Origin of the sequence: Mycolicibacterium sediminis (assembly GCF_010731735.1) — a bacterium.
Lineage (GTDB): Bacteria > Actinomycetota > Actinomycetes > Mycobacteriales > Mycobacteriaceae > Mycobacterium > Mycobacterium sediminis.
This window is the reverse complement of the sequence record NZ_AP022588.1, coordinates 166874-395992: the sequence shown is the minus strand read 5'-3', so window position 1 is coordinate 395992 and position 229119 is coordinate 166874. Positions and strand designations below refer to the sequence as shown.

At 69.2% G+C, this 229119-nt stretch carries 223 protein-coding genes and 2 tRNA genes (2 of these 225 only partly in view); 137 read left to right on the top strand and 88 right to left on the bottom strand.

Annotated elements, in window-relative coordinates; genetic code table 11:
- The 5 genes from G6N64_RS02015 to G6N64_RS01995 all read right to left on the bottom strand — a co-directional run.
- A protein-coding gene (locus G6N64_RS02015) for an acyclic terpene utilization AtuA family protein (RefSeq protein WP_163795391.1) crosses the window boundary here: on the bottom strand, positions 1-847 show its start. Its footprint begins 890 nt before the window's first position; only the first 847 of its 1737 coding nucleotides appear in the window; its start codon is at positions 845-847; its stop codon lies off the left edge, out of view.
- The gene (locus tag G6N64_RS02010; protein ID WP_163795390.1) at positions 844-1656 is read right to left on the bottom strand and encodes a TIGR03084 family metal-binding protein; all 813 of its coding nucleotides are present in this window, start codon (positions 1654-1656) and stop codon (positions 844-846) included. Before G6N64_RS02010 ends, G6N64_RS02015 begins: the two co-directional genes overlap by 4 nt.
- A 2-nt stretch (positions 1657-1658) precedes the next feature.
- Positions 1659-2426, bottom strand: a complete 768-nt coding sequence (locus G6N64_RS02005; protein ID WP_163795389.1) for an enoyl-CoA hydratase/isomerase family protein — start codon at positions 2424-2426, stop codon at positions 1659-1661.
- Positions 2427-2665: 239 nt separating this feature from the next.
- Entirely contained in the window at positions 2666-4174 is a 1509-nt protein-coding gene (locus G6N64_RS02000) for a carboxylesterase/lipase family protein (RefSeq protein ID WP_163795388.1), read from the bottom strand.
- A 217-nt stretch (positions 4175-4391) separates the two neighbouring features.
- Entirely contained in the window at positions 4392-5399 is a 1008-nt protein-coding gene (locus G6N64_RS01995; RefSeq protein ID WP_163795387.1) for a helix-turn-helix domain-containing protein, read from the bottom strand.
- A gap of 121 nt (positions 5400-5520) precedes the next feature.
- On the opposite strand from G6N64_RS01995, the gene G6N64_RS01990 reads away from it, so the two are divergent.
- The 11 genes from G6N64_RS01990 to G6N64_RS01940 all read left to right on the top strand — a co-directional run bounded on the left by G6N64_RS01990 (position 5521) and on the right by G6N64_RS01940 (position 16691).
- Entirely contained in the window at positions 5521-5841 is a 321-nt protein-coding gene (locus tag G6N64_RS01990; RefSeq protein ID WP_163795386.1) for a 2Fe-2S iron-sulfur cluster-binding protein, read from the top strand.
- Positions 5842-5861: 20 nt separating this feature from the next.
- Positions 5862-7253 (top strand): cytochrome P450, encoded by a 1392-nt coding sequence (locus G6N64_RS01985; protein ID WP_174266741.1) that lies wholly within the window; start codon positions 5862-5864, stop codon positions 7251-7253.
- Complete coding sequence (locus tag G6N64_RS01980; protein WP_163795385.1) at positions 7250-8452, top strand: NAD(P)/FAD-dependent oxidoreductase; 1203 nt, start codon at positions 7250-7252, stop codon at positions 8450-8452. Before G6N64_RS01985 ends, G6N64_RS01980 begins: the two co-directional genes overlap by 4 nt.
- A gap of 263 nt (positions 8453-8715) precedes the next feature.
- Positions 8716-9126 carry an SCP2 sterol-binding domain-containing protein gene (locus tag G6N64_RS01975; RefSeq protein ID WP_163795384.1) on the top strand — a complete coding sequence of 137 codons (411 nt, stop codon included), beginning with the start codon at positions 8716-8718 and terminating at the stop codon, positions 9124-9126.
- A gap of 36 nt (positions 9127-9162) precedes the next feature.
- Complete coding sequence (locus G6N64_RS01970; protein ID WP_197748315.1) at positions 9163-10791, top strand: fatty acid--CoA ligase; 1629 nt, start codon at positions 9163-9165, stop codon at positions 10789-10791.
- 42 nt (positions 10792-10833) lie between these two features.
- Positions 10834-11940 carry an NDMA-dependent alcohol dehydrogenase gene (locus G6N64_RS01965; RefSeq protein WP_163795382.1) on the top strand — a complete coding sequence of 369 codons (1107 nt, stop codon included), beginning with the start codon at positions 10834-10836 and terminating at the stop codon, positions 11938-11940.
- A gap of 389 nt (positions 11941-12329) precedes the next feature.
- Positions 12330-13415, top strand: coding sequence for a BtrH N-terminal domain-containing protein (locus G6N64_RS01960; protein WP_011895429.1), 1086 nt, complete (start codon positions 12330-12332; stop codon positions 13413-13415).
- 10 nt (positions 13416-13425) lie between these two features.
- Positions 13426-14088 (top strand): transglutaminase-like domain-containing protein, encoded by a 663-nt coding sequence (locus G6N64_RS01955; protein ID WP_011895428.1) that lies wholly within the window; start codon positions 13426-13428, stop codon positions 14086-14088.
- A 181-nt stretch (positions 14089-14269) separates the two neighbouring features.
- Positions 14270-14809 carry a PaaI family thioesterase gene (locus tag G6N64_RS01950; protein WP_163795381.1) on the top strand — a complete coding sequence of 180 codons (540 nt, stop codon included), beginning with the start codon at positions 14270-14272 and terminating at the stop codon, positions 14807-14809.
- A gap of 239 nt (positions 14810-15048) precedes the next feature.
- Entirely contained in the window at positions 15049-15645 is a 597-nt protein-coding gene (locus G6N64_RS01945; RefSeq protein ID WP_163801368.1) for a TetR/AcrR family transcriptional regulator, read from the top strand.
- Positions 15642-16691, top strand: a complete 1050-nt coding sequence (locus tag G6N64_RS01940; RefSeq protein WP_163795380.1) for an LLM class flavin-dependent oxidoreductase — start codon at positions 15642-15644, stop codon at positions 16689-16691. The genes G6N64_RS01945 and G6N64_RS01940 overlap by 4 nt, the downstream gene beginning before the upstream one ends.
- A gap of 75 nt (positions 16692-16766) precedes the next feature.
- Here G6N64_RS01940 and G6N64_RS01935 read toward each other — a convergent pair whose 3' ends face one another.
- From G6N64_RS01935 to G6N64_RS01925, 3 genes are all read right to left on the bottom strand, one after another.
- Positions 16767-17204 (bottom strand): DUF6188 family protein, encoded by a 438-nt coding sequence (locus G6N64_RS01935; RefSeq protein ID WP_163795379.1) that lies wholly within the window; start codon positions 17202-17204, stop codon positions 16767-16769.
- A gap of 77 nt (positions 17205-17281) precedes the next feature.
- Complete coding sequence (locus G6N64_RS01930) at positions 17282-17953, bottom strand: TetR family transcriptional regulator (RefSeq protein WP_163795378.1); 672 nt, start codon at positions 17951-17953, stop codon at positions 17282-17284.
- Positions 17950-18462 (bottom strand): PaaI family thioesterase, encoded by a 513-nt coding sequence (locus tag G6N64_RS01925; RefSeq protein WP_163801367.1) that lies wholly within the window; start codon positions 18460-18462, stop codon positions 17950-17952. The genes G6N64_RS01930 and G6N64_RS01925 overlap by 4 nt, the downstream gene beginning before the upstream one ends.
- Before the next feature lie 102 nt (positions 18463-18564).
- Between G6N64_RS01925 and G6N64_RS01920 the strand changes: the two genes are divergently transcribed.
- Positions 18565-19251, top strand: a complete 687-nt coding sequence (locus G6N64_RS01920) for a TetR/AcrR family transcriptional regulator (RefSeq protein WP_163795377.1) — start codon at positions 18565-18567, stop codon at positions 19249-19251.
- 540 nt (positions 19252-19791) lie between these two features.
- Entirely contained in the window at positions 19792-20685 is an 894-nt protein-coding gene (locus G6N64_RS01915) for a hypothetical protein (protein ID WP_163795376.1), read from the top strand.
- 32 nt (positions 20686-20717) lie between these two features.
- Here G6N64_RS01915 and G6N64_RS01910 read toward each other — a convergent pair whose 3' ends face one another.
- The 3 genes from G6N64_RS01910 to G6N64_RS01900 all read right to left on the bottom strand — a co-directional run bounded on the left by G6N64_RS01910 (position 20718) and on the right by G6N64_RS01900 (position 23152).
- The gene (locus tag G6N64_RS01910; protein WP_372481193.1) at positions 20718-21176 is read right to left on the bottom strand and encodes a transposase; all 459 of its coding nucleotides are present in this window, start codon (positions 21174-21176) and stop codon (positions 20718-20720) included.
- A 75-nt stretch (positions 21177-21251) separates the two neighbouring features.
- Positions 21252-22820 (bottom strand): AICE element replication initiation protein, encoded by a 1569-nt coding sequence (locus G6N64_RS01905; protein WP_237569052.1) that lies wholly within the window; start codon positions 22818-22820, stop codon positions 21252-21254.
- A 134-nt stretch (positions 22821-22954) separates the two neighbouring features.
- Positions 22955-23152, bottom strand: coding sequence for a helix-turn-helix transcriptional regulator (locus tag G6N64_RS01900; protein WP_078316144.1), 198 nt, complete (start codon positions 23150-23152; stop codon positions 22955-22957).
- 272 nt (positions 23153-23424) lie between these two features.
- Here G6N64_RS01900 and G6N64_RS01895 point away from each other — a divergent pair, with 272 nt between their 5' ends.
- On the top strand, positions 23425-24489 hold the full coding sequence (locus G6N64_RS01895) for a tyrosine-type recombinase/integrase (protein ID WP_237569053.1): 1065 nt from the start codon (positions 23425-23427) through the stop codon (positions 24487-24489).
- A 53-nt stretch (positions 24490-24542) separates the two neighbouring features.
- On the opposite strand, the gene G6N64_RS01890 is transcribed toward G6N64_RS01895, so the two are convergent.
- From G6N64_RS01890 to ponA2, 4 genes are all read right to left on the bottom strand, one after another.
- Positions 24543-24616, bottom strand: a tRNA-Pro gene (locus G6N64_RS01890).
- Between the two features lie 338 nt (positions 24617-24954).
- Positions 24955-26079 (bottom strand): L-cysteine desulfhydrase Cds1, encoded by a 1125-nt coding sequence (cds1, locus tag G6N64_RS01885; RefSeq protein ID WP_163795374.1) that lies wholly within the window; start codon positions 26077-26079, stop codon positions 24955-24957.
- Positions 26076-27035, bottom strand: coding sequence for a metallophosphoesterase (locus G6N64_RS01880; protein WP_163795373.1), 960 nt, complete (start codon positions 27033-27035; stop codon positions 26076-26078). Before G6N64_RS01880 ends, cds1 begins: the two co-directional genes overlap by 4 nt.
- A gap of 68 nt (positions 27036-27103) precedes the next feature.
- Positions 27104-29557, bottom strand: a complete 2454-nt coding sequence (gene ponA2 / locus G6N64_RS01875) for a transglycosylase/D,D-transpeptidase PonA2 (protein ID WP_163795372.1) — start codon at positions 29555-29557, stop codon at positions 27104-27106.
- A 306-nt stretch (positions 29558-29863) separates the two neighbouring features.
- Between ponA2 and G6N64_RS01870 the strand changes: the two genes are divergently transcribed.
- Complete coding sequence (locus G6N64_RS01870; RefSeq protein WP_163795371.1) at positions 29864-30220, top strand: WhiB family transcriptional regulator; 357 nt, start codon at positions 29864-29866, stop codon at positions 30218-30220.
- Between the two features lie 18 nt (positions 30221-30238).
- Here the strand turns inward: G6N64_RS01870 and bagB are convergent, their stop codons facing one another.
- Positions 30239-31375: an ATPase BagB gene (bagB, locus tag G6N64_RS01865; RefSeq protein ID WP_163795370.1), complete on the bottom strand. Its 1137-nt coding sequence runs from the start codon at positions 31373-31375 to the stop codon at positions 30239-30241.
- Positions 31376-31439: 64 nt separating this feature from the next.
- Entirely contained in the window at positions 31440-32480 is a 1041-nt protein-coding gene (bagA, locus tag G6N64_RS01860) for an ATPase BagA (protein WP_163795369.1), read from the bottom strand.
- A 47-nt stretch (positions 32481-32527) separates the two neighbouring features.
- Between bagA and sp36 the strand changes: the two genes are divergently transcribed.
- The 3 genes from sp36 to G6N64_RS01845 are packed head-to-tail and all read left to right on the top strand — an operon-like array spanning position 32528 to position 33948.
- Positions 32528-32689, top strand: a complete 162-nt coding sequence (gene sp36 / locus G6N64_RS01855) for a Sp36 family protein (protein WP_163795368.1) — start codon at positions 32528-32530, stop codon at positions 32687-32689.
- Positions 32686-33141, top strand: a complete 456-nt coding sequence (locus G6N64_RS01850) for a RidA family protein (RefSeq protein ID WP_163795367.1) — start codon at positions 32686-32688, stop codon at positions 33139-33141. Before sp36 ends, G6N64_RS01850 begins: the two co-directional genes overlap by 4 nt.
- Positions 33142-33144: 3 nt before the next feature.
- The gene (locus tag G6N64_RS01845) at positions 33145-33948 is read left to right on the top strand and encodes an MBL fold metallo-hydrolase (protein WP_163795366.1); all 804 of its coding nucleotides are present in this window, start codon (positions 33145-33147) and stop codon (positions 33946-33948) included.
- Positions 33949-34044: 96 nt separating this feature from the next.
- Here the strand turns inward: G6N64_RS01845 and G6N64_RS01840 are convergent, their stop codons facing one another.
- Together G6N64_RS01840 and G6N64_RS01835 are read right to left on the bottom strand one after the other, a co-directional pair.
- Positions 34045-34719 (bottom strand): Crp/Fnr family transcriptional regulator, encoded by a 675-nt coding sequence (locus G6N64_RS01840; protein ID WP_163795365.1) that lies wholly within the window; start codon positions 34717-34719, stop codon positions 34045-34047.
- Positions 34720-34827: 108 nt separating this feature from the next.
- Entirely contained in the window at positions 34828-35130 is a 303-nt protein-coding gene (locus G6N64_RS01835) for a hypothetical protein (RefSeq protein ID WP_246230891.1), read from the bottom strand.
- A 125-nt stretch (positions 35131-35255) separates the two neighbouring features.
- Between G6N64_RS01835 and nth the strand changes: the two genes are divergently transcribed.
- The 4 genes from nth to marP are packed head-to-tail and all read left to right on the top strand — an operon-like array spanning position 35256 to position 38671.
- Positions 35256-36026, top strand: a complete 771-nt coding sequence (gene nth, locus G6N64_RS01830; RefSeq protein WP_163801365.1) for an endonuclease III — start codon at positions 35256-35258, stop codon at positions 36024-36026.
- Positions 36027-36048: 22 nt separating this feature from the next.
- The gene (locus G6N64_RS01825; protein WP_163795364.1) at positions 36049-36696 is read left to right on the top strand and encodes a TlpA family protein disulfide reductase; all 648 of its coding nucleotides are present in this window, start codon (positions 36049-36051) and stop codon (positions 36694-36696) included.
- On the top strand, positions 36693-37487 hold the full coding sequence (locus tag G6N64_RS01820) for an NUDIX hydrolase (RefSeq protein WP_163795363.1): 795 nt from the start codon (positions 36693-36695) through the stop codon (positions 37485-37487). Before G6N64_RS01825 ends, G6N64_RS01820 begins: the two co-directional genes overlap by 4 nt.
- On the top strand, positions 37484-38671 hold the full coding sequence (gene marP / locus G6N64_RS01815) for an acid resistance serine protease MarP (RefSeq protein ID WP_163795362.1): 1188 nt from the start codon (positions 37484-37486) through the stop codon (positions 38669-38671). The genes G6N64_RS01820 and marP overlap by 4 nt, the downstream gene beginning before the upstream one ends.
- Position 38672: 1 nt before the next feature.
- Here marP and G6N64_RS01810 read toward each other — a convergent pair whose 3' ends face one another.
- Entirely contained in the window at positions 38673-39602 is a 930-nt protein-coding gene (locus G6N64_RS01810) for an alpha/beta fold hydrolase (protein WP_246231177.1), read from the bottom strand.
- A gap of 83 nt (positions 39603-39685) precedes the next feature.
- Positions 39686-40201 (bottom strand): phage holin family protein, encoded by a 516-nt coding sequence (locus G6N64_RS01805; protein ID WP_163795361.1) that lies wholly within the window; start codon positions 40199-40201, stop codon positions 39686-39688.
- Between the two features lie 135 nt (positions 40202-40336).
- Between G6N64_RS01805 and G6N64_RS01800 the strand changes: the two genes are divergently transcribed.
- Positions 40337-41083: a S1 family peptidase gene (locus tag G6N64_RS01800; RefSeq protein ID WP_163795360.1), complete on the top strand. Its 747-nt coding sequence runs from the start codon at positions 40337-40339 to the stop codon at positions 41081-41083.
- 96 nt (positions 41084-41179) lie between these two features.
- Here G6N64_RS01800 and acs read toward each other — a convergent pair whose 3' ends face one another.
- Positions 41180-43132 carry an acetate--CoA ligase gene (acs, locus tag G6N64_RS01795; protein WP_163795359.1) on the bottom strand — a complete coding sequence of 651 codons (1953 nt, stop codon included), beginning with the start codon at positions 43130-43132 and terminating at the stop codon, positions 41180-41182.
- Positions 43133-43301: 169 nt separating this feature from the next.
- On the opposite strand from acs, the gene G6N64_RS01790 reads away from it, so the two are divergent.
- Positions 43302-44063: a Fic family protein gene (locus G6N64_RS01790; RefSeq protein WP_163795358.1), complete on the top strand. Its 762-nt coding sequence runs from the start codon at positions 43302-43304 to the stop codon at positions 44061-44063.
- A 424-nt stretch (positions 44064-44487) separates the two neighbouring features.
- Here the strand turns inward: G6N64_RS01790 and G6N64_RS01785 are convergent, their stop codons facing one another.
- Complete coding sequence (locus tag G6N64_RS01785; protein WP_163795357.1) at positions 44488-45342, bottom strand: HAD-IB family hydrolase; 855 nt, start codon at positions 45340-45342, stop codon at positions 44488-44490.
- 422 nt (positions 45343-45764) lie between these two features.
- Between G6N64_RS01785 and ssd the strand changes: the two genes are divergently transcribed.
- The 8 genes from ssd to G6N64_RS01745 all read left to right on the top strand — a co-directional run bounded on the left by ssd (position 45765) and on the right by G6N64_RS01745 (position 51983).
- On the top strand, positions 45765-46838 hold the full coding sequence (gene ssd, locus G6N64_RS01780; RefSeq protein WP_163795356.1) for a septum site-determining protein Ssd: 1074 nt from the start codon (positions 45765-45767) through the stop codon (positions 46836-46838).
- The gene (locus tag G6N64_RS01775) at positions 46835-47995 is read left to right on the top strand and encodes a TadA family conjugal transfer-associated ATPase (RefSeq protein ID WP_163795355.1); all 1161 of its coding nucleotides are present in this window, start codon (positions 46835-46837) and stop codon (positions 47993-47995) included. Before ssd ends, G6N64_RS01775 begins: the two co-directional genes overlap by 4 nt.
- The gene (locus tag G6N64_RS01770; RefSeq protein ID WP_163795354.1) at positions 47992-48771 is read left to right on the top strand and encodes a type II secretion system F family protein; all 780 of its coding nucleotides are present in this window, start codon (positions 47992-47994) and stop codon (positions 48769-48771) included. The genes G6N64_RS01775 and G6N64_RS01770 overlap by 4 nt, the downstream gene beginning before the upstream one ends.
- Positions 48768-49328, top strand: a complete 561-nt coding sequence (locus G6N64_RS01765; protein WP_163795353.1) for a type II secretion system F family protein — start codon at positions 48768-48770, stop codon at positions 49326-49328. The genes G6N64_RS01770 and G6N64_RS01765 overlap by 4 nt, the downstream gene beginning before the upstream one ends.
- Positions 49329-49382: 54 nt before the next feature.
- Positions 49383-49586 carry a DUF4244 domain-containing protein gene (locus tag G6N64_RS01760; RefSeq protein WP_163795352.1) on the top strand — a complete coding sequence of 68 codons (204 nt, stop codon included), beginning with the start codon at positions 49383-49385 and terminating at the stop codon, positions 49584-49586.
- A gap of 74 nt (positions 49587-49660) precedes the next feature.
- On the top strand, positions 49661-49906 hold the full coding sequence (locus G6N64_RS01755) for a TadE family type IV pilus minor pilin (protein WP_246230889.1): 246 nt from the start codon (positions 49661-49663) through the stop codon (positions 49904-49906).
- A gap of 34 nt (positions 49907-49940) precedes the next feature.
- A complete protein-coding gene (locus G6N64_RS01750) occupies positions 49941-50240 on the top strand; it encodes an Rv3654c family TadE-like protein (RefSeq protein ID WP_163795351.1) in 300 nt (99 codons plus the stop codon).
- A gap of 111 nt (positions 50241-50351) precedes the next feature.
- Entirely contained in the window at positions 50352-51983 is a 1632-nt protein-coding gene (locus G6N64_RS01745) for an acetolactate synthase large subunit (RefSeq protein ID WP_264002355.1), read from the top strand.
- A gap of 37 nt (positions 51984-52020) precedes the next feature.
- On the opposite strand, the gene G6N64_RS01740 is transcribed toward G6N64_RS01745, so the two are convergent.
- Positions 52021-53094 (bottom strand): PAS domain-containing protein, encoded by a 1074-nt coding sequence (locus G6N64_RS01740; RefSeq protein WP_163795349.1) that lies wholly within the window; start codon positions 53092-53094, stop codon positions 52021-52023.
- A gap of 296 nt (positions 53095-53390) precedes the next feature.
- Positions 53391-55736 carry a DNA 3'-5' helicase SftH gene (locus G6N64_RS01735; protein WP_163795348.1) on the bottom strand — a complete coding sequence of 782 codons (2346 nt, stop codon included), beginning with the start codon at positions 55734-55736 and terminating at the stop codon, positions 53391-53393.
- Positions 55737-56056: 320 nt separating this feature from the next.
- Here G6N64_RS01735 and G6N64_RS01730 point away from each other — a divergent pair, with 320 nt between their 5' ends.
- The 3 genes from G6N64_RS01730 (at position 56057) to topA (ending at position 59975) form a co-directional block, all read left to right on the top strand.
- On the top strand, positions 56057-56260 hold the full coding sequence (locus tag G6N64_RS01730; protein ID WP_163795347.1) for a cold-shock protein: 204 nt from the start codon (positions 56057-56059) through the stop codon (positions 56258-56260).
- 158 nt (positions 56261-56418) lie between these two features.
- The gene (locus G6N64_RS01725; RefSeq protein WP_163795346.1) at positions 56419-57009 is read left to right on the top strand and encodes a hypothetical protein; all 591 of its coding nucleotides are present in this window, start codon (positions 56419-56421) and stop codon (positions 57007-57009) included.
- Between the two features lie 146 nt (positions 57010-57155).
- Positions 57156-59975, top strand: a complete 2820-nt coding sequence (gene topA / locus G6N64_RS01720) for a type I DNA topoisomerase (protein WP_163795345.1) — start codon at positions 57156-57158, stop codon at positions 59973-59975.
- On the opposite strand, the gene G6N64_RS01715 is transcribed toward topA, so the two are convergent.
- Positions 59972-61588, bottom strand: a complete 1617-nt coding sequence (locus tag G6N64_RS01715) for an adenylate/guanylate cyclase domain-containing protein (protein WP_163795344.1) — start codon at positions 61586-61588, stop codon at positions 59972-59974. The two genes, topA and G6N64_RS01715, sit on opposite strands and share 4 nt — an antisense overlap.
- Positions 61589-61671: 83 nt before the next feature.
- Here G6N64_RS01715 and G6N64_RS01710 point away from each other — a divergent pair, with 83 nt between their 5' ends.
- Together G6N64_RS01710 and G6N64_RS01705 are read left to right on the top strand one after the other, a co-directional pair.
- A complete protein-coding gene (locus G6N64_RS01710; RefSeq protein ID WP_163795343.1) occupies positions 61672-62901 on the top strand; it encodes a DNA polymerase III subunit delta' in 1230 nt (409 codons plus the stop codon).
- Positions 62902-62978: 77 nt separating this feature from the next.
- Positions 62979-63054 (top strand) — tRNA-Thr (locus G6N64_RS01705).
- A 62-nt stretch (positions 63055-63116) separates the two neighbouring features.
- Here the strand turns inward: G6N64_RS01705 and G6N64_RS01700 are convergent.
- The 4 genes from G6N64_RS01700 to G6N64_RS01685 form a co-directional block, all read right to left on the bottom strand.
- A complete protein-coding gene (locus G6N64_RS01700) occupies positions 63117-63500 on the bottom strand; it encodes a carboxymuconolactone decarboxylase family protein (RefSeq protein WP_163795342.1) in 384 nt (127 codons plus the stop codon).
- 41 nt (positions 63501-63541) lie between these two features.
- Positions 63542-64480 (bottom strand): hypothetical protein, encoded by a 939-nt coding sequence (locus G6N64_RS01695; protein WP_163795341.1) that lies wholly within the window; start codon positions 64478-64480, stop codon positions 63542-63544.
- Positions 64481-64592: 112 nt separating this feature from the next.
- The gene (locus G6N64_RS01690; RefSeq protein WP_163795340.1) at positions 64593-65489 is read right to left on the bottom strand and encodes a hypothetical protein; all 897 of its coding nucleotides are present in this window, start codon (positions 65487-65489) and stop codon (positions 64593-64595) included.
- A 122-nt stretch (positions 65490-65611) separates the two neighbouring features.
- Entirely contained in the window at positions 65612-67378 is a 1767-nt protein-coding gene (locus G6N64_RS01685; RefSeq protein ID WP_163795339.1) for a hypothetical protein, read from the bottom strand.
- Positions 67379-67414: 36 nt separating this feature from the next.
- Here G6N64_RS01685 and G6N64_RS01680 point away from each other — a divergent pair, with 36 nt between their 5' ends.
- Complete coding sequence (locus tag G6N64_RS01680) at positions 67415-68353, top strand: NAD-dependent epimerase/dehydratase family protein (protein WP_163795338.1); 939 nt, start codon at positions 67415-67417, stop codon at positions 68351-68353.
- A 90-nt stretch (positions 68354-68443) separates the two neighbouring features.
- On the opposite strand, the gene G6N64_RS01675 is transcribed toward G6N64_RS01680, so the two are convergent.
- Genes G6N64_RS01675 through G6N64_RS01655 form a run of 5 tightly spaced genes read right to left on the bottom strand, consistent with a single transcriptional unit; the run spans position 68444 to position 76009 of the window.
- The gene (locus G6N64_RS01675; protein ID WP_163795337.1) at positions 68444-68782 is read right to left on the bottom strand and encodes a DUF2304 domain-containing protein; all 339 of its coding nucleotides are present in this window, start codon (positions 68780-68782) and stop codon (positions 68444-68446) included.
- A complete protein-coding gene (locus G6N64_RS01670; protein ID WP_163795336.1) occupies positions 68779-69489 on the bottom strand; it encodes a polyprenyl-phospho-N-acetylgalactosaminyl synthase PpgS in 711 nt (236 codons plus the stop codon). Before G6N64_RS01670 ends, G6N64_RS01675 begins: the two co-directional genes overlap by 4 nt.
- A gap of 24 nt (positions 69490-69513) precedes the next feature.
- Positions 69514-70800: a polysaccharide biosynthesis protein gene (locus tag G6N64_RS01665; RefSeq protein ID WP_276018426.1), complete on the bottom strand. Its 1287-nt coding sequence runs from the start codon at positions 70798-70800 to the stop codon at positions 69514-69516.
- A complete protein-coding gene (locus tag G6N64_RS01660) occupies positions 70767-72077 on the bottom strand; it encodes a M1 family metallopeptidase (RefSeq protein ID WP_163801362.1) in 1311 nt (436 codons plus the stop codon). Before G6N64_RS01660 ends, G6N64_RS01665 begins: the two co-directional genes overlap by 34 nt.
- Entirely contained in the window at positions 72077-76009 is a 3933-nt protein-coding gene (locus G6N64_RS01655; RefSeq protein WP_163801361.1) for a Pls/PosA family non-ribosomal peptide synthetase, read from the bottom strand. Before G6N64_RS01655 ends, G6N64_RS01660 begins: the two co-directional genes overlap by 1 nt.
- 184 nt (positions 76010-76193) lie before the next feature.
- Between G6N64_RS01655 and G6N64_RS01650 the strand changes: the two genes are divergently transcribed.
- The 11 genes from G6N64_RS01650 (at position 76194) to G6N64_RS01600 (ending at position 88766) form a co-directional block, all read left to right on the top strand.
- On the top strand, positions 76194-76577 hold the full coding sequence (locus G6N64_RS01650) for a hypothetical protein (protein ID WP_246230888.1): 384 nt from the start codon (positions 76194-76196) through the stop codon (positions 76575-76577).
- Between the two features lie 79 nt (positions 76578-76656).
- Positions 76657-78255, top strand: coding sequence for an aldehyde dehydrogenase (NADP(+)) (locus G6N64_RS01645; RefSeq protein ID WP_163795333.1), 1599 nt, complete (start codon positions 76657-76659; stop codon positions 78253-78255).
- Positions 78256-78305: 50 nt separating this feature from the next.
- Positions 78306-79247 carry a 5-dehydro-4-deoxyglucarate dehydratase gene (locus G6N64_RS01640; protein ID WP_163795332.1) on the top strand — a complete coding sequence of 314 codons (942 nt, stop codon included), beginning with the start codon at positions 78306-78308 and terminating at the stop codon, positions 79245-79247.
- Positions 79244-80509 carry a glucarate dehydratase family protein gene (locus tag G6N64_RS01635; protein WP_163795331.1) on the top strand — a complete coding sequence of 422 codons (1266 nt, stop codon included), beginning with the start codon at positions 79244-79246 and terminating at the stop codon, positions 80507-80509. The genes G6N64_RS01640 and G6N64_RS01635 overlap by 4 nt, the downstream gene beginning before the upstream one ends.
- Positions 80510-80566: 57 nt before the next feature.
- Positions 80567-82471 carry a PbuX/PucJ/PucK family nucleobase permease gene (locus G6N64_RS01630; RefSeq protein ID WP_163795330.1) on the top strand — a complete coding sequence of 635 codons (1905 nt, stop codon included), beginning with the start codon at positions 80567-80569 and terminating at the stop codon, positions 82469-82471.
- Complete coding sequence (gene uraD / locus G6N64_RS01625) at positions 82472-82963, top strand: 2-oxo-4-hydroxy-4-carboxy-5-ureidoimidazoline decarboxylase (protein ID WP_163795329.1); 492 nt, start codon at positions 82472-82474, stop codon at positions 82961-82963.
- A gap of 67 nt (positions 82964-83030) precedes the next feature.
- Positions 83031-83354: a hydroxyisourate hydrolase gene (gene uraH / locus G6N64_RS01620; RefSeq protein WP_163795328.1), complete on the top strand. Its 324-nt coding sequence runs from the start codon at positions 83031-83033 to the stop codon at positions 83352-83354.
- 3 nt (positions 83355-83357) lie between these two features.
- The gene (gene pucL, locus G6N64_RS01615; RefSeq protein WP_163795327.1) at positions 83358-84257 is read left to right on the top strand and encodes a factor-independent urate hydroxylase; all 900 of its coding nucleotides are present in this window, start codon (positions 83358-83360) and stop codon (positions 84255-84257) included.
- A gap of 10 nt (positions 84258-84267) precedes the next feature.
- Entirely contained in the window at positions 84268-85092 is an 825-nt protein-coding gene (locus tag G6N64_RS01610; protein WP_163795326.1) for an FAD binding domain-containing protein, read from the top strand.
- Positions 85089-87827: a molybdopterin-dependent oxidoreductase gene (locus G6N64_RS01605; RefSeq protein WP_163795325.1), complete on the top strand. Its 2739-nt coding sequence runs from the start codon at positions 85089-85091 to the stop codon at positions 87825-87827. The genes G6N64_RS01610 and G6N64_RS01605 overlap by 4 nt, the downstream gene beginning before the upstream one ends.
- Before the next feature lie 9 nt (positions 87828-87836).
- On the top strand, positions 87837-88766 hold the full coding sequence (locus G6N64_RS01600) for a LysR family transcriptional regulator (RefSeq protein WP_163795324.1): 930 nt from the start codon (positions 87837-87839) through the stop codon (positions 88764-88766).
- 88 nt (positions 88767-88854) lie between these two features.
- On the opposite strand, the gene G6N64_RS01595 is transcribed toward G6N64_RS01600, so the two are convergent.
- A complete protein-coding gene (locus G6N64_RS01595) occupies positions 88855-89883 on the bottom strand; it encodes a 2-hydroxyacid dehydrogenase (protein ID WP_163795323.1) in 1029 nt (342 codons plus the stop codon).
- A 359-nt stretch (positions 89884-90242) separates the two neighbouring features.
- Here G6N64_RS01595 and G6N64_RS01590 point away from each other — a divergent pair, with 359 nt between their 5' ends.
- The 10 genes from G6N64_RS01590 to lhgO all read left to right on the top strand — a co-directional run bounded on the left by G6N64_RS01590 (position 90243) and on the right by lhgO (position 101066).
- Complete coding sequence (locus tag G6N64_RS01590) at positions 90243-91772, top strand: ABC transporter substrate-binding protein (protein WP_163801360.1); 1530 nt, start codon at positions 90243-90245, stop codon at positions 91770-91772.
- A 29-nt stretch (positions 91773-91801) separates the two neighbouring features.
- Positions 91802-92731, top strand: coding sequence for an ABC transporter permease (locus G6N64_RS01585; RefSeq protein WP_163795322.1), 930 nt, complete (start codon positions 91802-91804; stop codon positions 92729-92731).
- Positions 92732-92775: 44 nt separating this feature from the next.
- The gene (locus G6N64_RS01580; protein WP_163795321.1) at positions 92776-93759 is read left to right on the top strand and encodes an ABC transporter permease; all 984 of its coding nucleotides are present in this window, start codon (positions 92776-92778) and stop codon (positions 93757-93759) included.
- Positions 93760-94791, top strand: coding sequence for an ABC transporter ATP-binding protein (locus G6N64_RS01575; protein WP_163795320.1), 1032 nt, complete (start codon positions 93760-93762; stop codon positions 94789-94791).
- Positions 94784-95815: an ABC transporter ATP-binding protein gene (locus tag G6N64_RS01570; protein ID WP_163795319.1), complete on the top strand. Its 1032-nt coding sequence runs from the start codon at positions 94784-94786 to the stop codon at positions 95813-95815. The genes G6N64_RS01575 and G6N64_RS01570 overlap by 8 nt, the downstream gene beginning before the upstream one ends.
- 22 nt (positions 95816-95837) lie before the next feature.
- A complete protein-coding gene (locus tag G6N64_RS01565) occupies positions 95838-96560 on the top strand; it encodes a sulfite exporter TauE/SafE family protein (RefSeq protein WP_163795318.1) in 723 nt (240 codons plus the stop codon).
- Between the two features lie 34 nt (positions 96561-96594).
- Positions 96595-97428 carry an IclR family transcriptional regulator gene (locus G6N64_RS01560; RefSeq protein WP_163795317.1) on the top strand — a complete coding sequence of 278 codons (834 nt, stop codon included), beginning with the start codon at positions 96595-96597 and terminating at the stop codon, positions 97426-97428.
- An 88-nt stretch (positions 97429-97516) separates the two neighbouring features.
- Positions 97517-98869 carry an enolase C-terminal domain-like protein gene (locus G6N64_RS01555; protein ID WP_163795316.1) on the top strand — a complete coding sequence of 451 codons (1353 nt, stop codon included), beginning with the start codon at positions 97517-97519 and terminating at the stop codon, positions 98867-98869.
- Positions 98870-98871: 2 nt separating this feature from the next.
- On the top strand, positions 98872-99846 hold the full coding sequence (locus tag G6N64_RS01550; protein WP_163795315.1) for a 2-hydroxyacid dehydrogenase: 975 nt from the start codon (positions 98872-98874) through the stop codon (positions 99844-99846).
- 29 nt (positions 99847-99875) lie between these two features.
- Positions 99876-101066: an L-2-hydroxyglutarate dehydrogenase gene (gene lhgO / locus G6N64_RS01545; RefSeq protein ID WP_163795314.1), complete on the top strand. Its 1191-nt coding sequence runs from the start codon at positions 99876-99878 to the stop codon at positions 101064-101066.
- Between the two features lie 10 nt (positions 101067-101076).
- Here the strand turns inward: lhgO and G6N64_RS01540 are convergent, their stop codons facing one another.
- Positions 101077-101598: a 2-oxo-4-hydroxy-4-carboxy-5-ureidoimidazoline decarboxylase gene (locus tag G6N64_RS01540; RefSeq protein WP_246230886.1), complete on the bottom strand. Its 522-nt coding sequence runs from the start codon at positions 101596-101598 to the stop codon at positions 101077-101079.
- An 85-nt stretch (positions 101599-101683) separates the two neighbouring features.
- Positions 101684-102172 (bottom strand): inorganic diphosphatase, encoded by a 489-nt coding sequence (locus G6N64_RS01535; protein ID WP_163795313.1) that lies wholly within the window; start codon positions 102170-102172, stop codon positions 101684-101686.
- A gap of 158 nt (positions 102173-102330) precedes the next feature.
- Between G6N64_RS01535 and dacB the strand changes: the two genes are divergently transcribed.
- Genes dacB through G6N64_RS01510 form a run of 5 tightly spaced genes read left to right on the top strand, consistent with a single transcriptional unit; the run spans position 102331 to position 108616 of the window.
- Positions 102331-103707 (top strand): D-alanyl-D-alanine carboxypeptidase/D-alanyl-D-alanine endopeptidase, encoded by a 1377-nt coding sequence (gene dacB / locus G6N64_RS01530; protein WP_163795312.1) that lies wholly within the window; start codon positions 102331-102333, stop codon positions 103705-103707.
- Positions 103704-104750 carry an Rv3626c family coenzyme F420 biosynthesis-associated protein gene (locus tag G6N64_RS01525; protein ID WP_163795311.1) on the top strand — a complete coding sequence of 349 codons (1047 nt, stop codon included), beginning with the start codon at positions 103704-103706 and terminating at the stop codon, positions 104748-104750. The genes dacB and G6N64_RS01525 overlap by 4 nt, the downstream gene beginning before the upstream one ends.
- Complete coding sequence (gene tilS, locus G6N64_RS01520) at positions 104729-105691, top strand: tRNA lysidine(34) synthetase TilS (protein WP_163795310.1); 963 nt, start codon at positions 104729-104731, stop codon at positions 105689-105691. Before G6N64_RS01525 ends, tilS begins: the two co-directional genes overlap by 22 nt.
- 59 nt (positions 105692-105750) lie before the next feature.
- Positions 105751-106335, top strand: a complete 585-nt coding sequence (gene hpt / locus G6N64_RS01515) for a hypoxanthine phosphoribosyltransferase (protein ID WP_174266738.1) — start codon at positions 105751-105753, stop codon at positions 106333-106335.
- A 16-nt stretch (positions 106336-106351) separates the two neighbouring features.
- Positions 106352-108616 carry a molybdopterin-dependent oxidoreductase gene (locus tag G6N64_RS01510; RefSeq protein WP_246230885.1) on the top strand — a complete coding sequence of 755 codons (2265 nt, stop codon included), beginning with the start codon at positions 106352-106354 and terminating at the stop codon, positions 108614-108616.
- A gap of 90 nt (positions 108617-108706) precedes the next feature.
- Here G6N64_RS01510 and G6N64_RS01505 read toward each other — a convergent pair whose 3' ends face one another.
- Positions 108707-109453: an SIMPL domain-containing protein gene (locus tag G6N64_RS01505; protein ID WP_163795308.1), complete on the bottom strand. Its 747-nt coding sequence runs from the start codon at positions 109451-109453 to the stop codon at positions 108707-108709.
- Between the two features lie 187 nt (positions 109454-109640).
- Here G6N64_RS01505 and ftsH point away from each other — a divergent pair, with 187 nt between their 5' ends.
- From ftsH to G6N64_RS01455, 10 genes are all read left to right on the top strand, one after another.
- The gene (gene ftsH, locus G6N64_RS01500; RefSeq protein WP_246230884.1) at positions 109641-112043 is read left to right on the top strand and encodes an ATP-dependent zinc metalloprotease FtsH; all 2403 of its coding nucleotides are present in this window, start codon (positions 109641-109643) and stop codon (positions 112041-112043) included.
- Between the two features lie 18 nt (positions 112044-112061).
- A complete protein-coding gene (gene folE / locus G6N64_RS01495; RefSeq protein WP_163795307.1) occupies positions 112062-112673 on the top strand; it encodes a GTP cyclohydrolase I FolE in 612 nt (203 codons plus the stop codon).
- 50 nt (positions 112674-112723) lie between these two features.
- Positions 112724-113524, top strand: a complete 801-nt coding sequence (gene folP / locus G6N64_RS01490; protein WP_163801357.1) for a dihydropteroate synthase — start codon at positions 112724-112726, stop codon at positions 113522-113524.
- Entirely contained in the window at positions 113521-113898 is a 378-nt protein-coding gene (gene folB, locus G6N64_RS01485; RefSeq protein ID WP_163795306.1) for a dihydroneopterin aldolase, read from the top strand. Before folP ends, folB begins: the two co-directional genes overlap by 4 nt.
- Positions 113895-114410 carry a 2-amino-4-hydroxy-6-hydroxymethyldihydropteridine diphosphokinase gene (gene folK / locus G6N64_RS01480; RefSeq protein ID WP_163795305.1) on the top strand — a complete coding sequence of 172 codons (516 nt, stop codon included), beginning with the start codon at positions 113895-113897 and terminating at the stop codon, positions 114408-114410. Before folB ends, folK begins: the two co-directional genes overlap by 4 nt.
- Positions 114410-114886, top strand: a complete 477-nt coding sequence (locus G6N64_RS01475; protein ID WP_163795304.1) for a DUF3180 domain-containing protein — start codon at positions 114410-114412, stop codon at positions 114884-114886. Before folK ends, G6N64_RS01475 begins: the two co-directional genes overlap by 1 nt.
- A gap of 76 nt (positions 114887-114962) precedes the next feature.
- Positions 114963-116498: a DUF6779 domain-containing protein gene (locus G6N64_RS01470; RefSeq protein WP_163795303.1), complete on the top strand. Its 1536-nt coding sequence runs from the start codon at positions 114963-114965 to the stop codon at positions 116496-116498.
- 81 nt (positions 116499-116579) lie between these two features.
- On the top strand, positions 116580-117509 hold the full coding sequence (locus G6N64_RS01465) for a Rossmann-like and DUF2520 domain-containing protein (protein ID WP_163795302.1): 930 nt from the start codon (positions 116580-116582) through the stop codon (positions 117507-117509).
- Positions 117506-118450, top strand: a complete 945-nt coding sequence (panC, locus tag G6N64_RS01460; RefSeq protein ID WP_163795301.1) for a pantoate--beta-alanine ligase — start codon at positions 117506-117508, stop codon at positions 118448-118450. Before G6N64_RS01465 ends, panC begins: the two co-directional genes overlap by 4 nt.
- A gap of 129 nt (positions 118451-118579) precedes the next feature.
- Positions 118580-119383, top strand: coding sequence for a type III pantothenate kinase (locus G6N64_RS01455; protein ID WP_163795300.1), 804 nt, complete (start codon positions 118580-118582; stop codon positions 119381-119383).
- A 76-nt stretch (positions 119384-119459) separates the two neighbouring features.
- Here G6N64_RS01455 and G6N64_RS01450 read toward each other — a convergent pair whose 3' ends face one another.
- Positions 119460-120698, bottom strand: a complete 1239-nt coding sequence (locus G6N64_RS01450) for an alanine racemase (RefSeq protein ID WP_163795299.1) — start codon at positions 120696-120698, stop codon at positions 119460-119462.
- A 23-nt stretch (positions 120699-120721) separates the two neighbouring features.
- On the opposite strand from G6N64_RS01450, the gene lysS reads away from it, so the two are divergent.
- The 6 genes from lysS to G6N64_RS01420 all read left to right on the top strand — a co-directional run bounded on the left by lysS (position 120722) and on the right by G6N64_RS01420 (position 127392).
- Positions 120722-122230 carry a lysine--tRNA ligase gene (lysS, locus tag G6N64_RS01445; protein WP_163795298.1) on the top strand — a complete coding sequence of 503 codons (1509 nt, stop codon included), beginning with the start codon at positions 120722-120724 and terminating at the stop codon, positions 122228-122230.
- A gap of 107 nt (positions 122231-122337) precedes the next feature.
- Positions 122338-122679, top strand: a complete 342-nt coding sequence (gene lsr2, locus G6N64_RS01440; protein WP_163795297.1) for a histone-like nucleoid-structuring protein Lsr2 — start codon at positions 122338-122340, stop codon at positions 122677-122679.
- 258 nt (positions 122680-122937) lie between these two features.
- A complete protein-coding gene (clpC1, locus tag G6N64_RS01435; protein WP_163795296.1) occupies positions 122938-125475 on the top strand; it encodes an ATP-dependent protease ATP-binding subunit ClpC in 2538 nt (845 codons plus the stop codon).
- A 314-nt stretch (positions 125476-125789) separates the two neighbouring features.
- The gene (locus G6N64_RS01430) at positions 125790-126005 is read left to right on the top strand and encodes a CbtB domain-containing protein (protein ID WP_163795295.1); all 216 of its coding nucleotides are present in this window, start codon (positions 125790-125792) and stop codon (positions 126003-126005) included.
- Between the two features lie 25 nt (positions 126006-126030).
- Positions 126031-126834, top strand: a complete 804-nt coding sequence (locus G6N64_RS01425; protein ID WP_163795294.1) for a CbtA family protein — start codon at positions 126031-126033, stop codon at positions 126832-126834.
- Positions 126835-126840: 6 nt separating this feature from the next.
- Positions 126841-127392: a histidine phosphatase family protein gene (locus G6N64_RS01420; RefSeq protein WP_163795293.1), complete on the top strand. Its 552-nt coding sequence runs from the start codon at positions 126841-126843 to the stop codon at positions 127390-127392.
- Here G6N64_RS01420 and G6N64_RS01415 read toward each other — a convergent pair.
- A complete protein-coding gene (locus G6N64_RS01415; protein WP_163795292.1) occupies positions 127382-128686 on the bottom strand; it encodes a serine hydrolase in 1305 nt (434 codons plus the stop codon). The two genes, G6N64_RS01420 and G6N64_RS01415, sit on opposite strands and share 11 nt — an antisense overlap.
- A gap of 86 nt (positions 128687-128772) precedes the next feature.
- Positions 128773-129093 (bottom strand): mycobilin-forming heme oxygenase MhuD, encoded by a 321-nt coding sequence (gene mhuD / locus G6N64_RS01410; RefSeq protein WP_163795291.1) that lies wholly within the window; start codon positions 129091-129093, stop codon positions 128773-128775.
- Between the two features lie 42 nt (positions 129094-129135).
- Here mhuD and G6N64_RS01405 point away from each other — a divergent pair, with 42 nt between their 5' ends.
- Positions 129136-129906: an alpha/beta fold hydrolase gene (locus tag G6N64_RS01405; RefSeq protein ID WP_163801356.1), complete on the top strand. Its 771-nt coding sequence runs from the start codon at positions 129136-129138 to the stop codon at positions 129904-129906.
- Here G6N64_RS01405 and G6N64_RS01400 read toward each other — a convergent pair.
- Entirely contained in the window at positions 129880-130101 is a 222-nt protein-coding gene (locus tag G6N64_RS01400) for a hypothetical protein (protein WP_163795290.1), read from the bottom strand. The two genes, G6N64_RS01405 and G6N64_RS01400, sit on opposite strands and share 27 nt — an antisense overlap.
- Before the next feature lie 71 nt (positions 130102-130172).
- Here G6N64_RS01400 and G6N64_RS01395 point away from each other — a divergent pair, with 71 nt between their 5' ends.
- Positions 130173-131138: a helix-turn-helix domain-containing protein gene (locus G6N64_RS01395; protein WP_163795289.1), complete on the top strand. Its 966-nt coding sequence runs from the start codon at positions 130173-130175 to the stop codon at positions 131136-131138.
- 6 nt (positions 131139-131144) lie between these two features.
- Here the strand turns inward: G6N64_RS01395 and G6N64_RS01390 are convergent, their stop codons facing one another.
- Both G6N64_RS01390 and G6N64_RS01385 read right to left on the bottom strand, forming a co-directional pair.
- Entirely contained in the window at positions 131145-132497 is a 1353-nt protein-coding gene (locus G6N64_RS01390; RefSeq protein WP_163795288.1) for a bifunctional lipase/adenylate cyclase LipJ, read from the bottom strand.
- 41 nt (positions 132498-132538) lie between these two features.
- A complete protein-coding gene (locus tag G6N64_RS01385; protein ID WP_163795287.1) occupies positions 132539-133447 on the bottom strand; it encodes an iron-sulfur binding domain-containing protein in 909 nt (302 codons plus the stop codon).
- On the opposite strand from G6N64_RS01385, the gene G6N64_RS01380 reads away from it, so the two are divergent.
- Together G6N64_RS01380 and G6N64_RS01375 are read left to right on the top strand one after the other, a co-directional pair.
- The gene (locus G6N64_RS01380; RefSeq protein WP_163795286.1) at positions 133446-134066 is read left to right on the top strand and encodes a carbonic anhydrase; all 621 of its coding nucleotides are present in this window, start codon (positions 133446-133448) and stop codon (positions 134064-134066) included. The genes G6N64_RS01385 and G6N64_RS01380 overlap by 2 nt on opposite strands.
- Positions 134067-134125: 59 nt before the next feature.
- Positions 134126-134911: a hypothetical protein gene (locus G6N64_RS01375; protein WP_163795285.1), complete on the top strand. Its 786-nt coding sequence runs from the start codon at positions 134126-134128 to the stop codon at positions 134909-134911.
- A 98-nt stretch (positions 134912-135009) separates the two neighbouring features.
- On the opposite strand, the gene disA is transcribed toward G6N64_RS01375, so the two are convergent.
- The 3 genes from disA to G6N64_RS01360 are packed head-to-tail and all read right to left on the bottom strand — an operon-like array spanning position 135010 to position 138233.
- Positions 135010-136146, bottom strand: coding sequence for a DNA integrity scanning diadenylate cyclase DisA (gene disA, locus G6N64_RS01370; RefSeq protein ID WP_163795284.1), 1137 nt, complete (start codon positions 136144-136146; stop codon positions 135010-135012).
- A gap of 36 nt (positions 136147-136182) precedes the next feature.
- Complete coding sequence (gene radA, locus G6N64_RS01365; protein ID WP_163795283.1) at positions 136183-137583, bottom strand: DNA repair protein RadA; 1401 nt, start codon at positions 137581-137583, stop codon at positions 136183-136185.
- Between the two features lie 44 nt (positions 137584-137627).
- Positions 137628-138233 (bottom strand): copper chaperone PCu(A)C domain-containing protein, encoded by a 606-nt coding sequence (locus G6N64_RS01360; RefSeq protein ID WP_163795282.1) that lies wholly within the window; start codon positions 138231-138233, stop codon positions 137628-137630.
- Between the two features lie 360 nt (positions 138234-138593).
- On the opposite strand from G6N64_RS01360, the gene carD reads away from it, so the two are divergent.
- Genes carD through rlmB form a run of 4 tightly spaced genes read left to right on the top strand, consistent with a single transcriptional unit; the run spans position 138594 to position 142014 of the window.
- Positions 138594-139082, top strand: a complete 489-nt coding sequence (carD, locus tag G6N64_RS01355) for an RNA polymerase-binding transcription factor CarD (RefSeq protein ID WP_163795281.1) — start codon at positions 138594-138596, stop codon at positions 139080-139082.
- A 46-nt stretch (positions 139083-139128) separates the two neighbouring features.
- Positions 139129-139605 carry a 2-C-methyl-D-erythritol 2,4-cyclodiphosphate synthase gene (gene ispF / locus G6N64_RS01350; protein ID WP_163795280.1) on the top strand — a complete coding sequence of 159 codons (477 nt, stop codon included), beginning with the start codon at positions 139129-139131 and terminating at the stop codon, positions 139603-139605.
- Positions 139606-139634: 29 nt separating this feature from the next.
- Positions 139635-141044, top strand: coding sequence for a cysteine--tRNA ligase (gene cysS / locus G6N64_RS01345; RefSeq protein WP_163795279.1), 1410 nt, complete (start codon positions 139635-139637; stop codon positions 141042-141044).
- Between the two features lie 28 nt (positions 141045-141072).
- A complete protein-coding gene (gene rlmB / locus G6N64_RS01340; RefSeq protein WP_163795278.1) occupies positions 141073-142014 on the top strand; it encodes a 23S rRNA (guanosine(2251)-2'-O)-methyltransferase RlmB in 942 nt (313 codons plus the stop codon).
- A 108-nt stretch (positions 142015-142122) separates the two neighbouring features.
- On the opposite strand, the gene G6N64_RS01335 is transcribed toward rlmB, so the two are convergent.
- From G6N64_RS01335 to bluB, 4 genes are read right to left on the bottom strand one after another with little or no spacing between them, the layout of a single operon-like run.
- Entirely contained in the window at positions 142123-143361 is a 1239-nt protein-coding gene (locus G6N64_RS01335; RefSeq protein WP_163801355.1) for an SLC13 family permease, read from the bottom strand.
- Complete coding sequence (locus G6N64_RS01330) at positions 143358-144278, bottom strand: MBL fold metallo-hydrolase (RefSeq protein ID WP_163795277.1); 921 nt, start codon at positions 144276-144278, stop codon at positions 143358-143360. Before G6N64_RS01330 ends, G6N64_RS01335 begins: the two co-directional genes overlap by 4 nt.
- The gene (locus tag G6N64_RS01325) at positions 144278-145042 is read right to left on the bottom strand and encodes a LamB/YcsF family protein (RefSeq protein ID WP_163795276.1); all 765 of its coding nucleotides are present in this window, start codon (positions 145040-145042) and stop codon (positions 144278-144280) included. Before G6N64_RS01325 ends, G6N64_RS01330 begins: the two co-directional genes overlap by 1 nt.
- Before the next feature lie 5 nt (positions 145043-145047).
- A complete protein-coding gene (gene bluB, locus G6N64_RS01320) occupies positions 145048-145710 on the bottom strand; it encodes a 5,6-dimethylbenzimidazole synthase (RefSeq protein WP_163795275.1) in 663 nt (220 codons plus the stop codon).
- Between the two features lie 30 nt (positions 145711-145740).
- On the opposite strand from bluB, the gene G6N64_RS01315 reads away from it, so the two are divergent.
- Both G6N64_RS01315 and G6N64_RS01310 read left to right on the top strand, forming a co-directional pair.
- Complete coding sequence (locus G6N64_RS01315; protein ID WP_163795274.1) at positions 145741-146568, top strand: sulfurtransferase; 828 nt, start codon at positions 145741-145743, stop codon at positions 146566-146568.
- Between the two features lie 191 nt (positions 146569-146759).
- On the top strand, positions 146760-147980 hold the full coding sequence (locus G6N64_RS01310) for a sensor domain-containing phosphodiesterase (RefSeq protein WP_163795273.1): 1221 nt from the start codon (positions 146760-146762) through the stop codon (positions 147978-147980).
- Between the two features lie 4 nt (positions 147981-147984).
- Here the strand turns inward: G6N64_RS01310 and G6N64_RS01305 are convergent, their stop codons facing one another.
- Both G6N64_RS01305 and G6N64_RS01300 read right to left on the bottom strand, forming a co-directional pair.
- On the bottom strand, positions 147985-148362 hold the full coding sequence (locus tag G6N64_RS01305) for a histone-like nucleoid-structuring protein Lsr2 (protein WP_163795272.1): 378 nt from the start codon (positions 148360-148362) through the stop codon (positions 147985-147987).
- 47 nt (positions 148363-148409) lie between these two features.
- Positions 148410-149987, bottom strand: coding sequence for a Na+/H+ antiporter (locus G6N64_RS01300; RefSeq protein WP_163795271.1), 1578 nt, complete (start codon positions 149985-149987; stop codon positions 148410-148412).
- Between the two features lie 113 nt (positions 149988-150100).
- Between G6N64_RS01300 and G6N64_RS01295 the strand changes: the two genes are divergently transcribed.
- From G6N64_RS01295 to G6N64_RS01280, 4 genes are all read left to right on the top strand, one after another.
- Entirely contained in the window at positions 150101-151084 is a 984-nt protein-coding gene (locus G6N64_RS01295) for a metal ABC transporter solute-binding protein, Zn/Mn family (protein WP_174266736.1), read from the top strand.
- Positions 151071-151883: a metal ABC transporter ATP-binding protein gene (locus tag G6N64_RS01290; protein ID WP_163795269.1), complete on the top strand. Its 813-nt coding sequence runs from the start codon at positions 151071-151073 to the stop codon at positions 151881-151883. The genes G6N64_RS01295 and G6N64_RS01290 overlap by 14 nt, the downstream gene beginning before the upstream one ends.
- Positions 151884-152771, top strand: coding sequence for a metal ABC transporter permease (locus tag G6N64_RS01285; protein ID WP_163795268.1), 888 nt, complete (start codon positions 151884-151886; stop codon positions 152769-152771).
- A gap of 65 nt (positions 152772-152836) precedes the next feature.
- Positions 152837-153928, top strand: a complete 1092-nt coding sequence (locus tag G6N64_RS01280; protein ID WP_163795267.1) for an Rv3575c family transcriptional regulator — start codon at positions 152837-152839, stop codon at positions 153926-153928.
- Here G6N64_RS01280 and G6N64_RS01275 read toward each other — a convergent pair.
- The 3 genes from G6N64_RS01275 to kstR are packed head-to-tail and all read right to left on the bottom strand — an operon-like array spanning position 153925 to position 156380.
- Entirely contained in the window at positions 153925-154866 is a 942-nt protein-coding gene (locus tag G6N64_RS01275; protein WP_163795266.1) for an aminoglycoside phosphotransferase/kinase family protein, read from the bottom strand. The genes G6N64_RS01280 and G6N64_RS01275 overlap by 4 nt on opposite strands.
- Positions 154867-154876: 10 nt before the next feature.
- Positions 154877-155653: a trehalose-phosphatase gene (otsB, locus tag G6N64_RS01270; RefSeq protein ID WP_163795265.1), complete on the bottom strand. Its 777-nt coding sequence runs from the start codon at positions 155651-155653 to the stop codon at positions 154877-154879.
- Between the two features lie 28 nt (positions 155654-155681).
- Entirely contained in the window at positions 155682-156380 is a 699-nt protein-coding gene (kstR, locus tag G6N64_RS01265) for a cholesterol catabolism transcriptional regulator KstR (protein ID WP_163795264.1), read from the bottom strand.
- 198 nt (positions 156381-156578) lie between these two features.
- Between kstR and G6N64_RS01260 the strand changes: the two genes are divergently transcribed.
- Positions 156579-158693, top strand: a complete 2115-nt coding sequence (locus G6N64_RS01260) for an acyl-CoA dehydrogenase family protein (RefSeq protein ID WP_163795263.1) — start codon at positions 156579-156581, stop codon at positions 158691-158693.
- 140 nt (positions 158694-158833) lie between these two features.
- Here the strand turns inward: G6N64_RS01260 and G6N64_RS01255 are convergent, their stop codons facing one another.
- Positions 158834-159367: a hypothetical protein gene (locus G6N64_RS01255; RefSeq protein ID WP_163795262.1), complete on the bottom strand. Its 534-nt coding sequence runs from the start codon at positions 159365-159367 to the stop codon at positions 158834-158836.
- Between the two features lie 40 nt (positions 159368-159407).
- A complete protein-coding gene (locus G6N64_RS01250) occupies positions 159408-160469 on the bottom strand; it encodes a ferredoxin--NADP reductase (protein ID WP_163795261.1) in 1062 nt (353 codons plus the stop codon).
- A 191-nt stretch (positions 160470-160660) separates the two neighbouring features.
- Here G6N64_RS01250 and hsaA point away from each other — a divergent pair, with 191 nt between their 5' ends.
- Genes hsaA through hsaB form a run of 4 tightly spaced genes read left to right on the top strand, consistent with a single transcriptional unit; the run spans position 160661 to position 164240 of the window.
- Positions 160661-161845, top strand: coding sequence for a 3-hydroxy-9,10-secoandrosta-1,3,5(10)-triene-9,17-dione monooxygenase oxygenase subunit (hsaA, locus tag G6N64_RS01245; RefSeq protein ID WP_163795260.1), 1185 nt, complete (start codon positions 160661-160663; stop codon positions 161843-161845).
- 12 nt (positions 161846-161857) lie between these two features.
- Positions 161858-162760 (top strand): 4,5:9,10-diseco-3-hydroxy-5,9,17-trioxoandrosta-1(10),2-diene-4-oate hydrolase, encoded by a 903-nt coding sequence (gene hsaD, locus G6N64_RS01240; RefSeq protein ID WP_163795259.1) that lies wholly within the window; start codon positions 161858-161860, stop codon positions 162758-162760.
- Positions 162757-163671: an iron-dependent extradiol dioxygenase HsaC gene (gene hsaC, locus G6N64_RS01235; RefSeq protein ID WP_163795258.1), complete on the top strand. Its 915-nt coding sequence runs from the start codon at positions 162757-162759 to the stop codon at positions 163669-163671. Before hsaD ends, hsaC begins: the two co-directional genes overlap by 4 nt.
- Positions 163672-163676: 5 nt before the next feature.
- Positions 163677-164240: a 3-hydroxy-9,10-secoandrosta-1,3,5(10)-triene-9,17-dione monooxygenase reductase subunit gene (hsaB, locus tag G6N64_RS01230; protein WP_163795257.1), complete on the top strand. Its 564-nt coding sequence runs from the start codon at positions 163677-163679 to the stop codon at positions 164238-164240.
- Here hsaB and G6N64_RS01225 read toward each other — a convergent pair.
- From G6N64_RS01225 to G6N64_RS01215, 3 genes are read right to left on the bottom strand one after another with little or no spacing between them, the layout of a single operon-like run.
- Positions 164237-165022 (bottom strand): alpha/beta fold hydrolase, encoded by a 786-nt coding sequence (locus G6N64_RS01225; protein WP_163795256.1) that lies wholly within the window; start codon positions 165020-165022, stop codon positions 164237-164239. The genes hsaB and G6N64_RS01225 overlap by 4 nt on opposite strands.
- Before the next feature lie 9 nt (positions 165023-165031).
- Positions 165032-165838 carry an alpha/beta fold hydrolase gene (locus G6N64_RS01220; RefSeq protein WP_163795255.1) on the bottom strand — a complete coding sequence of 269 codons (807 nt, stop codon included), beginning with the start codon at positions 165836-165838 and terminating at the stop codon, positions 165032-165034.
- Between the two features lie 32 nt (positions 165839-165870).
- Positions 165871-166815, bottom strand: a complete 945-nt coding sequence (locus G6N64_RS01215) for a LysR family transcriptional regulator (RefSeq protein WP_163795254.1) — start codon at positions 166813-166815, stop codon at positions 165871-165873.
- 68 nt (positions 166816-166883) lie between these two features.
- Here G6N64_RS01215 and G6N64_RS01210 point away from each other — a divergent pair, with 68 nt between their 5' ends.
- From G6N64_RS01210 to G6N64_RS01200, 3 genes are all read left to right on the top strand, one after another.
- Positions 166884-168233, top strand: coding sequence for an MFS transporter (locus tag G6N64_RS01210; protein WP_163795253.1), 1350 nt, complete (start codon positions 166884-166886; stop codon positions 168231-168233).
- Positions 168233-168979, top strand: a complete 747-nt coding sequence (locus tag G6N64_RS01205) for a 3-hydroxybutyrate dehydrogenase (RefSeq protein WP_163795252.1) — start codon at positions 168233-168235, stop codon at positions 168977-168979. The genes G6N64_RS01210 and G6N64_RS01205 overlap by 1 nt, the downstream gene beginning before the upstream one ends.
- Positions 168980-169153: 174 nt before the next feature.
- Positions 169154-171574, top strand: coding sequence for a putative bifunctional diguanylate cyclase/phosphodiesterase (locus tag G6N64_RS01200; RefSeq protein WP_163795251.1), 2421 nt, complete (start codon positions 169154-169156; stop codon positions 171572-171574).
- Here G6N64_RS01200 and G6N64_RS01195 read toward each other — a convergent pair.
- The 5 genes from G6N64_RS01195 to fadD3 all read right to left on the bottom strand — a co-directional run bounded on the left by G6N64_RS01195 (position 171490) and on the right by fadD3 (position 177322).
- Positions 171490-172656, bottom strand: a complete 1167-nt coding sequence (locus G6N64_RS01195) for a pyridoxal phosphate-dependent aminotransferase (RefSeq protein WP_163795250.1) — start codon at positions 172654-172656, stop codon at positions 171490-171492. The two genes, G6N64_RS01200 and G6N64_RS01195, sit on opposite strands and share 85 nt — an antisense overlap.
- Positions 172657-172685: 29 nt before the next feature.
- Complete coding sequence (gene ipdE2 / locus G6N64_RS01190) at positions 172686-173627, bottom strand: acyl-CoA dehydrogenase IpdE2 (RefSeq protein ID WP_163795249.1); 942 nt, start codon at positions 173625-173627, stop codon at positions 172686-172688.
- A complete protein-coding gene (locus G6N64_RS01185; RefSeq protein WP_163795248.1) occupies positions 173624-174583 on the bottom strand; it encodes an acyl-CoA dehydrogenase family protein in 960 nt (319 codons plus the stop codon). Before G6N64_RS01185 ends, ipdE2 begins: the two co-directional genes overlap by 4 nt.
- A gap of 73 nt (positions 174584-174656) precedes the next feature.
- On the bottom strand, positions 174657-175790 hold the full coding sequence (locus G6N64_RS01180; protein WP_163795247.1) for an acyl-CoA dehydrogenase family protein: 1134 nt from the start codon (positions 175788-175790) through the stop codon (positions 174657-174659).
- Entirely contained in the window at positions 175790-177322 is a 1533-nt protein-coding gene (gene fadD3, locus G6N64_RS01175; protein WP_163801354.1) for a 3-((3aS,4S,7aS)-7a-methyl-1,5-dioxo-octahydro-1H-inden-4-yl)propanoate--CoA ligase FadD3, read from the bottom strand. Before fadD3 ends, G6N64_RS01180 begins: the two co-directional genes overlap by 1 nt.
- Before the next feature lie 86 nt (positions 177323-177408).
- Here fadD3 and ipdE1 point away from each other — a divergent pair, with 86 nt between their 5' ends.
- The 8 genes from ipdE1 (at position 177409) to fadA6 (ending at position 184762) form a co-directional block, all read left to right on the top strand.
- A complete protein-coding gene (ipdE1, locus tag G6N64_RS01170; RefSeq protein ID WP_163795246.1) occupies positions 177409-178584 on the top strand; it encodes an acyl-CoA dehydrogenase IpdE1 in 1176 nt (391 codons plus the stop codon).
- A gap of 31 nt (positions 178585-178615) precedes the next feature.
- A complete protein-coding gene (ipdF, locus tag G6N64_RS01165) occupies positions 178616-179404 on the top strand; it encodes a (5R,7aS)-5-hydroxy-7a-methyl-1-oxo-2,3,5,6,7,7a-hexahydro-1H-indene-carboxyl-CoA reductase (RefSeq protein WP_163795245.1) in 789 nt (262 codons plus the stop codon).
- 13 nt (positions 179405-179417) lie between these two features.
- Positions 179418-179681, top strand: coding sequence for a hypothetical protein (locus G6N64_RS01160; protein WP_163795244.1), 264 nt, complete (start codon positions 179418-179420; stop codon positions 179679-179681).
- 72 nt (positions 179682-179753) lie between these two features.
- The gene (locus G6N64_RS01155; protein ID WP_163795243.1) at positions 179754-180419 is read left to right on the top strand and encodes a response regulator transcription factor; all 666 of its coding nucleotides are present in this window, start codon (positions 179754-179756) and stop codon (positions 180417-180419) included.
- A 68-nt stretch (positions 180420-180487) separates the two neighbouring features.
- The gene (locus G6N64_RS01150; RefSeq protein WP_163801353.1) at positions 180488-181447 is read left to right on the top strand and encodes a HAMP domain-containing sensor histidine kinase; all 960 of its coding nucleotides are present in this window, start codon (positions 180488-180490) and stop codon (positions 181445-181447) included.
- Positions 181447-182973 (top strand): DUF4153 domain-containing protein, encoded by a 1527-nt coding sequence (locus tag G6N64_RS01145; RefSeq protein ID WP_163795242.1) that lies wholly within the window; start codon positions 181447-181449, stop codon positions 182971-182973. Before G6N64_RS01150 ends, G6N64_RS01145 begins: the two co-directional genes overlap by 1 nt.
- A gap of 42 nt (positions 182974-183015) precedes the next feature.
- Positions 183016-183621, top strand: coding sequence for a TetR family transcriptional regulator KstR2 (gene kstR2 / locus G6N64_RS01140; RefSeq protein WP_163795241.1), 606 nt, complete (start codon positions 183016-183018; stop codon positions 183619-183621).
- Entirely contained in the window at positions 183614-184762 is a 1149-nt protein-coding gene (gene fadA6, locus G6N64_RS01135) for a steroid 3-ketoacyl-CoA thiolase FadA6 (RefSeq protein ID WP_163795240.1), read from the top strand. Before kstR2 ends, fadA6 begins: the two co-directional genes overlap by 8 nt.
- A gap of 104 nt (positions 184763-184866) precedes the next feature.
- Here fadA6 and G6N64_RS01130 read toward each other — a convergent pair whose 3' ends face one another.
- The 7 genes from G6N64_RS01130 to echA20 all read right to left on the bottom strand — a co-directional run bounded on the left by G6N64_RS01130 (position 184867) and on the right by echA20 (position 190776).
- Complete coding sequence (locus G6N64_RS01130; RefSeq protein ID WP_163795239.1) at positions 184867-185736, bottom strand: putative endonuclease domain-containing protein; 870 nt, start codon at positions 185734-185736, stop codon at positions 184867-184869.
- A 124-nt stretch (positions 185737-185860) separates the two neighbouring features.
- Positions 185861-186601, bottom strand: a complete 741-nt coding sequence (locus G6N64_RS01125) for a hypothetical protein (RefSeq protein ID WP_163795238.1) — start codon at positions 186599-186601, stop codon at positions 185861-185863.
- Positions 186598-187245, bottom strand: coding sequence for a SatD family protein (locus G6N64_RS01120; protein WP_174266735.1), 648 nt, complete (start codon positions 187243-187245; stop codon positions 186598-186600). The genes G6N64_RS01125 and G6N64_RS01120 overlap by 4 nt, the downstream gene beginning before the upstream one ends.
- Positions 187246-187291: 46 nt before the next feature.
- Positions 187292-188365 (bottom strand): (3aS,4S,5R,7aS)-5-hydroxy-7a-methyl-1-oxo-octahydro-1H-indene-4-carboxyl-CoA dehydrogenase, encoded by a 1074-nt coding sequence (gene ipdC / locus G6N64_RS01115; protein ID WP_163795237.1) that lies wholly within the window; start codon positions 188363-188365, stop codon positions 187292-187294.
- On the bottom strand, positions 188362-189123 hold the full coding sequence (gene ipdB / locus G6N64_RS01110) for a cholesterol ring-cleaving hydrolase subunit IpdB (protein WP_163795236.1): 762 nt from the start codon (positions 189121-189123) through the stop codon (positions 188362-188364). Before ipdB ends, ipdC begins: the two co-directional genes overlap by 4 nt.
- The gene (ipdA, locus tag G6N64_RS01105) at positions 189120-190019 is read right to left on the bottom strand and encodes a cholesterol ring-cleaving hydrolase subunit IpdA (protein ID WP_163795235.1); all 900 of its coding nucleotides are present in this window, start codon (positions 190017-190019) and stop codon (positions 189120-189122) included. Before ipdA ends, ipdB begins: the two co-directional genes overlap by 4 nt.
- Position 190020: 1 nt before the next feature.
- Positions 190021-190776, bottom strand: coding sequence for a (7aS)-7a-methyl-1,5-dioxo-2,3,5,6,7,7a-hexahydro-1H-indene-carboxyl-CoA hydrolase (gene echA20 / locus G6N64_RS01100; protein WP_163795234.1), 756 nt, complete (start codon positions 190774-190776; stop codon positions 190021-190023).
- A gap of 56 nt (positions 190777-190832) precedes the next feature.
- Between echA20 and G6N64_RS01095 the strand changes: the two genes are divergently transcribed.
- Together G6N64_RS01095 and G6N64_RS01090 are read left to right on the top strand one after the other, a co-directional pair.
- Positions 190833-191606, top strand: a complete 774-nt coding sequence (locus G6N64_RS01095) for an SDR family oxidoreductase (protein WP_163795233.1) — start codon at positions 190833-190835, stop codon at positions 191604-191606.
- Positions 191607-191617: 11 nt separating this feature from the next.
- The gene (locus tag G6N64_RS01090; protein ID WP_163795232.1) at positions 191618-192523 is read left to right on the top strand and encodes an SDR family oxidoreductase; all 906 of its coding nucleotides are present in this window, start codon (positions 191618-191620) and stop codon (positions 192521-192523) included.
- On the opposite strand, the gene G6N64_RS01085 is transcribed toward G6N64_RS01090, so the two are convergent.
- The 5 genes from G6N64_RS01085 to G6N64_RS01065 form a co-directional block, all read right to left on the bottom strand.
- Positions 192524-193045 (bottom strand): hypothetical protein, encoded by a 522-nt coding sequence (locus tag G6N64_RS01085; RefSeq protein WP_163795231.1) that lies wholly within the window; start codon positions 193043-193045, stop codon positions 192524-192526.
- The gene (locus G6N64_RS30070) at positions 193045-194406 is read right to left on the bottom strand and encodes an EspA/EspE family type VII secretion system effector (protein WP_220100562.1); all 1362 of its coding nucleotides are present in this window, start codon (positions 194404-194406) and stop codon (positions 193045-193047) included. The genes G6N64_RS01085 and G6N64_RS30070 overlap by 1 nt, the downstream gene beginning before the upstream one ends.
- Positions 194407-194460: 54 nt before the next feature.
- On the bottom strand, positions 194461-195471 hold the full coding sequence (locus G6N64_RS01075) for a hypothetical protein (RefSeq protein WP_163795230.1): 1011 nt from the start codon (positions 195469-195471) through the stop codon (positions 194461-194463).
- 111 nt (positions 195472-195582) lie between these two features.
- A complete protein-coding gene (locus G6N64_RS01070) occupies positions 195583-196038 on the bottom strand; it encodes a nitroreductase family deazaflavin-dependent oxidoreductase (protein WP_163795229.1) in 456 nt (151 codons plus the stop codon).
- A gap of 34 nt (positions 196039-196072) precedes the next feature.
- Entirely contained in the window at positions 196073-196801 is a 729-nt protein-coding gene (locus G6N64_RS01065; protein ID WP_174266734.1) for a mycothiol-dependent nitroreductase Rv2466c family protein, read from the bottom strand.
- 66 nt (positions 196802-196867) lie between these two features.
- On the opposite strand from G6N64_RS01065, the gene G6N64_RS01060 reads away from it, so the two are divergent.
- Positions 196868-198055, top strand: a complete 1188-nt coding sequence (locus G6N64_RS01060) for a metallophosphoesterase (protein WP_163795227.1) — start codon at positions 196868-196870, stop codon at positions 198053-198055.
- Here the strand turns inward: G6N64_RS01060 and G6N64_RS01055 are convergent.
- Genes G6N64_RS01055 through G6N64_RS01045 form a run of 3 tightly spaced genes read right to left on the bottom strand, consistent with a single transcriptional unit; the run spans position 198052 to position 200098 of the window.
- The gene (locus G6N64_RS01055; RefSeq protein ID WP_163795226.1) at positions 198052-198531 is read right to left on the bottom strand and encodes a nitroreductase family deazaflavin-dependent oxidoreductase; all 480 of its coding nucleotides are present in this window, start codon (positions 198529-198531) and stop codon (positions 198052-198054) included. The genes G6N64_RS01060 and G6N64_RS01055 overlap by 4 nt on opposite strands.
- Before the next feature lie 20 nt (positions 198532-198551).
- Positions 198552-198920 (bottom strand): DUF8021 domain-containing protein, encoded by a 369-nt coding sequence (locus G6N64_RS01050; protein WP_163795225.1) that lies wholly within the window; start codon positions 198918-198920, stop codon positions 198552-198554.
- A 14-nt stretch (positions 198921-198934) separates the two neighbouring features.
- The gene (locus G6N64_RS01045; protein ID WP_163795224.1) at positions 198935-200098 is read right to left on the bottom strand and encodes a steroid 3-ketoacyl-CoA thiolase; all 1164 of its coding nucleotides are present in this window, start codon (positions 200096-200098) and stop codon (positions 198935-198937) included.
- Between the two features lie 120 nt (positions 200099-200218).
- Here G6N64_RS01045 and G6N64_RS01040 point away from each other — a divergent pair, with 120 nt between their 5' ends.
- The 9 genes from G6N64_RS01040 to G6N64_RS30010 all read left to right on the top strand — a co-directional run bounded on the left by G6N64_RS01040 (position 200219) and on the right by G6N64_RS30010 (position 209876).
- Positions 200219-201469, top strand: coding sequence for a cytochrome P450 (locus G6N64_RS01040; protein WP_163795223.1), 1251 nt, complete (start codon positions 200219-200221; stop codon positions 201467-201469).
- A gap of 47 nt (positions 201470-201516) precedes the next feature.
- Positions 201517-202518, top strand: coding sequence for an acyl-CoA dehydrogenase family protein (locus G6N64_RS01035; protein WP_163795222.1), 1002 nt, complete (start codon positions 201517-201519; stop codon positions 202516-202518).
- Positions 202518-203681, top strand: coding sequence for an acyl-CoA dehydrogenase FadE29 (fadE29, locus tag G6N64_RS01030; protein WP_163795221.1), 1164 nt, complete (start codon positions 202518-202520; stop codon positions 203679-203681). The genes G6N64_RS01035 and fadE29 overlap by 1 nt, the downstream gene beginning before the upstream one ends.
- Complete coding sequence (locus G6N64_RS01025; protein WP_163795220.1) at positions 203678-204646, top strand: bifunctional MaoC family dehydratase N-terminal/OB-fold nucleic acid binding domain-containing protein; 969 nt, start codon at positions 203678-203680, stop codon at positions 204644-204646. The genes fadE29 and G6N64_RS01025 overlap by 4 nt, the downstream gene beginning before the upstream one ends.
- Complete coding sequence (locus G6N64_RS01020; RefSeq protein WP_409370792.1) at positions 204643-205071, top strand: MaoC family dehydratase; 429 nt, start codon at positions 204643-204645, stop codon at positions 205069-205071. Before G6N64_RS01025 ends, G6N64_RS01020 begins: the two co-directional genes overlap by 4 nt.
- On the top strand, positions 205071-206240 hold the full coding sequence (locus tag G6N64_RS01015; RefSeq protein WP_163795219.1) for a 17-hydroxy-3-oxo-4-pregnene-20-carboxyl-CoA lyase: 1170 nt from the start codon (positions 205071-205073) through the stop codon (positions 206238-206240). Before G6N64_RS01020 ends, G6N64_RS01015 begins: the two co-directional genes overlap by 1 nt.
- A 545-nt stretch (positions 206241-206785) precedes the next feature.
- A complete protein-coding gene (locus G6N64_RS01010; protein ID WP_163795218.1) occupies positions 206786-207883 on the top strand; it encodes a hypothetical protein in 1098 nt (365 codons plus the stop codon).
- A 42-nt stretch (positions 207884-207925) separates the two neighbouring features.
- On the top strand, positions 207926-208687 hold the full coding sequence (locus G6N64_RS01005) for a hypothetical protein (RefSeq protein ID WP_163795217.1): 762 nt from the start codon (positions 207926-207928) through the stop codon (positions 208685-208687).
- Positions 208688-208859: 172 nt separating this feature from the next.
- Positions 208860-209876 (top strand): hypothetical protein, encoded by a 1017-nt coding sequence (locus tag G6N64_RS30010; RefSeq protein WP_163795216.1) that lies wholly within the window; start codon positions 208860-208862, stop codon positions 209874-209876.
- Positions 209877-209938: 62 nt separating this feature from the next.
- Here the strand turns inward: G6N64_RS30010 and G6N64_RS00995 are convergent, their stop codons facing one another.
- From G6N64_RS00995 to kstD, 3 genes are all read right to left on the bottom strand, one after another.
- Positions 209939-210883 (bottom strand): MPT63 family protein, encoded by a 945-nt coding sequence (locus tag G6N64_RS00995; RefSeq protein WP_163795215.1) that lies wholly within the window; start codon positions 210881-210883, stop codon positions 209939-209941.
- 277 nt (positions 210884-211160) lie between these two features.
- Entirely contained in the window at positions 211161-212030 is an 870-nt protein-coding gene (locus G6N64_RS00990) for an enoyl-CoA hydratase ChsH3 (protein ID WP_163795214.1), read from the bottom strand.
- Positions 212030-213721 carry a 3-oxosteroid 1-dehydrogenase gene (gene kstD / locus G6N64_RS00985; RefSeq protein WP_163795213.1) on the bottom strand — a complete coding sequence of 564 codons (1692 nt, stop codon included), beginning with the start codon at positions 213719-213721 and terminating at the stop codon, positions 212030-212032. The genes G6N64_RS00990 and kstD overlap by 1 nt, the downstream gene beginning before the upstream one ends.
- 71 nt (positions 213722-213792) lie before the next feature.
- Here kstD and G6N64_RS00980 point away from each other — a divergent pair, with 71 nt between their 5' ends.
- From G6N64_RS00980 to G6N64_RS00940, 9 genes are all read left to right on the top strand, one after another.
- Positions 213793-214578: a 2-keto-4-pentenoate hydratase gene (locus G6N64_RS00980; RefSeq protein ID WP_163795212.1), complete on the top strand. Its 786-nt coding sequence runs from the start codon at positions 213793-213795 to the stop codon at positions 214576-214578.
- Positions 214579-214590: 12 nt separating this feature from the next.
- Positions 214591-215505, top strand: a complete 915-nt coding sequence (locus tag G6N64_RS00975) for an acetaldehyde dehydrogenase (acetylating) (protein ID WP_163795211.1) — start codon at positions 214591-214593, stop codon at positions 215503-215505.
- Positions 215502-216554, top strand: coding sequence for a 4-hydroxy-2-oxovalerate aldolase (gene dmpG / locus G6N64_RS00970; RefSeq protein WP_163795210.1), 1053 nt, complete (start codon positions 215502-215504; stop codon positions 216552-216554). Before G6N64_RS00975 ends, dmpG begins: the two co-directional genes overlap by 4 nt.
- A 153-nt stretch (positions 216555-216707) precedes the next feature.
- Positions 216708-217439, top strand: a complete 732-nt coding sequence (trhA, locus tag G6N64_RS00965; RefSeq protein WP_409370791.1) for a PAQR family membrane homeostasis protein TrhA — start codon at positions 216708-216710, stop codon at positions 217437-217439.
- 65 nt (positions 217440-217504) lie between these two features.
- Positions 217505-217930 carry a hemophore-related protein gene (locus G6N64_RS00960; RefSeq protein ID WP_163795209.1) on the top strand — a complete coding sequence of 142 codons (426 nt, stop codon included), beginning with the start codon at positions 217505-217507 and terminating at the stop codon, positions 217928-217930.
- Positions 217931-217977: 47 nt separating this feature from the next.
- Positions 217978-218970, top strand: a complete 993-nt coding sequence (locus G6N64_RS00955; protein ID WP_163795208.1) for a permease — start codon at positions 217978-217980, stop codon at positions 218968-218970.
- Positions 218970-219707, top strand: coding sequence for a TIGR03943 family putative permease subunit (locus G6N64_RS00950; protein WP_163795207.1), 738 nt, complete (start codon positions 218970-218972; stop codon positions 219705-219707). Before G6N64_RS00955 ends, G6N64_RS00950 begins: the two co-directional genes overlap by 1 nt.
- A gap of 256 nt (positions 219708-219963) precedes the next feature.
- On the top strand, positions 219964-222045 hold the full coding sequence (locus G6N64_RS00945) for a RecQ family ATP-dependent DNA helicase (RefSeq protein ID WP_163795206.1): 2082 nt from the start codon (positions 219964-219966) through the stop codon (positions 222043-222045).
- The gene (locus G6N64_RS00940) at positions 222045-222473 is read left to right on the top strand and encodes a DoxX family protein (protein WP_163795205.1); all 429 of its coding nucleotides are present in this window, start codon (positions 222045-222047) and stop codon (positions 222471-222473) included. The genes G6N64_RS00945 and G6N64_RS00940 overlap by 1 nt, the downstream gene beginning before the upstream one ends.
- Here G6N64_RS00940 and G6N64_RS00935 read toward each other — a convergent pair.
- The gene (locus G6N64_RS00935) at positions 222448-223326 is read right to left on the bottom strand and encodes an IclR family transcriptional regulator (protein WP_163795204.1); all 879 of its coding nucleotides are present in this window, start codon (positions 223324-223326) and stop codon (positions 222448-222450) included. The two genes, G6N64_RS00940 and G6N64_RS00935, sit on opposite strands and share 26 nt — an antisense overlap.
- 139 nt (positions 223327-223465) lie before the next feature.
- Between G6N64_RS00935 and G6N64_RS00930 the strand changes: the two genes are divergently transcribed.
- From G6N64_RS00930 to G6N64_RS00905, 6 genes are all read left to right on the top strand, one after another.
- Positions 223466-224593 (top strand): hypothetical protein, encoded by a 1128-nt coding sequence (locus tag G6N64_RS00930; protein ID WP_163795203.1) that lies wholly within the window; start codon positions 223466-223468, stop codon positions 224591-224593.
- Between the two features lie 2 nt (positions 224594-224595).
- Complete coding sequence (locus G6N64_RS00925; protein ID WP_163795202.1) at positions 224596-225378, top strand: SDR family oxidoreductase; 783 nt, start codon at positions 224596-224598, stop codon at positions 225376-225378.
- The gene (locus G6N64_RS00920; RefSeq protein ID WP_163795201.1) at positions 225375-226520 is read left to right on the top strand and encodes a sulfotransferase family protein; all 1146 of its coding nucleotides are present in this window, start codon (positions 225375-225377) and stop codon (positions 226518-226520) included. Before G6N64_RS00925 ends, G6N64_RS00920 begins: the two co-directional genes overlap by 4 nt.
- An 83-nt stretch (positions 226521-226603) precedes the next feature.
- A complete protein-coding gene (locus tag G6N64_RS00915; protein ID WP_163795200.1) occupies positions 226604-227224 on the top strand; it encodes a TetR/AcrR family transcriptional regulator in 621 nt (206 codons plus the stop codon).
- Positions 227225-227253: 29 nt separating this feature from the next.
- Complete coding sequence (locus G6N64_RS00910; protein WP_246230880.1) at positions 227254-228294, top strand: oxygenase MpaB family protein; 1041 nt, start codon at positions 227254-227256, stop codon at positions 228292-228294.
- 15 nt (positions 228295-228309) lie between these two features.
- A complete protein-coding gene (locus G6N64_RS00905; protein WP_163795198.1) occupies positions 228310-228666 on the top strand; it encodes a hypothetical protein in 357 nt (118 codons plus the stop codon).
- Here G6N64_RS00905 and G6N64_RS00900 read toward each other — a convergent pair.
- Positions 228638-229105, bottom strand: coding sequence for a hypothetical protein (locus G6N64_RS00900; RefSeq protein WP_163795197.1), 468 nt, complete (start codon positions 229103-229105; stop codon positions 228638-228640). The two genes, G6N64_RS00905 and G6N64_RS00900, sit on opposite strands and share 29 nt — an antisense overlap.
- 5 nt (positions 229106-229110) lie before the next feature.
- Positions 229111-229119, bottom strand: partial view of a 3-ketosteroid-9-alpha-monooxygenase, oxygenase component gene (locus G6N64_RS00895; protein ID WP_163795196.1) — the 3' portion only. 1161 nt of this gene lie beyond the right edge of the window; 9 of the gene's 1170 nt are visible here — the last part of the coding sequence; its start codon lies beyond the right edge, outside the window; its stop codon occupies positions 229111-229113.

Here is a 229119-nt window from a genome sequence, read left to right as displayed (position 1 = left end):
CCTGCTGGGCCAGCGAGATCGTGTCGAAGTGAGTCACCACGTCGGGCCCCAAATAGGCCGGCTCGGCGATCTCGTAGAGCAGCTGGGCGGTGACCGTACCGACCGACACCAGCCCCCCGGTGTCGGCGTGCTTGGTGATCACCGACGAGCCGTCGGCCGCCACCTCCGCGATCGGGAAGCCCGGGTAGCGACGGTCGGTGATCTCGTCGAGGAAGGCGTAGTTGCCGCCCGTGGCCTGTGGTCCGCATTCGATGACGTGGCCGGCCACGACGGCACCGGCGAGCCGGTCCCAGTCGGTGCGCTCCCACCCGTGCCACCAGGCGGCCGGGCCGACGACCAGCGAGGCGTCTGTCACCCGTCCGGTGACGACGACGTCGGCGCCCGCACCCAGCGCTTCGGCGATACCCCAGCCCCCGAGGTAGGCGTTGGCCGACACCGGCTTGACCTCACCGACCGCAGGGGTGATCGCGGAGAGGTTCCCGCGCAGGTCGTCACCTTCGACGTGGGCGATCCGGACGGCGATACCGAGCCGGTCCGCAAGCTCGCGCAATCTGACGGCCAGCCCGGCCGGGTTGAGCCCACCGGCGTTGGCCACGATCTTGATACCGCGGTCGGAACAGGTGCCCAACACCTGCTCCATCTGGGTCAGGAACGTGCGCGCGTAGCCGCCCGCCGGATCCTTCGCCTGGGCCTTCGCCAGGATGAGCATCGTCAGTTCAGCGAGGTAGTCCCCGCAGAGCACGTCGATGCTCTGCTCGCCCGTCCCGCCCTCGACCATCTCCCGCGCCGCGGCGATCCGGTCGCCGTAGAAGCCCGAGCAATTGCCGATACGGACCGGGTCCCTCACGACACACCTCCGTCGAACTGTCCTGCGGTGCGCCCGCCACCGGGAGGTCCGGCGAAGGCCTGCGCGATGGAGAGCCACTGGTCGGCGAGCGGACCGGTGACGTGCAGTGCGGTGTCGTCGCGATGCCTGCGCTGGGTGACGAGCAGGCAGAAGTCGTGCGCAGTGCCGGTGACCCGGTTGGGCACGCCGTCGGGGCCCCAGGTCCACAGCGCGGCCCCCGGTGCGGTGAGCTCGACACGGACGGGCTCCTCGGGCACCTCCAGGCCGTTGGCCATGTAGCTGAACGCCCGCGCTCCCACGCCGATGTGGGCGACGTGGCGCAACCGGGCCGAGGGCACACGGGTCACTCCCAGCGCGTCGGCGATGTCCTGACCGTGCGCCCAGGTCTCCATGATCCGCGCGGTCAGCGAGGAAGCCGCGCTCATGGGGAGGCCGAACCATGGCACCCGCACTGAGGGGTCGATCGTGGCGAAGGCAGCGACGAGGGCGCGGCGCGCGCCGTCGAACCAGGACAGCAGCTCGGTTCCCGGCATCGACCGGTAGCGCTCGGCGATGGTGTCCGGGGAAATCTGGCCGTCGGCCAGCATGGGCAGCATCTCGGCGGTGAACCCGTCGGGGTCGGTGGCTGACCGCACCGCGGCGTCGTCGAAGAACGCAAGATGGCTGATCTGATCGCGGACCGCCCAGCCTGCTGCGGGGGTGGGCGCGTCCCACCCGGCCGGGCCGTCGGGCAACTCGGCGATCAGCGACCTCAGGTCGGCCGTCTCCGCCTCGATGTCGGTGATCAAGGACTCCATTGTCACGGCCACGGCTAACGTCCCTTCCAGACCGGTGTGCGCTTCTCGCGGAAGGCGGCGGGACCCTCTTGCGCGTCGGCGCTGAGGTACACCGGCTCCCATATCTGGTCGGCGAGGTCGTAGGCCTCCGTCAGGTGGTGCTCTGCGGAGAGGTATACCGTCTTCTTCGCCGCAAGTACCGAAAGCGGTGCGTTGGAAGCGATCCGCAGGGCGATCTCCTGCGTTCGGGCCCGCAGCTCCGCTGCGGGCACGACCTCGTTCACCATCCCGACCTCGCGGGCCCGCTCGGCAGTGATCGGGTCGCCGGTCATCAGAATCTGCAGCGCAATCCGCGGCGGCAGCAGCCACGACAGCGGTACAGCCCACGGCGAGCCGCGACCTACCTTCACCTCGCTGACCGCGAACCTGGCGTGTTCAGCCGCGACGACGAGGTCGCACTGCTGGGCCAGCAGGAATCCGCCGGCGTAGGCGATGCCGTTGACCGCGGCAATAGTCGGCTTGACGACCTCGATGTTGCGCCCGAACTGCGGCGCGAAGTCTGGTGGCGGAACCGTGAGCGCCGTCTCCGCCATCTCTTTGAGGTCCCCGCCGGCGCAGAACGCCTTGTCGCCGGCCCCGGTCAGCACCAGAACCTTGGCGGAGTCGTCGGCGTTGAAGCGGTGAACGGTGTCGAACAGTCCCTGCCGGACCGCCCCGTTGAGCGCGTTCCGCGCCTCGGGGCGATTGATCGTCAACCAGGCCACCCCGTCGACGACCTCGTAGGTGATCGCTTCCTCGCTCATCAATCCCCGTCCTGATCGGCACCCGCCCTCCCGATGTGAGGGCTCGTTCACTCGCAGTACGTTACCGGGCGGAATGTCACGCCCCATTCGTACGTCAAAATCCTCAGCAAGAATGAGTCCTCTTCGCCGTTCTGCGCAATGGCGCGCCCGAGGCGCTCCTAGTCACCGTTTCGACCCGGCTCTCAGAGCAATCGGTCCCAAGTGCTGTGAACGCATGAGTCGCCGCGGGGAACCGCTCGTCAGCGTCCGAGGACTTGAAAGCCTTCCCATGCTTGCCGGCGGTCGGCATGGGGATCGTTCTCCACCCGCCAAGCGCGATCGAAGACCAGGACCGGACGGGCGTCGGTGGTGTAGCGCGGCCAGCCGTCTCCTGGAACTCCGGTGCGCGCGAAAGCATCCCAGCGCCCTTGCATGTCGTCGCTCACGCGCAGGGCCGAGCGGCGGTCGCGCCCGGCGCTGAGTAGCCGACCGAGGGGCGTGCGGTAGGCGTCGAACACCGCAAGAAGCTCCGTCGCATGGGTGGCACCCAGCCCGGCCCATTGCAGAGTTCGCGGGGCGAAGTCATAGCGGTACAGATATGTGGGGGCGTGCCGACTGTGGGAGTCCGCGAGCTGCCACAGTGTCGATCCGAATGTGAAGTCGGCCCCCAGTCGGATACAGGCATCGGGGGCTGGATACTCAGGATAAGCAGCGGTAATGCGCTCGCGATAGGTGGGTTCCGCTCCCGCTAGTAACGCTTCGATCTTCGCTTCGTTCGTGGGAAGGAGTTTGAGGAAGCGAGTGAACAACCGGCCCTCGTCGGCGTTCGTACCGATGATCAGCGGCACACGGTACGCCTTGCCTTCGCGCATCGCTTGAATGGGGTCGAGCGGTAGATAGTCGGTTCCGAAGGTGCATCCCACCGGGTAACCGCCGGCAAGGTCCGATGCACTCGTGGTGAGCAAGCGATCGAATGCATTCACCAGTTGAGCAGGACGCGCCGCCAGCAGGCGGCGGGCGGGCTCCCGATCCTCGGCGCCGAGAATGGATGCGAACTTAACGGCGAACTCCGCGGCCAACTCCTTGGAGCGGGATAGCGCGCCGGCCGGACTTTGTGAGATAGCCCGCGCGAAGAGCCCTTTAGCCGCTGGCACGGCCAGCAATGTGGTAACGGCATGCGCGCCCGCGCTCTCTCCGAAGATCGTCACGTTATCGGGATCGCCGCCGAATGCCGCGATGTTCTCGCGTACCCACCTGAGCGCCGACACGAGGTCGCGCAAGTAGAGGTTGTCGTCAATACGGATGTGTGCGGTGGACAGCGACGACAGGTCGACAGCCCCTAGCGCGCCGAGGCGGTAGTTCGCCGATACGTACACGCAACCGCTGCGGGCAAGCGACGCACCATCATAGATCGGTGTCGCGGAACTGCCCAGGAAGTACGCCCCGCCGTGAATGAAGAACATCACGGGCAGAGGTCGGTCCGACGCGCCCTCGGGGGCAACGACGTTGAGGGTGAGGCAGTCCTCGCTCATACGCTGGAACTTGCCCGGACCGACGATTGTGTACCGGCGGGGCTGCGGAGCGCAGTAGCGGAATTGGTGACATCGTCGAACGCCCACCCACGGCTCGACCGGCTGGGGCGCCCTGAATCGCAAGGCGCCGACCGGTGGCTTGGCGTAGGGAATGGACCGCCATCGATTCACGCCGTCTCGCGCGAATCCTTCGATGGCGCCGGGCGCGATGTCCGTGCGGACAGGCTTCACTGGCATCAATCGACAATAGCGAATGAGCATTCACACCAGCGCCCGGTTCTGCCCATGAGTCGCCGTGTCGGGCGCGGTTGTGCCTCCCACTGATGACTCACTCGGGTTGGGTCAGCAGCCCGCGGCCGTCGGTGACATCTTGGCTGATTCTTGAGGACCGGGTGTGTCATTCCAGGAGGGGACGCTTCCCATGGCCGGGAATCTCCGGGCCACTGGGACACCCTCAGTGTTTTGAGAGCCGGTACGCGCTCGGAGAGCGGCCGGTCCATCGCTTGAAGGCATGCGAGAAGTTGGTGAGGTCGCCATACCCGAGTTCCGTGGCGACCTGGCTCGCCGAACGTGTGAGTAACAGCATCATCGCGCTCTCGCGCAAACACGACTCGCGCAATTCGCGGAAGGTGGTGCCCTCTTCGGAGAGGCGCCGTTTGAGTGTGCTCGTGGACACCGCGAGTTCGTCTGCGACCCACTGGCTACTTCGCCGTCCGGGATCCTTCTCCAACAGTCGTCTCACCTTCTCCGAGAAGGATGTGGCTCCGCGACGCTCGTCGAGAGCCCGCTTCAATTGGGCGATGACGAGTCGATACGCGAGGGGATCGGAGAACCGGCACACGTCATCAAGTGTGTCGACGGGAACGTGAAGGTAGGACTTCGGGGCGTCAAAGAAGAGGCGCCCGGGTGGCACCACGTCCTCGTCGAGATCGTTCAGGGCAACGGGCGCTGGCCAACCCAGGTGGAGTGTGACGGTGGGCGCGTCACCTACGAGCATGTTCAGCAGTCGCAACAACGCCAACCCGGTGTATGTGACGGCCAGGCAGTCCAGGGCCGGATCGCTCGTGTGTCCCAAGAGTTCGACGGTGAGGCCTTGGTCACTTGGACGGAATTGTGCATTGATAGCCGTGGTGATGAGCGGCAGATAGGTGAGCAGCTCCACGATCTCGGCTACCGAGCCTGCGCTGACCAGCGGAACACTCAACGGGCCGAAGGACGTTACCTGGGCTTGTCGAGCGAACGCGAAGCCCAGCAGGGTTGCCCGGTCGATCTCGAGATCGGGGTAGACCTCGCGAAACCACCGTAACGGGGCCTGGATGTCACGCCGGATCAGCGTCGCCTCGTCGGTTCCTTCGCGAGCCATGATGTTGCGAAGCTGCGCGACGGCGTCGGGGTCGAGTGCTTGACTCTCGAGCATTTGAACGAACGCAAGTGGGGGCACACCCACGTCATCGAGGTTCATTGACCACCCCCCTCTGAGCCGAATCCACAAGTTCTTGGTCCCGGCGAACATAGCCGAAGCGCCCATCTTCGACAAGGCTTGTTAACAAGCATTCACACCAAGGACGACCGAGGAGATGGTTATGGCCGTTGTCACTTTTGTCTCCCACGACGGCGACAAGCACGTGGTGCCCCTCGAGGAGGGTAAGTCACTGATGCAGGTCGCGACCAACAATGCAGTGCCCGGCATCGACGGCGACTGCGGAGGCGAGGCCGCGTGCGGGACCTGCCACGTCGTCGTCGATCCGCAGTGGTCCGATGAGGTCGGCTCCTCCGGCGCCGGTGAAGAGGAGATGCTGGCGATGAACCCCGAGCGCCAGCCGACCTCTCGGCTGTCCTGCCAGATGCCGGTCTCCGAGGCGTGGGATGGGTTGATCGTCCACACGCCAGAGTTCCAGATGTAACGACGAGAGGACACACAGACGTGACCGGTATTCGCGAGGCAGTTACCGCCAAGGCTCGGGCCACCATTCCGTTGGACCGATTGATCCAGGGCGCCCACCTTTACGACAAGACCCGTCGCTGGGTTACCGGCACCAACGGTGAGAAAATCTTCACTGAGCGACCGATCCCGCCGGCTGCCGAACTCGAACTGACCGACATCGACCTCAGCGATCCTTTTCTCTACCGTCAGGGTCGCTGGAAGTCGTATTACGAGCGCCTCCGCAACGAGGCCCCTGTGCACTATCAGGCCAACAGCGCGTTCGGCCCGTTCTGGTCCGTCACCAGACATGCCGACATCGTATCCGTCGACAAGAACCACGAGGTCTTCTCCGCCGAGCCGTTGATCGTGATCGGAACCCCCCCTCGTTTTCTCGATATCGCGATGTTCATCGCGATGGATCCGCCGGAACACGACAGGCAGCGGGCCGCTGTCCAAGGCGTGGTGGCACCCAAGAACCTGCGTGAGATGGAGAGCCTCATTCGGGAGCGCGTCCGTGACGTGCTCGACGATCTCCCGCTCGGCGAACCGTTCAACTGGGTGCAGCACGTCTCGATCGAGCTAACTGCGCGCATGCTCGCCACGCTGCTCGACTTCCCGTTCGAGCAGCGGCGCAAGCTCGTCGAATGGTCCGATCTGGCCACCTCGATGGAGCAAGCCAACGGTGGCCCCTCGGACAACGATGAGGTGTTTCGTGGAATGGTCGATATGGCGCGAGGTCTCAGCGCTCATTGGCGGGATAAGGCAGCTCGGACAGCTGCCGGCGAGCAGCCCGGCTTCGATTTGATCACCATGTTGCAGAGTGACGAGAGCACCAAGGACCTGATCGACCGCCCGATGGAGTTTCTGGGGAACTTGGTATTGCTGATCGTGGGCGGCAACGATACGACCCGCAATTCCATGAGCGGTGGTGTTCTCGCGCTTAACGAGTTCCCTGACCAGTTTCAGAAGCTGAAGGCGAACCCTGACCTGATCCCCAACATGGTCTCGGAGATCATCCGGTGGCAAACCCCGCTCGCCTATATGCGGCGGATCGCCAAGGCGGACACCGTCTTGAACGGACAGTTCATCCGGAAGGGCGACAAAGTAGTCATGTGGTACGCCTCCGGCAACCGCGACGAGCGCGTATTCGATCGCCCCGACGAGCTGATCATCGACCGGGCCAACGCCCGTAACCACATCTCCTTCGGTTTCGGCGTCCATCGCTGTATGGGCAACCGACTGGCCGAAATGCAGTTGCGAATCCTCTGGGAGGAACTCCTTCCGCGTTTCGAAGACATCGAAGTCGTCGGTGAGCCCGAGTACGTGCAGTCCAACTTCGTCAGGGGAATCAGCAAGCTGATGGTCCGCCTCACCCCGAAAGCCGGCGCATGACTTTGCATCGAGCGGTCATCGTGGGCGCCAGCCACGCGGGCGCCCAACTGGCGGCCAGCCTTCGTCAAGAAGGATGGGACGGCGAGATCGTCCTCGTCGGCAATGAGTCGGCGTTGCCACACCATCGGCCCCCGCTGTCGAAGGCATATCTGGCCGGGAAGTGCACAGTCGACGAGTTGGCGATCCGCAACGCCGAGTTTTACACCAAGCAGCGAATCAAGCTCATGGATGCGACGGTGGAGGTGCTCGACCGCTCCGCCGGTCACCTCTCGCTGACCACCGGCGACGCATTGCCCTACGACAAGCTCGCGCTGTGCACAGGTGCCCGGCCTCGCCGGCTCTCCATCCCGGGAGCCGACCTGCCCGGGGTGTGTTACCTACGCACTGCGGCGGACGTCGCGATGATCAGAGAGCGGACCAGCCCCGGGCGTCGTGCCGTGATCGTCGGTGGTGGCTACATCGGACTGGAGGCAGCCGCCTCATTGCGCGCACTGGGGCTGGAGGTCACCGTCCTCGAGGCCACCGAGCGGGTCCTCGAACGGGTCACCGCCCCCGCGGTATCAGCGTTCTTCGACCGGATCCACCGCGAGGAGGGCGTTGACATCCAGACGGACGCGCTGGTCGATGCCATGTCCGGAGACGGCAGGGTCCGCGAAGTAATCCTGGCCAGTGGCGAATCAATCCCCGCCGACCTCGTCATCGTCGGCATCGGCGTCGAGCCGAACACCGATCTCGCTGCCGCCGCGGGCCTGGCCATCGACAACGGCGTCGTGATCGACGACCAGGCCCGGACCACCGACCCCGACATCGTGGCTGCCGGGGACTGCGCCAGCCACCACATGGCCCGTTACGGCCGTCGCATCCGCCTGGAGTCCGTGCCAGGCGCAGGCGAGCAGGCCAAAGTCGCCGCCGCGACCATCTGCGGTAAGTCGAAGAAAGTCGCAGCGCTGCCATGGTTCTGGTCCGATCAATACGACGTGAAGCTCCAGATCGCCGGTCTCAACACCGGATACGACGAGGTCGTCCTCAGCGGCGACCCGACCCGAGACCGCGACTTCACCTGCTTCTACCTGCGGGCCGGCGAACTCATTGCCGCCGACTGCATCAACCGACCCCGCGACTTCGTATTCAGCAAGCGGGTCATCACGCAGCAAGTCCCGATCGAACGGGCCGAACTGATGCTCGCCGGCCCGGCCTGAGGTTCATGGTTGCGGTGGTGCGATGGGACGGCGACCGCGATGCGATTCTTGTCTCGGTGACGTCGAGGCCAACCGCCATCCAACTCCGCTGGCAAAGGGGACGGCTAGCGGACACAGTTGGCCACCATGGCGGTACTACCGCAGCGCATCAGGAGCTGGCGGGGGTCGCCAACAAGCGTGACGGTTCTCTTCGGAGGCAGCATCGTCTGGAGTCGATGCTCGCGAATGTTGTTTTCTGAAAACGAGGTTGGTGGAGGTTGACGGTGGCGGTGTTCAAGGACGAGGACGAGGTCTATGCCTTTTTGGGTGGGATCTTTGGGCGGGGTTTGGAGAAGGAGGGACTTGGGGACAAGCTCGCAAGTTCGGGTGTGGTGTTGCGGGTTCACTACACCGATCCGGACGCGGTGGTGACGGTGGACATGCCGAACAAGGTGGTGGAGACCGGAGCGTCCAGTACCGCGGTGCCCAATGTCGAACTGTTCATGTCGGCGGACACCGGGAACAAGTTCTGGCTGGGGAAGGTGAACCTGACGATGGCGATGGCCAAGGGAACGGTGCGTGCGAAGGGCCCGGTGCCGAAGTTGATCAAGTTGATCCCGCAGGCGAAGAACTTGTTCCCCGAGTACCGTTCGATGTTGCAGAGTCAGAATCGGCAGGACCTGATCGATGCGTGATCGTCGTCTCATCGCGGGCTGTAGGGCTGGTGCGCGATGAGGAGCACGATGCAGGACGTTGCGTTGACGGTGCCCGCGATCGTGGCCCATGCTGCGGCAGTCCATGGCGATCGCGAGGTGTTGACCGCACGCGGACCCCAACAGATCTCTGGGGTTTCGTATCACGAGCTGGGGCAGCGTGCGGCGCGGTTGGCTAATGCATTGCGCGAGATCGGCATTCGTGGAGACGAGCGTGTCGCGACGCTGCAGTGGAGCAACCAGGAGCACCTGGACTGTTACGCAGCGGTGCCGTCGATGGGTGCGGTGCTACATACGTTGAATCTGCGGCTGCCACCTGAACAGCTGACGTGGATCGCCAATCATGCCGAAGATCAGGTGATCATCGTCGACGGTACGGTGCTGAACCTGTTGGCGGGGGCGTTGCCGTCGATGACCTCGGTGCGCACGGTGCTGGTAACCGGCACCGGCGATCTTGCCGCGGTGCAGGGATGCGGAAAGGACGTCCTTCGCTACGACGACGTGGTGGGCGCGCAGTCGAGCACGTTCGACTGGCCCGATGTCGACGAGCAGTCGGCCGCAGCGATGTGCTACACGAGCGGTACTACCGGGCACCCGAAAGGCGTTGTCTACAGCCACCGTTCGACGTGGCTGCACTCTCAAGCGGCGTGCACCTCGAACGCCTTGGGCATCGGTCATGACGACACGGTGTTGGCGATCGTTCCAATGTTCCACGCTAATGCCTGGGGATTGCCGTATGCGGCGATGATGGCGGGGGCGCAGCTGCTGCTGCCTGACCGTTTCCTGCAGGCGGGGCCCTTGGTGGAGATGATCGAGGCGGCCCGGCCCACGATGGCGGGCGCTGTGCCGACGATCTGGACCGATGTCTTGCACTACCTGCGCGACAATCCCGGCCACGACCTGAGTTCGCTGAAGATGGTGGCGTGCGGTGGTTCGGCGGTTCCGCGGTCGTTGATGACTGCCTATGACGAACTTGGCATCCGCATTGTGCAGGCCTGGGGGATGACCGAGACCTCCCCGCTGGCTGCGGTCGCTCTGCCGCGGAACACCGACACCCCGGAGAGGTCCCTTTACCTGCGCGGAACCCAAGGCAGGGTAGTGGCCGGTGTGCAGGCCCGCATCGTTGATGACAGCGGTGCAGAACAACCTTGGGACGGAAAGTCGGTTGGGGAGATTCAGATCCGCGGCCCATGGATCACTCAGTCCTATTACGAGTATGACAGTCCGGCGGTGTCGCCGGACGGGTGGTTGTGCACCGGAGATGTCGGAACGATCAGCGCCGATGCCTTCATCACTCTCACCGACCGTGCCAAAGACGTGATCAAGTCTGGAGGAGAGTGGATCTCCTCGGTGGAACTGGAGAACGAGTTGGCCGCTCACCCTGCAGTACGCACCGCCACGGTGATTGGAGTGCCCGACGACAAGTGGCAGGAACGGCCGCTGGCAGTGGTGGTCCTGGCCGCTGACTGCACCGCCACCGCTGCGGAGTTGACCGAGTTCCTGCGTGCACGGGTGGCCAAGTGGTGGCTACCGGAACGGTGGGCGTTCGTCGCCGACGTTCCGTTGACGTCTACTGGCAAGTTCGACAAGAAGAAGCTGCGCAGCCAGCACGCCGACGGTGACCTCGCCGTCGAGACGCTGGCGTGAACCATCCACTGCCAAGGAAAGATCGACGTTGAGGAGACACACATGAAGACGCGCGCCGCAGTGCTCTGGGGACTGGGAGAGAAGTGGGAGGTCGACGAGATCGAGTTGGATCCTCCCGGTGTGGATGAAGTGCTGGTCCAGTTGACCGCGAGCGGGTTGTGCCATTCAGACGAACACCTCGTGACCGGTGATCTGCCGTTTCCGCTGCCCGTAGTCGGTGGTCATGAAGGCGCCGGCACCGCGGTGGAGGTGGGTGCAGGTGTCGAGGACCTCGCCGTCGGCGATTCGGTCATCCTCACATTCCTGCCGTCCTGCGGGCACTGCTCCTACTGCGCGCGCGGGATGGGGAACCTGTGCGACATGGGCGCGGCGATCATGATGGGACCACAGATCGACGGCACCTACCGCTTCCATGCCCGCGGTGAGGATGTCGGCCAGATGTGCTTGCTGGGCACGTTCTCGGAATACACCGTGGTGCCGAAGGCCTCCTTGGTCAAGGTTGACCACGGGACACCGCTGGACAAGGCGGCCTTGATTGGTTGCGGTGTCACGACCGGTTACGGCTCGGCGGTACGCACCGGTGAAGTGCGCGCCGGGGACACCGTGGTCGTGATCGGCGCCGGCGGCATCGGCATGAATGCGATCCAAGGCGCCCGCATCGCTGGCGCGTTGACCATCGTGGCTGTCGACCCAGTGGAGTTCAAGCGCGAACAAGCTGGCGGTTTCGGCGCGACGCATGCCGTTGCCACCATCGATGAGGCCTGGTCACTGATCAGCGACATCACCCGTGGCAAACTCGCCGACGTCTGCGTCTTGACCACCGACGTCGCCGAAGGGGCCTACACCGCTGAGGCGCTATCACTGGTCGGTAAACGCGGCCGTGTGGTCATTACCGCGATCGGACACCCCGAAGACACATCGATGTCGGGCTCGCTGCTGGAATTAACGCTGTATGAAAAGCAGATTCGCGGTGCCCTCTACGGCTCGTCCAACGCCGCCCACGACATCCCGCGGCTCGTCGAACTCTACAACTCCGGACAACTCAAACTCGACGAGCTGATCACCCGTGAGTACACCCTCGATGAGATCAATGAGGGCTACGACGACATGCGATCAGGCCGCAACATCAGAGGACTCATCCGATTCTGATACAGGAGAACAATCCGGGGGCGGAAGGAGCTGCAGTTTGCACGCTCGGTGCAACGGTCGGACAGGTGTCGTCGAGTGGCTTTCTCGCGTGCCGCCTCAGTGCGGAGCCAACGGGGTGAACATCGTGTATCCACAGCCGTACGCGGTCAGTGTGTTCGGCCGAGGATTCTCGCAGTTACTGATCTTCGCGCCGCGACTGTCGATCCACACATGATGTCGAGGACCGTGAACACTCGATCTGGTCGGCGGACCGGTGGCACGCCGTCAAAGCGTTGGAGTGTTCCGCGCCTGCTACCCGAGTTTCACGCCTGCGGTACTCGGGCAACCGCCTGGTGATGCGAACTCCTGCAGAGGTTTACAGTGCCAATAAGATGCGCAAGGAGGCGGCTATGGCGAAAGTTCAGATTCCCTATCGGCATAGAATGGGAGGGCATTGCGGCTCCGGTGCGCTTCGTGACCTCAGTGAATGGGCCGAACTCGGTTGGGGCACCGAGGCATTGAGTGAAGGACTGGTCTTCGCCCTCGGCGGAGCCCTAGACTTCTCGTACGTCCGATCTGCACAGTTGTTTCCCCAGGTGTACCTGGTCGGACGAGGAAGCGACCTGGAGCGCGATTACCTCACCCGGGTCGGCGCCAACTTCGTCGTGCAATCCACCGATGACCCACACGAGGGATGGGCATTTGTGACCGATGAAATCGACGAGGGCCGGCCGGTCATGGTGTGGGCGGACATCGGCGAACTTCCCTATCTGCGCGTCCGACTGCAGATGAGCCGCCACGACATCGTCATCGTCGGATATGACGACGAACAACGCGTGGCCTACGTAGTCGACAATGACCGCGACACGACCCAACTGGTTCCCTATGACGCTCTACGGCGAGCACGTTCGTCAGTCGGGTTCCCTACGCCAACCCGACACACCACCTATCACGTCGACTGGCCGGACCAAATGCCCGACCTTCGTCCGATTGCGGGCGCCGCGCTCGCTGCGAGCGCAGCGTTCATGCGAGGTGACGCCGCGGGCGCGCCGCTACTGCGCGTCGAGGCGGCTGACGTCGAATCATCGGGGTTGAACGGCGTGCATGACTTCGCCGCTGACTTGCGTCGTTGGCCAACGCTGTTCGACGACGATGCACTCGCCGCAGCACTGTTCGGCCTCGGAGCGTTCATCGAGAAAGCCGGCACCGGTGGTGGACTCTTTCGTACGTTGCAGGCGCAGGGTTGCCAGAGCATCGCCGATCAACTTCATGACGCGGCCGCTGCCGACGCTGCTGCGGCGGCTAAACACGCTTCCGAGGCGTGGTCTGCGCTCGCGGCAGCTGCCACGAACGTCGATGCCCCGCTGCGAAGCAGGAGCCTAGCCACGGCCGATGTCGCCGCCATGATCCCGGAGGCAGAGGTGCGTCTCGTCGAAGCCCTCGAAAAAGCCAGTCGATCGGTCAGCGCCGTTGAGATCGACATCGAATCCAACTGAAAGGCACTGTATGAGCGAAATTCCGAGTGATTCCACGTTCTTAGAGACATCGGAATTCCTGGATTGGCAGCACGACGATGTTCAGCGTTTCACCGACGAAGCGGTGGGTGACGCCCGTGCCCCTGTGGAGAAGGCAAGGTTGATCTTCGCCGCGGTGCGAGACAGGATTTGGTACGACCCCTACAGCACAGACGACGACCCCGAGCATTATCGGGCGAGCTATGTAGCGACGGCGTCGAAAGCGTATTGCGTACCGAAGGCGGTGCTGCTGACCGCGGCAGCTCGCGCGGCAGGCATTCCCGCCCGGCTGGGATTCGCAGATGTGCGGAATCATCTGCAGACCCCCACGTTGCGTGCCCGGATGGGGGGCACCGACTTATTCGTTTACCACGGATACAGCGAACTACGACTCAACGACCGTTGGGTGAAGGCGACGCCGGCGTTCAACGCCGAACTCTGCGCGCGATTCGGTGTACCTCCGATCGACTTCGACGGCCACAGCGATGCGCTTCTTCATGCCCACGACGGCGAGGGAAGCAAACACATGGAGTATCTCAACGACCGCGGCTGGTACCACGACCTCCCCTTTACTGACATCGTCACCGAGTTGCATAACCGGTACGGGCCGCTCATGCAAAAGTCCGCCCCCGAGCGCGACGCCTTTTCGCAGTGAGGGTCTATGACGAAATCGCGATACACCGAAACACGGTCAGTGCGATTTGGTCGACGATAGGCGCTCTCGCATCTACGCGCATGGCCGGCGCCGCCACCAATGTGAGTCCATGGTGACGACTGTAATTTGTTCTGGTGGTTAGGAGTTCCATATCGACGAGCAAGCGAATGAAGATTCGGCAGTGGCGTGGTGGCACGATTTCAAGAGTCGTGCAGTTGTCGAGGATGGCGACGATCTCCAGCAGCACCACCCGTGGTGCCTAGGCTGCGGCAAAGACAATCCACACGGTCATGGCCTGCGAGCGCGTCGGCGTGGCAACGGGGTGATTGCCAGGCATGTCTTCGATGGCCGACATCGCGGCGCACCCGGGATCGCGCATGGCGGCGCGGTCATTACAGTTCTCGACGACATGGTGGGGATGCTGCTCTACGTCGTCGGTGAGATGGCCGTCACCCGCAAACTGAACACCGATTTCTTTGCGCCGGTGCTGCTTCATACGCCGTATTTGGTCGGCGCGGACCTCGTGTCTCGGACCGGCCGAAGACTCGAAGTCAGGGCAGAACTGAGGGAGGAAACCACCCAGAAGCTAGTGGCCTCCGCGGACGGGTTATTCGTGGTCGTTACGCTTGCGCACTTCACCGATGCCGCGGGCAAGGCCTCTCCGGCACGCAATGGGGAAAACGACGACTCGCGCGAGGCGATGGGAAACCGTCATCCTTGATGGCGGTGGTCTTTTCGAAGAAGGAACAGCGCACTTAGCACTGCCCGCCTAGCCGAGCCGAGATAGGCATCATTTCTCACGGTTGGTATCGCACGCCAGATGAGGAGATGTCTGAACGGCTTTGTTCCCCCGGACTTTGGCGGGTCAGTGAGAGATTCGTGTGACCATGATGACCTCCTACCGTGACGAGAAACGAGCATTTAGACTGCGAGTCTGAACTCAGTGAACTGGATAGGCCGATGCACGATACTCCATCTCAAATATGTGACCGTCATCCCGCCTCGGCGGACTTGTCCGCCGAAAAGGGGCCCAACGACTCGAATTTCGAAGACGTCGCCGCGGTGACCGGCGTCCCGGAGGCGACGCTGTACTACTACTTCGCCGGCAAAGAAGACATCCTTGCCTTCCTGCTCGAAGACCTCCTCAAGGACATCTCCGATGCCGTGACCACGATCGTGCACACCGACGGCTCCGGTGCCGAACGCCTCGAACTCGTCATCCGCGCACAACTGCGGGCAATGGCGCAGCGGCCAGCCGTTTGCCGTGCACTCATCGGCGAACTGGGACGAGCGGCCCGCATGCCGGCCATCGCCGAGATGATCAATACCGCCTACCAACAACCCGTCGAGACCCTGCTCGTCGAAGGAGCCCGCGACGGATCCCTCGTCGCCCAGCCTGATGCACGATCGACGTCCATTGCGCTGTTCGGTGCGGTCACCATCAACGCACTCATGTATCTGGTGACGGGGAACCACCTCGACGAGACGGTGGTCGCCAGCACCCTCAGCGCCGTCATGTTGGACGGCCTGCGCCCGCGCACAGGAGACCAGTCATGAGCACCTACGGCCTGTCGGTTCTCGGCGCGGATTTGAAGTCACTGGCCCAGACCGCCCAGGCCGCCGACGCGGCCGGGTTCGACGCCGTATGGGCCTCGGAGTTCTACTCCCGGTCCGGATCGATCTCCATGGCCGCGATGGCCAACAGCACACAGAACTGCCGGATCGGTTCCTCCATTCTCTACGGCGTCGGCCGAAGCCCGCTGGTGCTGGCCACCGAGGCGCGTGATCTCGACGAACTCTCCGAAGGACGGCTGGTGCTCGGCATCGGCAACGGCACCAAACGGATGATGAGCGACTGGCACGGCGTGCCCGACACTTCCGCACCCGCGCTGCGGATGGAAGAACTCGTGATGCTGCTGCGCCGGATCTGGAACCTGCATGAAGGCCCCATCCATCACGAGGGCCGTTTCTACAGAATGAATCTCACCCCGACCGGCGACGTGGGACCCCCCAGCCGGCCGATCCCGATCGTCACTGCCGGTGTCCGGGCCCGGATGTGCGAGGCGGCGGGGCGGGTGGCCGACGGCCTGGCCGGACATCCCCTGTTCACGACCACCTACGTCGAGGAGATCGTCCGGCCCGCTATCGCCCGGGGTGCCGCGCACACGGGCCGCGACCCCAATGACGTGGAAATCATTTCCATGGTGATGTGCGCCATCCACGACGACGCCGAGGTTGCCAGACGCGAACTGGCGCAGCAGATTGCGTTCTACTCCTCGGTCAAATCGTACGAGACGGTACTCGATGTGAACGGATTCGCCAGCGAGGGCCGAACCATCCGGGAAGCATTCGCCCAGCGCGATTTCCCGGCGATGTTCGCCGCGGTGTCGGAGGAGATGATCGACACCATGGGCGTCGCCGGGACGGCACACCACGTCCGAGAACAACTGAGACGCTACGACGGCGTCCTCGACCACATCATGCTGTATTCACCATCGGTTGGCATCGCTCCGGAGCGCGTGCAGCAAAACCTCGACAGCATCATCCGGGAATGTTCGCCCCCCTCAATGTCGCCAGGGCAGTCCGGTCCACGTTCAACCTGATCCACGCATTGCTGCCGAAGCCCGACCCGTCCCCACGTCCGCATCCGCCTTCAGCGTCTGGCGCGTCGACCGTGCCTATGGTTGCGCGCCGCTGTTGACGATGTCCGCGTCATCGTTGTCGGGGAGGTCATGGCGGACCACGCGTAACCGGCCCCGAGGCAGGCACGCCATGTAGCCGTGGCGCATGCCATAGAGCTCCCACGCTGTCTGTTCCGCGTCGGGGTCGACATCGATGCGGTGCCCGCGCGAGAAGCTCAGGTGTAGCCCTCCATCGTCGCTGGACCAGGCCTGCGTGCACACCGCGCCAGCGAGGTTTAGCAGTGGACGTTCGTGGGTGGCGATCCTGAGGGGGTCGATCCGCACCGCCTCGACGGGGTAGGTGCCGACGGCAGGCAGGGTCAACAACAGGGGGCAGGAGATGACGATTTCGTTGTAGTCATCGAAGTCCAAAACCAGGCCATCTCGCACCGAGAGGCGCTGCACGACGAGGTTCTCGATCCACTGGGTGTACATGGCAATCTCTTTCGACGCATCGTTGAGCCGTATCTCAAAAGAGTACTGCAAGTAGCGCTGCGATACTATAAGTATCGTTAATGTTCCGCGCTGATCGTAAAGACGCTGGTTACGACACGCCTGGTCGCGCGGTCGATACGGTCGCGGGTATCGGCAGCTGACGCGCGGTGGCCGCTGAAGGTCACGAGGTTGGCCAACCAGATGTCGGAGATGACCCCCGCGACGTGCAGATTGGTGGGGGTGGGCTCGCCCCCCTTGAGCGTGCGCGCCAGCAGGACCTGGATCTCGGCGGCGGCACGGTCGAGTTCCGCGGCGGCACTGGTGTCTGCGATGGCGAAGGCCCGTGTCATGGCTGCTGTCAGCGAGGGATTGCTCTGCCAGCGGTCGTGGAGATGTCCGGTTAGGCGTTCGAGCCGTTCCAGCGGTGTGCCGTCAACGCTCGCCCAGTCGAAGGCTGAGTCCAGTCGACGGAACTCACGTGTCAGCCCTGCGACCAGCAAGTGGGTTTTCGCCGGGTAGTAGCGGTAGAGCGTGCCGACCGCGATGCCGACCCGCGCGGCGACCGCCCGCATTTGGACTGCCTCGTAACCACCCGACGCGGCAACCGATAGTGCCGCATCCAGGATCATTTCCCGGCGCCGTGCGGAGGCGCGGGAACGCGGCGCTACGGCGCTCCGCTTATCGACAGCGACTGGATCGTCTCCCGACGGCCGGGCTCCGCTGTGGCTGCGTGTCTGGGGGAGGGTCATGATGGCCCGTCGCCGAGGCCACCCCGGCGCGAGAAGTGCTCTAGAAGTTGAGCGAAAGCGCTGACATCGCCGTGTGCGGCGAAGTGCTCAGGGCTGACTGCGACGAACACTGCATTGGCGGTGAAGTGGGCGATCCCACCCTCACCCGTACCTGTCGCCGTGACATGCAACGCCCGTCCTTCATGAGAGACGATGTAAGCAGTAATCCGGTGGGGCCGATGGAGCGGCACCGGCCGTAGATACTCCAAAGTGAGCGTGCGCGTCACTGCCGGGGTGCCGGCGATCCACAACGTGAAGCCCAGGACGTCATCACACGCGGCAGCGATTGCGCCGCCGTGAGCCAGCCCCGGTGCTCCGACATGGCGCTCGTCGAACGTCACATCGGTGTACACCGCGTCGCCGCTGCGATGCACCACCAACTGCAGTCCGTGGGGGTTGTCCGGGCCGCAACCCATGCACGTCGTGGTGTGCGAGGGCAGCCGCTCTGGCGGCAACACGCCTTCGGGCACCATCACGCTCCAATACGGTCGGTTTCGCTCCGCTACCGTTAGTACCACACTGCTAGACTGCCGTGACAGCATCGCGTGAAGATCGACCGCCGAGGTGAATGAGTGAGCGACAGTCAGTCAGTGCCAGTCCCTGACGACGACGTGGACCCTCGGCTCATCCGGTCACGCACCCGGCTGCTGGATGCCGCGGCAACGCTATTGAGCACCGGTGGGGTGGAAGCAGTCACCATTGATGCCGTCACCAAGGCGTCCAAAGTGGCCAGAACAACGCTGTACCGGCATTTTCAGAGTTCTTCGCATCTACTCGCAGCCACGTTCGAACGCCTACTTCCACAGGTGACGACTCCGGTACCGACCAATGGACCCATCCGCGACCAGCTGCTCGAATTGCTCAGCCGCCAAGCCGCCCTGTTCAACGACGCGCCGCTGCATGTCACGACACTCGCGTGGCTCTCGCTAGGACCCACCGGCTCCAGCAACGAAGTGGATGAGCGCCACACATCCGGGGCGCTACGGACCCGAGTCGTTAACCAATACCGACAGCCGTTTGACGCCATACTCACCAGCCCGAGAGCGCAGGCCGAACTCGCACATTGCGACCGGGAACTGGCGATCTGTCAGCTCGTCGGGCCACTCGCCTTCGCCCGGATGACCGGGATTCGCACCATCACACACGACGACTGCGCGAACCTGGTCGATGACTTTCTCGCCGCCCACCGCAAGACCGACGGCGACGCCAGCACGGGGGCGAATCCGCCACCAAGAGGACGGGCCGCCCCGCGGGCCTAGCTCACTAGCCACAACGGAATCCACACCTCCCAGCCGGCTGTGCCTCGTGCTGTTTTACCTTCGCTCTAGGGGCGTCCGCGATGTTAGCGGAGAAATGCTCGTGTCATCCCGAACGCCGATGCACCCTGGGCCGCATCAGGCTTCGCAATCACTTCCACTCCCGCAATGCCACGCACACCACGTCAGCGTCCGAACGGACCTTGCCAACGCGTCGCCCCGCCGTCCGCGACTCGTCTCGGCGAACCCCACATGCGTCGCGCCCCGGCGACGCGGAGCGTCTGCGCCACGACCCATGTGGCGAATATCGTCCGTCGATATGTGAGCGTGGTAGCCCCGAAATGCAAGAGGTGTGTGGATCTCGTCGTTGAGCACGTCGGGGAGACGCTCCGAGCAGAGGCATGGCATGCAGGGTTAGTCGGCTGGAACGCTGAACTAAGTCGACAGGCTCGGGGGAGTGAAGATGCGGAGTACGGACGTTCGTCATCGCGAATGTGGCTCTGGTCGTGGACCGATTCGTCCGCACGTTTCTATGTTCTCGGTATGAACTCGAATGAGAAGCTCCGCGCGCGGTACCGAGCCCGTGAAGCGCAGCGCAGATTGAACGAGGAAAGGGCTCGGCGGGAGCGCGCCAATGCCGACGCCGCCGCGACGATCCGACTCACGCTGCACCGAGTCGAGTCTGTCGACACATGGGAACGGGTGCGACTCGATCAGGCGCAGGAGCGTGTCCGCGCAGAGGGGGCTAAGAGGCGTGCAGGTTATCTCGCCGGCCTGCAGGCTGCCGTCGAGCAGATGAGGGACCGGGGCGAGACTTTGGCCAAGATTGCTGCGCTCGTCGATGTCGATGTTCGCGAGATCAAAGCCGCGCTGCGCAGGGCTCGCACCGCAGACGAGGGAGGACGCGGGATGGCGGGCATCTCGGGTGCGGGTACGCGGTCTGCTCGCTCCGCACCGCAAGGCGGGGACTTCGAGAGCAGAGACCCGCTGTCCGACAACGCCGCTCGACGTTCAGCCAGCGGTGACGACAACGGCGCCGGTTCCTACGACCCAACTCGGTGTGTCCGCTGCGAGGCAGTGATGCTTGATATCGACGACGGGCCGCGACGCGGACGTCGTCGGCTGTACTGCTCCGACACATGCCGACGTGACGCCTCGGCGGCACGTACGGCCGCAGAGCGCTACGGGTCACCCATACGAGTGGTCGAGGTGCGAAAACCCGTTGACTCCTCCAAGCCGACTGCGGAGTCCACAGGGCCGGAGCCGGCACCCATCGAGCCGCTCGATGCCGTCGGGATCATGCTCGAGAACGACGAGGCGCTGCACGCGTTGCTAGCACGCATGACAGAACAAGCTCGACTCAAGAACCTGAATCGCCCAACACTGACCGCCGCGAGAGAACTCGCAAAAGTCGTACACCCGCTGCGTAGTTGGTGAGCAGTCCCGCCCACGCACCAGGCAGCAGTCGGTCAGCGTGTCCTACGCCGGCGGTGTCTTCGGCTGGCAGGACTGCATCCGGTCATACTCGCGACGGCACGACCGAGGCTATGAATGGACCATCCGGCGAGTTCGGCTGCGAGGTCCTCGATGTCCCACTCCAGCTCGTGAATTGCCGATCGACGCTTGGCCTTGATCATTTCGCTTGCGTCGTCGTGGTGGGGTCGGATCCCGTGTTGGCGTTCATAGCCATCAACAACGGTGTCGATCACGTCGTCAAGCGTGGTGATCAAACGAGTCGCGGCCATGTCCGCGTTCTCTGCGATGTACTCGTCGCAGTCCTCCTGGGGCCAGGATGGCGGGAATTGCAAGTGCGATCGGTAGAGGTCCCTGATTGCTCTGTCGAAGTCCCCGGAGAACTGGATGTCGGGCCAATCCGCAACTGCCGCGTCGGCCAGTTTCTTCACATCGTCTTCGAGACTCACGACCATCGCCTCCCGGTTCCATCTCCGATGATGCTCGCCGGCACCGACAACACACCGCATTGTGTGCTGGCGGACGGTGACTCAGGAGGCTTCTATGGACAGGTCTTCGACAGGCTCCTCAGGAACTGAGTCCGGCGCGATATCCGCGTTGCCCAGCCCGCCGCGGCTACCCCGCAGCAGCGAGGGACGCGAGGGTTGCGAGGCTTGATCTGCCGACACATCTTTGGCGGGCGGGTAAACGGTCCACAGCAGCACATTCCGGTGATTCCGCGCGCCATCGTCCTCGATCACCCAGCCAAGGCTTCGAAGCGCGGGCGCGTGCCGTTTCAGAAGCGCTGTGACGTCCCGACCGTTCCTGGGCCGCTCCTTCGGCCTGCGCCAGGTGTCGCCGGCCGGTGTGACTGCCGCAAGCAGGTCCGCTCCGGATCCCGCGATGATTGGCTCCTCGATGTGTTGGCGCAGCCGTTCAATGAACGGGTCGGCGGACAGACTGTCTTCGGAGAGTTGGCTGGCGCGCGACAAGTAACGACGGAAGCCATTGGTCGACAGAAACTCATCGACGGCCGCCAGCGTGCGACTGAAGTCCGCCATCCGTGGCGACACATCGACCGAGATGGTCTCGAGGCGTTGATGGACTAAGGCGGCCAGATCGAGCAGCCCACTCAGAATGCCTGGTAGAGCCGTGCGCCACTGTTGTCGCATCGTGGCCTCCGGTTGTCGCATGTGGCGATCAATGCGTCGCAGCTCGACCGTCGCCAGTCGTTCTGCAAGGTCGGGTCGCACAGCGCCGACGTCGATGCCGTTGATGATGACGCACCGACGGAACTTGATGACCGCTAGGTCGGCGTCGGTGTACAACGCTCGTTTGACGTTGCCGTCGCCCGTGGCGGCGCGGCACAGCGAGTCCGACAGCCACGGCGGGATGGTGGACAGATTGTCGAGGGCGACTACCCATGACCCGGATGCCGCGGTCACCCAAGAGTCAGCGTCGCGCGGCGCTTGGCGCAACGGGACGGGGGAGGGATCGATCAGATCGACCAGCATGCGCGTCGTCGTGCTCTTGGCGCTGCCCTGTTCGGCGAAGAGTGCCAACACAGGATGCGGGACATCGCACTGGACGAGCGCGGCGACGAGCACCGCGAGGAGGACGGGTCGGTCCTCGACGTTGATGTTGACGAAATCCCACAGTCGATCCAAATCACCCACCGACGGCAGTGGCATCGCGGCCGTCAGCTTGCTTCGCAAGAAACGAACCGGGGCGGAATCGGTGACAGTCCACCGTCCCTGGCCGATGCGGATCACCTTGCCGTCAGGTCGTCCAGTATCGATGTAGTTGATACCGTCCAGTTCTGCGACGCGCAGATACAACTTCTCCGGAGCCTTGATGGCGGCCATGCCTTCGAGGATCAACGTGGCGTCAGTGAGTGCCTGGCCGACGGCGACAGTGCCGGTGTCGCGGAAGTAGCGCGAGGCGAGTTCGGCTCGCAGGCCGGCCTTGCCGGCGCGTAGCAGCATCGCCAGGTGCGGCCGCGTGCGTTCGGCGCCGAAGGGTTCACCGTCCTCGGAGACGCCGAGGCAATATCGCTCTTGGGCCATCTCCACCAGCCGAACGGCAACGGACTTTTTGTCGGTCTCGGCCCTGGCACTCAATGCTTTTCCCGCCTACGAAGCTTCTGAAGGCGGGCATGGCAGGTTATTCTCATGAGGAGTCCTCCGGTTGAGCGATCGGGTGGTTCGAATGAAAGACCTCGGCTAGGACCCGGGGTCTTTCTCAATTGCGGATCTCACGCGGCGTCGCCGCCTCCACGCCGAGTTGCAATTTCTTGCTCCGAGATCCACCGCAGCACCTCGTCGCGGCGGTAGACGACGCGGCGGCCCAAGGCAAAACTGGCAGGCCCGATATCGCAGTGGCGCCAGTAGCGCAGGGTCCCGACGGGGACGCCGATGATTTCCGAAACCTGTTTCGCGTTCAGTAGATCCATCTGATGCTCCTCAAAGGTGTGTTCTGTCAACGAATCCAACGCTGGTGGTGGCGCCCCGTATTTGTCCACCACTACCCTGCAGATCACTTGCAAATTGACTCCAGCCGAACGGTTTCGTCGGCTGTCGGTAGTCGATGTGAAACTGGGCACCAAGGGAGGTGGCTCACATGCAGCGACGAAACCGCCGCGCGGGCGTCGAGGACAGGTGGCGTCGATCAGACGGAAGCCCTTCCGCGCGCAGTGGTAGGGGACGCCGGTGGTTGGCCCGGTATGTGGACGACCAGGGTGGAGAGAACACGCGGTCATTCGAACGCAAGGTCGATGCGCAGGCCTTTCTCAACGAGATCACTGCCGCCCAGACGATCGGCACCTATGTCGCGCCGAAAGCGGGCCGCATCACCGTCCGCGAGGTGCATACCAAATGGCTTGGGACGCAGAGCCATTTGAAGGAGACCACGGTCGCGACACGCGCGTTCGCCTGGTCGGGCTACGTGGAAGGACGGTGGTCCGCCGTTGCGGTGGCCGACGTGCAGTCGTCGGACATCAGAGCGTGGGTGCAGGAACTGGCGGCCGGCGGAGCCAAGCCCGCCACCATCGAGAACGCGCTTAGCGTCTTGCGCCAGATCCTCGAGATGGCCGTCGAGGACCGCCGGATCCCCCGGAATCCGTGCACGGGAGTGAAGTCGCCGCGACGACAGCACCGATCGCGGGGCTATCTGACGCACCAGCAGGTGGAGCTTCTGGCATGCGAGGTTGGCGAGTACGCCACCGTTGTCCGATTTCTCGCTTACACCGGGTTGCGTTGGGGCGAGATGGCAGCGCTGCGGGTGGAGTCATTCGACATGTTGCGTCGCCGGGTCAACATCCGCGAGGCAATCGCCGAGGTCAACGGACGGGTGGTGTGGTCCACGCCGAAATCCCATGAACGTCGCTCGGTGCCCTTCCCGGCGTTCCTCGCCAAGCTGCTGGCCGCGCAAATGATCGGCAAAAAGCGTGAGGACTTGGTGTTCACATCACCAGGGGGAGCGCTGCTCCGAGTGTCGACCTGGCGGCCGCGAGTCTTCAACGTGGCTGTCCAACGCCTCCAGGAAGCAGACCCGGCGTACCCCACCGTCACGCCCCATGATCTCCGTCATACGGCGGCATCCCTGTCGATCAGTGCGGGGGCCAACGTGAAGGCGGTCCAAACGATGCTCGGACACGCGTCTGCGGTCCTCACCTTGGATACCTATGCCGACCTGTTCCCGGACGACCTGGAGCAGGTTTCGGTTGCACTAGATGCGGCGCGCATGCGGTCTTTGGCAGCCACTGCGGACCAGCTGCGGACTGAGAAGTAAGAAGGCCCCGACCGAATCTCCCGGTCAGGGCCTCTCACCTGCGATCCTGCGAGTCGGGGTGGCGGGATTCGAACCCACGACCTCTTCGTCCCGAACGAAGCACGCTACCAAGCTGCGCCACACCCCGCGGAAAGCTCCGACAGCGTATCGCACCGGTGGCGATGGAAGCCAAACGCCACCAAACGCCGCCAAACGCCGTGGTCGCCGACCGCCTCGCGTGTAGCGCGCGAGCCCGATGGGTAACCGGATCTCAACGAAGTCGTCAGAACGGCGACGCGATCGACCGGTGACACGGGAATGCGTTCGACCGTCGCCGGCGTTGTGACCAGCATGATCGTGCATGGGCACGATCCGAGAAGGAGAAGATTCGATGACCGGTCTGGGAGCTGCCATCTACGGTGGATTCTTCGGTCTTGCCGCGCTGTGGTTGTTCCTGACCTCGGACGCCGTGGGCGTCCGCCGGGTTCAGGACCAGGCGCCGGATCGTTCGAACTCGACCAACTTCATGGCCGACGCCGAGGACTCGAGCTCGGAGCTGATCAGCCACTCCGCGTTGAAGTAGGTGTCGGCGTACCGGTCGCCGCTGTCGGCGATCAGCGTCACCACCGAGCCACTGCGGCCCTCGGCCACCATCTGCGCGATCAGCCCGAACGCACCCCACACGTTGGTCCCGGTCGACGGCCCCACTCGCCGCCCCAGCACCGCGCTGACGTGATGCGCGGCGGCGACGGACGCGGCGTCCGGAACCTGAACCATGCGGTCGACCACGTCGGGCAGGAACGAGGGTTCCACCCGCGGTCGGCCGATGCCCTCGATGCGTGACGACGCACCCGCGACGGGGCGGCCCTGCTGATACGACGGGAAGAACGCCGAGTTCTCTGGATCCACCACGCACAGCTGGGTGGGGTGGCGTCGGTACCGGATGTAGCGGCCGATCGTCGCGCTCGTCCCGCCGGTGCCCGCTCCCACCACGATCCACTCCGGGATGGGGTAACTCTCCGCCCGCATCTGCTCGTAGATCGACTCGGCGATGTTGTTGTTGCCCCGCCAGTCCGTCGCGCGTTCGGCGTTGGTGAACTGGTCGAGGTAGTGGCCGCCGGTCTCGGCCGCCAGCCGCTCCGCCTCGGCGTACACCTGGCCGGCGCTCGACACGAAGTGGCAACGGCCGCCCTGTGATTCGATCAGCGCGATTTTCGTCGCGCTGGTCGTCGCCGGCATCACCGCGATGAAGGGCAGCCCGAGCATCGCGGCGAAGTAGGCCTCGGACACGGCCGTCGACCCCGACGACGCCTCGATCACCGTGGTGCCCTCGTCGATCCAGCCGTTGCACAGTGCGTAGAGGAACAGTGAGCGCGCCAACCGGTGCTTGAGGCTGCCGGTGATGTGCGTCGTCTCGTCCTTCAGGTACAGCTGGACGTCTGGGGCGGTCGGGCTGCCCGGCCCCAGGAAGTGCTTCCACGACGAGGGCAGCGGATAGCGCAGCAGGTGGGTGTCCGCACTGCGTCGGGCATCCGCCTCGATCAACCGGATGGCGTTCTCGGCCCACTCGCGGGATCGGGAGCGGGACGCGACGCAGGTCCCGTCGGTCACCGCGCGGAGACGGTCGGCTGCGACATGCCGGCGCTCGCGCCCACGTGTCCACCACCGGTGGGCGCGGCGACCAGCGTCAGCAGGGTGGCCTCCGGCCTGCAGCAGAACCGCAGCGGAGCGTAGGGAGACGTGCCGATCCCGGCGGAGACGTGCAGTGCGGTGCCCGCGCCCCACCGTGACGGACCCTTGGCACGGGAGGTGTCGATGTCACAGTTCGTGACGAGCGCACCGTGGAACGGCAGGCACAGTTGGCCGCCGTGGGTGTGCCCGGCCAGGACCAACTGGTAGCCGTCTGCGGCGAACCGGTCGAGCACCCGGGTGTAGGGCGCGTGGGTGATGCCGAGGCTCAGGTTGGCCGCGGGATTGGGGCGGCCTGCGATGGTGTCGTACCGGTCGCGCTTGAGGTGCGGATCGTCGACGCCCGCGGCGGCGATCACCAGACCCTTGACGTCGATCTCGCGGCGGGTGTGCGTCATGTCGAGCCACCCGCGCTCGGTGAACGCGGCGCGCAAGTCCTGCCACGGCAAGGGAGTGCCCGTGACCCGCTTCTTCTTGTCGAAGAGGTAGCTCGCCGGATTCTTCGGCTTGGGTCCGAAGTAGTCGTTGCTGCCGAACACGAACAGTCCCGGCACCGACAGCAGGTCACCCATCGCCTGGACGACGGCGGGCACTGCCCGCGGGTGCGCCAGGTTGTCACCGGTGTTGATCACCAGATCGGGACTCCACCGGGACAGGTCCCGCAGCCAGGACTGCTTGCGGCGCTGCCCCGGCCGCATGTGGAAGTCCGACAGGTGCAGCACCCGCAGCGGCGCCGAACCCGGCGTGAGTACCGGCATCGTCAGCTCGCGGACGACGAACGCATTGCGCTCGATCAGGGAGCCGTAGGCCAGCCCCGCGACCAGCGAACCGGCCGCCGTGGCCGCCGTGTTCCTCAGGACGGTGGTGGGATCGGGCATGGAGGCAGCTTACTGCCAGATGCCCGAGCCACCCGGTGAGTCCGGGTCGCCGTCACCGTCCTCACAGGTCACGGCGGTGGCGGTGGCGGCGGAGGCGGCCCCAGGACCGGAACCGTGATCGGTGGCAATCCTGGGATCTCCACGACCGTCGACCCCACCGGTAGTGGCGGCGCGTTCGGGTCCAGCCCCGGGATGGGCAGGCCCGCGGGCGGCGGCGGTGGTGGCGGCGCGATGCCGTTGCTGACCTGGAGCGTGATGATCGAGCCCGGCACCGTCTGTCCCGACGGCGACGTGCCGACGACCGCGCCCTGCGGCGAGTTGCTGTTCACCGGCGTCGCCTGGTCGGCGACCTGGAAGCCGGCGTCCTTGAGACGCTGACGGGCCAGGCTCTCGTTCATGCCCGCGATGCTGGGCACCCGCGAACCCGGTGCGCCGTCGACGTACCGCGGATCGGTGGGAGGCAGCGCCACGGTGTCGGGCGTGATGCCCTTCATGGCGGTGAACCAGGTGCGCGCGGGCTCGTTGCCACCGAACAGATCGCCCGAACCGCACTGGCGCAGCGGGTAGGAGCACAGTTCGCCGGGGCTGGTCGAGTCGTCGTAGATGTAGTTCGCCGCGGCGAAGTCGCTGGTGAAGCCGAGGAAGCCCGACGAGCGGTGGGCCTCGGTGGTACCGGTCTTGCCCGACATGGGCAGGTTCCAGCCGACCGAGCCTGCCGAGCCCGCGGCGGTGCCGGAGCCGGTGTCGTCCTTGCTCATCGCGTTGGCCAGCGTGTTGGCCAACCCCTCGGGCACGACCTGCTCGCACGTCTCGGTGGTGACCGAGACCTCGTCGCCGGTGCGGTCGAAGACCTTGTCGATCGGGTTGGGCGGGCACCACGTGCCGCTGGAGCCCAGGGTCGCGGCGACGTTGGACAGCTCGAGCGCATTGACCTCGATGGGTCCGAGGGTGAAGGAGCCCAGGTTCTGGCGCTTCACGAAGTCGGCGAGGCTCTCGTTGCTCTCGGGGTCGTAGTCCCGTGCGGTGCCGGGCAGCGCGTAGGACCGCAGGCCGAGCTTGACCGCCATGTCGACCGTCCGTTGCACGCCGATCTGCGCGATCAGCTTCGCGAACGCCGTGTTCGGCGACGTCGCCAGCGCGTCGGTCACGCTCATCGGGCCGCGCCCGCCGCCGGTCACGCACCAGGTGGCCGGCGGGCACCCCTTCGCGCCGCCGCTGCCCAGCCCCTTCGCCTGAAAGCTGGACGGTGCGTCGAGTTGGGCGTTGATGCCCATGCCCATGTCGAGGGCCGCCGCGGTCGTGAAGACCTTGAAGATGGACCCGGCGCCGTCGCCGACGAGTGAGAACGGCTGCGGCTGCATCGTCTCGCCCGCGTCGAGGTTCAGTCCGTAGGTGCGGTTGCTGGCCATCGCCACCACCGGGTGGGCGGTCTTGCCGGGACGAATGACGCTCATGACGCTCGCCACGCCCTCGAGATCCGGTGCCGCGATCCCGTCGACGGACGACTTCACCTGGTTCTGGATGTCGGGGTCCAGGGTCGTCTTGATCAGGTACCCGCCCTTGGCGACCTGCTCCTTGCTGATGCCCGCCCGCGCGAGGTACTCCAGCGCGTAGTCGCAGAAGAACGCCCGGTCGCCGGCGGCGATGCACCCGCGGGGCAGTTCCTGGGGCTGCGGCAGGATGCCGAGTGGCTGCTCCTTGGCGGCGAGCAGTGCCTCGGCCTCCTGCGGCACGTTCTCGATCATCGTGTCGAGTACCAGGTTGCGGCGGGCCAGCGCACCGTCGGGATTGGTGTACGGGTTGAGCGTGCTCGTCGACTGCACCATGCCGGCCAAAAGGGCCGCCTGCTGCCAGTTGAGTTCGGACGCGTTGATGCCGAAGTAGGTCTGCGCCGCGTCCTGCACGCCGAACGCGCCGTTGCCGAAGGACACCAGATTCAGGTAGCGCGTGAGGATCTCGGGCTTGGTGAACGTCTTGTCGAGCGTCAACGCCATGCGGATCTCGCGCAGCTTGCGGGCGGGCGTGGTCTCGATCGCCGCCCGCTTCTCACTCTCGGTCTGCGCGACCACGAGGAGTTGGTAGTTCTTGATGTACTGCTGCTCCAGCGTCGAACCGCCGCGGGTGTCGGCGGCACCGGACAGATAGCCGGACAGTCCGGTGAGCGTGCCCTGCCAGTCGACGCCGTTGTGGTCGGCGAACCGCTTGTCCTCGATCGAGACAATGGCGAGCTTCATGGGGTTGGCGATCTGATCGCTCGGAACCTCGAAGCGGCGCTGGGTGTACAGCCAGGCGATGGGGTTGCCCTTGGCGTCCACCATCGTGGACACCGCGGGGACCTCGCCTTCGACGAGCTGCGCGGAGCCGTTGGCCACGACGTCGGAAGCGCGATTCGACACCAGGCCGAAGCCGCCGACGAGGGGGAACATCAATGCCGCGGCGATGACGCTGGCCAGGATGACGCACCAGGCCAGCTTGATCACCGTGACCGCAGCGGGCGGTCGAGTCGGCGGGCGGTCGGACATGGGATACAGACTAGCGACGTCCGCTAATCCCAGCCTCCGAGTGTGTGCCGCGGGAATGGCGCGCTGCCGGCTCGCGGACATCTCCGCCGGTCGGAGGGGCTGCGGGCCCGTTCGAACGGTTCACGGCACGGTCGTCCCAAAAAAGCGAGATTTGACTGTTGCGCAAAACCCCCCTGACCACCTAGCTTGGACACACAGTGCGATCTAGGTAACACTTCGGGTCGCAATGTGGCGTAGATCGCACCAGCGGTTTACCCGGAGATACGGACCGTCAAGAAGAGGGCGGCTGGACGGAGGGGATCGCAGGTGTCAGCTACTCGGCCCGCGGCGCGCAAGACCATCACGTGTTCACCAGTCAATGGTGCAGTCCAGAGCGCCGAAGCGGAAGCCCGCATCGCGTGGGTATCGCAAGCCCGCTGCAGGCAAGCCGATCCCGATGAACTGTTCGTCCGCGGCGCCGCTCAGCGCAAGGCCGCAGTCATCTGCCGGCACTGCCCGGTGATCTCCGAATGCGGTGCCGACGCCCTCGACAACCGCGTCGAATTCGGCGTCTGGGGTGGCATGACCGAGCGTCAGCGTCGCGCCCTGCTCAAGCAGCACCCCGAGGTCGTCTCCTGGGCGGACTTCTTCGCCGCCCAGCGCAAGCACCGCAGCGCAGTCTAGGAACCGAAGCGCCGCCACCTACGCAGCAGGGACGTCGCCGGTGATCTGATCGGCGATGGCCCGCAACGCTTCCAGGTCCGACACGTCGAACGGAAGCGACGGCACGCCGACGATCGCCACCTGCGGGTTGGCCCCGGTGAACCGCGACAGCAGACGTACCTCGCGCTTCGCGGTCAACGACCGGTCCGCGTGCACCTTCAGTACCGCCGCCGCCAGCTGGTCGGCGCCGCCGCCCGACTCCAGGGACTCCGCCGCCTCCTTCGCCTTCTCCGGGCTCAGGTTGCACAGCGTCGGGTGCGTCCGGTTGAGGATCAGTCCGGCGAGCGGCATGTTCTCCTGTGACAGCCGGTCGACGAAGAAGGACGCCTCGCGCAGCGCATCGGGTTCTGCGGCCGAGACCACCACGAACTGGGTGCCGCGACGCTTCAGCAGTTCGTAGGTCTTGTCCGCCTTCTGCCGGAACCCGTCGAACGTGGCGTCGAGCGCCTGAACGAAAGCGGCTGCATCCGAGAGCATCTGAGAGCCCAGGATCGTCGACATGGCCTTCATCGCCAACCCGACGGCGCCGGTGAGGAGCTTGCCGATTCCACGTCCGGGTGCCAGCAGCAGACGCCACAGCCTGCTGTCCATGAAGCTGCCGAGGCGCTTCGGCGCGTCCAGGAAGTCCAGCGCGTTGCGCGACGGCGGAGTGTCCACCACGATCAGGTCCCACTTGTCCTCGGCGAGTAGCTGGCCCAGCTTCTCCATCGCCATGTACTCCTGCGTGCCCGCCAGCGACGTCGCGACGGTCTGATAGAACTGGTTCTCCAGGATCGCCTCTGCCCGTTGGGCATCCGAGGAGTACTGGAGCACCATCTCGTCGAACGTGCGGCGCATGTCGAGCATCATCGCGTGCAGTTCGCCGCTCACCTCGGGCGCCAGCGGCACCCGCTGAGGACTGTTGCCCAGATCCTTGATTCCCAGCGCCTGGGCGAGACGCTTCGCCGGGTCGATCGTCAGCACCACCACCGTGCGGCCGTACTCGGCGGCGCGCAGCGCCATCGCGGCCGCGGTCGTGGTCTTTCCGACACCGCCTGCGCCGCAACACACGATGACGCGGTTCGACCGATCGGACAGGATCGCGTTCATGTCGAGCGCGCGTGGGGTGGTGCTCATGTCTGGTCCCTCTGCTCGAACGGGTACTGGATGCGGATCGGACTCGTCGCGTGACCGCGGTGGCTCATCGAACACCCTGAGCGGCAAGCTCTTCGGCCAATTCGTAGAGACTGCCGAGGTCCACGCCGTCCCGGAGTGCGGGCAGTTCGAGCCGCGGGATGTCGATCTCGTCGAGCTGCTCGGCGCTCTCGGCGCGCGCGGTGATCCGCGTGGCGTGCTGGATGGACTCGGTGAGCAGGCCGGCGAAGTCCTCGTCGGCCAGGGTGATTCCGGCTGCGGTGAGACCGCTGCGGATCGCGTCGGCGTCGAGCACGCCCTCGGCGGCCTTGCTCATCTCGTCCGCGTCGAGGTAGGCGGGGATGTTCCGGTTCACGATCACGCTGCCGATGGGCAGGCCGAGCGCCTTCAGCTCGTCGATCGCCTCGACGGTCTCCTGGATGGGCAGCGCCTCGAGCAGCGTGACCAGGTGGATGGCGGTGAGTTCGGAGTGCAGCACCTTGACCACACTCTCGGCCTGAGCGTGCACCGGCCCACCCTTCGCGAGGTCGGAGACGGCCTTGGTGACGTCGAGGAACCGGGCGATGCGGCCGGTGGGCGGGGAGTCGACGACGACCGCGTCGTACACGGTGAGCTTCCCGCTCTTGTCCGGCTTCTCGCTGCGGGTCACGATCTCGCGGACCTTGCCGGTGAGCAGCACGTCACGCAGGCCGGGGGCGATCGTGGTCGCGAACTCGACGGCGCCGATGCGGCGCATCGCGCGGCCCGCGATGCCGAGGTTGTAGAACATGTCGAGGTACTCGAGGAACGCGGCCTCGGTGTCGATGGCGAGCGCGTTGACCTGACCGCCGCCCTCTGCGGTGGCGATCTTCACCTCGGCGTAGGGCAGCGGCGGCACGTCGAACAATTGCGCGATGCCTTGCCGGCCCTCGACCTCCACCAGCAGAACCTTGCGCCCACCCGCGGCCAGCGTCAGCGCCAGCGCGGCGGCGATGGTGGACTTGCCCGTCCCACCCTTGCCCGTGACGAAGTGGAGTCGGGTCTTGGCCAACCGGGACGGCCAGCCGTCCGGGGTGCGGGTTTCGGAGGACGACGGCTCTGTGGTCACACCAGCAGCCTAGCCAAGGGGCACGACCTGCCAGATAGGCTCAGCCCATGAGTGACATCACCCGCTGGGAGTACGCGACGGTTCCCCTTCTGACCCATGCCACCAAGCAGATCCTCGATCAGTGGGGTGAGGACGGCTGGGAACTGGTCTCCGTGCTCACCGGACCGACGGGTGAGCAGCACGTCGCCTACCTCAAGCGGCCCAAGTGACCCACTCGGACCGCTTGACCGCGCTCGGCATCGACCTGCCCGACGTCGTCGCCCCGCTGGCCGCGTACGTGCCCGCGGTGCGGACGGGGAACCTGGTCTACACGGCCGGGCAGTTGCCGATCGTCGACGGTGAGCTGGTCCGGACCGGCAAGGTCGGCGACGACGTCAGCGCCGAGGACGCGCAGGCCCTCGCCAGGACGTGCGGGCTCAATGGACTCGCCGCCGTGCACGCCCTCGTCGGGATCGACGCGATAGTCCGCGTGGTCAAGGTCGTCGGGTTCGTGGCGTCGGCGCCGGGATTCACCGGTCAGCCAGCCGTGATCAATGGCGCATCGGAACTCTTCGGCGAGATCTTCGGCGAGGCCGGCGCCCACGCGAGGTCCGCGGTCGGGGTCTCCGAACTGCCGCGCAACGCACCCGTCGAGGTCGAACTCATCGTCGAGGTCGCATAGCGCGTGGTTTCCGGCGACGCCTCCGACGGACCGGGTCCCGAGCACCCGGCCTACGGAACGCTGCGCCGCGTGACCGACACCGCGTCGGTGCTGCTGTGCGACAACCCAGGGTTGATGACCCTCGAGGGCACCAACACCTGGGTGCTGCGCGGACCGGGTAGCGACGAGTGCGTCGTGGTCGACCCCGGCCCCGACGACGACGCGCACATCGGGCGCATCGCCGACCTCGGCACCATCTCGCTCGTCCTTATCAGCCACAAGCACGGCGACCACACCGACGGTATCGACGCGCTGGTCGATCGCACCGGCGCCGTGGTCCGGTCCGTGGGCAGCGGATTCCTGCGCGGCCTCGGTGGGCCGCTGGTCGACGGCGAGGTGATCGACGCGGCCGGACTGAGGATCACGGTGCTGGCGACGCCCGGCCACACCGCGGACTCGCTGTCGTTCGTTCTGGACGACGCCGTGCTGACCGCCGACACCGTGCTCGGCCGTGGCACCACCGTCATCGACAACGAGGACGGCAGTCTGCGCGATTACCTAGACTCCCTGCGCCGGCTGCGCGGTCTGGGCCACCGCGCGGTGCTACCGGGACACGGGCCGGACCTGTCCGACCTCGAAGCGGTGACCACCACGTACCTGCGCCACCGCGAGGAACGCCTCGATCAGGTGCGCGACGCGCTGTGCGTGCTCGGGGAGGACGCCAACGCCCGCCAGATCGTCGAACACGTCTACACCGACGTCGACGAGAAGCTGTGGGACCACGCCGAGTGGAGCGTGCAGGCGCAGCTGGACCATCTGCGGTCCTAGCGCGAGAACCTACCTAGCCGAACAGACGCAAACTCCCCTCTTTCGCGTGGAGAGAGGGGAGTCCGCTGGAGCCGCTTGCGGACTGTTCGTGAGCAGCTAGCGCGCTCGGCGGGCCAGCCGCTCGGAGTCGCTGATCAGCACGCTCTTGCCCTCGAGCCGGATCCAGCCACGGTGGGCGAAGTCGGCCAGCGCCTTGTTGACCGTCTCGCGGGAGGCACCGACCAGCTGGGCGATCTCCTCCTGCGTCAGGTCGTGGGTGACTCGCAGCGAGCCGCCCTCCTGCGTGCCGAAGCGCTGGGCCAGTTGCAACAACTGCTTGGCCACGCGGCCCGGGACGTCGGTGAAGATGAGGTCGGCCAGGTTGTTGTTCGTGCGGCGCAGGCGACGGGCGAGCACCCGCAGCAGCTGATCGGCGATCTCGGGCCGGTCCTTGATCCACGCCTTGAGCGCGTCGCGGTTCATGGCGACGGCGCGCACCTCGGTGATGGTGGTGGCGCTCGAGGTCCGCGGACCGGGATCGAAGATCGACAGCTCGCCGAACATGTCGGACGGACCCATGATGGTCAGCAGGTTCTCCCGACCGTCCGGCGAGCGCCGGCCGATCTTCACCTTGCCGGTGATGATGATGTACAGCCGGTCGCCGGGCTCACCCTCCGCGAACACGGTGTGCCCGCGCGGGAAGTCGACGGGTTGAAGTTCCTTCGTCAGCGCGGAGACCGCCGCTGGTTCGACTCCCTGGAAGATTCCGGCCCTGGCCAGGATCTCGTCCACGTTGCCCCTCTTATGTTCTCGGGTCACATGACGTGACACGCGCAGGCCAGATCCGGGTTGGAATGGCAACTTCAGTCTAGTGGTAGGCCGCTTCTCGACGTGCCAACGCTACACACGATCCGCCTGGCGAGTCGGGAGAAATTCGGGATTGCTCCGATGATGGACGTAGATCCGCGCGGGCAAACGTGGCGACGGCTCGCTGAACACGAGGTCTCCCCGGTCGACGTAGGGGTCGAAATCCGCGTCGTCGTCGAACTCGTGAGCGGCCTCGTCGGCCTCCCGGTAGCGGGGCAGCGCCCGGCGCGCGCAGTCCGCCTTGGCCCGATCGAGCGCGGCGGTCACGTCGGCGGGGGAGACGGCGTCCTCCGTCAGCCCGGCCTCCAGACGGTCCAGCCCGAACGTCGCCAGCATCAACAATGCTGGGATGAACGCAACGAGCAACCAGGACACACCGCGAAGTAAACACGGCCCAGGTCTCAGCAGGATCACGAAATGCCACCGGTCCGTCCGCGTGCCTGTCGGGCCCCGTCAGTAGGCTGACGGGCGTGGCAGTGCGTGCGCCCAGCGTCAAGCGGGCACCGAGGCAGGTCGAAACACATCTGGGTCTGGTGCGCCGAGCCCGGCGGATGAATCGCGCTCTGGCGCAGGCGTTCCCGCATGTCTACTGCGAACTCGACTTCACCGATCCCCTGGAACTCACCGTCGCGACCATCCTGTCGGCGCAGAGCACGGACAAGCGGGTCAACCTGACCACGCCCGCGTTGTTCGCGCGCTACCGCACGGCCGAGGACTACGCGGGCGCCGATCGCACCGAACTCGAGGAGCTGATCCGGCCGACCGGCTTCTACCGGAACAAGGCGACGTCCCTGATGCGGCTGGGCCAGGAACTCGTCGCGCGGTTCGACGGCGAGGTGCCCCGGACCCTCGACGAGCTGGTCACGTTGCCCGGGATCGGCCGCAAGACCGCCAACGTCGTGCTCGGCAACGCGTTCGACATCCCCGGCATCACCGTCGACACCCACTTCGGCCGCCTGGTCCGCCGCTGGGGCTGGACCGAGGTCGAGGACCCGGTCAAGGTCGAGTTCGCGATCGGTGAGCTGATCGAGCGCAAGGAGTGGACGCTGCTCAGCCACCGCGTCATCTTCCACGGCCGGCGTGTCTGCCACGCCCGCAAGCCCGCGTGCGGGGTGTGCGTCCTGGCCAAGGACTGCCCGTCCTTCGGCGCCGGACCGACCGACCCGGCGACCGCCGCCGCGCTGGTGAAGGGTCCCGAAACGGACCACCTGCTCGCCCTGGCCGGGCTGTAGCCGCCGAACCGGTGCCCACGTCGTGAACGGATCGGCACGCTGGAGCGTCGTCGTCCTCGTGGTGCTGGTGGCCCTCGGCGTGGCGTTCTGGCGTGAACTCGGGGAGCCGGAACCGACGTCCGGCGCCCGGGCGGTAGAGACGTCCCGCGACCACCGCGACGCGGACACGCCCGAGGCGCTCGCCGGTCCGCGGGCCCGTGCCGACCTCGCACCCTGTCCCGGAGCCGGCCCCGGTCCCGGACCGGAGGCGCTGCGCGGCACCACCCTTGAGTGCGCGGGGGACGGATCGCCGGTCGACGTCGGCCGGGCCGTCGACGGCCGCGCCGTGGTCCTCAACCTGTGGGCCTACTGGTGTGGGCCGTGCGCCGACGAACTGCCCGCGATGGCGGAGTACCAGCGTCGGATGGGGTCCGCGGTCACCGTGCTCACGGTCCATCAGGACGAGAACGAGACCGCCGCGCTGGTGCGCCTCGCGGAGCTGGGCGTGCACCTGCCGACGCTGCAGGACGGCAGGCGTCTGGTCGCGGCGGCGCTGCGGGTTCCCAACGTCATGCCCGCGACGGTGGTCCTGCGGTCGGACGGTACCGTTGCCGACATCCTGCCCCGCTCCTTCGCCACGGCCGACGAGATCGCGGAGGCGGTGAATCCACGGATCGGAGTGCCGGGTTGAGTGCGGAGCAAGACCGGGACCTCGTGGATCCCGACGCCGCCCCAGGTTGGTTGAAGGGCCTCGTCGACAACCTCGCCGCGGTGCCCACCGCGCAGAGCCGGTACATCCCCGCCGACGTGCAGGCGGCCTTCAAGGTCGCCAGCGCCGCGGCGATGGCCAAGGCCGCGGTCACCGGCGCGAAGCGCGACGCCGCGGTGCTCGTCCTGGTCTCGGGCCCTCCGGACGCACCGGCCGACGTGCTGCCCGACACCGCCGACCTGCTGCTCACCGTCCGCGCGTCGACGCTGCGCAACCACGCCGGCCAGGCCGCGTTCCCCGGCGGGGCCAGCGACCCCGAGGACACGGGACCCGTCGACACCGCACTTCGCGAGGCCCGCGAAGAGACCGGCATCGACACCGACCGGCTGCGGCCCCTGGCCGTCCTCGACCGCATGTTCATCCCGCCGTCGAACTTCCACGTCGTCCCCGTGCTGGCCTACTCGCCGGATCCCGGACCGGTCGGCGTGGTCAGCCCCGGTGAGACGGCGATCGTCGCGCGCGTGCCCGTGCGCGCCTTCACCAACCCGGAGAACCGGCTGATGGTGTACCGCAAGGAACGATCGCGTCGCTACGCCGGACCCGCCTTCCTGCTCAACCAGATGCTGGTGTGGGGTTTCACCGGTCAGGTGGTCTCGGCAATCCTCGACGTCGCCGGCTGGGCCAGACCCTGGGACACCGACGACGTGCGCGAGCTGGACAGTGCAATGGCGCTCGTCGGCGCGACCAGCGACTACGGTGATGGCCAACGATGACATCCTCGCAGTGGCTGGATCTGGCCGTTCTCGCCGTCGCCTTCGTCGCGGCCATCTCCGGATGGCGCTCCGGAGCGCTGGGTTCCCTGCTGTCCTTCGTCGGGGTGATCCTCGGCGCGGTGGCCGGCGTGCTGCTCGCGCCGCACGTCGTCAGCCACGTCGACGGTGCCCGCAGCAAGCTGTTCGTCACGCTCTTCCTCATCCTCGGTCTGGTCGTCATCGGCGAGATCGCGGGCGTCGTCCTCGGTCGCGCGGTGCGCGGTGCCATCCGGAACGGGCCGCTGCGCCTCGTCGACTCGGTGGTCGGGGTCGGGCTGCAACTCGTCGCCGTCCTGATCGCCGCGTGGCTCCTGGCCACTCCGCTCACGTCCTCCGATCAACCGAATCTGGCTGCCGCGGTGCGCGGTTCCCGCGTGCTCGAACAGGTCAACGACGTGGCCCCGTCGTGGCTGCAGCGGGTACCCGCCCGGTTGTCGTCGCTGCTCGACACGTCGGGTCTGCCCGACGTGCTGCAACCGTTCGGCCGCACGCCCATCGCCGAGGTCGGGGTACCGGATGCGGCGCTCGCCACCGATGCCGTGATCGCCAGCACCCGGCCCAGCGTGCTGAAGATCCGCGGCGTGGCCCCCAGCTGCCAGAAGGTCTTGGAGGGCAGCGGATTCGTCGTCGCACCCAACCGGGTGATGTCCAATGCGCACGTGGTGGCCGGGTCCGAGACGGTGACCGTCGAGGTCGACGGCCAGAGCTACGACGCCAGCGTGGTCTCCTACGACCCGAACGCCGACATCTCGATCCTGGACGTGCCGAACCTGCCGTCGGCGCCGTTGAGCTTCGACATGGTCGAGGCGCAGTCCGGCCTCGACGCCGTCGTCCTCGGCTATCCGGGTGGCGGCGACTTCACCGCGACACCCGCGCGCGTCCGCGAGATCATCCAGCTCAACGGCCCGGACATCTACCACACCACCACGGTGACCCGCGAGGTCTACACCATCAGGGGCACTGTGCGACAAGGCAACTCGGGTGGCCCGCTGATCGACCGGGAAGGCAAGGTGCTCGGCGTGGTGTTCGGCGCCGCGGTCGACGACGCCGACACCGGCTTCGTGCTGACCGCCAACGAGGTCGCCAAGCAGATGGCCAAGGTCGGGAACAGTGCGCGGGTGCCCACCGGCACCTGCATCTCCTGAATCAGCTGCCGTACACCTGGGTGAGGAACCTGCCGATGAGTTCGTTGACGGCGTCGGGGGACTCCTCGTGCGCGAAGTGCCCGGCCCCCGCGACGGTGGCATACCGCCCGTGCGGGGCGTACCGATGGGTGCGCAGGACCGGGTCCTCCAGCACGTAGGGATCGGCGTCGCCGCGAACGTGCAGGACGGGCACGGACTGGGGCCGCTTCATCGACCGCATGAAGCGACGCCCCTCGCCACGCAGCTGGCTGCGCACCGCCCACCGCTGATACTCGAGCGCGCAGTGCGCCGCCGACGGGATCTGGACCGCCCGCCGCAGATGGTGGATGGTCTCCGCGAAGTCGTCGGTGGACTGCCACGACGCGCTCGACCTGCTCCGCACCAGCGACTCGAGTTCGGCGGCGTCGTCCCGGGTGAGACGACGTTCGGGGACGACCGGGACCTGGTAGCGCAGCATCCACGGCAGCAGCGCCCTGCGCTGGTCGCGGCGGCGCACGGTCGACGCCCGCAGCGCCACCGGGTGCGGTGAACTGACCATGCCGATCGCGCGGACCGCTCGCGGGTGCAGCACCGAGGTCGCCCAGCACACCAGGCCACCGTCGGCGTGCCCGATCAGGGTGGCGTTCTCGTGGCCCAGCGCCCGGACGAGCCCCGCGATGTCGCCCGCCAGCGTCCAACCGTCGTAGCCACGGGGCGGCTTGTCGCTGCCGCCGTAGCCGCGCAGGTCGACGGCCACCACCCGCGCACCGGACAGCCCGCGCAGCTGATGGCGCCACGACCACCAGAACGACGCGAAGCCGTGCAGCAGGATGACCAGCGGACGGTCACCGGAGCCCTCGTCGGCCGCCGCCCTGTCCGCTTCGACGACGTGGAAGCGAATCCCGTTGGCGTGCACCTCGAGATGGCGCCACGGCCCGTCGATGCGGGTCACCGACGGATCCGGAGGGGGCCGCTTCTCGCCGCCCTCGGGGCGGTGTGGCCGGACGTCGCCGCCGGGGCGGCTCCGGCGGATCACTACCAGCCTGATGGATCAGTCGTCGAGGTGCCGGGGCGGTCACCGCTGATCGCCGGCGTCGGCTTGTCCCCACCCGGCACGAGCGCCACCCGTGCCTCCTTCACCGACGCGATGGTCTTCTGCGGTCCGCGGATGCGACGGACCTTCAGATAGCCCAGCAGCGCGAACAGGATGGTCGTCACCACCATGAGCCCGAAGACGATGAGGTAGGCCGCCCACGTCACCAACCAGATGTCGAGCACGGTAGCGAGGAAGAAGAAGAAGAAGAACGTCGAGTAGAACAGCACCACCAGCGCCAGGATGAAGAAGACGCTGCCGGTGAGACCCTTCTTCACGTCCCGGGTGATCTCGGCCTTGGCCAACTCCACCTCGGCACGGACCAGCGTCGACATCTGCGCGGTCGCATCCTTGACCAGGTCGCCCACCGACGGATCGACCTTCGGGGCGTGCGGATCCACCAGAGGAATCGACGTCACCGTGGTCGGCACGCCGTTCTTACGGTCGCCAGAACTCATGGACAGGTCCTCCCACATCGGAACAGATGCGGATCATGTTGCCATGTCGCGGCGAATGGCTCGATGCCGCCCGACGATAGACTGAACGCGTTTCGTGCGACGTCCGCCGAGGCAAACGTTAGGGATGCGCTACGAATGTCTGCTGTCGAATCGTCGGGTCGCCGCTGGTCGCGCACCGTGCGCCGGGGTCTGCTCGCCGCCGTGTCCGCCCTGGTTCTGAGTGCCGTGAACCTGATGGCCGCCGCGCCGTCGCAGGCCGCCGATCCGGTTCCCCTCGGCGGCGGCTCGGGCATCGTCATCGACGGTGAGACCTTCTGCACGCTGACGGCGATCGGCAACGACTCGCGGGGCAAGCTGATCGGCTTCACGTCCGCGCACTGCGGCGGGCCGGGTGCGAAGGTGTCGTCCGAGGCCGCCGCGGACCGCGGGCCGCTGGGCACGATGGTCGCCGGCAACGACGGCCTCGACTACGCCGTGATCGAGTTCGACCCCGCGCTGGTAGCCCCGGTCAACGTCGTCGACGGGTTCCAGATCGACGGGATCGGACCCGATCCGGCGTTCGGCGAGGTGTCGTGCAAGCTCGGCCGCACGACCGGGTACTCCTGCGGTGTCACGTGGGGGCCGGGCAAGGAACCGGGCACCATCGTCAGCCAGGTGTGCGGGCAACCCGGCGACTCCGGTGCCCCCGTCACGGTGAACAACCATCTCGTCGGCATGATCCACGGCGCGTTCAGCCAGGACCTGCCCACCTGCGTCGTCAAGTACGTGCCGCTGCACACGCCGGCCGTGACGATGTCGATCAACGCCGTCCTCGCCGACATCACGGCGAAGAACCGGCCGGGGTCGGGCTTCGTCCCGGTGGGTTCCACGCCCGCGGTCTGACCGTCACCGCCGCTTGCGCCCGCGAACGTTGACCTACGTCACGCTTTCTCGCGAAAGGCGTGACGGTAACCAACGTTCGGCGGGAGGAGGCGGTGTCTACTTGCTGGCGCGGATCGCCTCGAACACGCTCGGATCGACCAGGGTCGACGTGTCGCCCAACTCGCGGCCCTCGGCGACGTCGCGCAACAACCGGCGCATGATCTTGCCGCTGCGGGTCTTCGGCAGCTCGGGGACGACGTGGATCTCGCGGGGCTTGGCGATCGGCGAGATCTCCTTGGCCACCTCCGCGCGGAGTTCCTCGACCATGTTGTCGTCACCGCCCTTGGCCGACGCCTTGAGGATGACGAACGCGCAGATGGCCTGACCGGTCTGCTCGTCGGTCGCGCCCACCACCGCCGCCTCGGCGACTCCGGAGTGGCCGACCAGCGCGGACTCCACCTCGGCCGTCGAGATGCGGTGACCGGAGATGTTCATGACGTCGTCGATGCGGCCGAGCACCCAGATCTCGCCGTCCTTGCCGTAGCGGGCGCCGTCTCCCGCGAAGTACCAGCCCTGCTCGCCGAACCGCGACCAGTAGGTCTCCTTGAAGCGTTCCGGGTCGTTCCAGATGCCGCGCAGCATCGACGGCCACGGCTTGTCGAGAACGAGGTAGCCGCTGGCCTGCTCGCCGTGGTCGGTGCCGGGCTCCAACTGGTTGCCGTCGTCGTCGACGATCTTCGCCGAGATACCCGGCAGCGGGGTCATCGCCGATCCCGGCTTGGTGTTCGTCACACCCGGCAGCGGCGAGATCATGATGGACCCGGTCTCGGTCTGCCACCAGGTGTCGACGATGGGGGTCTTGTCGGCGCCGAAGACCGTGCGGTACCAGCGCCACGCCTCGGGGTTGATGGGCTCGCCGACCGAACCGAGCAGCCGCAGGCTGGACAGGTCGTGCTCGGCGGCGATCTGCCGGCCCAGCTTCATGAAGGTACGGATGAGGGTGGGTGCCGTGTAGTAGATGGTGACGCCGTACTTCTCGATGACCTGGAAGTGGCGGTGCTCGTCCGGGGAGGTGGGCGTGCCCTCGTAGACGACCTGCGTCACGCCGTTGGAGAGCGGCCCGTACACGATGTAGGTGTGGCCGGTGACCCAGCCGATGTCGGCGGTGCACCAGTAGACGTCGGTGTCCGGCTTCACGTCGAACACGTTGTGGTGGGTGTAGGACGTCTGGGTCAGGTAGCCGCCCGTGGTGTGCATGATGCCCTTGGGCTTGCCAGTGGTGCCGGAGGTGTACAGCAGGAACAGCGGGTGCTCGGCGTCGAAGGCCTCGCACTCGTGCTCGGTGGAGGCGGCGTCGACCACGTCGTGCCACCACACGTCGCGGCCTTCGGTCCACTCGACGTCGATGCCGGTGCGACGCACGACCACCACGTGTTCGACGGACGGCTGCCCTGCGGCGGCCTCGTCGACGGCCTCCTTCAGCGAGGCGGCCTTGCCCCGGCGGTACTGGCCGTCGGTGGTGATGACCAGTTTCGCCTCGGCGTCCTCGATGCGTGCCTTGAGCGCGGACGCGGAGAACCCGGCGAACACCACCGAGTGCATCGCGCCGAGGCGGGCGCACGCGAGCATCGCGATGATGGCCTCGGGCACCATCGGCATGTAGATGGCGACCCGGTCGCCGGCCACCAGCCCGAGGTCGGCCAGCGCGTTGGCGGCCTTGCACACCTCGTCCTTCAGTTCGGCGTAGGTGATGGAGCGGGCATCGCCGACGGGTTCGCCCTCCCAGTGGATGGCCACCCTGTCGCCGTTGCCTGCCTCGACGTGGCGGTCGACGCAGTTGTAGGCGACGTTGATCTTGCCGCCGACGAACCACTTCGCGAAGGGCGCCTCGGACCAGTCGAGGACGTCGGTGTACGGCGTCTCCCAGGACAGCCGATCGGCCTGACGGCCCCAGAACGCCAGACGGTCCCGCTCGGCGTCGTCGTACATGTCGGCGGTGGCGTTGGCCTGCGAGACGAAGTCCTGTGACGGCTCGTAGGACGCCTGGACCTCGGTGTGCGTGTCGGACATGGGTGTGAGCCTAGTCACCGGGGGTTGCACCGAGGTTGGTGACTCACACCGCCCGCTGCGGGCGGCGGCGGACGCGCGACGAACGTGCGCTGCGGCGGGTCCAACGGTCGGCCGGTGACGTGCACCGGCCGTGCACGGCAGCCCCGTTCGGAGGCATTAGCGTGTGGTCGTGGCCCAATCCGATCCCCTTGCCCCGCTGGCCGAGCTGCCGGGAGTGGCGGCCGCCGGTGACGAAGCGCGCGAGACGCTGGGCCGCGCGCACCGGCACCGGTTCAACCTGCGGGGCTGGCCGGCGTCGGCGGGCGAGGCGTCGATCCGCGCGGCGCGGGCATCCTCGGTGCTCGACGGCGGGTCCATGCTGCTGGCCAATGCCGGCGACGCCGACCCCATCCTGTCCGGGGCCCTGCGCGTGGCCGAGGCGCTCGAGGGCGGCGCGACGTCGCTGGTCGGCGCCTGGCAGCGCGCGCCGCTGCAGGCGATCGCGCGACTTCACGCGTTGGCCGCCTCCGACCTCACCGACGACGACCGTCTGGGCAGGCCGCGCGGCGACGGCGACGTGGCGCGCCGGCTGGAACTCCTGGGCGACATCATCACCAGCGGTACCCGTGTCCCTGCGCACGTCCTGGCCGCCGTCGCGCACGGCGAGATCCTCACGCTCGAACCGTTCGGTGTGGCCGACGGCGTGGTGGCGCGCGCGGTCTCGCGACTCATCACGATCAACAGTGGCCTGGATCCGCATGGGCTCGGCGTGCCGGAGATGTACTGGATGCGTCAGTCGGGCGATTACAAGGCGTCGGCGCGCGGGTTCGCCTCCGGTACTCCGGACGGCTTGACCGCGTGGCTGATTCACAGTTCGCGTGGTCTGCATGCCGGCGCCCGTGAGGCGCTCGGCATTGCCCAGGCCATGGCCGAGCAAGGGTCAGCAAAGTAAGAGCGGGCGACGATCCGACTCACATTCGAGATGTGACTCGGCTCGCCGCCCGCTAGCACGGACGCCGGTTACCAAGCGTGCTCGGTGGGTTGTGTGGGTGGCCTCGGCGTTCCCGTGATGCGCTTCGCTCGGCGTCCTCACCCAAGAGGTCGACACGTCGCTCGCTCTTCCCGGTTCCGCAGGCCCACAACGCTTTTGCCATATCGCGGCATGTGCTCCGCGTGGGTGCCGAAATCCGTGGCGTGGGTGCCGAAATCCGTGCTAGGCAGCTTGACTCGGGAGACCGTACCTTCTCCTCCGGTGCGATCTTGGCCTTGCCAAGCTTCCGTGACTCCATTTGTACTCCGTGACGGCGGTCACATCAAGGCCCAATTCGTGCGCGTCGCGGAATCGCTACGGGCGGCCGCTCAGCAACCAGGCTTGATCAGGGCAGGAAGCGTCGCAGCAGCGAGTACGTCAGCGCGCCGGCGGCCAGGGCGCTGGCGCCGACGGCGACGCTGGTGGCCACGGCTGCGCCCGACGGCGCGGGGATCCTGTCGCGCAGCGGAACGGGGCGGGAGAACGTCCGCGCCGGCCATCCGCGTGCCGACGCCTCCTTGCGCAACGCCCGGTCGGGGTTCACCACGGTCGGGTGGCCGACGGCCTCGAGCATGGGCAGGTCGGTGATCGAATCGGAGTAGGCGTAGCAGTGTTCGAGCGAATAGCCCTCTCGCGCAGCGAGTTCGCGGATCGCCTCGACCTTGCCCTCGCCGTAGCAGTAGAACGCGACCTCGCCCGTGTACCGGCCGTCCTCGACCACCATGCGCGTCGCCATCGCGTGGGTGGCGCCGAGCGCGCGGGCGATGGGGGCGACGATCTCCTCGCCGGACGCCGACACCACGACCACGTCCCGGCCGAACAGCTTGTGATCTGCGATGAGGTTGGCGGCCTCGGCGAAGATGAGGGGATCGACGATGTCGTGCAGCGTCTCGGCGACGATGGACTTCACCTGCTCGACGTTCCAGCCGGTGCACATGTTGGTGATGTAGGACCGCATGCGGTCCATCTGCTCGTGGTCCGCGCCCGACATCAGGAACATGAACTGCGCGTACGCCGACTTCAGCACTGTCTGGCGGTTGATCAGCCCCTGATCGAAGAAGGGTTTGCTGAAGGCCAGGGTGCTCGACTTCGCGATGACCGTCTTGTCGAGGTCGAAGAAGGCGGCCGTGCGCACCGGCAGATCGGCGTCGGACTCGGATCGCACCGGCGAGATGCCCGGGGCCGAGTCGGGGGCGGTCACGCCCACAGCATAGGGGTCGACGTGACATTACGTGCCTCGGCTGGCACGCGCGTCAGCCGGAAATGGCCGATTCGGCCACTTGAAGGTCGCTGCAACATTACTGGTCACGCGGTGATTTCGGCGGAATGCAGGACTTGCGTCGTCGGGTGTCGGCGTGTGTATAGTGAGCATTACTCGGCTTATGCCGGGTGTGGATCAGCCCGACCCCCCGGGGCTGATACACGACGACCTCCGCCTCCTCCCCCCCTGGCGGGGGTCGTCCCTTTTCCGGGGTAGGGCGGTTTTCCCGCAGTCCCCGCGGATGTTCCCTGTAGCACGTGGTCGCGACCCGTCGTCGGGCCGCCGTCCACAGTCCCGCATTCATCCACAGATCAGTTGCGGGCGGTCGCGGAGCGGTCCCCCGGTCCCCACTAATGGAACGCATGAGTCCCAGTGGCGGCGTCCTGTCGGTGATCGACGACGGTGGTCTGCGCGCAGACGTCGACCGCATCGCCGCCGCCGTGGGAACGCGCGTCGTCCACGCGTCCGAGCCGTCCAGTCACAAGGTGTGGCGGGCTGCGTCCGCCGTGGTTCTCGACGCCGCCGCCGTCGGCAGGTGCGCTCACCTCGGCATGCCGCGGCGTGACCGCGTACACCTCGTCCACCGCACCGACCTGACCCCGGACCAGTGGCGTGACTCGATCGCGCTCGGTGTTCGGCGCGTCCTGCGATTCCCGGACCAGGAGACCGAACTCGCCGCGGAGTTCTCCGACGCGGGGGAGTCGACCCGCGGGGCGCGGCGGGGTCCGACGGTCGCGGTGCTCGGAGGCCGGGGCGGCGCCGGTGCCTCCGTCTTCGCGGCGGCCCTCGCGATGACCGCGGGTGATGCGCTGCTGGTCGATCTGGACTCGTGGGGCGGCGGCCTGGACCTGGTGGTGGGCGGCGAGTCGGCCAGTGGTCTGCGCTGGCCGGACCTGACCCTGCAGGGCGGACGCGTGTCCTATACGGCTCTGCGAGAGGCACTTCCGACCCGCGGCGGGGTGACGGTGCTCTCGTCGGGACGCGCCGCGCACGACATCGACGCCGGCGCCGCCGCGTCGGTTCTCGATGCGGGAAGCCGCGGTGGTGTGACCGTCGTGTGCGACCTGCCGCGTCGTGCCTCGCCGGTCGCGGAGGTGGCGTTGAGCGCGGCGGACCTCGTCGTGCTCGTCACGTGTGCAGACGTCAGGTCGTGCGCGGCGGCAGCGGCCGTCGGCGCCTGGCTGGTGTCGGTGAACCCGAACGTCGGCCTGGTGGTGCGTGGGCCGTCACCGGGCGGGTTGAGCGCCGCCGACGTCGGCCAGATCACGGGTCTGCCCCTGGTGGCGTCGATGCGACCCCAGCCGCAACTCGCCAACGTCCTCGAGCACGGCGGTCTGACGCTGCGCAGACGTTCGCCGCTGACGACCGCTGCGCGCCGTGTCCACGACGTGCTGCGCGGACACGAGACTGCCGGTGCGGTGGGGGTCGGGGCGTGAGTTCGTCACTGGTGGAACGGGTTCGCGAACGCCTCGCCACCGAGTCGGTCGGCCTGCGCCCCACGGCCGTCGCCGCGGCGATCCGCGCGGAGGCCGGAGGCGTCCTCGGTGACGCCGAGGTGCTCGCCGAACTGCGGACGATGCAGACCGAACTGACCGGCGCCGGCATCCTCGAACCACTGCTGAGGGCCGACGGGACCACCGACGTGCTGGTGACCGCACCCGACTCCGTGTGGGTCGACGACGGGTCCGGGTTGCGGCGCAGCGCTCTTCGGTTCCCCGACGAGGACGCGGTCCGCCGACTCGCGCAACGCCTGGCCCTCGCCGTCGGACGTCGCCTCGACGACGCGCAGCCGTGGGTGGACGGCCAGCTCCACGGCTACGGCGCCTTCACCGTCCGGCTGCATGCCGTACTGCCACCGGTCGCCGAGGCGGGCACCTGTCTGTCGCTGCGCGTGTTGCGCCCGGCAACACAGGATCTCGCGTCGCTGACCGCGTCCGGCGCCATCGCGCCCGACGCGGCGACACTCATCGATCAGGTGGTGTCGGCGCGGTTGGCGTTCCTGATCTCGGGTGGCACGGGCGCGGGCAAGACGACGCTGCTCGCCGCCGTGCTGGGCGCGGTCCCGCCGCACGAACGCATCGTGTGCGTGGAGGACGCCTCCGAGTTGGCGCCCCGGCATCCGCACCTGGTCAAGCTCGTCGCCCGGGCCGCGAACGTCGAGGGCGTCGGGGAGGTGACCGTGCGGGACCTGGTGCGGCAGGCGCTGCGGATGCGACCCGATCGCATCGTCGTGGGGGAGGTCCGCGGCGGCGAGGTCGTCGACCTGCTGGCGGCGCTCAACACGGGCCACGACGGCGGGGCGGGCACCGTGCACGCCAACAGCCCAGCCGAGGTACCCGCCCGGCTCGAGGCGCTGGCCGCACCCAGCGGGCTCGACCGTCGGGCGCTGCACAGCCAGCTCGGCGCGGCGGTTCAGGTGCTTCTGCACGTCGGCCGCGACCATGGCGGCCGGCGGCGACTGGTCGAGATCGGCGTCCTGGCGCGCGCGGCGGACGGCGAGGTCTCGACGCAGGCGGCGTGGCACCACGAACGTGGGGATGGTCCCGGGATGCCGCACCTGCGCCACCTGCTGGACGGTCGGAGGGCGGGATGATCGCCGCTGCAATCGCTTTGGCGATCGCGCTGCTCGTGGTGCCCGCCTCGCCCCGGCACCGACTGTCGGTGGCGGCATCGCGGCGGCGACCCCGTGTGCCGGGCCTGGCCGTGGCGGCGGTGATCGTGGCGGGTTCGGCACTGCTCCTGCCGGTGTCGGTGGCGACCGCGGCCGGGCTCGTGACGGCCACGATCGCGTGGCGACGCCGGCGGGTCGCGCTCGCACGTCGCCGAGATGCCGAGTCGGCGGACGTCCAGGGTGCACTCGGCGTCCTGATAGGAGAACTGCGGGTCGGGGCGCATCCGGTCACCGCCTTCGAGGCGGCCGCGCGGGAGAGCGGGGGGAGCACGGCCGGTGCGCTGCGCGACGTGGCGGCCCGGGCGCGGCTCGGGGCGGACGTCAGCGTCGGGCTTGCCGCCGTCGCCCGCAACTCGACCGCACCGTCGCACTGGGAGCGGCTGGCGGACTGCTGGCGGCTGGCGCACGTCCACGGTCTCTCGATCGCGACTCTGCTGCGCACAGCCCACCGCGACGCGGTCGAACGGGACCGCTTCGCCACCACCGTGCGTGCCGGAACGGCGGGCGCACGGGCCACCGCGACCATCCTCGCGGCTCTCCCGGTGCTGGGCGTCGGCCTGGGCCAGCTCATCGGAGCCGATCCGTTGCGCTTCCTGCTGTCCGACGGGCTCGGCGGCTGGCTGCTGGTCGTCGGCGCCACCCTGATCTGCGCAGGGCTGCTGTGGTCGGACCGCATCATCGATCGGGTCATCGCATGAGCGCCGCCGCCATCCTGCTGGCCGCCGCGATCCTGTTCGGTGGCGCGCCGCGGCGTCGGACCACGTCGAGGGGCCGGCGAGCCGGCTCTGCGCGTGCGCGTCGAGACGATCCGCTCGCCGTCGCCTCGAGCCTCGACGTCTTCGCCGCGTGCCTCGACTCGGGCATGACCGTCGCAGCTGCGGCGGAAGCGGCGGCGATGTCGGCGCCGCCACCGCTGGCCGAGGTCCTCGTGCGTGCGGCGAGCCTGCTCGCACTGGGCGCGGACCCGGCACGCGCCTGGGCGGACCCGGGCACCGGCGACGCCATCGTGACGGGGCTGACCCGATCGGCACGCAGATCGGCCGCCTCTGGTGCCGCCCTCGCGCGGAGCGTCGCGGAGCTGGCCGAGCAGTCGCGCCACGATGCGACCACCGCCGCGCGGGCAGCGGCCGAGCGTGCCGCCGTGCTGATCGCCGGCCCGCTCGGGCTCTGCTACCTGCCGGCCTTCATCTGTCTCGGCATCGTCCCGGTGGTCGTCGGGCTCGCCGGAGACGTCCTGACCACCGGTGTGCTGTGAGTGCGCCGTCGGCACGCGGGAGGTCCGCGGCCAGAACCGAAGAGGGGAATCACGATGACCAAGAGAGCATTTCACCGCCTGCGGACGCGTCTCGTACTGCTGGCGGTGGACGACTCCGGCATGTCCACCGTCGAGTACGCGATCGGCACCATCGCCGCCGCGGCGTTCGGCGCGATCCTGTACTCGGTGGTGACGGGGGACTCGATCGTCAGCGCGCTGACGAACCTCGTCGGCCGCGCCCTCACGACCAATCTCTGAGCGGTGACGCGGGCAGCGTCACCGTCGAGGCCGCGTTCGCCGTCGCGTCGCTTTCTGCCGTACTGGTGCTGTGCGTGGCCGGTTTGGCGGCCGTCACCACCCACGTCCGGTGTCTGGACGCCGCGCGGGAGGCAGCCAGGCTGGCGGCACGCGGCGACGACACGTCCGCCGTGCTGCGCGACGTGGCGCCCGACGGTTCCCGGCTCGACGTCCGCACGGACGGTGCCTACGTCGTCGCCCGGGTCGTCACGTCCGCGCCGATGTTCCCGGGACTCGTCATCAGCGCCGAGGCCGTCGCAGCGGCCGAGGACGATCCGTGACGACCGCGGGTCGGCCACGGTGGTGGCGGCGGCGATGGTCGCCGTGCTGCTGGGCGTCGCATTCGGCGGTCTGGCACTGGGGTCTGCCGTGGTGGCCCGGCACCGGGCCCAGGCCGCTGCGGACCTGGCGGCACTGGCCGCCGCCGAGCAGTTGGGCGCCGGGCTGGACGCGGCGTGTGCCCGGGCGGGCTCGATCGCCACCCGGATGCACGGCTCGGTCGCCGAGTGCGCCATCGACGGTCTCGACGTCGTCCTCCGGGTGGAAGTGGCTGCCGCGCTGGGCCGCTGGGGTGTCGGACGGGCGAGTGCGGCGGCGCGCGCCGGGCCGGCGTGACCCGAGGGGGAGGTCACCGCGGACCCGACTGCGCCACCCGGTCTCCCGACGGCGTCCACGCCGCTGTGGTTAGCTCGACGCGTGCCGGAGGACAGTCGCAACACCGCCGAATTGATCGTCGAGTGCCTGGAGAACGAGGGCGTCACACACGTCTTCGGGATCCCGGGTGAGGAGAACATCCGCCTCGTCGACGCGCTGTCCCGCTCCTCGATCGACTACGTCCTCACCCGGCACGAGCAGGGCGCGTCGTTCATGGCGGAGGTGTACGGCCGGCTCACCGGTCGGGCCGGGGTGTGCTCGGCGACGTTGGGTCCGGGTGCCATCAACCTGCTACTCGGGGTGGCGGACGCGACCACCAATTCGACTCCGGTGCTGGCACTCTCGGCACAGGTGGGCATGCGTCGCAGCTATAAGGAGTCGCACCAGAGCGTCGACCTCGTGTCGATGTTCGCGCCGGTCACCAAGTGGTCGGCGCTGGTCGCCACGCCGGGGTCGGTGCCGGAGATGGTCCGCAAGGCGTTCAAGCTCGCGCAGACCGAACGCCCCGGCGCCGTGTACCTCGCGGTGCCCGAGGACGTCGAGGACGCTGACGCACCGGCCGACGCCACCCCGCTGCGCGTCAACGTGCCACGCTCCGACGACCCGTCGGCGGCGCAGATCGAGCGCGCCGCGGAGATCCTGCGCGCCGCACGCAACCCGATCCTGCTCGCGGGTCACGGCGCGGTGCGCAGCGACGCCTCGGCCGCGGTGCGGCGCTTCGCCGAGTCCCTCGGCATGCCGGTCGCGACGACGTTCCACGGCAAGGGCGTGATGCCCGACGACCACCCCCTCGCCCTCGGCGCGGTCGGGTTCATGCGGCATGACTACGTCAACTTCGGGTTCGACCAGGCCGACGTGATCGTCGCCGCAGGCTACGAACTGCAGGAGTTCGACCCGATCCGGATCAACCCCCGCGGCGACACGAAGATCATTCACGTGCACCGCTTTCCGGCCGAGGTCGACGTCCACTACGACGTCGCCGTGGGTCTGCACGCCGACATCGGGCGGTGCCTCGACTCGCTGGCCGATGCCGTTGGAACCGATGAGCCCTACTCGTCGGGTGACGAGCGGATCCGGGCACTGCTCGCCGACGAACTCGACCGCGGACGCAGCGACGACAGCTTCCCGCTCACGCCGGCGCGCATCGTCGCCGACACCCGCGCGGCGCTCGGGCGCGACGACATCGTGCTCGTCGACACCGGTGCCCTGAAGATGTGGATGGCCCGGCTGTATCCGACCTACGAGCCGAACACGTGCCTCATCTCCAATGGGCTGTCGACCATGGGGTGGACGGTCCCGGGTGCGATCGCCGCGAAGATCGCCCGACCGTCGGCGAACGTGCTCGTCGCGACCGGCGACGGATCGTTCCTGATGAACTCGCAGGAGATCGAGACCGCCCTGCGCGTGGGCACCCCGATGGTGATCCTCGTCTGGGTGGACGACGCCTACGGTCTGATCAGCTGGAAGATGGACCTGGAGATCGGGCACAACGTCGACACCCGGTTCGGCAACCCCGACTTCGTCTCGTACGCCGAAAGTTTCGGCGCGCGGGGGTACCGGATCTCGTCTGCCGACGAACTGCTCCCGACCCTGCGGGAGGCGTTGGCCGCGGACACCGTCAGCGTCGTCGCCTGTCCCGTCGACTACCGCGCCAACAGCGCGTTGATCGCCTCACTCGGCGAGCTGGACGAGTCCTGGTCCTAGCGGTTCGATCCTGCGCGGCTTCCACACTCCGTCGTGATCAAGTACGACCGATCTTGTTGCGCAGCAACCGGAGTCGCGACGGGGGCCGCCCCTCGAACTCCTTGCGCTCGGAGTCGGTGGGCTCGCGCAGCGACAGCATCCCGGCGTACACGCCGTCGCCGAGCTGGACCCGGTTGACCGTCACGTGGATGGGCGTCCAGCCGCCGCCGACCGCGTGCAGGCGCAGCACCCGGGACGCGGATTGCGACCCGAAGTCCCGCGACCCGAAGTCTGCCGTCATGGCGGCCACCTCGTCCGCGTCGTCGGGGTGCACCATCGGCTCGTCGTCGTCCCGGTGGCGCCACGCGTAGTAGGGGCACGGCTCGTCGAGCCACTTGAGCAGCGTCCAGGACTTGAGGTCGACCAGCGCGCGGTGCACGCCCGGTGTCGGCGGATCGTCCAGCACGCTGCGACCGACGTCGTCGGGGCTCATCGTCGAGTCGTCGCGGACGGTGCGCCAGTTCATCGCCCGGCAGATCAACCGATCGGGGCCACCGTTGCTCTCCGCCAGGATCCGCGCGACGAAGCCGACGACGATCGGGTTGCCGAGGTGGTCGGTCAGGTCCCACGAGCTGCAGTAGACCTTGCCGGGTTGCGGTTCGATCGCGGCCGACAGCACGTGCGCCTCGCGCTCGTTGAGGTCGCGGGTGGGCAGGTCCTCGGCGAAGACGCGGCCGTGGGTGGTCTCGACCGAGGGATCGCGACCGCTGTTCGCCAGTGACTCCGTGGTGTCGGTCGCGACCCCGTCGGTCAGGTCCCACACCAGTGGTCCCGGCGTCGGGCGCACGGGCGGTTCGACGTCGGGAGGTCCGTCCCACACGTGGACGCCGTGAATCGTCCCGTCGATCATCTGCACCATCTCGGTGCGGATCACGCGGTCGTTCTTGGGGGTGATGCTGCTGAGGGCTTGACCTGCGCGGATGGTCTCCGCGATCGCCGTCTGGATCGTCATCGCGTTCGGATTGCGGCGGAGGTGGACGCTGATGGGGATGAGATTCATCGTCCGATCGCCCTCGGCGACGACGACGGGCTCGCTGCCGAGGGTCTCCACGAGCAGCCAGTCGTGGGCCATGCGGGCATCCTACCGGCGTGCTCGTCGGGGGCAGGGGATTGCCCGGGTCTGCGGAATCCGTCGTATGCCCAGCTAGCAGCCCCGGCGGTCGGGCGCGAACGGGCCTCGGCCAGGGCCGATGGCGCTTGCGCGCGCCGTAGGACGAGGAGTACTTTTCGGAAGCGCCCCTAGTTAGCCGGACCGGAGACGGATTCGGTCGTGCCGTCCGACGTCACGACGTCGGTAGCGGGTTCCGGAGGGCGCGTGGGGGCCGTGGTCGACGACCGGCGAGGGGTTGGTCGTCCCACGGACGGGGGTCACGAACTGGATCTGGCCAGTTCGTCGAGCACCAGGCGAAGCACCGCGACCGCACCGGCCTTGTCGAGCGGGTCGTTGCCGTTGCCGCACTTGGGCGACTGCACGCACGACGGACAGCCCGACGGGCACTCGCACGCCTCGATCGCCTCGGCCGTCGCCGTCCACCACGTCACCAGTTGGCGGTAGCCGCGGTCCGCAAAGCCGGCGCCGCCGGGGTAGCCGTCGTAGACGAAGATCGTCGGCAATCCGTCCTCCGGCCCGACCGCCGTGGACACGCCGCCGATGTCGCCCCGGTCGCAACTCGCGACCAGCGGCAGCAGCCCGATCGACGCGTGCTCGGCCGCGTGCAGCGAACCGGGGAACCGCAACGCGGGAATGCCGTTGCGCTCCAACGCCTCCGGGGTGATCGTGCACATCACCGCCACGGTGTCCAGGGTGTGCGTCGGCATGTCGAGTTCGACGCAGTCGATGACCTCCCCGTCCAGCCGGCGCCTCAGGTAGCTCGTCACGGTGTGCGACACCGACACCGGCACGACGCCGACCGTGACCTCGCCGTGCGTGCGTCGTTCGCCCGGTCCGGTGACGACGATGTCGGTCACCTCCCGTGCCGACGTGCTGTAGCCGGGGTCGTGGGCCCGCACGAAGGCGACGCCGTCCTCGAAGTCGAGGGAGTCGACCACGTAGGACTCGCCGCGGTGCAGGTACACCGCGCCGGGGTGGACCGACGACGGCGCCTGACCCGCTCCGGTGGTACCGAGGATGCGACCGGTGCCGGTCTCCAGGATCGCGATCTGTCCGCCCGACGAGCCCCGGATGTCCACGGCGGGATGGGGATCGACGCCGGGAGTGGGGAAGTAGCCGGTGGGCCGCCGACGCAGGAGGCCGTCGTCGACGAGGGCGGCGGCGACCTCCTCGGCGTTCCAGGTGCGAACCTCGGCGTCGGTGAGGGGCAGTTCGGTGGCGGCGCACAGCAGCTGCGGGCCGAGGACGTACGGGTTCGACGGGTCGATCACCACGCGCTCGATCGGCTTGTCCAGCAACGCCTCCGGATGGTGAACCAGGTAGGTGTCCAGCGGATCGTCGCGGGCGATCATGACGATGAGCGCGCTCTGGCCGCGGCGGCCGGCCCGGCCGGCCTGCTGCCAGAACGAGGCGACGGTCCCCGGGAAGCCGGCCAGCACGACGGCGTCCAGGCCGGCGATGTCGACGCCGAGTTCCAGCGCATTGGTGGTGGCCAGGCCGCGCAGGCTGCCGTCGGCCAGCGCGGACTCCAGCGCCCGGCGCTCCTCGGACAGGTACCCCGCCCGGTACGACGCGACGAGGTCGACGAGGTCCGGTGCCGTCGTCTCGAGGCGCGCCTGCGCTCCGAGTGCGGTGAGTTCGGCCCCGCGCCGGGACCGGACGAACGTCAGGGTGCGGGCACCCTCGACCATCAGATCGGCCATCACGCGCGCGGCCTCTGCGCCCGCCGATCGTCGGACGGGCGCGCCGTTCTCGCCGAGCAGGTCGTCGCGCAGCGCCGGCTCCCAGAGCGCGACGGTGCGGCCGCCCTGGGGCGAACCGTCCTCGGTCACCTCCTCCACCGTGTGTCCGAGCAGCTCGGACGCCGTGGCGGCCGGTGACGCGGCCGTGGCACTGGCGAAGACGACCGTCAGCCCGGGAGCGTCGGCACTGCCGGCGTACTTCGCGCACAGTCGCACCAGCCGGCGCAGGATCATCGCCACGTTCGACCCGAAGATGCCGCGGTAGTAATGGCATTCGTCGACGACGACGTACCGCAGATTGCGCAGGAAGACCGCCCAGCGGGCGTGGTTGCGCAGCAGCGACAGATGGATCATGTCGGGGTTGGAGAAGATCCACCGGGAGCGCTCCCTGGCGAACTGTCGCGCCTCGGTGCTGGTGTCGCCGTCGTAGGGACACGGTCCGACGTCGGCGAGTCGCTCGACGGCGCCCGTCAGAGATTGTGCGGCCCGCAGTTGGTCGTGGCCGAGCGCCTTGGTGGGCGACAGGTACAGCGCCCTCGCGCGGGGGTCCTCGGCGAGTGCGGTGAGGATCGGCACCTGGTAGGCGAGCGACTTCCCGGACGCCGTGCCGGTACTGAGCACGACGTGTCGCCCGGCGTGCGCGAGATCGGCCGCGGCCACCTGATGGGTCCAGGGTTCGGTGATGCCCCGCGCGACGAAGGCCCCGACGACGTCGTCGGGCACCCACTGCGGCCACGAACTGTGCCGCGCCGTGCGCGCGGCGAGGTCGGCGACGTGCCGCACCGGGTGCTCGTCCGGATCGACGCCCGCCACGGCACAGTCGAGCAGTTCGCGCCCGAAGTCCGCTGCCCGACCCGACACCTGACCGCCTCCTCGCTGGGGTGAAAACTCGTTCGACACGCGATTGTTCCGACTGCGTGACCCCGTGTGAATTGTTGACCACGGCGGTGCGACAAACCCGGCGAGCCCGCTACGAACATGATTGACTTGTCGCGGTCGCAGCTTCTGTGTTCGTGTGCCAGCACCCGCAGGAACGTCGTTGTGGCCGCGGTTCCTACGAGGGTCGAAGCCCGGTCCGATCCGGCGTCGCACGCGTTGGTATGGCGGTCGGAACGGGCCCGGTCCGTCGAAGCGCGATGGGTCGCACCCGACGTAGTAGTAGTAAGGGAAAGAAGCACCAAATGCCACAGGGAACTGTCAAGTGGTTCAACCCCGAGAAGGGTTACGGGTTCATTGAACAAGAGGACGGCGGCGGCGACGTCTTCGTTCACTACAAGCAGATCCAGTCGAACGGATTCCGCACCCTCGAGGAGAACCAGAAGGTCGAGTTCGAGATCGAGCAGGGAGCGAAGGGACCGCAGGCGCTCAGCGTCCGCCCGGTCTGAACGACCCGAGGATTCCAGAGGCCCCCGCAGACCGGTCACGGAACTGCGGGGGCCTCTTTCTCGGTCGGACTTTCCGGCCCCTCGGCATGCGGACTCGCCGTCCGGCGAACGGCCCGGTGGCACCTCGACGGGTGCGTGGCTGGCCTAGTGTCGGATTCGTGAGTCAGCTGTCCTTCTTCTCGGCTGAGTCGGTGCCGCCCGCGGTCGCCGACCTGACGGGAATCCTCGCCGCGCCGGGTCAGGTGGTCGTGGTGGGCAGCGGAGCACAGCAGACGGCGCGCCTGTCGGTGGTGGTCGACCGGTCGTGGCGTGCCCGGGCCCTCGCCGAGATGATGGCCGATTGCGGGCTCACCCCCGAGATCGCCCGCACCGACGAGGACAGCCCGCTGGTGCGGACCGCGCTGGACTCGCGACTGACCCCCATCGCCGCGGAGTGGACGCGGGGTGCGGTCAAGACCGTCCCCACGCACTGGCTGCCGGGCCCGCGGGAACTGCGGGCCTGGACGCTGGCCGCCGGCTCTCCGGAAGCCGACCGGTACCTGCTCGGTCTCGACCCGCACGCCCCGGACACGCATTCCGCACTCGCGTCGGCCCTGATGCGGGTGGGAATCGCACCCACTCTGATCGGCACCAGAGGGGCTCGTCCAGCGCTGCGAATCAGCGGCCGCAGGAGGCTGTCGCGCCTGGTAGAGAACGTGGGGGAACCTCCGGGTGAGGTCGAGGCGTTCGAGGTGTGGCCGAGGAATTAGCAGGGTCGTGGCAGTCTTCTGCATGGTAAGCCGGTTTGCGTAGGCTGCCGCAGAGTGCGAAATTGTGAGTTGCCGAGGGCCCGGCAGACGTCGAACGACGCGATCCGAGCCGGATCGGCGACATATGAAGTGGAGCGTGTACCAGGTTGGCTGACCAGGATGGTGGCAGCGGCAACGGGAGGGTGAGGCGACTCGTCATAGTCGAGTCGCCTACCAAAGCGCGCAAGATCGCGGGCTACCTGGGGTCGAACTACGTGGTCGAGTCGTCCCGAGGGCACATCCGCGACCTGCCCCGGGCCGCCGCCGACGTGCCGCTGAAGTACAAGTCGGAACCGTGGGCGCGTCTCGGCGTCAACGTCGACGCCGACTTCGAGCCGCTCTACATCGTCAGCCCGGACAAGAAGAGCACGGTCACCGAACTCAAGGGCCTGCTCAAGGACGTCGACGAGCTGTACCTCGCGACGGACGGTGACCGCGAGGGCGAGGCCATCGCGTGGCACCTGCTGGAGACGCTCAAGCCGCGCATCCCCGTGAAGCGGATGGTGTTCCACGAGATCACCGAGTCCGCTATCCGGGCGGCCGCCGAGAACCCCCGCGACCTCGACATCGACCTCGTCGACGCGCAGGAGACCCGCCGCATCCTCGACCGCCTCTATGGCTACGAGGTCAGCCCCGTGCTGTGGAAGAAGGTCGCCCCGAAGCTGTCGGCCGGGCGCGTGCAGTCCGTCGCGACGCGGATCATCGTGTCCCGCGAGCGCGAGCGCATGGCGTTCCGCAGCGCCGGCTACTGGGACGTCACGGCGGAACTCGACGCCAGCGTCTCCGACTCGGAGGCGTCGCCGCCGAAGTTCACGGCGAAGCTGAACCTCGTCGACGGCCGCCGGGTGGCGTCCGGACGCGACTTCGACTCCCTCGGCGCGGTCAAGAAGCCCGACGAGGTTCGCGTGCTCGACCAGGCGGCGGCCACCGGTCTCGCCGCGGGCCTGCGCGGCGCTCAGCTCCAGGTCTCGTCGGTCGAGCAGAAGCCGTACACCCGCAAGCCCTACCCGCCGTTCATGACGTCGACGCTGCAGCAGGAGGCGGGCCGCAAGCTCCGCTTCTCCTCGGAGCGCACCATGAGCATTGCGCAGCGCCTGTACGAGAACGGCTACATCACCTACATGCGTACCGACTCGACGACGCTGTCGGAGTCGGCCATCAACGCCGCACGCACCCAGGCCGGGCAGCTCTACGGCGACGAGTACGTCCATCCGACGGCGCGCCAGTACACCCGCAAGGTGAAGAACGCGCAGGAGGCTCACGAGGCCATCAGGCCCGCCGGAGACGTGTTCCAGACGCCGGGCCAGCTGCACGCGGCGCTCGACACCGACGAGTTCCGGCTCTACGAGCTGATCTGGCAGCGCACCGTGGCCTCGCAGATGGCCGACGCCCGCGGCACCACGCTGTCGCTGCGCATCTCCGGCGCCGCGAGCACCGGCGAGCAGGTGGTGTTCAACGCCAGCGGCCGCACCATCACCTTCGCCGGCTTCCTGAAGGCCTACGTCGAGACCGTCGACGAGCAGGCCGGCGGCGAGGCCGACGACGCCGAGAGCCGGTTGCCCAACCTCACCCAGGGGCAGCGGGTCGACGCAGCGGACCTCACCGCCGACGGCCACAACACCAGCCCGCCCGCCCGCTACACCGAGGCGTCGCTCATCAAGGCGCTCGAGGAACTGGGCATCGGACGCCCGTCGACCTACTCGTCGATCATCAAGACGATCCAGGACCGCGGCTACGTCCACAAGAAGGGCAGCGCGCTGGTCCCGTCGTGGGTGGCGTTCGCCGTGATCGGGCTGCTCGAACAGCACTTCAGCCGGCTGGTCGACTACGACTTCACGGCAGCCATGGAGGACGAACTCGACCAGATCGCCTCCGGCAACGAGCAGCGGACCAACTGGCTCAGCAACTTCTACTTCGGTGGCGAGCACGGCGTCGACGGATCGATCGCCCGCGAGGGTGGGCTGAAGAAGCTCGTCGGCGGCAACCTCGAGGAGATCGACGCGCGACTGGTCAACTCCATCAAGCTGTTCGACGACGACGAGGGGCGTGCGATCAACGTCCGCGTCGGACGCAACGGCCCGTACCTGGAGCGGATGATCGTCGGCGACGACGGTGAACTGACCCCGCAGCGGGCGAACCTCAAGGACGAGCTGACGCCCGACGAGCTGACCCTCGAGCTGGCCGAGAAGGCGTTCGCCACGCCGCAGGAGGGCCGCGCGCTGGGCGTCGACCCGGTGAGCGGGCACGAGATCGTCGCGAAGGACGGTCGTTACGGCCCCTACGTGACCGAGGTGCTGCCCCCGCCGCCCGACGAGCCGGAGGACGGCGCGCCGGCCAAGAAGGGCAAGAAGCCGACTGGTCCCAAGCCGCGGACGGGGTCACTGCTGCAGTCCATGGACCTCGAGACGATCACGCTCGACGACGCGCTCAAGCTGCTGTCGCTGCCGCGCGTGGTCGGCGTCGACCCGGCGACCAACGAGGAGATCACCGCGCAGAACGGCCGTTACGGCCCATACCTCAAGCGCGGCACCGACTCCCGGTCGCTGACCACCGAGGACCAGATGTTCACCGTCACCCTCGACGAGGCGTTGAAGATCTACGCCGAGCCGAAGCGGCGCGGTCGGCAGGGCGCGGCGACGCCGCCGCTGCGCGAACTCGGCAACGACCCGGTGTCGGGCACCCCGATGGTGATCAAGGACGGGCGGTTCGGTCCCTACGTCACCGACGGCGAGACCAACGCCAGCCTGCGCAAGGGCGACGACGTCCTGTCGATCACCGACGAGCGGGCGTCGGAGCTGCTGGCCGAGCGCCGAGCGCGCGGCCCGGTGAAGAAGAAGGCCACCAAGAAGGCGCCGGCTAAGAAGGCCGCGGTCAAGAAGACCGCCGCCAAGAAGGCGCCCGCGAAGAAGGCTGCCAAGAAGGCCTAGTAGTGCCGGGTCTCGGAATCTTCGAGCGGCACCTCGACGGGGGGCTTCGTCGGGGGTGACACCAGCGTCATCGGCCGCGCCAGCTGCGTCGGGGCGATGCGCCCGCGCAGCTCGACGATCTCTGCGACGTCCCAGCACAGCGCCTCGGCGTCGAGAGCACCGCTGACCGCGATCGCCGACGCGAGGACGTGCCCCTTCTCCAGCTTCGCCAGCTCGGTGAGCCGGGCCGCCTCGTTCACGGGATCGCCGATCACCGTGTACTCGAAACGGGCCTGCGCGCCGATGTGGCCGGCGATGGCGCGACCGGCCGAGACGCCGATGCCGAACTCCGTCTGATCGAGCACGAGGATGAGGTTGTCGTGCAGTTCCCGGGACGCGGCGAGGGCCGCGCCGCAGGCGTCGGGGTGCTCGATGGGGGCACCGAAGATCGCGAGCGCCGCGTCGCCTTGGAACTTGTTGACGAAGCCGCCGTGCCGGTTGACGCTGTCGACCACCACGCGGAAGAAGTCGTTGAGCAGGCTGACGACCTCGGCGGCGGGCCGGGTCGCGGCGAGTTGCGTCGAGCCGACCAGGTCCACGAACAGCACGGCGACGTCGCGTTCCTGGCCACCGAGTTCGGTGCCGCGTTCCAGCGCACGACGCGCGACGTCCTCACCGACGTAGCGGCCGAACAGATCTCGCAGCCGTTGCCGCTCGGCGAGGTCGCGGACCATGTCGTTGAAGCCGGCCTGCAGCAGGCCGAGTTCGCTGGCGTCGTAGATCTGCATGTGGGCGTTGTAGTTGCCGCGCTGCACCTCGCCGAGGGCCCATCGCAGCTGGCGCAGCGGATCGGCGATCGACATCGCGACGAGCACGGTGCCCGCCAGCCCGATGATCAGGGCGGCGATGGCCAGCAGCAGGATCGGGGTGTTCAGCCGGTCCGCCGGCGCCGTCAGGATCTCGAACTTGCTGGCCACCAACGCCAACACGATGGTCAGCACCGGCACACCGGTCGACAGCACCCATGTCAGCACCTGGCGCTGAATGACGCCCGGGGCGCGGAAGTTGGGCGGCGCACCCCCGCGCAGCGCCGCCACGGCGACCGGGCGCAGCACGCGCTCGGACTGCAGGTAGCCGATGATCGCGGTGGCGGTCGCACCCAGTCCCGAGGCGACCGCGACCACGGGCGCCGACTGGCTCGCGACCGGCCAGCTGGCGGCGATGAACACGACGGAGCCCAGACACCAGTTGGACGCGCTGACGAGCGACCGGTAGTAGGGCATGCGCAGCGCGCGGCGACGCGCGAGTTCGGTGATGGTCGGGTCGGCCGCGGCGAGCAACGTGTCGCGACGCTGCCAGCGGATCACCGGGAGCAGCATCCGCAGCGTCACGTACGCGCCGACGGTGAACGAGACGAACAGGTAGCCGAGGAAGACGGTCAGGTTGAACGCCGGGAGGTCCTGCAGCTGGATGCGGTCCTCCGGAGGCAGGCCGAACCGGAGGAAGCCGAGCACCAGGAGAGCGCCGATGATGTCGGCCTGCAACATGCCCAGCGTGAAGACCGGCCAGGGCGTTCGCACGACCCAACGGACGAATGCGGTGATTCGTCCGATGGGTATGGCCGCTGTGGTCACCCGACAACCGTATCGGTCCGGGCCGGGCGATATCAGCGCTGTCGGCCAGGATGGCGTCGGTGTCGCCACTAGGCTGGCAGTCGATGAGCGGTGTGTTTTCGCGTCTGGTGGGCCAGGACGCCGTCGAGGCCGAGTTGGTCGGTGCGGCGATGGCTGCGCGCGGTGATTCGGCTCACAGGTTCGACGACGGCCCGGACGGTGGAGCCCACACGGGCACCATGACGCATGCGTGGCTGATCACCGGGCCGCCGGGCTCGGGAAGATCCGTGGCCGCGCTGTGCTTCGCCGCCGCGCTGCAGTGCACGTCGGACGGGGTGCCGGGGTGCGGGGAGTGCCGGGCGTGCACGACGACGATGGCGGGCACGCACGCCGACGTTCGGCGGGTAGTCCCCGAGGGCCTGTCGATCACGGTCAAGGAGATGCGCGAGATCGTCCAGGTGGCGTCGCGGCGCCCGGGTACCGGTCGGTGGCAGGTGGTCGTCGTCGAGGACGCCGATCGACTGACGGAGGGCGCGGCCAACGCGTTGCTGAAGGTCGTCGAGGAACCGCCCCCGTCCACGGTCTTCCTGCTCTGCGCGCCGTCGGTGGACCCCGAGGACATCGCGATCACGCTGCGATCGCGGTGCAGGCACCTCGCGCTGGTCACCCCGCCGCTGGAGGCCATCGCCCGGGTGCTGATCGACACCGACGGACTTCCCGAGGCGGACGCCCGGTGGGCGGCGTCGGTGAGTGGTGGTCACGTCGGCCGGGCCCGGCGGCTCGCCACCGACGGCGAGGCCCGCAAGCGGCGGGAGCGTGCGCTGGCACTGGCGAGGGACGCCGCCACCCCGACGCGTGCCTACGCCGCCGCCGAGGAGATGGTGGCCACGGCCGAGGCCGAGGCCAAGGCGCTGACCGAGGGCCGCAACGAGTCGGAGACCGAGGAACTGCGGACCGCCCTGGGCGGCGGCGGCACGGGCAAGGGCGCGGGTGGTGCCCTGCGCGGCGCGGTGGGCGCGATGAAGGACCTCGAGAAGCGGCAGAAGAACCGGACGACCCGGGCCTCGCGTGACGCGATGGACCGCGCGCTGATGGACCTCGCGACGTATTTCCGCGACGCGCTGGTGGTGTCGGCGGGTGCGGGCTCGGTGCAGGCCAACCATCCCGACATGGCAGAGAAGGCCGGAGCGATGGCGGCGCACGTGCCCCCCGACCGCCTGCTGCGCTGCATCGAGGCGGTGCTGGAATGCCGCGAGGCGCTGGCGATCAACGTCAAACCGAAGTTCGCGGTCGACGCGATGGTGGCGACAGTCGGGCAGGCGCTTCGCAACTGACCTCGTGAGCGTCCGACGAATTGGGTCCGCGGGCGGGGCTGCCGTAGACTCTGCTGCGCCCACTGCTGTACGGGCACGCCGCCTTAGCTCAGTCGGTAGAGCGTCTCACTCGTAATGAGAAGGTCGGGGGTTCGATTCCCCCAGGCGGCTCCATTTCTCGCTGTGCACCGAGCGTGACGCCACTGCGAACGCCGGCCCGTTTTCTCGCACCCACGTCACGTTCGCGGATGCTCGTCCTCGGCGAATGCCTCTACCGCGGCCGTGCGCGCGGTGTTCGCGGCGGGGAAGCCGGCGTAGCCGCTGGAGTGGTAGATCACCTCGGCCAGTTCCTCGTCGGTGAGCCCGTTGGTGCGGGCGATCTGGAAGTGGGCGTGCAGCTCGTCGGTGGCGCGCTGGGCGATGAGGATGCCGAGGGTGACAAGGCTCCGGTCGCGGCGGCTGAGCCCGTCGCGGCCCCACAGCCTGCCGAACACGCTCTCGACGCCGATCTCCATCAGCTCGGGCGCGAACCCGCCGCCGAAGTCGACGTCGCCGTCGGGCAGCACGCCGGGCAGCAGCTCGCGGAACACCTTGAGACCGTCGTCGCGTAAGTTAGCCATGCTTAGTAGTTTGGCACGAGTGCGGTGCGGTCATCGTGCCGCTACTGGTCCGCAATGCGCCGGAAGGTGGTGTCGAACTGCTGCAGTGCGTCCGTGATGGCGGGGTATGCGGCAAGGTACTGCCGCAACTGAGCGTCGTACTGGCTCCACTGGGCACTCGGAATGCGTTCGGGGCCGAGCAGTTCCCCGGTCGGCCCGAAGAAGGCCCGTTCGATGCTCGGTTCATTAGGCGGCACCATGGCTGCGGCAACCGCGTAGGCGTTCTGGGTGCGCGCGGCCAGCAGGGTCGGTTCCGGTGCGTTCGGGTCGGCCAGCGTCGAACCTGCCGTGAGAAGACCCCGAAGACGCGCCGCCCGGAGCAATCCACCGAGGTATTCGGCGGTGATGGTCGACGGGTTCGACGCTGCCGCGCCGGCGAACGCCCGTTCGTCGGCGTCCGCGCGGTCCGATGCGACGTCGACGAAGGTCGCGGTGGTGGCCTCCCGCCCAATCATCGTTGCGAAGAGGGCTGCGGTCTGCGACATCGAACCCCCGACGTCGTCCAGCGGTCGGAATGCCGGAGTGGTTCCGGGGTCTCCGACCAGCGCGCCGACGAAGGGTACGAGACTGCGCGAAAGCGCCTCGAAGACCGCCGGATTCGGAGGAGCGGCCGAGACGGCCGTCCGGTTCTCGGCCAGGAACGCCGCGAGTGCGTGGGCGGTGTCGGCGGCGCGGGCGGCGTCGTCGTGATCCGATGACGTGGCGTCCTCGCCGATCCAATCGAATCGCGCACCCGCATCGCGCCCGCCGTCCTGCCACGGGTACGCGATGATGTCGTCCAGGAATACGCGCCCGTCCGGTCCTTGGACCGCCTCGGCGATGGCGCGCGAATCGCTTGCGGGCGGGAGGTCGGGCGGCGAGTCGGTGCTGCACGCCGCGAGCAGTGACAGGCTCGCGACGCATAGGGCGGCGCGGCCGATCATCGAGCGGATACGCGTCATCCGTGCTGCTCCGTCGGCCAGCGAAGCGTCACGCGAAGAAGCCCGGCTACGCCGGGTCGCCATCCCGTGGGCCGACGGAATCCAGACACCTGCCGAGCTGTCGGTGAGAGCTTCACTGATCGAGCACGATTCCGTCGAAGGCGCGACCGTACTGGCGAATCACGTCGATGATGGGTTGAAGGGGAGCCAGATACACGGTCAATTGAGCGTCATAGACGCTCCAGTTCTCCGTACCTACGTCATCCGGCGCCAGGAGCCGACCGTCTGCCCCGAAGAATCTGCGATCGATCGTGTCGGTTCCGGCTCGCGCGGTCACCGACGCCACGTCGTAGGCGACCTGAGTCTGCTCGTGGGTCGGCGTGGGTTGTCTCGAATTCGGCTGCGCGACATAGGGCGCAGTGGCGACGACCGCGCGGAGCCGGGCGGCTCGGAACAGTCCGACTTTTACCTCGAAGTCATATGCAGCAGAGGGGTGCTCGGCAACCGTGTGCGCGAACGCGTGCTCGTATCCCGTGGCCCGCGTCGATGCACTCGTGGCGAGGGCGCCGAAGGCGTCCGCGTCCCTGGACATCGCGACGAACAGGCCCACGGTGCGGCGCATCGGGGAGTCGAAATCGTCCAACGCCACGAAACCGGTGACGCCGCCGTCGTCATCAACCATCGCGCCGAGGTAGGGCGCCAGGATGGTCGAATACGACTGCCAAAGTTCGGGGTTGGCCGGCGGATCGCCGAGCATTTTGTCATCGGCCAGGAACGCGGCTATGGCACTGGCCGTCTCTCCCGCGCGACTCGCGATCGAGGGATCCGGTGAGTGCGCGTCGACGGCGATCCACGACATCGACGCTCCCGCCCGTCTGCCGCCGTCGTCCCAGGCGTATCCGGTGACATCGCGGAGAAAGTCCTGACCGGTGGGCGACAGGATCGTCTCGGCGACGGCGGCGGGCTCCGACGGCAGTGTCGGTGCTTCCTTGGACGCCGCGCAGCCCGCCACCATCAGAGACAGGACCATCGACACCACGCTGATGAGCGGGCGGCGTTCGCTTCTTCGTGTCTCCCCCACGGTGCTGATTATCGCCGACGTCTTCGCCGTACCGTGCCACTTGCCGGCGAACACGCTGCAACCGCCCGTGCCTACCGCGGCGCCACGTACCCGACCGGCCCGGACGCTACGCACACCGACAGCGCCGACGTGTTCGCCCGCACGAGCAGCGCGTCGCCCGCACCGGGCAGCCGGACGAACACCCGGTTGAGTCCCGGCTTCACTGGCACCTTCACCTCGGTGCCCTCCGACAGCGACATCATGATCGAGCCGTCGCTGTTGGCGAGGTAGTTCACCTCGGCCGTCCAGTCCGACGGCAGCAGTGGCCCGTCGAGCGGAATGCGCACCGGCGCATCGGGTTGCACGAGGTATCCGCACTTCGGCAGCGGCCCCTGCTTCATCGAGCGCACCCACGTGACCTGAGCGGGCAGGAGCCGGCCCGTCATGTCCAGCATGCGCAGGTCGGTGGTCGACCCGGCGAACTCCGGTCGATCGCGGGTCAGCGCGAACACATGGCTCGCCAGGTTCTCCGGCCACTGGATGCGTTGCAGGATCAGCGGATCCACTTCCTGGTCGAGCATCGGCGCGTCCGACTGCGCCTTGGCCCGTGCCAGCGACGCCTCGCCGGTGCGGAGGTACGCCTGCGTCGGGTTGTCCTGCCAGATGCGGTCGAAGGTCGTCGTCGAGTACAGGCTGCTCGCCACGAACAACGTTCCCGCACAGACGATCACGACGGCACGGGTCCGCGAGTGGTCCAGCCACCCGGAGGTCGCCCGGTTCGGTGCGCTCAGCCCGACCGCCGCCAGCAACGCCAGCACCACCACCAGGTCGGGCAGGTAGCGCAGCGCCTGCGCCAACTCCAGCGCGGTGAACTGCGACGAGCGCATGAGGTAGATCGGCACCTGGCAGGCCACGGCGTACCCCGCCGCCACCGCCCACACCGGGCCGATCCGCTGCTTGCGCGCGACCGTCACCGCGACGACCGCACCCAGCACGAGCCAGCCCAGCACCATGACGGTCACCGGCGGCGTGGCCCACGGTGACGCCGGCGCCCACCGCTGCCACTCCCATGGTCCGCCCACCAGGCCCGGCACGATCCCGTGAGTCACCGATCGCACCAGCAGGTCCCACGTCATCCCGGGGTCGAAGCTCCAGCGCTGCTGGTCGACGACCACGAGGTAGACACCGATCCACGTGGCCGTGATCGCCAGGCACGCCCACCACAGTCGGACTCCGCGCCGCCACGTACTGCGCAGCGCGTCGGAGTCGCCACCGACGTACGCCAGCAGCGCCGTCACGGCGAACGCCACGAACGGGATGACCGCGGCCTTCTCGAAGAACGACAGGCCGACCACGAAGGCGATCGCCCCCGTCACCGCGTATCGCTGCTTGCCGGTGCGCGCCAGCAGGATCGCATCGGCGCACACCCAGGCCATCGCCGCGGCCAGCGGCAGCGCGTTGAGCGCCGCGGCCCACCATGCGAACGACGGCAGCGTCAGCGGCGTGAACAACGCAAAGGTCAACGGCAGCAGCAGCATCGGTCGCCAGCCGAGGATGACGTGCAGCGCGCGCAGCAGCGCCAGCGACGCCACCAGTTGCAACACCACCAGGCTGATCGCCGGGCCGATCCACTGGAGCGGCGCGATGCGGGTGATGCCGCCCGCGATCAGGAACGCCGCCGGCATCACGTGACCGTCGTGGTCGTCGAACAGATAGGCCGGCGACAGCAGGCCCTGCGTGCCGGCGCGACCGGTCAGGATCAGGTCGTCCCAGTAGAAGTAGCCGTGGACGGCGAGCACCGCCCGGACCGCCAACTGCAGCGCGATCAGCGCCACGGCGGTGCGGGGAACCCATTTCACGTTCGCCGACTGTACGTGCCTCGGTATTGTGGCTCGGTGCGCACACTCGTCACCGGCGCTGCCGGATTCATCGGATCGACGCTGGTAGACCGGCTACTGGCGGACGGACACAGCGTTGTCGGCGTCGACGACCTCAGCTCGGGCCGCAGCACCAACATCACCACCGCCGAGCAGAGTGACGCGTTCGAGTTCGCGAAGGCCGACATCGTCGACGCCGACCTCATCGCGTTGCTCGCCGACGTCAAGCCCGAGGTCGTGTTCCACCTGGCCGCGCAGATCTCGGTGAAGCGCTCGGTCGACGACCCGCAGCGGGACTCCAGCGTCAACGTCGTGGGGACCGTCCGACTCGCCGAGGCGGCCCGTCACGCCGGCGTCCGCAAGGTGGTGCACACCTCGTCGGGCGGATCGATCTACGGCAAGAACCCGCCGGGCTACCCGACCACCGAGGACATGCCCGTCGACCCGTCGTCGCCGTACGCGGCCAGCAAGGTCTGCGGCGAGGTGTACCTCAACATGTTCCGCAACCTGTACGGCGTGGACTGCAGCCACATCGCGCCGGCCAACGTCTACGGCCCGCGCCAGGACCCGCACGGCGAGGCCGGCGTCGTCGCGATCTTCGCGCAGGCGCTGCTGGCCGGCCGGCCCACGAAGATCTTCGGCGACGGCACCGACTCCCGTGACTACGTCTTCGTCGACGACGTGGTGGACGCGTTCGTCCGCGCGGGCGGTGAGGCCGGCAGCGGCCTGCGGTTCAACGTCGGCACCGGCGTGGAGACGACGACCCGAGAGATGCACACCGCGATCGCCGCGGCGGCGGGCAAACCCGACGAGCCGGAGCTGCACCCCCCGCGCCTCGGTGACCTCAAGCGCTCGCAGCTCGACATCCGGCGCACTCGCGAGGTGCTCGGCTGGTCGCCGAACGTGGAGCTGCACGACGGCGTCGCGCGGACGGTCGACTTCTTCCGCGAGCCGTAGTCCCTCGCCGTACGTGCGAGCACGGCGCCAGATCGGCCGATTCACCGCCGTACCCGCACGTACGACGGGTGGGGCGGACCCCCTCTGGGCCTATTCGCCGGGTGCGCGCGCGCCCTCGAGCGCGACGGCGCGCGCCAGCTGCGCGTACTTCAGCTCGAGGTCCTTGAACCGCATGTAGGTGCTGATGGTGGTGAACAGGAACGCGACGATGAGCGCGTACCCGAGCAGGTCCGAGCCGCGGTCGACACCCAGCCAATTGGCCAGCACCGTGGTGTCGTCGGGCCGCACGATCGCGTAGATCGCCGCCATCACGAACACCACGTAGCCGACCTTCACCCACGCCCTCGCCTGGGCGCTGCGCCGGGATCGCAGCAGGTAGACCATGATCGTCACGACCGCGACGATCAGCAGCACCTGGATCCAGTTCATCGGCGCATCCTTCCGCGCAGCAGCCCATCGAAGACGATGTTGACGCCGTTGACCAGTGGCTGGCCCTTCGACATCGAGTAGTCGGTGTAGAGGATCTCGACCGGTTCCTCGCCCACCCGCCAGTGGTTCTCGACCATCAGCGAGATGAACTCGCTGGCGTGGCTCATGCCGTTCATCGTGATGTTCAGCGAGTCCGCGACGGTCCGGTTGAAGACGCGCAGACCGTTGTGGGCGTCGGTCAGTCCGAGCTTGCGGCTCGCGGGGCTGAGCTTGGCGATGATCGGGAACAGCACGCGGCGCATCGCCGGCATCCGCTCGGACACCTGGCCACCGAATCGCGTGCCGACCACGATGTCGAGGTTCTCCGCGGTCAGCCGGTCGATCATCCGCATGACGTCCTTGACCCGATGCTGGCCGTCGGCGTCGAACGTGGCGAACACCGCGGCGCCGGGACGGCTGCGCGCGTACTCGACGCCGGTCTGGATCGCCGCGCCCTGGCCGAGGTTCACCGGATGCTTGACGACGTGGGCGCCCGCCGCGTGAGCGCGGTCTCCGGTGTCGTCGGGGCTGCCGTCGTCGACCACGACGACGTTCGGGAACACCGCTCGGACGTCGGTGACGACGCCTGCGATCACACTCGCCTCGGTGAAGGCGGGGATCACGATCCAGACGTCGCGGTAGGCGTCGAAATGGGCACTGTCAGGCATGTCGATGGCAGCCAAACTACACCGTCACGCTGCAGGAACCCTGCGCAGCGCGACCAGGTGGACGACGATTCCCACGATCGGCCCGCACATCAGCGCGACGATCGTCCGGTCCTCCAGGCTCAGCGGGAGCAGGAGCAGCAGCGCCGACGCGAGCGTCGCGCCGATCCACCCCGCGGCGTACGCGCGGTGCAGTGCCGCCGCGACCGTCGCGGCGCCGGTGAGGGTCAGCAGGGCGATCGCGATCGCGGCGGCGGTAAACCAGGCCAGCAGCCCGCCACCCGCCTCGTATTGGGGGCCGAACGCGAACCGCAGCAGCCACGGTCCGGCCAGGCCGGCGACCAGCACGGCCAGCGCACCCAGGCCGCAGACGATGACCGCCGGCATGACGAGCGCGCGGAGCCGGGCGTCGCGCTGATCGACGAAGTGGGCGATGAGGTTGCCCTGCATCGCGGTCAGCGGCACCAGCAGCGGGGCGCGGGTCAGCGTCACGGCCAGGATCACGACGCCGCCTGCCGCGCCGAGGTCGACCGACGTCGCCTTCAGCAGTACCGGGAACCCCATCACCAGGATGGCGCTGGCACCGGCCGCGGCGATCGAGTGCGATGCGCCGCGCAGGAACGAGCCCACCGTCCCGGGCGTCGTCAACCGGGCCGCGGTGCGCGTCGCCGGCGAGGCCAGCAGCAGGACCAGCCACGCCATCGATCCGGCGACCGTCGCCCACAGGTAGCCGACGAGCCCCCAGCCGATCAGGAACGTCGCGAGCGCCACCACGACGCGGCCCGTCGCATCACCGACAATCAAGGTGCCGTACTGCCCCCACCGGTCCACCCCCGCCAGCACGCCGAGCAGCGTGGCGTGCACGCAGAACCCGGCGATGCCCGCGGCGAGCAGCGCAACGCTCAACCATCGGGACTCGGAGAACACGTGGCCCGACCACAGCGGTGCGGTGCCGACGACGGCGACGGCGGCGACGACGCTGACGAGCAGCGCGATCCGCAGCGGATTGGTGTGCGGCTCAGCGGAATTGAGCGGTGCGAGCTGCACCTCGCGCACCTCGCGGGTGGACTCCTGCAGCAGCCCGTTCGCCGCGCCGGCGAGCAGCCCGAACGCGCCCCAGAACACGGCGAACACGGAGAAGCCCGCCGGTTCGAGGTCGCGCGCGGCCAGGTAGAGGACGGCGTAGCCGCAGATCGCGCTGACGATCGTCGCCGTGCCCACCCGTATGACGCTGCTCCTGGTGGTGGGGCCCTGCGTCGGGACGGGGGAGACGGCGTCGGTCACAGGTCCGGCAGCTCGGTGGAGTACAGCCAGGCCTGCCAGAGCGGACGCAGCGAGGAGTCCGCGTAGTTCGCCGCCAAACCGGTGAAGTCGTCGGTGACGGCGGTGGATTGGCGGTAGCGCGCGGTCCAGTCCCGGAGCAGGTCGAAGAAGGCGTCGTCGCCGATGGTGCGTCGCAGGACGTGCAGCGTGATGGCGCCGCGCTTGTAGACCCGGTCGTCGAACATGTCGCGTGCGCCGGGGTCGGCGAGGACGAGGTCCTGCGGCGACGACGCCAGGCGGTGGTGATAATGCTTGGCCCAGTGGTCGGCGCTGCGGCCGCCCGACCCCTCCGACCACAGCCACTCGGCATAGCAGGCGAAGCCCTCGTGTAGCCAGATGTCGCGCCAGCGCCGCACCGTCACAGAGTTGCCGAACCACTGATGGGCGAGTTCGTGCGCGATCAGCCGCTCGGCCGTGCGCTTGCCGTCGCAGTGGTTGGCCCCGAAGATCGAGATGCCCTGTGCCTCCAGGGGGATTTCGAGGTCGTCGTCGGTGACCACCACGGTGTAGCCGTTGGCCAGCGGGTACTGCCCGAACAGCTTGACGAAGAGCTTCATCATCTGTGGCTGGTGGGCGAAGTCGTGGTCGAAGTGGTGCCGCAGCCGTGCCGGCAGGACCGCCGTCATCGGCACCGGTGTCTTGGCCATGCGGTGCGAGTCGTAGACACCGATCTGGAGGGTCACCAGATAGGTCGAGGTGGGCTCCGGCTGCTCGTAGGTCCACGTCGTCATGGCCGCGCGCGTGCGCTTGGACGTCAACTCCCCGTTGGCGATCGCGCGGTACGGGTTGTCGGTGCTGATCGCGATGCGGTAGCTGGCCTTGCTGCTCGGGTGGTCGTCGCAGGGGAACCACGACGCGGCGCCGTTGGGTTGCCCCGCCACCAGCGCGCCGTTGGTCAGCTCCTCGAATCCGACTGAACCCCATAGTGATCGAAGCGGACGGGGGTTGCCCGCGTACCGCACGTCGATCTTCAGCGCGGCGCCGGCGGGCAGCGCCGTCGCCAGCGTGACGTGCAGCTTGTCGTGCGAGGTGCGGAACGACTCGGGACGCCTGCCGTTCACCGACACCTTCGACACCGACAGTGCATGGGACAGGTCGAGGCTGAAGGTCTTCAGCGACGCCAGGGTTGCCGCGGTGATCGTGGCGCTGCCCGACAGCCGGTTGGAGTTGACCTTGTATTCGAGGTCCAGCTCGTACCGCGACACCCGGTAGCCGAAGTTGCCGTTGCCGGGGATGTAGGGGTCGATGACGGGGTGCTTGTGGCGCATCACGCCGCCGACTTCTTCTTGGCAGTCCGCTGACCACGCTTCTTGCGCACCGGGTTCCACGGCGCGATGGGATTGCCCTGCCAGCGGGTCGACGCGGGCACCTCGTCGCCGCGCATCACCAGCGACGCCGGGCCCACGGTGGCGCCCGCACCGATCTTCGCCGCGGGCAGCGCGACGCAGTGCGGACCGAGGGTGCCGCCGTTCTCGACCACCACGGTGTCCATTCGCATGATTCGGTCGTGGAAGAGGTGGGTCTGCACGACGCAGCCCCGGTTGACGGTGGCGCCCTCGCCGAGCGTCACGAGGTCCGCCTCGGGCAGCCAGTACGTCTCACACCACACGCCGCGTCCGATCTTCGCGCCCAGCGCCCGCAGCCACAGGTTCATCACCGGCGTCCCGCTGGCCGCCCGGGCGAACCACGGTGCCGCAACGGATTCCACGAACGTGTCCGACACCTCGTTGCGCCACACGAACGACGACCACAGCGGGTGTTCGATCGCGTCGATCCGTCCCACCCAGGACCACTTGGCCACGACGGCGATGGCGCCCGCAACGGCGCCGGCGATCAGCAGGACCAGCCCGCCGCCCAGTAGTGCCCAGCCGTAGCCGACGTCGGCCAGGTACTGCAGTGCGGCGAGGACGCCCACGCCGATGCCGAACGTGACGATCAGCGGTATCACCCGGCACGTCTCGACGAGGCCACGCAGCACCTTGAGCCGCGGCGACGGGTCGAACGTCCGTAGTGCGTCGGCCGCGGTCGGTTGGCGGCGCAGGCGGATCGGTGGGCTGCCCAGCCAGGAGCTGCCGGCCTTCGCCTTGTGCGGCGTGGCGCTCAGCACCGCCACGAGACCGTCGTCGGGGACGCGTCGGCCTGGCTGGGTGATGCCGGAGTTGCCGAGGAAGGCGCGCTTGCCGACCGTCGCCTTCGCCACGTGGATCCAGCCGCCGCCCAACTCGTAGGAGGCCACCATGGTGTCGTCGGCGAGGAAGGCGCCGTCCTCGACGACGGTGAACTTCGGCGTCAGCAGTGCCGTCGAGATCTCGGTGCCCTTGCCCACCGTCGCCCCGAGCAGACGCAGCCACGACGGCGTCAGCAGGCTGGCGTAGATCGGGAACAGGTAGTTGCGCGCCGCGTCCATCAGCCGCTCGGTGGCCCACAGCTGCCAGCCGACCCGGCTGCGCACCGGGTGGTAGCCCTCGTGCAGGCCGAGCGAGAGCAGGCGGACGCCGAGGACGGTGGCGGCGGCGTAGACCACGACCGCGGCCAGGGTGGCGACCGGCGTCCAGGCCAGGGCGGGCAGGATCGCCTCGCCCAGCGAGGCGGTGTCACGGATACCCCAGCCGATGACGGCGAGGCCTGCGGCGAGCGCGACCAGGGGGATGCCGCCGAGGAGGACCGACGTGACGCCGTACATCGCCACCCAGATCGGCGCGCGGCTCGGCCGCTCGTCGGGCCACGGGTGACGGGCCTTGCCCGACTTCATCGCGGGCGAGCCCTTCCAGTACTGCTTGGCCTTGACCTTGCCGACGACGCCGGAGCCGGGTGCGACGTCGGCGTTCTTGCCGATGACGGCCCCGGGCAGCAGCGTGGTCCGCGCGCCGATGGTGGCGTCGTTGCCGACCTCGATGCGGCCGACGTGCAGCAGGTCGCCGTCGATCCAGTGCCCGGTCAGATCCACCTCGGGCTCGATCGAGCACCGGTGACCGAGGGTGAGCATGCCGGTGACGGGCGGCGCGGAGTGCAGGTCGACGCCCTTGCCGACCTGGTTCCCGAGCGCGCGGGCGTAGTAGACCAGCCACGGTGCTCCGGCCTGGTTCTCGGCGCCGCTGGCCTCGCCGAGGCGTTCGGCCAGCCAGATCCGCAGGTGCACCGATCCGCCGCGTCGGTACGTCCCCGGTTCGAGGGCGCCGATGAGCATCCGCGCGCCGAGCACCGCGATGCCCATCCGGCCGGGCGGGGTGACGAAGAGCAGGAAGCCCGCGATCACCCACCACCAGCTGACGGGGACGGCCCACGACAGCAGGTCGTATTTGGCGGCGAGGTTGTTGAGCAGGGCGAGCCACACGACCCACTGGGCGCCGGTCAGCATCGCGAGCGGCAGCGACAGCGCCACCTGGGCCACCTGGGTGGCTCGCGGGACCGGGGTCACCGTCCTGGTCTCGACCTCGGTGGGCGGGTCGAGTTCGTCGAGGTAACCGGCGAGTGAGCCGAGCCGGGGGTGGTCGTAGAGGTCGGCGACCGTGACCTCCGGGTAGCGGGCCCGCAGCGCGGCGACCAGCTGGGCGGCGGACAGCGAGCCCCCGCCGAGGGCGAAGAAGTCGGCCTCCGGTCCGTCGATGGGGGCGCCCAGCACGTCGCGCCACAGCCCCGCCAGCCAGCCGGTGGTTCCCGCGAGGTTGGGGTCGTCGGCGGCGTCGTCACCGTCGACGGGCCAGGGCAGCGCGTTGCGATCGACCTTGCCCGACGTGCGGGTGGGCAGTTCGTCGACGAGCACCAGCCGGGGGACCAGGGCGGCGGGCAGCGACTCGGCCAGCGCGAGACGCGCCGCGCCGACGTCGAACGCGGGGTCCGCGCTGGCGACGTAGCCGACGAGCAGGGGGGTGCCGCTGGCGGTGCGGCGCACGGCGGCGGCGCCACCGCTCACCCCGGGCAGGTTGACCAGCGCGGAGTCCACCTCGCCGAGTTCGATGCGGCGTCCGCCGACCTTCACCTGGTCGTCGGCGCGGCCCTGGAAGTAGAGGCCGTCGGACTCGAGCCGGACCAGGTCGCCGCTGCGGTAGGCCCGAGGCCACCCCAGCGTGGGCATCGGCGCGTACTTCTCGGCGTCCTTCTCCGGGTCGAGGTAGCGGGCCAGGCCCACGCCGCCGATGACGAGTTCGCCGATGTCGCCGAGCCCCACGGGGATCCCGTCCGCGTCGACGACCGCGAGGTCCCAGCCGGGCAGCGGCAGACCGATGCTGACCGGCCCCTTGCCGTCCAGCGGCGCGGCGCACGCCACGACGGTCGCCTCGGTCGGCCCGTAGGTGTTCCAGACCTCCCGGCCGTCCACCGCGAGCCGCTCGCCGAGTTCGGGCGGGCACGCCTCGCCACCGAAGATGAGCAGCCGCACGGCCTCCAGTGCCTCGGCGGGCCACAGCGCGGCGAGGGTCGGCACCGTCGACACCACGGTGATGTCGCGCGAGACGAGCCACGGGCCGAGGTCCATGCCGCTGCGCACCAGCGATCGGGGCGCGGGCACCAGACAGGCGCCGTGCCGCCACGCGAGCCACATCTCCTCGCACGACGCGTCGAAGGCGACGGACAGCCCGGCCAGCACCCGGTCGCCGGGTCCGAGCGGATTGTCCCGGAGGAAGACCCGGGCCTCGGCGTCGACGAACGCCGCCGCGTTGCGGTGGGTGACGGCGACGCCCTTCGGCGTGCCGGTGGAACCCGAGGTGAAGATGATCCACGCGTCGTCGCGGATCATCGGTGGGCCCGCGCGCCAGCCGCGCGACGAGCCGTGCCCACGGACCAGGCCCTGCTCGGTGATGACGCCGACGACGCCGGCCTCGCCGAACACCAGCGCGGCGCGCTCGTCGGGATCGTCGGCGTCGACCGGTACGTACGCGGCACCCGCGGCCAGCGTCGAGAGGATCGCGACGTACAGCGCGTAGCTGCCGGACGGCATGCGGATGCCGATGCGGTCGCCGCGGCCGATCCCGCGGCTCGCGAGCCACTCGACGCTCTCCACGATGTCGGCGATGAGTTCGGCGTAGGTGAGCTGTACGTCCCCGTCGTCGAGGGCGGGTGAGTCGGGGTGGCGCAGCGCGGTGTCGTGCAGGATGTCGATCAGCGTGCGTGGTTCCGGCGCCGCGTCGGACAGAAGGTACTGGGCGGGGACGCCGGGTGCCGGTTCCCCACGGTGATCGTCGTGGCCGTCCTGCGCTGAAATGCCCTCGCCCCTCGCGTCCGCTGTCACGCGTACAAACTACTCAGGGTGCGGCCGGTCTCCGTCGGCGCCGCACGGTGGTGTGACCACCTCGTAGCCGAGGCGATCGATACCTCTGGACTCTGCCTGATCGCAAGTGTGGCGCCACGGCCGGCACGCGCTTAGCGTCGCGACCGTGCGGCTCTTCGTGGCAGATCAGACAGGTGACGACGTCGACGACCTCAGCGAGCTGACGTCGGGTGGTGGACCCGTGGTGCGGTTGTCCGCGCCCGACCTCCAGCGCGCGATGCGGCGGACGGCGATGATCCACGCCGACGCCCACGACGTCGCGGTGATCCTCGACCTCGCCGTCGTGGTTCCCGGCGACTACCGGGTGGGGACGTCGGGGGAGACCGTGCACTACGCGGGCACGGTCGCCGGCCTGACGGGACTGATCGCGGACATCGACTCCGCGGGTGTGGCCGACGGCGTCGCGCTGATCCCGGGAACGGCCGTCGACGCTGACGACCTGCGGAAACTCGGTCGGGACGTGTTGCGCCTGCTGGCCGATCGGGACCGCAAGAGCGCCTGAGCTACCTATTCAAGGCGGGTATCAGTCGAGGCCAAATCGGTCTTGGACATGAATCGGTCGGGGCCTTAGCGTTGGCTGCGTGACCGCAACCATCGCCGAAACCACAGACCTGACCGGGCAGATGTTGATCGCCGGCGCGCTCGTCAGCGGCACCGGAGACGAGATCCGCGGCGTCGACCCCGCGGCCGGGACCCCGCTGGAACCCGCCTACCGCTACGGCGACGACTCCCACGTCGACGCCGCGTGCGCCGCGGCCGCCGAGGCCTTCGGTCCCTACCGCGCCACGACCTCAGAACGACGCGCCCGGTTCCTCGAGGCCATCGCCGCGAACATCGAGGCCATCTCCACCCCGCTGATCGCCCGCGCCGTCGCCGAGAGCGGCCTGCCCCAGGCCCGCATCACCGGTGAGGTGGGACGCACCACCGGCCAGCTCCGGCTGTTCGCCGCCGTCCTGCGAGAGGGCAGCTGGACCGGTGCCCGCATCGACCCCGCCCTGCCCGACCGCGCCCCGCTGCCCCGACCGGACATCCGTCAGCGCTCGATCCCGCTGGGCCCCGTCGCCGTGTTCGGCGCGAGCAACTTCCCGCTGGCCTTCTCGGTTGCCGGTGGCGACACCGCCTCCGCGCTCGCCGCCGGTTGCCCCGTGGTGGTCAAGGCCCACGACGCCCACCCCGGCACCTCCGAGCTGGTGGGCCGGGCCATCGCCGATGCGGTCGCCGCCGAGGGCATGCCCGCGGGCACGTTCTCGCTGCTCTACGGTTACGGCCCCGCGCTGGGTACCGCACTGGTCACCGATCCGCGCATCAAGGCCGTCGGCTTCACCGGATCGCGTTCCGGCGGAATGGCACTCGTCGCCGCCGCTGCCGCGCGGCCCGAGCCGATCCCGGTGTACGCCGAGATGAGTTCGATCAACCCGGTGTTCCTGCTCGACGGGGCACTCGCCTCTCGCGGATCCGATCTGGGCCGCGCCTTCGTCGGCTCCCTCACCATGGGGTCGGGCCAGTTCTGCACCAACCCGGGCCTCGTCATCGCCGTCGATGGACCCGGTCTCGACGCGTTCGTCGCCGCGGCCCGCGAGGCGCTGGAGCAGTCCGCCGCCACGCCGATGCTGACCTCCGACATCGCCGCACGGTACGCGGCCGGCGTCGAATCACTGGGCGCCGAAGCCGAACTCGTGGTCCGCGGTGCGGAGGGCGACGGTGGCGGTACGTGCCAGGCCGCGCTGTTCACCACCGACGCCGGACGCTTCAGTGGTTCGGAGGTGCTGCAGGCGGAGGTGTTCGGATCCTCGAGCCTGATCGTCCGCTGCGCCGACGCCGACGAGGTCAAGGCGGTCGCCGAGAACCTCGAGGGCCAACTCACCGCGACGGTCCACGCCGACGAGGCCGACCACGAAGCCGCCGCCACGCTGCTGCCCACGCTGGAGACGAAGGCAGGCCGAATCCTGTTCAACGGCTGGCCCACCGGCGTCGAGGTCGGCTACGCGCAGGTGCACGGCGGCCCCTTCCCGGCGACGTCCGACTCGCGGACCACGTCGGTGGGCGCGCGCGCCATCGAGCGCTTCCTGCGTCCCGTCGCCTACCAGGACGTGCCGAAGGGGCTGCTGCCCAGCGAGATCGCCGACGGCAACCCGGATGCGCTGTGGCGCCGGGTCGACGGCCGGCTCACCAAGGACTGACCCCCCACCACCCGTTCCGCCTTCACCCGACACACCCAAGGAGTATCGCCATGCCCTCGTCCACCCTCGACGGAGTCCTCTTCTTCCCCGTCACTCCGTTCACCGAGACGGGTGAGGTCGACCTGACGCGGCTCGCCGAGCACGTGGTCAAGGGTGTCGACGCCGGCCCGGGTGGCGTCTTCATCGCCTGCGGCACGGGCGAATTCCACGCGATGGAGGCGGGCGAGTTCGCCGGCGTCGTGCGCACCGCCGTCGAGGTGGCCGCCGGCAGGGTGCCCGTCTATGCGGGCGCCGGTGGATCCATCGCACAGGCGAAGGTCTTCGCCCGCGCCGCGGCCCAGGCCGGCGCCGACGGGCTCCTGCTCCTGCCGCCGTACCTCGTCACCATGCCCCAGCAGGGCCTGATCGACTACACCCGCGAGGTGGCCGAGGCCACCGACCTGCCGGTGATCGTCTACAACCGGTCCAACGCCCGCTACACCGAGGAGTCGGCCGTCGAGGTCGCCCACATCCCCAACGTCGTGGGCTTCAAGGACGGTACCGGGGACGTCGACCGGGTCGCGCGGATCGTGCGCGCCGTCACCGACTCGCTCGCCGAAAGTGGCAAGCCGTTCCAGTTCTTCAACGGGCTGCCCACCGCGGAGGTGGCCCAGCAGGCCTACCGCGCCATCGGCGTGACGCTGTACTCGTCGGCCACGTTCGCCTTCGCACCCGAGGTCGCGCTGGCCTTCTACGGGGCGCTCGAACGCAACGACGAGACGCAGATCGCGGCGCTGCTGCGCGAGTTCTTCCATCCGCTGGTCCGACTGCGTGACACCGTGCCCGGGTACGCCGTCTCGCTGATCAAGGCCGGCGTGACCATGGAGGGCGTCGACGCCGGACCGGTGCGCGCGCCGCTCATCATGCCGTCGGAGGAGGACGCCGAGGAGCTGCGCCGGATCATCGCCGCGGGTCGCGCGGTGATCGCCGACGAACTCGCCGCAGTCAGGTGACGGCCGAGCCGATCCGCATCACCGGCGCGCGCATCACGCCGGTTGCGTTCGCCGACCCGCCGCTGCTCAACACCGTCGGGGTGCACCAGCCCTACGCGCTGCGCGCGATCGTCCAACTCGACACGGACGCCGGTCTCGTCGGACTCGGCGAGACGTACGCCGACACCCGGCACCTGGCCCGACTCGAGGCCGCCGCCGAGGCCATCACCGGACTGGACGCGTTCGCGCTCAACGCGATCCGTGCGGCCATCGCCGACCGGCTCCGCGGTGACGACGCCGCCGTCGGCACCGCGGGCATGATCACCACGGCCAGCGCGGTGGACCAGGTGCTGTCGCCGTTCGAGGTGGCCTGCCTCGACGTGCAGGGCCATGCCACCGGACGGCCCGTGTCGGACCTGCTCGGCGGCAAGGTCCGCGACGCCGTCCCGTTCAGCGCCTACCTGTTCTACAAGTGGGCCGCGCACCCCGGTCGGGAGCCCGACTCCTGGGGTGAGGCGCTCGACCCCGTGGGCATCGTGGCGCAGGCCACCCGCATGATCGACGAATACGGTTTCACCGCAATCAAACTCAAGGGTGGGGTGTTCCCTCCCGACGAAGAGATGCGGGCGATCGAGGCGCTGCGCCAGGCGTTCCCCGACCACCCGCTGCGCCTGGACCCCAACGCCGCCTGGACGCCGCAGACGTCGGTCAAGGTCGCGGCCGGTCTCGCGGGCATCCTCGAGTACCTGGAGGATCCGACGCCCGGCATCGAGGGCATGGCGGAGGTCGCCGCACAGTCGCCGATGCCGTTGGCCACCAACATGTGCGTCGTCGCGTTCGAGCAGCTCGCCCCGGCGGTCGCGGCGGGATCGGTCGGCGTCGTGCTGTCCGACCACCACTACTGGGGTGGGCTGTACCGCTCGCGCCTGCTGGCGGGCATCTGCGACACCTTCGGCCTCGGACTGTCGATGCACTCCAACTCGCACCTCGGAATCAGCCTGGCCGCGATGGTGCACCTCGCCGGCGCCACGCCGAACCTCACCTACGCCTGTGACACGCACTGGCCGTGGAAGACGGAAGACGTCGTGAAGCCCGGCGTCCTGTCGATCCGCGACGGAGCCGTCGCCGTGCCGACCACTTCCGGTCTGGGCGTCGAGATCGACGACGACGCGCTGGCCGCGCTGCACGAGCAGTACGTGACGTGCGGCATCCGGGACCGCGACGACACCGGCTACATGCAGAGCATCGATCCGACCTTCCAGGCCGCCAGCCCACGATGGTGAGCCGCTAGGTTCGCGGTACGACATGCGAAGTCGCCCCGTGTGCCCGATCCTTGGGAGATGACGGCGTCGACGAGTGCAGCTTCGCGCAAACGGGGACATCCCGTCGACGAGGTCCTGCCCGTTCCCAAGTTGGCGCTGTATGGCTTTCAGCACGTCGTCGCCTTCTACGCAGGCGCGGTGCTGGTGCCGATCATCATCGCCGGCGCGATCGACCTGCCGCAGGAGCAGCTGGTCCAGCTGATCACGGCGGACCTGTTCACGTGCGGCATCGCCTCGATCATCCAAGCCGTCGGCATCTGGAAGATAGGCGTGCGGCTCCCACTGCTGCAGGGCGTCACGTTCGCGGGCGTCGCACCGATCATCGCGATCGGACTGGCCCACGGCGGAGGTGCCGCGAGCCTGCTCTACGTCTACGGCGCGGTAATCGTCGCCGGCATCTTCACGTTCCTGATCGCACCGATCTTCGTGAAGCTGCTGAGGTTCTTCCCACCGGTCGTCACGGGCACCCTCATCACCATCATCGGGCTGTGTCTGGTTCCGGTGGGCGCCCTCGACGCGGTCACGAATCCCACCACGCACGAACCGGATCCGACCAACATCCGCTGGTTCCTCTACGCGCTGGGCACCATCGCGATCATCGTCGCCATCCAGCGGATCTTCCGCGGCTTCATGGCCACGATCGCCGTGCTGCTCGGCCTGGTGATCGGCTGCGTCGTCGCATTCGCACTGGGCGACATGAACTTCGACAGGGTCGGTGAGGCGTCGGCGTTCGGCTTCACGCCGCCGTTCGTGTTCGGCATGCCCAAGTTCGACTTCGTGGCCTGCCTGACGATGATCATCGTGCTGTTGATCACGGCCGTGGAGTCGACCGGGTCGACGATCGCCACCGGCGAGATCGTGGGCAAGCGCGTCAAGGCGTCCGACATCGGCAACGTGCTGCGCGCCGACGGCGTCGCCACCACGATCGGCGGCATCTTCAACTCGTTCCCCTACACCGCGTTCTCCGAGAACGTCGGCCTGGTGCGGCTCACCGGCGTCAAGAGCCGCTGGGTGGTGGCCGCCGCGGGCGTCATCATGATCGTGCTGGGCTTCCTGCCGAAGGTCGCCGCGATCGTCGCCTCGATTCCCAACCCCGTGCTGGGAGGTGCCGCGCTGACGCTGTTCGCGACGGTGGCCGTCGTCGGCATCCAGACCCTGGGCAAGGTCGACTTCACCGACCACCGCAACCTGATCATCGTCACCACCAGCCTCGCGCTGGCGCTGTGGGTGACCTCCTATCCCGACATCGCCAAGGCCATGCCGACCGGGCTGGACCTGATCTTCGGCAGCGGCATCAGCATCGGCGCCGTCACCGCGATCGTGCTCAACATCGTGTTCTTCCACACCGGGTCGCGCGGGCCGCGGGTGGCCGGTGGCGGCTCGATCACGCTCGACGAGGTCAACTCGATGTCCGAGGAGCGCTTCACCGAGGTGTTCGGCCACGTCGTGCAGGACGTGCCGTGGGCGGTCCGGCGGGCCTACTCACAGCGCCCGTTCGCCACCACCCGCGACCTCCGCGAGGCGTTCCAGGACGCGGTGCTCACCGGGTCGTCGGAGGAACAGTCCGAACTGCTCAACGCCTTCCACGACCTGGGTGCCGAGGACGAGACCGGCACGGCGCTGGCCGTCGACCACGTCGCGCTGTCCAACCTCGACGACAGCGACCACGACGACGTCGTGCAGCTGGCTGCCGCCTACCGTGACCACTTCGGCTTCCCGCTGATCATCTGCGCCCGGGAGACCGAGCACTTCGACCGCGTGCTGCGCAACGGCTGGTCCCGCATGGACAACTCACCCGCCGCCGAGCGGGCGTTCGCCCTCATCGAGGTGGAGAAGATCGCGAACTACCGCTTCGAGGACCTGGTCGCCGACGCGAATCCCATTGCCGCCGCCCGGTTCAGCCGACTCAACGAACTCCAGTAGATGGGCCTCGAGTCCTTCAACCGCGCGACCGAGCGGCAACGCATGCACCTGCTGTTCGAAGTCTGCTCGTCGACGATCTGGGCCAGGCGGGTGCTCGCGGGGGGCCCGTTCCGCGACGTCGACGGACTCTTCGACCGCGCCGACCGGGTGCTCGCCGAGCTGCCGGACGCCGAGATCGACGCGGCGCTCGACGGCCACCCCCGCATCGGCGACCGTGCCGACAACGCCTCCTCGGCCCGCGAACAGGCCGGCATGGCGTCCGCCGACGACGCGGTCCGTGCCGAGATGGCCGCCGCGAACGCCCGGTACGAGGAGAAGTTCGGCTACGTCTACCTGGTGTGCGCGAGCGGCCGCAGCGCCGAGGAGTTGCTGTCGATCCTCCTCGACCGGCTCGACAACGACCCGGAGACCGAACGGCGGGTCATGCGCAGCGAACTGGCGAAGATCAACCGGTTGCGGCTCGACCGGCTGCTGTCGAAGGACGTCCCGTGACCCGCCGAGACGCCGGATGCGCCGATTCACGCGCCCGAGACCATCACCGGCGGTCAGGATGCATGCCATGGGCCACCTGAGCACACACGTCCTCGACGCCGTGACCGGCCGCCCCGCCGACGGGGTGGTGGTGACGCTCACCGACGCGTCGGGCGCCGAGCTGACCACCGCCCGCACCGACGCAGACGGCCGGGTGGGCGACCTCCACGAGTTCGTGACCGGCGGGCTGTACCGGTTGCGGTTCGACACCGCAGGGTATTTCGCCGCCACCGGCGTCACCGGTTTCTACCCGGAGGTGGTCATCGCCTTCGAGGTGACCGACGCGGGAGCGAAGCATCACGTCCCCCTGCTGCTGTCCCCATACGCGTACTCGACCTACCGAGGGAGCTGACGGATGTCCGAGATCATCCTGGGCAAGAACCAGTACGGCAAGGCCGAGAACCGCGTGGTGCGGATCTACCGAGACACCCCCAGGCACGAGATCCGCGACGTCAACGTCTCGACGTGTCTGCGCGGCGACTTCCACGCCGCGCACCTGGCCGGCGACCAGTCCGACGTGCTGCCCACCGACACCCAGAAGCAGACGGCCTACGCCTACGCCAAGGAGGAGGGCCTGCGCACGATCGAGGACTACGGTCTCGCGCTCGCCCGGCACTTCGTCGGCGACGTCGCGCCCGTAGAGGCGGCCCGCATCGAGATCGAGGAGTACGCCTGGCAGCGCGCCGTCGTCGAGGGCCGCGAACACGACTACACCTGGATCCGCTCGGGCCAGGAGGTCCGCACGGCCGCGGTGACGGTCGACGGGTCGGGTGAGTGGGTGGTCGGCGGGTTGAAGGATCTGACGATCCTGAAGTCGACCGGCTCCGAGTTCTCCGGCTTCCTGACCGACGACTACACGGTCCTCGAACCCACCCACGACAGGGTGATGGCCACGTCGCTGGTCGCCCAGTGGCGGTTCACCAGCACCGACGTCGACTGGGACGCCGTGTATGCCGGCGTGAAGACGCTGCTGGTGGAACGGTTCGCCGTCATCCAGTCGCTGGCCCTTCAGCAGACGCTCTACGAGATGGGCGCCGCGGTGCTGCGCGCGTACGACGTGATCGCCGAGGTCCGGCTCTCGGCGCCCAACAAGCACCACTTCCTCTACGACCTCAGCCCGTTCGGCCTCGACAACGAGAACGAGGTCTACAACGCCGACGACCGGCCCTACGGTCTGATCCAGGCCACCGTCACCCGCGACGACGCCCCACCACCGGGGCCTGCCTTCGACCTGCAGCAGGGCTGGCTCGGTTAGCCTCGGGACGATGGATCTCCACACCGTCGAGGCATTGCGCAGCCCGACGACCCGCGCCGAGCTGTGGCCGCTCGACGCCGGCGACGCGATCCTCTCCGGTGGCACCTGGCTGTTCTCCGAACCGCAACCCGGGCTGCGACGCCTGATCGACGTCACCGCGCTCGGCTGGCCACCGATCACGTTGTCCGACAGCGGGATCGAGCTGGCCGCCACGTGCACGGTCGCCCAGGTGTCGGGCCTGTCGGCCGGACTGGCCGCGAGCCACCCCCGGTGGACGGCGGCGCCGCTGCTGCACCAGTGCTGCACCGCGCTCGTCGCCTCCCCGAAGATCTGGCGCACCGCGACCGTCGGCGGCAACGTGTGCCTGTCCTTCCCGGCCGGCTCGATGATCTCGCTGCTCTCGGCGCTCGACGGGACGGTCACCGTGTGGCGGCCCGACGGCACCGAGTACGTCGTGCCCGTCACCGACTTCGTCACCGGTGCGTCGGCCAACGTCCTCGCGGTCGGCGACGTCGTGCGGTCGGTGCACCTGCCCGCGGCCGCGCTCACCGCCGGCACCGCCTACCGGAAGCTGGCGCCCTCGCCGCTGGGCCGCTCGGGCATCGTCGTGATCGGCAGGCGCGACATCGATGGCGGTCTCGTGCTGGCCGTCACCGCGGCGACCGTGCGCCCCTACGTGTTTCGCCACCCGTCGGTGCCGACGTCGGATGAGCTTGCGGCCTGGCACGCCGGCATCCCCGAGGGGCAGTGGACCGACGATGCGCACGGCGACCCCGACTGGCGTCGCGCGGTGACCCTGGTGCTGGCCGAGCAGATCCGGGCCGAACTCTCGTGAGGGTCACGGTCAACGGCGCCGACCTGAACCGGGAACCGGCGCCCGGGCAGTGCCTGCGCACCTACCTGCGCGACGCGGGCCACTTCGAGGTCAAGAAGGGCTGCGACGCCGGCGACTGCGGGGCGTGCTCGGTCCTGGTCGACGCCGAGGCCGTGCACTCCTGCGTCTTCCCGGCGTTCCGCGCCGACGGCCGGGCCGTCACCACCGTCGCCGGACTCGGCACCCCGGACGACCTGCATCCCGTGCAGCGCCGGTTCGTCGAGGCCGCCGGATTCCAATGCGGATTCTGCACGGCCGGCATGGTGACGACGGCGTCGACGTTCGACGAGGCGGACCTCGCGGACCTGCCGCAGCAGCTCAAGGGAAACCTGTGCCGCTGCACCGGGTATCGCACGATCGTCGACGCCATCGAGGGCCGGGTCAACACCGAGAAGGCCGACGGCGTGGCCACGGGCAGCTCGGTCGGCGCGCCTGCCGGCGTGCGGGTGGTCACCGGCACCGAGCAGTACACGATGGACTTCGCGCCGCCCGGTCTGCTGCACATGGCGGTGCTGTCGAGCCCCGTCGCGCACGCGCGCATCGCGTCGATCGACACCCGTCGCGCCGAATCCATCCCCGGCGTCCGCCTGGTGCTGACCCACGCGGACAGTCCGTCGCTGCGGTTCTCCACCGCGCGCCACCACAGCCGCACCGACGATCCCGACGACACGACGATGCTCGACAACGTCGTCCGCTTCGTGGGCCAGCGGGTCGCGGCGGTTGTCGCCGAGAGCGTGGCCGTCGCCGAACTCGCCTGCAGTGCCATCGACGTCGAGTACCTCGAGCTGCCTGCCGTGTTCGACCCCGAGGAGGCGACGCGACCGGGCGCCCCCGCGCTGCACGGCGACAAGACGGTCGACGCCCGCATCGCCGACGCGTCCCGCAATCTGCTGGCCGAGGTGCACGGCGGCGTCGGCGACGTCGCCGACGGCGTGGCGGCGGCCGAGGAATCCGGTGGCGCGGCAGTGCGGGAGTCCTACCGCACCCAGCGGGTCCAGCACGTCCACCTCGAGACCCACGGCTGCACCGGCTGGCGCGACGACGACGGCCGCCTGGTGATCCGCACCAGCTCGCAGGTGCCGTTCCTGATCCGCGACGAACTCTGCTACCTCTTCGGGCTCGGGCCCGACGACGTCCGCGTCTTCACCAAGCGGGTGGGCGGCGGGTTCGGCGCCAAGCAGGAGATGCTCACCGAGGACCTGGTGGCGCTCGCCGTCCTTCGGCTGGGGGAGCCGGTGCGCTACGAGTTCAGCCGCAGCGACCAGTTCACCGCCGCGCCGTGCCGCCACCCGTTCCGCGTCGACGTGACCGCGGCCGCCGACCGCAACGGCACGCTGACGGCGCTGGCGATCGACGTGCTGGTCGACGCCGGCGCCTACGGCAACCACAGCCCCGGCGTCATGTTCCACGGGTGCGCGGAGTCGATGTCGGTGTACCGCGTCGCCAACAAGCGGGTCGACGCGATGGCGGTCTATACCAACAACCTGCCTTCCGGTGCGTTCCGCGGCTACGGCCTCGGACAGGTCATGTTCGGCGTGGAGTCGGCGCTCGACGAGCTGGCCGCCCGGCTCGGGATCGACCCGTTCGACCTGCGCCGCCGCAACGTCATCGTGCCCGGCGACGACTTCGTCGACTCGCACGTCGTCGACGACGACCTCGAGTTCGGCAGCTACGGCCTCGACCAGTGCCTCGACCTCGCCCAGTCCGCGCTGCGGCGCGGCAACGGGCGGACCCCGCCGGCCGGGTGGGCCGTCGGCGAGGGCATGGCGATCGCGATGATCGCCACCATCCCGCCGCGCGGGCACGTGGCCGACGCGTCGATCACCGTCGACGCCTCCGGGACGTACCTGCTGTCGGTCGGGACCGCCGAGTTCGGCAACGGGACCACCACCGTCCACTCGCAGCTGGTGACCAGCGAACTGAACACCGTCGTCGGCAACGTCGTGATCCGGCAGTCCGACACCGACGTGACGGGCTACGACACCGGGGCGTTCGGGTCAGCGGGCACGGTCGTCGCCGGGATGGCTGTGCAGGCCGCGTGCCGCGAGCTGCGCGCGAGGATCCTGACCGCCGCCGCGGCGCTGTCCGGCATTCCCGCCGAGCGCTGCGTGCTGGGACCCAACGGCGTGCAGTGCGACGACGCGTTCGTCGGATTCGCCGACCTGCCAACCGGTTTGATCGGTCACGGCCGGCACGAGGGCACGCCGCGGTCGGTGGCGTTCAACGTGCAGGCGTTCCGCGTGGCCGTCGACACCGCGACCGGCGAGGTGCGCATCCTGCAGTCGGTGCAGGCCGCCGACGCAGGGGTGGTGCTGAACCCGCAGCAGTGCCGCGGGCAGGTGGAGGGTGGTGTCGCACAGGCGATCGGCTCGTCGCTGTACGAGGAGATGCGGGTCGACGAGTCCGGTGCCGTGACCAACACGGCTCTGCGGGAGTATCACGTCCCGCAGCTCGCGGACGTCCCCGTGACCGAGGTCTACTTCGCCGACACCTACGACCGGCTCGGCCCGCTCGGCGCGAAGTCGATGAGCGAGTCGCCCTACAACCCGGTGGCGCCTGCCCTGGCGAACGCGATCGCGCGGGCCTGCGGGGCACGGCTGCGCAGATTGCCGATGACGCCTGCGCGGATATGGCGGACGCTTACACTGATGCCCGACGTGGGGGCCCGGGCCCCGAGCGATACCGGGAGTGCATAGGAGTTCGCGGTGTTTTCCTTGGCGCGACTGTCCTGCTTCATCGCGGTCGCCGAGGAGCTGCACTTCGGCCGCGCCGCCGAGCGACTGCACATGACGCAGCCGCCGCTGAGCAGACAGATCCAGCAGCTCGAGGCCGAACTCGGCGTCCAGCTGATCGACCGCACCACCAGGACGGTCACGCTGACCCCCGCCGGGGTGGCGTTCCTCCCCGACGCGCGGCGCATCCTGCAGCTCGCCGAGGGTGCCGCGCAGACGGTGAAGCGCGTACCCGCAGGCGATCTCGGCACGGTCGTCATCGGCTTCACCGCCGCGTCCGCGCACGCCGTGCTGCCCCCGCTGCTGGAGGCCAGCCGCGCGAAGCTGCCCGACGTGAAGCTCGACCTGCGAGAGATGGTGACTGCCACGCAGATCGAGGGGCTCGTCACCGGGGAGATCGACCTGGGGATGGCGCGGCCGCCGCTCAAGCGGCCCGGGCTGGTGTCCCGTCCGCTGCTGCACGAACAGCTCATCGCGGCGCTACCCGTCGACCATCCGCTGACCACGCTGGGCAGGCAGCTCACGCTCAACGACCTCGACGGCCAGGACGTGATCATGTACTCGCCGGTGCAGGCGCGGTACTTCAACGACCTGTTGATCAGCACGTTCACCATCGCCGGCGCGACCCCCCGCTACGTGCAGACGGTCACGCAGGTGCACACGATGCTGGTGCTGGTGCGCTCCGGGATCGGCATCGCGCTGGTCCCCGCGTCGGCGGCCACGCTGCACCCCGAGGGCGTCGCGTTCCGGTCGATCGGCGCGTTCCGTGAGCGGCCCGTGGAGCTGGACGCGGTGTGGCGCAGCGACAGCACCAACCCCGCGCTGCTGCGCCTGCTGCGCGACGTACTCCCGCAGCGCGAGTGGACCACCGACGATCTGGTCGACGAGTTCGTCGGCAACTAGGCCCTACCGCGCGCCGAACTGGAGAGTCACGTCGTTCCAACGGCTCCGTAGCGACGTGACTCTCCAGTTCGGCGCGGGGTCCTGCGGGCTAGACGCGGACGGCGGGCTGCAGCACCGGGGTGACGAGCCGGCCGGTGGCCAGGAACTCGTCGAGGTTGCGCAGCGTCAACGCCTCCATGGCGGCGCGGGTCTGCACGGTGCCGCTGCCGACGTGGGGCAGCAGCACCACGTTGTCCATGCGCAGCAGTTCGACGGGCACGTTCGGCTCGTCGGCGAACACGTCGAGCCCGGCGCCGGCGAGGCGACCGGAGCCGAGCCGCTCGACCAGCGCCTGCTCGTCGACGACGCTGCCGCGGGCGATGTTGATGAGGTACCCGTCGGGTCCGAGCGCGTCGAGCACCGTCGCGTCGACCAGCTTGGTCGTACCGCTGCCGCCCGCCGCGGCGACCACGAGCACGTCGACGCCGCGCGCCAGCTCGACCGGCGACTCGACGTAGGCGAACTCCGACCCGTCGACGCGGTGGCGGTTGTGGTATGAGATCGTGCAGCCGAATGCAGTGAGCCGCCTGGCGATTGCGCCGCCGATGCGGCCGAGGCCGATGATCCCGACGCGGGTGTTGCTGACCTGGCGGGTGAGGGGATAGTTGCCCTCGATCGGCCAGCTGCCCGCCCGCAGGTAGCGGTCCGCGGCGCTGAACCGGCGCATCGCGTCGATCATCAGGCCGACCGCGGTGTCGGCGACGCAGTCGGTGAGGACGTCGGGGGTGTTGCTGACGCCGACGCCGCGCTGCTCGGCGGCCGCCACGTCGGTCGTGTCGTAGCCGACGCCGAAGTTCACGACGGCGCCGAGGTTCGGCAGGGCCGCCATCAGGTCGGCGTCGACGCCGGTGCGGCCGGAGGTGACGACGGCGGTGACGGCGGAGCCCGACCCGTCGAGGAACTCGGCCCGCGCTGCCGGGTCGTCGGGCAGCTCGACCGCGCCGTAGTCGGTCCGAAGGGTCTCGGCCAGTGACGGCTTCAGCGGACCCACCTGAAGAACCTGGTGGTCGGAACGGTGGCCTGCACCGGGTGTGGTGGACACGGCTGTCTCCTCGTGATGGCTCGAAATGCCTCGCATGCTCTAGAAGGACCGTAGAGAGGCGCGCGAATACCTGTCCAACTCGGAAATAGCATGGCTTGATGCCCAACCTGCATAACTAGCGGTTTACGGACCGCTGGCGAGTATCGGCCCAGCGTGCTGACGGTCATATCCGCACGTCAGAGTGGCTTTGATCACCTCCGAAGGTGCTCTTGGTACGTCGGCGAACCGTCGAATCGGGCCATTTGGCGCGGTTGACGCCGTTTCCGGACCGCTCCTACGGTGTGTCTACCGTCACAGACGTCATCCACATACGTGGACGCTCACGCCGACTTCCGGAGGAACAGATGACCGCACCCGGTCAGTACCGGCGCATCCGCCGCGCGGCGACCGCCGCGATGGCGACGGCCGCGGCCTGCCTCGTCGCCGCCGGCTGCACCGTCGCCAACTCCGGTCAGGGCGGATACGACCCGAACACGCTGCGCATCGTCCTGCCGCAGGAGCCGCCGACGCTCGAGCCGTGCGAGGGATCGTTGACCTCGACGGGCATCGTCGTCCGGTCCAACATCACCGAGCCCCTGGTCGAGCGCGACTCCACAACCGGCGACCTGCAGCCGCTGCTGGCTACCGAGTGGAGGCAGACAGCACCCACCGAGTGGACGTTCACGCTCCGCGACGGTGTCACCTTCTCCGACGGCGCACCGTTCACCTCCGAGGACGCCGCCTTCTCGATCGACCGAACGGTGAACTCGGACCTGCAGTGCAACGTCGACGGGTACGTGTTCGGCGACGAGAAGCTCACCCTGGCGACGCCGGACGCCAAGACCGTGGTCGTCGGCACCACCGAGCCGGATCCGATTCTGCCGCTGCGCATCTCGTTCGTCGAAATCGTGCCGCGCACCACCAGCGTCACCGAGAAGGTGCGCGAGCCCATCGGCACCGGTCCGTACACGATCCAGGACTGGCAGTACGGCCAGAAGCTGATCTTGGCCCGCAACGCGACCTACTGGGGCAAGCCCCCCGCCTTCGCCAAGGCCGAATACAAGTGGCGCAGCGAGGGCAGCGTCCGCGCCGCGATGATCACCAACGACGAGGTCGACATCGCCACCGGGCTCGGACCCGAGGACGGCGCAGGCGATCTCGGCGTGCCGTTCCAGAACAACGAGACCACCGCGCTGCGGATCACCGGTAACGAGGCGCCGCTGAACGACATGCGCATCCGGCAGGCGATCAACTACTCCGTCAACCGCACCGGCATCGTCAAGGCGCTGTTCCGCGGACTCGGAGAGCCCGCCGCGCAACTCATCCCCGAGGGCGTGATCGGCTACAACGACCAGCTGGAGCTGTGGCCGCACGACCCCGAGAAGGCCCGCCAACTCGTCGACGAGGCCCGCGCCGACGGCGTCCCGGTCGACAAGCAGATCCGGTTGATCGGCCGCAACAGTCAGTTCCCCGGCGTCACCGAGACGGTCGAGGTGATTCAGAGTGAACTCGCCGACGCCGGCCTCAACGTCAAGATCGAGATGATGGACACCGCCGCCCAACTCGAGTACCAGCTGCAGCCGTTCCCCGCCAACGCCGGACCGTTCCTCGCACTGATCCAGCACGGCAACCAGGCCGGTGACGCCGCCTTCACCGTCGACCAGTACATGCGCTCGAACGGCGCCCAGAGTGCCTTCGGCACACCGGCATTCGACGAGCAGATCGCCGCGGCGGGCAGGCTCACCGGTGAGCAGCGCCAGCAGGCCTACGCGCAGATCTTCGCCGACGAGCCGCGGGAGATCCTCCAGTTCGCCTACATCGCCCACATGCGCGGCATCCTCGGCAAGTCCGAGCGCGTCGACTACACCCCCAACCCGGCCACGGGCGACGAGATGCTGCTGGCGGCCATGACGCCGACCTCATCCGACCGCACCGACCAGTCCTGACACTCCGCCGTCTCGAGAAGGGCCCACCCATGTTCTCCTTCGTCCGGCGCCGGATGTACTCCAGCGCACTGCCGTTGATCATCGTGCTGCTCGGGGTGTTCCTCCTCGCACGGCTCACCGGTGATCCCACCAACCTCTACCTGCCGGAGTCGGCGACGCCCGACCAGCGGGCGGAGTTCGCCGCCGCCAACGGGTTCAACGATCCGCTGATCACCCAGCTGATCGACTACTTCAAGGGCGTCCTCCACCTCGACTTCGGGACCTCGCTGCGCACCGGTCAGTCCGCCTCGGAGATGGCACTGCGCGCCTTCCCCGCCACGCTGCAGCTGGCCTTCGCGACGATGCTGCTGGCGATCGTCGGCGCCGTGGTGATCGGCTGCTGGGCGGCCTACCGCCCCAACTCGCTGGCCGACCGGTTCTCCAGCCTGCTGTCGATGACGGCGGCGAGCATCCCCGACTTCTGGTTTGCCATCACCGGTGTCTGGCTGTTCGCGGTGCTGCTGGGCTGGCTGCCGACCTCGGGCACCGACGCGGGAGTGCTGTCCTGGGTACTGCCGATCGCGACGCTGATGATCCGGCCGCTGGGCGTCCTCACCCAGGTGGTGCGGGGGGCCATGGTGTCCGCACTGTCCGCGCCGTACGTGCGCCTGGCCCGCAGCAAGGGTGCCGGCGACTTCCGCGTCGTCACCCACCACGCTCTGCGCAACGCGGCGGCGCCCGCCCTCACCGTCGCCGGTGACCTGGCGGTCGGCCTGATCAACGGTGCGGTCGTGGTCGAGGCCATCTTCGGCTGGCCCGGCATCGGCAAGCTGATGATCGACGCGATCCTGCAGCGCGACTTCGCCGTACTGCAGGCCGCCGTCCTCCTCACCGCCGTCAGCATCTTCGTGCTCAACATCGCCATCGACGCCGGCTACGCGCTGCTCGACGCACGCGTCCGGGAACCGGCCAAGGTTTAGATGTTCCCCCCGTCGCTTCGCTCGCCCAGAAGGAGCCCACGACCATGAGCACTCAACTCGATCTCGTCCCGGTCAAGCCGACGACCGCCATCGTCGGCGAGGCGGGGAACACGCGGAAGTCGGCAGGCTCGGTGTGGTTCCGCCTCCTGGTCAACGACCGGGTGGCCGCCGCCGCCGCCGTCGTCCTCGCACTGGTGTTCCTAATCGCCGCATTCGGTCCGATGCTGGTGGGCACCCTCGCCACCGACATCGACCTGGACAACTCGAACGCGCCGCCGTTCACCCTCGCCCACGGCTGGGCGGGCATCCTCGGCACCGACCCGCTGGGCCGCAGCATGCTGGCACGTCTCGTCGTCGCCTGCCAGACCACCCTCTCGGTCGCCATTCCGGCCGTGCTGATCTCGGCCATCATCGGCTCGATCGTCGGCATGTGGGCCGGCTTCTACCGGGGCTGGCGGGAGACGCTCGCCATGCGCGTCGCCGACGTCATCATGAGCTTCCCGTCGCTGCTGCTCGCGGTCGTGGTGCTCTACGTGTTCTCGCCGAGCGCGGCCAACATCGTCCTCGTCCTCGCGGTCACCCGCATCCCCGTGTACCTGCGCACCGCCCGCGCCGAGTCGGCCGAGCTGTCGTCCCGCGTGTTCGTCGACGCCGCACGGACGTTCGGTGCCAGTGGGCGGTCGATCATCATGCGCCACGTCCTGCCGATCGTCCTGCCGACGCTGCTCACCGTCGCCACGCTCGACTTCTGCTACGTGATGCTCGCCGAGAGCTCGCTCAGCTTCCTGGGCATCGGCATCCAGCCGCCGGACGTCAGCTGGGGCCTGATGGTGTCGCAGGGCCGCACCTACCTGCACACCGCATGGTGGCTGTCCTTCTTCCCCGGCCTGGCCATCGTGATCACCACGGTGTCGGCCACCATCCTCGCCGCGTGGGCCCGCATCGCCACCGACCCCGCCCAGCGCTGGCGACTCACCGTGCCGCAGAAACGCCTGTCCCGCTTCGCCAAGACCGGAAAGGCCCTCTAGATGACCGCCGTCGCAGAACACCCCGGAGCCGAACGCGTCGACGCCGATCCCGCACTGCGGGTCGACGGCCTCACCGTCGACATCCGCACCATCACGGGCACCGTCCGCGCCGTCGACCACGTCTCGTTCTCCGCCCACCGCGGTGAGACGCTCGCGCTGCTGGGGGAGTCGGGGTGTGGGAAGTCGATGACGGCCACCGCGCTGGTGGGCCTGCTCGAACCGGTCGCCGAGGTGACCGACGGCACCGCCATGATCACGGGCCGCGACGAGACCGCCGACCTGCTGGCGGTCGACCGCAAGACGCGCAGGAAGATGGCGGGCACCGAACTCGCGATCGTCTTCCAGGACGCGCTCACCGCGCTGAACCCGCTGTACACCGTGGGAACCCAACTGGCAGAACCGTTCCGCATCCATCAGGGCATGAAGGCCAAGGAGGCCCGCGCCAAGGCCGTCGAACTCATGACGCGCGTGGGCATCCCGCAGCCCGAGGAGCGCCTCGACAGCTACCCGCACCAGTTCTCCGGCGGCATGCGCCAGCGGCTCCTGATCGCGATGGCCGTGGCGCTCAACCCGCGCGTGCTGATCGCCGACGAGCCGACCACCGCGCTGGACGTCACCGTGCAGGCGCAGATCATGGCGCTGCTCAAGAGCCTTCGCTCCGAGTTCGACATGGCCGTCGTACTGATCACCCACGACCTCGCACTAGTGGCCGAGGAAGCCGACCGGGTCGCCGTCATGTACGCGGGCACCGTCGTCGAGACCGGGCCCGTCGCCGAGGTGTTCGCCGACCCCAAGCATCCCTACACCAAGGGGCTGCTCGACTCCGTGCCGGTGAACGCCGAGCGCGGCGCGCACCTCAAGTCCATCGGCGGCTCGCCACCGGACCTGCACTCGGTACCCAAGGGCTGCGTCTACCAGGCGCGCTGCCCGCTGGCCGCCGAGGTCTGCGTCACGACGCGGCCGGCCCTGCAACTGGTCGGCGCCACGAGGCAGTCGGCGTGCCACTTCCCCGAGGAGGTTCGAAATGTCTGATCCCACGCAGCCGGAGGAGCAGCTGCTCACCGTGCGCAACCTGGTGAAGACGTTCCGGGTTCCCGGTGGACGCAAGGGTTCCGGCAACAACACGCTGCGCGCGCTCGACGGCATCGACCTCGACCTGTCCCGGGGGCAGACGCTGGGACTGGTCGGCGAATCGGGTTGTGGCAAGTCCACTCTCGCGCGAACGCTGATGATGCTGGAACGACCGGACTCGGGCACCGTGACGTTCGACGGCATCGACCCCTTCGGGCTGCGCGGCAAGGAGCTGCTGAACTTCCGGCGCCGCGTGCAGATGGTGTTCCAGGATCCGTACGCGTCCCTCAACTCGCGCATGTCGGCCGGTGACCTGATCGCCGAGCCGTGGCGCACGCACCGCACGCTGCACGCGTCGAAGGCCGACCGGGACCGTCGCGTCCTGGAGCTGCTCGACCTCGTCGGCCTCGGAGCCAAGGCGGCAGGCAAGTACCCCCAGGAGTTCTCCGGCGGTCAGCGGCAGCGCATCGGCATCGCTCGCGCGCTGGCACTGGACCCCGACGTCATCATCTGCGACGAACCGGTGTCCGCACTCGACCTCTCGGTGCAGGCGCAGGTGCTCAATCTGCTCAACGACCTCCAGCAGCAGCTCGGGATCAGCTACGTGTTCATCTCCCACGACCTGTCCGTCGTGCGGCACGTCGCAGACCGGGTGGCGGTGATGTACCTGGGCCGGATCGTCGAATCCGGTCCCACCGAGGCGGTGTTCGAGCGCCCCGAGCACCCGTACACCGCGGCGCTGACGTCCGCGGCGCCCAAGCTGGACGCGGCCAGCCGCGGCGACCGGATCCTGCTCAAGGGCGAGGTGCCCTCGCCGATGAACCCGCCGTCGGGCTGCCGGTTCCGCACCCGGTGCTGGAAGGCGACCGACGTCTGCGCCGAGGAGCGCCCGCCGCTGTCGCTCGACCTCGAGGTCGCGGGACACGGCGCGGAGTGCCACCACCCCGTGTCCGAGGACCGCGCGGCCGTCGCCGCCGGCGCGTGAGCACCGTCCGTGATCGTCGCCGGTGAGCGTCACCGCCTACGCGATCATCGCCACCGCGGTCCTGCTCGCATCGTGCCTGCAGGCGTCGATCGGCTTCGGCATGGGGATGCTCGCCGCCCCGGTGGTCGCGCTGGTGGACCCGGGGCTGATCCCCGGCACGCTGATCATGCTGGCGACACTGGTCACCCTGATGGTCGTGATCCGCGAGCGCACGGCGATCGACGTGTCCGGCACCGGGTGGGCGCTGATGGGCAGGGTCCCCGGCACGGTGGCCGGTGCGCTGCTGCTGACCGCCATACCGGAACGCGCACTGGCGATCCTGATCGCGGCCGTGGTCCTGGGCGGGGTGTTCATCACCAGCCTCGGCTGGGTCCCGGAGCTACGACGCCGCAACCTCGTCCTGGCCGGCGCGACGTCGGGTGTCCTCGGGACCGCGACGGCGATCGGTGGCCCACCGATGGCGCTGGTGTGGCAGCGCAGCACCGGCCCGGAACTGCGCGGCACGATGAGCAGCTTCTTCCTGATCGGGTCGCTCCTGTCGCTCGGGATGCTCGCCATGACCGGCGCGGTCGACGCGCACACCTTCGGGACGTTCGCCACCCTGCTGCCGGCGTGCATCGCCGGGTACGCCCTGTCCCGCGTCGTCAACCGCCTGTTCGACCAGCGCAGGCAGCGGTGGACGGCGATCGCCGTGTCGGCGCTGGGTGCGGCCGTGCTCGTCGTGCAGCAGGTCGTGCTCGCGTGAGCGGCCGGAACCCGGCCGGCGCGGGGGCGGTCTGATGGCCGCGCCGCAGGCCGACCCGCCGGAAGCGTCTGCGCCGTCGACCACGTCGCGCTCGGGCGTCAAGTCGGCGGTCCGCACCGTCGAGCTGCTCGAGTTCCTGGCCGCCCGGCAGGACCGGCCCACCAGCATCCGCGAGATCTGCGAGGCGCTCGGGATGCCGCGCAGCAGCGCCCACGCCCTGCTCCGCACCCTCATGGCGCAGGGCTGGGTGCGCGCCGACGGCTCGGGGACGCTGTACGGCATCGGCATTCGCGCGCTGCTGGTCGGTACCAGTTATCTCGACAGCGACCCGTACCTGCCGATGATCACGCCGTTCCTCGACGAGCTGCGCCACGACCTCGACGAGACGTTCCATCTGGGGCGGCTGGACGACGGCGACGTCGTCTACCTCGCGACGCGCGAGTCGCGCCAGTATCAGCGCGTCACCAACCGGGTGGGGCGGCGGCTGCCCGCCCACGCCACCGCGTTGGGCAAGGCGCTGCTGGCCGATCGGTTCGGCGCCGAGCGCGACGCTCATCTCCCGGACGTGCTTCGCTCCGTCACCCCGAAGACGCTCACCGATCGAGCCGGACTGCAGGAGTCACTGGAGAACGCGCTGGTGCGCGGCTACGCGACCGACGACGAGGAGAACACCGTGGGCACGCGGTGTTTCGCGGTGGCGCTGCGCTACACCCGGCCGGCCCAGGACGCGATCAGCGCGTCGGTGCCGATCGCCCGGTTGACGCCGGCGCGGGAGCGCGAAATCGTCGAGGCGCTCTGCGCGGTGGGGGACAAGGTCACCCGGGTGCTGCGGCCGGTGGCCAACGGTGACAAGTGGTTCAGCGCGTGACGGGCCCGGCAGATGTCATGCCGGCAGGGCATCAATCAATGCCTTATCAGTGTTGGACGTGCATCGGACGCGATCGTAGGGTGACGCCATGAGCAGCTCGAACCCCCGCACGCCCGTCGTCACCGAGATGCGGGTCGTCCCCGTCGCGGGACACGACGACATGCTGCTGAACCTCAGCGGCGCCCACGGGCCGTTCTTCACCCGGAACCTGGTCATCCTGACCGACTCCGAGGGCCGCACCGGCGTCGGCGAGGTTCCCGGTGGCGCCGCCATCCAGCGCACGCTCGAGGACGCCCGCCCGCTGGTCGAGGGCCGCAGCGTGGGGACCTACAACGCCGTGCTCACCGACATGCGGGCGGCCTTCGCCGACCGGGACGCGGGTGGCCGTGGCGCGCAGACCTTCGACCTGCGCGTGACCGTGCACGCCGTGACGGCCGTCGAATCCGCACTGCTGGATCTGCTCGGCCAGCACCTCGAGGTGCCGGTCGCCGCACTGCTCGGCGACGGCCAGCAGCGCACCCGCGTGCAGGCGCTGGGCTACCTGTTCTTCGTGGGCGACCGGACCAGGACCGACCTCGCCTACCGTTCGGCCGCGGACGAGGGCGCAGACGCCGACGACTGGTTCCGCATCCGGCACGAGGAGGCGCTGACACCGGAGGCCGTGGTCCGTCTCGCCGAGGCGGCGCGCGACCGGTACGGCTTCCGCGACTTCAAGCTCAAGGGCGGCGTGCTGCCCGCAGCGGACGAGGCCAAGGCCGTCATCGCCCTGGCCGACCGGTTCCCCGATGCGCGAATCACCCTCGACCCCAACGGCGGATGGCTGCTCGCCGACGCGATCACGACGTGCCGCGAACTCTCGGACGTGCTCGCCTACGCGGAGGATCCCGTCGGACCCGAGGGCGGCTTCTCCGGCCGTGAGGTCATGGCCGAGTTCAAGCGCGCCACCGGTGTGCGGACCGCCACCAACATGATCGCCACCGACTGGCGCGAGATGGGCCACGCGATCCGCTCCGGTGCCGTCGACATCCCGCTGGCCGATCCGCACTTCTGGACCATGAGCGGGTCGGTACGCGTCGCCCAGCTGTGCGACGCGTGGGGACTCACCTGGGGATCGCACTCCAACAACCACTTCGACGTGTCGCTGGCCATGTTCACCCACGTCGCGGCGGCGGCGCCCGGCGAGGTCACCGCCATCGACACGCACTGGATCTGGCAGGACGGTCAGCGGATCACCAAGGCGCCGTACCAGATCACCGACGGCTACCTCGACGTGCCCGACGCGCCCGGGCTGGGCGTCGAACTCGACGAGGACGCCGTGGCCGCCGCCCACCAGCTCTACCTGGCCGAGGGGCTGGGCGCCCGCGACGACGCGGCCGCCATGCAGTACCTGGTGCCCGGCTGGGAGTTCGACTCCAAACGACCTGCCCTGCAGCGGAACTGACCGTGAAGGTCCTCGTCTCCGACGTCAACCTGGTGCCCCACCGCGCGCGGCTCGAGGCGGGGTTGCCCGCGGGGTGCACCGCCGTCTGGCCGACGGAGCCGGACGCCCTGCTGGCAGATCTGCGAGACGCCGAGGTGTACGTCGGCGGGCGGTTCACCGCCGAGATGGCCGCCGTCGCGGAGAAGCTGCGCCTGGTCCACGTCGCCGGCGCGGGTACCGACCGGGTGGACTTCGCGGCGTTACCCGACGGCGTTCTGGTGGCCAACACCTTTCACCACGAACGGTCGATCGCCGAGTACGTGCTCGCCGCGTCGACCATGCTGCGCCGCGACTTCCTGGCCCAGGACCGTGCGCTGCGCCGCGAGGTGTGGGCGACGGCGGTCTACGACGCCGCGATCCCGCAACCGACCACCCTGCGGGACAGCAGGATCGGGTTCGTCGGGTTCGGCCACATCGGGCAGTGCGCCTGGGAGCTGTTCCGCGCCGTCGGGTCATCGGGCGCCGCGGTCACGGGGTCGGGTCGCCTCGACGCCGAGGCGCACGGGCTGGACTGGGCGGGCGACGTCTCGTCGCTCGACGTGCTGCTGGCCCAGAGCGACGTGGTGGTGGTGTCCGCGCCGCTGACCCCGGAGACGACCGGCATGATCGGCGCCGCGCAGTTGCGGGCCCTCGGGCCCGACGGCGTGCTCGTCAACGTCGGCCGCGGACCACTCGTCGACCAGCGCGCACTGTACGAGGCCCTGCTCAACGGCGGGATCAAGGCCGCCGCCATCGACGTCTGGTACCGGTACCCCTCGGGGCCGGGCGCCACCACGGCACCCGCCGACATGCCGTTCGCCGAACTCGCCAACGTCCTGATGACGCCGCACTCCTCGGGGATCACCACCGACACGTTCCGCGGCCGGGTCGACGACGTCGCCGCCAACGTGGGCCGTCTCGCACGCGGCGAGCCGCTGCGCAACGTCGTCACGCGCTGACCGCTCGTCGCCGCTAGAGTTCACCGGCGATGACCCACTTCGGATACTGCGTGATCGGGGCGGGCATCGTCGGCCTCGCCACCGCCCACCGCCTGCTGACCGACGACCCGGGCGCCACGGTCGCCGTCGTCGAATCCGAGGACGCGGTCGCCCGGCACCAGACCGGGCACAACAGCGGCGTCATCCACTCCGGCATCTACTACGAACCCGGCAGCCTCAAGGCGACGCTCTGCAAGGCGGGGGAGCAGGCCACCAAGGACTTCTGCGCCACCAACGACATCCCCTTCGACGAGTGCGGGAAGCTCATCGTGGCCACCGATCCCGCCGAGGTGACCAGGATGGACGCGCTGGCCGAGCGCGCCGTCGCGAACGGCATCGAGCACCACCGGATCGACCAGCGCGAACTCGGCGAATTCGAACCCGAGGTCGCCGGACTCGCCGCCCTCTTCCTGCCGCGCACCGGCATCGTCGACTACCGCCGGATCTGTACCCGGCTCGCCGAGCTGGTGGTCGCGGGTGGCGGAGTCCTCCGCACCGGTGAGCGGGTCGTCGGGATCGCCGAGGGCCCGACCCGGGTGACGGTGACCACTAATGCCGGCACCCTCACCTGCGATCGTCTGGTGGCCTGCGCCGGTCTGCAGGCCGACCGGGTGGCCGCCATGGCGGGCGTGCACTCCGACGTGCGGATCATGCCGTTCCGCGGCGAGTACTTCCAGCTGCCCGCCGACCGGGCGGGCTTCGTCCGCCGGCTCATCTACCCGGTCCCCGATCCCACGCTGCCATTCCTCGGCGTGCACCTCAGCCCCACGATCGACGGCCGCATCACCGTGGGTCCGAACGCGGTCCTCGGCCTGTCGCGGGAGGGCTACCCGAAGCTGTCGTTCGACGTCCGCGACGTCGCCGACATGGCCCGGTTCCCTGGCGCCTGGCGGGTGGCGCGCTCGCACGTCGCGCTGGGCCTGCGGGAGATCCGCAATTCGGCGTTCACGGGCAGCTACCTCCGCGAATGCCGGCGGTACGCCCCGGCGCTGACGAAGGCCGACCTGCTGCCGCATCCCGCGGGCATCCGCGCGCAGGCGGTCCGGCGGGACGGCACGCTGGTGCACGACTTCGTCGTCGAACGGACCGCACGCATGGTCCACGTGCTCAACTCGCCGTCACCCGCAGCCACCGCGGCGCTTCCGATCGCACGCCACGTCGCGACGCTCGTCGCGTCCTGACTCGGGAGTGCTACCAGTTCTGGTAGCCGCCCTCCGGGCCCAACATGCGCTCGAGCCGCGTGCGGTTGATCCGTGCCAGCTCGTTGCGCACCACCTTGCGCTCGGTCTCGACGTCGTTGTGCAAGCGGTCCGACACCGCAGTCAGCACGTCGTTCGCGCACGCCCCGTCGACGAACATCACGAACCCGAAGCCGAACGTCGTGGCGTAGGTCCTGGCGGCGTCCGACAGGGCCGCCATCACCGACTCGTCGTCGTCCCACACCGAGCACTGTTCGGCCTGCGAGCGGGAGCTGCGTGGGCGGCGGCCGACGTGCGGGCAGGCCTCGAGGATCTGATCGATCGCCGCATCCGACATCGAGAAGAGCAGGGCGTCGGCGTGCCGGTACAGGGCCAGGTGATTCTCGTAGGGGCGGCCCGCGGCCAGCGTGCGAGCCGCCGACATGCTGTTGCAGCACTCGTAGAGCGCATGCACGGCCTTGCGTTCGGGCCACGCGTTGAACGCGTCGAGCCCGACCCCCTGATGCATGAACACGGAGTCCATGATCCGAGGTCGATGGGGCGTACGGGTTACCCCGTGTTACGGCAGTGCTACAACATTCGCGCGTCGGGGGACGGCGTCAGTGGCCGGTGGTCTTGAAGCGCTCGATCGACCGGTTCACCTCGGCCTCGGCCTCCTCGCGGCCGACCCAGCTCGATCCCTTGACGTACTTGCCCGGCTCGAGGTCCTTGTAGTGCACGAAGAAGTGCTCGATGGCCTTCAGTTCGAAGTCGTCGACGTCGCCGATGTCCTGGACGTGGTCCCACCGCGGGTCGCCGGCGGGCACGCAGAGGACCTTGTCGTCGCCACCCTTCTCGTCGGTCATCTGGAACATCGCCACGGGGCGCGCGTCCAGCGCAGCGCCGGGGATGAGGGACTCGGGCAGCAGGACCAGCGCGTCCAGCGGATCGCCGTCCTCACCGAGGGTGTCCTCGATGAAGCCGTAGTCGGTGGGGTAGCCGAACGCGGTGTAGAGGTAGCGGTCCAGCTTCAGCTTGCCGGTCTCGTGATCGACCTCGTACTTGTTGCGCGAACCCTTGGGGATCTCGATGACGACCTCGAACTCCACGGTCGCGGCTCCTTCGTCTGTCAGGCGTGAATGCATCGACTGCGTGCGTCCGCCGACGCCGCGGGTCAACCATAGACGAGCGATACCCTGTCAACTCAGGGCGTTGCTCCGGGGGAATCGACCGGGTTCACTCGGCGATCCCCGGAACGAGGAGTGTCATGCGGCCCACCCGGTGGCGTCGGTCCACCTACGTCCTCGTGGGCGTGGCGGTGCTGGCGGTGGTGGCCGCGCTCGTCCTGGTGGGTGCCGTCTTCACCGCGGACGGCCGATCCTCCACCGCGGCGCAGGCCCTGCCACCGCGACCGGAACCCGCGGTCGCGGAACCCGCGCTGTTCGCGATCGGGGACGTCGCCGCCGAGCCGTCCCGCGCCAAGGTGACGGCACGCCTGGCCCCGCTGGTCGCCGACCCGAACCTCGGAAGGCTGACCGGCCGCGTCACCGACGCCATCACCGGCGCCGAAGTGTGGGCGCAGGGCGCGGCGCTGCCCATGCAACCCGCCTCGACCAACAAGGTCGTCACCACGGCCGCGGCGCTGCTCGCGCTCGACCGCGACGCGACGCTGCAGACCACCGTCCTCACCGACCCGGACAGGCCGGGACTGGTGGTGCTCAAGGGCGGCGGCGACCCGACGCTGTCGGCGGCCGGGCCCAAGACGCCGACCTGGTACCGCAACGCCGCCCGCATCAGCGACCTGGCCGACCAGGTGCGCAAGGCCGGGATCAGGGCGACGGCCGTCGAGGTGGACCTGAGCGCTTACAGCGGACCGACGCTGGCGCCGGGGTGGGATCCGCTGGACATCCAGTACGGCGACATCGCGCCGATGGAGTCGGTCATGCTCGACGGCGGCCGCACCCAGCCGGTCAGCCACGACTCGGTCCGCTCGTTCACCCCCGGTCTCGACGCGGGCCGTGCGCTGGCCGCGGCGCTCGGGGTCGACCCGGCCCGGGTGAGCCAGGTCGTGTCCCCGCTGCGTGACGGCGTCCAGGTCGCGTCGGTGACGTCACCCCCTCTGATGGAACGGTTGCGCGACATGATGAACGCCTCCGACAACGTGATGGCCGAGAGCATCGGCAGGGAGGTCGCGATGGCCGTCGGCAAGCCCGTCAGCTTCGACGGCGCCGCCCGAGCCGTGCTGGACGAGGTGGGCCGCGCGGGCATCGACACCCGCGGTGCCGTGCTGCGCGACGGGAGCGGCCTGTCGGTGGACGACCGTCTGACCGCCGAGACGCTCGACGAGGTGGTCACCGCCGCGGCCGGCCCCGACGAACCCCGGCTGCGCCCGCTCGTCGACCTGTTCCCCATCGCCGGTGGCAGCGGCACGCTGTCCAACCGCTACCTGAACACCGACGCGGCCGGCCTGCTGCGTGCCAAGACCGGCTCGCTGACGGGGACCAACGCGCTGGCGGGCATCGTCACCGATGCCAGCGGCCGCGTGCTCACCTTCACGTTCATCTCCAACGACGCCGGGCCGACCGGGCGTACCTCGCTCGACGCCCTCGCCACCGCCCTCAGCACGTGCGGGTGCGGCGCGTGAGCGGAGCCACGCCCACCGTGGGCCGCACGGTCGACTGGGACTTCGCCGCCACCGTCGGCCGCAGACTGGTCCGCCCCGTACCGCCGACCACCGAGTACACCCGGCGTCAGGCGATCGACGAACTCGCCGAAGCGTCCCGGCGCGCCGAACTGCCGGTGCGCGAGGTGACCGGACTCAACGAGGGCGCCGCCGTCACCGACGCCCGGATCATCGACCGCGGCGAATGGGTCGGTGCGGCAACGGAGTCGATGCGCGTGATGACCGGTGGCGACGGCGGGGAGTCCAGCGGCTTCCTGACCCGCCGTATCACCGGCGCGCAGACCGGGGCGGTGCTCGCGTTCGTGTCGTCCGGCATTCTCGGGCAGTACGACCCCTTTGCCGCCAACGGAGGCGAGTTGCTGCTCGTCTACCCGAACGTGATCACCGTCGAGCGCAACCTGCGGGTGAACCCCAGCGACTTCCGGCTGTGGGTGTGCCTGCACGAGGTCACCCACCGGGTGCAGTTCCGGGCCAACCCGTGGCTGGCCGACCACATGTCGAGTGCGCTCGCGGTGGTCACCGACGAGGCCGGCCAGGACGTCGGCGCGGTGGCGGGCAGGCTCGCCGAGTTCGTCAGGGATCGGCGTTCCGGCGTTGCGCCGCAAACGAACTCGGAGGGCATCATCGGGTTGATGCGGGCCGTCCAGTCGGAACCGCAGCGTGCGGCGCTCGACCGGCTGCTGGTCCTCGGCACCCTCCTCGAGGGACACGCCGATCACGTCATGGACGCCGTCGGACCGGCCGTCGTGCCGTCCGTCGCCACCATCCGGCGCCGGTTCAACGACCGGAGGCAGCGCCGGCAGCCGCCCCTGCAGCGCGTGCTGCGCGCGCTGCTCGGCTTCGACGCGAAGATGAGCCAGTACACCAGGGGCAAGGCCTTCGTCGACGACGTCGTCGCCAAGGTCGGGATGGAACGGTTCAACACGGTGTGGACGAACGCCGAGACCCTGCCGCTGCCAACCGAAGTCGACGAACCCCAGAAATGGATCGACAGGGTTCTCTGACCGCGCTGCGCCGGGCGGTCCTCGAGTTCGAACGCGCGCACGACGTCGGCCCCGACTCGTGGTGCGTCGCCCTGTCGGGCGGCGCCGACTCGTTGGCCCTGACCGCCGTCGCAGCGGCGCTGCGGCCGACGACCGCACTGATCGTCGATCACCGACTGCAACCCGGATCGGCGGAGGTGGCGGCCGAGGCCCGCGAACGTGCCCTCGGATTCGGGTGCGTCGACGCCCGCGTCGTCGAGGTCACGGTGGGCACGGCGGGCGGTCCCGAGGCCGCTGCCCGGACGGCCCGCTACGCCGCGCTCGACGACGCCCGACGCGGGGCGGTGGTGCTGCTCGCCCACACCCTCGACGACCAGGCCGAGACCGTCCTGCTCGGCCTGGGCCGTGGATCGGGCCCGCGGTCGCTGGCAGGCATGCGGGCGTACGACGCGCCGTGGGGCCGGCCGCTGCTCGGGATCCGTCGGGAGGCGACGCACGCGGCGTGCGCCGAACTCGGCGTGGCGCCGTGGCAGGACCCGCACAACGCCGATCCCCGCTACACCCGTGCGCGTCTGCGGGCCGAGGTGCTGCCCCTGCTCGAGGAGGTCCTCGGCGGCGGCGTCGCTGCGGCCCTGGCGCGCACCGCCGCGGCGCTGCGCGAGGACACCGACACCCTCGACGACCAGGCCGGCCACCTGCGGGCCGACATCGTCGAGGACGGCACGCTCGAGACCGCGCGACTGGCCGGGTTGCCCGCCTCGATCCGGCGCCGGGTGATCCGGGGCTGGTTGCTCGACGGCGGTGCGACCGGCCTGACCGACAAGCACATTCGGGGCGTCGACGTCCTGATCACCGACTGGCGCGGCCAGGGCGGGGTGGCCGTCAGCTCGCCGCTGCGAGGCCAGCGGATGTTCGCCGAGCGCCGCGACGGCGAGCTGGTGCTGCGTCGCGAACCGGTGTGATCTGGACCGGATCCGGCGTCGGTGTGGTCGCGTCGATCCGGACGTGGCACGCTGAAGCCGTGCCAGCCCATAGTGCCGCCGAGCAGTATCCGGGTGACATCCAATCGGTGCTCCTGTCCGAGGACGACATCCGGGTCCGCACCGGCGAACTCGCGCAGGAGATCGCCGACGCCTACCGCGAGTCGATCGGTCCCGACGGGCAGGACCTCCTGCTGGTGACGGTGCTCAAGGGCGCCGTCATGTTCGTCACCGACCTGTCGCGCGCGATCCCGATGCCGACGCAGCTCGAGTTCATGGCGGTCAGCTCCTACGGCTCCGCCACCTCGTCGTCCGGGGTGGTCCGGATCCTCAAGGACCTCGACCGCGACATCAACGACCGCGACGTGCTGATCGTCGAGGACATCATCGACTCGGGCCTGACGCTGTCGTGGCTGCTGCGCAACCTGGCCAGCCGGCACCCCCGCTCGCTCAAGGTCTGCACGCTGCTGCGCAAGCCCGACGCCGTGCGCACCGAACTCGACGTCGACTACGTGGGCTTCGACATCCCCAACGAGTTCGTCGTGGGCTACGGCCTCGACTATGCGGAGCGCTACCGCGATCTGCCCTTCATCGGCACCCTCGACCCGAAGGTGTACGAAGCCTGATCGTCAGGAGCACGACGTGACCTCAGCCCCAGTCGCCGCGAACGGTTCGACCGCCGCGGAGCACACCCACACCGCGCTGCGGATCTGTCCGTTCTGCGAGGCGACCTGCGGCCTGGTCCTGACCATCGACGCGGGCACGGTCATCGCCGCGCGCGGGGACCGCGACGACGTGTTCAGCGCCGGGTTCGTCTGCCCGAAGGGCGCCAGCTTCGGTGAACTCGACGGCGACCCGGACCGGCTGACGGCACCGCTCGTCCGTCGGGACGGAGAACTCGTCGAGGCCACCTGGGACGAGGCGTTCCAGTCCGTCGCCGACGGGTTGGGGGCCGTGGTGCGCGACCACGGCGGACCGTCGGTCGCGGTGTACGCCGGCAACCCCAACGCCCACACCATCGCGGGCGCGCTGTACGTCCCCCTGGTGATCAAGGGGCTCGGCACCCGCATGACGTTCTCGGCGAGCACGCTCGACCAGATGCCCAAGCACGTCTCGCTCGGCATGACGTTCGGCAACCCGCTGGCGTTCACGGTGCCCGACGTCGACCGCACCGACCACCTCGTCGTCATCGGCGCGAACCCGCTGGTGTCCAACGGAAGCCTGGCCACCGTCGCGGACTTCCCCGGCAAGCTGAAGGCCCTGCGCAAGCGCGGCGGCCGGCTGGTCGTCATCGATCCGGCGCGGACCCGTACCGCCGACCTCGCCGACCACCACATCGCCCCGCGCCCCGGGACGGATGCCGCCCTCTTGCTGGCGGTGGTGCACACGCTGTTCGACGAGGACCTGGTGACGCTGGGCGCGCTCGCCGACCACGTCGTCGGCGTCGACGAGGTCCGCGCGGTGGCCGACGACTTCGCCCCCGAGGCGGTGGCCGGGTACTGCGGTGTGCCCCCCGACGAGATCCGCACCGTCGCACGTGAACTCGCGGCCGCACCGTCGAGCGTCGTGTACGGCAGGATGGGCACCTCGACCGTCGAGTTCGGCACGGTGGGCAGCTGGCTCGTCGACGTCGTCAACGTCCTCACCGGGAACCTCGACAGTCCCGGCGGCGCCATGTTCCCCCAGTCTCCGGTCTCCGCAGCCCCACGCCCGCCCAAGCCGGGCAGGGGTTTTCGCACCGGACGGTGGCACAGCCGGGTGTCCGGTCACCCCGAGGTGCTCTCCGAACTGCCCGCGTCCGCACTGGCCGAGGAACTCGAGACGCCAGGGGAGGGTCAGGCCAGGGCGGTCATCACGATCGCGGGCAACCCGGTGCTGTCCGCGCCCGACGGCGACCGGCTCGGTCATGCCCTCGAGGGCGTCGACTTCATGCTGAGCATCGACCCGTACCTCAACGAGACCACCCGGCACGCCGACGTGATCCTGCCGCCCCCGCCGCCGTCGCAGAGCGCGCACTTCGACGTCGCGCTCAGCAGCACCCCGGTCCGCAACAACGCGCGCTACTCGCCGCCCGCGGTCGACCTGCCGCCGGGCAGGCCCGACGAGCCCGAGATCCTGTCGCGCATCGCGCTGATCCTCTACGGCCTCGGGCCGTTCGCCGACCCCGCGCTCGTCGACGAGCAGGTCATCGCCGCGACGCTGGCCAAGGAGACCGCCGACCCGGACTCACCGGTCGCCGGCCGCGACCCGGCCGAGCTGGTCGAGCTGCTCGCACCCGGCCGCGGCTACGAGCGCAGGCTGGACATGATGCTGCGGATGGGGCCGTACGGCGACTGGTTCGGCGCCCGGCCGGACGGGCTGACGCTGCAGCGCCTCAAGGACACCCCGCACGGCATCGACTTCGGCGCGCTGCGGCCGCGGCTCACCGAGATCCTCCGAACCCCCTCGGGCAAGGTCGAACTCGCGCCGCCGTCGATCGTCGAGGACGTGGCACGGCTGCGCTCGGCGCTGACCCGCGGCGCCGACGGCTTCGTCCTGATCGGCCGACGGCACCTGCGCTCCAACAACAGCTGGATGCACAACCTGCCCGCGCTGTCGGGCGGCACCAACCGGTGCACCCTGCAGATCCACCCCGCCGACGCGGCCGAACTCGGCGTCACCGACCGTGCCCGCATCAAGGGACCCGGCGGCGAACTCGAGGCACCCGTCGAACTGACCGACGCGCTGCGGCGCGGCGTGGTGTCGCTACCGCACGGCTGGGGTCACGACGCCGCCGGTGTCCGGCAGACCGTCGCCGCCGGACACCCCGGGGTCAACGTCAACCAGCTCAACGACGGCACGTCGCTCGACCCGCTGTCCGGCACCGCGGTGCTCAACGGCATCCCGGTGCAGATCTCCCCGGCCTAGCTTTCTCGGCGCGAGCCCTCCGGCGAGCAGACGCGAAATCCCCTCATTCGGGGTGAAAAAGGGGAGTTCGTGTCTGCTCGCGGGAAGGGGTTAGGCGAGTTCCCAGACGACGGTGACCGAGAAGCCGACCGTCTGCTGACCCGGCTCCAGCGGGGGCGCCGACGCGGCCTCCATCGCGCCGTAGCGCGGCATCGGCATCGGCGGCGGCGTGTCGGCGCCGGCCTCGGTGATCGAGATGACGTTGCCGAGGCCCAACCCTGACAGGTCGGCGTACTGCTGAGCGCGGTCCTTGGCGTCCTCGAACGCGCGGGTCCGGGCGTCCTTCACCAACTGCGAGTCGTCCTCGATGGAGAAGTTCACCGAGTTGATCCGCGTGGCGTTGCCGCCGGCGGTCTGGACCGCGGCGATCGTGGGGGAGGCGGCCTCCACCTTGCGAATCTTGACCGCGATCGAGTTGCTCGCCTGATACCCGGTGATGACCGAGTTGTCGGCGTACTGCGGGTTGAGCGTGACCTGGGTGGTGCTGACGTCCTTGCGGTCGATGCCCTGGGCGACGACGGCGTCGATCACCGCGGTCATCCGCTCGTTGGTCTGGTTCATGGCGGCGGTGGCATCCGAGGCGATCGACTCGATGGCGGCGTTCACGGTGACGGTGTCCGGCGTGCCCTGGACCTTGCCCGCGCCCACGACCGTGACCTGCCTCGGAGCCGGTCCGTCCGGCCCGGCGACCGGACCGGCCGGTGTCGAGTCGCACGCCGCGAGGCCGGCGACGACCAGGCCCGCGACCGCGACGACGAGGACTTTGATCGGCTTCTTCGACCACGCGCTCACTGACATACGAGGCACCCTACATACGAGGCACCCGGCGTCCGGACGTCCCGAGCGCCCGCCGGCGACGGGCGTCCGGGCTCTCGGGAACAATCGTTCGTTGGTCTAGCGGTAACCTGGAACAACTCATCTGTGCGTATCGGAAGGACCTGGCCTACCTGCTCGTGACACGAGCATCTCGCTGGCCTATGAAACGATGAATCGAAAGAACGTCATCCGCACCCTCACCGCCATCGCGGTGGTGCTGCTCCTGGGTTGGTCATTCTTCTACTTCAGTGACGACACCCGCGGCTACAAGCCGGTCGACACGTCGGTGGCGATCGCCCAGATCAACGGCGACAACGTCAACAGCGCACAGATCGACGACCGTGAGCAACAGGTTCGCCTCGACCTGAAGAACGGCAACGGCGACACCGAGGACAGCAACAAGATCATCACCAAGTACCCCACCGGGTACGGGGTCGATCTGTTCAACTCGCTGAACGCCAAGAACGCCAAGGTCAACACCGTCGTGAATCAGGGCAGCGTGTTCGGCTCGCTGCTGATCTACCTGCTGCCGCTGCTCCTGCTCGTCGGCCTGTTCGTGATGTTCTCCCGCATGCAGTCCGGTGGCCGGATGGGCTTCGGGTTCGGCAAGTCGAAGGCCAAGCAGCTCAACAAGGACCTGCCCAAGACCACGTTCGCCGACGTCGCAGGCGTCGACGAGGCGGTCGAGGAGCTGTACGAGATCAAGGACTTCCTGCAGAACCCCACCCGGTATCAGGCGCTGGGCGCCAAGATCCCGAAGGGCGTGCTGCTCTACGGCCCGCCCGGAACGGGCAAGACGCTGCTCGCCCGGGCCGTGGCCGGCGAGGCCGAGGTGCCGTTCTTCACGATCTCGGGCTCGGACTTCGTCGAGATGTTCGTCGGTGTCGGCGCCTCGCGCGTCCGCGACATGTTCGAGCAGGCCAAGCAGAACAGCCCGTGCATCATCTTCGTCGACGAGATCGACGCCGTCGGTCGCCAGCGTGGCGCCGGTCTGGGCGGCGGCCACGACGAGCGCGAGCAGACCCTCAACCAGCTGCTGGTCGAGATGGACGGCTTCGGCGACCGGCAGGGCGTCATCCTGATCGCCGCCACCAACCGGCCCGACATCCTCGACCCCGCCCTGCTCCGGCCGGGTCGCTTCGACCGGCAGATCCCGGTGTCCGCCCCAGACATCGCCGGCCGCCGTGCCGTCCTCAAGGTGCACTCGGCGGGCAAGCCGATCGCCCCCGACGCCGACCTCGACGGGCTGGCCAAGCGCACCGTCGGCATGTCGGGCGCCGACCTGGCGAACGTCATCAACGAGGCCGCGCTGCTCACCGCGCGCGAGAACGGCACCGTCATCACGGGCGCCGCGCTCGAGGAGGCCGTCGACCGCGTCGTCGGTGGTCCGCGTCGCAAGGGCCGGATCATCAGCGAGCACGAGAAGAAGATCACCGCCTACCACGAAGGTGGCCACACCCTCGCGGCGTGGGCGATGCCCGACATCGAACCCATCTACAAGGTGACGATCCTGGCCCGCGGCCGCACAGGCGGTCACGCCGTCGCCGTCCCCGAGGACGACAAGAGCCTGATGACGCGCTCGGAGATGATCGCGCGCCTGGTCTTCGCCATGGGCGGACGCGCCGCCGAGGAACTGGTGTTCCGCGAGCCCACGACCGGAGCGGTGTCCGACATCGAGCAGGCCACGAAGATCGCCCGCGCGATGGTCACCGAGTACGGCATGAGTTCGAAGCTGGGCGCGGTCCGGTACGGCACCGAGCACGGCGACCCCTTCCTCGGTCGTTCGATGGGCAACCAGGCGGACTACAGCCACGAGGTCGCCCAGATCATCGACGACGAGGTGCGCAAGCTGATCGAGGCCGCGCACACCGAGGCGTGGGAGATCCTGACCGAGTACCGCGACGTGCTCGACATCCTCGCCGGCGAACTGCTGGAGAAGGAGACGCTGCACCGCGTCGAACTCGAGGCGATCTTCGGCGACGTCGCCAAGCGTCCCCGCCTGACCATGTTCGACGACTTCGGCGGGCGCGTGCCGTCCGACAAGCCGCCGATCAAGACGCCGGGCGAACTCGCCATCGAGCGCGGTGAGGAATGGCCCCGGCCCACACCGGAGCCCGCGTTCAAGCTGGCGATCGCCGAGGCCAGTCGTGCGGCCGAGGCACGCAACGGGCGCAACGGCAGCAACGGGCACGGCCCCGGCCAGAACGGCAACGGCAACGGCTCCCACGCCAACGGCGCCCCGGTCAACGGTGCTCCAAACGGCGCCGTGGCACCCGACTACGGTGCGCCCGCCGGCTGGCACGCCCCGGGCTGGCCGCCACGCCCGGATCAGCAGCAGCAGCCCTACCCGCCGCAGCAGGGCGGGTATCCGCCGCCGCAGCAGGGCTACTGGTACCCGCCGCCGCCCCCGCCGCACCAGCAGTCGGGGTGGCCGCAGCATCCTGGTGCCCCGATGCCCTACCCGCCCGGGCAGCAGTACCCGCAGCCCGGACCGCAGAGTGGCTCGTCGCACGGCGAACAGGAGCACGGTGACCGTTCCGAGGACCGACCCACGCCGCCTCCTCCCGGCTGACGACGAAATGAGCACCACATGACGCAGGCCGAATTGGACCCGATCGTGCGCAACCCGATCTCGGAGTTCGATCAGGAGCGCGCGGAGGCCGCGGTACGTGAACTGCTCATCGCCGTCGGCGAGGACCCCGACCGGCACGGTCTGATCGACACCCCGGCACGCGTCGCCCGGGCGTACAAGGAGATCTTCGCGGGGCTCTACACCGACCCCGACACGGTGCTCGACACGACCTTCGACGAGCAGCACGACGAGTTGGTGCTGGTCAAGGAGATCCCGATGTACTCCACCTGCGAGCACCACCTGGTGTCGTTCCACGGGGTGGCACACGTCGGCTACATCCCCGGCATCGACGGTCGGGTGACGGGACTGTCGAAGATCGCCCGGCTGGTCGATCTCTACGCCAAGCGGCCGCAGGTGCAGGAGCGGCTCACCGCGCAGATCGCCGACGGCCTCATGCGCAAGCTCAACCCCCGCGGAGCGATCGTCGTCATCGAGGCCGAGCACCTCTGCATGGCGATGCGCGGCGTCCGCAAGCCCGGGGCCACCACGACGACGTCAGCGGTGCGCGGTCAGTTCAAGACCGACAAGGCATCCCGGTCCGAGGCGCTGGACCTGATCCTGCGACGGTGAGTCGGCCACGCATCACCCTCCGTCCCGTCGCGTCGCGTGCCCCGGTGGTGATGGGGGTCGTCAACGTCACCGACGACTCCTTCTCCGACGGTGGACTGTTCCTCGACCACGACCGCGCGATCGGCCAGGCGCTCCGCCTGGTCGCCGAGGGCGCCTCGATCATCGACGTGGGCGGAGAGTCCACCCGCCCCGGCGCGGTCCGCATCGGCGCCGCGGTGGAGATGGACCGCGTGCTGCCGGTGGTGAAGGCACTCGCCGACGAGGACGTCACGGTCAGCATCGACACCATGCACGCAGACGTCGCCCGCGCGGCACTCGAACACGGCGCCCGCATCGTGAACGACGTGTCCGGCGGCAGGGCCGATCCCGCGATGGCCCCGTTGCTGGCCGACGCCGGGGTGCCCTGGGTGCTGATGCACTGGCGCTCGGTGTCCGCCGACCGCCCGCACCACGTCCCCGACTACGGCGACGTGGTCGCCGACGTCCGCGACGAACTGCTCGCCGGCGTCGACGCCGCCGTGCGTGCGGGCGTCGACCCGGACAAATTGGTCATCGATCCCGGGCTCGGCTTCGCCAAGTCCGGCGAACACAACTGGGCGCTGCTGCACGCGCTACCCGAACTCGTTGCCACCGGCGTCCCGGTCCTCGTCGGCGCGTCGCGCAAGCGGTTCCTCGGAACGTTGCTCGCCGATCACGACGGGGAGGTGCGGCCACCCGACGGCCGCGAGACCGCGACCGCCGTCATCTCGGCGTTGGCCGGCCTGCACGGCGCCTGGGGCGTGCGGGTGCACGACGTCCGTGCCACGGTCGACGCGCTGAAGGTCCTCCGGGCCTGGGAAGGGGACGCATGACCGACCGAATAGAGTTGCGCGGGTTGACCGTTCGCGGCAATCACGGGGTGTTCGAGCACGAGAGGGCCGACGGCCAGGACTTCGTCGTCGACCTGACGGTGTGGGTGGACCTCGCCGCGGCGGCCGCCAGCGACGACCTCGTCGACACGCTCGACTACGGTGCGCTCGCCCAGAACGCCGCCGCGATCGTCGCCGGACCACCGCGGAACCTCATCGAGACGGTGGCGGCCGAGATCGCGAACGACGTGATGACCGACGCCCGGGTGCACGCCGTCGAGGTTGCCGTGCACAAGCCGCACGCGCCGATCCCGCTGACCTTCGGCGACGTCGCCGTGGTGGCGCGCCGATCCAGGCGAGGCGAACGCGGCCAGTGACCGTCGTGGTGTTGTCGATCGGCTCGAACGTCGGGGACAGGTTGGGCCACCTGCAGTCCGTGGTCGACGGCCTGCGTCCCGCGGTCCGCGCGGTGTCTCCGGTCTTCGAGACCGACGCGTGGGGTGGCGTCGAGCAGGGACCGTTCCTCAACGCGGTCCTCATCGCCGACGCCCCGGACCTCGACTGCGCCGACTGGCTCCGCCGCGGCCAGGAGCTAGAGCGGGCCGCGGACCGGGTTCGCGAAACCCATTGGGGCCCGCGCACTCTGGACGTCGACGTCGTGACCTGTCATGACGGTTCGGACGAGGTGCGCTCCGACGACACGATGCTGATCCTGCCGCACCCGCACGCGCACGAACGGGCCTTCGTCCTCGTACCGTGGCTCGCAGCCGACCCGACCGCCCAGCTCACCGTCGGCGACGTTCGCCGGCCGGTCGCCGACGTCCTCGCCGACCTCGACGCGGCCGAACTCGCCGGCGTGCGTGCCACCGACCTCGCGCTGAGGCTCTGATGGGCCCCACCCGCAGGCGGGACCTGGCCGCGGCGACCGCGGTGGTCGCGGTCGTCGGCTACGTGCTGGTGACCGCTCTCTACCGGTGGTTCCCGCCACTGACGGTGTGGACGGGGCTGTCGTTGCTGGCGGTCGCGGGCGCCGAGGCCGGGTGGGGCTTCTACGTCCGGTCCAAGATCGCCGCGGGTGAGATCGGGCCGGGCTCGGGACGGGTCCACCCGCTCGCGGTCGCGCGCTCGGTGATGGTGGCCAAGGCGTCGGCGTGGGTGGGTGCGCTGGTCGTCGGCTGGTGGCTCGCCGTCGTGGTCTATCTGCTTCCGCGGCGCGACGAGTTGAGGGTGGCGGCGGACGACACGGCGGGTGCGGTCGTCGCCGCGGCGAGTGCGCTCGCGCTGGTGGTGGGAGCGCTGTGGCTGGAGCATTGCTGCAGGTCCCCGGACGAACCGCCCGGCGATCCCGACGGCGCCGGCGAGTAGCCGTCCGCCTGCGCCTGACGCGCGAATCGCGGCGAGGGCGACACGCGATCTGACCTGTGAACGGTACAGTCGGCCCATGACCGATCCGACCCGTGGCGTGCGCCCGAGGCGCGCCAGCCGCAGGCCGGGAGGTGCCCTCCTCACGACGTTGCTGGTACTCGCCATCGTTGCCAGTTCGGCATTGGTTTTCACCAACCGCGTCGAGTTGCTGAAGCTCGCCGTCATCGTCGCGCTGTGGGCCGCGGTGGTGGCCGCGTTCATCTCGTTCATCTACCGCAGACAGGCCGACGTCGACTCGGCCCGGGCACGCGACCTGAAGCTCGTCTACGACCTCCAGCTCGACCGCGAGATCTCCGCGCGCCGCGAGTACGAATTGGGCATCGAGGCCCAGTTGCGCCGGGAACTGAGTTCCGAACTGCGCGCCCAGTCGTCCGACGAGGTCGCGAGCCTCCGCGCCGAACTCGCCGCGCTGCGCGCCAACCTGGAGATCATCTTCGACACCGACCTCCAGCACCGGCCGGCCATCGAGACCGAGCGGACGAGCGTGCACCGGTTCCCCGACTGGGACCGCCTCGGCGAACGCGGACAGGACCGCGACCGGACGTCGACCCCCGGCCGGGTGGTCAGCAGCCGCATCGACACCGAGGACCGCGACGAGCCGGAACCCAACACCGAGGAGAGCCCGATCATCGACGTCCCGGTCGAGCCTCCGCCGGAGCCCGAGTGGACTTCGCCCGACCCGGGCGGCGCGCACCGCAGGGCGGCCTCCGAGGCGGCCTTCGCGGCCGCGGCGCCCACACCGCCCCCGACGCCACCACCCCCGCCACCCCCGCCCCCGGCCCGCGAACCCGTCTCCGAGGCGCGGCTGCCCTGGTTGCCCGCCCCACCGCCACCGGTGTCGGCACCGTCATGGCCGGCCCCGCCACCTCCACCCGTGGCGCCCCCGCCGCCGCCACCCACGGCCGCACCTGCGCCGCCACCACCTCCGCCACCCCCGGCGTCCACGCAACCCGCCGCCCGCTCCCCGTGGCAGGATCCCGAGCGGCCCGGACGCCACACGTCGTCGCCCGACGACGCCGTGCCGCCCGCACCACCGCCCACCCCCGACTGGCAGCCCGCACCGGCCGAGGGGGAGTTCATCCCGGCCGGGGCTCCCGGCAGCAATTGGGTGTCGCCGCCCGCCGACAACGGCTCGAATCAACCGGACGACGAGGTAGCCGAGGCGCCGACGGCCGAGCCGCGGACACCCGCGCACACCGCACCCGAGCCGCCGTCTGCTCCCACGCCGCCCGCGATGGCACCACCGGCCTCCGGAGCCCGAGCCGCCCGGCACGCCGGCGCCGCGCAGGAGGACGCCGAGTCGGCTCGCCGGGCCCGTCACTACGCCGCGGGCGTCGACCCGGGCAAGGGGCCCGACCCCACGCTCGCGGCACCGCCGTCACCCACTCGAGACGAGCCACGAGCGGCCCGCCACCGGCCCGCGCAGGACGAGCCCGAGGAACCTCAGGAACCCGAAGGACAGCACGCCGACGGTCAGCCGATCTCGGAACTGCTCGCCCGGCTGCAGGCCGGTGCCACCGGTGGCGGCCGACGCAGGCGCCGCGAGGAATGAGCTAATCTCGGTGACGGCCGACCGGTACCCGAGACCAGGGACCGCATTCGAGAAATCCAAGACGTCAGCGAGGTCGTCTACGTGGGGACGCCCAGCGGGTTACGTCCGGCGCGACTGACGATCGGCATCATCTCCGCCGGTCGGGTCGGTACCGCACTCGGCGTGGCGCTCGAGCGTGTCGAGCACGTCGTCGCGGGGTGCAGCGCCATCTCGCGCGCGTCGCTGCGGCGCGCGGAGCAGCGACTGCCCGACACACCCGTGCTCCCCGTGCCCGACGTCGCCGCCCGCGCGGAGCTCCTGCTGCTCGCCGTGCCCGACGCCGAACTGTCCGCCTTGGTGGCAGGCCTCGCGACGACCGGGGCGGTCCGGCCGGGGACCATCGTGGTGCACACGTCCGGGGCCAACGGGGTCGCCGTGCTGGCGCCCCTCGTCGAGCAGGGGTGCATCCCGCTCGCGATCCATCCCGCGATGACGTTCACGGGCGCCGACGAGGACGTGGCCCGACTGTCGGAGTCCTGCTTCGGCATCACCGCCGCCGACGAGGTGGGGTACGCGATCGCTCAGTCGCTGGTGCTCGAGATCGGTGGCGAACCCTTCCGCGTCCGCGAGGATGCCCGCCCGCTCTATCACGCTGCGCTGGCCCACGGCGGAAACCACGTCATCACCGTCGTCCTCGACGCCGTGGAGGCGTTGCGCGCCGCCATCTCCGGCCAGGAACTGCTCGGTCAGGAGATCGTCGGTGACGGTCCGGGCGGCATCGCCGAACGCATCCTCGCGCCGCTCGCCCGCGCGTCGCTGGAGAACGCCCTCGGGCGAGGCCAGGGTGCGCTGACCGGTCCGGTGGCGCGCGGCGACGGTGCCGCCGTCGCCGCGCACCTGCGGGCGCTGTCGGAGATCAATCCCGAACTGGCGCAAGCATATCGAGCGGACTCGCTGCGTACCGCGCAGCGCGCGCATGCGCCGGCGGAGGTCTTCGCCGCGCTGGAATCCACATCGGAGGGCCACGAGTGAACAGCCGCAGACCACCCAAGTTCGTGCGCAACGAACTCAACGTCTACTCGAAGCCTGCCGACGTCTCGGACGTGACGCGCGCACTGCGCACCACGGGCCGTCGCGTCGTGCTGGTGCCGACCATGGGTGCACTGCACGAGGGTCACCTGTCGCTGGTGCGGTCCGCGAAGAGCGTGCCCGGCGCCACGGTCGTCGTCTCCATCTTCGTCAACCCGCTGCAATTCGGCGCAGGCGAGGACCTCTCGGCCTACCCGCGTCCGCTCGAGGACGACCTCGAGGTGCTGCGGGCCGAGGGCGTCGAGATCGTCTTCACGCCGACCGAACAGGACATGTACCCGGCGGGCCGGCGCACCACCGTCCATCCCGGTCCGATCGGGGCCGAACTCGAAGGGGCGCAACGGCCGACGCACTTCGCCGGGATGCTGACCGTCGTGCTGAAGCTGTTCAACGTCATCGGACCGGATCGGGCGTACTTCGGCGAGAAGGACTACCAGCAGTTGATCCTCGTCCGCCAGATGGCCGACGACCTCGATCTCGGCGTCCGGATCGTCAACGTGCCGATCGTCCGGGAGGCCGACGGGCTGGCGATGTCCTCGCGCAACGTCTACCTCGACTCCGAGCAGCGCGAACAGGCCGGTGCACTGTCGGCCGCGCTGCTCGCGGGCATGTACGGCGCGGCCCGCGGGGTCGACGAGGCGCTCGAGGCCGCTCGCGCCGTGCTGGTCGAGGTCCCCGCACTCGAGGTCGACTACCTCGAGGTCCGCGACGCGTGGCTCGGGCCCGCTCCGGCTCAGGGGCCGGCGCGGATGCTCGTCGCCGCCCGGCTCGGCCGGACTCGACTGCTCGACAACATCGCCATCGACGTCGGCGCCTCCGCGGGCATCGACGGCCACTCCCGCGTCGAGGCGGACGCCGCTCGCGAACTGCCGTGGAGGAACTGATGTCCCACACCTCCTTTGTGGCGAAACGGCGTTCCCTGTCGTTTAAGACCCGTCGTCACGACCACCTGTGCTGTCTCGCCGCAATGGAACTGATGACCCACACCTCTACCGCGCAGGAGCGGTAGCGCAGTGCTACTGGCCATCGACGTACGCAACACCCATACGGTCGTCGGGCTGATCTCGGGCTCCGGCGACCATGCCAAGGTGGTGCACAGCTGGCGCATCCGCACCGAATCCGCAGTCACTGCAGACGAACTCGCGCTCACCATCGACGGCCTGATCGGTGACGACGCCGAACGCCTGACCGGTGCGACCGGTCTGTCCACGGTCCCGTCGGTCCTGCACGAGATTCGGATGATGCTCGAGCAGTACTGGCCGTCGATCCCGCACGTCCTCATCGAACCCGGTGTGCGCACGGGCATCCCGCTGCTGGTCGACAATCCGAAGGAGGTCGGGGCGGACCGGATCGTCAACTGCCTTGCCGCGTATCAGCGCTTCCACGGCCCCGCGATCGTTGTGGACTTCGGCTCGTCGATCGTCGTCGACGTCGTGTCCCGCAAGGGCGAGTTCCTCGGTGGGGCAATCGCACCCGGCATCCACGTGTCGTCGGACGCGGCGGCGGAGCGTTCAGCCGCGCTGCGCCGGGTGGAACTCACCCGGCCGCGCTCGGTGATCGGCAAGAACACCGTCGAGTGCATGCAGTCCGGCGCGGTCTTCGGCTTCGCGAGCCTCGTCGACGGTCTGGTCACCCGGATCCGCGAGGACGTCGACGGATTCGGGGGCGACGACGTGGCCGTGGTCGCCACCGGGCACACCGCACCGCTGGTGCTGCCCGATCTCCACACCGTCGAGCACTACGACAAGTTCCTCACCCTCGACGGCCTCCGGCTGGTCTACGAGCGCAACCGCGACGGCAACCGCGGCAAGCGCTGACGCCCCGACCCTCGCCGAGTGTCCACTCGTGTCACGCTATTCGCGCCCGAGGCGTGGCGGTAACCCACGTTCGGCGTCAGAAGAAGGTGCGCACCAGGTCGAGCACGCGGCCGTCGTCGTCGAGCACGGGGATCAGCTGCCACTTGTCGAAGGTCGTACACGGGTGCGAGATGCCGAACCGCAGCCAGTCGCCCACGGCGACGCGCGCCGAGTCCGACGGGCCGAGCGACAGGAAGGCGTGCTGGTCGTTGAGGGCGGTCACGCGGCTGTCGTCGAGGCCGTACGGCACCGGCAGACCCTGGTCGTGGGACACGTCGCGGCGGCCCATCGTCAGCAGCGCGAGGTCTGGTTCCGGCCGGGACGTCACCTGCGCCCACACCGACAGCGCGGAGCGCAGCGGCAGCGGCGAGGTGTTGCGGTAGAGCCCGTCGTCGTGGGTGAGGTAGCACCCGCTGCGCACCACCGTCCGCACTGTCGATCCGTCCGGCCAGTCGACGAGTTCCTCGGCGACGGCGTCGGGGAAGGTGCTGCCGCCGGCGGTGGCGAGGACCTCGTCGGACTCGAACGCCGGCCCCAGCCGGATCACCGCCGCCCTGATCTCGCGCAGGTACCCGCGGACGCGGTCGTAGGACTCCGGCGACACGTCGTGGCCGAGGGCGGCCTCGTAGCCGGCGACGCCCACCAGTCGCAGATGCGCCGACCGGGTGACGGCGCGGGCGACCTCGTCGACGGCGGCACGTCCCCGGCACCCCGTGCGGCCGCCCGGCATGCCCACCTCGACGCACACGTCCAGCGGGTGCGTCGCCTCGGCGTCCCGCAGCGTGGCGGTCATCGACTCGACTCCCGCGACGGAGTCGACCCAGCACACGACGACGACCCCGGGGTCGTCGGCGAGGTCGGCGGCCAGCCACCGCAGCCCGGCGGCGTCCACCAGCTCGTTGGCCAGCAGGATCCGTCGCACGCCGAACCGCCGGAACGTCCGAACCTGGGAGATGGTCGCGACCGTCGCGCCCCACGCCCCGGCCTCGAACTGGCGGGCCAGCAGTTGCGGTGACATGTGGGTCTTGGCGTGCGGGGCGAGGCTCACCCCGCGGACGAGGCACCACCGCGCCATGGCGGAGAGATTGTGCGCGAGCGCCGTCTCGGACAGGACGCACAGCGGGCCGAGGACGCCGTCGTCGAACGGATCCGGCCGGGACGCGCACACCTGGGCGGGCGGGCGGTCCGACCACGACGGCGGGATGCCCTTGTGCCACCAGCCGATGGGCTGATGCGCCAGGGCCGCCACGGCGGTCGCGTCGATGGGGGCGGTCACGGACTCATTTAAGCTGGCACGTCGTGAGCACTGCTGATGAATCCGAGTCCGACGTCCCCGAGCAGTTCCGGATTCGTCAGGCGAAGCGGGAACGCCTGCTCGCCGAGGGCCGCGACCCCTACCCGGTCGAGGTGCCGCGCACCCACACGCTGGCCGAGGTCCGGGCTGCCTACCCGGCGCTCGAGCCCGCCGTCGAGACCGGCCAGTTCGTCGGCGTCGCGGGTCGGGTGGTGTTCGCCCGGAACTCGGGAAAGCTGTGCTTCGCCACGCTGCAGGAGGGTGACGGCACCCAGCTGCAGGCGATGATCAGCCTCGACAAGGTGGGTCCGGAGTCCCTGGAGGCGTGGAAGTCCGACGTCGACCTCGGCGACATCGTGTTCGTGCACGGCGAGGTGATCAGCTCCCGTCGAGGCGAATTGTCTGTGCTTGCCGATTCTTGGCAAATCATCTCCAAGGCCCTGCGGCCGCTGCCCGTCGCCCATCGTGAGATGAGCGAGGAGTCCCGGGTCCGGCAGCGCTACGTCGATCTGATCGTTCGACCGGAGGCGCGTTCGATCGCCCGGCAGCGCATCGCGGTGGTCCGCGCACTGCGCTCGGCGTTGGAGCGCCGCGACTTCCTGGAAGTCGAGACGCCGATGCTGCAGACCCTCGCGGGCGGTGCGGCGGCGCGCCCCTTCGTCACGCACTCCAATGCACTCGACGCCGACCTCTACCTTCGGATTGCGCCCGAGTTGTTCCTCAAGCGTTGTCTCGTCGGCGGTTTCGAGCGGGTCTTCGAACTCAACCGGAACTTTCGCAACGAAGGGGCGGATTCGACGCATTCCCCCGAATTCGCGATGCTGGAGACTTATCAGGCCTACGGGACCTATGACGATTCTGCGGTGGTGACCCGCGAGGTCATTCAAGAGGTGGCGGACGAGGCGATCGGCACCCGGAACGTGCCACTGGCGGACGGCTCGACCTATGACCTCGACGGCGAATGGGCGACGCTGGAAATGTATCCGTCGCTCTCCGAGGCGTTGGGCGAGGAGATAACTCCGGACACCGGTGCGGACCATCTCTGGTCGCTCGTCGACAAGTTGGGCGTCGAAGTGTCCCGGGATCGCGGATACGGGCACGGGAAACTCGTCGAGGAGTTGTGGGAGCACACCGTCGGAGAGACGCTGTGGGCGCCGACGTTCGTGCGCGACTTCCCGGTCGAGACTGCGCCTCTCACCCGCGCTCATCGCAGCATTCCGGGCGTCACCGAGAAGTGGGACCTCTACATCCGCAAATTCGAATTGGCGACTGGATACTCGGAATTGATCGACCCGGTGATTCAGCGCCAACGATTCGAGGCGCAGGCCCGTGCAGCCGCCGCGGGCGATCACGAGGCAATGGTTCTCGACGAGGACTTCCTCGCGGCACTCGAGTACGGGATGCCCCCGACCACCGGCACCGGAATGGGCGTCGACCGACTACTCATGGCATTGACGGGGTTGTCGATACGAGAAACGGTTTTGTTCCCGATCGTGCGTCGCGCCGGAAACTGACGTTCGCATATCGTCATCGTTGATTGATTTCGCCTTTTCTGTCAGCATTGTGGCGGGGTTCACGCTGGACCCGCCATGTTCTTGGGCAGAAGGGTCAGTGTGTACTGATGGCGAAGAAGGTTACCGTCACTCTCGTCGATGATTTCGACGGCGAGAATGCGGCGGATGAAACCGTCGAATTCTCCCTCGACGGCGTCAGCTACGAGATCGACCTCTCCGCGAAGAATGCGGCGAAACTACGGAACGACCTGAAGGGTTGGGTCGAGGCGGGCCGTCGCGTAGGTGGCCGCCGGCGCGGTCGTTCCGCGGGCTCGGGCCGTGGCCGCGCGTCCATCGACCGCGAGCAGAGCGCCGCGATCCGGGACTGGGCCCGGCGCAACGGACACAACGTCTCGACCAGGGGTCGCATCCCGGCCGACGTCATCGACGCCTTCCACGCGGCAACCTGAGCGAGGGTTGCCGCGCTCACCCCGAGCCGGGCGTGGAGTAGGCAGCCCGTTCGCTAGCGGCGAAGCGATTGGGTCGTGAACGGGAAACGATCCCGGCATCTGCGGCGTTGGATAGAGGCAGTACGGGGTAGCTCCCCAGACAGGCGGGGCGGCCCGCGCCTCCGACCACTACAGTGGGCGGTAGGTGCAGAGCGTGGTCTACCACGCCGTCGAGTTTTCACGAAACTGCGCTATTTGATGGAGAGCAGGTAACCACCGATGTTCGAACGCTTCACCGACCGCGCACGGCGCGTCGTCGTCCTGGCCCAAGAAGAAGCCAGGATGCTCAACCACAACTACATCGGGACCGAGCACATCCTCCTTGGCCTGATCCACGAGGGCGAGGGCGTTGCCGCCAAGTCGCTCGAATCCCTGGGCATCTCGCTCGAGGGTGTGCGCAGCCAGGTCGAGGAGATCATCGGCCAGGGCCAGCAGGCACCGTCCGGGCACATCCCCTTCACCCCGCGCGCCAAGAAGGTGCTCGAGCTGTCCCTGCGCGAGGCGCTGCAACTCGGCCACAACTACATCGGCACCGAGCACATCCTGCTCGGCCTGATCCGCGAAGGCGAGGGCGTCGCAGCCCAGGTCCTGGTCAAGCTGGGCGCCGAGCTGACGCGCGTGCGTCAGCAGGTCATCCAGCTGTTGTCCGGCTACCAGGGCAAGGAGACCGCCGAGGCGGGCACCGGAGGTCGCGGAGGCGAGTCCGGCAACCCCTCGACGTCGCTGGTCCTGGACCAGTTCGGTCGCAACCTGACCGCGGCGGCCATGGAGGGCAAGCTCGACCCCGTCATCGGCCGCGAGAAGGAAATCGAGCGGGTCATGCAGGTGCTGAGCCGCCGCACCAAGAACAACCCGGTGCTGATCGGCGAGCCCGGCGTCGGCAAGACCGCCGTCGTCGAGGGCCTGGCCCAGGCGATCGTGCACGGCGACGTGCCCGAGACGCTGAAGGACAAGCAGCTCTACACCCTGGACCTCGGTTCACTGGTGGCCGGCAGCCGCTACCGCGGTGACTTCGAGGAGCGCCTGAAGAAGGTGCTCAAGGAGATCAACACCCGCGGCGACATCATCCTGTTCATCGACGAGCTGCACACGCTCGTCGGCGCGGGTGCCGCCGAGGGTGCCATCGACGCGGCCTCGATCCTGAAGCCGAAGCTGGCCCGCGGTGAGCTGCAGACCATCGGTGCGACCACCCTCGACGAGTACCGCAAGTACATCGAGAAGGACGCCGCGCTCGAGCGCCGCTTCCAGCCGGTTCAGGTCGGCGAGCCGACCGTCGAGCACACGATCCTGATCCTCAAGGGTCTGCGCGACCGCTATGAGGCGCACCACCGCGTCTCGATCACCGACGGCGCCATCGCCGCCGCGGCGACCCTGGCCGACCGCTACATCAACGACCGGTTCCTGCCGGACAAGGCGATCGACCTGATCGACGAGGCCGGTGCGAGGATGCGCATCCGCCGCATGACCGCACCGCCGGACCTGCGCGAGTTCGACGAGAAGATCGCCGACGCCCGCCGGGAGAAGGAGTCCGCGATCGACGCGCAGGACTTCGAGAAGGCAGCCAACCTGCGCGACAAGGAGAAGACGCTCGTCGCGCAGCGGGCCGAGCGCGAGAAGCAGTGGCGCTCCGGTGACCTGGACGTCGTGGCCGAGGTCGACGACGAGCAGATCGCCGAGGTCCTCGGCAACTGGACCGGCATCCCCGTGTTCAAGCTGACCGAGGCCGAGACCACGCGTCTGCTCCGCATGGAGGACGAACTCCACAAGCGGATCATCGGCCAGGAGGACGCCGTCAGGGCGGTCTCGAAGGCGATCCGGCGTACCCGCGCCGGCCTGAAGGACCCGAAGCGGCCGTCCGGCTCGTTCATCTTCGCCGGCCCGTCCGGTGTCGGTAAGACCGAGCTGTCCAAGGCGCTCGCCGAGTTCCTGTTCGGTGACGACGACGCGCTCATCCAGATCGACATGGGCGAGTTCCACGACCGCTTCACCGCATCGCGGCTGTTCGGTGCCCCTCCGGGGTACGTCGGCTACGAGGAGGGCGGCCAGCTCACCGAGAAGGTGCGTCGCAAGCCGTTCAGCGTGGTGCTGTTCGACGAGATCGAGAAGGCCCACCAGGAGATCTACAACAGCCTCCTGCAGGTCCTCGAGGATGGCCGTCTCACCGACGGCCAGGGCCGGACGGTGGACTTCAAGAACACCGTGCTGATCTTCACCTCGAACCTCGGTACGTCCGACATCAGCAAGGCGGTCGGTCTCGGCTTCACCCAGGGTGGCGGCGAGAACAACTACGAGCGGATGAAGCAGAAGGTCAACGACGAGCTGAAGAAACACTTCCGCCCGGAGTTCCTGAACCGCATCGACGACATCATCGTCTTCCACCAGCTGACGCAGGAGGAGATCATCACGATGGTCGACCTCATGATCAACCGGGTCGGCAACCAGCTCAGGGCCAAGGACATGAGCATGGAGCTGACCGACAAGGCGAAGGCGCTGCTGGCCAAGCGCGGCTTCGATCCGGTTCTGGGTGCGCGGCCGCTGCGTCGCACCATCCAGCGTGAGATCGAGGACCAGCTCTCGGAGAAGATCCTCTTCGACGAGATCGGTGCGGGCCAGGTCATCACCGTCGACGTCGACAACTGGGACGGCGAGAGCAACAACGTCGAGGACGCGGTCTTCACGTTCTCGGGCGCTCAGCGCTCGCTCGTCGAGCCCGACCTCGCCGGTGCCGGCGCGGCCGGAAGCTCGGCCACCGAGTAACACGCTCCACACGGACGCCCCCGACGCGAGTCGGGGGCGTTCGTGCGTTCGGGGCCGAGCATCAGGTGCCCACGCCCAACGTGCGGGTACGGCGTCGGATCGGCGTGGATCCCGCCGTACCCGCACGTACGACGGGAGGGGCGCGGCAGCCTAAAACGAATAGGTAGCTCGAATCGCAGCTAGACGGTTTAGGATCCTGGTGTAATCGACGGACAGCGGAATCCGGTGAAAGTCCGGAACGGTCGCGCCACTGTCAGAGTCAGACCCGACGCCGTCACCCCGACACGGGACGCGAAATCCCGAAAGGACTGCACATGACATCTTCCGAGGCTCGCAAGAGCGCCGCTCCCGCACTGGACCTCTCGGCGACGAGGGCCGCGGTGTGGCTCTCCGCGACCGCGTTCCTGGCCCTGCTCGTCCTCTACTTCGTCGGCATGGACCAGGGTGCGACGTCGGTGTTCGGTAGTGACACCCACATCCACGAGTTCATCCACGACGCCCGCCACCTCCTCGGCTTCCCCTGCCACTGACCGCCGGAACTCAGGACAGCTGAATATGGAGAAGCAGATCATCGGGCGCGGCCTCCTGGCCGGCGCCCTGGCAGGTGTGTTCGCGTTCGTCTTCGCGCGGATCTTCGTCGAACCGGCCATCGAGTCGGCCATCGGCTACGAGGACGGCATCGGTGCCGCGCACGAGGCGATGGAGACGGCGGCCGGAGTCGCCGGGCACAGCCACGGTGCGGACGGTGGCGGGTTCTCCCGCGCCATCCAGATGAACATCGGCATGGGCATCGGCGTGCTGGCGTTCAGCGTCGCCATCGGCGCACTGTTCGCGGTCGTCTTCGCGGTGACCTACGGCAGGGTCGGGAACGTCTCGGCCAAGCTGCTGTCGCTGTACGTCGCGGGCGGGATGCTCCTGAGCCTGTACGTCGTGCCCTCGCTGAAGTACCCGGCGAGCCCGCCGGCGCTCAGCCTGGACGAGACCATCCGGCAGCGCACCCTGCTGTACCTGCTGATGGTGGTGCTGTCCGCGGCCCTTCTCGTCGGCGCTGTGTACCTGGCCAGGCAGTTGCGGGACCGACTCGGTGCGTGGAATTCGGCACTCGCCGGTGCCGGTGCGTACGTGGTCGCGGTCGCGGTGCTGATGCTGGTACTGCCGACCATCGACGAGACGCCGGGACCGCTGGTCGACGACGCGGGAACCATCGTCTACGAGGGCTTCCCCGCCGACGTGCTGTACGACTTCAGGCTCTACTCGCTGGGCACGCAGGTCGTGATGTACGCGACGATCGGCCTGGCCTTCGCCGCGCTGGTGTCGAAGCTGCTGGACGGCCGGCGCCAGGAGAGCGTCTCTGCGTGACCGGACGTGAGTGAGGTCGTCCGGCTGACCATGGTCAGTCACGCCATGACCGATGCCATGGCAGCCGGACGCTTCCCCATCGACGAGCCGCTCAACGCCCTGGGCCGGCGCCAGCTCGACGCCACCGTCGAACTCGGCCTCATCGACGCCGCGACGTGCGGACCGGAGAAGCGTGCTCGGGGGACGGCCGAACTGCTCGGCCTGCGCGCCGAGGTTGATCCGGCGCTCGCCGATCTGGACTGCGGGGCGTGGCGCGGCAATGTGCTTGGCGGAGTGCCGCCCGCCGATCTGGCGATCTGGCTGACCGACCCCACGCAGGCACCGCACGGCGGCGAGTCGGTGGTCGCGGTGGTGGACCGGGTGCGCACCTGGCTCGACGCGATCGCCGGTCGCCGAGGTCGGCTGGCCGCCGTCACCCATCCGGCCGTCATCCGCGCGGCCATCCTGGTGGCGCTCGACGCGCCGCCGAAGTCGTTCTGGCGCATCGACGTGGCTCCCGCCAGCCGCACGGTCATGCACTTGCGCGGACAAGCGTGGACGCTGCGGTCTACCGGGTAGGCGGGCCCACGGGCAGCAGGTCGAAGCCCTGGGTGGCGATGGATTGCAGCCACGTCGCGGCGGCGAGGCTGCGATAGGTGGGCCAGACGAGCTGGAAGCTCATCACCCAGCCCTGGCCGCTGCGGTCGCGGGCGTACCAGCTGAACGTCAGGTCGCCGGGGAGGTTGCCACCCTTGGCGGCGATGTAGGGGAACTTGGCTCGGTCGAGGTCGATACCCGGAGTGGCCGAGAGGATGTCGGCCACGGGTGCGGCGGGCCCGACGGCCGTGGCCTGCAGGGCCGCGTGCACCCGGCAGATGTCCATGGCGCTGCCGTACCACTCCGCGCCGTAGGGGGACGCCGGCGTGCGCGTCCGTTCCGGATCCGGATCGTAGGGCAGGACGTTCGTGGTCCGGAGCATCTCGGCGCGGCGCTGCGGGGGAGCCGTCTTCCATTCCTCCCGGACGTCGGGCCTACCCCAGCCGATCGAGAACAGCTCGTGGGCGGTGGGGAAGGGCGTCATCGACGCGGGATCGTGGTGACCCGCCGCGACGAGGGCGCGTTCCACCGCACCGGGACCCAGCCGTGCCATCAGCAGGTCGGTGGCCATGTTGTCGCTGGCCGAGATCATCTGTTGCGCAGCATCTCTGACGGAGACGTGTGCGCCGGGAGGCAGCTTGTCGAAGCCCGCCGAGCCGACGGCCTTGGCCTCCTTGGTGATCAGCAGCGGGTCGTCCCACTCGAGGGTCCCCGCGTTCACGGCACGGCCTACGGCCAACAGCACGTAGAGCTTGAATATCGATGCGAGAGGCAGGGATTCATCGACGTTGGTGCCCGCCACCCGGACGCATCCGCGGTCGGTCACCTTCGACGCCTGATAGGCGTAGTGCGCACCCGACCGGGTGATCTCGGCGTCGACGTCGGGCCACTGCCGGATCTTCGGCTTGACGACGGTGACCTCGAAGCGGTCCACCAGGCCAGACTCGCCGGTACGGAGCCGCACGTCCTCGGAGACGGCATAGGACGTCCGGACGTGCAGCGTGGCGTGGCCCGCGCCGATGTCGACACCGGTGACCGTGATGGGGCGGTCGGCCCACAGCCGGTCCATGGCACCGGTGACCGCCTCGACGATCTCGGGGTCGGCGAGCGTGCCCACCGTGACGGTGCCGATGGGCCAGTCGGAGTTGACCATGTCGAGGAGCTGCTTGGCACGCAGGCCCTGCGGGGTGTTGGTCCCGATGTGCGCGCCGTAGGCGGCCTCGGCGGGAGCCGGGCCGGTGTGTGCGCAGCTGCAGGCCAGGGTCGCGACGACCATCGTGGCGATCGAGGCTCCGATCGAACGACGCCGGACCCGGCCACTCCTAGGCAGCGCCGGTCCTCGAGACATCGAAGCCCAAGTCGCTATGCCTCCGAGCGCTGCACGTCGAGCACGACCTCGAACTCGAGCAGTGACGCTCCGGTGGCGACGGGGTTCGCGCGCTGACCGGCGTGCGCCTCGACGGCGGGTCCGCTGGCCCAGGCCTGGAACGCCTCTTCGGACTCCCACTGCGTGACGACGAAGTAGCGGTTCTCGCCCTTGATCGGGCGCAGCAGCTGGAAACCGAGGAAACCGGGCTGGCCGTCGACGGCATGGGCGCGGTTGGCGAAGCGCTTCTCCAACTCGGGGCCTGCGTCGGCCGGAACGTCGATCGCGTTGATCTTCACCACTGCGTTGGCGGGCATGGCCCCTAGGTTACCGCGCGGGTGGTTGGCAGTATTGCCGCCATGGGCGGCGGACTTCTCACCGACAGGGGCGGGCGGGGCGAGCCGGTGATCCTGGTGCACGGCCTGATGGGCCGCGGCAGCACGTGGCAGCGCCAGGTGCCGTGGCTGGCCGACTTCGGCCGGGTGTTCACCTACGACGCGCCGTGGCATCGCGGACGGGACGTCGCCGATTCGAGGCCCGTCAGCACCGAGACGTTCGTCGCCGACCTCGCCGACGCGGTGTCCGAGGTCGGCCGGCCGGTGACGCTGATCGGCCACTCGATGGGCGGACTGCACGCCTGGTGTCTCGCGGCGGCCCGCCCGGATCTGGTCACGGCGCTTGTCGTGGAGGACATGGCGCCCGACTTCCGGGGGCGGACGACCGGTCCGTGGGAGCCGTGGCTGTACGCGCTGCCCGTCGAGTTCACGTCGGAGGAGCAGATCGTCGAGGCGTTCGGTGACGTCGCCGGTCGCTACTTCGCGGAGGCGTTCGACCGGACGCCGACGGGGTGGCGACTGCACGGCCACACCGAGCGCTGGGTGGAGATCGCCGCGGAGTGGGGGACCCGGGACTACTGGCAGCAGTGGCGCGGCGTGGACGTGCCGACCCTGCTGGTCGAGGCCGCTGACTCGGTGACCCCGCCTGGGCAGATGCGCACCATGCACGAGACCGGCACCCGCACCACGTATCTGCACGTGCCGGGTGCCGGCCATCTCGTCCACGACGACAGGCCCGAGGAATATCGCGACGCCGTCGAGCAGTTCCTAGCGGCGTTCGCCCCTGGCGCCTGAGGCGGGCCAGGTCGGGCTCTGCTCGAACCGCGTGCGGGCGGCATCGGCGTCGTGTTCGATGCGGTGCCAGTCGGTGTCCTCCTCGACGCCGGCCAGATAAGACCGAACCGGGTCGCCGCGGTGCGATGCCCAGCTGAGGAGTGCGGCCACCGCGAAGGGCGCCGCGAGGATGAGGAAGGTCAGCAAGAAATCCATGGCAGTAATCATTCGCGCATTTAGAAACTGCCACTAGTGGCAGGACGGACGGCGGGGGATAAGATGCTGCCATGATCAAGAGCGTGTCAGCGCTGGTTATGGACGGGTTGGCCGTCTTCGAGTTCGGCGTGATCTGCGAGGTGTTCGGCATCGACCGGAGCAGCGACGGCGTACCCAACTTCGACTTCAAGGTGTGCGGCCCCGAACCCGGCAGGCCGGTGCGGACGTCGGTGGGCGCCTCGCTGACGCCGGACCACGGCTTCGACGACCTGATCGGCGCCGACCTGGTCGCCATCCCGGCCATCGGAGGCGGCGACTACCCGGAGGAGGCGCTCGAGGCGATCCGCACGGCGGCGGCATCCGGATCCATCATCCTCACCGTCTGTTCGGGCGCGTTCGTCGTCGGTGCCGCGGGCCTGCTCGACGGGCGCGCGTGCACCACGCACTGGATGCACGCCGACGAGCTGGCGCGGATGTACCCGACGGCGAGGGTCGACCGCAACGTGCTCTACGTCGACGACGGCAACCTCATCACCAGCGCGGGCACGGCCGCGGGCATCGACGCCTGCCTGCACCTGGTCCGCCGCGAACTGGGCAGCGAGGTCACGAATCTCATCGCTCGCCGCATGGTCGTGCCGCCGCATCGCGACGGTGGGCAGCGGCAGTACATCGATCAGCCGATCCCGGTCCGCTGCTCCGAGGGCTTCGCGCCCCACCTCGACTGGATTCTCGCCAATTTGGAGAAGCCCCACACCGTCACCACGCTGGCGCGCCGGGCGAGCATGTCCGCGCGGACGTTCGCGCGGCGGTTCGTCGAGGAGACGGGCCGCACCCCGATGCAGTGGGTCACCGATCAGCGCGTCCTCTACGCCCGCCGACTGCTCGAGGAGACCGATCTCGACATCGACCGCGTCGCCGACCGGTCCGGGTTCGGCACCGCAACCCTGCTGCGGCACCACTTCCGCCGCGTCATCGGCGTCACTCCGTCGGACTACCGCCGCCGGTTCTCGTGCGTGGATTGCGCTGAGACCGCTTAGGTTTCGTCACAGCGAGTAGACGTGCCAGGGTCCCGGCACGCCCTTGAGTTCGTGCTCCCCGCGGGGCGTGAAGTCGCGCCGCGACCCGGCGACGATGTCGCGCACGGTCGAGGACACCAGCACCTCGCCCGCACCAGCCAGCGCGCCGACGCGGGCGGCGATGTGCACGGCCATGCCCGCGATGTCGTCGCCGCGCACCTCGACCTCACCGGCATGCACCCCCACCCGGACGTCGAGGTCGAGTGAACTCACCGCGGCGACGATCGCCTGCGCGCAGTCGAGTGCGCCACTCGGGCTGACGAAGGTAGCCACGAAACCGTCACCGGCGGTGTTGATCTCGCGACCACGGAACCTGTCCAGTTCGTGTCGCACCGTCGCGTCGTGGTGGTCGAGCAGGTCCCGCCAGCGGTCGTCGCCCAGGAGTGCCGCCCGCGCCGTCGAGCCGACGATGTCGGTGAACACGATCGTCGTCAGCACCCGCTCGGCGTCGGCCTCGCTGCGGGCCCCCGTCACGAACTCCTCGATCTCGTCGAGTATCGGTGCGGTGTCGCCGATCCAGTACAGCGCGTCGGCGCCCTCGACCTCGACGTAGCGGGCACACGGGATGTGCTCGCCCAGGTAGCGGCCGTGCCGTACGTCGACGAACGCCGACCCGCTGCGGTGAATCACCAGGGTCGGCGCGGTGATGTCTGAAAGCTTGTGTCGCACATCGGCTTCGGTGAGCACCTGGCTGGACATCCTGGCCATGCTGGGGGAGGCGGCACGATTGCCCGCGTGGTCCCACCAGTTTCGGAACGCCCGGTCCGAGGCCACCGAGGGGGCGACCAGGCGCAGCATGTCGAACCCCTGCTCCACCGCGTCGGGTTGCAGCGCCACGGACGTGAAGGGGCTGACGCCGTCGGGCCGGGTGCCCGCCTCGTAGTCCAGCGCCCACTTCGCCCGCGCGCTCCCGTTGACGATCACGAGGTTGCTCACACGATCGGGATGGTCGGCGGCGAGCAGCAGTGCACTGACGGCCGTGAACCCCGAGCCGAGGACGGTGGCCCGTTCGCAGCCGATGGCGTCCATCACCGTGATGGCGTCCTCGGCCCAGCAGGACGGTGTGATGGTGTCGGCGGAGCCGATGCGCGACGACATGCCCATCCCGCGCTGGTCGAACCGGATCACCCGGCAGAACCCCGACAGTCGCCGGTAGAACCGGTACATCGCCGGTTCGCTGTCGATCGAGTCGATCGGGACGAACGGGCCCGGCATGACGATCAGGTCGAGCGGACCGTCTCCGAGCACCTGGTAGGCGATGTCGAGATCACCGCGCGACGCGTACCGAGTCCGCGGCGCCGCCGAACCCCGTCCTGCCACGGGTCAAGGCTAGTGCTCCGACGACCCGGCCGGGGGACGAACTAGCCGCCTTCTCCACTCAGGGCGAACAGCCCGTCGGGGGTCTGCTCGACGAGGCCGTCGGTCAACAGCGACAGCAGGGCGCGGTCACGCTGCACCGTGTCGGTCAGCCAGACCACGTCGAGTTCGGCGCGCGTGACGGGAGCGGCGTTGCCGCGCAACACGTCCAGCAACTTGCCGCGCACCTGGCGGTCGGTGCCCGCGAACCGCTGGACCTTGCGTGCCGGCTCGGTCGCCGCCGGGAAGCCCAGCGATCGCCACCGGCAGGAACCGAGCGGGCACAGTCCACACCGCGGCGACCGCGCCGTGCACACCACGGCGCCCAGTTCCATGAGCGCCACCGAGAACTCCGGTGCGCGAACGTCGTCGGGCAGCACGGCCTCGACGTCGGCGAGGTCGCGGACGCTCGCGGGGGAGTCGGCCCGGCCGTGCACCACCCGCGCGATCACCCGTCGCACGTTGGTGTCGACGACGGGCACCCGCCTGCGGTAGGCGAAGCACGCGACGGCACGCGCGGTGTACGTGCCGACGCCGGGGAGGGTGAGCAACGTGTCGACGTCGTCGGGCACCACGTCGCCGTGCTCCGCAGCGATGGTCGTCGCGCACTCGTGCAGCCGCTTCGCCCGTCGCGGGTAGCCGAGCTTCCCCCATGCCCGCAGGACGTCGGCAGCCGACGCCGCCGCGGTGGCCGACGGCGTCGGCCAGCGGGCAACCCAGTCGCGCCAGATGGGCTCGACCCGTGCGACGGGAGTCTGCTGCAGCATGAACTCGCTGACCAGGATCTGCCAGGCGCTGACGCCCGGTCGTCGCCACGGGAGGTCGCGCTGCTCGCGCCGGTACCAGTCGAGCAACTCGTCGGCGTCCACCGTCACGGTGAAACCTCGGGAGGGGTCGGGCAAGATGACAGCCATGCCGAACTCGAATCCAGTGAGCGCTTGGAAAGCACTACGCGAGGGTAACGACCGCTTCGTCAGCGGCACTCCCCAGCATCCCAGCCAGGGGATCGCCGATCGCGAGCGTCTCGTCGACGGCCAGAAGCCCACGGCGGTGCTGTTCGGGTGCTCCGACAGTCGGGTCGCCGCGGAGATCATCTTCGACCAGGGTCTGGGCGACATGTTCGTGGTGCGGACCGCCGGCCACGTCATCGACTCCGCCGTGCTGGGTTCCATCGAGTTCGCGATCGGCGTGCTCGGCGTGCCGCTGATCGTGGTGCTCGGCCACGACAGCTGCGGCGCGGTCAAGGCGACGTTGTCGGCCATCGACGAGGGCAGCGTGCCGGGCGGATACGTTCGTGACGTGGTCGAACGCGTGACGCCGTCGATCCTGGTCGGCCGGCGCGAGGGCCTGTCGCGGATCGACGAGTTCGAGGCCAAGCACGTCAACGAGACCGTCGCGCAGCTCAACGAACGCTCCACGCTGATCCGCGACGCCATCACCGCGGGCACCGTCGCGGTGGTCGGTGCGACCTACCACCTGTCCGACGGACGGACCGAACTGCGCGACCACATCGGCGAGATCGGCGAAGTCTGAGGGGCGACACGCCGCGCGAGGTCGGACGATAGGGCATGACCTGCCCTTACCGTTGAAATGTGCTGGAAGTAGAACCGCATGCCCCGCTCCCGCCGGAGATCTACCGGCGTCGTCGGATGCTCGCAATCGGGTTGGCCGCGCTCGCCGTCGTGATCGTCGTGGCGATCGTGTTCGGCCTCGTCTCGGCGTTCTCGGGCGACTCGAGCAGCGAACCGGCTTCCACCGACACCTCGGCCGCGGCCGGGCCGACACCCCTGCCTGGGGAGAACCCCGAGGTCAAGACGCCCGTCCAGCCGCCTGCCCAGCAGGCGCCTGCCCCGACTCCGACGCCGTCGGCCGCCGTGGTGCCACCTCCGGTGCTGCAGGCCGGCGAGGACTGCCCGGACTCCACGCTCGCGGTCAAGGGCATCACCAGCCAGCCGAACTACGTCATCGGCGATCAGCCGAAGTTCACGATGGTCGTCACCAACATCGGTCTGGTCGCCTGCCAGCGCGACGTCGGTGCCGCGGTCCTCGCGGCCTACGTCTACTCGCTGAACAACGACCGGCTCTGGTCGAACCTGGACTGCGCGCCCTCGAACGAGACTCTGGTCAAGACGTTCAACCCGGGCGAGCAGGTCACGACCGAGGTGACGTGGACGGGCATGGGCTCCGGCCCGAACTGCCCGCTGCCGCGTCAGGCGATCGGACCCGGCACCTACAACCTCGTGGTGCAGCTCGGCAATCTCAGGTCGGCGGCCGTGCCGTTCATCCTCGCCGAGGCGGCGCCCGCCGCGCCGGGTGAGGCACCCGCCGAGGCGCCCGTGCCCGCCCCTGAGGGCGAGGTCCCGGCGCCGGTCGGCTGAGCCCGCCCGCAGTCCGCACTTCGACGAACTGGAGCGTAGCGTCAACGGGCGCTGCGACGACGTGACTCTCCGGTTCGGCGCAGAAGATCCGCGCCGGCTCAGGCCAGCTGGTTGGCGATGGTCGACTCGGCGAGAGCCGACAGGCCCTCCCGGATGTGGCGGGCCCACATCGACCCGATGCCGTCCACTGACTGCAGGTCGCTGGCACTGGCCGCGAGGACGCCCTGCAGCGAGCCGAACGACCGCACCAGCAGGTCGACGTGCGCGAACTGCAGACGTGGGATGCCCGCCATCGCGCGGTAGCCCCGTGAACTCATCGCCGAGTCCTGCGCCTCGAGAGTCGACGGGTAGCCGAATACCCGTGCGAGCGTGGTGAAGTCGAGCAGTTCGTTGTCCGACAGCGCGTCGAGTTCCTCCAGCGTGGACGACACCTGCGCGGCGGTCGGCGGGTCGGGGTTCGCGTGATAGTCGCGCACGATGAGCTCACGCGCGGTGTCGTTGTCGCCGACGAGTTCCTCGAGCTGCAACTTGAGCTGACGACCGTCGGTGCCCAGTTCGACCACGTCGGCGTCGATCTCGAGGCTGATGCGGCGGACCATCTCGAGGCGCTGCACCACCGTCATCACGTCGCGGAGCGTGACGAAGTCCTCGATCTCGGCCGTCGACAGCTGGCGGTTCACCTCGTCGAGGCGCGTGGTGTACCGCTCCAGCGTCGCGATCGTCTGGTTGGTGCGGGACAGGATCGCCGCCGAGTCGGGGACCACGTGCCGCTCGCCGGCGACGTACACCGTCACGATGCTCATCGAGTGGCTGACCGAGATCACCGGGTAGCCGGTCTGGACGGCCGCGCGCTCCGCCGAGCGGTGCCGGGTGCCGGACTCCTCGGTCGGGATCGACGGATCGGGCACGAGTTGGACGTTGGCACGCAGGATGTGGGCGCCGTCGCTGGACAGCACGACCGCCCCGTCCATCTTCGACAGCTCGCGCAGCCTGGTCGGTGCGTACTGCACGTCGAGGGCGAAGCCGCCGTCGCAGATCGCGTCGACGCTGTCGTCGTAGCCGAGCACGATGAGGGCGCCCGTGCGGCCGCGCAGGATGCGCTCCAGGCCGTCGCGGAGCGGCGTCCCGGGCGCGAGCCTGCCGAGTGTCTCGCGCAGCGTGGGTCGGGCCAACTGCACCACGTTCCCGGTGCTGGTGCGGCCCGCCGCCCGCGCGCCGCCAGACTTCACGGCCATGGGCTCCTCCTCGGGTTCAGCCGCCTTCAGCCGCCGTCAACGACCATTGTGGGCGATCTGACGCATTGCGTGCAACGCACCGCCGAGGTCGTCGACCGCCTTGATGCGCAACCCGGGGGGAGCACCCGTCACGCCGGCGGGAACCACGGCACGCTTGAAGCCGAGCCTCGCGGCCTCGGCGAGTCTGCGGTCCATCCCCGTGACGCGTCGGATGTCGCCGGCCAGACCCACCTCCCCGATGGCGATCGCGTCGGCGGGCATCGGCAGGTCCTGGGCGGCGGACGCGATGGCCATCGCGATGGCGAGGTCGGCGGACGGATCGTTGAGCTTCATGCCGCCGACCGTGGACAGGTAGACGTCCGAGGAACCGAGGGGGAAGCCGGCACGCTTCTCGAGGACGGCGAGGATCATCGCGCTGCGCGACGAGTCGATGCCGCTCGTGGCACGCCGGGGGATGCCCGTCGTGGCCTTCGCGACGAGGGCCTGCACCTCGCCGATGAGGGGCCGCTTGCCGTCGAGGGTCACCGTCACCGCCGTCCCTGCGACCGGAGCGGGGCGCTGATCGCGGAACAGTCCCGACGGATCGGCGACGCCCTCTATTCCATTGTCGTGCAACTGAAAACACCCGACCTCGTCCGCTCCGCCGAAGCGGTTCTTGACCCCGCGCACCAGACGGAGGGTCGAGGATCGGTCACCCTCGAAGTGGAGCACGACGTCGACGAGGTGCTCCAGCGATCGAGGGCCCGCGATGGCGCCGTCCTTGGTGACGTGGCCGACGAGGATCATGGCCACGCCGTCGGGCCGGGTGGACCCCTTGGCGTACGCGGTGAGCGCCGTCGTGACCGCGCGCACCTGGGTGACGCCGCCCGTCACGCCGTCGGTCTCGGAGCTGGTCATGGTCTGCACGGAGTCGACGATGACGAGGCTGGGCTGCACCGCGTCGATGTGCCCGAGTGCGGTCTGCAGGTCCGACTCCGCGGCGAGGTAGACCTCGTCGTGGCTGCACCCGATGCGCTCGGCCCGCAGCCGGATCTGTCCGGCGGACTCCTCGCCGGACAGGTAGAGCGCGCGGCGGCCCGAGGTCGCCCAGCGGTGGACGACGTCGAGCAGCAGGGTCGACTTGCCCACGCCGGGGTCGCCCGCGAGCAGGGTCACCGAACCGGGCACCAGTCCGCCACCGAGGACACGGTCCAATTCGCCGATGCCGGTGGGGAAGTGGCGTGTCCTGCCGGGGTCGATCGAGCTGATCGGCACGGCGGGCGACGTGGGTGCGACGGACCGCCGGGCACCGGCCCCGCCGATGGTGGACAGCGCCGCGACCTCGTTGACCGTGCCCCAGGTGCCGCAGTCCGCGCAGCGTCCGACCCACTTCGCCGTGACGTGGCTGCACTCCGAACACCGGAACTGCGAACGTGCCTTGGAACCGCTTCGTGTCACGTCGTGACGCTATCCGGCGTCACCGACAGATGCGCTCAGGCGAGCTAGTGGCCGCCGCCCGTGTCGCCGCCCGCGGACCCACCGCCGGGCTCCGCGTCGCGGCGCGCCGTCTCGCCGGCTGAGATCGGCACGGCGATGGTCGACGAACCTGCCCTCTGGAACGTGAAGGTGAAGTCGTAGTTGATGCCGTTGGAGATCGGCTTGGTGAGTGCGACCGTGGCCTCGACGGTCCTGGCGTCCTCGACGGCGTCGAGCGGGCTCACCTGACCGTCGGGCGTGCCGACCACGAGCGTTCCACCGGCGGGGACGTCCGCGTTGCCCGTCACCGTCACCGTGCCCACGTCCGAGGTGATCGAGACCAGTCGGTCGGGATTCTCCGCCGAGCCGTTCACGGCGACGAAGATCAGCTCGGCCTCGGTGCCCGGTTCGACGGCGTCGGTCGTCTGCGGAGCACGGATGTGGAGGTTGCGCAGCGCGATCCCGTAGGTGGGGTCGCCGACGGATGCCGTGGTGCCGTTGACGGCAGGCATCTGCATGGCGGTCTGCGAGACCTGACCCGCGCCACACCCGGAGAGGAGCACCGCCGCGGTGAGGCCGCATGCGGCCAACCCCGAGGTGACGACGGTCGTACGGGATCGGGAGCGGTTCACTCATGCCTCCTGCTCGGGCCACGGCGGCCATGGGACGGTCGTCCGCTGCTTCGACTATGCAGAGTAGTAGGTGGCCGTCGGCAGCGGTAGCCGAGGTGGTGTCCGCGCGGCCGCCGGCCGGGACGACGGTCGGCGACGGCCGCCGAAACCGGGTGACGAGTACCGCCAATCGGGCTTCGGGGCGGCCGCGGACGCGGCGCGGTACCGCCGGTACGAGTTTGCCCGGGGGGCTTGCGGTGGCACGCTTTCGTCGCGCTGTCAACCCCTTGTCTTCACCAACGGTGCCCCTGACCTGCACCGTTGATCCGCGTGCCCTCTACCGACGTGTTAACATGGAGTCGTGAAAGGGGCTTCATTCTGATGATTTTCAAGGTCGGAGACACAGTCGTCTATCCACACCACGGTGCCGCGCTGATCGAGGCGATCGAGACCCGGACCATCAAGGGCGAGCAGAGGGAATACCTCGTCCTGAAGGTCGCGCAGGGTGACTTGACCGTCCGCGTTCCCGCAGACAACGCCGAGTACGTGGGTGTGCGCGACGTGGTCGGGCAGGAGGGCCTGGACAAGGTCTTCCAGGTCCTGCGTGCCCCGCACACCGAGGAGCCGACCAACTGGTCGCGCCGGTACAAGGCCAATCTCGAGAAGCTCGCCTCCGGTGACGTGAACAAGGTCGCCGAGGTCGTCCGCGACCTGTGGCGTCGTGATCAGGAGCGCGGGTTGTCCGCCGGCGAGAAGAGGATGCTGGCCAAGGCCCGGCAGATCCTCGTCGGTGAACTGGCGCTGGCGGAGAACACCGACGACGAGAAGGCGATGAACATTCTCGACGAGGCGTTGGCCGCTGCGTCCTGACGGAGACATCCGTCCGGGGCGGCCGTGAACTCCAGCGCCGTCCCTCGTGAGCTTCCGCATCGGGCAGGGCACTGACGTCCATCCCATCGAGGGTGGACGTCAGTGCCGTCTGCTGTGCCTCGTCTTCGACGACGCCGACGGCTGCGCCGGCCATTCGGACGGCGACGTCGCAGCTCACGCCCTGTGCGACGCTCTGCTGAGCGCGGCAGGTCTCGGCGATTTGGGCACGGTGTTCGGCACCGACCGGCCCGAGTGGCACGGCGTCAGTGGGGCGGACATGCTCCGCCACGTCCGCGGTCTCCTCGAGGGCGAGGGGTGGCGACTGGGCAACGCCGTCGTCCAGGTGATCGGTAACAGGCCGAAGATCGGGCCACGACGGGAAGAGGCGCAACGCGTGCTGTCGGACCTGCTCGGCGGCCCGGTGTCCGTGTCGGCGACCACGACCGACGGCCTGGGTCTCACCGGTCGCGGCGAAGGTCTGGCCGCCATCGCGACGGCCCTCGTGGTCGGCGATGACGATTAGCGCCGATCTGGCCGGTAAGCTGGCCCGTCGTGACTGATCACGCGGGGTTGCGCCTCCACGACACCATGACCGGTGGCGTGCGCGACTTCGTGCCTCTGCGCGAGGGACACGTCTCCATCTACCTCTGCGGGGCGACCGTGCAGGGGCTTCCCCACATCGGTCACGTGCGCAGCGGTGTCGCGTTCGACGTACTCCGGCGCTGGCTCACCGCCAAGGGCTACGACGTCGCCTTCATCCGCAACGTCACCGACATCGACGACAAGATCCTGAACAAGGCCGCCGACGCGGGCCGTCCGTGGTGGGAGTGGGCCGCCACCTACGAGCGTGCCTTCAGCGCCGCCTACGACGCGCTGGGGGTACTGCCACCGTCGGCCGAGCCGCGCGCCACCGGGCACATCACCCAGATGGTCGAGCTGATCGAGCGGCTGATCGAGCGCGGCCACGCCTACGCCAGCGGCGGCGACGTCTACTTCGACGTGCTCAGCCAGCCCGACTACGGCGTGCTGTCCAACCATCGCATCGACGACGTGCACCAGGGTGAGGGCACCGCCACGCTCAAGCGCGACCAGCGCGACTTCACGCTGTGGAAGGGCGCGAAGCCCGGGGAGCCGTCGTGGCCGACGCCCTGGGGTCCGGGCAGGCCGGGCTGGCACACCGAGTGCGTCGCGATGTGCGAGGCATATCTTGGGTCGGCCTTCGACATCCACGCGGGCGGGATGGACCTGGTCTTCCCGCACCACGAGAACGAGATCGCCCAGGCGACGGCAGCAGGCGACGACTTCGCCCGGTTCTGGCTGCACAACGGGTGGGTCACCCTCGGCGGCGAGAAGATGAGCAAGTCGCTCGGAAACGTGCTGTCGATCCCCGCCGTGCTTCAGCGGGTCCGGCCCGCGGAACTGCGCTACTACCTGGGCAGCGCGCACTACCGGTCGATGCTGGAGTTCTCCGAGAACGCGCTGGAGGACGCCGTCAACGCCTACACCGGCATCGAGGACCTGCTGCACCGAGTGCGCAGCCGCGTCGGCGCGGTGGTGCCGGGAGACTGGACGCCGAAGTTCGCGGCGGCGCTCGACGACGATCTCGCCGTGCCCGCCGCACTGGCCGAGGTGCATGCGGCGCGCGCGGAGGGCAACCGTGCGCTCGACGCCGGCGATCACGCGACGGCCATGACGCACGCGCGGTCGATCCGCGCGATGATGGGCATCCTCGGGTGCGATCCGCTCGACGAGCGGTGGGAGTCGCGCGACGAGACCTCGGCGGCGCTGGCCGCGGTGGACGAACTGGTGCAGTGGGCGCTGGTGCAGCGTGCCGACGCCCGCGCCAACCGGGACTGGGCGCAGGCCGACGAGATCCGCGACCGGCTCAAGGCGGCGGGCATCGAGGTCACCGACACCGCCGACGGGCCGCAGTGGTCGCTGTTGGACGGGACTGACAAGTGACCGACGAAGCAGGGCGACGGGACTGACGATGGCTGGTAATTCACAACGCCGCGGTGCCATCCGCAAGGAAGGCACCAAGAAGGGCCCGCAGGTCGGATCCGGCGGCCAACGCCGCCGCGGCCTCGAGGGCAGGGGCGCGACGCCGCCGGCGAGCGCGCGGCCGCATCACCCGGCGGGCAAGCGAGCTGCGAAGGTCGCCCGGTCCGCGCAGGGCCGGCAGAAGAAGACCGACGAGACCGAGGTCGTACTCGGTCGCAACCCGGTCGTCGAGTGCCTGCGGGCGGGCGTGCCCGCGACCGCGCTGTGGGTGATGCTCGGCGCGGAGTCCGACGAGCGACTCACCGAATCCGTGCAGCGGGCCGCCGATGCGGGCATCGCGATCCTCGAGGTGCAGAAGCACGATCTCGACCGCATGAGCAGCAATGGTCTGCACCAGGGCATCGCACTGCAGGTGCCGCCCTACGAGTACGCGCACCCCGACGACATGCTCGCCACGGCGCTGGCCGATTCGACGCCCGCGATGCTCGTGGCGCTGGACAACATCTCCGACCCGCGCAACCTCGGTGCGATCGTGCGCTCGGTGGCGGCGTTCGGTGGGCACGGCGTGCTGATCCCGCAGCGGCGGTCGGCGTCGGTCACCGCGGTGGCGTGGAGGACCAGCGCCGGCGCCGCCGCTCGACTGCGGGTCGCGCGGGCGACGAATCTGACTCGGACGCTGCAGAGTTGGGCCGACGCAGGCCTTCAGGTCGTCGGTCTGGACGCCGGTGGTGACACCGAACTCGACCAGCTCGACGCGACCGGTCCGACGGTGGTCGTCGTCGGGTCCGAGGGCAAGGGGTTGTCGCGCCTGGTGCGCGAGAACTGCGACGCCATCGTGTCGATCCCCATGGCCGGTCCCACCGAGTCGCTCAATGCGTCGGTGGCCGCGGGCGTGGTGCTCGCGGAGATCGCGCGCCAGCGCCGCTACTGAACGCCCCACCCCTCCGGCGAGCGTGCGTCACTTCTTCGGCGAGCGTGCGTGTCTGTTGGCGACACGCCGGGTCGAGACCAAACTTTGCGCACGCTCGCCGACACAGAGCTAGACGCCCAGCACCTCGACCGACGCCCACAGCCCGAAGACGCCGAGGAGCAGCGTCGCCGGGACGGTGACCAGCCCGACGCGGCCGAACTCCAGGAACGGCGCGGGGATGCCCTCGCCGTGGACGACGTTGCGCCACAGCAGGTTCGACAGCGAACCCGGGTACGTCAGGTTGGGGCCGACGTTGACGCCGATCAGCACGGCCAGCACGGCGGCGGGACCGGCCGCAACGACCAGCGGTAGCAGCACCAGCACGGCGGGCAGGTTGTTCACCACGTTGGACAGCAGCGCGGCGACCGCGGCGATCCCGAGCAGGGCCGGGAAGGACGTGCCGAGCGGCAGCACGTCGCGCATCGCGGTGTCCAGGCCGTGGCGCATCACGCCGGTCACCACCACGCCGAGGCAGAGGACGAACGCCAGGAACGGCACGTTGGTCGAGCGGGCGAGGTCGGTGACGGTGGTGTTCCGCCGGATCAGGGCGCGGACCGCGAGCACCACGGCGCCACCGAGCGCCGCCCAGGCCGGCGACGCGCCGAGGAGGGACACGACCGCGAACCCGACCAGGGTGAGACCCAGGACGACGAGCACGAAGACCGGCGTCTCGGCCGGCGGCGGCGCCGTGTCGCCGGTCGGGGCGACGGCGAGCTCACGTCGGAAGAAGAGCCGCAGGAGTATGAACTCGCCGGCGATCACCAGCAGCCACGGCAGCGTCATGATCGCGGTGAAGTGCGCGAACGTCAGGCCGGCGGTGGTGAACGCCAGCAGGTTGGTGAGGTTGGAGACCGGCATCAGCAGCGACGCGCTGTTGGCCAGGTGCGCGGTGGCGTACGCGTGCGGGCGAGACGGAACGCCGAGCGTGCGCGCGGTGGCGAGGACGACCGGCGTCAGCAGCACGACGGTCGCGTCGAGGCTGAGCACGGCCGTCGTGACCGCGGCGATGACGAACACCGTGACGAGCAGGCGCCGCGGGTCACCGGCACTCCGCCTGGCCATCGCGACGCCTGCCGCGTGGAAGAGTCCCTCGTCGTCGCAGAGCTTGGCCAGCACCAGCACCGCGGCGAGGAACCCGACGACGGGGAGCAGATCCAGCACCTCCGCCCACGCGTCCTTCGGCGTGACCACCCCGGCGGCGATCAGGAGGCCCGCGGCGGGGACCGCGGCGACGGCCTCGGGCAGGTTGCGCGGCCGGATCAGCGCGAACAGCAACACCGCCGCGAGCGCGAGCAGCGCCAGCGTCAGGTCCACGGATCGCAGCGCTCCCACAGGGTGGGCAGGTGCAGCGGTACGTCGTCCTCGCGTGCCAGCCGGGTCAGCACCCGCATCGACGCGTTCATGTCGTCGCCTGCGTAGGGCAGCGCGCGCAGCGGCTGGTGCAGCGGGCGGAAGAAGTCGTCCCAGTGGATCAGCACCACGCGTCTGGCGCCGACGGTGCGCACCGTCTCGTTCCAGTAGTCGGTGACGTACCGCTCGGACTGCAGGCCGAGTTGACCGATGCCGAGGTAGGCGACGTCGGCGCGGTGTCCCGTCAGCGCACCGGGCACGAAGCCCGCGCTGCCGACGACGAGCATGGTCCGAGCGGTCGGGCGGTGCGCGATGAGCGTCGACCAGGATTCCCCGCAGCGGTATGCGGCCGCCTTGACCGGCGGGACGACCGGGCGGGTGACGGGGCCGGGGAAGCGATCTGGCGGGCAGTGGTCACCGATCACGAGCGTCACGTCGAACGCCCCGAGTCGTAGTGCGGTGCCGGGTGTCGCGACGACGATCCGATCCTCGGTCAGGCCACCGCCGCGTCCGACGTTGGCGGTCGAGGTGCCGCCGACGAGTGTCGCGCCGGTCCGGGCGGCGACGACGGCACTGTCCATCGCGTGGTCGAAGTGGGTGTGGACGGGTAGGACCGCGGCGAGGCGTTCGACGCCGAGACGCGCGAGGCTGCCGTCGATGCGGGGTCCCGACGGCGCCAGCTTGCGCGTCCCGACGGCCACCAGACCTGGCCGGGAGAAGAAGCCGTCGGTCATGATGGCGGACTCGCCGTCGTCGACGAGCAAGGTGGTGACGCCGGCCCAGGCGACGGTCAGGGGCGCGCCGGCCGCGGCCGGTGGGGCGTCGAAGCGCGCCGCGTGGTCGGCGAGGTCGGGCCTGCCGAGCTTGAGTCGCATCAGACGAACCCCTCGAGTAGGACGCCGTCGTCGAGCAGGCGTTGGCGGACGGCGTGGGCGATCTGAACCGCGCCGGGTGAATCACCGTGCACGCAGACCGATTCGGCGGTGATCGCGACGGTGGATCCGTCGACGGCGGTCACCCGACCGTGCTGGACCATGGTCGCCACGCGATCGGCGATCGCGGCGACGTCGTGCAGGACGGCACCCTCCTCGCGTCGCGACACCAGGGTGCCGTCGGGCGTGTAGGCGCGGTCGGCGAATGCCTCGGGGACGGTCCGCAGTCCGAGGTGCTCGGCGGCGGCGAAGAACGCGGATCCGGCCGGCCCGAGCACCGGCAGCGCGGGGTCGACGGCGTGCACCGCCGCTGCGACCGCCTCCGCTTGACCGGCGTCGGTGACGATCGTGTTGTACAGCGCGCCATGGGGTTTGACGTAGGTGACCGTCGATCCCGCAGCACGGGCCAGAGCCTGCAGCGCGCCGATCTGATAGACGACGTCGGCCACGAGGTCCTCGCGGGAGACGTCGATGAACCTGCGGCCGAAGCCCGCGAGGTCGCGGTAGCCGACCTGCGCCCCGATCCGGACTCCGCGGGCGACGGCGGCGCGACAGGTACGGCTCAGCCCGGCCGGGTCGCCGGCGTGGAACCCGCAGGCGACGTTGGCGCTGGTGACCACGTCGAGCATCGCCTCGTCGTCGCCGAGCCGCCACGCGCCGAACCCCTCTCCGAGGTCGGCGTTGAGGTCGATGGTCGCCGGTGTCACGCGGGTCAGCCTACGGCCGGCCGATCCGACCAGCCGTTCTCGGTGACGAAGTCGGACAGCGGCCGTCCGGACGTCCACCGTTCGATCTCGAGAACGGGCCGGGTGGGAAAGTCGGGTACCGGTCCGAGGCACAGCACCGCAACGGGTTCGGCGTCCTGGGGCATTCCGAGCAGCGCGGCCAGACGGGCCGGATCGAAGATCGACACCCACCCCAGACCCAGCCCCTCGGCACGCGCGGCGAGCCACATGTTCTGGATCGCGCACGACACCGACGCGAGGTCCATCTGCGGCATGGTCCGGCGGCCGAAGACGTGCCGTGACCGGTCGTCGCCGAGGGCGACGATCAGGAGTTCCGCGCACTCGAGGATGCCCTCGACCTTCAGCGCGAGGAACTCCGCGCTGCGCGCGCCGAGCGCCTGGGCGGTGAGGCGCCGCTCGTCGTCGACGATGGCGTGCACGTCGCGGCGCACGACGTCGTCGGTGATCCGGATGAACCGCCACGGCTGCATCAGTCCGACGCTGGGCGCGGCGTGGGCGGCGGCGAGCAGGCGGGCGAGCACGGCGCCGTCGACGGTGCCGCCGGGCACGAACCGGCGCATGTCGCGGCGTTCGGCGATCGCCCGGTAGACGGCGCGGCGTTCGTCGTCGGTGAAGGCGTGATCGGACATCGCGGCCAGCCTAGGTGGCAGCATGACCGGGTGACCTCGAACCGTGCCGACGTTCTGATCACCGCCGCCGACCTGCGCGCTCTACTCGCGGATGGCGCCGCGACCGTCCTCGACGTGCGGTGGCAGTTGGCCCGCCCCGACGGTCGGGCCGACTACGAGACCGGCCACGTGCCCGGCGCGGTCTACGTCTCACTCGACGACGACCTGACCGACCACGACGTGCCGGGACGTGGCAGGCACCCCTTGCCGTCTGGGGCGGCGGTCCAGGCGGCAGCGCGACGGTCGGGCATCCGGTCCGACGTCCCCGTGGTGGTCTACGACGATTGGAATCGCGCCGGATCCGCCCGCGCGTGGTGGGTGCTGACCGCGGCCGGCATCCCTGCGGTGCGGATCCTCGACGGCGGGCTGGCGGCGTGGCGGGCCGCCGGCGGTGAGATCGAGACGGGCTCCGGCTCGGCGGAGCGCGGTGACGTCACCGTCGGCCACGACGATCTGCACGCCGGTGCGCTACCGACGATCACCGCCGACGACGCGGCCACGACGGGTGGACTGGTCGACGCCCGTGCCCCGGAGCGGTTCCGCGGCGAGGTCGAGCCGATCGATCCGGTTGCCGGACACGTGCCGGGAGCGGTGAACGTGCCCAGCACGTCGGTGCTCGACGAGGACGGCACCTTCCTGCCGGACGGTGATCTGCGCGCGATGCTTGCCGCCGCGAACGCCGCGTACTGCGGGTCGGGTGTGACCGCATCGGTGGTGGTTGCGGCGTCCGCGGCGATCGGCAGGCCGCTGGCACTGTTCCCGGGGTCGTGGTCGCAGTGGTGCGCAGAGCCGGATCGGCCGGTCGCAACGGGTTACTGACGCGTTACGAAGGACGGCGTCGTGTTTGTCCGCCGTTTCTTTGGGCACCTAGAGGGAACCATGGCACCTGATCTGCGGCGCGCCACTTCGTGGCGTCCGCGCGCGTCTGCCGCAAGCGTGGCAACGCCGGCCGACTTCGCCAACGGGTCCCGGGCCGGGTGTGACGATGCCCGTCCATCGCGGTCGGTCCGGTGACGGCCGGTCTGGGTGACGCCGCCCGGGGGGTGGGCCTGCAGACGGTGTTCCAACCGATCGTGACGCTGCCCAGCCAGGAGATCATCGGGTACGAGGCGCTGGCTCGGTGGCCCGCACATCCGCGACTGTCGCCGTCGGCGGTGTTCGCGCACGCCCAGTCGGAGGGTCTGTTGGCCGACCTCGACGCACTCTGCATCGACCGGGCGGCGTCGATGGCGTTCGACGGCGAGTCGACCCCGGGCATGCTGCTGGCCATCAACGCAGAGCCCGCGGTGGGTCCCGGCGGCGATCCGAGCGATGCGCTGGCCAAGGCGGCCCATGAATTCGCCGTCGTCATCGAGTTGACCGAGCGGGGTCTCCTGTCCCACCCGCACGCGATGCTGCGGAAGGTCGCGGCGCTGCGCGCCGACGGCTTCGCAATCGCGCTGGACGACGTTGGCGCACATGCTGATTCGTTGGCGCTACTCGACGTGCTGTCCCCGGAGATCATCAAGTTGGACATGGCGCTCATCCAGGGGCAACCGGATGGGTCGCAGGCCCGCACCCTCGCCGCGGTGATGGCGCACCACGAACGCACCGGGTCGATCATCGTCGCCGAGGGGATCGAGACCGACGAGCACCTCGAGCAGGCGCTCGCGTACGGGGCGGAACTCGGACAGGGTTACCGGTTCGGCGTGCCCAGCGCACTCGAGTTCCAGTCCGCGCGGTGGTCGGGTCCCACGTCCCAGGCGCCGGCGAAGCTACCGGCCACGCCGTCGATCTTCGAGTTGGTCACCGACGGACTGCCGAAGCGGGTGGTGCGCAAGGACACTCTGCTCGCCTTCACCCGGCAGATCGAACGCCTCGCGGGCGCGGCGGACAGCCCGCCCATGATCCTGACGACGCTGCAGCACGTCCGGTACTTCTCGGGGGCCACCGAGGCGACGTATCGCCGGTTGGCCGAGACCAGTCCGCTGGTGGCAGTGTTCGGTCAGCTCGTGCCGGAGGACATCCATCCCCGCATCCGCGGCGTGGACCTGGTGGCCGGGGATCCGCTCTGTCGGGAGTGGGCGCTCGTGATCCTCGGGCCGGACTGCAGCGCGGCGCTGATCGCCCGGGAGTGGGATGAGCCGGACTCGTCGGAGGACGACGGGGACCGGCGCTTCGACATGGCCATGACGTTCGACCGGTCCCGGGTCACACTGGCGGCACGGATGCTGCTGGACCACATGCCGTGAGGCGTCAGCGGCTCCGCTTGTGTGCGGACTCGTAGGCGTCGATCACCGCGGCCGGGATACGCCCGCGTGCGCTCACCTCGTGCCCGTTGTCGGTCGCCCAGCCGCGGATGGCCGCCGTCGAGTCCCGCGCGGGAGCGGTCGAACCGCGCCTGCTCGACTTCGACTTCCGGCCGCGTGACGTCTTGCGCGGCGGACCCGAGGCGGCGGTGGCCGCCTCGATGTAGGGCTTGAGCGCCTTCTCGAACTTCGCGATGTTCGCGTTGCTCAGGTCGATCGTGTATTTCGTTCCCTGGAAGGCGAAGTCGACTGTTCCGCCGGCGCCGTCGACGATCTCGGACTGGTCGAGGTCGTCGAGCAGCTGACGAACGATGCGTTCGGCCACGTTGGTTCCTTTGGTCGTGGTTGTCGCAACACTATAAGCCGACCTGGTCAGTCCAACGTGACACCGTGGCCGTCGAGTTTTCGGAGCACGCCGTCGACGACCGTCGGGTCCATCCCGGGTTCGGCGCGGGCCCCGACCACTGCCTCCCGCGCGGCGGTCAGTGCCTCGCTCTCGAGTTCGGTTGCCCGCCAGACCCGTTCGCTGTCCGAGGCGTCCCGGCCCGTCGTGTCGACACGCGGTTCGGCGTCGTCGTCGAAACCCATCTTGCGCCACACCTTCTCCAGGCTCTGCAGGGCCTCGTCGGCGATCCCGTCGTCGACGTCGTCGTCCCGCCGGATCTCCTCGAGCCGTCCCCGCCCGGCGTCGCGGGCGCGAGACGCGAGGTCGTGCTCCATGTCGGCCTCCTGGTCCGGGGACCTGTGCACCCCGAGGCGTCGGACCAGGAGGGGCAGCGACGGGCCCTGCAGGAGCAGGGTCACGACGATCACCACGAAGGCGACGAAGATCAGCCGGTCATGCTCGGGGAAGTCGGCGGGGAGTGCGAGGACCGCAGCCAGCGTCACCACGCCTCGCATCCCGGCCCACGACGCGATCGTCCGCTCCCGCCAGCCCACCGGTTCGGCCCCGGGATCCCGTCGCGCCCGCAGCCTCTGGTCGATGGCGGCGACGGGGAAGATCCAGAGGAACCGGATCACGATGACGAGGGCGGTGATGACGAGGGCCTGCCCGACGAGTGCGCTCAGGTCACCGGGTACCGCGTCGGCCACGGCACGCAGTTCGAGACCCACGAAGGCGAAGGCGGCGCCGGTCACGAGCAGTTCGATGATCTCCCACGCCGTTTCGGAGACCAGACGGGTCTGGGCGGACTCGGCGTCCGCGTAGCGACTCATCGCCAGGGCCAGCGTGACCACCGACAGCACGCCGCTGCCGTGCGCGGCATCGGCTGCTCCGTAGGCGGCGAAGGGGACCAGCAGCACCAGTGCGCTGCCCGCGGGGTGGGCGGGCAACCGGGTGAGCAGCCAGCGGATCGAGACTGCCAGTGCGAGCCCGACGCCGATGCCCACGACCACCGACAGCGCCAGGCGGCCCGCGGCACCCCCGGGCGACACCGATCCCGTGAGGGCGCCTGCGACGGCGACCTCGTACAGGACCAGGGCGGTGGCGTCGTTGGACAGCCCCTCCCCCTCCAGCGTGGTGCGCAGTCGACGGGGAAGCCGGAGTTCCCGCGCAGCGACCGTGGCGGCCACCGGATCAGGTGGGGCGACCGCTGCGCCGAGCGCCACTGCGGCCAGCAGTGGCAGGCCGGGGACGAGCGCCTGCAGCGCGAAGGCGACCGAGAACGCGGTCACGCCCACCAGGGCGATCGCCAGTAGTCCGATCGCGCGGCGGTTGTCGAGGAACTGGCGCCACGACGTGCGCCGGGCGGCGGCGAACAGGAGCGGCGGCAGCACCAGCGGCAGGATCAGGTCGGGTTCGATCGACGGCGTCGGCAGGCCCGGGACGTAGGCCACGGCCAGCCCGAGGGCCAGCAGGAGGACGGGGTAGGGCAGCCTGATCCGGTCCGCGACCGGTGCGAGCAGCACGGTGGCCGCGAACAGGGCGAGCAGGAGCGTCAGCTGCGCCATGGGACCTCGAACACCGGGCAGTCCTTACCCGTGGCCGTCGGGTGCAAACGCGGTCGCCGGACGGAAGCGGTCCGATTCGTCCGATCGTATTGGAAACGGTTATCGTTATCGCCATGTCGATCGCGACCCGTCTTGCCGTCACACTCCTCGCGGCACCCCTCGTCCTCGCCGGGTGCGCCGGCAGCTCCGACGACGCCGGGGCGTCCTCAGCACCCGCCGATGCGGCACCCTGCCCCACCACGCCGGTCGAGGTCGTCGTGAGCGTCGACCAGTGGGGGGACGTGGTCCGCGACCTCGGGGGCGCGTGCGCGAAGGTGACGACGCTGCTCGCCAGCTCGTCGGTCGACCCGCACGACTATGAGCCGTCCCCGGCCGACGCCGCGAAGTTCGCGGGTGCCCAGCTGGTCGTCGTCAACGGCGGTCACTACGACGAGTGGGCCGCCAAGCTCGCGGCGGGCTCGGCGCCCGAGGCGCCGATCGTCGACGCCGTTCTGCTCAGCGGCGGCGAGGCGGGCCACGACCACGATCACGACGAGGCGGGCCACGACCACGATCACGCGGCCGAGGGCAACCCCCACGTCTGGTACAGCCCTACCGCCGTCACCGGTGTCGCCGACGCCGTGACCTCCAAGCTGACCGAACTGGCCCCCGACGCGGCGGACTACTTCGCCGAGCGGCGGGGCGCGTGGACGGAGTCGATGAAGCCCTACGACGCCGCCATCGCGGCCATCAAGCAGGGCGCGACGGGCAAGACGTACGCCGCCACCGAGAGCGTCTTCGACGACATGGCCGCCGCCCTGGGCCTGAGGAACGGGACGCCGCAGGGGTACCAGACCGCGTCGAGCAACGAGGCAGATCCGTCGCCCGCCGATCTGGACGCCTTCCTCACCGTGCTCCGCGACAAGCAGGTCGACGTGCTGATCTACAACACCCAGACGGAGGGTTCGGTGCCCGAGCAGATCCGCCAGACGGCGGAGTCGGCGGGCGTTCCGGTGGTCGAGGTGACCGAAACGGTGGCGCCGGGCACCGATTCGTTCGAGGCTTGGCAGGTGGCCCAACTGACCTCCCTCGCCAAGGCGCTCGGTGTCGCCGTCTGACGCCGCGCCGGAACCATCCGGACCCGTCGACTCCGCCGGCCTCCCCGCGCTGACCCTCGACGACGTCAGCGTCGTCCGGGGCGGCCGGCTGATCTGGTCGGAGGGCACGTTCGACGTGCCGACGGGCGGAATCATCGCCGTCATCGGCACCAGCGGATCGGGCAAGACGACGCTGCTGCACGCCGTGCTCGGCATGATCCCCACCGCGTCCGGCGAGATTCGGGTCCTCGGTGAACGGCCTGGCGCGACGACCGGCCTGATCGGCTACGTCCCGCAGAACTACGCCGCCGCCGCGGGTAACGCGATCCGGGCACGGGACGCCGTGATGCTCGGATTGACCGGCAACCGTTGGGGTTTCGGTCGCGCGAACGCAGAACAGGCGAGGCGGGTCGAGGACATCCTCGCCGCGGTCGACGCCGGCGAGTTCGCCGACCGGCGGCTCTCGCAGCTGTCCGGCGGGCAACGTCAGCGCATCGCCATCGCGGAGGCACTGGTCGGGCGGCCGCGCCTACTCATCCTGGACGAGCCGCTGACCTCCCTGGACGTCCGCAACCAGCGCGGCATCGTGCGGCTGCTCGCCAAGATCCGCGACGAGTTCGGCGTCACCATCCTCGTCGTCGCGCACGACCTCAACCCGCTGCTGGAGATCCTCGACGGTGCCATCTACCTGCTCGACGGGCACGCCCACTTCGACACCATGGACGAAGTGGTCGACGAGCAGCTGCTCACCCACCTCTACGGCACGTCCATCCAGGTGGTGCACACCCCGCAGGGCGAGCTCTACATGCGGAGCGTCTAGATGACGACGACGGTGCTCGCGCTGGGCTATCAGGACAACTGGATGCAGATCCTCGCGTCGGCGTTCATGCGCAACGCCCTCATCGGCGGCACCCTCGTCGCGCTGGCCGCCGGTTTGATCGGCTACTTCATCATCGTGCGGAACAGCGCCTTCGCCGCACACGCGTTGGCGCACATCGGCTTTCCCGGCGCAACCGGTGCGGTCCTGGTCGGAGTCCCCGTCACGGCGGGCCTGGCGGTGTTCTGCATCGGAGGAGCGCTCGTCATCGGTGCGCTGGGCAAGCGCGCCGACGAGCGGGAGGTGGCGACCGGTACCGTGCTCGCCGCGGCGACCGGCCTGGGCCTGTTCTTCAGCTCGTTGGCGACCAGGAGCAGCAGCACGGTGACCAACGTGCTCTTCGGCAATCTGCTGGCGGTCACCCACCAGCAGCTCGTCACCTTCGGCGTCGGCCTCGCGGTGATCGCTGCGGTGATGGCGGTCGTGTACCGGCCGCTGCTGTTCGCCTCGGTCAACGCCGAGGTCGCCGAGGCAAGGGGAGTCCCGGTCCGCGCCCTCTCGGTGGTGTTCATGGTGCTGCTCGGGCTGTCGATCACGATGGCCGTGCAGGCCGTGGGAACGCTGCTGCTGTTCGCGCTGGTCGTCACGCCCGCCGCGACGGCGATCATGCTGACCGCCCGCCCCGGGCTCGCGATGGCCGTATCCACCGCGATGGCCGTGGCCTCGGTGTGGTTGGGACTCGCCGTGTCGGCCATGTTCAACGTGCCGCCGAGCTTCGTGATCACCACGATCGTCACCCTCGTCTGGCTCGTCGTGTGGGTCGTCGCGAAGCGGACGCGCACCACGCCGCGGGTCGCGTCGTCGCACGGCGCCACCGGCGCGGACGTCTAGCCGACCGACGGTGCGAAAAGCCTGACGGTGACGACGCCGGAGCCGACCCGCTAGCGTCATGGAGCATGTCCCGAGGTCCAGCACCCCGACGGCGGGCGACGCTCGCCTCACTGGCCGCTGAACTCAAGGTGTCCCGCACCACGATCTCGAACGCCTACAACCGCCCGGACCAGCTGTCCGCGGACCTCCGCGACCGGGTGCTGGCTGCGGCCAAGGAGATGGGTTACCCAGGACCCGATCCCGTGGCGCGGTCGCTGCGCACGCGCCGGGCCGGCGCGGTGGGACTGATGATCACCGAGCCGCTCAACTACTCCTTCAGCGATCCCGCGGCGCTCGACTTCGTCGCCGGACTCGCCGAGTCGTGCGAAGAGGCCGGTCAGGGGCTGCTGCTGGTGGCCGTGGGGCCCAACCGAACCACCGGCGAGGGCACCGCAGCCGTCCTCGCCGCGGGCGTCGACGGATTCGTCGTCTACTCCGTGTCCGACGACGATCCCTACCTTCCCGTCGTGCAGCAGCGTGCGCTGCCGCTCGTCGTCGTCGACCAGCCGAAGGACGTCGCGGGTGCCTCGACCGTGGGCATCGACGATCGCGCCGCGATGCGCGAGCTGGCGGACTACGTCGTCGGCCTGGGGCACCGCGAGATCGGGCTGCTGACCATGCGTCTCGGCCGCGAATGGGCGCACGGCGCCACGCCATCCGCCGTCGCCGACCCCGACCGCGACCACTTCGGCGTGCAACGCGAACGCGTCCAGGGGGTGCGCGACGCGATGGCCGCAGTGGGTCTCGACCCGCGCTCACTCGTCGTCGTCGAGAGCTTCGAGCACCTCCCGACCTCCGGAGGCGCGGCGGCGGAGGTGGCGCTCGAGGCCAACCCCCGGATCACTGCGCTGATGTGCACGGCCGACGTGCTCGCGCTCTCGGCGATGGATCACCTACGGGCCCGGGGAATCTACGTGCCCGGCCAGATGACGGTCACCGGGTTCGACGGCATCCCCGACGCTCTGTCGCGCGGGCTGACGACCGTGCGGCAGCCCAGCATGGAGAAGGGCAGACGGGCGGGGCGGCTGCTGAACGACCCACCGCGATCGGGCCTGACCGTCGACGAGGTGCTCGAGACCGAACTCATCCGTGGCCGGACGTCGGGAGCGCCCGCCTAGATCGACGTGATCGGAGTGGTGGCGCGCCACTCGTCGAGCATCGGTCGCATCCCGTCGGCGAGCATGGGCAGCTCCGGCGCCATCGCCATGGCCGCGACCATGGCGAGCCGGCCGGCGGTCTCCGTCACCCTCGCGACCCGCGGATCGACCCGGCGCAGGCCCAGTTCGGTTGCCGCGCGGTCGTAGGCCGCCACCGCGTCCGGACCCACCATGACCAGATCCGACTCGACGGCGCCCAGGGTGACGAGTTCGAAGTCCGACCACAGGTCACCCGAGGACGTACTGATCATGTTGTGGTACGGCGCATCTCCGTGAATGGTCTGGAGGTCGACGCCGGGGAACGCCGACTCGAAGCCCGCTCGGGACGTCAGCGCCGGTGCCACGACGTCCCATTCCCGCCGAGCCCGTTCGACGTCGGCACCCGGGACCAGGTCCGGCATGTCGCGCAGGGCGGCGAGCCCCTGGGGGACGAACGTGCCGAACGGCACCCAGAAGCCGAGATCGTCGCCGTCGTAGTCACGCAACGCCGAATGCAGCCGCGCGACCTGCCCGACGCGTGTCGGCAGGTCCGGCTCGACGCCGCTCGACTCGGTCACGAACTGCCAGAACGTCATCGAGAAACCCTCGCGCCGAACGGGTTCGCGAGGTACCAGCGGGCTCGGCGCCACCACGGGATGTCCCCGGTCGGCGAGCCAGCCCGCCACGGCCAGCTCCGAACGCTGCTGCGCCGTCTGCGCTTCCGGATCCGAGGCGTACGACGGGGGCAGCACCGTCGGCACCCGCACGACCACTGGGCTGGGGAGCAGGTGCACGACCACGGAGAACACGTCGTACAGGACCCGCGGTTCGTCGACGGTCAGCCCGAGTGCGCGGCCGGCGTTCGCGGCCGCGGCCACCGCGCGCCGCGTGCGGTCGGCCAGGTCGTCGGAACTCAGCACCGGACCCGGGTCACCTCCGGGCGGCGAGCACGTACGCCAGCACCTCGGCGACGTCCTCAGGCGAGGAAATCCGGTGAGCCGCCAGCGTTTCTCCCGGACCGACCTTGATCCCGACGTCACCGGCACGCATGCGCCGGAAGGCGTTCTCGTCGGTGACGTCGTCGCCCAGGAACACCACCGCGGTCGCCTCGGCCTGCTCGCGCAACGTGTCCACGGCCTCGCCCTTGTCCGTGCGGACGACCGCGAACTCGAGGACGGCCTTGCCCTCGGTGACGTGGGCGTCCCAGGTCTTCGCGGCCACCCCGGCCTCCTCGAGCGCCGCCTCGGCGTCGGCCGCGCTGGCGTTGCGCACGTGCAGCGCCGCGCTCGCCGGTTTCGTCTCGACGGTCACGCCCGGCTTGCCCACCGAGATCGTCTGCAGTTCGGCGACGATGCGCGCCAACAGTGCGTGGTCGAACTGCTGGTCGAAACCACGAACTCTCCCCGAGTCGCTACGCTCCGGCCCGCTGGTGCCGAACTCCGCGCCGTGACTCCCCACCAGATGCACCGTCGGCGGTAGCGCGGACAACTCCCGCAGCACCTCGAGGGCACGACCGGACACCAGCGCGACCGTGGTGTCGGGGACGTCGGCGAGGGCCACCAGCGCCTCCGCGGCGGCCGGGAGCGCACGAGCGGCGGACGGGTCGTCGACGATGGGCGCGAGCGTCCCGTCGAAGTCCGAAGTGACGAGCAGGCGCGGGGTGCCGGCCACCTCGTCGAGGGCGCGGGTCAGATCGGTCGAGAGCACGGATACATCCTCGCGGGTGCGCTCCGGCTCAGATCTTCGGGTGCTCGCCGTCGCCGATCAGGAGGCGCACGGCGAGGTCGAGGCGCTTGCTGACGTCGGTGGCCGAGGCGCGACGAGTGAGCCAGGCCAGCAGGTTCGACAGCCACACGTCCGAGATGACGCGGGCGATGTGGTACTGGTCCTCGGTGGGTTCCCCGTCGCTCATGGCGCGGGCGAACATCGAGTCCATCAGCTTGCCGACGTGATCAACCTCACCGGCGGCAGAGGCGTCGGCGAACACGAACGCGCGCGTCATGGCCTCGGTCAGCAGCGGGTTGCGCTGCATCGACCGGTTCAGCTTTCCGACCATGATGTTGAGCCGCTGGTAGGGGGTGCCACCGGTCAGTGAGGCGCGGTCGGTCTTGGCGTCGATGCGCTCGAACTCGCGGCCGAGTGCGGACACCAGCAGGTGCACCTTGGACGGGAAGTAGCGGTACAGCGTGCCCACCGCGACGTCCGCGCGTTCGGCGACCGCGCGCATCTGCACGGCCTCGTACCCGCCCTTGGACGCGATGGCGAGGGTGGCGTCGAGGATGCGCTTGCGGCGCTCGCGCTGTGCTTCGGATCCGAGTTCGGACTCGGCGAGGACGGCCACGTTCATCACCTGGCGAGGGCCCGAGGTCGAATCCGACCCGGAACCCGATGTGGCCGCTGCTGGCGTTGCAGCCGACCCTGCGGAACCGGACATGTGGCGGTCAGCTCCTTCTCGTTGCGCTCGGGGTGAAAACGATACGCAAGGCGATCGTCGATTTCCCACCTCCGTGCCCCCGCGACACTCTCGTGTGCTGCTGTGATGGCGGTCGACTTGACGTTCGAACGCTGTCACCATTAGAACACGTTCTAGTGAGAAGCGACGTCTTCTCGCCCCTACGCCAGGAGGCCCGAGATGGCTGTTGCGACCGCTACCGTCACCGATGAGCAGTTTGCTGTACGCGACCTGGTCCGCAGTTGGGCCGCCGGCTCCGGTTCGATCGCCGGCATCCGGTCGGTGGAGCAGGGCGACGCCGACGCGTGGCGTGCGCCCTACGGCAAGCTCGCCGAACTCGGGATCTTCGGGGTCGCGGTGCCCGAGGACCTGGGCGGCGCGGGCAGCAGCGTGGAGGACCTCTGCGCCATGCTCGACGAGGCGGGTGCGGCGCTGGTGCCCGGCCCCGTGGCGACCACGGCACTCGCGACGCTCGTCGTCACCGACCCCGCACTGCTCGACGCCCTCGTGTCCGGCGAGCGGACCGCGGGCCTGGCGCTGACGGCCGCCGTCACGTTCGACGGGACCACCGCGACCGGCAGCGCGGCGATCGTGCTGGGCGCCGTGGCCGGTGAACTCCTGCTGCTTCCCGCGGGCGACGGCTTCGTCCTCGTCGACGGCGGTGCCGACGGCGTGACCGTCGAGCCGCTGGAGGCCACCGACTTCTCGCGGCCGCTGGCCCGCGTCGACCTGTCGTCTTCGCCCGCCGTCCGGCTGGACGTGCCCGGTGCTCGGATCGTCGAACTGGCCGCGACGCTGCTGGCCGCAGAGAACGCCGGGCTGGCGCGCTGGATGACGGAGACCGCCACCGAATACGCGAAGGTGCGCGAGCAGTTCGGCAAGCCGATCGGCAGCTTCCAGGCCGTCAAGCACATGTGCGCCGAGATGCTGCTGCGGTCCCAGCAGATCGCCGTCGCCGCCGCCGACGCCGCGAACGCCGTCGACGACCCGAGCCCCGAGCAGTTGTCGATCGCCGTCTCGGTGGCCGCGGCCGTCGGCATCGACGCGGCGAAGGTCAATGCCCGCGACTGCATTCAGGTGCTCGGCGGCATCGGCATCACGTGGGAGCACGACGCGCATCTCTACATGCGGCGGGCGTACGCCAACGCCCAGTTCCTCGGTGGCCGGTCGCGCTGGCTGCGCCGGTGCGTGGAGCTGACGCGCGCCGGGGTGCGCAGGCAGTTGCACGTCGACGTCGCCGACGGCGAGGACATCCGAGCCGAGATCGCCGGCGTGGTCGCCGACATCGCCGCGCTGCCCGACGAGAAGCGGCAGGCCGCGCTCGCGGAGACGGGACTGATGGCGCCGCATTGGCCCACGCCGTACGGTCGCGGGGCATCCCCGGCCGAGCAGCTGGTGATCGATCAGGAACTCGACGCCGCAGGTGTGGCGCGGCCGGACATCTCGATCGGCTGGTGGGCGGCACCCACGATCCTGGGCAGCGGTACGCCGGCGCAGATCGAGAAGTTCATCCCGGGCACGCTCGACGGGGACGTGTACTGGTGCCAGCTGTTCAGCGAGCCGGGCGCGGGGTCGGACCTTGCGGCGTTGCGCACCAAGGCCGTTCGCACCGAGGGTGGCTGGCTGCTGACCGGTCAGAAGGTGTGGACGTCCAACGCGCACCGGGCCGACTGGGGCATCTGCCTGGCCCGCACCAACCCCGACGCCCCGAAGCACAAGGGCATCACCTACTTCCTCGTCGACATGAAGTCGCCCGGCATCGACATCCGCCCGCTGCGCGAGATCACCGGCGAGGCACTGTTCAACGAGGTCTTCTTCGACGACCTCTTCGTGCCCGACGAGATGGTCGTCGGTGCCGTCGACGGCGGTTGGGCGCTGGCCCGGACCACGCTGGCCAACGAGCGCGTCGCCATCGCGACGGGCGGTGCGCTCGACAAGGGCATGGTGCACCTGCTGGAGGTCCTCGGCGACGACGAGTTGGACGGCGCCGAGGCCGACCGGCTCGGCGCGCTCATCATCGCCGCCCAGGTGGGTGCGCTACTCGACCAGCTGATCGCGAAGATGGCTGTCGGAGGCCATGATCCGGGTGCGCCGTCGAGCGTCCGCAAGCTGATCGGCGTGCGGTACCGGCAGGCGCTGGCCGAGGCGATCATGGACGCCCGGCCGGGCGGGGGCATCGTCGACTCGCCCGACGTCCGCTACTTCCTCAACACCCGGTGCCTGTCGATCGCCGGTGGTACCGAGCAGATCCTGCTCACCCTCGCCGGCGAGCGGCTGCTCGGCCTCCCCCGCTAGGGCCGTCTAGCGCGCTACCCTTCGCGGCCCGCCGAGGCTCAAGCTCCTACGGCGAGCAGACGTCAACTCCCCTGATCCGTGCGATTTGAGGGGAGTTGACGTCTGCTCGCGGGTGAAGCACCAACGTTCGGCGCGAAGAACTAGTACGTGGTCTGGGCGCAGGCGTCGGGCGAGGTGAGGTTCACGCCGGAGTAGACCACCTGGATGTGCGCGCAGACGATGTAGTCGGCGTCGGTCTTCGGGCGGCCCGTCGCCCAGTCCACGGTCCTGGTGTTGCCGTTCAGCACGGCGGGGCCGGGGCCGAAGAACACTGTCGCGAACTCGTTGTCGGTGATGGACTTGAACATCCGGGTGTTCTGTCCGTTGAAGTCGGAGTCGAGGTACATGTCGCGGTCCATCGAGCGCAGTGTCGTCGACTGGCGTCCGTAGAAGTCGCCGGGCAGGGGGAGGGGTCCGTCGGGGCCGATGAGGTTCGCCACCGTGTTGAAGTAGCACTGGTTCTCGGCGAGCACGCAGTTGGCGGTGGTCTGCATCTGCAGCGTGGTCACCGGATCGATCGGGATGGTCGACGTGGCGGTGTTCAGCGCCGCCGACGACGACGCCATGGGCGTCAGCATGGCCAGCGTCGACCAGGTCGCCGCGAGCAGTGCGGTGGTGGTGGCGAACCGTCTCATGGCGCTCCTCGTCTGGATCCGGGTCACGGTATCCCGGGGCCTACTCGTCATAGGTGACTTCGACGGAATCCGTCGTCGGCGTCGCCTGGCAACCGAGGATCAGTCCCTCGTCGAGATCGGACGGCTCGAGGACGTCGTTGACGGCCATCTCGACCGCACCGCTCTTCATCAGTACCGCGCAGGCGCCGCAGTGCCCCTCGCGGCAGGAGAACGGCGCGTCGAGTCCCTTGTCGAGCAGCACGTCGAGCAACTTCGCGGTGCGCGGCCAGCGGATCTCGTGGGTCTCGCCGTCGAGGGTGACCACGGCCGTGGCGGGGCCCTCGTCGGAGTCGTCGTCCTCGGCGATCACGACCGCCGCGAACGGGTCCGACTCGAGGGACTTGAACACCTCGATGTGGATCCGCTCGGGTGCGGTGCCCGCCGACTGCAACGCCTGTTCAGCCGCCACCATGAAGGGGCCGGGCCCGCAGATGAACGCGTCGTGCCCCGCGAAGGGCGCCACCAGGGTGCCCAGCGACCCCGCCGACGGCAGGCCCTGCACCGTCTCGAGCCAGTGCACGACGGTAAGCCGGTCGGGGTACTTCGCGGCCAGGTCGCGCAGGGTCGCGGCGAAGATCACCGACGTCTCGTCGCGGTTGGCGTAGACGAGGACCACCTTGCCGCTGCCCTCCGACAGCGCCGACTTGAGGATCGCCATCATCGGGGTGACGCCGCTGCCCGCGGCGAGCAGCAGGAAGTCCGAGTCGAGGGACTTGGGCACGAACGTGCCCGACGGTGCCAGGACGTGCATCTTCATGCCGGCGTGGGCGTTGTCGCACAGCCAGTGCGATGCGTAACCACCGTCGGTGCGCTTGACCGTGACGGCGAGGGCGTCGTCGGTGAACGGGGAGGTGGACAGCGAGTAGCACCGGGCGACCGACCCGGTGCGGTCACTGGGGACGCGCAGCGTCAGGAACTGCCCCGGCGAGTACGTCAGCCGCTCGGGCGACACCGACGATCCCGCGGGCACCTTGAAGACGAGCGACCGCGCGTCGGGAGTCTCCTCGACCACGTCGGCCAACTCCAGCTCGAGTACGTGCGTGCCGAGTGGTTCGTCGGTCATGCCGGGTCACCCCTTCCGGTCCGGTTTCGGCGGCAGAACTAGAACACGTTACAGTTAAACTAGAACACGTTCTGAAACTATGCATCCGCAGGTCTAGCGGTCGTAGGAACGCCTCACTCGACACAAATCGTAACGTGTTCTAATCTCAAGACCAGAGCTAGTGCGAGCTCCGCGATCCTGGAGGCAATGTCATGACGACCATTGAACAACGCGACGCCCAGTCCGTACTGCGCGGTGTCGACGATCTGCTGCCCCGCATCGCCAAGCGCGCGCAGGCGGCAGAGGATCTGCGCCAGATTCCCGACGAGACCATCGCTGAACTCGACGAGGTCGGCTTCTTCAAGCTCCTGCAGCCCTCGCAGTGGGGTGGCCTCGAATCCGACCCGACGATGTTCTACGAGGCGGTCCGCCGGCTCGGTACCGCGTGCGGTTCGACGGCATGGGTCAGCTCGATCATCGGCGTGCACAACTGGCACCTCGCGCTCTTCGATCAGCAGGCGCAGGACGAGGTCTGGGGTGACGACCCGACCGTCCGCGTCTCCTCCTCCTACGCCCCCATGGGTGCCGGCGTGGTCGTCGACGGCGGCTACATGGTCAGCGGTGCATGGCAGTGGTCCTCCGGTTCGGGTCACGCCTCGTGGGCGTTCCTCGGCGGCCCGGTCATCAAGGACGGCAAGCCCGTCGACTTCGGCAGCTTCCTCATCCCGCGCAGTGAGTACCGCATCGACGACGTGTGGCACGTGGTCGGCCTCAAGGCCACCGGTAGCAACACCGTCGTCGTCAAGGACGTGTTCGTGCCCCGGCACCGCTTCCTGTCGTACAAGTCGATGAACGACCGCACCGCCGGTGGCCTGACCAACAACACCGCGCCGGTCTACAAGATGCCGTGGGGCACCATGCATCCCACGACGATCACCGCGCCCATCATGGGCATGGCTTACGGCGCCTACGAGGCGCACGTCGAGCACCAGGGCAAGCGCGTCCGCGCCGCGTTCGCGGGCGAGCGGTCCAAGGACGACCCGTTCGCCAAGATCCGCATCGCCGAGGCCGCCAGTGACATCGACGCCGGCTGGCGACAGCTGATCGGCAACGTCGGCGACGAGTACGCGCTGCTCAAGGCGGGTCAGGAGATCCCCTTCGAACTCCGCGCCCGCGCCCGCCGCGACCAGGTCCGTGCCACGGCCCGCGCGATCGCGTCGATCGACCTGCTCTTCGAGGCCTCCGGGGCCACGGCGCTCGAGACCGACAAGCCGGTGCAACGGTTCTGGCGTGATGCACACGCCGGACGGGTGCACGCGGCCAACGAGCCCGAGCGCGCCTACATGATCTTCGGCAACGAGGCGTTCGGGCTGCCGCCCCAAGACACGATGGTCTAGCGAGACGGGTTCATGACGTCCTACATCCAGGAAACCGAACAGCAAGTCGAGGTCACGTTCGAGAGCACGTCTCGTTACGCGCAGGTTCGTGACGACATGCGCCTGCACTATCACGAAGCGGGCGTGGGCAACTCGGAGACGATCGTGCTGCTGCACGGTGGCGGCCCCGGCGCATCGAGCTGGTCGAACTTCTCGAAGAACATCGCGGTGCTGGCTCGCCGGTTCCACGTACTCGCCGTCGATCAGCCCGGCTACGGGCAGTCCGACAAGCACACCGAGCACGAGCAGTACAACCGCTACAGCGCCACCGCGCTGCTGAACCTGTTCGACCACCTCGGCATCGAACGCGCCGCGCTGGTGGGCAATTCGCTCGGCGGCGGCACGGCTGTCCGGTTCGCGCTGGACAATCCGAAGCGCGCCGGGCGACTGGTGCTGATGGGGCCCGGCGGGCTGAGCGTCAACCTCTTCGCGCCCGATCCGACAGAGGGCGTCAAGCTGCTCGGCCGGTTCACCAACCAGCCGACCCGGGAGAACATCGAGAAGTTCCTCCGGATCATGGTCTTCGACCAGAAGCTGATCACCGAGGAGCTGATCGACGAGCGGTTCGAGATCGCGAGCCGGCCCGAGTCGCTCGCCGCGGCCAAGGCCATGGGCAAGTCGTTCGCCGGTGCGGACTTCGAGCTGGGAATGATGTGGCGCGAGGTCTACAAGCTGCGCCAGCCCGTCTTGCTGATCTGGGGCCGCGAGGACAGGGTGAACCCGCTGGACGGCGCACTGGTGGCGCTCAAGCAGATCCCGCGCGTGCAACTGCACGTCTTCGGCCAGTGCGGCCACTGGGCGCAGCTGGAGAAGTTCGACGAGTTCAACACGCTGACGGCCGATTTCCTGACTGCTGGCAAGGGGGCAGGCGCATGACCATCCGATCACTGGGATACCTGCGGATCGAGGCCACCGACATGGGGGCCTGGCGCGAGTACGGGCTGAAGGTGCTCGGCATGGTCGAGGGCAGCGGCGTCCCCGGCAGCAGCCCGGACGGTGCGCTGTACCTGCGGATGGACGAGTTCCCCGCGCGCCTGGTCATCGTTCCCGGCGAGCACGACCGGCTGCTGCAGTCGGGCTGGGAGACGCCCAACGCCGCTGCGCTGCAGGAGATCCGGTCCGCGCTCGACGTGCATGGTACGCCATACAAGGAAGCCACCGCGACGGAACTCGCCGACCGCCGCGTCGACGAGATGATCACCTTCGACGACCCGTCGGGCAACACCCTCGAGGTGTTCCACGGCGTGGCACTGGAGCACCGTCGCGTCGTCAGCCCGTACGGGCACAGGTTCGTCACCGAGGAACAGGGTCTCGGGCACGTCGTGCTCACCACCCGCGATGACGCCGAGACGTTGCACTTCTACCGCGACGTACTCGGATTCAGCCTCCGCGACTCGATGCGCCTGCCGCCGCAACTGGTCGGCAGGCCCGCCGACGGCGCCCCCGCATGGCTACGCTTCCTCGGGGTCAACCCGCGCCACCACAGCCTGGCGTTCATGCCGGGCGAGACGCCCAGCGGCATAGTGCATCTGATGGTCGAGGTGGGCAACGCCGACGACGTCGGGCTGTGTCTGGACCGCGCGTTGCGCCGCAAGGTCAAGATGTCCGCGACGCTCGGCCGTCACGTCAACGACAAGATGCTGTCGTTCTACATGAAGACCCCCGGTGGGTTCGACGTCGAGTTCGGTTGCGAGGGACTCGAAGTCGAGGACGACGACAGGTGGGTGGCGCGCGAGAGCACCGCGGTCAGCCTGTGGGGTCACGACTTCAGCGTCGGCTTCAAGTAGCGACGATGAGCACGGAGATCGATCCGCGCACGTTCCGGCACGTGCTCGGTCAGTTCTGCACGGGCATCACGATCATCACCACCGTGCACGAGGACGAGCCGGTCGGCTTCGCGTGCCAGTCGTTCGCCGCGCTGTCCCTGGACCCGCCGCTGGTCCTGTTCTGCCCCACCAAGCAGTCGCGGTCGTGGCAGGCCATCGAGGCCAGCGGGAAGTTCTGCGTCAACGTCCTGCACGAGCACCAGCAGCACGTCTCGGCCCGGTTCGGTTCCCGGGAGCCCGACAAGTTCGCCGGGATCGATTGGGAACCATCACCACTGGGGTCACCCATCATCGCCGACTCGCTGGCCCACATCGACTGTGCGGTGAACTCGGTGCACGACGGGGGCGACCACTTCGTCGTGTTCGGTGCCGTGCACTCGCTATCGGAGATCCCGAAGCTGAAGCCGCGCCCGCTGCTGTTCTACCGGGGCGAGTACACGGGCATCGAGCCGGACAAGAACACCCCGGCCCAGTGGCGCGACGACCTCGAGGCGTTCCTGACCACCACCACCGCCGACACCTGGCTCTAGTCCGACGCGGTCTGAGCCACCACGAAGTCCGCGACCGCTGCGGCAACCTCGCGATGCGTCACGTCGTTGAGGATGTCGTGGCGTCCGCCGTGGATCTCGAGCAGCGTCAGCGGGTCGATCTGCTCGGCGTAGGCGCGCACCGCACCCGGGTCCGCGATCGGGTCGTCCTCACCGTGCACCGCCAGGGTGGGTATCGCCAGTCCGGGTAGGTCGTGTCCGAAGCGGTCCCACGCCCGGTCGAGTTCACGGGTGAGGGACTTGCCGTCGGCCTCGACGAACGCCAGGGGATCGTTCGCCAGTGCGTCGAGGTAGAAGTCGTCGCGCGACAGCCACGCGGGGTCGAGGTCGAGCGAGGTGTCGGCGTCCAGGAAGGCGGGCACCGCGACCAGGGGCGCACCGGAGATCACCGCGGCCCGGTACCGGTCGGGGCTGCCGAGCACCCGGAACAGCGTCACGATGGATCCGAACGAATGTCCGGCCGCGACCAGCGGCAGACCGGGCCTGGCCTCCTCGACTCGCCGGGTCACCTCCTCGGCGAGCGCCGACGAGGCCTCGATGGTGCCGAAGTCGCCGCGCGGGCCGGGGCTCATACCGTGGCCGAGCTGGTCGACGGCCCACACGTCGATGCCTCGGGCGTTCAGGGCGAACGCGTAGCGGTGATAGAGCCCGGTGTGCTCGCCGAAGCCGTGCAGGAACACCATGGCGGCCGTCGGCTCCTCGGCCGCCCAGTGACGGAAGTAGGCGCGCTCGGGAGCGGGGGAGGTGACGTCGAGGAACGGCATGCCTCGACGCTAGGGCACCCGGGTCGGTCCGCGCTCGGGTTGGTCGGCCGTCGCGTCGAGGATGAGCGACACCGTTTGCTCGGGCTGGTCCCAGTGCGGGAAGTGCCCGCAGTCGTCGAACCAGTGCATCGACGCCTGCGGGTAGAGCGCCCGGGCGCGTTCGGCCTCGCTCGGGAACGTCACGCGATCGTTGCGACCCCATCCGATCGTGACCTTCGCCAGGGTCGAACCACCCTTCGCACCTTGCTGTTTCGGCCCGTGGATCAGTGCGTGCACCGCGTCGTCGATGCTCGCCGACCTCGCGAAGCCGCGGAGTTCGGTCAGCACCAGGTCGGCCGGCAGTCGCCACGGCTTCGCGGAGAACTGCAGCAGCAGCGCCGTCCTGCCCACGCGGCTGCGGGTCAGGGCGGGCAGGAGGGGCTGAATTCGCTTGACCAGCGCGATCGACGGCGCCACGGTCGCCCCGAAGACCCGCACCTGGGCGTCGGTCCAGAAGCCGCCGGGGTCGAGGGCCACGACGTTCCCCCGATGACCCCGCCGCGCCATCTCCAGGACCATGCGTGCGCCCATCGAGCTACCGACGACGTCGACCCCGTCGAGGCCCTGCTCGGAGACGAACTTCTCGACGGCATCGGTGAGCGTCGCCACGCTCACCTCTCCGTCGAGCGGCGGGCTGTCGCCGAACCCTGGGAGGTCGACGGCGTAGACGGTGCGCTCCCGCGCGAGCCCGGGAACCACGAGGTCCCAGTTGTGCAGGTTGGAGATGCCGTGCACCAGCAGTAGGGGCTTGCCGGTACCGGTCGTCGTGAAGTGCATGCACACGGGTACCCGACAAAGTGAGCGGCAAATCAGTGGGTCCGCGCGCCGAGCAACAGGTCGCCCATCGCGTCGACGCGTGCCCGGACGGCATCCACGACCGCGGCCACCTCGGGTCTACGCAGCGTCTCGGCCCGCGTCACCAGCCAGTAGGTGAGGCGCAGGGTGATGACCTCGGGAAGCACCCGCACCAGATCGTCGTGGCGGTCGGCCATGAAGCACGGCAGCAGGCCGAGACCCGCCGCGGCGCGGGTCGCCTCGACGTGGACGAAGACGTTCGTCGACGTCACCGACTCGCGCATCCCGGGTGCGACCGCGCGTGCCAGGTCGAGGTCGTCGACCTGCAGCATGGAGTCGATGAAGTAGACGAGCGGATGGCCCGCCAGATCGGCGCGCGAGGCCGGCGTGCCGTGCCGGGCCAGATAGTCGCGTGCGCCGTAGAGGCCGAGGCAGTAGTCGCCGAGCCGGTCGGCTTGGGCGCGGTGCACCTGCGGCTCGCCCACCACCACCTCGACGTCCATGTCGGAGCGCTGCTGGGTGGCACGCCGGGTGGTGGCGACGAGTTCGACCGCGACGTCGGGGTGCTCGCGCTGCACGTCCGCCGCGGCAGGCGCGGCGATGTACGCGCTGAAGCCGTCGGTGGCCGACATCCGGACCACGCCGCTCAGCGTCCGGGCGCCGGCCGAATCGGCAGCGAGCCCGCGCACGGCGTCGTCCACGGCTTCGGCCGCGGCAAGCGCGCTGCGGCCGAGGTCGGTCAGCTCCCAGCCGCCGCCCACCCGAACGAGCAAGCGCCCGCCCAGGGACTGCTCCAGCGTCGCGACGCGCCGCGAGATCGTCGTGTGGTTGATGCCGAGTTCGTCGGCGGCGGTGACGTAGCGGCCGGAGCGTGCGACCGCCAGTAGGACCAAGAGGTCGTCCGCGCTCGGCGCCGTCATCTCTGCATTTTCGCAGACCGGCACTGCACTCCTGCCCATTGCACTGGAATTGCCCTGCAGGAATACTCAGTCTCCATGTGTGCCGCGTCACAACGGAAGGTGGTCTGATGAGCAGCCCCATAACGACCGGTCTGAAACGGGTGGTCCTGGCCTCGATGGCCGGCACCGTCGTGGAGTGGTACGAGTTCTTCCTCTACGGCACGGCCGCCACCCTGGTGTTCAACAAGATCTTCTTCTCGGAGACCACCAGTGAGCTGAACGCGATCTTCCTGGCGTTCGCCACCTACGCCGTCGGCTTCGTCGCCCGCCCGGTGGGTGGTGTGGTGTTCGGGCACTACGGCGACAAGTTCGGCCGCAAGAAGCTCCTGCAGTTCAGCCTGTTGCTCGTCGGCGCCGCCACCTTCCTGATGGGCTGCCTGCCGACGTTCGGGCAGATCGGTTACTGGGCGCCCGGACTGCTGGTGGCGCTGCGCTTCATCCAGGGCTTCGCGGTGGGCGGCGAGTGGGGCGGCGCGATCCTGCTGGTGGCCGAGCACAGTCCCGACCGGCAGCGCGGGTTCTGGGCCAGCTGGCCGCAGGCCGGTGTGCCTGCGGGCAACCTGCTCGCCACCATCGTGCTCCTGGTGCTGACCGGAACCCTGTCGGACGCGGCGTTCCTGTCGTGGGGCTGGCGCGTCGCGTTCTGGCTGTCCGCCGTGGTCGTCCTCGTCGGCTACTACATCCGGACCAAGGTCACCGACGCGCCGATCTTCGTCGCGGCGCAGGAGGAGGCCGAGCGCATCAAGGCGACGTCGTTCAGCGTCCTCGAGGTGCTCAAGCGCTACCCCCGCGGCGTCTTCACCGCCATGGGCCTGCGGTTCGGCGAGAACATCATGTACTACCTCGTGGTCACGTTCTCGATCACGTACCTCAAGGTCCAGGTGGGGGCCGACACCAGCTCGATCCTCTGGTACCTGCTGGTCGCGCACGCGGTGCACTTCGCCGTCGTGCCGCTCGTCGGGCACCTGGCCGACCGCTTCGGCCGCAAGCCCGTCTACATGGTCGGCGCGGTCCTCGGTGCGTCGTGGGGCTTCTTCGCCTTTCCGATGATGAACAGCGGCAACTACGCCGTCGTCACGGCCGCGGTGACCATCGGCCTCGTGATCCACGCGTTCATGTACGCGCCGCAGCCCGCGATCATGGCCGAGATGTTCCCGACCCGGATGCGCTATTCCGGTGTCTCCCTTGGCTATCAGGTGACGTCGATCGTCGCGGGATCGTTGGCGCCGCTGATCGCCGTGAAGCTGCTCGACGTCTACGACTCCTCGGTGCCGATCGCGATCTACCTCGCGGTGGCCTGTGCCATCACGTTCGTCGCGGTCCTGGTCTCGCGCGAGACCAACGGCATCGACCTCGAGTCGCTCGACGTCGCCGACGCCGCGGACCTGGCCGCCGAGCAGCGCCGGGCCGCCGTCTGATGCCGGACCTGGACGGCCGCTCCGCCCTGGTGACGGGTGGGGCGAGCGGCATCGGTGCCGCGTGCGCGCGTGCTCTGGCCGGTATGGGGGCCACCGTCACGATCGCCGACGTCGACGCCGAGGCGGCCGAGTCCATGGCCGCCGAGATCGGTGGACGCGCCTGGGCGGTCGACCTGCTCGACGTGGCGGCGCTGGAGACACTGCACCTCGAGACCGACGTCCTGGTGAACAACGCCGGGATCCAGACGGTCGCGCCGATCCCGGAGTTCGACCCGGCGCGGTTCCGGGCGATGCAGGTGCTGATGGTGGAGGCACCGTTCCTGCTGATCCGTGCGGCGCTGCCGCACATGTACTCCCAGGCCTTCGGTCGCATCGTGAACGTGTCGTCGGTGCACGGCCTGCGGGCATCGGAGTTCAAGGTCGCTTACGTGACCGCCAAGCACGCGCTGGAGGGCCTGTCGAAGGTGACTGCGCTGGAGGGTGGTTCGCACGGCGTCACCAGCAACTGCGTCAACCCGGGGTACGTCCGGACCCCGCTGGTGACCAAGCAGATCGCCGACCAGGCCCGCAGCCACGGCATCTCCGAGGACGAGGTGCTGGACAAGGTGCTGCTGACCGAGAGCGCCGTCAAGCGACTCGTCGAGCCCGAGGAGGTGGGGTCGCTCGTCGGGTGGCTCGCCTCGGCGAACGCGGGCATGGTGACCGGCGCGTCCTACTCGATGGACGGCGGGTGGTCCGCGCGGTGAACGGGCATCGACTCGGCCCGCGACGTGACGGGTTGACGTCGGTTGCGACGTTTCCTTCTATTTGCGGGCAGCGCATGCGATCATGATTTCTGGCAAACTCGGGGGAGTCACCGACCCGTTTCCATCGTACGGGCGACGTCTGGTCAGTTCAGAAGCGAGCTGGGGTGAGAGTGAATGCAGTCAGCGCCGACGCGTGCGCCGCACGGGGAACCGGACGGCCAACTGCGGCAGGCCGATGCGCCTTCCACGCCCACCAGCGAATTGACGTTTGCGTCGGATCGACGTCGTAGGACCGCCAGGACCGTCGTCGCGGCATCGGCGCTCGGCCTGATCGGGTACGTCGCGGCGACGGCGCAGCGCAGCAACGTACCCGCGTTCGCGCACGCCGCGGAGTGGGTGTATCCGCTGCTCATGTTGGCGGCCGCAGGCGCGGTGGCAGCCCGTACCTGGTCGCGTCGCGAGGAACGGTTGGCGTGGTCGCTGATCTGCGGCGGCATGCTGATCCCGGCCGTCCGCAACGCGCTGTATCCGGCGTTCGGCTCGCTCAACGACCTGCGGCCGGTGTGGCTGCTGGCCTACCCGCTGCTCTTCGCGGGACTGCTGCTGCTGTTGCGGACGCGGTTCGTCCGGCTGCCCGCCGCGGTATGGGCTGACGCGCTGATCGCCGCATGCGCTGCGGGCGCCCTCGCCGTGATCGCCTTCGAGCCCTACCAGGCGGCCACGGGCTCCGATCCGACGGCGGCCGCACTCGCGCTCGCCTTCCCCGTCGGCGACCTCGTCCTCGTCGCGGTGGCGGTGTGCGCCCTGTCGGTGCTCGGGTGGCGCATCGACCGCAGGTGGGCGCTCCTGCTCGCCGGCTTCGTGTGTTACGCGGTGGCCGACGTCCTGTTCATGGTGGGGCTCGCCGACGGCAGCTATCTGCGTGGCAGCTGGTTCGACGCCCTGCGGCCGGGTGCGGCGCTGCTGCTCGCCGCAGCGAGCTGGCCCGCACCCGTCGGCGCGGGGCTCCGTCGTTCGCCGAGGTGGTTGCGCGGCAACGGGATTCCCCAACTCAGCGGAACCGTCGTACTCGTCGGCCTGCTCGTCCTCGGCCACGAGACCCCACTGCCACGGCTGGCGGTGCTGCTTGCCGCGGCCGGCCTGCTCGCGGTCACGGCCCGGCTCGCGCTGTCCTTTCGCGAGGTCGGCAAGCTCGCGGACAGCCACCGCGACGCGATGACCGACGATCTCACCTCGCTGGCCAATCGCCGGGCCATGTCAACGGCGCTGACCGCCGCATCGTTCGACCACGGGGCAACCGCGCGTGCGGGGGTGACGACGGTCGGACCCGGACTGCTGCTGCTCGACCTCGACGAGTTCAAGGAGATCAACGACTCGCTCGGGCACCAGGCCGGCGACCGACTGCTCTGCCAGGTCGCCGAGCGTCTCTCGCGCGCGGTGCGCCCCGACGATCTGCTGGCCCGGGTCGGCGGGGACGAGTTCGCCGTGCTGTTCCCGCCGGGCATCGAGCTGGCGGACGCCCACGCCGTGGCCTCCCGCATCGTCGAGGCCCTGCAGGCGCCGTTCGACGTGGCGAACATGACGGTGCACGTCCACGCGAGCGTCGGCATCGCCCTGTGCCCGCAGCACTGCGCTCATCCCGAGGACCTGCTGCAGTGCGCGGACGTGGCCATGTACCTGGCGAAGGGGTCGGCGACGCAGATCGCGGTGTACGACGTCGTGCGCGACTCGCAGCGCGCCGACGAGTGGCAGATCGTCGAGGACCTCAGGACCGCGATGGCCGAGGGACAACTGGTGTGCCACTACCAGCCCAAGATCCGTGCGGACGACGGTGGGGTGCACAGCGTGGAGGCGTTGGTGCGTTGGCAGCATCCCACTCGCGGACTGCTCGCACCGGACCAGTTCCTGCCCTACGCCGAGCGCGGTGGACTGATGCGCCCGCTGGCGACCACGGTGCTCAACCTGGCACTGGCGCAGGCCCGGTCGTGGCGTGACCGCGGCGTCGACATGACCGTCGCGGTCAACCTGTCGGTCACCAACCTCGTGGACGTCGACCTCGTCGACCGCATCGGCGGGCTGCTGCGCGCGCACGGCGTGCCGGCACACGCCCTCATCCTGGAGATCACGGAGGGCGTGCTGTCGTCGGACGGCCGCCGGTCACGCGACGTCGTGGCGGCGCTGCAGGATCTCGGGATCGGGCTGTCCATCGACGACTTCGGCACCGGCTGGTCCTCGCTGGCCCGCCTGCACGAGATGACCGTCGACGAACTCAAGCTCGACGGGATCTTCGTGGCCAGGCTCACCGAGGACGCCCGGTCGGTCGCCATCGTCCGCTCGACGGTGGCGCTCGCGCACAGCCTCGGCGCCTCGCTCGTCGCCGAGGGCGTCGAGGACGTCGAGACACTGAAGGCGTTGCGCCAGTACGGGTGTGACATCACGCAGGGCTTCGTGCACTGCCCGCCGCTACCCGCGGACGAGTTCGATCTGTGGCTGGGCGCCTCGCCGGGACGTCAGAGCCCGGCCAGCCAGGGAGCCATCCTGCGCAGCGCCTCCTCGATGTCGGATGCCGCACCGGCGAAGGACAGCCGGACGTAGGACCCGCCGTGCACGGTGTCGAAGTCGATGCCGGGGGCGATCGCAACGCCCGTGTCGGCCAACAGCTTCGCGCAGAATGCCAGGGAGTCGGTCGAATGGTCGGCGACGTCGGCGTACACGTAGAACGCGCCGTCCGCAGGCGCCAGCCGCGGTAGACCGATGGCGGGGAGACCGCGCAGCAGCAGCTCCCGGTTGACGGCGTACTGGTCCACCAGCGCATCGGCCTCGATTATGGACGCCGGGTCGAACGCCGCGACGGCGGCCAGCTGCGGCAGGGTCGGCGGACAGATCGAGAAGTTGCCCGTCAGCCGGTCGACCGCGCGCAGCAGACCCCTGGGCACCAGCAGCCAGCCCAGGCGCCAGCCCGTCATCGCGAAGTACTTCGAGAAGCTGTTCACCACGATCGCCTCGCGCGAGGTCTCCCACGCGCAACTCGTCTGCGGCGCACCGGGATACACCAGTCCGTGATAGATCTCGTCACTCACCAGCCGCACGCCGGACGCCTCGCACCACCGCGCGATCGCCGCCAGCTCCGTGGGCGGCAGCACCGTGCCCGTCGGATTCGCGGGGCTCGCGATCACCACCCCGGCGATCGGCGGGCTGATGTCGGCGAGCATCTCGGCCGTCGGCTGAAAGCGGGTCTCGGGACCACAGGGGACCTCGACCACCTCGCATCCGAGTGCGGACAGGATGTTCCGGTAACACGGATAGCCGGGACTGCTCACCGCCACGCGGTCGCCCACGTCGAAGCTCGCCAGGAAGGCGAGCAGGAAGCCGCCCGTCGATCCGGTGGTCACCACCACCTCGTCGGGATGCACGTCGACCCCGTATCGCGTCGCGTAGGACGCTGCGATGCCCACCCGCAGTTCCGGGATGCCCATCGCGACGGTGTAGCCGAGCGTGTCGTCGGCGAGTGCTTGGGCGGCGGCGGCGCGGATCGGCGCCGGGGCCTGCGCGCCCGGCTGACCGGCGGACAGGTTCACCAGATCGCCGTGGGAGCGCTGCCGTTCCGCGGCTGCCCGCCACACGTCCATGACGTAGAACGGCGGAATGCCGGCGCGGGCACTCACGCGGTCGCTCACCGGATCCAGGCTAGTCGCGTGCCCGCGGGTCAGAACACCTCGGCCTCGAGGCGCCGCAGGTGGTCCCGCGGCGGGCCGAGCAGCTGCGCGCTGCCGTGCGCGCGCTTGAAGTACAGCTGGACGTCGTGCTCCCAGGTGATGGCGATTCCGCCGTGCATCTGGATCGCCTCGGCGGCGACGGCGCTGAACGCCTCGCTGGCCGAGAACCGGGCCAGGGCTGCCGACGTCGCCGTCGGTGCTGCGACCGCCTCGTCGACGACGGCACGCGCCGACTGCACCAGCACGTAGAGATCGGCCATCCGGTGCTTCAGCGCCTGGAAGCTTCCGATCGCCCTGCCGAACTGGACGCGGTCCTTGGTGTAGGCCACGGTCAGGTTCAGGCAGCGGTCGGCGGCACCGATCTGTTCGGCCGCGAGCAGGATGGCCGCGAGGTCGGCGAGGCCGGGGTCGGCGGCCACGTCGGTGGTCTCGGACGCCTCGAGCCGTGCGAGCCTACGGGTGGGGTCCATCGTGAACAGCGAGTGTGCCTCGAACGCGGTCCAGCGGGTGATCCGATCGCCGTCGACGCCCAGCACCACGTCGGCGACGTCGCCGTTGAGCACGTGGTCCGGGTCGAAAGCGACGGTGCCGATCGAGGCGCCCTCCGCCAACGCGCCGAGCGTCTCGGCATCGGGCTCGTCGGCGGCCAGCAGGGCCAGTTCGGCGAGCGTGGTGCCCAGCAGCGGGGTCGGGACGAGGTTCCTGCCCAGCTCCTCGATCACCGCGGCGGCGTCACCGAGTTCGCCACCGGCTCCGCCGAGTTCCTCGGGTACGACGAGTGCGGCTGCACCGACCTGCTCGCAGAGCAGCGTCCAGAGCGTCTCGTCGTAGCCGCGCTCCGATTCCATGGCGGAGCGAACCGCTGCCGGGGACGCATGCTTCTCGACCAGCGCCGACACGGTGTCGCGCAACATGTCCCGTTCATCGCTCATGCCGTCAGCTCCTCGAGCACGCGCCGCCGGTGCCACGTCGGGTCGCCCCACGCGGAGCGCAGTGCCTGCACCCGGACCAGCAGCAGGGACAGGTCGTGTTCCTGGGTGAAGCCGATGGCGCCGTGCGTCTGCAGCGACGACCGGGCCGACAGCAGTGCCGCATCCGACGCGGCGGCCTTCGCGGCGCTGACGTCGCGCGCGGTGTCGCCGTCGCCGTCCGCCAGGGACAGTGCGGCGCCGTAGACCAGCGGGCGCGCCATCTCGACGGCGATGTGCACGTCGGCAAGCTTGTGCTTGATCGCCTGATACGAGCCGATGAGCCTGCCGAACTGGCTGCGCTGCTTGGCGTAGGCAACCGATGCGTCGAGCATCGCCTGACCGGCACCCACCAGTTGCGCCGCGGTGATCAGCGCGCCGAACTCGAACGCGCGTGCGGTGTCGGCGGACCGGGTGTCACCGGCGACCGACACGTCGAACAGCCTGCGCGCGGGGTCCACCGACCCGTGGGCTTCGCCGGCCTCGCCGTCGGCGACCGTGCCGTCACCGGCGACCAGGATCAGGCCCGCGGTGTCGGCGTCGACGGCACGCGGTGCGTGGGGGGCCATCGCCACCGTGGCGAGCAGCTCACCCGATGCGAGACCGGCGGACCGGTCGTCACCGGCGAGCAGGATCGGTGCCACCGCGATCGACTCCGTGACCGGGCCGGGCACGGCCCAGTACCCCAGCCGTTCCGCGGCGACCACCAGGTCGACGGGATGGGCGCCGATGCCGTCGAACTCCTCGGCGACGGCCAGCGCCGTCACGCCGAGGTCGGCGAGCGTCGCCCACACCTTGCGCCCGGGGTCGACGTCGCCTGCGCCCCACGCGCGCACCGCCGCGGGCACGTTCGCGGCGCCGAGGGCGGCGTCGATGCTCGCGGCGAAGTCACGCTGCTGGTCGTCGATCTCGAAGTTCATGCCTCGACTCCCACTCGCTCCGGTCCTCGCTCGTGCCTCGCTGCGATCCTCACTCGTGCTCGTCTTCGGGTGTTCATGCCTTCGCCTCCCGCGGCAGGCCGAGCAGCCGTTCGGCGACGATGTTGCGCTGAATCTCGTTGGTGCCGGCGTAGATCGGACCGCCGAGTGCGAACAGCAGGCCGTCGGTCCACGGGTCGGCGAGTTCGGCGTCGGCACCACGCAGGTCCAGCGCGGTCTGGTGCAGGGCGACGTCGAGGTCCGACCAGAACACCTTGGTCACCGACGACTCGGCACCGAGTTCGCCACCGTTCACCAGTCGCGTCACGGTGCCGAAGGTGTGCAGGCGGTAGGCCTGCGCCTTGATCCATGCGTCGGCGACGCGCTCGGCGAACGCGGGGTCCTGATCCGACTTCCAGGCGTCGACCAGGCGCTCGGCCGGTGCGAGGAAACGGGCGGGGCTGCGCAGCGACATGCCCCGCTCGTTGCTCGACGTGCTCATCGCCGAACGCCACCCGTCGTGCGCCTCGCCGATCACGTCCTCGTCGGCAACGAAGACGTCGTCGAGGAACACCTCGCCGAATCCCGTGTCACCCCCGAGTTGTTCGATGGGGCGCACCGTGACGCCGGCGGCGCGCAGGTCGAACATGAAGTACGTCAGGCCCCTGTGACGCTGCGCCTCGGGGTCGGACCGGAACAGGCCGAACGCTCGGTCGCCGAATACGGCCCGGGAGCTCCAGATCTTCTGGCCGTTGAGCTTCCAGCCGCCGTCGGTCCGGGTCGCGGTGGACCGCAGCGACGCCAGATCGCTGCCCGACTCCGGCTCCGACCACGCCTGCGCCCAGATCTCCTCGCCGCTCGCCATCTTCGGCAGGATCCGGTCCCGCTGCTCCTCGGAGCCGTGGGCGAAGAGCGTCGGTGCGAGCATGCCCGTGCCGTTCGCGCTGGCGCGGCCGGGTGCGCCGGCGCGGAAGTACTCCTCCTCGTAGACCACCCACTGCAGGAGGGACGCGTCCCGGCCGCCGTACTTCTCGGGCCACGCGATCACCGACAGACGCGCGTCGAACAGCACCCTGTCCCAGTCGCGGTGCTGGGCGAAGCCCTCGGCGGTGTCGTAGGACTTGGTCGGGAAGTGCGACCGGTTGGCGGATAAGAACTCGCGGACCTCGGCCCGGAACTCCTGTGTCTCGTCGTCGATCTGGAGATCCATCACACCATCTCTCGGAGTTGGGGTTTGACCACCTTGCCGCCCGGATTGCGGGGGAGTGCGGGCACGAACGTCACCGACCGTGGTGCCTTGAAGTTGGCGAGGTGCGTACGGGTGAAGGCGATGACGCCCTCCTCGGTCAGGTCTGCGCCGGGCCGCGCCACGACGAACGCCCTGCCGACCTCGCCGAGGCGGTCGTCGGGCACGCCGATCACGGCCGCCTCCGCCACGCCGTCGAGTCGGGCGAGCACCTGCTCGATCTCGGCGGGGTAGACGTTGAAGCCGCCGCAGATGTACATGTCCTTGAGGCGGTCGGTGATGCGGAGATTGCCTGCGGCGTCGACGCTTCCGACGTCGCCGGTGTGCAACCAGCCGTCGGCGTCGATGGCGGCGGCGGTCGCCTCGGGGTCGTCGAGGTAGCCGAGCATGACGTTGGGTCCGCGGAGCAGCACCTCACCGGACTCGGCGTCGTCGTCTCCGTCGATGCGCAGTTCGAAGCCGGCGATCGGTCGCCCGCTGGTGGTCGCGACGGTCACCGCGTCGTCGTCGGCGCGGCACATCGTCCCGAAGCCGCTGGCTTCCGTGAGCCCGTAGGCGGTGAGCACGACGTCGATGTCGAGTTCGTTCTGCATCCGCTCGATCAGGACCACGGGGATGGTGGCGGCACCGGTCACGGCGAACCGCAGCGAACTCAGGTCGTAGTCGCCGCGGCGGGGATGGTCGAGCAGCGTCTGATAGATGGTCGGCGGGCCGGGCAGCACCGTGATCGCGTTGTCCTGCACGGCCTGCATCGCCCGTTCGGCGTCGAAGGTCAGCTGCGGGACGAGCGTCGCACCGGTCTGCAGGCAGGCAAGGATGCCCGCCTTGTAGCCGAAGTTGTGGAAGAACGGGTTGATGCACAGGTAACGGTCGGCGTCGGTGACCTGGCCGCACGCCGCCCACGCCGCGGGCGCCTCGAGGGACTGCCGGTGCGCACACAGCACGCCCTTGCTGCGGCCCGTCGTCCCGGAGGTGAAGAGGACGTCCGCGACGTCGTCGGGTGCGACCGCGGCCGCGCGGGCGTCGGCGGCGCGGAGATCCGCGCCGCGGGCGACGAACTCGTCCCACGTCCCGTCGGACTCGTCGATGGGGATGCGCACCACGTGGCGCAGGGCGGGGAGGGCGGCACGGTCGAGGTCTGCGAGCCGGTCGGTGCCGAGGAAGCGGCCCATCCCGATCAGCAGCGGCGCTTCGGTGCGCGCCAGGATGTCCGTGGCCTCGGTCGCGGTGTATCGCGTGTTGAGGGGGACGACGACGGCACCCGCGTAGGTGGTGGCGAGGCTGGCGACCACCCAGTGCCAGGTGTTGGGCGACCAGATCGCGACCCGGTCGCCGGGGTTCACCCCGAGCGCAACGATCGCCGCCGCGGCGCGTCTGACCTCGGCCCTCAGCTCGGCGTAGGTGAGCCGGCGATCTGCGGTCAGGACGGCGAGATGGTCGGGCAGGCGCTCGGAGATGCGGTCGAGGACACCCGGGATCGTCCTTGGCTGGTACATGCCCCGGTCGCTCCGCTCCTGCCCACTGGGCGACGGCATTGACGCTCCTCTAACAAAGCAAGTGCTTGGTAGGTTAGCCTACAGGAGTGATGGAGGTCGAGGAGTTCAGGACCGAGGTGAGGCAGTGGCTCGCCGACAATCTGGTCGGTGACTACGCGGCGCTCAAGGGACTCGGCGGCCCGGGCCGCGAGCACGAGGCGTTCGAGGAGCGACTGGCCTGGAACCAGCACCTCGCCAAGGCCGGACTGACCTGTCTCGGGTGGCCCGAGGAGCACGGCGGCCGGGGTCTCACCACGGCGCATCGCGTGGCGTTCTACGAGGAGTACGCCAAGGCGGACGCTCCCGACAAGGTGAACCACCTCGGCGAGGAACTGCTCGGCCCGACGCTCATCGCGTACGGCACGCCGGAGCAGCAGCAGCGCTTCCTCCCCAGGATCCTCGACGTCACCGAGCTGTGGTCGCAGGGCTACTCGGAGCCGGGAGCCGGCAGCGATCTCGCCAACGTGGCGACGTCGGCCGAACTCGACGGTGACGCGTGGATTATCAACGGGCAGAAGGTGTGGACGTCGCTGGCGCACTGGGCGCAGTGGTGCTTCGTGATCGCCCGCACCGAGAAGGGCTCCAAGCGGCACGCGGGCCTGTCCTACCTGTTGGTCCCGCTCGACCAGCCCGGCGTCGAGATCCGCCCGATCATCCAGCTCACCGGCGACTCCGAGTTCAACGAGGTGTTCTTCGACGACGCCCGCACCGATGCCGACCTCGTGGTCGGCGAGCCCGGTGACGGCTGGCGCGTCGCGATGGGCACCCTGACCTTCGAGCGCGGCGTGTCCACCCTGGGCCAGCAGATCCGGTACCGGCGTGAATTGCTCGGCATCGTCGAACTCGCCAAGAAGACCGGCGCCGCGGACGATCCGCTGATCCGCGAGCGCCTGACGCGGTCGTGGGCGGGATTGCAGACCATGCGCTCGTACGCGATGGCGACGATGGACCTCGGCGACGGTGACCGTACGGGTAGCGCCATGGGCGGCGGGCAGGACAGCGTCTCGAAACTGTTGTGGGCCAATTGGCATCGCGAACTCGGCGAGATCGCCATGGACGTCCGGGGTGCCGCGGGCCTGACCCTCGACGACGGCGAGTTCGACGAGTGGCAGCGGCTGTACCTGTTCTCGCGATCCGACACCATCTACGGCGGCTCGAACGAGATCCAGCGGAACATCATCGCCGAGCGCGTGCTCGGCCTGCCCAGGGAGGCCAAGGGATAGTGATGAGTGCCTGCGCGAAGAGGTTACGACAGTGACTCTTTCGGCGACGCCCACCGAGATCGGCGGTCACGGCCTGCTCGACGGCAAGGTCGTGCTCGTTACCGCCGCGGCGGGAACCGGCATCGGATCGACCACCGCACGTCGGGCGCTGCTCGAGGGCGCCGACGTCGTGGTGTCCGACTACCACGAACGCCGACTCAACGAGACCCGCGACGAACTCGCGGCCCTCGGACTCGGCCGCGTGGAGGCCGTCGTGTGCGACGTGACGTCCACCGAGGCGGTCGACGCACTGCTCGAGGCGACCGTCGAGAAGGCCGGCAGGCTCGACGTCCTGGTCAACAACGCGGGACTGGGCGGACAGACACCCGTAGTCGACATGACCGACGACGAGTGGGACCGCGTCCTCAACGTCACCCTCACCTCGGTGATGCGCGCGACCCGCGCGGCGCTGCGGTACTTCCGCGGGGTCGAGCACGGTGGCGTCATCGTCAACAACGCCAGCGTCCTGGGGTGGCGCGCCCAGCACTCCCAGTCGCACTACGCCGCGGCCAAGGCGGGCGTGATGGCCCTGACCCGGTGCAGCGCGATCGAGGCCGTCGAGTTCGGCGTGCGGATCAACGCGGTATCGCCGAGTATCGCCAGGCACAAGTTTCTGGAGAAGACCAGCTCGTCGGAACTGCTCGATCAGCTCTCGTCGGACGAGGCATTCGGCAGGGCCGCCGAGCCGTGGGAGATCGCCACCACCATCGCGTTCCTGGCCAGCGACTACTCCAGCTACCTGACCGGCGAGGTCATCTCGGTGTCGAGCCAGCGGGCCTGACTACGCTGGTGCCGTGAAGCGAACGGTGGCGGCTGCGGCGTGTCTGGTGATGCTCGTCGCGGGGTGCTCCGGTGCGAGCAATTCCGGCGGTTCCACGTCGTGCGCCGACTTCCTCGCCATGCGGACCGACAATCAGGACGCCACCGTCGCCAAGCTCCTCAAGGAGCGCAACGGCAGAAACTCCTCGACCGGAGAGGTCGTCGACACGCGCGCCTCCCTCGTCGCATCCTGCGGTCCCGGCGACAAGAAGGACACCGAGATCGGCGATCTCGGCTGACGCGAAGTTTCTCCACGGGATCTTCACGAGTGGTGCCGGAAAGCACCACATCCGGCACGTACGGTCTGGGATGTGAAGCGCATCCTGGTGGTCGACGACGAGCCGACCATCCTGGCTGCGGTCGCGACCCGGCTGCGCGCCGAGGACTTCCTGGTGGAGACCGCCGTCGACGGCCCGTCCGCGGTCGCGGCCGCCGCGGCGACCGATCCAGACCTGGTGGTGCTCGACGTGATGCTGCCGGGATTCGACGGGCTGGAGGTGTGTCGCCGCATCCAGTCCGCACGCTCGATACCGGTGCTGATGTTGACGGCCCGCAGTGACGAGACGGACATGCTGGTCGGCCTCGGCATCGGTGCCGACGACTACCTGACGAAGCCCTTCAGCATGCGGGAACTGGTCGCGCGCGTCCGGGTGCTGCTGCGCCGGGTGGAACGCGTCGCGGTCTCGCCACCCCTGTCGTTCGGGGCCTACCGGATCGATCTGCGGGCGCGACGCGTGCATCGCGGGGACGACGAGATCCACCTGACCAAGCTGGAGTTCGACGTGCTCGCCTTCCTCGCCGAGCGACCGCGCGCAGCCGTCAGCCGGGAGACACTGCTCGAGCACGTGTGGGGGTGGACCTCGGACACCGAGACCCGCACCGTCGACAGTCACGTGAAGGCGTTGCGGCGCAAGCTCGGACCGGGTCTCATCCGGACCGTCCACGGCGTCGGGTATGCGTTGGACGCGCCGCGGTGAGTCGGCTCGCCGCGATCTGGGACCGGGTCCCGCGGCCGCTCGACCCGTTCGCCTCGTTCAAGGTGAAGATGGCGCTGCTCGTCGGCAGCGCGATCACGTTGGCAGCGTTCACGTTCTGGATCGGGGCGAGCTGGCAGTTCCGCTATGCGTTGCTCGCAGCACTGGCGACGTCGCTGATCCTGACGCAGTTCCTGGCGCACGGGATGACGTCGCCGCTGCGGCAGATGACCGCCGCCGCCCGTGCGATGGCCCGCGGGGACTACAGCCGCAGGGTCCGCGCCACGTCCCGCGACGAGATCGGGCAGCTGGCAACGGCCTTCAACCAGATGGCGGCCGATCTCGGGGCGGCCGACGAGTACCGGCGCGGGCTGATCGGCAACGTGTCCCATGAGCTGCAGACCCCCATCACCGCGTTGCGCGCGGTCCTGGAGAACGTCGTCGACGGTGTCGCCGAACCCGATCCGGCGACCATGCGGGTCGCACTGCTGCAGACCGAGCGGCTCGGCGAGCTCGTCGGCAACCTGCTGGACCTGTCGCGCCTGGAGGGAGGCGCCATTCGGCTGCAGCCCGGGCCGTTCGGCGTCGCCGAGTTCCTCCGCGAGTGCCTGTCCCACGTCTCGGTGTCGGTCGCCGACGTCGAGGTCGTCGTCAGGGCGGAGCCGCCGGCGTTGGTCGCCGTGGCCGACCCGGCCCGACTGAAGCAGGTCGTGATCAACCTGGTGGACAACGCCATTCGGCACAGCCCCAGTGGCGCCGGGGTGGTGGTGCATGCGGCCGCGGCGGGTCGGGGCGGGTTGCGGTTGGAGGTGGCCGACGAGGGGCCGGGCATCCCGCCGGCTGAGCGGGAGCGCGTCTTCGAACGGTTCACCCGAGGAGACACGTCGGCAGGCGGCACCGGACTCGGTTTGGCGATCGCGCGATGGGCCGTCGAACTCCACGGCGGTGCGATCGAGGTGATGGACGTCGAGAGGGGATGCCGGATCGGCGTCACCATCCCGGCACCGATCGACGGAGAGGGACCACGATGATGCCCGCGAGGACGTCGCCGCATCCGCACGCGCCCATGGCGGCGCCGCCGATCATCGGGCCGCAGCTGCCACGTCACGGCGAACCCGGGTGGACCATCTGGCCGCACCGATCGTGGCCGTTCGATCCACTGGCCGCCGCGCCACGTCGCGTCGTCCGGCTGGCCCTGGTGGTCGCCGTCGTGGGCGGTCTGTTCTGGCGGGTGTCGGTGCTGAGCATCGGTTACCTGCTGGTGGGTGCCCTCGTCTTCGGGGTCGTCTACGGCACCGCCGAGCGCCGACCGACGCGTCGCGAGTGGCTCGGCATCGCGGCGACACTGATGCTGCTGGCCGTGCCCGCAATCCTCGCCGCCGAGTGGCTGGGCGTGCTGTGCATCTCGGCGGCCTGGCTCGTCGGCTGGACGACCCTGGCCGGTGGCCGGACGTGGACGGCGATCGTCACCGGCCCCTTCCTGCCGTGGCTGGTGCCGGCCCGCGTCGTAGGCTGGACCCGGCGTTCCCTGAGCACGGGCCGGGTCGACCGCCGCGGCCGGCCGGCGGTGGGTCGCGTGGTGCTCGTCGCCGTCATCACTGCGGTGCTGGTCGTCGTGTTCGGGAGCCTCTTCGCCTCGGCGGACCCCGCGTTCGCGCGACTCGTCGACAATCTGATGCCGGAGTGGAACGTCTTCGACGCGCAGGTGCGTGTCCTCGTCGGACTGCTCGTCGCGTTCTTCGTCCTCGGCGGTGGCTACCTGCTGCGGCACCGGCCGCGCCTCGACGCGATGGCCCCGGCCCGACGGCCCGCGATACCCAACTGGGAGTGGGCCGTTCCGCTCGCGGTTCTCGACGTCCTGTTCATCGGGTTCGTCGTGGTGCAGGCGACGGTGCTGTTCGGCGGGCACGCGCACGTGCTGGGAACCGACGGCCTGACCTACGCCGAGTACGCGCGGCAGGGTTTCTGGCAGTTGCTGTGGGTGTCGGCGCTGACGCTGCTCGTGCTGAGCGTGGTCATTCGGGTCGCCTCCCGCGAGACCGCGCCGGACCGTCGGCTGCTGCGTCTGCTGGTCGGAACGCTCTGTGCCACTTCGGTGGTCGTCGTTGTCTCCGCGATCCACCGGATGTGGCTGTACCAGGAGGCGTACGGGTTCAGCGTCCAGCGGGTCGTGGTGATCGCTATCGAACTGTGGCTGGGAGCGGTGTTCGTACTGATCGCGCTCGCGGGCGTCCGGATGACGGCGTGCTGGCTGCCGACGGCGGTGTTGTTCGCGGGCGTCGTGACGCTGCTCGGCCTGGCCGCGCTCGACCCGGAGCGGATGATCGCCGACCGCAACGTCGACCGGTACGAGCAGACCGGGCAGTTGGACGTCGACTACCTCCAACGGCTGTCGTCGGACGTCGCACCGGCGCTGGCGCGTCTGCCGGACGACGTGCAGGCGTGCGCGAGCTACCGCGCGGAGGACCGGGGATCCTGGAACGAGTTCAATCTGTCACGCTGGCAGGCGGCCCGCGACGACCGGTCGACGACGGTGTGCCTCAGCTACGGGGAATAGCCCGCGCTAGCCGAGCAAGCGCTTGGTTGATACCCTGGCCGGGTGGACAAGGCGCCGCTCAGCCGCCGCGACGAGTTGCTCGACCTCGCCGCGACGATGTTCGCCGACCGCGGGCTACGGGCCACCACCGTCCGCGACATCGCCGACTCGGCGGGAATCCTGTCCGGCAGCCTCTACCACCACTTCAAGTCCAAGGAGCAGATGGTCGAAGAAGTCCTGCGCGACTTCCTCGACTGGCTGTTCGGTCGCTACCGGGAGATCCTCGACGCGGAGCCGGATGCGCTCGGCCGCGTCAAGGGCCTCTTCATGGCGTCCTTCGAGGCCATCGAGCACCGGCACGCCCAAGTCGTCATCTACCAGGACGAGGCCAAGCGGTTGTCGACGCTGCCCCAGTTCGGCTTCGTCGACGAGCGCAACGTCGAGCAGCGCCGGATGTGGATCGACATCCTCAAGCAGGGTGTCGCCGACGGGCACTTCCGGCCCGACCTCGACGTCGACCTCGTCTACCGGTTCATCCGCGACACAACCTGGGTGTCGGTCCGCTGGTACCAGCCCGGTGGTCCCCTCACCGCCGAACAGGTCGGCGCGCAGTACCTCGCCATCGTCCTCGGTGGCATCACGACATCAGAAGGAGAATCCCATGGCTGAGGCGTACGTCATCGATGCCGTCAGGACCGCCGTCGGCAAGCGCAACGGATCGCTCGCCGGTCTGCATCCCGTCGACCTCGGCGCCGCCGCGTGGCGCGGCCTCTTCGCACGCACCGACCTCGACCCGGGTGCCGTCGACGACGTCATCGCGGGCTGCGTCGACGCCGTCGGCGGGCAGGCGGGCAACATCGCCCGGCTGTCGTGGCTCGCCGCCGGCTTCCCGGAGGAGGTTCCCGGTGTGACCGTCGACCGCCAGTGCGGCTCGAGTCAGCAGGCCATCTCGTTCGGCGCACAGGCGATCATGTCCGGGACCGCGGACGTGATCGTCGCGGGCGGCATGCAGAACATGAGCCAGATCCCGATCAGCTCCGCGATGATCGTCGGCGAGCAGTTCGGCTTCACCTCGCCCACCAACGAGTCCAAGAGCTGGCTACACCGCTACGGCGATCAGGAGATCTCGCAGTTCCGCGGCTCCGAGATGATCGCGGAGAAGTGGGCGCTCACGCGCGAGGAGATGGAGCAGTACTCGCTGACCAGCCACCAGCGCGCGCAGGAGGCCATCCGATCCGGGTACTTCGAGAACGAGGTCATCCCGGTCGACGGCTTCGTCACCGACGAGGGGCCGCGTGACACGTCGCTGGAGAAGATGGCCGGGCTCAAGACCCTCGTCGACGGCGGGCGCCTGACCGCCGCGATGGCGAGCCAGATCTCCGACGGAGCGAGCGCGGTACTGCTGGCCTCGGAGCAGGCCGTCGCCGACCACGGCCTCAAGCCGCGAGCGCGCATCCACCACATCAGCGCCCGCGGAGCCGATCCCGTCTACATGCTCACCGGCCCGATCCCCGCGACCGAGTACGCGCTCGCCAAGACCGGCCTGACGATCGACGACATCGACACCGTCGAGATCAACGAGGCCTTCGCCCCCGTCGTGATGGCGTGGCTCAAGGAGACCGGCGCGGACCCGGCGAAGGTCAACCCGTCCGGTGGCGCGATCGCGCTGGGCCACCCGCTCGGCGCGACCGGCGCCAAGCTGTTCGCGACGATGCTGAACACGTTGGAGCGCACCGGCGGTCGCTACGGCCTGCAGACGATGTGCGAGGGCGGCGGCACCGCGAACGTGACGATCATCGAGCGGCTCTAGCGGCTTCGCACGCCGGCTACCGCCTCCGAGCTGCGCCGAGATGGCCTCATTCGTGAATCCTGCGACGCATCGTCCGCGTGTCGCGTCGCCAGATTCACGAACCGTCACCAGGTGAAGTTGCGCCGTCGGAGTTCGTTCATCACCCTGCTGACGTAGGTCGCCCGACGGCCGTACAGCAGGTCACGACTCACCCGGACGATTCGCCACTTCTCGTCTGCGAGTTCGACCTGCTTGTCGATGTCGCGTTGACGCACCGCCGGATCGGTCCAGTGCTGCGGGCCGTCGTACTCGATTCCGACTTTGACGTCCTCATAGCCCATGTCGATCCGAGCAATGAAGTCGCCGTACGCGTTGCGCACCACTATCTGTGTGCGTGGTGCAGGCAGTCCGGCGTCGACGAGGGCTAGCCTCGCCGCGGTTTCCTGGGGCGACTCCGCTCCGCCGTCCATCAGTGCCAATGCGCCTCTCAACCTTGGTGTTCCGCGCGCGCCTGGGTGCGCCGCCATGATCGCCTCGACGTCGGTGACCTTGACGTCGGTTGCAGCGGCGAGCGCATCGAGTCGTTGCACCGCGGCCACCCTGCGTGCGACATGGCGCCCGATGTCAAACGCCGTCCGTGCTGGCGACGTGACCCCCATGCCGTCGATGTCGACCACCTCCTCCGGCGTGAGGACGTCGGACCACACACTGATTCCGGACGGGGCCCGACGGTTGTCATGAATCAGTTCTGCCGGGTCCGCGGCGTCTACCCACTTCGCCCCATGAAGAGCGGCCGCCGATCGGCCGGCTAGGGTTCCTCGCCGCCGTGACCACAACCAGGCCGCAACGGCTCGTTCGCGTGGCGACGGGCTGACACCCCAGGGCACGTAGATTCCCGGAAATACCGGTTCGTAGAGATCGCGCATCGCGCGTTCCGGGATGGCCCGCGCTGCCAGCGCCTCTGCTCCGATGAACGGCCACGGTAGAACCCCCATGGTCGGATGCTGCCAAGGGCCACCGACAGAGACTCATTCGTGAATCCGGCGACGAGACACGCCGATGACGCGTCGCAGGATTCACGAACGGGTTCGAAGACCGAGCCGCGGGCTCGACCAACCCCTAGTGCGCGGCCGCGACCAGCGCCAGGCCGCCGAACGCGACGATCCAGCTCGCGAAGCTGCCGACGAGGAAGTACTCGGTGACGTCGTCGATGCCGACGCGTTCGGTGTTGCCTTCGCGGTCGCGCTTCGCGCTGATCTCGGGGAACCGGATGATGCTCTTGGCCGCCACGACCGCGGACGCCATGGTCAGCTGACCCGCCAGGCCGAGGCCGACGATCAGCAACCGTTCCATCGGCCCGAGCAGCCGTCCGCCCTTCAGTTGATCGGACGCCTGCGGCTGACCCGCCGGCTTCACCGAACCGACCGACCCCAGGACGAGTCGGACGAGTTGGTTCGCCGTCGCCGCCTGGACGAGGAGTACCCCGACGGCCATCAGCATCCGATTCGGCGTCACCTCCGCGCCCACCCACGACGGCCACCGGCCGATGACGCCCGCAACGTCGGAACCCCAGCCGGACAACAGGATCAGTGCTGCCACGGCCGCACCGAAGACGATCAGGGGCGTCACCTGACGGGTGCCGGTGCGTTCGGCGCGCTCGCACGACACCTGCCAGCCCACCGCCGCCGTCGAGTCGATGGCGAGCAGCGGGAGGTCGCCGAGATGCCACAGTCCGGCCAGCATCGCCACGCCCACGACGACGACCACGCCGACCACGGGTGGAAGCCACCGTCTCCGGAGCAGCCGACGGCCGACGTCGCCGAGTCCGACGGCGATCAGCAGCACCGCCAGCATGCTCACGGGGTCTCCGCCAGCAGTCGGGACGCCGACACGATGAGGTCGAGGCCGTCGCGGCCGGCGCGCTGCGACACCGCCGACGGGCTGATGTGCTCGTCGGCGGCCAGTTGCTTCTTGGAGCGGTGGGACACGAGACCCTTCAGGATGCGGACGGACCGTTCGTCGAGTGATCCAAACATGTGGTCCCGACACATCAGCGCCGCGTTGATCGGACCTGCATCGGGGGCCGTGGGGTCGGTGGTCCGGTACGTGGTGCGGACGAGCGCCAGGCCCGGTTGCCGCTGCGCCTCGGCCGTCCACTCGATGGCCTCGCGGGCCGACCACCAGCCGGGCCCGTCCTGGATGCCGGTCGTCTCGTCAAGGACCGTGACCGCACCCCACCCGATCCCGAAGCGAACGTCGACGGTCGGCGCCACGGCCAGTCGGACTTGCCAGGCGGCCGCGATGGCAGAGCCCACGCTGGAGTAGCTGCCCTGGAACTCGTCGCCCACCGTGAATGCGGGGGGATCGACCGCGCCGGCCGTGGCGTCGCTCAGGGCGGTGGTGACGGCGCGGTGGAGCGTGGCTCGATCGACGGCCCCGCGGGAGTCCACGACGTCTCCGATGAGCGTCGCCCTCGATGTAGCCCTGGCCTTCATCGCGCCCATATGAAGACTATAGCTTAACTATGGCGCAGTTAAGGATATGACTTCATTAGTCGCGAATGAAGGCGGACGTTGCGGTGAGGTGGTGAATCGCCTCGGCCACCAGCGCTGGAACCAACTCGGCACACGACGGCAGGTCGTCCAGGATTCCCGCGACCTGCCCGGACGCCAGCACGCCGGCGTCGGTGTTCCCCTCGACCAGGCCGGCCTTCAGCAGCATCGGGGTGTTGGCGGCCATGACCACCTGCGACCAGGTGAGGTCCTTGCCGCGCCGCATCGCCAGGCCGTCGGTCACCAGCGACCGCCACGTCATGCCCGACATCTTCTTGAACTTCTGCGCGTTGCCCACTGCCGCCGCGAGCCCGCGAACCGGTGAGCCGCTCTCGAGTTTCTCGACGAGGCCGGTCCGGAGGACGCGGTGCGGCATCCCGTCGACCCGCGTCGACACGACCGTGCCGTCGAGCGCCGAGTCCAGGTAACGCCGCTTGACGGCCTCGGGCACCGTCGAGTCCGACGTCAGCAGGAAGCGGGTGCCCATCGCGACGCCGGCGGCGCCGTAGGACAGCGCGGCCGCCAGGCCACGACCGTCGAAGAACCCACCCGCCGCGATCACCGGCATGCCGGTGTCGGCGACGGCGTCGAGGACCGATGGCAGCAGCAGCGTCGTCGCGATCGGGCCGGTGTGGCCGCCGCCCTCGCCGCCCTGGACGATCACCGCGTCCGCGCCCCAGCCCGCCACCTTCTTCGCGTGCTTGGCGAGACCCACCGACGGGATGACGACGACGCCGGCGTCCTTGAGTCGGGCGATCAGGTCGGGCTTGGGAGCTAGGGCGAAGGAGGCGACTCTGACTCCTTCGCTGATCAGGAGGTCGACGCGGTCGTTCGCGTCGCCGGCGTCGGCACGGATGTTGATGCCGAACGGTTTGTCGGTGGCGGCCTTGACCTTGCCCACCGCGACGCGCAGTTCCTCGAGGGTCATGGTGGCCGACGCGAGGATGCCCAGTCCGCCCGCGTTCGACGTCGCGGCCACGAGGCGCGCACCGGCTACCCAGCCCATGCCGGTCTGTACCACCGGGTGTTCGATGCCGACCAGGTCGGTCAGCGGCGTCTTGAGGTGACTCATGCTCGTACTTCTCTGTCCCGCAGCGACTTCGGATCGATGACCTCGCGAATGAGGCGCAGCTCCTCGGTCGACGGTAGCCGGGTCGGCTCGGCGGTGTCGAGTCCGTGCACCTCGAAGGACGTGTTCTCGGCGACCTCGTCGGCACCGACGCCGGGATGCAGTGACAACGCGCGCATCTGACGGTCCGGACCGCCGAAGTCGAAGACGCCGAGGTTGCTCACCACGCGGTAGACGTTGGCGAACCGGTACGCCGGATTGTCGGGATCGACCTTGTCCCAGCCGATGCCGGAGACGATGTCGACGGAGTCGCCGAAGACGCGCTTGCCGTGGCCGCCCACCCAGTAGCTGGTGGCGTGGTTGATGCTGTTGCCTGGCGCCCCGCGTACCCCGAACATCTGCCGCTTGGGCTGCTGGATCGGTCCGAACGCCGACAGGTTCTGGTTGCCGTAGCGGTCGATCTGGTTGGCGCCCATCACGACGTGGCGGCGTCCCCACGTCAGCGTCTCGAAGACGCGGCCGAACGGCATCCACCCCTCGATCGCTCCGGTCGCACCGAGTGCGGGGGTGTCGGCGAGGATGCGGGCCTCACCGTCGGTCAGCAGGATGTCGGGGGAGAACGTCAGCCGGGCCAGACGGGCGCCGATCGACACCATGTTCGCCATCGGGCTGACCATGATTTCGCCTGCGTCACGGAACAACTCGGCGCACGCGACGGCGCACACCTCGGCCCGGGTCGCGTACTGGTCGTCGGAAGTCACTTGGCTGCCTCCTTCGCTGCGGCCTGCTCATCGGCGAACCTGCGGACCGCTGCCTGGTAGTCGTCCTCGCTGCCGGACAGGTAGGTGGCGACGAACTCCGCCCACGTCTCGTCGGATCCGGCGGCCTCGGCGTAGTGCCGCTGGAACTTCTCGTCGCGGCGGTAGTCCGGTTCGGCCGTCGTGAAGTGTGCCCCGTTGGGGGCCTCTACGAGCGAGTCGACCATCATGCGGTTGACCAGCAGCGCCTGTGGCGGCACCGATGACACCAACTCCTCGGTGGAGACGACGCGGTCGACGCTCATCAGCCGCTTCTTCGCCGACATCAGGAAGAGGTCGTCGAAGTAGGGGTCGATGCCGGTGTAGGCCGCGTTGCCGCGGGCGTCACCGACGTTGAGGTGGACGAGTGCGACGTCGAGATTCAGCGCGGGCATGGCGATCAGCTCCTCGTAGCCATCGCCCGTGGGGTAGGGGGAGCGGACGGTCTTCAGCTCGTCACCCCAGAACGTGCGCACGTCGCTGCCGAGGCCCGCGCGGATGGGGAGGAACGGAAGTCGTTGCGCCGCAGCCTGCAACCCGCAGCGCAGCATGCCCTCGTCCATCTCGCGCGCCTCGATGGCTCCGGTGGTCCGCGCCTTCGCGAACCACGGGTCGTAGAACGGCGGCGAGTCCAGTGACACGAAACCGTAGTAGACGCGCTTGACCTTGCCCGCGGAGCAGAGCAGGCCCAGGTCGGGGCCGCCGTAGGTGACCACGGTCAGGTCGGTGACGTCGGTGCGGAGCAGTGCGCGGATGAACGCCATCGGCTTGCGGCGCGACCCCCACCCGCCGATGCCGATGGTCATGCCGCTCTCGATCGACGAGACGGCCTCGTCGAGGGTGGTCCTCTTGTCGCTCAAGCTACTTCGCTCCCTTGTCGGTTCCCGCGAACGCATCCCGGTGTTCGTCGGACACGCCGGCCAGGTTGAGTTCGAACGTGAACCCCTGTTCCATGCGGTATCTGGCGTTGACGGGCTGGACGTCGATGAGGTTGAGGGCCTCCTTGGCCGCCCGGATCACGCGGGTGTCCTTCGACGCGATGTCTCGCGCGACCCGCAACGCCGCCTCGTCGAGGTCGGTGCGCGGCACGACCTCGTGCACGGAGCCGAAGTGGTGCAGCGTCTGCGCGTCGACGGTGGCCGCGGTGAAGAACAGTCGCCGCATCATGTGCTGGGGCACCAGGCGGGAGAGGTGGGTGGCGGCGCCGAGTGCACCGCGCTCGACCTCGGGCAGCCCGAACTTCGCGTCGTCGGAGGCGACGATCACGTCGGAGTTGCCGACCAGCCCGATGCCGCCGCCGACACAGAACCCGTTGACCGCGGCGATGACGGGCACCTCGCACTCGTAGACCGCCCGAAAGGCGTGGAAGCACCCACGATTGGCGTCGATAAGTGCGGTGAACCCGTCGGTGTTCTGCATCTCCTTGATGTCGACGCCCGCGTTGAAGCCGCGGCCCTCCGCGCGCAGGATCACCACGTGGGTGTTGCGGTCGCGGCCGGCGGCGGTGATCGCGTCGCCGAGTTCGAACCATCCACGCGACGGGATCGCGTTCACGGGTGGGTAGTCGACGGTGACCGAGACGACGCCCGGTTCCACGGTCTTGGTGGTGATCGTCATCGTGGAGTCTCCTGGGGTGGCTACCTAAGCAAGCACTTGCTTGGTACGCTAGCACAGTGACCGACGCCGCTGGAATCAATCTCCGACTCGCCGGACGGGTCGTTCTCGTCACCGGCGGGGTGCGGGGCGTCGGTGCCGGCATCAGTGCCGTCTTCGCCGATCAGGGTGCCACCGTCGTGACGTGCGCCCGCCGCCCGGTCGAGGGCAACCCCTACGACTTCCACTCCTGCGACATCCGTGATGACGCGTCCGTCAAGGCCCTCGTCGACGCGATCGTGGCAACGCACGGACGGCTCGACGTCGTCGTGAACAACGCGGGCGGATCGCCGTACGCGCTGGCCGCCGACGCGTCGGCCAGGTTCAGCACCAAGATCGTCGAACTGAACCTGCTGGGCACGCTGTCGGTGTCGACGCATGCCAATGCCGTGATGCAGCAGCAGGATTCCGGCGGATCGATCGTCAACATCACCAGCGTCAGCGGGCGGCGTCCCACTCCGGGAACCGTCGCCTACGGCGCAGCGAAGGCCGGCGTGGAGAACATGACCACGACGCTGGCCGTGGAGTGGGCTCCAAAGGTACGGGTGAACTCGGTAGTCGTCGGCATGGTCGAGACCGAGCAGTCCGAACTGTTCTACGGCGACACCGACTCGATCGCGGCGATCTCCCGCAACGTTCCACTCGGACGGCTGGCCAAGCCCGCGGACATCGGCTGGGCCACCGCGTTTCTCGCTTCCGAAGCCGCGTCCTACATCAGTGGTGCATCGCTTGAGGTGCACGGCGGTGGCGAGCCACCGCACTACCTGTCGACGACGACCGCCGACATCAAGTAAGGGGATCGAACATGGGATTGCTCGACGGCCGCGTGGTCATCGTGACGGGCGCAGGCGGCGGCATCGGCCGGGCGCATGCGCTGGCGTTCGCCGCAGAGGGTGCGCGCGTGGTGGTCAACGACATCGGAGTCGGACTCGACGGCTCCCCCGCGGGCGGCGGCAGCGCCGCGCAGACCGTCGTCGACGAGATCACGGCTGCCGGTGGGGAGGCCGTGACGAGCGGCGCCAACGTCGCCGACTGGGCGCAGGCCGAGGGCCTGATCCAGACGGCGGTCGACGTGTTCGGTGGGCTCGACGTGCTGGTGAACAACGCGGGAATCGTCCGCGACCGGATGTTCGCCAACACCAGCGAGGAGGAGTTCGACGCCGTCACCGCGGTGCATCTCAAGGGGCACTTCGCGACCATGCGGCATGCCGGCGCCTACTGGCGCGCTCGGTCGAAGGCGGGGGACACCCCGGATGCGCGCATCATCAACACCAGTTCGGGGGCCGGGCTGCAAGGCAGTGTGGGACAGGCGAACTACAGCGCCGCCAAGGCGGGCATCGCCGCGCTGACGCTTGTCGCGTCGGCCGAGATGAGCCGCTACGGCGTGACGGTCAACGCCATCGCCCCGTCCGCCAGGACCCGGATGACCGAGACGGTGTTCGCAGACATGATGTCGACTCAGGACAGTGACTTCGACGCGATGGCACCGGAGAACGTCTCGCCGCTCGTCGTGTGGCTCGGCAGCGTCGAGTCACGCGACGTCACCGGCCGGGTGTTCGAGGTCGAGGGCGGCATCGTCCGGGTCGCCGAAGGCTGGGCCCGTGGCGCGGAGGCCGACAAGGGTGCGCGCTGGGATCCCGCGGAACTCGGCCCCGTCGTCACCGACCTGCTGGACAGGTCCCGGACGCCGCTGCCGGTCTTCGGCGCCTGATCACTCGGGGCTGTCGGTGCAGGTGGCCAGGAACGTCTTGCCGTCCTGCCGTGCGACCTCTTCGGGGTCGAGCCACCCCACGCCCTGGAACCAGTAGGTGTCATCGGGGTGTGCGGCCGAGTTCTCGATGACCTCGGCGAGGTCGGTGGTGTCGCCCCATCCGCCCTTCGTGATGCCGTCGACGTTGATGCGGACGTCTTCCGCACGGCGCCAATCGAATCCCGGGGGCAGCGGTTGGGTCACCGTCAGTCCGCGGACCGGCTCGCCGAGAGCGAAGTAGTCCACGTCGACCCCGACGCGGTTCGGCGCGGTCATCATCAGCTCGGCACGCGTGTCCTGCTTGTTGGGGTCGAAGGTCAGTCCGAGTCCGATGACGTCATGGCACGTCGATCCCGTCCAGATGTGCAGGTTTCCGTCGAGCACCCGGGCGCCGAACGCGGACTCGAGCGACGGACGGCCCAGCGGGTCGCACGCGACGAGGACGGCGACGGCTGTCAGCGCGATGAGCACACGTTGAATCATCAATAACCTCCGTCGGACAGGCCTGCGTCCTTCTCCAATGGGTGATCGGTGAAGATCTCGACGAGTTTGCCGCCTTGGTAGGCGTTGATGAAGCCCAGGTAGCCCAACCTCTGCCATTGCTGCGAATGGCGCTCTTCGTGGTGCAGGATCCGGTCGAGGTCCAGCTGATTGAGCCCCTCGCGCCCCTCGCCGCCCTCCCTCGGGTACCACATGTTCCCCGAGTGGATCATGTCGCGAAGCGTCTGAGCAGGGTCCTTCGGGTCGTCGATGTTGACCATGAAGACGTCTCCCCACGTGCTGCCGCCACCCTCGCTGAAGAAGTCCTGCAGCTGATTTCCGCCCATTCCCATCAGCATCCCGTTCGGAGTGGTCGTCAGCCGGCCGCCGTTGTCGTGGACGAAGTCGACGTCCTGGTCGTAACTCCAGGCGTTGGCCTCCTGACGGTCGATGATGCGCTGCACCTCGTCGGCGGAGTACGGCGTGGGCTCGAAGTCGTGGGCCGTGCCATCGCCGTAGTCGGTCCCGGCGTTGAGTACGTACGTCATCAGCGCCGCCTTGCGTACGTCGGCACCCGACGTGCCGGGTGGCACGAGGAAGAACGACTTGCCATCCGCGTCGGTGACCTTCTCCATCCCGTTGAGGACGTCGAAGCTGTCGGGCGTGATGTGGTGGCGTCGAGCGATGTCGACGAGGACGTCCGGTGGCACGCCCTGCCGTTCCGCGTTCTGCAGCCATTCGCGGTAGTAGCCGTCCGGAGGAGGCCCGGTGAGGAGGCCGGCGTCACGCAGGGCCTTCTCGTAGTCGTTCTCGGTCTCGGGCTTCTTGTCGTCGCCCACCGCCTGCCCCGGCTCGCCCCCGCCCGCGAGCTTCTGCTCGCCGAGCTTTCGGTACTGCTCGCCGAGGCCGCGGACGCCGGCACCGATGGCATTCAGTTCACCGTTGGTCCGGGTCACGATCTCGGCGACGTCGCCCAGGCCCTTGTTCACGATGGGCAGCAGCATGCGTTCGCCGACCGCGGTCTTGGGAACTGCCGCAGCGACGTCGAACACCCACTTCTTGACGGTGTCCAGTTCGGTGCGGCCGTTGACCACCAGGCGGGCCGACTGGTCGATGTGCGTCTTGAGTTGGTCGTCGAGCCGCGCGAGTTCTCTGAGTACGCGCCCGTGGTCGGTGTTGACTGCCTGATAGGCGGAGGCGGCGGAACCCGTCCACCGTGAGCCGGGCACCGCGGTCTCTACGTCGGCCTGTAGCGCGCGAAACCGGCCACTGGCGCTGAATTCGTCGCCGGCCGGCGGGGCGCCGTGCCCAAAGGTCGATCGCGCGCTCGACCACGTCGACGAGAATGCATCGAGTACACCCATGCGTGTCTCCCAGCGCGCTGTGCAGATCGGCTGCACTGATCATTCCACGGACTGTCACCGCCGAGGCTCACCTCTTTGGATGGCGAGGTCTCGGTCATCGTGCCGGATCGGGACTGCAGATGCCGAGGAACGTCTTGCCGTCCTGATCGGCGACCTGATCGGGATCGAGCCAGCCGATGCCCTGGAACAAGTAGGTGTCGTCGGGTGGCTCGCCGACCCCGAGATGACCTCGGCCAGGTCCATGGTCGGGTCTCGGTGAACATTCGGCGTGTGTACCGCGAGTCGCAGCTTCGATTGGCTGCGCCAGTCGAAGCCCGCCGGCAGCTCCTGAGCGATCCTCGTTCCCTGCAACGGCTCTCCGAGGGTGAACCGGTCGAACTCGATTGGGCCATCCGAGGCGATCAGCGTCAACGCCGTGGTCCCTCGCCCCGGTGGTTCTCCGATGAAGTCGAGTGTCACGCCGTTGACGTCGGTGCACGGCGAACCGGTCCATATCCGGAGCGCTCCGTCGGTCACGCGAACGCCGAAGGCAGGCGGCAGTGAAGGTTGCCGTGCCGGATCGGGGGTGCAGGGGGTGAGGAACGTCTTGCCGTCCAGCTCGTCGACGTCGTCGGGACCGAGCCAGCCCACGTCTTGGAACCAATAGGTGTCTTCGGGGTGATCCGCTGATCCGGCGACGATGTCCGCGACGAGCGCTCGCTTCGACCCTTCTCCCGCCGCGCCGTCGATCCAGAGGTCGACCTGTTCCGCCGTGCGCCAATCGAATCCGTCGGGTAGCGCCTCCTCGACGCGCAGTCCAGGATTGGGTCCGTCGAGCGTCAGGTAGTCGACGTCGGCCCGCCGGCCGGGCGCGGGCTCGAAGATCAGCTTCGCGTCGGAGGTGAATCTGACGGTCACCCTGGTGACGTCGTGGCAGGGTGACCCGGTCCACAGCCGGAGTTCGCCGTCGGTGACTCGCGCGCCGAACGCCAGCGGTAGCGACACCGCCTGCGGGTCGGGGCCGAACATTCCGCAGCTGGTGATGGCCACGCTCACCAGGAGGGGCGCAAGGGCGCGCCGGATCATGCGCACCCCCCTTCGCCGGCAGCCCATCACGCGCCGCGACTCGTACCGCAATCCTCACACGGTGCACGTTCGGCCACCGCGGCAATTTCAGGGGCGCGATTACGCCTTGGGTCAAGCCGGTTCGCACACCACCAGGGGGATGACGCGGTCGGCAGCCTGCCGGTAGTCGCGGTACGGCGGGTACATCCGCGTCAGTCGGGGCCAGTAGTCGGCACGCTCGTCGTCGGTGGCGTCGCGTGCAGTCATGTCCCGCGTGGTGGAGCCGTACTGCACCCGAACGTGCGGATCCGATCCGATGTTGAGGTACCAGGCCGGGTTCTCGTCCCTACCTCCGAAGGACGCGGGCAAGACGACCCGGTCTCCGTCGATCAGGCACAGCGTGGCCGTCACCCGCTGCCGTCCGCTGCGCCGCCCCGTCGTCGTGATGAGCGCCGACGGCAGCCACAGCAACCGGGATCCGATCACGCCGCCGGTGTGCTGGTAAGCCCAGACGTGGCCGCGCGCGAAGTACTTCATCGCCTGCTTGACGACGCTCGCGTTGCGCACTGGGTTCCGGGTGTCCGACATGCCCCATGATTCCCCGGGTACGAAGCGGCAAACCCTAGCCCGTGGTCCGGCGACTCCCGCCGTGCCAATCCTCCACCGTGCCGACCGCGTCGGGGTCGACACCGAAACTGGCCAGCTGAGGACGCTCCCGCAGCGACCGCTTGAGTTCGGTGAAGCCGGGAAACGATGCGAGGCCGACGACGTGGTCCCACAGCGCGCCCGCATCGTCGGCGTCCGGCAGCCTGCTGATCACGGGTCCGAAGAACGCCGTTCCGTCAGGCGGCTGGAAGTGCAGGATCGGCGTGCCGACGTCGCGGCCGGTCAACGACAGCGCTTCCTCGGTCTCGGCGCGAATCTGGTCGTCCCACGTGGTGTCGTCGAGGGCGTCTGCCAAGCCGACGGGCAGGCCGACCGACGTCAACAGTGGCTCGACGACACTCCGTGCGCCCTGATCTGCCGCGGACAGGGGGTCGACCGTCCTCGACGTATCGAAGATGCGTACGCCCAGCGCCTCGTACAGCGGTCCGACGGCGTCACGCCCGTGCTCGCTGCGCACCGCGGCCGCCACGCGGAGCAGGCGGAGTCCGGCGGTGTGTCCGGCTTCGTACTCGGGTGGGAAGTGAGTGGCGTAGTCGATGTGCGCGTTGAGGATTCGCAGTGAGATGAAGCGCCACTCGACGTCGTAGTCGCGCTGCTCGGCCACCAACCGGACCCACTTGCTGGTCAGCCATGCGAACGGACAGACGGGATCGAAGTAGAAGTGCAGACTCTCACCGGATGCCACGACGACGAGCCTAGTCACTTCGCCGAACTAGGCTGGCGGAACCACTCGCCCCGACCGAAGGACCGAATGTTCATCGTCATCCTCGGCGCGGTCCTCGGGCTGATGCACCTCTACGTCTGGAAGCGGCTGATCAAGGACACGACCGTGTCCGGCCGAATGAGATGGTCGATGACCGGCGGCCTGCTGGCGCTGGCCGTCCTGGTCGTCGCGACGCTGATCGTGCCGAGCGCCACCGAGTCCACCCTGCCGGTCTGGCTGGAGTGGGCGGGCTGGCTGTGGTTCGCCCTGGTCGCCTATCTGTTCTTGACGCTGCTGGTGCTCGAACCCGTCCGCCTCGTGCTGCGGCGCTGGATCAGATGTCCCCGGCGCGACGCCGAGCCTGCCCAGGGAAGCGACGACGTTCCCGAGTCGATGCCGATCGTGAACCGTCGGGTCTTCATCGCGCGATCGGCGGCCGTCGCGGCCGGGACCGCCTCGGTGGGGCTCGTCGGCTTCGGGGCCGCCACCGCGCTCGGCCCGCCCGACGTGCTGGACGTGCCGGTGCGGCTGCGCCGTCTCGACCCGGCGTTCACCGGGTTCCGCATCGCGGTGGTGTCCGACATCCATCTCGGTCCGCTGGCTGGACGCCCACACACCGAGCGGATCGTCCGGATGATCAACGAGGCGCAGCCGGACCTGGTCGCGATCGTCGGCGATCTCGTGGACGGCACCGTCGCGCAACTGGGATCGGCCGCGGAACCCCTGCGAGACCTCAGCTCTCGGGAGGGGACGTTCTTCGTCACCGGCAACCACGAGTACTTCGTCGACGACACCGAGTCGTGGTTGCAGGAGTTGGAACGGCTCGGCGTACAGCCGCTTCGGAACGCCAACACCGCGATCCGACGGGGTGGCGCGGCGTTCGACCTGGTCGGCGTCAACGACGTCGTCGGAGCCACCCGCGGGGACGGTCCGGACTTCGAACGCGCCTTGGCCGGAACCGACCCCACGCGGGCCCGGGTGCTGCTGGCGCACCAGCCGGTGCAGGTCACCCGCGCTGCCGAGAACGGCGTGGACCTCCAGCTGTCCGGGCACACGCACGGCGGCCAGATGTGGCCCTTCCACTATGCGGTGCGCGCGGTGCAACCGTCCCTCGTTGGGTTGTCGACCGTCGACGACACCCAGCTGTACGTGTCCCGGGGAGCTGGATTCTGGGGTCCGCCGGTGCGCATCGGGGCGCCGCCGGACATCAGCATCCTCTCGTTGCAGGCGCCCTAGGCCGGATCGCAGATGACGATCGGGATCTTCCGGTCGGTGTAGCTGCGGTAGTTCGCGAAGTCGGCGTACATGGCGTCGAGTTTCGGCCAGTACTCGTCACGTTCGGCGTCGTTCGCATCGCGGGCCGCCAGCGTGGACGTTCCCGTCTTCGTCTGAAAGGTGACCTGCGGGTTCGCCTTCAGGTTCAGGTACCACATCGGGTTGGTGGCCCGGCCGCCCTGCGAGGCGACGAGCACGATTCGCGGGCCCTCCTGCAGGAACAGCAGCGGGCTGTCACGCGGCTCGCCGGACTTGCGACCGATCGTGGTGAGGATCCCGACCTCGGCGCCCTTGAGGAACTTGTTGCCGAACTTCCCGCCGGTCTTCTTGAACAGGAACGTCTGTGCCTTGGACATCCACTTGATCGCGGTGCCGACCTTCGCCGAGTTGAGGCTCTCGATCTGCTTGGGCTTGAGTGGGCGGGAGGGGTTTGCCATGTCCTAGAACCTAACTCGCGCTAGCGCTGGATGAAGGGCCGCAGGTCGGCCCTGATGTGCTGGATCTCGCCGTCCGCGGTGAAGGTGAAGGTCTCGTCGACGTGTGCGCACACGCGCCGACCCGCGACCGTCGGCTTGGTGATGACGTCGAACCGGGCGCGCACCCGGTCGCCGTCGACCGAGAAGTCGGGCGGTGTGGTCGACGCGATGACCCGGTACTGCAGACCCCGGTTCAGGCTGCGGCGCAGATGCCGTCCCGAGAACCCCGTCTTGAGGCCCACCTCGACGCGGGTGCAGTTCGCCGCGAACGGGACGGCATCGGCCCGATGGTCGGCCAGCGCGCTGATGTAGGCCTGGGCGGCGGCGATGCGAGCGATGTCGGTCGTCATCGCGTCGGAGTTCTCTAGATCCGTTCGATGATCGTGCCGGTGGACAGCGCCCCGCCGGCACACATCGTGATGAGCGCGGTGGTCTTGTCGGTGCGCTCGAGTTCGTGCAGTGCGGTGGTGATCAGACGGGATCCGGTGCTGCCCACCGGGTGTCCGAGCGCGATCGCGCCGCCGTTGACGTTCACGGTGTCCATGTCGGGCTCGTGCACCCGCGCCCAGGACAGGACCACCGAGGCGAAGGCCTCGTTGATCTCGGTGATGTCGATGTCGCCCATCTTCATGCCGGCCTTCTCGAGCACCTTCGCCGTCGACTGCACGGGCCCGTCGAGGTGGTAGTAGGGCTCGGCGCCGACGAGCGCCTGACTGACGATGCGGGCACGCGGCGTCAGACCCAGCGCGCGGGCCTTGTCTTCGTCCATCCAGAGCACTGCCGCGGCACCGTCGGAGATCTGCGACGACGTTCCGGCGGTGTGGATTCCGCCCTCCATCACCGGCTTCAGCGATGCCAGGCCCTCCAGCGTGGTGTCGCGCAACCCCTGGTCGCGGGTGACGGCGGCGCGGTCGGCGGTCGGGCGCTTGTTCTCGTCGAGGACGGGTGCCTCGATGGGACTGACCTCGCGGTCGAAGCGTCCCTCCGCCCAGGCCTGCTTCGCCCGCTGCTGGGAAGCCAGCCCGAACGCATCGATCTCTTCGCGGGTGATGCCGCGGCGCTTGGCGATCCGCTCGGCGGCGGTGAACTGATCCGGCAGGTCGATGTCCCACGACTCCGGCCGCAGGATGCCGCGATCGGGCCCAGCGTTGGCGCCCAGTCCCACCCGGCTCATCGCCTCGATGCCGCAGGCGATGCCGACGTCGATGGCGCCGGCCGCGATCAGCCCGGCGATCAGACCGTTGGCCTGCTGGCCGCTGCCGCACTGGCAGTCCACCGTCATCGCGCCCACGTGCTCGGGCAGACCGGCCACCAGCCAGCCCACCCGGGTGATGTTGTTGGACTGCTCGCCGAACTGCGTGACGCAGCCACCGATGACCTGCTCGACCTCACCGGCATCAATGCCGGCCTTCTCGACCAGTGCCCGCTGCGTGGCGCCCAGAAGCTCGGTGGCATGCAGCCCGGACAGCCAACCATTGCGCTTGCCGATGGGGCTGCGGGTGGCTTCGACGATGACAGGGTTACCCATTCCGTCAGGCTAGAACACGTTTCATAACCCTGACAAGCGGCGATGCCGCCACGTCTTTGATCTGCGGTGAAGGCATGTTTTACTGGCACTAGAACACGTTGCAATTAGGAGCGCACCCACATGGCACCCCTCAACATTCCAGCAGACTTCGACTTCCTCGATCCCGACGTCAACCTGGTCGGTCTGCCCGTCGACGAGCTTGCCGAACTGCGCAAGTCCGAGCCGATCCACTGGGTCGACATCCCGGGCGGCGCCGGTGGCTTCGAGGACCAGGGTTACTGGCTCGTCACCAAGCACGCCGACGTGAAGGAGGTGTCGCGCCGCAGTGACGTCTTCTCCAGCTGGGAGAACGGCGCCATCCCGACCTGGCCGAAGGAGATGACGCGCGAGTCGGTCGAGATGCAGCGCGCCGTCATGCTCAACATGGACGCGCCGCACCACACCCGGCTGCGCAAGATCATCTCGCGCGGCTTCACCCCGCGCGCCATCGGTCGTCTCGAGGACGAACTGGCGCAGCGCGCACAGAACATCGCCAAGACCGCGGCCTCGGAGGGCAGTGGTGACTTCGTCGAGCAGGTCAGCTGCGAGCTGCCGCTGCAGGCGATCGCCGGACTCCTCGGGGTGCCGCAGGACGACCGGGACAAGCTGTTCCGCTGGTCGAACGAGATGACGGGCGGCGAGGATCCCGAGTTCGCCGACGTCGATCCGGCCCAGTCGTCGATGGAACTCATCATGTACGCGATGGCCATGGCCGACGAGCGGGGCAAGAACCCGACCGACGACATCGTCACCACGCTGATCCAGGCCGATCTCGACGGCGAGAAGCTGTCCGACGACGAATTCGGCTTCTTCGTGATCATGCTGGCCGTCGCCGGCAACGAGACCACCCGCAACTCGATCACCCACGGGATGATCGCGCTGGCGAACAACCCCGACCAGTGGGAGCTGTACAAGAAGGAACGGCCCACGACGACGGCCGACGAGATCATCCGTTGGGCCACACCGGTGTCGGCGTTCCAGCGGACGGCGAACACCGACACCGAGTTGGCTGGCGTGTCGGTCAAGAAGGGGCAGCGGTTGGTGATGTCCTACCGCTCGGCGAACTTCGACGAGGACGTCTTCGACGATCCGTTCACCTTCAACATCCTTCGCGACCCGAACCCGCACGTCGGCTTCGGTGGCACCGGCGCACACTTCTGCATCGGCGCGAACCTGGCCCGCATGACGATCAACCTGATCTTCAACGCGGTCGCCGACAACATGCCCGATCTGGTGTCCGTGGGGGAGCCCGAGCGGCTACGGTCGGGATGGCTCAACGGCATCAAGCACTGGCAGGTCGACTACACCGGCAAGGGCGCCGTCAGCGCCTAGCCCGGCCGTCGAATCGCGTACTGCGCAACGGATCAAGGAGGATTCGGGTGGACTTCAGTCTTGGCGAAGGGCAGCAGGCGGTTGCCGACGTGGTGACCTCCGCACTCGGGCGGGACAACACGTGGGAGGCGCTCGTCGACGGCGGCGTCATCTCCTTCGGCGTTCCGGAGCGACTCGGCGGGGACGGCCTGGGCCTTGCCGAGATCACCACCGCGCTGACCGAGATCGGCAGGCACGGCACCATCAGCCCCGCGCTGGCGACGCTGGGTCTCGGGCTGATCCCGTTGCTCGACCTCGCCTCCGATGAACAACAGGACCGGTTCCTTGCCGAGGTCGCCAAGGGCGGCGTGCTCTCGGCGGCGCTGAACGAGCCGGGGACTTCGCTGCCCGAGCACCCGAGCACGTCGTTCGCCGCTGGCACCCTCTCGGGAACCAAGGTCGGCGTCCCCTACGCAGAACGGGCGGAGTGGCTGGTGGTCACCGCCGACAGCGCCGTCGTCGTCGTGTCGCCCAAGGCCGACGGCGTGACACTGACCAGGACTCCCTCCGCCAGCGGCGGCGACGAGTACGTCGTCACGTTCGCCGACGTGGCGGTCCCGGACTCCGACGTGCTGACGGGGACGGTGCACCGAGTCAACCAGTTGGCGCTCGCCGCCACCGGTGCCTTCGCCGCCGGCCTCGTCGCCGGCGCGCTGCGGCTCACCGCCGACTACGTCGCCACCCGCGAGCAGTTCGGGCGGCCGCTGTCGACGTTCCAGACCGTCGCCGCGCAACTCGCGGAGGTTTACATCGCCTCGCGCACACTGGCGTTGGCGTCGACCTCGGTGATCTGGCGGCTGGCGGAGGACCGGGACGCGGACGCCGATCTCGCGGTCCTCGGCTACTGGCTGACGTCCCAGGCGCCGCCGAACATGCAGACATGCCATCACTTACACGGCGGCATGGGCATGGACATCACGTACCCGATGAACCGCTACTACTCGTCCGTCAAGGACCTCGCCCGACTCCTGGGTGGTCCCTCGCATCGCCTCGACCTGGTGGGAGCCTGATGTTCATCGAACTGACACCCGAGCAGCGGCAGTTGCAGGGCGAGATGCGGCAGTACTTCTCGAACCTGATCTCGCCCGAAGAGGCCGCCGAGATGGAGGTCGACCGGCACGGCAAGGCCTACCGGGCGATCATCAAGCGGATGGGCTCGGACGGCAAACTCGGTGTCGGCTGGCCAAAGGAGTTCGGCGGCCTGGGATTCGGGCCGATTGAACAGCAGATCTTCGTCAACGAGGCTGCCCGTGCCGACGTACCGCTGCCCGCGGTGACGCTGCAGACCGTCGGCCCGACACTGCAGGTGTACGGCACCGAGTTGCAGAAGAAGAAGTTCCTGCCGGGCATCCTGGCCGGTGAGATCCACTTCGCGATCGGCTACTCCGAGCCCGAGGCGGGCACCGACCTGGCGTCGCTGCGCACGTCTGCCGTGCGGCAGAACGACGAGTACATCGTCAACGGCCAGAAGATCTGGACGACGGGTGGCCACGACGCCGACTACCTCTGGCTGGCGGTGCGCACCGATCCGGAAGCCGTTAAGCACAAGGGCATCTCGATCCTCATCGTCGACACGTCCGATCCCGGCTACTCGTGGACGCCGATCATCCTGTCCGACGGCGCGCACCACACCAACGCCACGTACTTCAACGACGTCCGCGTCCCCGTCGACATGCTGGTCGGCGAGGAGAACGCGGGCTGGCGCCTGATCACCACCCAGCTCAACCACGAGCGCGTCATGCTGGGACCGGCGGGCAAGGTCGCGAGCGTCTACGACCGCGTGCACGCCTGGGCCTCCAAGCCCGGTGGCGACGGCGTCACGCCGATCGACCATGACGACGTCAAGCGTCTGCTCGGTGAGGTCAAGGCGATCTGGCGGATCAACGAACTGCTCAACTGGCAGGTCGCTGCTGGCGGCGAGGAGATCAACGTCGCCGACGCCGCCGCCACCAAGGTGTTCGGTACCGAGCGCATTCAGCGCGTGGGCCGGTTGGCCGAGGAGATCGTCGGCAAGTACGGCAACCCTGCGGAGCCGGAGACGGGCGAACTGTTGGAATGGCTTGACTCGCAGACGAAGCGGAACCTGGTCATCACCTTCGGCGGTGGTGTGAACGAGGTGATGCGGGAGATGATCGCGGCGTCGGGGTTGAAGGTGCCGAGGGTCCCCAGGTGACGGCCATCGAGGACATCCAGGCCGCGGCCGAGAGGGTCAAGGCCGAGGGCAAGAGTGCGCCACGCACCGGCCGCCATCCGGTCAACCAGCCGATGATCGATCACTGGACCGATGCGCTGGGTGACAAGAACCCGATCTACTCGGACGAGGCGGCCGCCAAGGCTGCGGGTCACCCGGGGACCGTCGCGCCGCCGGCGATGATCCAGGTGTGGACGATGATGGGTCTCGGCGGCGTCCGGCCGGACGACGATCCGCTGGGCAAGATCCTCGAGTTGTTCGACGAGGCGGGCTACATCGGGGTCGTCGCAACCAACTGCGAACAGACCTATCACCGCTACCTTCGTCCCGGCGAGGAGGTCAGTGTCGCAGCCGAATTGACCGACGTCGTCGGTCCCAAGCGGACCGCCCTCGGCGAGGCGTTCTTCATCACCCAGCGCATCACGTGGACGGTGGGTGACGAACTCGTCGCCGAGATGATGTGGCGCATCATGAAGTTCATCCCGGCCGACAAGGGGGACGCGCAGGCCGCGTCGACCGTGCCGGACGACCTCGACGCGGACGCCGCGATGCGTCCGGCATCGTCGAAGGACACCAGGTTCTTCTGGGACGGCGTCAACGCACACGAACTACGGATCCAGAAGCGCCCGGACGGGTCGCTGCAACACCCACCGGTTCCGGCGCTGTGGCTCGACCGTGAGGAGACCACCGACTACGTGGTTTCCTCCGGTGCCGGAACGGTCTTCAGCTTCGTCGTGCACCATGCGCCGAAGGTGCCCGGCCGCACGTTGCCGTTCGTCATCGCGCTCGTGGAACTCTCCGAGGGCGTGCGGATGCTCGGAGAGCTGCGCAACGTCGACCCGGCCACCGTCGAGATCGGAATGCCCGTGCGCGTCATGTTCATCGACTTCCCGGCCAACGACGTCGGCCCGGCCTGGACCAACTACGCGTGGGAGCCTGCCAAGTGAGTACCTCATCGGACGTCGCCGCCGGGGCGGCCCCGGGAGCCATCGAGGTGGGCACGAAGCTGCCCGAGTTGAAGCTCTACGGCGACCCGACGTTCATCGTCTCGACGGCGATCGCGACCCGGGACTACCAGGACGTGCACCACGACCGGGACAAGGCACAGGCCAAGGGCAGCAAGGACATCTTCGTCAACATCCTCACCGATACCGGTCTGGTGCAACGGTTCATCACCGACTGGGCCGGGCCGTCGGCGCGGATCAAGACCATCGGACTGCGTCTCGGGGTGCCCTGGTACGCCTACGACACCGTCACGTTCAGCGGTGAGGTGACCGCCGTCGACGGAGACCTCGTCACGCTGAAGATCACCGGCAGCAACAGCCTCGGTGATCACGTCATCGCCAACGCGACGCTAGTGGTGGGTGCCTGATGCCGGGCCCGTTGTCCGGCAAGGCCGCGATTGCCGGAATCGGCGCCACGGACTTCTCGAAGAACTCCGGGCGCAGTGAGCTGAGGCTCGCCGCCGAGGCGGTCAACGACGCCCTGGACGACGCGGGTCTGACGCCCGCCGACGTCGACGGCATGGTGACGTTCACGATGGACTCGAACACCGAGGTCGCGGTCGCGCGTGCCACCGGCATCGGTGACCTGAAGTTCTTCTCGAAGATTCACCACGGCGGTGGCGCGGCGTGCGCCACCGTGCAGCAGGCCGCCATCGCGGTGGCGACCGGTGTCGCGGACTGCGTCGTCGCCTACCGCGCGTTCAACGAGCGGTCGGGCATGCGCTTCGGGCAGGTGCAGATGCGTCTGGTGGAGAACGCCGACTCCACCGGGGTCGACAACTCGTTCTCCTACCCGCACGGATTGTCCACGCCCGCAGCACAGGTCGCGATGATCGCCAAGCGTTACATGCACCTGTCGGGCGCGACTAGCCGTGACTTCGGGGCTGTCTCGGTGGCCGACCGCAAGCACGCCGCTAACAATCCCAAGGCCTACTTCTACGAGAAGCCGATCACCATCGATGACCACCAGAACTCCCGGTGGATCGCCGAACCCCTTCGCCTCCTGGACTGCTGCCAGGAGACCGACGGCGGCGTCGCACTGGTGATCGTGTCGGCGGAACGCGCCAAGGACCTCAAGCACCGGCCCGCCGTGATCGAGGCGGCTGCGCAAGGGGCCAGCCCCGACCAGTACTCGATGGTGAGCTACTACCGGCCCGAACTCGGTGGGCTCCCCGAGATGGGCTTGGTCGGCAACCAGCTGTGGGCACAGTCCGGGCTGAAGCCCACCGACATCCAGACCGCCATCCTCTACGACCACTTCACGCCGTTCACGCTGATCCAGCTCGAGGAGTTGGGCTTCTGCGGGTGGGGTGAGGCCAAGGACTTCGTCGCCGACGGCGCGATAGAACTCGGCGGCCGGCTACCCATCAACACCCACGGCGGTCAGCTGGGTGAGGCCTACATCCACGGCATGAACGGCATCGCCGAAGGGGTGCGCCAGCTGCGCGGCACCTCGGTCAACCCGGTGCCCGATGTCGAGCACGTGCTCGTCACCGCCGGGACGGGCGTACCGACCTCGGGGCTGATCCTGGGCTAGGCCCACGGCGCGAAGCCGGAGGACGTCCGTCCCCCAGCCTCGCGCCGCCCCCTCGAATCGGCCAAGCCTGCGGTACCTGGCACGACACCGCCGGAACCGCGCTGCGGACGGGTACGCCATCGCCTTTGCTGAACGTCCGTCCGACCTCGTCGATCTTACCCAGCGGGGTAGCTCTGCAAACGTAAACAGCAAACGAACGTCAGACGAGGCACAATTCGGGCTACTTCGGCAGAGCTGGCGTCGGACCCTGAGGGTGCGGGCGGCCAAACTGCCACCGTCGCGCCGTGTGTCGCCTCACGCGTGGCCGATTCACGCGGCTCCGGGCGGTCGTCGGCGAACTGCTGCAGCCACACGAGCCGCACTGACCGCAGTAGACGTCGACCATCCGCCCCGGCGCAGCGCATTTGCGGTCGGCGATCCGACCCCGTCGCCGTCGGTGATCGCCCGTAGTGGCGACCCGTCGTCGAATACGCGCGTCGGAACCCAGGGTCGCAACGGTAGGCTTGATCAGGACATCGGACGGGTGTGTCGAGGGGAGCCGTGTCGTGGGATTGCAAGCCGACGTGAGTCCGTATGGGTCGCAGACGGTCATGGGCCCTGGGTGGCCCAACGTCGACGAGGAGGCTCTGGCCTCCGCCGCCGGGCAATACGAAGCGCTGGCCGCAAAGCTGTTGGGGTCAGTGGTGCCGCTGCAGCAGAGCCAACTCATGGCGCTGTCCGACAAGTGGACCGGTGGCGGTGCGGTCGCAGCTGCCGGCGAGGCGACGTCGATCATCGGGGCCCACGAAGCCCACGCCGCACAGGCAGCGTCCATCGCGCTCAGGTTGCGCAGCATGGAGGTCACCGTCGCGCGCACGAAGGCGTTGGTGAACGCGACGGCGATGGAGACCCAACGCGAGTGCGAGGCGATCCAGGCAATGCCCGTGAGCAATACGTCCGAGCTGATCCAGAGTCGGATGAAGATGGGTCTCGCCCAGAACATGGCCTACGTCAACGCCAACACCACCGAACTGGCGAGTTCGCTGGGGGTCCCTCCGTCGCTTCCGGGTGCCGGATCGCCGGGTGGTCCGGCGCAGGCCGCCCAAGAGGCGGGCAAGGCCGGCGGCAAGGGCTCCGAGCAGGGCATGCAGATGATGATGCAGATGGCGTCCATGGCCGCCCAGATCCCGCAGCAGCTGGGTGGGATGGTCATGCAGGCGCCGCAGCAGCTGATGCAGCAGGTGCAGCAGCTGGCTCAACCGCTGCAGCAGTTGACGTCGATGTTCGGCGGCAAGGGCGGCGCCGGCATGGGGTCGACGCCATTCTCGTCGTTCTCGAATCACCCGCTGGCAGGTGGTTCGGGCGCGGGTGGTGGCGCGGGCATGGTCAAGGCCGCGTCGCTGCCGGGATCCGGTGGCCTGGGCGCACAGACCCCCTTGATGGCCGGTCTGGTGGGTACGTCACCCGAGGCCGTCGCCGTCTCGACGGGAGCCAACACCGGAGCCGTCGGCGGGGTCGCGCCCGTGAGCGCAGGGATGGGCGGCGGCATGGGGATGATGCCCCATCGCGGCGAGTCCGGTGGCGGGGGATCCACCGCATCGCTGGCACCTCCGCCGGCACTCGACTACGACCTGGGTGAGGACGACGCCGACGATGACTGGTGAATTGCGATGCCGTGCATTCGAGATCACGAAAGGTGAGTGCTGATGTCTTCGCCGCTCAAGAAGCCCGAGGGAATCAACTGGGATCCCGCGACTGTCGAACTCCCGCAGCCGCCGATGCTGCCGCCAGGCGCCGATGCGATGAGCATGACCATCTCGGCGGCACTGCCGATGCTCACCGCCCCTCTCGCGGCCAGCGTCGCCTCCCTGCAGGCCAAGGAGACGATGTTCTCCGGCAAGGTCGTTGCCGCGCAGTCCGCGTACGAGAACGCCGATGACCAGGGTGGCCAGTCGGTCGGCCAGATCAGCGGCATGCTCGGCCAGATGGGGCAGATGGCGCAACAGGCGGGACAGCAGGCCGGTCAGCAGGCCGGCGGTGGTGGCGGCTTCGGCCAGATGATGCAGCAGGCCATGCAGGCCGCACAGGGCTTCGCGGGCAAGGGTGGCGGGTCCGGAAGTGGTGGTGGACAGGGCGCGCCGCAGGGTGGCGGCGCTCCGGCTCCCGCCGCTGCCGGGCAGGGTGGTCAGGGCGGCGGTGCCCCGGCCGGGGCCGGACAGGGCGGATCCCAGGGCGGATCGGCGCCCGCCGGTGGCCAAGCTCGCGAGGACGCGCCGAGTGATCGCAAGGACGATGCAGCCGCGCGCGAGGATCGCGAGCGCCTGCACCAGGCGGAGCGCGCTCCGGTCGACCCGCCCCAGGGTGCGGCGGCCGGGCCGGGTAGCGGAACCCCCGCCCCCGGGCCTGCGCCAGTCGGTCCTCCCGTCCACGATTCGCGCGGCGACGAGGATCTCGCACGCCGCGTGTAGGACGAACCGTGGCCATCGCTGCGGACGAGGCCGCGCCACGCGACTACGGCCACTACCCTCGACGGGGCGGGCGACGCAATGCTGGGTCGGCACGTCGGACGGGGCCTCCCGCAGGCCGGGACGAACTTCTCAGGAGCAGTGACGTTATGGGCAGCCAGACCGAGGTGCAGGCGTGACGCTGCCCCCGGAGTCGCGGCCGCCCGGATCGACCGGTGGTGACGGCTGGCCCGCCGACGTGCATCCGAACTACACCGGGCCCCGGCGGCCTCCCACCGGACCCGTGAACTCCGCGCCGATCCCAGCCCAGGCCGACGACGCGGACGTCGACGAGGTCACGAACCCCGCAGTTCCCGACCCCGAGGCATCCGGCCCCCATCCGTCCGGACCCGTCCACCACCCATCGGGAGCCGAGCACCCGTCCGGACCGCTGCACCATTCCGGACCACAGCAGCTCCCGTCGGGACCGCTGCAGCATTCCGGACCGCAGCAGCACCCGTCCGGGCCGCTGCAGCATCCGTCCGGACCGTTCCGTCCGTACGAGCAGCACGACGACGGACCGTGGTCCGGGGCGATGACCACGCCGCCCCCCGTCGTCGTGATGCCCAGGCAGCGGCCCATCCGTCAGAAGCGTTCGATCCCGGTGCGCCCCATAGTCATTGCGGCAGTGGCGCTGGTGGTCCTCGGCGGCCTAGGCGCGTGGGCGTTGAGTTCGTCCGACGACTCGGCGACACCCGTCGTCACGACTCCGACGGCGCAGCCGGAAGCCGTTGCGCGCGAGAAGTTGCGGCAACTCCTGCCGTCCGGCTATCCCGACGCGGCGTGCGAACCCGTCGCCACGCCGAAGGGTGCCCTCGCGAAGTTCGGGTGTGAGCGCAACGCCGATACCGGCGGCCCGCCACTGGCCACCTACACACTGCTGCCCGATCGAGCGGCGCTGAAGGTCGCGTTCGACGACATCATCCGGGCGTCCGCGGTCGTCAACTGCCCCGGTTCCATCCAGTCCCCAGGGGCATGGCGCCGCAACGCGGCCCCGGACAAGGTTGCGGGAACTCTGTTCTGCGGATTTCAGCGTGACCTACCGACCCTGGCGTGGACGGACGATTCCGAGTTGATGGTCGCGGCGATCCGGGGCGACGAGCGCGGGCCCAGCCTCGAGCAGCTCTACCGCTGGTGGTCGTCCCACTCGTGACGATGGCCGCTGATCTGCCATGGGCAGATCAGCGGCCATCGGTTACGTGCGGCTGACGAGGATCAGCTGGGCGGCGGCGGAGGCACGATCAGCGTCGTGGTGGGTGCCACCGGCGACACGGGCGCGGCCGGGGAGACCGGCGTACCGGACGATCCCTGGGCGGGCGGCGGCGGTGCAGCAGGCGCGGGCGGCTGCTGGAGTGCTGCGGGTTGCGCTGTGCCCTCGGGACCCGCCGGCAGCGGCGTGCCCTGGCTCCCGGCGGGAAGCGGGGTGCCGGTGCTGCCGGCCGGAAGCGGCGTGCCAGTGCTGCCTTCCGGCAGCGGTGCGCCGGGAACGCGGTTTGTGCTGGCGGGCAGAGGTGCACCCTCGGTCGGGGTCGCCGTGCCCGCGGGCGCGGCGGTCCCCGGGGGGACGGCGGCGGCCGCGGGGGTTCCGGGGGCCACTGCTTCTGCGGCGCCCGGGGTCGACACCGGCTGCGCGCCGCGGTTCGACGGGTAGGACTGGGTGCCGCCCTGGCGCGGCTGCGGCGCGGGAGCAGGAGTCCACACGAGTCGGTCCTGGCCGCCTGCGTTGTAGACGACGCTGTCGGGCTGTGCCCCGGTCACGTCGAAGTAGATCTTGCCGCTGGTCGACTGGCCCTGCGCGAGAGTCGATGGGTTCACGCCCTGCGGGGTCGCCACGCCGAACAGCGCGCGGTAGGTCTGGCCGTCGTTGGCGCGGACGTTGAAGTTGGAGACGATCGGCGTGGCGCCGCCCTGGAGGGCCTCGTCCGTAGCGGTGACCTCCCACAGCGTCCCGGCGACGGGGTAGGGGATGACGTCGGAACTCTGCTTGAGCCCCGTCACGGTCCACCCCTGCACGACGTTCCCGTCGACGAGCTTGGCCTGCGCGCCGATCGGTTGCGTGGCAACGTCCTCTGCCGACGCGATGCCCGCGCCCGAGACGGCGATGGCGCCTGCGGCCACGGCCGCAGCGGCCAATCTGGTGATGGTGACGGTGTACTTCACGTGTCGTGCCCTCCTGGACGGTCAATTCGACTGGCTACATCCCCCCAATGGGATGATCACGTCAGACGAAACTAGCAGGTCGCTGGTTGCGCCTGAGAACGCTCGCTGGTTTCCCGCTGGTCGGCGGAACAATCATCGAGATCGCCTTTCCCGGCGTCGACACCGATTGTCGTGCCGTCTGCCGGAGCCGTGCAAACCAGCACCAGCCCACTCGTGGGAGCTGGCTGGCAGCAATGCCGTGACACCGGTCGGCCAGCAATCGGTGCAGCCGAGCCTCCTAGGCCGGAACGAACTCCACCCCGGCCAGTGCGACGGCGTCGTCGCGGTCGGGTGCGGTGACGACGGCCTGATATCCGGCGCCGTCCTCCCAGGCGCGCACCCGCAGCGTCTCGCCGGGGAACACGACGCCCGCGAAGCGCGCTCCGTACCGTCCGACGCGGGAGGTGTCCCCGTCGAGCAGCAGGTCGGTGAGCGCCTTGGCCGTCATGCCGTAGGTGCACAGGCCGTGCAGGATCGGCCGCGGGAAGCCCGCCGCCGCGGCGAACCCGGGATCGGAGTGCAGCGGGTTGCGGTCGCCGCACATCCGGTAGAGCAGCGCCTGCTGCGATGACACCGCGATGGTGAAGTCGTGATCGGGAGCGCGCTCCGAGAGATCGATGGACGACTGCGACCCGGACGGGCCCCGCTCGCCGCCGAATCCGCCCTCGCCGCGGGCGAAGATGGATCTGCGCTGGGTCCACAGCGGCGTGCCGTCCGGCGACGTCACGGTCGTCTCGGACCAGATGACCGCTGCCTTGCCCTTGTCCCAGATGTCGGTGAACCGGGTGGTCGCGACACCCGTTCCCGCGGCCGGGATCGGACCGGGAACGGTGACGGACTCACTGGCGTGCAACACCTTCGACAACTCGATGTCGATGCCGGGGAACCGGACGGTGGGCGCCTCGGTCATGTGGAAGCTCTGCGCGACGTTGCCGAAGGTGGGCAAAACCTGCGGGGTGTCGTCGGTGAGGTAGCGCAGCTCGCGTGGATCCATCGGGTCGGAGCCCGCGCCGAGCCCGAGGTGGTAGAGCTGCACGTCGCTGCTGGTCCACGAGAACTCCGCGGTGGCAGGTTCCGCGGCCAGCGCGACGTCGACGTCGATCGGCATCAGCGACCGCCGGACGATCCGGCGAGGTGCAGCGCCGCGAGGTAGCCGAACGTCATGGCCGGGCCGATGGTCCCGCCGGGGCCGGGATAGGTGTGGCCCATCACCGGTGAGCTGACGTTGCCCGCGGCGTACAGCCCGTCGATCACGGAGCCGTCGTCGCGCAGTGCCCGACCGTCCACGTCGGTCCGGACCCCACCCTTGGTGCCCAGGTCGCCCGGCACCATCTTCGCCGCGTAGAACGGGCCGTGGCTGATCTCGCCGAGGTTGGGGTTCGGCTTGTTGGTCGGGTCGCCGTAGTAGCGGTCGTAGGCGCTCTCGCCCCGCTTGAAGTCTTCGTCGACGCCGCTGCGCGCGAAGCCGTTGAACCGGTCCACTGTCGCTCTGAACGCGTCGGCGGGCAGCCCCGTCTGCTGCGCGAGCTCGTCGAGCGTGTCAGCCTTGACGATCACGCCGGACTCGAGCCATTTCTTCGGAATGCGCTGTCCCGGTTGCAAACCCGCGAAGATGTAGCGATCCCGGTACTGCTGGTCGAAGACCAGCCAGGCCGGGACGTTCTCACCGGGGCCGGAGCCCTGGCCGAACTCGCCGCCGTACATGTGGTGGCAGGCCTCCACGTAGGGCATCGACTCGTTCATGAAGCGCTTGCCCGACATGTTGACGATGATCGACCCGGGGGAGTTGCGCTCCGACAGTGCGAACCACGGCGAGTCGACCAGCGGAACGGTCGGACCCCACCACGCGTCCTCCATGACATCCAGCGCGGCCCCGAGCTTCTCGGCGGCCACGATGCCGTCGCCGGTGTTGGCGACGGCGCCGACGGTCCACTCCGTGGTGATCGGCGCGCGCTGGTACTTGACCCGCATCTGTTCGTTGTGTTCGAACCCGCCGCTGCCGAGGATGACTCCCCGGCGGACGCGGATCAGTTGCGGCTCGGCACTTTCCGGTCCGGTGCTGTCCCGTACGTAGATGCCGCGCACGACGCCGTCCTCGACGTAGAGGTCGGTGAGGGCGGTGTTCAGCCGAACGGGGACCCCGGCGTCCTGCAGGCCGATCCGCAGGGGGGCGATGAGTGCGCGTCCCATCCCGACCAGGTTCTTGCCGGTGGCATTGGCCCACACCGAACGGATGCCCACCTTGAGGCTGCGCAGGACCCCGCGGGGGTGGCGCTTCAGCTGGTTGAGCCGGACGTAGTCCTGCTGCATCACCACCATGTTCATCGGCACCTTGCCGTAGGGCGGCTCGAGGCCCTTCTCGTCCGGGCCGAGTCGCTTGGCGTTGAACGGCTTCGGCTCGACGGACCGTCCGGTGGACTTGCCGCCCGGGGTCTCGGGGTAGTAGTCGGAGTAGTTCGGCACCCAGCACAGCTTCAGCGGCGAGTGCTTCAGGACGAACGACAGCATCTCCGGTCCGCGCTCGAGATAGGTGTCGATCTTCTCCGCCGGTGCGGCGTCCCCGATGATGGTGTGCAGGTAGGTGCGGGCCGCCTCGGCGGTGTCCTTGACGCCGTCGCGCTTGAGCACCTCGTTGTTCGGGATCCACACGCCGCCGCCCGATCGGGCCGTCGAACCTCCATAGTGCGGGGCCTTCTCGACGACTAGTGTCGAGAGGCCCTGGTGGGCGGCGGTGAGGGCGGCGACCATGCCGGCGGCGCCGCTACCGACCACCACGACGTCGTACTCCTGCTCAGTCATGTAGAACACGTTATAGAATGGCCCGGCCATCCAACAACAGTGCCGGTCAACTAAACGAGGGGACTTCACGAATGTTGCCCGCTGAGGTGCGCGAGCGGCTCGCTGCCGACCTCGCTCGAGCCGAGCGCGACCGCGAGCCGATCTCCCCGCTGACCGATGGGAACCCGGACATCGACGTGGTCGATGCCTACGAGATCCAGCTGATCAACATCCGCTCGCGGGTCGCGGGCGGGGCGCGGGTGATCGGGCACAAGGTGGGCCTGTCGTCGGAGGCGATGCAGAAGATGATGGGCGTCGACGAGCCGGACTACGGTCACCTGCTCGCCGAGATGGAGGTGTTCGAGGACAGGCCGGTCGCGGCGGGCACGTTCCTGTACCCCCGCGTGGAGGTCGAGGTGGGGTTCGTCCTGGCCGACGACCTGCCCGGCGAGGGGTGCACCGAGGACGACGTCCTGGCCGCGACGGCCGCCTTCGCGCCGTCGATCGAGTTGATCGACACCCGGATCACGGACTGGAAGATCAAACTGTGCGACACGATCGCGGACAACGCGTCGTCGGCGGGCTGGGTGCTGGGCACCGAGCGGGTGTCGCCCAAGGACATCGACATCACGGCCATTCCGGCGGTGTTGACGCGCAACGGCGAGGTCGTCGCCGAGGGGCGAAGTGATGCTGTGCTGGGCAATCCGGTGACCGCGGTGGCGTGGCTGGCGCGCAAGGTCGACCAGTTCGGGGTGCGGTTGAAGGCCGGTGACATCGTTCTGCCGGGATCGTGCACGCGTGCGATAGATGCTCGTCCCGGTGACGATTTCGTAGCCCGTTTCGACGGACTAGGTTCCGTCCATCTGTCTTTTGAGTAGGAGCACGAGTTCATGAACAAGGCAACCGTCGCGATCGTCGGTTCGGGCAACATCAGCACCGACCTGCTGTACAAGCTGCTTCGGTCGGACTGGCTCGAGCCGCGGTGGATGATCGGCATCGATCCCGAGAGCGAGGGCTTGGCGCGGGCGCGCAAGCTCGGTCTGGAGACGTCGGCCGAGGGCGTGGATTGGCTTCTCGCACTTGACGAGTTGCCCGACCTCGTGTTCGAGGCGACCAGTGCCTACGTGCACCGTGATGCCGCTCCGCGCTACGCGGAGGCCGGCATCCGGGCAATCGACCTGACACCGGCCGCCGTCGGACCCGGGGTGATCCCGCCGGCGAATCTGCGCGAGCACCTCGACAGCCCGAACGTCAACATGGTCACCTGTGGTGGGCAGGCCACGATCCCGATGGTGCACGCCGTGTCCCGTGTCGTGGACGTGCCCTACGCGGAGATCGTCGCGTCGGTGTCCTCGGCGTCGGCGGGACCGGGCACCCGGGCCAACATCGACGAGTTCACCAAGACCACCAGCAGGGGCATCGAGGTCATCGGCGGCGCCACCCGGGGCAAGGCGATCATCATCCTCAACCCGGCCGAGCCGCCGATGATCATGCGCGACACCATCTTCTGCGCCATCCCCGAAGACGCCGATCAGGATGCGATCACCGCGTCGATCAAGGACGTCGCCGCGCAGGTGCAGACCTACGTGCCGGGGTACCGGTTGCTCAACGAGCCGCAGTTCGACCCGCCCTCGATGCACTCGGGTGGACAGGCGTTGGTGACGGTCTTCGTGGAGGTGGAGGGTGCCGGGGACTACCTGCCGCCGTACGCGGGGAATCTGGACATCATGACCGCCGCGGCGACCAAGGTGGGCGAGGAGATAGCCAAGGAAGTGCTCGCGGCGACGACTGGAGGCCACGCATGAGTGACGTCTTCTTCAACCCGGTGTGGGACGTGCGCATGACCGACACGTCGTTGCGCGACGGGTCGCACCACAAGCGTCATCAGTTCACCGCCGACGAGGTGCGGTCGATCGTCGCCGCGTTGGACGCCGCGGGGGTGCCCGTCATCGAGGTGACCCACGGCGACGGGCTGGGCGGGTCGAGCTTCAACTACGGCTTTTCCAAGACCCCAGAGCAGGAACTGATCAAGCTGGCCGCCGAGACGGCCACCGAATCCAAGATTGCGTTCCTGATGCTGCCGGGTCTGGGCACGAAGGACGACATCGCCGAGGCGCAGGACAACGGCGGGTCGATCTGCCGGGTCGCCACGCACTGCACCGAGGCCGACGTGTCGGTCCAGCACTTCGGGTTCGCCCGCGACCGCGGCCTGGAGACCGTCGGCTTCCTGATGATGGCCCACACGATCCCGCCGGAGAAGCTCGCCGCCCAGGCCCGCATCATGGCCGACGCAGGCTGCCAGTGCGTCTACGTCGTCGATTCCGCGGGGGCGCTGGTGCTCGAGGGCGTCGCGGACCGCGTCGCGGCGCTGGTCGCCGAACTCGGCGACGATGCCCAGGTGGGGTTCCACGGCCACGAGAACCTCGGGTTGGGGGTGGCGAACTCGGTGGAGGCGGTCCGCGCGGGCGCCAAGCAGATCGACGGCAGCACCCGGCGCTTCGGCGCGGGCGCGGGCAACGCGCCGGTCGAGGCGATGATCGGGGTGTTCGACAAGATCGGCGTCAAGACCGGCATCGACTTCTTCGAGATCGCCGACGCCGCCGAGGACGTCGTGCGTCCGGCGATGCCCGCCGAGTGCCTCCTGGACCGCAATGCCCTGGTCATGGGGTATTCCGGGGTGTACTCCAGCTTCCTCAAGCACGCCATCCGCCAGTCCGAACGCTACGGCGTGCCCGCCCACCAGCTGCTCCACCGCGCCGGACAGCGCAAGCTGATCGGCGGCCAGGAAGACCAACTCATCGACATCGCCCTCGAAATCAAACGCGAACAAGACGCCTCGGCGACCGCCGGCTGACCGCACGGGTATCGATAGCGCAACAGCCGCTTAACGAACCTCACCAGGTCCGTTTGGCGAACATCGGCACGGTAGGCTCGCGCTGCATCGTCGTGACCCACGGCGCTCCGTGAGACCTGGTCTCACGCTCACGCATAGGAGGCCGCTCTGTCCGTGCGACCGCCTGAGACGACGGTGCCAGAATCCCTGGACCCGGTGGCGCACGTTCACGTGCCCACCGCTGCAGAGGCCGTGGCCGAGTTCATGGGCGTGCCGCGTGCCCGCGGCATGATCCACCTCGTCGCGGCCGGTGTGGCGACCATGGCGGGCATCGCCCTGCTGTGGAGCGCTTGGGATGCGCAGCGCCCCGACGCCTTCTTCGCGGCCGCGGTCTATGCCGTCGGGATCGTGGGTTTGTTCGGCGTCAGTGCCACGTACCACCGTGTGCAATGGGATTCCCCCGTGGCCGAGAAGTGGATGAAGCGCCTCGACCACTCGCTGATCTTCATCTTCATCGGCGCGTGTTACACGCCGCTGGCCATGCTCGCCATGCCGCCGCAGGTGGGCACCAGGGTCCTGATGATCGTGTGGTCGGGCGCCGCGGCCGGCGTTGCGCTCAAGATGCTGTGGCCGTCCGCGCCCCGGTGGGTAGGTGTACCCCTCTACCTGCTGCTCGGCTACGTCGCGATCCTGTTCGTGGAGGAACTGCTCGACGGAGCGGGTCCACTCGCCGTGATACTGCTGATCGCCGGTGCCGTGCTCTACAACATCGGCGCCATCCTCTACGGCGCCAGGTGGCCGAACCCCTGGCCGACCACCTTCGGACATCACGAGTTCTTCCATGCGTTCACCGCAGTGGGGGCCACGTGTCACTTCGTCGCGATCTGGCTGATCGTCCTGGCGTAACGCTCCGCCCGGCTCGGCAGATACCCCCGGTGACCCCCGAGGTACGCCGAGTCTCCAGGAGAACCATGTCGAACGTCCGTCGCAGCCTGATCGTCGCGCTCGCCACCGTGGGCGCCGGCGCCGTCGCGGCGCTCCCCGTCGCTGCCGCCGAGCCCACGCCGACGCCGTCGCCCGCACCGGCAACCAGCGCGCCCGCCGAGCCCGTGGTCGCCGACGACTGCAACGCCGCGACGCTCGCCTCGACCATAAGTACCGTGACCGCCGAACTCTCCACGTACTTCGCGGCTCACCCCGACGTCAACCAGGCGCTGATCGACGCGACCCGGCAGCCCGCGTTCATCGCCGTCGGCCAGTTCGACGGCTACTTCGCCGATCATCCGGACGAGGCCAACGACCTGCGCGCGATCCAGGCGCCACTGAACGAGTACAAGGACCGCTGCGGTCTGCAGGTCGCCCCCACCGACGCGCTGGCGGTCCTCGCCGAGGTCTGACCGCGCAGATGTGAAGGGCGTTCAGCTGACGCGTGCAGGATGGTGCGGTGACCGCCGCCCCGACCTCGCGACGACGCCGCGTCGGCTCGCTCGAAGTCCTGCTGCTCGCGCTCGTCGCGCTGGCCGTCTCCGCGGGCTGGGTGCGTGCGGCCCTGGACGGGCATGCCGATCTCGGGGTTGCCGCCACGGTGTTCAGCGGCGTGTTCGTCCAGGCGGTGCCGTTCCTGGTCCTCGGCGTCGTGGTGAGCGGGATCATCGCCGCCTTCGTCACCACGGAGCGGTTGGCCGCGTGGCTGCCCCGGCGCCCCGCGGCCGCCGTCCTCGTCGCTGGAGTGGGTGGGGCGGCACTGCCGGGGTGTGAATGCGGGTCGGTCCCCGTGGCCCGACGGCTGTACGGCCCGGGCCGGACGGGTGCGGCGGCGCTGACCTTCATGCTGTCCGCGCCCGCGATCAATCCCGTCGTCCTGGTGGCGACCGCGGTGGCCTTCCCCGGTGAGCCGCTGATGGTGCTCGCGCGGTGCGTGGCATCACTGGTGACCGCGGTCCTCATGGGGTGGGCGTGGCTGCGCTTCGGGCGCGACGAGTGGGTCACGCGCTCGCTGCCTCGCGTCGACCACGGATCGGGCGGGTCGCGATGGACGGTGTTCAGCGAGGCCGCCCGGCACGACTTCCTGCAGGCGGCGTCCTACCTCGTCCTCGGCGCGGCGGCCGCGGCAGCACTGCGGGTGGTCGTGCCGGACTGGGTCTTCGACCACCTCGCGGGCCACCTGCTGCTCGGCGTGCTCACCATGGCGGCGCTCGCGGTGGTCCTTGCTCTGTGTTCGGAGGCCGACGCCTTCGTCGCCGCGAGTCTGACGATGCTGCCGCTGGTGCCGCGACTGGTCTTCCTCGTGGTCGGCCCGGCCGTGGACGTCAAGCTGTTCGCCATGCAGGCGGGGACGTTCGGTCGACGGTTCGCCGTCCGGTTCGGACCCGTGACCTTCGTGGTGGCGACGGTGGTGGCGACGGTGGTCGGACTGCTGCTCCTCGGGGACCGCTGATGAGCCGCTTCACGCAGAACCTCGTCCTGCTCCTGGTCGGCGCGAGCATCGCGGTGATGGTCGCGAAGGGCACCTACGTCAACTACGTCAAGCCGTCCCTGCTGCCGTGGCTGGTGATCGCCGCGGTGGTGCTCATCGTGCTGGGGCTCGCCGCGGTGGTCAGGGACGTCCGCGGGGCGGGACGCGAACCGGACGACGACGTCCACGACCACGCCGTCCACGACTACGACGGTCACCGCCACCGGACCGGTCTCGCGTGGTTCCTCCTCGTGCCGATCGCGATGGTCGCCTTCGTGGTGCCGCCGCCGCTGGACGCCCGCGGCGCCGCGGCACCGCCCGCCACGTCCGCACCGCCGCCGCGCAGCTTCGCGCCACTTCCCCCGGGGCCCGCGCCCACGGTCCCGGTGCCCGAGATCGTGATGCGCGCCGCCGCCGATCCGGCGCGCAGCCTCGACGGGCGCACGATCACCGCGTCGGGGTTCACGCTGCGCTACCCGGACGGCGTCTACCTCGCCCGGGTGGTGATCGTCTGCTGCGCCGCCGACGCCCAGCTCGCCCGGATCCGGCTGTCGGGACCCGGCGCACAAGCGGCGGCCGGCTACGGCGAGGAGACCTGGATCCAGGTCGAGGGCGACGTCGTCCCGGGTTCGGCGGACGCGTCCAACGACTTCATCCCCACCCTGACCGCCGCGACGGTGACGCGGATCGACAAGCCGGCCAACACCTACGCGTACTGAGCTGGCGCCAACGTCGAGTTCTCGTCGACGAAGATGCGTTATTGCGACGAGAACTCGACGTTCGCGACGGCCTCCCGGGCGTCCGTCGGAGCGACCCGGCACGATGGGCCTATGAGTACCCCCCGCCGCTCCGCTCGCCCATGACCATCCCCCGTCGCTCCGCTCGCCCATGACCATCCCCCGTCGCTCCGCTCGCCCATGACCATCCCCCGTCGCTCCGCTCGCCCATGACCATCCCCCGTCGCTCCGCTCGCCCATGACCGCCACCCGCGAACAGGCCCAGGCGCTTCTCGAGCAGCTGGCCGGCCCGGACGCCACCCTGCGCGACGACCAGTGGACGGCGATCGAGGCGCTGGTGGTCCAGCGGCGTCGCGCCCTGGTGGTGCAACGGACCGGGTGGGGCAAGTCGGCGGTGTACTTCATCGCCGCCAAGCTGCTGCGCGCCGAGGGACGCGGGCCGACGGTCATCGTGTCGCCGCTGCTGGCGCTCATGCGCAACCAGGTCCAGTCCGCCGCACGCGCCGGCGTGCGTGCGGCGACGATCAACTCGAGCAACGTCACCGACTGGAACGACGTGCACCGCGACGTGGCGTCCGGCGATCTCGACGTGCTGCTCGTCAGCCCGGAGCGGCTGAACAACCCCGACTTCCGTGACGAGGTGCTGCCCGCGCTGGCCCGGGACGCGGGTCTGGTCGTGATCGACGAGGCCCACTGCGTCTCCGACTGGGGGCACGACTTCCGCCCCGACTACCGGCGGATCCGCACGCTGGTCGCCGAACTGGGCTCGGACATACCGGTTCTCGCGACCACCGCGACCGCCAACGACCGCGTGGTGGCCGACGTCAGCAGCCAACTCGGCGTCGGCGGCGGCGACACCCTGGTGCTGCGCGGCGGCCTGGACCGCGAGTCGCTGCGACTGGCCGTCGTCAAGGTGGGCAACCCGGCGCAGCGTGCGGCCTGGCTGGCCGAGCACATCACCGACCTGCCCGGGTCGGGCATCGTCTACACGCTCACCGTGGCGCAGGCCAACGACGTGGCGGCCATGCTCGCCGAACGTGGGCACGCGGTCCACGCCTACACCGGCGCGACCGAGACCTCGGAGCGCGAGCAGCTCGAGAACGACCTGCTGGCCAACCGGGTCAAGGCGCTGGTCGCCACGTCGGCGCTGGGCATGGGGTTCGACAAGCCGGACCTCGGCTTCGTCGTCCACCTCGGCGCACCGGCCTCGCCCATCGCCTACTACCAGCAGGTCGGTCGCGCGGGCCGCTCGACCGACAGTGCCGAGGTGGTGCTGCTGCCCGGCGCCGAGGACCGCGAGGTGTGGCGGTACTTCGCGTCCGTGGCGTTCCCCTCGGAACCCATGGTGCGCAACGTGATCGACGCCCTCGAACCCGAGCGTCCGCAGTCCACGCCGGCGTTGGAGCCGCTCGTCGACCTGAACCGCACCCGCCTGGAGATGGTGCTCAAAGTGCTCGACGTCGACGGTGCGGTGCGCCGCGTCAAGGGCGGGTGGATCAGCACGGGACAGCCGTGGAGCTACGACGAGGAGCGGTACCGCCGACTCGAGGAGGCCCGGCAGCGCGAACAGCAGGCGATGCTCGACTACCTCGACACCGACGAGTGCCGCATGGTATTCCTGCGCCGCCAGCTCAACGATCCCGAGCTCATCGACGGCGAGCGGTGCGGCCGGTGCGACAACTGCACCGGCGCCCACTACGAATCGACCGTCGACGAATCGGCGGCCGAGGCGGCCCGCGAACGGCTGATGCGGCCCGGGGTGGAGATCTCGCCGCGCCGGCAGTGGCCGTCGGGCCTGGCGAAACTGGGAGTAAACCTCAGCGGCAAGATCTCCGACGGCCCTGGGCCGGGGCGGGCCATCGGCCGCCTGACCGACCTGGGCTGGGGCGCCCGGCTGCGCGCCGTCCTCGACGGTCCCGATGCCGAGGCGCCCGACGACCTGGTCCGCGCGGCCGTCGCCGTCCTCGCGGCGTGGAACTGGGAGACCCGGCCGACGTCGGTGATGGGTCTGGACTCCGCGCGCCACCCCGTCCTGATCGCCTCGCTGGTCGCCAAGCTCGCCGACCTGGGCCGGCTCACCGACCTCGGCACGCTGCGGTACTCGGTCGAACGCCGACCGGTGACGGCGGCCAACTCGGCGTATCGCGTTGCGGGACTGTCCGGTTCGTGGGAACCGCCGGAGCTGCCGCCACTGGACGGCCCGGTGCTGCTGGTCGACGACCTGACCGACACGGGGTGGACGCTGACGATGGCGGCACGCACCGTGCGTCAGGCGGGCGCACCCGAGGTTCTGCCGTTCGCCATCGCGGCGGTCAGCTGATGGGAGTCGTCCGCACCGTCGCGCGGCTCCTGCTCGGCGCGGCACTGGTGTTCGCCGGTGTCAGCCACCTCACCTTCGCCCGCACCGCGTTCTACGCGCAGATCCCGCCGTGGCTGCCGCTCGACGCCGGGTTCGTGATCGCCGCATCGGGGGTCGTGGAGATCGTCCTGGGGCTCGCGCTGGTCGTCCTGCCCCGCTGGCGGGTCCCGCTGGGCTGGCTCACCGCGGCCCTGTTCCTGGTGGTGTTCCCGGGCAACGTCTCGCAGTATCTGACGCACTCCGACGCCTTCGGGCTGGACTCCGATCGCTCGCGGGCGATCCGGCTGGCGTTCCAGCCGCTGCTGATCCTCTGGGCGCTCTGGTCCACGGGAGCGTGGGCCGCGTGGCGTGCCCGCAGCCCGGTCAGTGCCCGCCCAGCTGAACGGTGAGGGTGTGCGCCGTGACCATCAATCCCTTGGCGTGCCGGGCGATCTCGGCATCGGTCAGTGCTCTGCCGATTCGCAGTGACACCACCATCGCCTGCCGCCGGTAGTGGTCGTACACCGGCGCGGAGATCACGCTGATGTCGTGCTTCTGCCGGCTCGAGCCGGCCTCGCCGGGCAGGTACACGCGCTCGCCGACGTCGGAGATCAACTCGCCGAGCAGCGCACGCAGTTCCTGGGGCAGCGTGTTCGACATGCCCGCCATCAGGGCGTAGAGGCGTCGACCGCCCGCGGTCTGGCGTTCCACCAGGTAGCCCGTCGCCCGACACTCGGCCACGACGCGGTCCAACCGGTCGGAGTCGGTGCGCAGCGGGATGGTGGGCTCCCGGGCCAGCCAGTCGCGCAGCGCGTCGTCGTCCCACAGCACGAACATCAGTCCGACCGGTGGCGCGAACGGGTAGCTCTGCCCGGCGCGCACGCCGACGTCGGAACCGGGTGGACCCACCAACTCGAGCAACGTGATCCGCTCGTCGACGATCGCGGCCAGCGACGCCGTGGTGTCGTACTGGGAGGAGAGCCGGCGCAGCTCCTCGCGCGCCGCCGGGCTCACCCGTAGCGACTCCTGGGCGATGTGCCCCAGCGAGATCAGCGACGGCCCCAGCCGGTAGGTCTTGTCCTGCGAATCGCGGACGAGGTAACCGGATTCGGCGAGAGTGCCGACGATGCCGAGGCAGGTCGGCTTGCTCTGACCCGTCCGCCGGGCGAGCTCGGAGACGCCGAACCGATCGTGCGGGTGTCGGGCCAGGAAGTCGAGGATCTCCACCACCCGCCGCGTCGGTGGTGAGGCACGGTCGGTCACCCCTGCCTCCTCTCCCCGGACCGCGTCCGAACGTTGACGCGAATTGGAACACGTTCTAGTGTCAGGTCGGAAACTCTACCAGCGCGGTTCAATATTGGAACGCTGCACATACCGACCGGGTCAGGGGTCAGCACGCCACATGTACTCACAGCCATTGGCAGAAGCCATCGCAGAGGCGGAGAGCCTCGTCGCCGCCGCCCCGTTCATCGAGACCGAGGCCGACCTCCTCGAGGGGCTGCAATACCTGGCCGGTTGCATCGCCGCATGCACCTCCGTCGCGTTCGACTACGACCGCGATCACCCGTTCCTGCACAGTGGCACCGGGCCGTTCACCAAGATGGGTCTCGACAACCCCGACACGATGTACTTCGGGACGCGGGTGCAACCGGGACACGAGTACGTCGTCACGGGCCGGCGCGGCACCACCACCGACGTGAGCTTCCAGCTGCTCGGTGGCGAGTACACCGACGACAACGTCCCCGACAGCGAGACGGCGTTCGACGACCGCAAGCTCGACATCGCCGACGATGGCACGTTCGAGTGGAGGTTCACGCCGAAGACGCCGTCGCAGTTGGTCATTCGGGAGGTCTACAACGACTGGTCCGCTCGGCGTGGCACGTTCGCCATCTCCCGGTCCGACACCGTCGGCACAGCGCCGCCGCCGCTGTGCACCGAACTCGTCGAGAAGCGCTACGCGGTGGCGGGCAAGCAGCTGGTGCAGCGGGTGAAGACCTGGCTGCAGTTCCCGAAGTGGTTCTACGACGACCTGCCGGTCAACACCCTGACCGCACCGCGCCTGACGCCCGGCGGGCTGGCGACGCAGTACTCCTCCGTCGGACACTACGACCTGGCGCCGGGGCAGGCGATCGTCATCACGCTGCCCGTCGGCGACGCGCCCTACCTCGGCTTCCAGCTCGGCAGCCTGTGGTACATCTCGCTGGACTACATCAACCACCAGACCTCGCTCAACGGCACTCAGGCTCAGGCTGATCCGGACGGCAAGATCCGCATCGTGGTGTCCGACGAGAACCCGGGCGTCACCAACTGGTGCGAGACGCTCGGGCACACCAAGGGCTATCTCCAGTTCCGTTGGCAGCGGGTCTCGCGCGAGATGACCGAGGCCGACGGCCCGACGCTCGAGATCGTCGACCTCGACCAGGTGCCGGCGGTGCTGCCGCACTACGAGACCAACAGGATCACCGAGTCCGACTGGCGTGACCGCATCGCGCTGCGCCAGCGGCTCATCGGCGAGAGGATGGTGGGCTGACCATGGCCGGACTACTGCACGACAAGGTCGTCGTCATCAGCGGTGTCGGACCCGCTCTGGGCACGACGCTCGCGCGGAGGTGTGCCGAGGAGGGCGCCGACCTCGTCTTGGCCGCCCGCACCGTCGAGCGGCTCGAGGAGGTCGCCGGTCAGGTCACCGCACTGGGCCGACGCGCCCTCGCGGTCGGCACCGACATCACCGACGAGGCGCAGGTCGCCAACCTCGTGTCCACCTCGATCGGCGAGTTCGGCAAGGTCGACGTCCTGATCAACAACGCGTTCCGCGTGCCGTCGATGAAGCCCTTCGCCAAGACCAGCTTCGACCACATCCGCGACACGATCGAGTTGACCGTGCTCGGCGCCCTGCGGCTCATCCAGGGTTTCACCCCTGCGCTCACGGAGGCGAACGGCTCGGTGGTCAACGTCAACTCGATGGTGGTCCGGCACTCCGACCCCAAGCAGGGCGCGTACAAGATGGCCAAGTCGGCGCTGCTGGCCATGTCGCAGTCACTCGCCAGCGAACTCGGCGAGGCGGGAATCCGGGTCAATTCGGTTCTACCGGGCTACATTTGGGGCGGTACCCTGCAGAGCTACTTCGAGCATCAGGCAGGCAAGTACGGCACCACGGTGGACGAAATCTACAAGGCGGCCGCGGTCAACAGCGACCTCAAGCGGCTGCCCACCGAGGACGAGGTGGCGTCGGCCATCCTTTTTATGGCCAGCGACCTGTCCAGTGGCATCACCGGCCAGGCGCTCGACGTCAACTGCGGGGAGTACAAGGCATGAGCGTGCGTACGAACGTCGGAACGGTCGACGATCTGCACGCCTCGGCCGTCAAGGCGTGCGGGCTGGAGGACTTCGGCGTCGACGACGACAACTACCGCGAGGCGCTCGGGGTGCTGCTGGAGTCCTTCGCGCGCGATGCGGACCTGACCGAGTTCGGCAGCAAGATGCAACGCTTCTTCGTCCGCAACGCCCTGGTGGCGCGGCTGGTGTCGGAGGCGGCGTTCGCGCAGTACCCCCAGCACGCCGACGTCGCCGTCGAGCGCCCCATCTTCGTCACGGGTCTGCCGCGCACCGGCACGACGGCGATCCACCGCCTGCTCGCCGCCGACCCGCGACACCAGGGACTCGAACTGTGGCTGGCGGAGTTCCCCCAACCTCGGCCACCCCGCGAGACCTGGTCGCAGAATCCCGTGTTCCAGCGGCTCGACGCCCAGTTCACGAAGGCGCACGAGGAGGATCCCGACTACACGGGGTTGCACTACATGACGGCCGACGAGGTGGAGGAGTGCTGGCAGCTGCTCCGCCAATCGCTGCACTCGGTGTCCTACGAGACCTTGGCACACCTGCCGACGTACTCTCGGTGGCTGTCGCGGCAGGACTGGACCAAACCCTATGCGCGACACCGCAAGAATCTCCAGTTGATCGGGCTCAACGACCCCGGCAAGCGCTGGGTGCTGAAGAATCCCAGTCACCTGTTCGCGCTCGACGCACTGTTCGCGACGTACCCGGATGCCCTCGTGATCCAGTGCCACCGGCCGGCCGAGACCATCATGGCGTCGATGTGCTCGCTGGCCCAGCACACCACCGCGGGGTGGTCGAACAGCTTCTCCGGCCCGGTGATCGGCGAGGATTCGCTGGAGACGTGGTCGCGAGGTCTGCGGTTGTTCGACGCCGAACGCGCGAAGCACGACCCGGCCCAGTTCTACGACCTCGACTACTTCGAGTTGATCAAGGACCCGATCGGTGCGGTGGAGGGGGTCTACCGGGCCTTCGGCATCGACTTCACCGACGCCGCCCGCGACGCGATGGTGGCGACCGACGAGGAGAGCAAGAAGGGCCCGCGCGCTCCCAAGCACACGTACTCGCTGGAGGACTACGGCCTGACCGCAGAACAGGTCAAGGAACGGTTCGCCGGGCTCTGATCGCCAGCTTGCTACATCAATGAAGGAAAATCCTTCACAAGCGTAGGAACCCATGTTAGGTTCGTGCGGTGTCGAATGCCGCCATGACCGACCAGCACGGTCGCGCCGCCCACCTGGGGCCCGAGCGGCGCCGGCCACAGGTCCTCGACGCCGCGCTGGCCATCTCGCTGGAGGAGGGCGTCGGCGAGGTGACGATCGGCGCCATCGCCAAGCGACTCGAGGTCACGCGCCCGGTCGTCTATGCGTGCTTCGCCGACCGCGTCGAGATCATCACGGCGCTGCTCGAACGGGAGACCGGACGACTGCGCGACGCCCTGGTCACCGCCTTGCGGTCCGCACGCGGGGACGGCCCCGACGACGCCTTCGTCACGGGCTTCCGCGCTCTCCTGAACGTCGTCGCCGAGCGCCCACAGTCCTGGCGGGTGGTCTTCGCGGCCCAGCCCGACCGGGCGGTATCCGACCGCTTCACCAGGGTGCGGTCCGAGATGGCGGTGCTGGCGTCGGGCTGGATCCGCCCCGTCGTCACGAAGTGGTGGCAGATCGAGGACGTCGACGCCACGTTGCCCGTCCTGATCGAGTTCTTTCTGTCGTCGTGCGAGGCCGCGGTGCGATCCCTGCTCGACGAATCGACCACGCAGACCCCCGACGAACTCGGCGAACTGTACGGACGCATGGTGTCCAGTGCCTTCGCCGCCGCGCGATGACCCATCCCTCACGACGATCGGAGAGAACGATGACGACGGCACACGAGGATTACGGCTTCTTCGGGCCGGGTTCGGTGACCTGGCGGGTGTGGGGATACCCGACGTCGATGACCGTCGGCTTCCAGCGCTCGGTCGTCGTCGAGGAACTCGATCCCAACCTCGTTGCGGCGGTGGACAAGACGCACGACATCTACCGCCGTCCGCGCACGCGCTACGACCGCACGCTGCGGTACTTCTCGATGGTGGCGTTCGGCGGCTCCCGCGAGACCGCAACGGCGGCAGACGTGCTGGTGAAGATCCACTCGAAGGCGATCGGCACGGAACCCTACGGGGGCGGCCGCTACGACGCCAACGACCCGGCGTCCCAGCTGTGGATCCACCTGACCGCCTGGCACTCGATCCTCTACGCGTACGAGAAGTACGGCCCCGGACCGCTATCACCGGAGGACGAGGCCCGGTACTGGCAGGAATGCGCGGTCGCCGCGGAACTGCAGACCTGCTCGCCGCACGACGTGCCCCGCACGCGTGATGGCGTGCGGCGCTACTTCGAGTGGATGCGACCGCAACTGGTGGCCAGCGACATCGCGGTGCAGGCGATGACCCACCTGCTGGATGCCGACGTCATGCTGCCGCCGATGCCGCGGGCTGCGCGGCCGGTGGCCCGGCTGGTCAGTAGGGTCCTGCGAGCGGGGACGATTGCGACCATGCCGCACTGGATGCGGAACCTCAGCGGCATCGAGCAGTCGAGGCTGACCGACGTCCTCGTCCGTCCCGTGCTGTGGGCCGGCTTTCGCGCGATCAGCCTCAGCCCGCGGGCAGAACTGCGGGTGCTCGGCGTGCTGTCGCCGATGACCCTGCCGGTGGTGGCGCCCATCAAGCTGAAGATCCCACCGGAGAACCCGGAGGTGCTCAGCCCCGCGCAGGCGCGCCAGCGGTACGGCTTCGACCGCCCCGCGGACGCCCATCGCGACCTGAGGGCGAAGCAGTCCCGACGGGTGTTCGCCGACGGGATCGATCCCAGCGACGAGGGCCTCGTCGAATCCGAATCCATCCTCGGCGCGCTGAGCTGAGCCGCTGGGATGGCCGTGACGAGACTCATCCGCGACCGCTTCGTGATCGGACTGCTGGCAGCGGCGGCGATCGGCCTCGGCGTCTTCGCGCTGCTGTGGCCGGTCAGCTTGGACGACCACGACCGCTGGGGTGCCCGAATCGTCTGCGGCACGGGGATTTCCAGTGACCACTCACAGGCGGAGGCCACGGGCGGGATCGGATTCCCGGACGACTCGCTGTCGCTGGACCCCACCGTGCGCACCGATTACGTGGCGCAGTGCGATTCGGCGACCTGGTGGCGCCGGTCGTGGGCGGCAGCGCTGATCGTCCCGGGTGCGGTGGTGTCGGGTGCGCTACTGCGGGCTAGCCATCGCCAGGAGACGGGGCGCTAGACATCTCCTCGAGGCAGCCCTCGGAGACGGCATGGCGGATGCTGTCGGCGAGCTTGGGGCACGACCGGCTGCGACTGCTGTCGCCGCCGGACGCGCGCAACTCGGTGAAGACGGCACAACGCTGGGACGCGGCGGAATTCCACTGCACCGCAGTGTGAGTCGGTCCGAGCTTCTTCACGTCGACGGTGACGTGGCAGAACCTGCAGTCGACCGGCGCGAGACCGGCGCTGAGGTAGCGCTCGCGGTCGCGCAGACTCGCCTCGCGCACGGCCGCCGCGCGCGCGGGATCCGACGCGAAGTCCGGTGCCTTGGACCAGGAGTTCGGACCATCGCCGGTGCCCGACTCGTGATCGTCGTCGTGTGCACCGTGCACCTGCAGCATCGCGCGGGCCAGGCGGTCGACGTCTGGCGGTTCGGTCCGCTCGTCACGAATGGTCATCGGCGTCAGGAAGG

Excerpts from the sequence above, each read along its gene's own strand:
- G6N64_RS02005 (WP_163795389.1), bottom strand. The coding sequence starts at position 2,426 with ATGAGCGAGGAAGCGATCACCTACGAGGTCGTCGACGGGGTGGCCTGG.
- G6N64_RS02000 (WP_163795388.1), bottom strand. The coding sequence starts at position 4,174 with ATGCCAGTGAAGCCTGTCCGCACGGACATCGCGCCCGGCGCCATCGAA.
- G6N64_RS01995 (WP_163795387.1), bottom strand. The coding sequence starts at position 5,399 with ATGAACCTCGATGACGTGGGTGTGCCCCCACTTGCGTTCGTTCAAATG.
- G6N64_RS01990 (WP_163795386.1), top strand. The coding sequence starts at position 5,521 with ATGGCCGTTGTCACTTTTGTCTCCCACGACGGCGACAAGCACGTGGTG.
- G6N64_RS01980 (WP_163795385.1), top strand. The coding sequence starts at position 7,250 with ATGACTTTGCATCGAGCGGTCATCGTGGGCGCCAGCCACGCGGGCGCC.
- G6N64_RS01970 (WP_197748315.1), top strand. The coding sequence starts at position 9,163 with ATGAGGAGCACGATGCAGGACGTTGCGTTGACGGTGCCCGCGATCGTG.
- G6N64_RS01965 (WP_163795382.1), top strand. The coding sequence starts at position 10,834 with ATGAAGACGCGCGCCGCAGTGCTCTGGGGACTGGGAGAGAAGTGGGAG.
- G6N64_RS01960 (WP_011895429.1), top strand. The coding sequence starts at position 12,330 with ATGGCGAAAGTTCAGATTCCCTATCGGCATAGAATGGGAGGGCATTGC.
- G6N64_RS01955 (WP_011895428.1), top strand. The coding sequence starts at position 13,426 with ATGAGCGAAATTCCGAGTGATTCCACGTTCTTAGAGACATCGGAATTC.
- G6N64_RS01945 (WP_163801368.1), top strand. The coding sequence starts at position 15,049 with ATGCACGATACTCCATCTCAAATATGTGACCGTCATCCCGCCTCGGCG.
- G6N64_RS01940 (WP_163795380.1), top strand. The coding sequence starts at position 15,642 with ATGAGCACCTACGGCCTGTCGGTTCTCGGCGCGGATTTGAAGTCACTG.
- G6N64_RS01935 (WP_163795379.1), bottom strand. The coding sequence starts at position 17,204 with ATGTACACCCAGTGGATCGAGAACCTCGTCGTGCAGCGCCTCTCGGTG.
- G6N64_RS01930 (WP_163795378.1), bottom strand. The coding sequence starts at position 17,953 with ATGACCCTCCCCCAGACACGCAGCCACAGCGGAGCCCGGCCGTCGGGA.
- G6N64_RS01915 (WP_163795376.1), top strand. The coding sequence starts at position 19,792 with ATGAACTCGAATGAGAAGCTCCGCGCGCGGTACCGAGCCCGTGAAGCG.
- G6N64_RS01910 (WP_372481193.1), bottom strand. The coding sequence starts at position 21,176 with ATGGTCGTGAGTCTCGAAGACGATGTGAAGAAACTGGCCGACGCGGCA.
- G6N64_RS01900 (WP_078316144.1), bottom strand. The coding sequence starts at position 23,152 with ATGGATCTACTGAACGCGAAACAGGTTTCGGAAATCATCGGCGTCCCC.
- G6N64_RS01880 (WP_163795373.1), bottom strand. The coding sequence starts at position 27,035 with ATGCCCGATCCCACCACCGTCCTGAGGAACACGGCGGCCACGGCGGCC.
- ponA2 (WP_163795372.1), bottom strand. The coding sequence starts at position 29,557 with ATGTCCGACCGCCCGCCGACTCGACCGCCCGCTGCGGTCACGGTGATC.
- bagB (WP_163795370.1), bottom strand. The coding sequence starts at position 31,375 with ATGAGCACCACCCCACGCGCGCTCGACATGAACGCGATCCTGTCCGAT.
- sp36 (WP_163795368.1), top strand. The coding sequence starts at position 32,528 with ATGAGTGACATCACCCGCTGGGAGTACGCGACGGTTCCCCTTCTGACC.
- G6N64_RS01835 (WP_246230891.1), bottom strand. The coding sequence starts at position 35,130 with ATGCTGGCGACGTTCGGGCTGGACCGTCTGGAGGCCGGGCTGACGGAG.
- marP (WP_163795362.1), top strand. The coding sequence starts at position 37,484 with ATGACATCCTCGCAGTGGCTGGATCTGGCCGTTCTCGCCGTCGCCTTC.
- G6N64_RS01805 (WP_163795361.1), bottom strand. The coding sequence starts at position 40,201 with ATGAGTTCTGGCGACCGTAAGAACGGCGTGCCGACCACGGTGACGTCG.
- G6N64_RS01800 (WP_163795360.1), top strand. The coding sequence starts at position 40,337 with ATGTCTGCTGTCGAATCGTCGGGTCGCCGCTGGTCGCGCACCGTGCGC.
- acs (WP_163795359.1), bottom strand. The coding sequence starts at position 43,132 with ATGTCCGACACGCACACCGAGGTCCAGGCGTCCTACGAGCCGTCACAG.
- ssd (WP_163795356.1), top strand. The coding sequence starts at position 45,765 with ATGAGTCCCAGTGGCGGCGTCCTGTCGGTGATCGACGACGGTGGTCTG.
- G6N64_RS01770 (WP_163795354.1), top strand. The coding sequence starts at position 47,992 with ATGATCGCCGCTGCAATCGCTTTGGCGATCGCGCTGCTCGTGGTGCCC.
- G6N64_RS01765 (WP_163795353.1), top strand. The coding sequence starts at position 48,768 with ATGAGCGCCGCCGCCATCCTGCTGGCCGCCGCGATCCTGTTCGGTGGC.
- G6N64_RS01760 (WP_163795352.1), top strand. The coding sequence starts at position 49,383 with ATGACCAAGAGAGCATTTCACCGCCTGCGGACGCGTCTCGTACTGCTG.
- G6N64_RS01750 (WP_163795351.1), top strand. The coding sequence starts at position 49,941 with ATGGTCGCCGTGCTGCTGGGCGTCGCATTCGGCGGTCTGGCACTGGGG.
- G6N64_RS01740 (WP_163795349.1), bottom strand. The coding sequence starts at position 53,094 with ATGGCCCACGACTGGCTGCTCGTGGAGACCCTCGGCAGCGAGCCCGTC.
- G6N64_RS01730 (WP_163795347.1), top strand. The coding sequence starts at position 56,057 with ATGCCACAGGGAACTGTCAAGTGGTTCAACCCCGAGAAGGGTTACGGG.
- G6N64_RS01710 (WP_163795343.1), top strand. The coding sequence starts at position 61,672 with ATGAGCGGTGTGTTTTCGCGTCTGGTGGGCCAGGACGCCGTCGAGGCC.
- G6N64_RS01700 (WP_163795342.1), bottom strand. The coding sequence starts at position 63,500 with ATGGCTAACTTACGCGACGACGGTCTCAAGGTGTTCCGCGAGCTGCTG.
- G6N64_RS01695 (WP_163795341.1), bottom strand. The coding sequence starts at position 64,480 with ATGACGCGTATCCGCTCGATGATCGGCCGCGCCGCCCTATGCGTCGCG.
- G6N64_RS01690 (WP_163795340.1), bottom strand. The coding sequence starts at position 65,489 with ATGGTCCTGTCTCTGATGGTGGCGGGCTGCGCGGCGTCCAAGGAAGCA.
- G6N64_RS01675 (WP_163795337.1), bottom strand. The coding sequence starts at position 68,782 with ATGAACTGGATCCAGGTGCTGCTGATCGTCGCGGTCGTGACGATCATG.
- G6N64_RS01670 (WP_163795336.1), bottom strand. The coding sequence starts at position 69,489 with ATGCCTGACAGTGCCCATTTCGACGCCTACCGCGACGTCTGGATCGTG.
- G6N64_RS01660 (WP_163801362.1), bottom strand. The coding sequence starts at position 72,077 with ATGCGCCACAAGCACCCCGTCATCGACCCCTACATCCCCGGCAACGGC.
- G6N64_RS01640 (WP_163795332.1), top strand. The coding sequence starts at position 78,306 with ATGCCCTCGTCCACCCTCGACGGAGTCCTCTTCTTCCCCGTCACTCCG.
- G6N64_RS01630 (WP_163795330.1), top strand. The coding sequence starts at position 80,567 with ATGACGGCGTCGACGAGTGCAGCTTCGCGCAAACGGGGACATCCCGTC.
- uraD (WP_163795329.1), top strand. The coding sequence starts at position 82,472 with ATGGGCCTCGAGTCCTTCAACCGCGCGACCGAGCGGCAACGCATGCAC.
- uraH (WP_163795328.1), top strand. The coding sequence starts at position 83,031 with ATGGGCCACCTGAGCACACACGTCCTCGACGCCGTGACCGGCCGCCCC.
- pucL (WP_163795327.1), top strand. The coding sequence starts at position 83,358 with ATGTCCGAGATCATCCTGGGCAAGAACCAGTACGGCAAGGCCGAGAAC.
- G6N64_RS01610 (WP_163795326.1), top strand. The coding sequence starts at position 84,268 with ATGGATCTCCACACCGTCGAGGCATTGCGCAGCCCGACGACCCGCGCC.
- G6N64_RS01595 (WP_163795323.1), bottom strand. The coding sequence starts at position 89,883 with ATGCGAGGCATTTCGAGCCATCACGAGGAGACAGCCGTGTCCACCACA.
- G6N64_RS01590 (WP_163801360.1), top strand. The coding sequence starts at position 90,243 with ATGGCGACGGCCGCGGCCTGCCTCGTCGCCGCCGGCTGCACCGTCGCC.
- G6N64_RS01585 (WP_163795322.1), top strand. The coding sequence starts at position 91,802 with ATGTTCTCCTTCGTCCGGCGCCGGATGTACTCCAGCGCACTGCCGTTG.
- G6N64_RS01580 (WP_163795321.1), top strand. The coding sequence starts at position 92,776 with ATGAGCACTCAACTCGATCTCGTCCCGGTCAAGCCGACGACCGCCATC.
- G6N64_RS01575 (WP_163795320.1), top strand. The coding sequence starts at position 93,760 with ATGACCGCCGTCGCAGAACACCCCGGAGCCGAACGCGTCGACGCCGAT.
- G6N64_RS01570 (WP_163795319.1), top strand. The coding sequence starts at position 94,784 with ATGTCTGATCCCACGCAGCCGGAGGAGCAGCTGCTCACCGTGCGCAAC.
- G6N64_RS01560 (WP_163795317.1), top strand. The coding sequence starts at position 96,595 with ATGGCCGCGCCGCAGGCCGACCCGCCGGAAGCGTCTGCGCCGTCGACC.
- G6N64_RS01555 (WP_163795316.1), top strand. The coding sequence starts at position 97,517 with ATGAGCAGCTCGAACCCCCGCACGCCCGTCGTCACCGAGATGCGGGTC.
- lhgO (WP_163795314.1), top strand. The coding sequence starts at position 99,876 with ATGACCCACTTCGGATACTGCGTGATCGGGGCGGGCATCGTCGGCCTC.
- dacB (WP_163795312.1), top strand. The coding sequence starts at position 102,331 with ATGCGGCCCACCCGGTGGCGTCGGTCCACCTACGTCCTCGTGGGCGTG.
- tilS (WP_163795310.1), top strand. The coding sequence starts at position 104,729 with ATGGATCGACAGGGTTCTCTGACCGCGCTGCGCCGGGCGGTCCTCGAG.
- G6N64_RS01505 (WP_163795308.1), bottom strand. The coding sequence starts at position 109,453 with ATGTCAGTGAGCGCGTGGTCGAAGAAGCCGATCAAAGTCCTCGTCGTC.
- ftsH (WP_246230884.1), top strand. The coding sequence starts at position 109,641 with ATGAATCGAAAGAACGTCATCCGCACCCTCACCGCCATCGCGGTGGTG.
- folE (WP_163795307.1), top strand. The coding sequence starts at position 112,062 with ATGACGCAGGCCGAATTGGACCCGATCGTGCGCAACCCGATCTCGGAG.
- folP (WP_163801357.1), top strand. The coding sequence starts at position 112,724 with ATGGGGGTCGTCAACGTCACCGACGACTCCTTCTCCGACGGTGGACTG.
- folB (WP_163795306.1), top strand. The coding sequence starts at position 113,521 with ATGACCGACCGAATAGAGTTGCGCGGGTTGACCGTTCGCGGCAATCAC.
- G6N64_RS01475 (WP_163795304.1), top strand. The coding sequence starts at position 114,410 with ATGGGCCCCACCCGCAGGCGGGACCTGGCCGCGGCGACCGCGGTGGTC.
- G6N64_RS01470 (WP_163795303.1), top strand. The coding sequence starts at position 114,963 with ATGACCGATCCGACCCGTGGCGTGCGCCCGAGGCGCGCCAGCCGCAGG.
- lsr2 (WP_163795297.1), top strand. The coding sequence starts at position 122,338 with ATGGCGAAGAAGGTTACCGTCACTCTCGTCGATGATTTCGACGGCGAG.
- clpC1 (WP_163795296.1), top strand. The coding sequence starts at position 122,938 with ATGTTCGAACGCTTCACCGACCGCGCACGGCGCGTCGTCGTCCTGGCC.
- G6N64_RS01430 (WP_163795295.1), top strand. The coding sequence starts at position 125,790 with ATGACATCTTCCGAGGCTCGCAAGAGCGCCGCTCCCGCACTGGACCTC.
- G6N64_RS01425 (WP_163795294.1), top strand. The coding sequence starts at position 126,031 with ATGGAGAAGCAGATCATCGGGCGCGGCCTCCTGGCCGGCGCCCTGGCA.
- G6N64_RS01415 (WP_163795292.1), bottom strand. The coding sequence starts at position 128,686 with ATGGTCGTCGCGACCCTGGCCTGCAGCTGCGCACACACCGGCCCGGCT.
- mhuD (WP_163795291.1), bottom strand. The coding sequence starts at position 129,093 with ATGCCCGCCAACGCAGTGGTGAAGATCAACGCGATCGACGTTCCGGCC.
- G6N64_RS01405 (WP_163801356.1), top strand. The coding sequence starts at position 129,136 with ATGGGCGGCGGACTTCTCACCGACAGGGGCGGGCGGGGCGAGCCGGTG.
- G6N64_RS01400 (WP_163795290.1), bottom strand. The coding sequence starts at position 130,101 with ATGGATTTCTTGCTGACCTTCCTCATCCTCGCGGCGCCCTTCGCGGTG.
- G6N64_RS01395 (WP_163795289.1), top strand. The coding sequence starts at position 130,173 with ATGATCAAGAGCGTGTCAGCGCTGGTTATGGACGGGTTGGCCGTCTTC.
- G6N64_RS01380 (WP_163795286.1), top strand. The coding sequence starts at position 133,446 with ATGCCGAACTCGAATCCAGTGAGCGCTTGGAAAGCACTACGCGAGGGT.
- G6N64_RS01385 (WP_163795287.1), bottom strand. The coding sequence starts at position 133,447 with ATGGCTGTCATCTTGCCCGACCCCTCCCGAGGTTTCACCGTGACGGTG.
- disA (WP_163795284.1), bottom strand. The coding sequence starts at position 136,146 with ATGGCCGTGAAGTCTGGCGGCGCGCGGGCGGCGGGCCGCACCAGCACC.
- carD (WP_163795281.1), top strand. The coding sequence starts at position 138,594 with ATGATTTTCAAGGTCGGAGACACAGTCGTCTATCCACACCACGGTGCC.
- rlmB (WP_163795278.1), top strand. The coding sequence starts at position 141,073 with ATGGCTGGTAATTCACAACGCCGCGGTGCCATCCGCAAGGAAGGCACC.
- G6N64_RS01330 (WP_163795277.1), bottom strand. The coding sequence starts at position 144,278 with ATGCGACTCAAGCTCGGCAGGCCCGACCTCGCCGACCACGCGGCGCGC.
- bluB (WP_163795275.1), bottom strand. The coding sequence starts at position 145,710 with ATGTCCGATCACGCCTTCACCGACGACGAACGCCGCGCCGTCTACCGG.
- G6N64_RS01300 (WP_163795271.1), bottom strand. The coding sequence starts at position 149,987 with ATGGCGCAGCTGACGCTCCTGCTCGCCCTGTTCGCGGCCACCGTGCTG.
- G6N64_RS01295 (WP_174266736.1), top strand. The coding sequence starts at position 150,101 with ATGTCGATCGCGACCCGTCTTGCCGTCACACTCCTCGCGGCACCCCTC.
- G6N64_RS01285 (WP_163795268.1), top strand. The coding sequence starts at position 151,884 with ATGACGACGACGGTGCTCGCGCTGGGCTATCAGGACAACTGGATGCAG.
- G6N64_RS01280 (WP_163795267.1), top strand. The coding sequence starts at position 152,837 with ATGTCCCGAGGTCCAGCACCCCGACGGCGGGCGACGCTCGCCTCACTG.
- kstR (WP_163795264.1), bottom strand. The coding sequence starts at position 156,380 with ATGTCCGGTTCCGCAGGGTCGGCTGCAACGCCAGCAGCGGCCACATCG.
- G6N64_RS01260 (WP_163795263.1), top strand. The coding sequence starts at position 156,579 with ATGGCTGTTGCGACCGCTACCGTCACCGATGAGCAGTTTGCTGTACGC.
- G6N64_RS01255 (WP_163795262.1), bottom strand. The coding sequence starts at position 159,367 with ATGAGACGGTTCGCCACCACCACCGCACTGCTCGCGGCGACCTGGTCG.
- G6N64_RS01250 (WP_163795261.1), bottom strand. The coding sequence starts at position 160,469 with ATGACCGACGAACCACTCGGCACGCACGTACTCGAGCTGGAGTTGGCC.
- hsaA (WP_163795260.1), top strand. The coding sequence starts at position 160,661 with ATGACGACCATTGAACAACGCGACGCCCAGTCCGTACTGCGCGGTGTC.
- hsaD (WP_163795259.1), top strand. The coding sequence starts at position 161,858 with ATGACGTCCTACATCCAGGAAACCGAACAGCAAGTCGAGGTCACGTTC.
- hsaC (WP_163795258.1), top strand. The coding sequence starts at position 162,757 with ATGACCATCCGATCACTGGGATACCTGCGGATCGAGGCCACCGACATG.
- hsaB (WP_163795257.1), top strand. The coding sequence starts at position 163,677 with ATGAGCACGGAGATCGATCCGCGCACGTTCCGGCACGTGCTCGGTCAG.
- G6N64_RS01225 (WP_163795256.1), bottom strand. The coding sequence starts at position 165,022 with ATGCCGTTCCTCGACGTCACCTCCCCCGCTCCCGAGCGCGCCTACTTC.
- G6N64_RS01220 (WP_163795255.1), bottom strand. The coding sequence starts at position 165,838 with ATGCACTTCACGACGACCGGTACCGGCAAGCCCCTACTGCTGGTGCAC.
- G6N64_RS01215 (WP_163795254.1), bottom strand. The coding sequence starts at position 166,815 with ATGGGCAGGAGTGCAGTGCCGGTCTGCGAAAATGCAGAGATGACGGCG.
- G6N64_RS01210 (WP_163795253.1), top strand. The coding sequence starts at position 166,884 with ATGAGCAGCCCCATAACGACCGGTCTGAAACGGGTGGTCCTGGCCTCG.
- G6N64_RS01205 (WP_163795252.1), top strand. The coding sequence starts at position 168,233 with ATGCCGGACCTGGACGGCCGCTCCGCCCTGGTGACGGGTGGGGCGAGC.
- G6N64_RS01200 (WP_163795251.1), top strand. The coding sequence starts at position 169,154 with ATGCAGTCAGCGCCGACGCGTGCGCCGCACGGGGAACCGGACGGCCAA.
- ipdE2 (WP_163795249.1), bottom strand. The coding sequence starts at position 173,627 with ATGAGCGATGAACGGGACATGTTGCGCGACACCGTGTCGGCGCTGGTC.
- G6N64_RS01185 (WP_163795248.1), bottom strand. The coding sequence starts at position 174,583 with ATGAACTTCGAGATCGACGACCAGCAGCGTGACTTCGCCGCGAGCATC.
- G6N64_RS01180 (WP_163795247.1), bottom strand. The coding sequence starts at position 175,790 with ATGGATCTCCAGATCGACGACGAGACACAGGAGTTCCGGGCCGAGGTC.
- fadD3 (WP_163801354.1), bottom strand. The coding sequence starts at position 177,322 with ATGTACCAGCCAAGGACGATCCCGGGTGTCCTCGACCGCATCTCCGAG.
- G6N64_RS01150 (WP_163801353.1), top strand. The coding sequence starts at position 180,488 with ATGGCGCTGCTCGTCGGCAGCGCGATCACGTTGGCAGCGTTCACGTTC.
- G6N64_RS01145 (WP_163795242.1), top strand. The coding sequence starts at position 181,447 with ATGCCCGCGAGGACGTCGCCGCATCCGCACGCGCCCATGGCGGCGCCG.
- fadA6 (WP_163795240.1), top strand. The coding sequence starts at position 183,614 with ATGGCTGAGGCGTACGTCATCGATGCCGTCAGGACCGCCGTCGGCAAG.
- G6N64_RS01130 (WP_163795239.1), bottom strand. The coding sequence starts at position 185,736 with ATGGGGGTTCTACCGTGGCCGTTCATCGGAGCAGAGGCGCTGGCAGCG.
- G6N64_RS01120 (WP_174266735.1), bottom strand. The coding sequence starts at position 187,245 with ATGGGCGCGATGAAGGCCAGGGCTACATCGAGGGCGACGCTCATCGGA.
- ipdC (WP_163795237.1), bottom strand. The coding sequence starts at position 188,365 with ATGAGTCACCTCAAGACGCCGCTGACCGACCTGGTCGGCATCGAACAC.
- echA20 (WP_163795234.1), bottom strand. The coding sequence starts at position 190,776 with ATGACGATCACCACCAAGACCGTGGAACCGGGCGTCGTCTCGGTCACC.
- G6N64_RS01090 (WP_163795232.1), top strand. The coding sequence starts at position 191,618 with ATGGGATTGCTCGACGGCCGCGTGGTCATCGTGACGGGCGCAGGCGGC.
- G6N64_RS01085 (WP_163795231.1), bottom strand. The coding sequence starts at position 193,045 with ATGATTCAACGTGTGCTCATCGCGCTGACAGCCGTCGCCGTCCTCGTC.
- G6N64_RS30070 (WP_220100562.1), bottom strand. The coding sequence starts at position 194,406 with ATGGGTGTACTCGATGCATTCTCGTCGACGTGGTCGAGCGCGCGATCG.
- G6N64_RS01075 (WP_163795230.1), bottom strand. The coding sequence starts at position 195,471 with ATGATCCGGCGCGCCCTTGCGCCCCTCCTGGTGAGCGTGGCCATCACC.
- G6N64_RS01070 (WP_163795229.1), bottom strand. The coding sequence starts at position 196,038 with ATGTCGGACACCCGGAACCCAGTGCGCAACGCGAGCGTCGTCAAGCAG.
- G6N64_RS01060 (WP_163795227.1), top strand. The coding sequence starts at position 196,868 with ATGTTCATCGTCATCCTCGGCGCGGTCCTCGGGCTGATGCACCTCTAC.
- G6N64_RS01055 (WP_163795226.1), bottom strand. The coding sequence starts at position 198,531 with ATGGCAAACCCCTCCCGCCCACTCAAGCCCAAGCAGATCGAGAGCCTC.
- G6N64_RS01050 (WP_163795225.1), bottom strand. The coding sequence starts at position 198,920 with ATGACGACCGACATCGCTCGCATCGCCGCCGCCCAGGCCTACATCAGC.
- G6N64_RS01045 (WP_163795224.1), bottom strand. The coding sequence starts at position 200,098 with ATGGGTAACCCTGTCATCGTCGAAGCCACCCGCAGCCCCATCGGCAAG.
- G6N64_RS01040 (WP_163795223.1), top strand. The coding sequence starts at position 200,219 with ATGGCACCCCTCAACATTCCAGCAGACTTCGACTTCCTCGATCCCGAC.
- fadE29 (WP_163795221.1), top strand. The coding sequence starts at position 202,518 with ATGTTCATCGAACTGACACCCGAGCAGCGGCAGTTGCAGGGCGAGATG.
- G6N64_RS01015 (WP_163795219.1), top strand. The coding sequence starts at position 205,071 with ATGCCGGGCCCGTTGTCCGGCAAGGCCGCGATTGCCGGAATCGGCGCC.
- G6N64_RS01005 (WP_163795217.1), top strand. The coding sequence starts at position 207,926 with ATGTCTTCGCCGCTCAAGAAGCCCGAGGGAATCAACTGGGATCCCGCG.
- G6N64_RS00990 (WP_163795214.1), bottom strand. The coding sequence starts at position 212,030 with ATGCCGATCGACGTCGACGTCGCGCTGGCCGCGGAACCTGCCACCGCG.
- kstD (WP_163795213.1), bottom strand. The coding sequence starts at position 213,721 with ATGACTGAGCAGGAGTACGACGTCGTGGTGGTCGGTAGCGGCGCCGCC.
- G6N64_RS00980 (WP_163795212.1), top strand. The coding sequence starts at position 213,793 with ATGTTGCCCGCTGAGGTGCGCGAGCGGCTCGCTGCCGACCTCGCTCGA.
- G6N64_RS00975 (WP_163795211.1), top strand. The coding sequence starts at position 214,591 with ATGAACAAGGCAACCGTCGCGATCGTCGGTTCGGGCAACATCAGCACC.
- dmpG (WP_163795210.1), top strand. The coding sequence starts at position 215,502 with ATGAGTGACGTCTTCTTCAACCCGGTGTGGGACGTGCGCATGACCGAC.
- G6N64_RS00960 (WP_163795209.1), top strand. The coding sequence starts at position 217,505 with ATGTCGAACGTCCGTCGCAGCCTGATCGTCGCGCTCGCCACCGTGGGC.
- G6N64_RS00950 (WP_163795207.1), top strand. The coding sequence starts at position 218,970 with ATGAGCCGCTTCACGCAGAACCTCGTCCTGCTCCTGGTCGGCGCGAGC.
- G6N64_RS00945 (WP_163795206.1), top strand. The coding sequence starts at position 219,964 with ATGACCGCCACCCGCGAACAGGCCCAGGCGCTTCTCGAGCAGCTGGCC.
- G6N64_RS00940 (WP_163795205.1), top strand. The coding sequence starts at position 222,045 with ATGGGAGTCGTCCGCACCGTCGCGCGGCTCCTGCTCGGCGCGGCACTG.
- G6N64_RS00930 (WP_163795203.1), top strand. The coding sequence starts at position 223,466 with ATGTACTCACAGCCATTGGCAGAAGCCATCGCAGAGGCGGAGAGCCTC.
- G6N64_RS00925 (WP_163795202.1), top strand. The coding sequence starts at position 224,596 with ATGGCCGGACTACTGCACGACAAGGTCGTCGTCATCAGCGGTGTCGGA.
- G6N64_RS00920 (WP_163795201.1), top strand. The coding sequence starts at position 225,375 with ATGAGCGTGCGTACGAACGTCGGAACGGTCGACGATCTGCACGCCTCG.
- G6N64_RS00915 (WP_163795200.1), top strand. The coding sequence starts at position 226,604 with ATGACCGACCAGCACGGTCGCGCCGCCCACCTGGGGCCCGAGCGGCGC.
- G6N64_RS00910 (WP_246230880.1), top strand. The coding sequence starts at position 227,254 with ATGACGACGGCACACGAGGATTACGGCTTCTTCGGGCCGGGTTCGGTG.
- G6N64_RS00900 (WP_163795197.1), bottom strand. The coding sequence starts at position 229,105 with ATGACCATTCGTGACGAGCGGACCGAACCGCCAGACGTCGACCGCCTG.